General features: G+C 67.4%; 209 protein-coding genes, 2 tRNA genes, 2 pseudogenes and 1 riboswitch (2 of these 214 running past the window's edge). Of the genes and pseudogenes, 88 read left to right on the top strand and 125 right to left on the bottom strand.

The features are described from left to right. From WT26_RS17640 to recA, 7 genes are all read right to left on the bottom strand, one after another. A protein-coding gene (locus tag WT26_RS17640) for a pilin (protein ID WP_069273398.1) crosses the window boundary here: on the bottom strand, positions 1–45 show its beginning. The gene continues 537 nt to the left of window position 1, outside the view; the window shows 45 of its 582 coding nt (coding positions 1–45); it begins with the start codon at positions 43–45; the stop codon falls past the left edge of the window. Between the two features lie 97 nt (positions 46–142). Then, complete coding sequence (locus WT26_RS17645; RefSeq protein WP_069273399.1) at positions 143–856, bottom strand: TerC family protein; 714 nt, start codon at positions 854–856, stop codon at positions 143–145. Between the two features lie 157 nt (positions 857–1,013). Continuing rightward, positions 1,014–1,895, bottom strand: coding sequence for a succinate--CoA ligase subunit alpha (sucD, locus tag WT26_RS17650; RefSeq protein ID WP_006477916.1), 882 nt, complete (start codon positions 1,893–1,895; stop codon positions 1,014–1,016). Between the two features lie 67 nt (positions 1,896–1,962). Next, positions 1,963–3,129, bottom strand: a complete 1,167-nt coding sequence (gene sucC / locus WT26_RS17655) for an ADP-forming succinate--CoA ligase subunit beta (protein WP_006477915.1) — start codon at positions 3,127–3,129, stop codon at positions 1,963–1,965. Between the two features lie 68 nt (positions 3,130–3,197). After that, on the bottom strand, positions 3,198–3,806 hold the full coding sequence (locus WT26_RS17660) for a DUF2889 domain-containing protein (protein WP_059523443.1): 609 nt from the start codon (positions 3,804–3,806) through the stop codon (positions 3,198–3,200). 144 nt (positions 3,807–3,950) lie between these two features. Beyond that, positions 3,951–4,817, bottom strand: a complete 867-nt coding sequence (gene recX / locus WT26_RS17665) for a recombination regulator RecX (protein WP_069273400.1) — start codon at positions 4,815–4,817, stop codon at positions 3,951–3,953. Beyond that, a complete protein-coding gene (recA, locus tag WT26_RS17670; protein WP_059523447.1) occupies positions 4,817–5,890 on the bottom strand; it encodes a recombinase RecA in 1,074 nt (357 codons plus the stop codon). Before recA ends, recX begins: the two co-directional genes overlap by 1 nt. A gap of 190 nt (positions 5,891–6,080) precedes the next feature. On the opposite strand from recA, the gene WT26_RS17675 reads away from it, so the two are divergent. The 4 genes and pseudogenes from WT26_RS17675 to WT26_RS17690 all read left to right on the top strand — a co-directional run bounded on the left by WT26_RS17675 (position 6,081) and on the right by WT26_RS17690 (position 10,462). Next, positions 6,081–6,809 carry a response regulator transcription factor gene (locus WT26_RS17675; protein ID WP_059665507.1) on the top strand — a complete coding sequence of 243 codons (729 nt, stop codon included), beginning with the start codon at positions 6,081–6,083 and terminating at the stop codon, positions 6,807–6,809. Between the two features lie 17 nt (positions 6,810–6,826). After that, positions 6,827–8,378, top strand: a pseudogene (locus WT26_RS17680) (sensor histidine kinase N-terminal domain-containing protein). 225 nt (positions 8,379–8,603) lie between these two features. Continuing rightward, positions 8,604–10,262 (top strand): MFS transporter, encoded by a 1,659-nt coding sequence (locus WT26_RS17685; RefSeq protein WP_059665510.1) that lies wholly within the window; start codon positions 8,604–8,606, stop codon positions 10,260–10,262. A gap of 123 nt (positions 10,263–10,385) precedes the next feature. Continuing rightward, a tRNA-Met gene (locus WT26_RS17690) sits at positions 10,386–10,462 on the top strand. Positions 10,463–10,726: 264 nt separating this feature from the next. Here WT26_RS17690 and WT26_RS17695 read toward each other — a convergent pair. Both WT26_RS17695 and WT26_RS17700 read right to left on the bottom strand, forming a co-directional pair. Then, the gene (locus WT26_RS17695) at positions 10,727–11,701 is read right to left on the bottom strand and encodes a LysR family transcriptional regulator (RefSeq protein ID WP_069273401.1); all 975 of its coding nucleotides are present in this window, start codon (positions 11,699–11,701) and stop codon (positions 10,727–10,729) included. A gap of 174 nt (positions 11,702–11,875) precedes the next feature. After that, positions 11,876–12,847, bottom strand: coding sequence for a GlxA family transcriptional regulator (locus WT26_RS17700; protein WP_069273402.1), 972 nt, complete (start codon positions 12,845–12,847; stop codon positions 11,876–11,878). A 117-nt stretch (positions 12,848–12,964) separates the two neighbouring features. Between WT26_RS17700 and WT26_RS17705 the strand changes: the two genes are divergently transcribed. The 3 genes from WT26_RS17705 (at position 12,965) to WT26_RS17715 (ending at position 14,343) form a co-directional block, all read left to right on the top strand. Then, positions 12,965–13,648: a DJ-1/PfpI family protein gene (locus WT26_RS17705; RefSeq protein WP_069273403.1), complete on the top strand. Its 684-nt coding sequence runs from the start codon at positions 12,965–12,967 to the stop codon at positions 13,646–13,648. Between the two features lie 17 nt (positions 13,649–13,665). Then, complete coding sequence (locus WT26_RS17710; protein WP_069273404.1) at positions 13,666–13,977, top strand: cupin domain-containing protein; 312 nt, start codon at positions 13,666–13,668, stop codon at positions 13,975–13,977. A 90-nt stretch (positions 13,978–14,067) separates the two neighbouring features. Beyond that, entirely contained in the window at positions 14,068–14,343 is a 276-nt protein-coding gene (locus WT26_RS17715) for a hypothetical protein (protein ID WP_059526695.1), read from the top strand. Positions 14,344–14,368: 25 nt separating this feature from the next. Here the strand turns inward: WT26_RS17715 and WT26_RS17720 are convergent, their stop codons facing one another. The 3 genes from WT26_RS17720 to WT26_RS17730 form a co-directional block, all read right to left on the bottom strand. Next, positions 14,369–14,653 (bottom strand): PAAR domain-containing protein, encoded by a 285-nt coding sequence (locus tag WT26_RS17720; RefSeq protein WP_069273405.1) that lies wholly within the window; start codon positions 14,651–14,653, stop codon positions 14,369–14,371. Between the two features lie 128 nt (positions 14,654–14,781). Then, positions 14,782–15,168, bottom strand: a complete 387-nt coding sequence (locus tag WT26_RS17725; RefSeq protein WP_069273406.1) for an MAPEG family protein — start codon at positions 15,166–15,168, stop codon at positions 14,782–14,784. A 380-nt stretch (positions 15,169–15,548) separates the two neighbouring features. After that, positions 15,549–16,859 (bottom strand): dicarboxylate/amino acid:cation symporter, encoded by a 1,311-nt coding sequence (locus WT26_RS17730; RefSeq protein WP_069273407.1) that lies wholly within the window; start codon positions 16,857–16,859, stop codon positions 15,549–15,551. Between the two features lie 422 nt (positions 16,860–17,281). Here WT26_RS17730 and WT26_RS17735 point away from each other — a divergent pair, with 422 nt between their 5' ends. Then, entirely contained in the window at positions 17,282–20,371 is a 3,090-nt protein-coding gene (locus tag WT26_RS17735; protein WP_069273408.1) for a transglycosylase domain-containing protein, read from the top strand. Positions 20,372–20,399: 28 nt separating this feature from the next. Here WT26_RS17735 and WT26_RS17740 read toward each other — a convergent pair whose 3' ends face one another. Both WT26_RS17740 and WT26_RS17745 read right to left on the bottom strand, forming a co-directional pair. Next, the gene (locus tag WT26_RS17740; protein ID WP_069273409.1) at positions 20,400–20,747 is read right to left on the bottom strand and encodes a GFA family protein; all 348 of its coding nucleotides are present in this window, start codon (positions 20,745–20,747) and stop codon (positions 20,400–20,402) included. Positions 20,748–20,971: 224 nt separating this feature from the next. Then, positions 20,972–21,606 (bottom strand): annotated as a pseudogene (locus tag WT26_RS17745) (FadR/GntR family transcriptional regulator). A 213-nt stretch (positions 21,607–21,819) separates the two neighbouring features. On the opposite strand from WT26_RS17745, the gene dgoD reads away from it, so the two are divergent. Further along, positions 21,820–22,968 carry a galactonate dehydratase gene (gene dgoD, locus WT26_RS17750; protein ID WP_021160175.1) on the top strand — a complete coding sequence of 383 codons (1,149 nt, stop codon included), beginning with the start codon at positions 21,820–21,822 and terminating at the stop codon, positions 22,966–22,968. A gap of 88 nt (positions 22,969–23,056) precedes the next feature. Here dgoD and WT26_RS17755 read toward each other — a convergent pair whose 3' ends face one another. After that, on the bottom strand, positions 23,057–23,989 hold the full coding sequence (locus WT26_RS17755; RefSeq protein WP_069273410.1) for a CopD family protein: 933 nt from the start codon (positions 23,987–23,989) through the stop codon (positions 23,057–23,059). Positions 23,990–24,374: 385 nt separating this feature from the next. Here WT26_RS17755 and WT26_RS17760 point away from each other — a divergent pair, with 385 nt between their 5' ends. From WT26_RS17760 to WT26_RS17770, 3 genes are all read left to right on the top strand, one after another. Continuing rightward, entirely contained in the window at positions 24,375–25,139 is a 765-nt protein-coding gene (locus WT26_RS17760) for a c-type cytochrome (protein WP_042975501.1), read from the top strand. A gap of 19 nt (positions 25,140–25,158) precedes the next feature. Continuing rightward, positions 25,159–26,457 (top strand): c-type cytochrome, encoded by a 1,299-nt coding sequence (locus tag WT26_RS17765; protein ID WP_059525896.1) that lies wholly within the window; start codon positions 25,159–25,161, stop codon positions 26,455–26,457. A gap of 134 nt (positions 26,458–26,591) precedes the next feature. Further along, positions 26,592–28,031 (top strand): DEAD/DEAH box helicase, encoded by a 1,440-nt coding sequence (locus tag WT26_RS17770; protein ID WP_069273411.1) that lies wholly within the window; start codon positions 26,592–26,594, stop codon positions 28,029–28,031. Here WT26_RS17770 and WT26_RS17775 read toward each other — a convergent pair. The 3 genes from WT26_RS17775 to WT26_RS17785 form a co-directional block, all read right to left on the bottom strand. Then, positions 28,025–28,531, bottom strand: coding sequence for a hypothetical protein (locus WT26_RS17775; RefSeq protein ID WP_059525899.1), 507 nt, complete (start codon positions 28,529–28,531; stop codon positions 28,025–28,027). The two genes, WT26_RS17770 and WT26_RS17775, sit on opposite strands and share 7 nt — an antisense overlap. Positions 28,532–28,601: 70 nt before the next feature. Continuing rightward, on the bottom strand, positions 28,602–29,429 hold the full coding sequence (locus WT26_RS17780; RefSeq protein ID WP_011353107.1) for a ferritin-like domain-containing protein: 828 nt from the start codon (positions 29,427–29,429) through the stop codon (positions 28,602–28,604). A 302-nt stretch (positions 29,430–29,731) separates the two neighbouring features. Next, positions 29,732–31,372 (bottom strand): gamma-glutamyltransferase family protein, encoded by a 1,641-nt coding sequence (locus tag WT26_RS17785; protein ID WP_069273412.1) that lies wholly within the window; start codon positions 31,370–31,372, stop codon positions 29,732–29,734. Positions 31,373–31,591: 219 nt separating this feature from the next. Between WT26_RS17785 and WT26_RS17790 the strand changes: the two genes are divergently transcribed. Next, positions 31,592–32,371, top strand: coding sequence for a DeoR/GlpR family DNA-binding transcription regulator (locus tag WT26_RS17790; protein ID WP_027789189.1), 780 nt, complete (start codon positions 31,592–31,594; stop codon positions 32,369–32,371). A 303-nt stretch (positions 32,372–32,674) separates the two neighbouring features. Then, positions 32,675–32,872 carry a hypothetical protein gene (locus WT26_RS17795; RefSeq protein ID WP_069273799.1) on the top strand — a complete coding sequence of 66 codons (198 nt, stop codon included), beginning with the start codon at positions 32,675–32,677 and terminating at the stop codon, positions 32,870–32,872. Between the two features lie 66 nt (positions 32,873–32,938). On the opposite strand, the gene WT26_RS17800 is transcribed toward WT26_RS17795, so the two are convergent. Beyond that, on the bottom strand, positions 32,939–33,304 hold the full coding sequence (locus WT26_RS17800; protein ID WP_069273413.1) for a hypothetical protein: 366 nt from the start codon (positions 33,302–33,304) through the stop codon (positions 32,939–32,941). 162 nt (positions 33,305–33,466) lie between these two features. On the opposite strand from WT26_RS17800, the gene glpD reads away from it, so the two are divergent. The 4 genes from glpD to WT26_RS17820 all read left to right on the top strand — a co-directional run bounded on the left by glpD (position 33,467) and on the right by WT26_RS17820 (position 38,284). Next, entirely contained in the window at positions 33,467–34,990 is a 1,524-nt protein-coding gene (gene glpD / locus WT26_RS17805; RefSeq protein ID WP_069273414.1) for a glycerol-3-phosphate dehydrogenase, read from the top strand. Positions 34,991–35,098: 108 nt separating this feature from the next. Next, entirely contained in the window at positions 35,099–36,601 is a 1,503-nt protein-coding gene (gene glpK, locus WT26_RS17810; RefSeq protein WP_059525905.1) for a glycerol kinase GlpK, read from the top strand. Between the two features lie 83 nt (positions 36,602–36,684). Then, the gene (locus tag WT26_RS17815; RefSeq protein WP_069273415.1) at positions 36,685–37,401 is read left to right on the top strand and encodes an MIP/aquaporin family protein; all 717 of its coding nucleotides are present in this window, start codon (positions 36,685–36,687) and stop codon (positions 37,399–37,401) included. Between the two features lie 196 nt (positions 37,402–37,597). Then, positions 37,598–38,284 (top strand): HAD family hydrolase, encoded by a 687-nt coding sequence (locus WT26_RS17820; protein WP_059525921.1) that lies wholly within the window; start codon positions 37,598–37,600, stop codon positions 38,282–38,284. Positions 38,285–38,360: 76 nt separating this feature from the next. Here the strand turns inward: WT26_RS17820 and ribB are convergent, their stop codons facing one another. The 3 genes from ribB to WT26_RS17835 all read right to left on the bottom strand — a co-directional run bounded on the left by ribB (position 38,361) and on the right by WT26_RS17835 (position 41,464). Next, positions 38,361–39,071 carry a 3,4-dihydroxy-2-butanone-4-phosphate synthase gene (ribB, locus tag WT26_RS17825; protein ID WP_069273416.1) on the bottom strand — a complete coding sequence of 237 codons (711 nt, stop codon included), beginning with the start codon at positions 39,069–39,071 and terminating at the stop codon, positions 38,361–38,363. Between the two features lie 118 nt (positions 39,072–39,189). After that, positions 39,190–39,338: riboswitch (FMN riboswitch) on the bottom strand. Between the two features lie 101 nt (positions 39,339–39,439). Beyond that, positions 39,440–40,129: a helix-turn-helix domain-containing protein gene (locus WT26_RS17830; protein WP_069273417.1), complete on the bottom strand. Its 690-nt coding sequence runs from the start codon at positions 40,127–40,129 to the stop codon at positions 39,440–39,442. Positions 40,130–40,267: 138 nt separating this feature from the next. Then, the gene (locus tag WT26_RS17835; RefSeq protein WP_069273800.1) at positions 40,268–41,464 is read right to left on the bottom strand and encodes an MFS transporter; all 1,197 of its coding nucleotides are present in this window, start codon (positions 41,462–41,464) and stop codon (positions 40,268–40,270) included. A 147-nt stretch (positions 41,465–41,611) separates the two neighbouring features. Here WT26_RS17835 and WT26_RS17840 point away from each other — a divergent pair, with 147 nt between their 5' ends. The 8 genes from WT26_RS17840 to lnt all read left to right on the top strand — a co-directional run bounded on the left by WT26_RS17840 (position 41,612) and on the right by lnt (position 49,903). Beyond that, positions 41,612–42,544 carry a LysR family transcriptional regulator gene (locus WT26_RS17840; RefSeq protein WP_069273418.1) on the top strand — a complete coding sequence of 311 codons (933 nt, stop codon included), beginning with the start codon at positions 41,612–41,614 and terminating at the stop codon, positions 42,542–42,544. A gap of 219 nt (positions 42,545–42,763) precedes the next feature. Then, positions 42,764–44,137, top strand: coding sequence for a tRNA (N6-isopentenyl adenosine(37)-C2)-methylthiotransferase MiaB (miaB, locus tag WT26_RS17845; protein ID WP_059525928.1), 1,374 nt, complete (start codon positions 42,764–42,766; stop codon positions 44,135–44,137). 25 nt (positions 44,138–44,162) lie between these two features. Beyond that, entirely contained in the window at positions 44,163–45,209 is a 1,047-nt protein-coding gene (locus WT26_RS17850) for a PhoH family protein (protein ID WP_059525933.1), read from the top strand. A gap of 143 nt (positions 45,210–45,352) precedes the next feature. Further along, entirely contained in the window at positions 45,353–46,132 is a 780-nt protein-coding gene (gene ybeY / locus WT26_RS17855; RefSeq protein WP_069273419.1) for an rRNA maturation RNase YbeY, read from the top strand. A gap of 12 nt (positions 46,133–46,144) precedes the next feature. Then, a complete protein-coding gene (locus WT26_RS17860; RefSeq protein ID WP_059525937.1) occupies positions 46,145–46,777 on the top strand; it encodes a gamma-glutamylcyclotransferase in 633 nt (210 codons plus the stop codon). 58 nt (positions 46,778–46,835) lie between these two features. Next, positions 46,836–46,985, top strand: coding sequence for a hypothetical protein (locus tag WT26_RS38065; RefSeq protein ID WP_196774778.1), 150 nt, complete (start codon positions 46,836–46,838; stop codon positions 46,983–46,985). Positions 46,986–47,274: 289 nt separating this feature from the next. Further along, positions 47,275–48,162 carry an HlyC/CorC family transporter gene (locus tag WT26_RS17865; protein WP_021160150.1) on the top strand — a complete coding sequence of 296 codons (888 nt, stop codon included), beginning with the start codon at positions 47,275–47,277 and terminating at the stop codon, positions 48,160–48,162. Positions 48,163–48,214: 52 nt separating this feature from the next. After that, the gene (gene lnt / locus WT26_RS17870; RefSeq protein ID WP_069273420.1) at positions 48,215–49,903 is read left to right on the top strand and encodes an apolipoprotein N-acyltransferase; all 1,689 of its coding nucleotides are present in this window, start codon (positions 48,215–48,217) and stop codon (positions 49,901–49,903) included. Between the two features lie 47 nt (positions 49,904–49,950). Here lnt and WT26_RS17875 read toward each other — a convergent pair whose 3' ends face one another. Beyond that, the gene (locus WT26_RS17875; protein WP_069273421.1) at positions 49,951–51,573 is read right to left on the bottom strand and encodes a hypothetical protein; all 1,623 of its coding nucleotides are present in this window, start codon (positions 51,571–51,573) and stop codon (positions 49,951–49,953) included. Positions 51,574–51,871: 298 nt separating this feature from the next. Here WT26_RS17875 and glyQ point away from each other — a divergent pair, with 298 nt between their 5' ends. The 5 genes from glyQ to WT26_RS17900 are packed head-to-tail and all read left to right on the top strand — an operon-like array spanning position 51,872 to position 57,317. After that, on the top strand, positions 51,872–52,876 hold the full coding sequence (glyQ, locus tag WT26_RS17880) for a glycine--tRNA ligase subunit alpha (RefSeq protein WP_081062193.1): 1,005 nt from the start codon (positions 51,872–51,874) through the stop codon (positions 52,874–52,876). A gap of 22 nt (positions 52,877–52,898) precedes the next feature. Further along, positions 52,899–54,998 carry a glycine--tRNA ligase subunit beta gene (gene glyS, locus WT26_RS17885; protein ID WP_059525943.1) on the top strand — a complete coding sequence of 700 codons (2,100 nt, stop codon included), beginning with the start codon at positions 52,899–52,901 and terminating at the stop codon, positions 54,996–54,998. A gap of 10 nt (positions 54,999–55,008) precedes the next feature. Further along, positions 55,009–55,572 (top strand): D-glycero-beta-D-manno-heptose 1,7-bisphosphate 7-phosphatase, encoded by a 564-nt coding sequence (gene gmhB / locus WT26_RS17890; RefSeq protein ID WP_059525945.1) that lies wholly within the window; start codon positions 55,009–55,011, stop codon positions 55,570–55,572. Positions 55,573–55,615: 43 nt separating this feature from the next. Then, positions 55,616–56,380 carry a lysophospholipid acyltransferase family protein gene (locus WT26_RS17895; protein ID WP_069273422.1) on the top strand — a complete coding sequence of 255 codons (765 nt, stop codon included), beginning with the start codon at positions 55,616–55,618 and terminating at the stop codon, positions 56,378–56,380. 49 nt (positions 56,381–56,429) lie between these two features. Next, on the top strand, positions 56,430–57,317 hold the full coding sequence (locus WT26_RS17900) for a M48 family metallopeptidase (RefSeq protein ID WP_069273423.1): 888 nt from the start codon (positions 56,430–56,432) through the stop codon (positions 57,315–57,317). Positions 57,318–57,402: 85 nt separating this feature from the next. Here the strand turns inward: WT26_RS17900 and gloA are convergent, their stop codons facing one another. After that, complete coding sequence (gloA, locus tag WT26_RS17905) at positions 57,403–57,792, bottom strand: lactoylglutathione lyase (RefSeq protein ID WP_069273424.1); 390 nt, start codon at positions 57,790–57,792, stop codon at positions 57,403–57,405. Positions 57,793–58,101: 309 nt separating this feature from the next. Here gloA and WT26_RS17910 point away from each other — a divergent pair, with 309 nt between their 5' ends. Next, positions 58,102–59,031 carry a DMT family transporter gene (locus WT26_RS17910; RefSeq protein ID WP_069273425.1) on the top strand — a complete coding sequence of 310 codons (930 nt, stop codon included), beginning with the start codon at positions 58,102–58,104 and terminating at the stop codon, positions 59,029–59,031. 64 nt (positions 59,032–59,095) lie between these two features. Here WT26_RS17910 and rsmA read toward each other — a convergent pair whose 3' ends face one another. Genes rsmA through WT26_RS17930 form a run of 4 tightly spaced genes read right to left on the bottom strand, consistent with a single transcriptional unit; the run spans position 59,096 to position 64,744 of the window. Continuing rightward, positions 59,096–59,923 (bottom strand): 16S rRNA (adenine(1518)-N(6)/adenine(1519)-N(6))-dimethyltransferase RsmA, encoded by an 828-nt coding sequence (gene rsmA, locus WT26_RS17915; RefSeq protein ID WP_069273426.1) that lies wholly within the window; start codon positions 59,921–59,923, stop codon positions 59,096–59,098. Between the two features lie 49 nt (positions 59,924–59,972). Further along, the gene (gene pdxA / locus WT26_RS17920) at positions 59,973–60,962 is read right to left on the bottom strand and encodes a 4-hydroxythreonine-4-phosphate dehydrogenase PdxA (protein ID WP_069273427.1); all 990 of its coding nucleotides are present in this window, start codon (positions 60,960–60,962) and stop codon (positions 59,973–59,975) included. Between the two features lie 11 nt (positions 60,963–60,973). Next, complete coding sequence (locus WT26_RS17925) at positions 60,974–62,332, bottom strand: peptidylprolyl isomerase (protein ID WP_059525955.1); 1,359 nt, start codon at positions 62,330–62,332, stop codon at positions 60,974–60,976. 51 nt (positions 62,333–62,383) lie between these two features. Continuing rightward, entirely contained in the window at positions 62,384–64,744 is a 2,361-nt protein-coding gene (locus tag WT26_RS17930; RefSeq protein ID WP_069273428.1) for an LPS-assembly protein LptD, read from the bottom strand. 223 nt (positions 64,745–64,967) lie between these two features. Between WT26_RS17930 and WT26_RS17935 the strand changes: the two genes are divergently transcribed. Both WT26_RS17935 and murU read left to right on the top strand, forming a co-directional pair. Continuing rightward, positions 64,968–66,017 carry an aminoglycoside phosphotransferase family protein gene (locus WT26_RS17935; RefSeq protein ID WP_059664593.1) on the top strand — a complete coding sequence of 350 codons (1,050 nt, stop codon included), beginning with the start codon at positions 64,968–64,970 and terminating at the stop codon, positions 66,015–66,017. A gap of 2 nt (positions 66,018–66,019) precedes the next feature. Next, positions 66,020–66,739 (top strand): N-acetylmuramate alpha-1-phosphate uridylyltransferase MurU, encoded by a 720-nt coding sequence (murU, locus tag WT26_RS17940; RefSeq protein WP_069273429.1) that lies wholly within the window; start codon positions 66,020–66,022, stop codon positions 66,737–66,739. A gap of 60 nt (positions 66,740–66,799) precedes the next feature. Here the strand turns inward: murU and WT26_RS17945 are convergent, their stop codons facing one another. After that, a complete protein-coding gene (locus WT26_RS17945; protein ID WP_069273430.1) occupies positions 66,800–68,671 on the bottom strand; it encodes an ABCB family ABC transporter ATP-binding protein/permease in 1,872 nt (623 codons plus the stop codon). A gap of 174 nt (positions 68,672–68,845) precedes the next feature. Here WT26_RS17945 and WT26_RS17950 point away from each other — a divergent pair, with 174 nt between their 5' ends. Next, complete coding sequence (locus tag WT26_RS17950) at positions 68,846–69,244, top strand: acyl-CoA thioesterase (RefSeq protein WP_069273431.1); 399 nt, start codon at positions 68,846–68,848, stop codon at positions 69,242–69,244. A 44-nt stretch (positions 69,245–69,288) separates the two neighbouring features. On the opposite strand, the gene WT26_RS17955 is transcribed toward WT26_RS17950, so the two are convergent. Further along, positions 69,289–69,771, bottom strand: coding sequence for a nitrate reductase associated protein (locus WT26_RS17955; RefSeq protein ID WP_069273432.1), 483 nt, complete (start codon positions 69,769–69,771; stop codon positions 69,289–69,291). A 125-nt stretch (positions 69,772–69,896) separates the two neighbouring features. Here WT26_RS17955 and fdhD point away from each other — a divergent pair, with 125 nt between their 5' ends. Further along, positions 69,897–70,721, top strand: a complete 825-nt coding sequence (fdhD, locus tag WT26_RS17960; protein WP_069273433.1) for a formate dehydrogenase accessory sulfurtransferase FdhD — start codon at positions 69,897–69,899, stop codon at positions 70,719–70,721. On the opposite strand, the gene WT26_RS17965 is transcribed toward fdhD, so the two are convergent. The 30 genes from WT26_RS17965 to WT26_RS18110 all read right to left on the bottom strand — a co-directional run bounded on the left by WT26_RS17965 (position 70,706) and on the right by WT26_RS18110 (position 108,951). After that, complete coding sequence (locus WT26_RS17965) at positions 70,706–71,860, bottom strand: fatty acid desaturase (RefSeq protein ID WP_069270530.1); 1,155 nt, start codon at positions 71,858–71,860, stop codon at positions 70,706–70,708. The genes fdhD and WT26_RS17965 overlap by 16 nt on opposite strands. An 86-nt stretch (positions 71,861–71,946) precedes the next feature. After that, entirely contained in the window at positions 71,947–72,279 is a 333-nt protein-coding gene (gene cyoD / locus WT26_RS17970; protein ID WP_042586271.1) for a cytochrome o ubiquinol oxidase subunit IV, read from the bottom strand. Next, a complete protein-coding gene (gene cyoC / locus WT26_RS17975; RefSeq protein ID WP_069270531.1) occupies positions 72,280–72,891 on the bottom strand; it encodes a cytochrome o ubiquinol oxidase subunit III in 612 nt (203 codons plus the stop codon). It lies immediately after the preceding gene. After that, positions 72,891–74,897, bottom strand: a complete 2,007-nt coding sequence (gene cyoB, locus WT26_RS17980; RefSeq protein WP_069273434.1) for a cytochrome o ubiquinol oxidase subunit I — start codon at positions 74,895–74,897, stop codon at positions 72,891–72,893. Before cyoB ends, cyoC begins: the two co-directional genes overlap by 1 nt. A gap of 3 nt (positions 74,898–74,900) precedes the next feature. Continuing rightward, a complete protein-coding gene (gene cyoA, locus WT26_RS17985) occupies positions 74,901–75,791 on the bottom strand; it encodes a ubiquinol oxidase subunit II (RefSeq protein ID WP_069273435.1) in 891 nt (296 codons plus the stop codon). Between the two features lie 477 nt (positions 75,792–76,268). Continuing rightward, positions 76,269–78,905 carry an AMP-binding protein gene (locus WT26_RS17990; protein ID WP_155123125.1) on the bottom strand — a complete coding sequence of 879 codons (2,637 nt, stop codon included), beginning with the start codon at positions 78,903–78,905 and terminating at the stop codon, positions 76,269–76,271. Between the two features lie 68 nt (positions 78,906–78,973). Continuing rightward, entirely contained in the window at positions 78,974–79,498 is a 525-nt protein-coding gene (locus WT26_RS17995) for a DUF5680 domain-containing protein (protein ID WP_059652653.1), read from the bottom strand. Positions 79,499–79,595: 97 nt separating this feature from the next. Further along, entirely contained in the window at positions 79,596–80,792 is a 1,197-nt protein-coding gene (locus WT26_RS18000; protein WP_060138833.1) for an ATP-grasp domain-containing protein, read from the bottom strand. 55 nt (positions 80,793–80,847) lie between these two features. Further along, on the bottom strand, positions 80,848–81,708 hold the full coding sequence (locus WT26_RS18005; protein ID WP_059801158.1) for an SPL family radical SAM protein: 861 nt from the start codon (positions 81,706–81,708) through the stop codon (positions 80,848–80,850). Positions 81,709–81,717: 9 nt separating this feature from the next. Further along, complete coding sequence (locus WT26_RS18010) at positions 81,718–83,034, bottom strand: MATE family efflux transporter (RefSeq protein WP_060155460.1); 1,317 nt, start codon at positions 83,032–83,034, stop codon at positions 81,718–81,720. A gap of 114 nt (positions 83,035–83,148) precedes the next feature. Continuing rightward, positions 83,149–84,372 carry a 4Fe-4S binding protein gene (locus WT26_RS18015; protein WP_059958248.1) on the bottom strand — a complete coding sequence of 408 codons (1,224 nt, stop codon included), beginning with the start codon at positions 84,370–84,372 and terminating at the stop codon, positions 83,149–83,151. Continuing rightward, entirely contained in the window at positions 84,369–85,610 is a 1,242-nt protein-coding gene (locus tag WT26_RS18020; RefSeq protein WP_155123126.1) for a radical SAM/SPASM domain-containing protein, read from the bottom strand. The genes WT26_RS18015 and WT26_RS18020 overlap by 4 nt, the downstream gene beginning before the upstream one ends. Positions 85,611–86,908: 1,298 nt before the next feature. Next, positions 86,909–87,676 carry an enoyl-CoA hydratase gene (locus WT26_RS18025; protein WP_069273436.1) on the bottom strand — a complete coding sequence of 256 codons (768 nt, stop codon included), beginning with the start codon at positions 87,674–87,676 and terminating at the stop codon, positions 86,909–86,911. Between the two features lie 91 nt (positions 87,677–87,767). After that, complete coding sequence (locus WT26_RS18030; protein ID WP_059729745.1) at positions 87,768–88,967, bottom strand: acetyl-CoA C-acyltransferase; 1,200 nt, start codon at positions 88,965–88,967, stop codon at positions 87,768–87,770. A gap of 27 nt (positions 88,968–88,994) precedes the next feature. Next, positions 88,995–91,430, bottom strand: a complete 2,436-nt coding sequence (locus tag WT26_RS18035) for a 3-hydroxyacyl-CoA dehydrogenase/enoyl-CoA hydratase family protein (RefSeq protein ID WP_069273437.1) — start codon at positions 91,428–91,430, stop codon at positions 88,995–88,997. A gap of 112 nt (positions 91,431–91,542) precedes the next feature. Further along, positions 91,543–93,330: an acyl-CoA dehydrogenase C-terminal domain-containing protein gene (locus WT26_RS18040; RefSeq protein ID WP_059533038.1), complete on the bottom strand. Its 1,788-nt coding sequence runs from the start codon at positions 93,328–93,330 to the stop codon at positions 91,543–91,545. A 58-nt stretch (positions 93,331–93,388) separates the two neighbouring features. Next, on the bottom strand, positions 93,389–93,988 hold the full coding sequence (locus WT26_RS18045; protein WP_006751498.1) for a TetR/AcrR family transcriptional regulator: 600 nt from the start codon (positions 93,986–93,988) through the stop codon (positions 93,389–93,391). A gap of 187 nt (positions 93,989–94,175) precedes the next feature. Continuing rightward, positions 94,176–95,450, bottom strand: a complete 1,275-nt coding sequence (gene clsB / locus WT26_RS18050) for a cardiolipin synthase ClsB (RefSeq protein WP_069273438.1) — start codon at positions 95,448–95,450, stop codon at positions 94,176–94,178. Continuing rightward, entirely contained in the window at positions 95,447–95,941 is a 495-nt protein-coding gene (nudB, locus tag WT26_RS18055; RefSeq protein WP_059533032.1) for a dihydroneopterin triphosphate diphosphatase, read from the bottom strand. Before nudB ends, clsB begins: the two co-directional genes overlap by 4 nt. 159 nt (positions 95,942–96,100) lie before the next feature. Beyond that, entirely contained in the window at positions 96,101–97,903 is a 1,803-nt protein-coding gene (gene aspS / locus WT26_RS18060) for an aspartate--tRNA ligase (protein ID WP_021158416.1), read from the bottom strand. Positions 97,904–97,970: 67 nt separating this feature from the next. Next, positions 97,971–98,621: a DUF502 domain-containing protein gene (locus WT26_RS18065; RefSeq protein ID WP_021158415.1), complete on the bottom strand. Its 651-nt coding sequence runs from the start codon at positions 98,619–98,621 to the stop codon at positions 97,971–97,973. Between the two features lie 61 nt (positions 98,622–98,682). Further along, positions 98,683–99,009 carry an FmdB family zinc ribbon protein gene (locus tag WT26_RS18070; RefSeq protein WP_069273439.1) on the bottom strand — a complete coding sequence of 109 codons (327 nt, stop codon included), beginning with the start codon at positions 99,007–99,009 and terminating at the stop codon, positions 98,683–98,685. A 106-nt stretch (positions 99,010–99,115) separates the two neighbouring features. Continuing rightward, positions 99,116–99,751, bottom strand: coding sequence for a methyltransferase domain-containing protein (locus tag WT26_RS18075; protein WP_069273440.1), 636 nt, complete (start codon positions 99,749–99,751; stop codon positions 99,116–99,118). 21 nt (positions 99,752–99,772) lie between these two features. Continuing rightward, the gene (gene ubiB / locus WT26_RS18080; RefSeq protein WP_069273441.1) at positions 99,773–101,350 is read right to left on the bottom strand and encodes a ubiquinone biosynthesis regulatory protein kinase UbiB; all 1,578 of its coding nucleotides are present in this window, start codon (positions 101,348–101,350) and stop codon (positions 99,773–99,775) included. 12 nt (positions 101,351–101,362) lie between these two features. Continuing rightward, positions 101,363–101,989, bottom strand: coding sequence for a ubiquinone biosynthesis accessory factor UbiJ (locus WT26_RS18085; protein WP_006487883.1), 627 nt, complete (start codon positions 101,987–101,989; stop codon positions 101,363–101,365). Between the two features lie 163 nt (positions 101,990–102,152). Then, positions 102,153–103,157 (bottom strand): Tim44 domain-containing protein, encoded by a 1,005-nt coding sequence (locus WT26_RS18090; RefSeq protein WP_069273442.1) that lies wholly within the window; start codon positions 103,155–103,157, stop codon positions 102,153–102,155. A 41-nt stretch (positions 103,158–103,198) separates the two neighbouring features. Further along, on the bottom strand, positions 103,199–103,930 hold the full coding sequence (gene ubiE / locus WT26_RS18095; protein ID WP_027789150.1) for a bifunctional demethylmenaquinone methyltransferase/2-methoxy-6-polyprenyl-1,4-benzoquinol methylase UbiE: 732 nt from the start codon (positions 103,928–103,930) through the stop codon (positions 103,199–103,201). 53 nt (positions 103,931–103,983) lie between these two features. Continuing rightward, positions 103,984–104,397, bottom strand: coding sequence for a gamma-butyrobetaine hydroxylase-like domain-containing protein (locus WT26_RS18100; protein WP_021161323.1), 414 nt, complete (start codon positions 104,395–104,397; stop codon positions 103,984–103,986). Continuing rightward, a complete protein-coding gene (locus WT26_RS18105) occupies positions 104,394–104,837 on the bottom strand; it encodes an HIT family protein (protein ID WP_059533018.1) in 444 nt (147 codons plus the stop codon). The genes WT26_RS18100 and WT26_RS18105 overlap by 4 nt, the downstream gene beginning before the upstream one ends. 85 nt (positions 104,838–104,922) lie before the next feature. Then, positions 104,923–108,951 (bottom strand): DUF3683 domain-containing protein, encoded by a 4,029-nt coding sequence (locus tag WT26_RS18110; protein ID WP_069273443.1) that lies wholly within the window; start codon positions 108,949–108,951, stop codon positions 104,923–104,925. 554 nt (positions 108,952–109,505) lie between these two features. Between WT26_RS18110 and ilvA the strand changes: the two genes are divergently transcribed. Together ilvA and queF are read left to right on the top strand one after the other, a co-directional pair. Next, a complete protein-coding gene (gene ilvA, locus WT26_RS18115; protein WP_059533011.1) occupies positions 109,506–111,029 on the top strand; it encodes a threonine ammonia-lyase, biosynthetic in 1,524 nt (507 codons plus the stop codon). 12 nt (positions 111,030–111,041) lie between these two features. Next, on the top strand, positions 111,042–111,866 hold the full coding sequence (queF, locus tag WT26_RS18120) for an NADPH-dependent 7-cyano-7-deazaguanine reductase QueF (RefSeq protein ID WP_069273444.1): 825 nt from the start codon (positions 111,042–111,044) through the stop codon (positions 111,864–111,866). A 255-nt stretch (positions 111,867–112,121) separates the two neighbouring features. On the opposite strand, the gene WT26_RS18130 is transcribed toward queF, so the two are convergent. The 7 genes from WT26_RS18130 to WT26_RS18155 all read right to left on the bottom strand — a co-directional run bounded on the left by WT26_RS18130 (position 112,122) and on the right by WT26_RS18155 (position 117,410). After that, positions 112,122–112,649: a hypothetical protein gene (locus WT26_RS18130; protein ID WP_155123127.1), complete on the bottom strand. Its 528-nt coding sequence runs from the start codon at positions 112,647–112,649 to the stop codon at positions 112,122–112,124. 489 nt (positions 112,650–113,138) lie between these two features. Continuing rightward, positions 113,139–113,417: a hypothetical protein gene (locus tag WT26_RS18135; protein ID WP_059928690.1), complete on the bottom strand. Its 279-nt coding sequence runs from the start codon at positions 113,415–113,417 to the stop codon at positions 113,139–113,141. Between the two features lie 16 nt (positions 113,418–113,433). Then, positions 113,434–113,787 carry a DUF1493 family protein gene (locus WT26_RS18140; RefSeq protein ID WP_059928691.1) on the bottom strand — a complete coding sequence of 118 codons (354 nt, stop codon included), beginning with the start codon at positions 113,785–113,787 and terminating at the stop codon, positions 113,434–113,436. A gap of 17 nt (positions 113,788–113,804) precedes the next feature. Next, positions 113,805–114,248, bottom strand: a complete 444-nt coding sequence (locus WT26_RS37380; protein ID WP_155123128.1) for a hypothetical protein — start codon at positions 114,246–114,248, stop codon at positions 113,805–113,807. A gap of 295 nt (positions 114,249–114,543) precedes the next feature. Further along, positions 114,544–114,930: a RidA family protein gene (locus WT26_RS18145; protein ID WP_006751946.1), complete on the bottom strand. Its 387-nt coding sequence runs from the start codon at positions 114,928–114,930 to the stop codon at positions 114,544–114,546. A 66-nt stretch (positions 114,931–114,996) separates the two neighbouring features. Continuing rightward, positions 114,997–116,478, bottom strand: a complete 1,482-nt coding sequence (locus WT26_RS18150) for an N-acyl-D-amino-acid deacylase family protein (RefSeq protein WP_069273445.1) — start codon at positions 116,476–116,478, stop codon at positions 114,997–114,999. 2 nt (positions 116,479–116,480) lie between these two features. After that, positions 116,481–117,410 (bottom strand): MurR/RpiR family transcriptional regulator, encoded by a 930-nt coding sequence (locus WT26_RS18155; RefSeq protein WP_069273446.1) that lies wholly within the window; start codon positions 117,408–117,410, stop codon positions 116,481–116,483. A 119-nt stretch (positions 117,411–117,529) separates the two neighbouring features. On the opposite strand from WT26_RS18155, the gene WT26_RS18160 reads away from it, so the two are divergent. Beyond that, positions 117,530–118,810, top strand: coding sequence for an amino acid deaminase (locus WT26_RS18160; RefSeq protein WP_069273447.1), 1,281 nt, complete (start codon positions 117,530–117,532; stop codon positions 118,808–118,810). 98 nt (positions 118,811–118,908) lie between these two features. Here WT26_RS18160 and ltrA read toward each other — a convergent pair whose 3' ends face one another. Next, the gene (gene ltrA, locus WT26_RS18165) at positions 118,909–120,273 is read right to left on the bottom strand and encodes a group II intron reverse transcriptase/maturase (protein ID WP_069270537.1); all 1,365 of its coding nucleotides are present in this window, start codon (positions 120,271–120,273) and stop codon (positions 118,909–118,911) included. A gap of 535 nt (positions 120,274–120,808) precedes the next feature. On the opposite strand from ltrA, the gene WT26_RS18170 reads away from it, so the two are divergent. Then, positions 120,809–121,390, top strand: coding sequence for a DJ-1/PfpI family protein (locus WT26_RS18170; RefSeq protein ID WP_039360134.1), 582 nt, complete (start codon positions 120,809–120,811; stop codon positions 121,388–121,390). 45 nt (positions 121,391–121,435) lie between these two features. Here the strand turns inward: WT26_RS18170 and WT26_RS18175 are convergent, their stop codons facing one another. Then, positions 121,436–121,882, bottom strand: coding sequence for a MarR family winged helix-turn-helix transcriptional regulator (locus tag WT26_RS18175; protein ID WP_069273448.1), 447 nt, complete (start codon positions 121,880–121,882; stop codon positions 121,436–121,438). A 26-nt stretch (positions 121,883–121,908) separates the two neighbouring features. After that, the gene (locus WT26_RS18180; protein WP_069273449.1) at positions 121,909–123,504 is read right to left on the bottom strand and encodes an MDR family MFS transporter; all 1,596 of its coding nucleotides are present in this window, start codon (positions 123,502–123,504) and stop codon (positions 121,909–121,911) included. A 107-nt stretch (positions 123,505–123,611) separates the two neighbouring features. Here WT26_RS18180 and WT26_RS18185 point away from each other — a divergent pair, with 107 nt between their 5' ends. Continuing rightward, entirely contained in the window at positions 123,612–124,454 is an 843-nt protein-coding gene (locus tag WT26_RS18185; protein ID WP_059532994.1) for an EcsC family protein, read from the top strand. A 139-nt stretch (positions 124,455–124,593) separates the two neighbouring features. Here WT26_RS18185 and WT26_RS18190 read toward each other — a convergent pair whose 3' ends face one another. The 4 genes from WT26_RS18190 to WT26_RS18205 form a co-directional block, all read right to left on the bottom strand. Beyond that, on the bottom strand, positions 124,594–125,028 hold the full coding sequence (locus WT26_RS18190) for a CHRD domain-containing protein (RefSeq protein WP_069273801.1): 435 nt from the start codon (positions 125,026–125,028) through the stop codon (positions 124,594–124,596). 307 nt (positions 125,029–125,335) lie between these two features. Beyond that, positions 125,336–126,109 carry a class II aldolase/adducin family protein gene (locus WT26_RS18195; protein ID WP_069273450.1) on the bottom strand — a complete coding sequence of 258 codons (774 nt, stop codon included), beginning with the start codon at positions 126,107–126,109 and terminating at the stop codon, positions 125,336–125,338. A gap of 149 nt (positions 126,110–126,258) precedes the next feature. Then, positions 126,259–127,878, bottom strand: a complete 1,620-nt coding sequence (locus WT26_RS18200; RefSeq protein WP_069273451.1) for a phospholipase D family protein — start codon at positions 127,876–127,878, stop codon at positions 126,259–126,261. A 181-nt stretch (positions 127,879–128,059) separates the two neighbouring features. Continuing rightward, positions 128,060–128,776, bottom strand: a complete 717-nt coding sequence (locus tag WT26_RS18205) for a FadR/GntR family transcriptional regulator (RefSeq protein WP_069273452.1) — start codon at positions 128,774–128,776, stop codon at positions 128,060–128,062. A 123-nt stretch (positions 128,777–128,899) separates the two neighbouring features. Between WT26_RS18205 and WT26_RS18210 the strand changes: the two genes are divergently transcribed. The 4 genes from WT26_RS18210 to WT26_RS18225 are packed head-to-tail and all read left to right on the top strand — an operon-like array spanning position 128,900 to position 133,640. Beyond that, positions 128,900–129,700 (top strand): (Fe-S)-binding protein, encoded by an 801-nt coding sequence (locus WT26_RS18210; protein WP_069273453.1) that lies wholly within the window; start codon positions 128,900–128,902, stop codon positions 129,698–129,700. Beyond that, positions 129,697–130,428: a LutC/YkgG family protein gene (locus tag WT26_RS18215; RefSeq protein ID WP_069273454.1), complete on the top strand. Its 732-nt coding sequence runs from the start codon at positions 129,697–129,699 to the stop codon at positions 130,426–130,428. Before WT26_RS18210 ends, WT26_RS18215 begins: the two co-directional genes overlap by 4 nt. Further along, positions 130,425–131,870: a LutB/LldF family L-lactate oxidation iron-sulfur protein gene (locus tag WT26_RS18220; protein WP_069273455.1), complete on the top strand. Its 1,446-nt coding sequence runs from the start codon at positions 130,425–130,427 to the stop codon at positions 131,868–131,870. Before WT26_RS18215 ends, WT26_RS18220 begins: the two co-directional genes overlap by 4 nt. 57 nt (positions 131,871–131,927) lie before the next feature. After that, positions 131,928–133,640 (top strand): lactate permease LctP family transporter, encoded by a 1,713-nt coding sequence (locus WT26_RS18225; protein ID WP_059900578.1) that lies wholly within the window; start codon positions 131,928–131,930, stop codon positions 133,638–133,640. A gap of 89 nt (positions 133,641–133,729) precedes the next feature. Here the strand turns inward: WT26_RS18225 and WT26_RS18230 are convergent, their stop codons facing one another. The 8 genes from WT26_RS18230 to WT26_RS18265 form a co-directional block, all read right to left on the bottom strand. Then, positions 133,730–134,491: a M48 family metalloprotease gene (locus WT26_RS18230; protein ID WP_069273456.1), complete on the bottom strand. Its 762-nt coding sequence runs from the start codon at positions 134,489–134,491 to the stop codon at positions 133,730–133,732. Between the two features lie 177 nt (positions 134,492–134,668). Beyond that, the gene (locus WT26_RS18235) at positions 134,669–135,793 is read right to left on the bottom strand and encodes a dihydrolipoamide acetyltransferase family protein (protein WP_059885334.1); all 1,125 of its coding nucleotides are present in this window, start codon (positions 135,791–135,793) and stop codon (positions 134,669–134,671) included. A 2-nt stretch (positions 135,794–135,795) separates the two neighbouring features. Further along, positions 135,796–136,776, bottom strand: coding sequence for an alpha-ketoacid dehydrogenase subunit beta (locus WT26_RS18240; protein WP_059850160.1), 981 nt, complete (start codon positions 136,774–136,776; stop codon positions 135,796–135,798). Continuing rightward, the gene (gene pdhA, locus WT26_RS18245; RefSeq protein ID WP_059852642.1) at positions 136,769–137,857 is read right to left on the bottom strand and encodes a pyruvate dehydrogenase (acetyl-transferring) E1 component subunit alpha; all 1,089 of its coding nucleotides are present in this window, start codon (positions 137,855–137,857) and stop codon (positions 136,769–136,771) included. Before pdhA ends, WT26_RS18240 begins: the two co-directional genes overlap by 8 nt. 379 nt (positions 137,858–138,236) lie before the next feature. Continuing rightward, positions 138,237–138,527, bottom strand: a complete 291-nt coding sequence (locus WT26_RS18250; protein ID WP_059801123.1) for a GYD domain-containing protein — start codon at positions 138,525–138,527, stop codon at positions 138,237–138,239. Between the two features lie 143 nt (positions 138,528–138,670). After that, entirely contained in the window at positions 138,671–139,456 is a 786-nt protein-coding gene (locus tag WT26_RS18255; RefSeq protein WP_069273457.1) for a glycosyltransferase family 2 protein, read from the bottom strand. Between the two features lie 89 nt (positions 139,457–139,545). Beyond that, positions 139,546–140,262 (bottom strand): 3-oxoacyl-ACP reductase FabG, encoded by a 717-nt coding sequence (gene fabG / locus WT26_RS18260; RefSeq protein WP_059533059.1) that lies wholly within the window; start codon positions 140,260–140,262, stop codon positions 139,546–139,548. 116 nt (positions 140,263–140,378) lie between these two features. Then, positions 140,379–140,639 carry a phosphopantetheine-binding protein gene (locus tag WT26_RS18265; protein ID WP_059729789.1) on the bottom strand — a complete coding sequence of 87 codons (261 nt, stop codon included), beginning with the start codon at positions 140,637–140,639 and terminating at the stop codon, positions 140,379–140,381. A gap of 594 nt (positions 140,640–141,233) precedes the next feature. Here WT26_RS18265 and WT26_RS18270 point away from each other — a divergent pair. From WT26_RS18270 to WT26_RS18315, 10 genes are all read left to right on the top strand, one after another. Further along, positions 141,234–141,890, top strand: coding sequence for a hypothetical protein (locus tag WT26_RS18270; protein ID WP_069273458.1), 657 nt, complete (start codon positions 141,234–141,236; stop codon positions 141,888–141,890). A 58-nt stretch (positions 141,891–141,948) separates the two neighbouring features. Next, positions 141,949–143,697 (top strand): AMP-binding protein, encoded by a 1,749-nt coding sequence (locus WT26_RS18275; RefSeq protein ID WP_069273459.1) that lies wholly within the window; start codon positions 141,949–141,951, stop codon positions 143,695–143,697. Continuing rightward, complete coding sequence (locus tag WT26_RS18280; RefSeq protein ID WP_069273460.1) at positions 143,694–144,674, top strand: acyl-CoA synthetase; 981 nt, start codon at positions 143,694–143,696, stop codon at positions 144,672–144,674. Before WT26_RS18275 ends, WT26_RS18280 begins: the two co-directional genes overlap by 4 nt. Further along, positions 144,671–145,291: an outer membrane lipoprotein carrier protein LolA gene (locus tag WT26_RS18285; protein ID WP_069273461.1), complete on the top strand. Its 621-nt coding sequence runs from the start codon at positions 144,671–144,673 to the stop codon at positions 145,289–145,291. The genes WT26_RS18280 and WT26_RS18285 overlap by 4 nt, the downstream gene beginning before the upstream one ends. Continuing rightward, the gene (locus WT26_RS18290; RefSeq protein WP_069273462.1) at positions 145,291–147,777 is read left to right on the top strand and encodes an MMPL family transporter; all 2,487 of its coding nucleotides are present in this window, start codon (positions 145,291–145,293) and stop codon (positions 147,775–147,777) included. The genes WT26_RS18285 and WT26_RS18290 overlap by 1 nt, the downstream gene beginning before the upstream one ends. Next, complete coding sequence (locus WT26_RS18295; RefSeq protein WP_069273463.1) at positions 147,774–148,652, top strand: polysaccharide deacetylase family protein; 879 nt, start codon at positions 147,774–147,776, stop codon at positions 148,650–148,652. The genes WT26_RS18290 and WT26_RS18295 overlap by 4 nt, the downstream gene beginning before the upstream one ends. An 80-nt stretch (positions 148,653–148,732) precedes the next feature. Continuing rightward, complete coding sequence (locus WT26_RS18300) at positions 148,733–149,944, top strand: beta-ketoacyl-[acyl-carrier-protein] synthase family protein (RefSeq protein WP_069273464.1); 1,212 nt, start codon at positions 148,733–148,735, stop codon at positions 149,942–149,944. Between the two features lie 8 nt (positions 149,945–149,952). After that, entirely contained in the window at positions 149,953–150,771 is an 819-nt protein-coding gene (locus tag WT26_RS18305; RefSeq protein ID WP_069273465.1) for a beta-ketoacyl synthase chain length factor, read from the top strand. Beyond that, positions 150,768–151,259: a hotdog family protein gene (locus WT26_RS18310; protein ID WP_069273466.1), complete on the top strand. Its 492-nt coding sequence runs from the start codon at positions 150,768–150,770 to the stop codon at positions 151,257–151,259. Before WT26_RS18305 ends, WT26_RS18310 begins: the two co-directional genes overlap by 4 nt. A 22-nt stretch (positions 151,260–151,281) precedes the next feature. Next, entirely contained in the window at positions 151,282–151,584 is a 303-nt protein-coding gene (locus tag WT26_RS18315) for a hypothetical protein (protein WP_069273467.1), read from the top strand. Between the two features lie 48 nt (positions 151,585–151,632). On the opposite strand, the gene WT26_RS18320 is transcribed toward WT26_RS18315, so the two are convergent. From WT26_RS18320 to WT26_RS18350, 7 genes are all read right to left on the bottom strand, one after another. Beyond that, complete coding sequence (locus tag WT26_RS18320) at positions 151,633–151,827, bottom strand: hypothetical protein (RefSeq protein ID WP_059534326.1); 195 nt, start codon at positions 151,825–151,827, stop codon at positions 151,633–151,635. A gap of 174 nt (positions 151,828–152,001) precedes the next feature. After that, the gene (phbB, locus tag WT26_RS18325; protein ID WP_069273468.1) at positions 152,002–152,745 is read right to left on the bottom strand and encodes an acetoacetyl-CoA reductase; all 744 of its coding nucleotides are present in this window, start codon (positions 152,743–152,745) and stop codon (positions 152,002–152,004) included. Positions 152,746–152,968: 223 nt separating this feature from the next. Further along, a complete protein-coding gene (locus WT26_RS18330; RefSeq protein WP_069273469.1) occupies positions 152,969–154,150 on the bottom strand; it encodes an acetyl-CoA C-acetyltransferase in 1,182 nt (393 codons plus the stop codon). Between the two features lie 190 nt (positions 154,151–154,340). Next, positions 154,341–154,919, bottom strand: coding sequence for a TIGR01841 family phasin (phaP, locus tag WT26_RS18335; protein WP_059955047.1), 579 nt, complete (start codon positions 154,917–154,919; stop codon positions 154,341–154,343). 536 nt (positions 154,920–155,455) lie between these two features. Next, positions 155,456–156,220, bottom strand: a complete 765-nt coding sequence (locus WT26_RS18340) for a ParA family protein (protein WP_069273470.1) — start codon at positions 156,218–156,220, stop codon at positions 155,456–155,458. 142 nt (positions 156,221–156,362) lie between these two features. Continuing rightward, complete coding sequence (locus WT26_RS18345) at positions 156,363–156,806, bottom strand: hypothetical protein (RefSeq protein WP_042586322.1); 444 nt, start codon at positions 156,804–156,806, stop codon at positions 156,363–156,365. 520 nt (positions 156,807–157,326) lie between these two features. Continuing rightward, on the bottom strand, positions 157,327–157,929 hold the full coding sequence (locus tag WT26_RS18350; protein ID WP_088503771.1) for a hypothetical protein: 603 nt from the start codon (positions 157,927–157,929) through the stop codon (positions 157,327–157,329). On the opposite strand from WT26_RS18350, the gene WT26_RS18355 reads away from it, so the two are divergent. Next, complete coding sequence (locus tag WT26_RS18355; RefSeq protein WP_230461584.1) at positions 157,891–158,196, top strand: Crp/Fnr family transcriptional regulator; 306 nt, start codon at positions 157,891–157,893, stop codon at positions 158,194–158,196. The genes WT26_RS18350 and WT26_RS18355 overlap by 39 nt on opposite strands. Before the next feature lie 159 nt (positions 158,197–158,355). On the opposite strand, the gene WT26_RS18360 is transcribed toward WT26_RS18355, so the two are convergent. The 6 genes from WT26_RS18360 to WT26_RS18385 all read right to left on the bottom strand — a co-directional run bounded on the left by WT26_RS18360 (position 158,356) and on the right by WT26_RS18385 (position 164,077). Next, positions 158,356–158,583, bottom strand: a complete 228-nt coding sequence (locus WT26_RS18360; RefSeq protein WP_230461585.1) for a hypothetical protein — start codon at positions 158,581–158,583, stop codon at positions 158,356–158,358. A gap of 118 nt (positions 158,584–158,701) precedes the next feature. Next, positions 158,702–159,028 carry a RebB family R body protein gene (locus WT26_RS18365; protein WP_059526517.1) on the bottom strand — a complete coding sequence of 109 codons (327 nt, stop codon included), beginning with the start codon at positions 159,026–159,028 and terminating at the stop codon, positions 158,702–158,704. Between the two features lie 92 nt (positions 159,029–159,120). Beyond that, entirely contained in the window at positions 159,121–159,801 is a 681-nt protein-coding gene (locus tag WT26_RS18370; protein WP_069270550.1) for a hypothetical protein, read from the bottom strand. 627 nt (positions 159,802–160,428) lie between these two features. Beyond that, positions 160,429–161,466: an IS110 family transposase gene (locus WT26_RS18375; protein WP_060093842.1), complete on the bottom strand. Its 1,038-nt coding sequence runs from the start codon at positions 161,464–161,466 to the stop codon at positions 160,429–160,431. A gap of 763 nt (positions 161,467–162,229) precedes the next feature. Then, positions 162,230–162,787 (bottom strand): single-stranded DNA-binding protein, encoded by a 558-nt coding sequence (locus WT26_RS18380; RefSeq protein WP_021162583.1) that lies wholly within the window; start codon positions 162,785–162,787, stop codon positions 162,230–162,232. Between the two features lie 102 nt (positions 162,788–162,889). Next, positions 162,890–164,077, bottom strand: a complete 1,188-nt coding sequence (locus tag WT26_RS18385) for an MFS transporter (protein WP_059489870.1) — start codon at positions 164,075–164,077, stop codon at positions 162,890–162,892. Between the two features lie 195 nt (positions 164,078–164,272). Between WT26_RS18385 and uvrA the strand changes: the two genes are divergently transcribed. Then, entirely contained in the window at positions 164,273–167,158 is a 2,886-nt protein-coding gene (gene uvrA, locus WT26_RS18390; RefSeq protein WP_059531255.1) for an excinuclease ABC subunit UvrA, read from the top strand. Between the two features lie 244 nt (positions 167,159–167,402). After that, positions 167,403–168,491 carry an AI-2E family transporter gene (locus WT26_RS18395; RefSeq protein WP_069273471.1) on the top strand — a complete coding sequence of 363 codons (1,089 nt, stop codon included), beginning with the start codon at positions 167,403–167,405 and terminating at the stop codon, positions 168,489–168,491. Positions 168,492–168,580: 89 nt separating this feature from the next. Here the strand turns inward: WT26_RS18395 and purU are convergent, their stop codons facing one another. The 5 genes from purU to WT26_RS18420 all read right to left on the bottom strand — a co-directional run bounded on the left by purU (position 168,581) and on the right by WT26_RS18420 (position 173,763). Next, entirely contained in the window at positions 168,581–169,465 is an 885-nt protein-coding gene (gene purU / locus WT26_RS18400; protein ID WP_059531260.1) for a formyltetrahydrofolate deformylase, read from the bottom strand. An 89-nt stretch (positions 169,466–169,554) separates the two neighbouring features. Beyond that, positions 169,555–170,421, bottom strand: coding sequence for an NUDIX hydrolase (locus tag WT26_RS18405; RefSeq protein ID WP_059531263.1), 867 nt, complete (start codon positions 170,419–170,421; stop codon positions 169,555–169,557). Between the two features lie 5 nt (positions 170,422–170,426). Next, positions 170,427–171,041: a LysE family translocator gene (locus WT26_RS18410; protein WP_059663293.1), complete on the bottom strand. Its 615-nt coding sequence runs from the start codon at positions 171,039–171,041 to the stop codon at positions 170,427–170,429. Positions 171,042–171,106: 65 nt separating this feature from the next. Further along, a complete protein-coding gene (locus WT26_RS18415; RefSeq protein ID WP_059531270.1) occupies positions 171,107–171,673 on the bottom strand; it encodes an adenine phosphoribosyltransferase in 567 nt (188 codons plus the stop codon). Between the two features lie 83 nt (positions 171,674–171,756). Further along, positions 171,757–173,763: a monovalent cation:proton antiporter family protein gene (locus WT26_RS18420; RefSeq protein ID WP_069273472.1), complete on the bottom strand. Its 2,007-nt coding sequence runs from the start codon at positions 173,761–173,763 to the stop codon at positions 171,757–171,759. A 126-nt stretch (positions 173,764–173,889) separates the two neighbouring features. Between WT26_RS18420 and kdsD the strand changes: the two genes are divergently transcribed. From kdsD to WT26_RS18475, 11 genes are all read left to right on the top strand, one after another. Next, positions 173,890–174,873 (top strand): arabinose 5-phosphate isomerase KdsD, encoded by a 984-nt coding sequence (gene kdsD, locus WT26_RS18425; protein WP_059663299.1) that lies wholly within the window; start codon positions 173,890–173,892, stop codon positions 174,871–174,873. Then, entirely contained in the window at positions 174,873–175,409 is a 537-nt protein-coding gene (locus WT26_RS18430; RefSeq protein WP_059531276.1) for a KdsC family phosphatase, read from the top strand. The genes kdsD and WT26_RS18430 overlap by 1 nt, the downstream gene beginning before the upstream one ends. Positions 175,410–175,412: 3 nt before the next feature. Then, a complete protein-coding gene (gene lptC / locus WT26_RS18435) occupies positions 175,413–176,027 on the top strand; it encodes an LPS export ABC transporter periplasmic protein LptC (RefSeq protein WP_059531279.1) in 615 nt (204 codons plus the stop codon). A 20-nt stretch (positions 176,028–176,047) separates the two neighbouring features. After that, positions 176,048–176,713 (top strand): lipopolysaccharide transport periplasmic protein LptA, encoded by a 666-nt coding sequence (lptA, locus tag WT26_RS18440; RefSeq protein ID WP_059531282.1) that lies wholly within the window; start codon positions 176,048–176,050, stop codon positions 176,711–176,713. Continuing rightward, on the top strand, positions 176,710–177,486 hold the full coding sequence (gene lptB, locus WT26_RS18445) for an LPS export ABC transporter ATP-binding protein (protein WP_021162599.1): 777 nt from the start codon (positions 176,710–176,712) through the stop codon (positions 177,484–177,486). The genes lptA and lptB overlap by 4 nt, the downstream gene beginning before the upstream one ends. Positions 177,487–177,651: 165 nt before the next feature. After that, positions 177,652–179,160, top strand: coding sequence for an RNA polymerase factor sigma-54 (locus tag WT26_RS18450; RefSeq protein ID WP_069273473.1), 1,509 nt, complete (start codon positions 177,652–177,654; stop codon positions 179,158–179,160). Positions 179,161–179,319: 159 nt separating this feature from the next. After that, the gene (gene hpf / locus WT26_RS18455; RefSeq protein WP_069273474.1) at positions 179,320–179,688 is read left to right on the top strand and encodes a ribosome hibernation-promoting factor, HPF/YfiA family; all 369 of its coding nucleotides are present in this window, start codon (positions 179,320–179,322) and stop codon (positions 179,686–179,688) included. 190 nt (positions 179,689–179,878) lie between these two features. Further along, positions 179,879–180,391, top strand: a complete 513-nt coding sequence (locus WT26_RS18460; protein WP_027789103.1) for a PTS sugar transporter subunit IIA — start codon at positions 179,879–179,881, stop codon at positions 180,389–180,391. Positions 180,392–180,522: 131 nt separating this feature from the next. Continuing rightward, positions 180,523–181,491 (top strand): HPr(Ser) kinase/phosphatase, encoded by a 969-nt coding sequence (hprK, locus tag WT26_RS18465; RefSeq protein ID WP_011353227.1) that lies wholly within the window; start codon positions 180,523–180,525, stop codon positions 181,489–181,491. A 75-nt stretch (positions 181,492–181,566) separates the two neighbouring features. Further along, positions 181,567–182,475, top strand: a complete 909-nt coding sequence (rapZ, locus tag WT26_RS18470) for an RNase adapter RapZ (protein WP_059531285.1) — start codon at positions 181,567–181,569, stop codon at positions 182,473–182,475. 27 nt (positions 182,476–182,502) lie between these two features. Further along, the gene (locus WT26_RS18475; RefSeq protein WP_021162603.1) at positions 182,503–183,138 is read left to right on the top strand and encodes an LON peptidase substrate-binding domain-containing protein; all 636 of its coding nucleotides are present in this window, start codon (positions 182,503–182,505) and stop codon (positions 183,136–183,138) included. Positions 183,139–183,156: 18 nt separating this feature from the next. Here WT26_RS18475 and mutY read toward each other — a convergent pair whose 3' ends face one another. Further along, positions 183,157–184,263 (bottom strand): A/G-specific adenine glycosylase, encoded by a 1,107-nt coding sequence (gene mutY, locus WT26_RS18480; protein ID WP_069273475.1) that lies wholly within the window; start codon positions 184,261–184,263, stop codon positions 183,157–183,159. A 24-nt stretch (positions 184,264–184,287) separates the two neighbouring features. Then, positions 184,288–185,115: a bifunctional DNA-formamidopyrimidine glycosylase/DNA-(apurinic or apyrimidinic site) lyase gene (mutM, locus tag WT26_RS18485; protein WP_059531291.1), complete on the bottom strand. Its 828-nt coding sequence runs from the start codon at positions 185,113–185,115 to the stop codon at positions 184,288–184,290. A gap of 86 nt (positions 185,116–185,201) precedes the next feature. On the opposite strand from mutM, the gene WT26_RS18490 reads away from it, so the two are divergent. The 8 genes from WT26_RS18490 (at position 185,202) to hisC (ending at position 192,321) form a co-directional block, all read left to right on the top strand. Beyond that, positions 185,202–187,025 (top strand): tetratricopeptide repeat protein, encoded by a 1,824-nt coding sequence (locus tag WT26_RS18490; protein WP_059531293.1) that lies wholly within the window; start codon positions 185,202–185,204, stop codon positions 187,023–187,025. Then, complete coding sequence (lolB, locus tag WT26_RS18495) at positions 187,025–187,645, top strand: lipoprotein insertase outer membrane protein LolB (RefSeq protein ID WP_069273476.1); 621 nt, start codon at positions 187,025–187,027, stop codon at positions 187,643–187,645. Before WT26_RS18490 ends, lolB begins: the two co-directional genes overlap by 1 nt. 25 nt (positions 187,646–187,670) lie before the next feature. Beyond that, complete coding sequence (gene ispE / locus WT26_RS18500) at positions 187,671–188,552, top strand: 4-(cytidine 5'-diphospho)-2-C-methyl-D-erythritol kinase (protein WP_059531296.1); 882 nt, start codon at positions 187,671–187,673, stop codon at positions 188,550–188,552. Positions 188,553–188,610: 58 nt separating this feature from the next. Next, positions 188,611–188,687, top strand: a tRNA-Gln gene (locus tag WT26_RS18505). A 44-nt stretch (positions 188,688–188,731) separates the two neighbouring features. Further along, the gene (locus tag WT26_RS18510) at positions 188,732–189,694 is read left to right on the top strand and encodes a ribose-phosphate pyrophosphokinase (RefSeq protein ID WP_059531299.1); all 963 of its coding nucleotides are present in this window, start codon (positions 188,732–188,734) and stop codon (positions 189,692–189,694) included. A gap of 162 nt (positions 189,695–189,856) precedes the next feature. After that, positions 189,857–190,462 carry a 50S ribosomal protein L25/general stress protein Ctc gene (locus tag WT26_RS18515; protein ID WP_021163051.1) on the top strand — a complete coding sequence of 202 codons (606 nt, stop codon included), beginning with the start codon at positions 189,857–189,859 and terminating at the stop codon, positions 190,460–190,462. Between the two features lie 120 nt (positions 190,463–190,582). Beyond that, complete coding sequence (pth, locus tag WT26_RS18520; RefSeq protein ID WP_021163050.1) at positions 190,583–191,182, top strand: aminoacyl-tRNA hydrolase; 600 nt, start codon at positions 190,583–190,585, stop codon at positions 191,180–191,182. Positions 191,183–191,253: 71 nt separating this feature from the next. Further along, positions 191,254–192,321, top strand: coding sequence for a histidinol-phosphate transaminase (gene hisC / locus WT26_RS18525; RefSeq protein WP_069273477.1), 1,068 nt, complete (start codon positions 191,254–191,256; stop codon positions 192,319–192,321). A gap of 41 nt (positions 192,322–192,362) precedes the next feature. Here hisC and WT26_RS18530 read toward each other — a convergent pair whose 3' ends face one another. From WT26_RS18530 to rsmD, 3 genes are all read right to left on the bottom strand, one after another. Next, entirely contained in the window at positions 192,363–192,632 is a 270-nt protein-coding gene (locus WT26_RS18530) for a YfhL family 4Fe-4S dicluster ferredoxin (RefSeq protein WP_069273478.1), read from the bottom strand. 59 nt (positions 192,633–192,691) lie between these two features. Then, positions 192,692–193,189, bottom strand: coding sequence for a pantetheine-phosphate adenylyltransferase (coaD, locus tag WT26_RS18535; protein WP_021163047.1), 498 nt, complete (start codon positions 193,187–193,189; stop codon positions 192,692–192,694). 110 nt (positions 193,190–193,299) lie between these two features. After that, a complete protein-coding gene (gene rsmD, locus WT26_RS18540) occupies positions 193,300–193,923 on the bottom strand; it encodes a 16S rRNA (guanine(966)-N(2))-methyltransferase RsmD (protein WP_069273479.1) in 624 nt (207 codons plus the stop codon). 201 nt (positions 193,924–194,124) lie between these two features. Between rsmD and ftsY the strand changes: the two genes are divergently transcribed. Next, positions 194,125–195,297, top strand: a complete 1,173-nt coding sequence (gene ftsY, locus WT26_RS18545; RefSeq protein WP_069273480.1) for a signal recognition particle-docking protein FtsY — start codon at positions 194,125–194,127, stop codon at positions 195,295–195,297. A 75-nt stretch (positions 195,298–195,372) separates the two neighbouring features. Here the strand turns inward: ftsY and maiA are convergent, their stop codons facing one another. Continuing rightward, the gene (gene maiA / locus WT26_RS18550) at positions 195,373–196,017 is read right to left on the bottom strand and encodes a maleylacetoacetate isomerase (RefSeq protein WP_059531311.1); all 645 of its coding nucleotides are present in this window, start codon (positions 196,015–196,017) and stop codon (positions 195,373–195,375) included. A gap of 244 nt (positions 196,018–196,261) precedes the next feature. Here maiA and ybiB point away from each other — a divergent pair, with 244 nt between their 5' ends. After that, entirely contained in the window at positions 196,262–197,245 is a 984-nt protein-coding gene (ybiB, locus tag WT26_RS18555; protein WP_069273481.1) for a DNA-binding protein YbiB, read from the top strand. A 413-nt stretch (positions 197,246–197,658) separates the two neighbouring features. Beyond that, positions 197,659–199,305 (top strand): 2-isopropylmalate synthase, encoded by a 1,647-nt coding sequence (gene leuA, locus WT26_RS18560; RefSeq protein WP_069273482.1) that lies wholly within the window; start codon positions 197,659–197,661, stop codon positions 199,303–199,305. 152 nt (positions 199,306–199,457) lie between these two features. Here leuA and WT26_RS18565 read toward each other — a convergent pair whose 3' ends face one another. Both WT26_RS18565 and WT26_RS18570 read right to left on the bottom strand, forming a co-directional pair. Next, complete coding sequence (locus WT26_RS18565; protein ID WP_059531319.1) at positions 199,458–199,841, bottom strand: nuclear transport factor 2 family protein; 384 nt, start codon at positions 199,839–199,841, stop codon at positions 199,458–199,460. A gap of 45 nt (positions 199,842–199,886) precedes the next feature. Continuing rightward, on the bottom strand, positions 199,887–200,453 hold the full coding sequence (locus tag WT26_RS18570; RefSeq protein WP_069273483.1) for an acyloxyacyl hydrolase: 567 nt from the start codon (positions 200,451–200,453) through the stop codon (positions 199,887–199,889). A gap of 358 nt (positions 200,454–200,811) precedes the next feature. Here WT26_RS18570 and rpoH point away from each other — a divergent pair, with 358 nt between their 5' ends. The 6 genes from rpoH (at position 200,812) to WT26_RS18600 (ending at position 208,277) form a co-directional block, all read left to right on the top strand. After that, on the top strand, positions 200,812–201,747 hold the full coding sequence (gene rpoH, locus WT26_RS18575; protein ID WP_059531324.1) for an RNA polymerase sigma factor RpoH: 936 nt from the start codon (positions 200,812–200,814) through the stop codon (positions 201,745–201,747). A 301-nt stretch (positions 201,748–202,048) separates the two neighbouring features. Further along, positions 202,049–202,321: a cytochrome oxidase putative small subunit CydP gene (gene cydP, locus WT26_RS18580; protein WP_420480943.1), complete on the top strand. Its 273-nt coding sequence runs from the start codon at positions 202,049–202,051 to the stop codon at positions 202,319–202,321. After that, positions 202,311–203,891: a cytochrome ubiquinol oxidase subunit I gene (locus WT26_RS18585; RefSeq protein WP_059531329.1), complete on the top strand. Its 1,581-nt coding sequence runs from the start codon at positions 202,311–202,313 to the stop codon at positions 203,889–203,891. Before cydP ends, WT26_RS18585 begins: the two co-directional genes overlap by 11 nt. Positions 203,892–203,922: 31 nt before the next feature. Continuing rightward, positions 203,923–205,059, top strand: coding sequence for a cytochrome d ubiquinol oxidase subunit II (gene cydB / locus WT26_RS18590; protein ID WP_069273485.1), 1,137 nt, complete (start codon positions 203,923–203,925; stop codon positions 205,057–205,059). A 55-nt stretch (positions 205,060–205,114) separates the two neighbouring features. Beyond that, positions 205,115–205,240 carry a cytochrome bd-I oxidase subunit CydX gene (gene cydX / locus WT26_RS18595; protein WP_069273486.1) on the top strand — a complete coding sequence of 42 codons (126 nt, stop codon included), beginning with the start codon at positions 205,115–205,117 and terminating at the stop codon, positions 205,238–205,240. A 553-nt stretch (positions 205,241–205,793) separates the two neighbouring features. After that, on the top strand, positions 205,794–208,277 hold the full coding sequence (locus WT26_RS18600) for a family 20 glycosylhydrolase (RefSeq protein WP_069273487.1): 2,484 nt from the start codon (positions 205,794–205,796) through the stop codon (positions 208,275–208,277). Positions 208,278–208,421: 144 nt separating this feature from the next. Here WT26_RS18600 and nagE read toward each other — a convergent pair whose 3' ends face one another. From nagE to WT26_RS18655, 11 genes are all read right to left on the bottom strand, one after another. Beyond that, entirely contained in the window at positions 208,422–210,191 is a 1,770-nt protein-coding gene (gene nagE, locus WT26_RS18605; RefSeq protein WP_069273488.1) for an N-acetylglucosamine-specific PTS transporter subunit IIBC, read from the bottom strand. 87 nt (positions 210,192–210,278) lie between these two features. After that, positions 210,279–212,861, bottom strand: coding sequence for a phosphoenolpyruvate--protein phosphotransferase (gene ptsP, locus WT26_RS18610; protein WP_069273489.1), 2,583 nt, complete (start codon positions 212,859–212,861; stop codon positions 210,279–210,281). A 15-nt stretch (positions 212,862–212,876) separates the two neighbouring features. Then, complete coding sequence (locus WT26_RS18615; RefSeq protein ID WP_048025680.1) at positions 212,877–213,884, bottom strand: SIS domain-containing protein; 1,008 nt, start codon at positions 213,882–213,884, stop codon at positions 212,877–212,879. Then, the gene (gene nagA / locus WT26_RS18620) at positions 213,877–214,980 is read right to left on the bottom strand and encodes an N-acetylglucosamine-6-phosphate deacetylase (protein WP_059531348.1); all 1,104 of its coding nucleotides are present in this window, start codon (positions 214,978–214,980) and stop codon (positions 213,877–213,879) included. Before nagA ends, WT26_RS18615 begins: the two co-directional genes overlap by 8 nt. A gap of 98 nt (positions 214,981–215,078) precedes the next feature. Continuing rightward, positions 215,079–215,813: a GntR family transcriptional regulator gene (locus WT26_RS18625; protein ID WP_059531351.1), complete on the bottom strand. Its 735-nt coding sequence runs from the start codon at positions 215,811–215,813 to the stop codon at positions 215,079–215,081. A gap of 319 nt (positions 215,814–216,132) precedes the next feature. Continuing rightward, positions 216,133–219,336 (bottom strand): error-prone DNA polymerase, encoded by a 3,204-nt coding sequence (locus WT26_RS18630; RefSeq protein WP_069273490.1) that lies wholly within the window; start codon positions 219,334–219,336, stop codon positions 216,133–216,135. A 6-nt stretch (positions 219,337–219,342) separates the two neighbouring features. Beyond that, on the bottom strand, positions 219,343–220,821 hold the full coding sequence (locus WT26_RS18635; RefSeq protein ID WP_069273491.1) for a Y-family DNA polymerase: 1,479 nt from the start codon (positions 220,819–220,821) through the stop codon (positions 219,343–219,345). Then, positions 220,754–221,461, bottom strand: a complete 708-nt coding sequence (gene imuA, locus WT26_RS18640) for a translesion DNA synthesis-associated protein ImuA (RefSeq protein WP_059733017.1) — start codon at positions 221,459–221,461, stop codon at positions 220,754–220,756. Before imuA ends, WT26_RS18635 begins: the two co-directional genes overlap by 68 nt. Positions 221,462–221,619: 158 nt before the next feature. Continuing rightward, a complete protein-coding gene (locus WT26_RS18645) occupies positions 221,620–222,414 on the bottom strand; it encodes an ABC transporter ATP-binding protein (protein ID WP_059663338.1) in 795 nt (264 codons plus the stop codon). A 1-nt stretch (position 222,415) separates the two neighbouring features. Then, a complete protein-coding gene (locus WT26_RS18650) occupies positions 222,416–223,312 on the bottom strand; it encodes an ABC transporter permease (RefSeq protein ID WP_021163152.1) in 897 nt (298 codons plus the stop codon). Between the two features lie 141 nt (positions 223,313–223,453). Further along, on the bottom strand, positions 223,454–224,419 hold the full coding sequence (locus WT26_RS18655) for an ABC transporter substrate-binding protein (protein ID WP_027789070.1): 966 nt from the start codon (positions 224,417–224,419) through the stop codon (positions 223,454–223,456). Positions 224,420–224,632: 213 nt separating this feature from the next. On the opposite strand from WT26_RS18655, the gene WT26_RS18660 reads away from it, so the two are divergent. Beyond that, on the top strand, positions 224,633–224,938 hold the full coding sequence (locus tag WT26_RS18660) for a VF_A0006 family four-cysteine protein (protein ID WP_069273492.1): 306 nt from the start codon (positions 224,633–224,635) through the stop codon (positions 224,936–224,938). Positions 224,939–225,006: 68 nt separating this feature from the next. Here the strand turns inward: WT26_RS18660 and WT26_RS18665 are convergent, their stop codons facing one another. The 3 genes from WT26_RS18665 to WT26_RS18675 form a co-directional block, all read right to left on the bottom strand. Beyond that, on the bottom strand, positions 225,007–225,318 hold the full coding sequence (locus WT26_RS18665) for a DUF1493 family protein (RefSeq protein ID WP_196774779.1): 312 nt from the start codon (positions 225,316–225,318) through the stop codon (positions 225,007–225,009). A gap of 406 nt (positions 225,319–225,724) precedes the next feature. Further along, on the bottom strand, positions 225,725–226,540 hold the full coding sequence (locus WT26_RS18670) for a MetQ/NlpA family ABC transporter substrate-binding protein (protein WP_059531366.1): 816 nt from the start codon (positions 226,538–226,540) through the stop codon (positions 225,725–225,727). A 202-nt stretch (positions 226,541–226,742) separates the two neighbouring features. Next, positions 226,743–228,368 (bottom strand): methyl-accepting chemotaxis protein, encoded by a 1,626-nt coding sequence (locus WT26_RS18675; RefSeq protein ID WP_069273802.1) that lies wholly within the window; start codon positions 228,366–228,368, stop codon positions 226,743–226,745. Between the two features lie 184 nt (positions 228,369–228,552). Here WT26_RS18675 and WT26_RS18680 point away from each other — a divergent pair, with 184 nt between their 5' ends. Then, a complete protein-coding gene (locus WT26_RS18680) occupies positions 228,553–228,843 on the top strand; it encodes a YciI family protein (RefSeq protein WP_069273494.1) in 291 nt (96 codons plus the stop codon). Between the two features lie 114 nt (positions 228,844–228,957). On the opposite strand, the gene WT26_RS18685 is transcribed toward WT26_RS18680, so the two are convergent. The 3 genes in view from WT26_RS18685 to WT26_RS18695 are tightly spaced (at most 18 nt apart) and all read right to left on the bottom strand, a layout consistent with a single transcriptional unit that may run on beyond the window. Next, the gene (locus tag WT26_RS18685; protein WP_069273495.1) at positions 228,958–229,575 is read right to left on the bottom strand and encodes an SCO family protein; all 618 of its coding nucleotides are present in this window, start codon (positions 229,573–229,575) and stop codon (positions 228,958–228,960) included. Between the two features lie 18 nt (positions 229,576–229,593). Continuing rightward, complete coding sequence (gene cyoE / locus WT26_RS18690) at positions 229,594–230,496, bottom strand: heme o synthase (RefSeq protein ID WP_006477738.1); 903 nt, start codon at positions 230,494–230,496, stop codon at positions 229,594–229,596. An 8-nt stretch (positions 230,497–230,504) separates the two neighbouring features. Continuing rightward, positions 230,505–230,686 carry the 3' end of a COX15/CtaA family protein gene (locus tag WT26_RS18695; protein ID WP_059531375.1) on the bottom strand. Its footprint extends 931 nt past the window's final position, so the window shows 182 of its 1,113 coding nt (coding positions 932–1,113); its start codon lies off the right edge, out of view; it ends in the stop codon at positions 230,505–230,507.

Here is a 230,686-nt window from a genome sequence, read left to right on the forward strand (position 1 = left end):
GGCGGCAACGCGACGGAACAGGGAAACGGAAAAGGCTTCGAACATGGCAGGCTCCGGAAACGAAAAACGCCTGCCGTCAAAGGCAGGCGTCTCGATCGTAGCCAGCAGGGCGTGAATCCGGCAGTCGGCCGGATGGCCAGCGTCAGTGCGAACCGGGCGCGCCCGGCGTGCCACGGCGCTTCCTCAGCGCGTAGCCGGCCACGACGACGAACAGCGCGCCCGCGATGCTCGCCCCGTAGAGCACCGGCGGCGTATCGAGCACCGGCCAGCGGTCGCCGACCGGGTCGTTCACGATCAGGCCGCCCGCGATCCAGCCGAGCAACCCGGCGCCGAGCGCCACGACGATCGGGAAACGGTCGAGCAGCTTCAGCACCAGCGTGCTGCCCCACACGATGATCGGCACGCTGACGACGAGCCCGAAGATCACGAGCGGGATCCGGTGCGACGGGTCGGCCTGCTCGGCCGCGCCGGCGATCGCGATCACGTTGTCGAGGCTCATCACCGCGTCGGCGATCACGATCGTCTTCACGGCATCCCACAGCCGGCTGGCCGGCTTGATGTCGTCGTGCGCGTCGGCGGCCGGCGCCATCAGCTTGATGCCGATCCACAGCAGCAGCAGCCCGCCGCCGAACTTCAGGAACGGCACGTCGAGGAGCGCGACTGCGAACGTGATCAGCGCGACGCGCAGCAGGATCGCACCCGCGGTGCCCCAGATGACGCCGCGCAGCCGCTGGTTCGCGGGCAGGTTGCGGCATGCGAGCGCGATGACGACCGCGTTGTCGCCGCCGAGCAGGATATCGATGATGACGATCTGGAGCACGGCGCCCCAGTGCAGCGACGTGAGGAATTCGAGCATGGACGGACGCGGGGTGGACAGTCTGCCGGGCGCAGGCGCACGCGGGTTCGCCGCCGGCCGCACGATGCGCGCGCAGCCTTACGGGAACATTTTGCGAGCATAACAAAAAACGCCGGCAAAGCCGGCGTTTTTTGCAGGACGAACCCAGGGGGAAATTTTACAGCGCCTTCTTCAGCAGACGGCCCATTTCCGACGGGTTGCGCGTGACGGTGATGCCGCACGCTTCCATGATTTCCAGCTTCGCTTCGGCCGTGTCCGCACCGCCCGAGATCAGCGCGCCGGCGTGGCCCATGCGCTTGCCCGGAGGCGCCGTGACGCCCGCGATGAAGCCGACGACCGGCTTCTTCATGTTGTCCTTGATCCACTCGGCGGCATTGGCTTCGTCCGGACCGCCGATTTCGCCGATCATCACGACCGCATCCGTATCCGGATCGTCGTTGAACATCTTCATCACGTCGATGTGCTTCAGACCGTTGATCGGGTCGCCGCCGATACCGACTGCCGACGACTGGCCGAGGCCCAGCGCCGTCAGCTGCGCAACCGCTTCATACGTCAGCGTGCCCGAACGCGACACGACGCCGATGCGGCCCTTGCGGTGGATGTGACCCGGCATGATGCCGATCTTCAGCTCGTCCGGCGTGATCGTGCCCGGGCAGTTCGGCCCGAGCAGCAGCGTCTTGCGGCCTTCGCGACGCATGCGGTCCTTCACTTCGATCATGTCGCGCACGGGGATGCCTTCCGTGATGCAGATCGCGAGATCGAGGTCGGCTTCGACCGCTTCCCAGATCGCAGCGGCAGCACCTGCCGGCGGCACGTAGATGACCGACACGGTCGCGCCGGTTTCGGCCTTCGCTTCCTTGACGCTCGCGTAGATCGGAATGCCTTCGAAATCTTCGCCGGCCTTCTTCGGGTTCACGCCCGCGACGAATGCTTCGCGGCCGTTTGCGTATTCACGGCAGGCGCGCGTATGGAACTGACCGGTCTTGCCGGTAATGCCCTGCGTGATGACCTTCGTGTCCTTGTTGATCAGAATCGACATGTATTTTGACCTCTGTTCGATTGGCGTCGCGTGCAAGCCGCGCCGCCATGCGTATTCGACGATAGCGTTACTTGCCTGCGGCAGCCGCGACGACCTTCTGCGCAGCCTCTTCCATGCTGTCAGCCGAGATGATCGGCAGGCCCGAATCGGCCAGCATCTTCTTGCCGAGGTCTTCGTTCGTGCCCTTCATGCGCACGACGAGCGGCACGTTCAGGTTCACGGCCTTCGAACCGGCGATCACGCCTTCCGCGATCACGTCGCAGCGCATGATGCCGCCGAAGATGTTCACGAGGATCGCCTTCAGGTCCGGGTTCTTCAGCATCAGCTTGAACGCTTCCGTGACCTTCTCGGTCGTCGCACCGCCGCCGACGTCCAGGAAGTTCGCCGGTTCGCCGCCGAACAGCTTGATCGTGTCCATCGTCGCCATCGCGAGGCCTGCGCCGTTCACGAGACAGCCGATGTTGCCGTCGAGCGAGATGTACGCGAGGTCGAACTTCGACGCTTCGATTTCAGCCGGATCTTCTTCGTCCAGGTCGCGGTACGCGACGATTTCCGGGTGACGGAACAGCGCGTTCGAGTCGAAGTTGAACTTCGCGTCGAGTGCGGTGACCTTGCCGTCGCCGGAGACGTTCAGCGGGTTGATTTCGGCCAGCGATGCGTCGGTTTCCCAGAATGCCTTGTACAGGCCTTGCAGGATCGCGCGCGCTTGCGGAATCGAAGCGGCCGGCACGCCGATCTTCGCGGCGAGGTCGTCTGCCTGCGCGTCGAGCAGGCCCGTCGACGGCTCGACGATGACCTTGTGGATCAGTTCCGGGTGCTTCTCGGCAACTTCCTCGATGTCCATGCCGCCTTCGCTCGAGCCCATCAGCACGATCTTCTGCGAGATGCGGTCGACAACCAGGCTGACATACAGTTCCTGCTTGATGTCGGCGCCTTCTTCGATCATCAGACGGTTGACCTTCTGGCCTTCCGGACCGGTCTGGTGCGTGACGAGCTGCATGCCGAGGATCTGGTTCGCGTATTCGCGCACCTGCTCGATCGACTTCGCCACCTTCACGCCGCCGCCCTTGCCACGGCCACCCGCGTGAATCTGAGCCTTCACGACCCAAACCGGGCCGCCGAGCTCTTCTGCCACCTTGACGGCCTCGTCCACCGAGAACGCCGGCTTGCCGCGCGGTACCGCGACTCCGAATTTCCGCAGGATTTCCTTACCCTGGTACTCGTGAATCTTCATGCGTGATTCCCTTCAGTCTGAGAGTTGGATGAAAAGTCGCTTTAGACGCTTCTTCGAATGATTTCCGTTCATTCCTTCGTGCTGCCATCACCGGACAGATCCGGCCGAAGCGGGCCATACCACCGCGGGTAATACTGCCGCACGACCTCGCCGTCGAACCGCAACGCCCGGCAGCGGCCGAGCTGGAAAGGCGGTTCGGCGTGCACGTCGCCATGATCCGGCCCTTCGCCGCCCTCCTCGCGCACGTTCCACACGTCACCGGCGAACGCCTGGATCGCTGCCGTCGGCAGCACGGCGCACAGTTCGGTGAGATGGGAACAGCCTGCGACGCCGGCGAGCAGCCGGTTCGCGTTGCGGCGGAAATTGCGGAAGAGATTGAGCCCGATGAGGGCCCGATAGGCAGGAGTGGCGGATTGACAGTGACCGGGATAGGGAACCCATTCCGAAGACGCTTCGGCGTCGACGACATTGAGGTCACGATCGATAGTCACGCGCAGCCAGAGTTCGTGGATCGGCAGGCCCTGGGGCCGGATGCCCGACGCAAGCGCGACATCGCGCGGCTTGTGGTCGGTCAGGCAGGCTTCGATGTCCCACAAGCCGTCGCCGCGCTCGTAAGCTTCCGCTCGGATTGCGCGTCGATGTCGCAACTGACGGGGCACGGGCTCGGATAGCGGCATGCTGGAGGTTGAGGCCGAAGAGGAAAACCCACGGATTTTAGCATATTGGGTATTTGAGACACTCTGACGCGACGGCGGGTATTCCCGCCTGTCCGGAAGCCGTTGCGTTGCAGCAAAATCGCGCGCCACGCGCGACTTCGGCGATCAGTCGTCGCCGAACATTTCTTCGCCGCACTTCAGCAACTTCACGATGGTCGCGCTCGAGAAGCCCCGCGCCGCAAGAAAGCGCGCCTGCTTCGCCCGCTCGGCTGGCGTTTGCGGCAGTGCACCGAATTTCTTGCGCCAGACCGCCTGCGCACGCGCCCATTCGGTCTCGCGAAGCTGCGCGTTCACCTCCTCGACGAGCGTGTCGCCGACCGCATGACGCTTCAGCTCGCTGACGATGCGTGCGACGCCGACACGCGACGCGCGGCGATGCACGAGACTCTCGGCAAAACGCGCATCGGACAGCCAGCCTTCCTGTTCCAGCGCATCGAGCACGGGTTCGACGGATTCGTCTTCGCCGACGTAGGGCGCGAGCTTGCGCGCGAGTTCCGCGCGGCTGTATTCACGCCTGGACAGATAGCCGAGCGCGCGGCCCTTCAGTGACCGAGCGGGTTTCGACGACGAAGGCTTGCGCGCGCCCTCCGCCTCGGTGGCGGCGCCTGACGGCCGGCGCGTGCGACGCGGGTTCTGGCTCGTGCGGGTATAGACGTCTTCCGTGGCCGCGGCGGAAGCAGCGGAGGACGCGCTTTCGCGCGCGAAGCCGACGCCGGACACGCGACGACGGGAGCGGTCGTGCGCATCGAACGATTCATCGTCGTCGAACGGATCGCTCGGTGCGGCAATCTCAAACGAAACGAGGGCATCGTCGGATGCCCTCGTCGCGGTGCGGTTCGCGGCATGGCTGGCTGAAGCGCCCGCGGACCGCCGGCTGGCGCCCGGGGACGCGACGCGCCGGTCGGAATCGCCCGGCGCGCTGCGCGCGTCGTGCTCTTCCGGCCCGCCTGTTCCGCCCCGGCGCCCGACCATCACTCTTCTTCGTCCATCGCCTCGGCTTCGTCGTGGCCTGCACCATCCGGCATGGCGGCAACGCCGAGCGATTCGCGAATGCGGTTCTCGATCTCGCGTGCGATTTCCGGATTCTCGCGCAGGAATTCACGCGCGTTGTCCTTGCCCTGGCCGATCTTCTCGCCGTTGTAGCTGTACCAGGCACCGGCCTTGTCGACGATCTTCGCCTGCACGCCGAGATCGATGATCTCGCCCTGACGCGAAATGCCTTCGCCGTACAGGATGTCGAAGATCGCTTCGCGGAACGGCGGCGACACCTTGTTCTTGACGACCTTCACGCGGGTTTCGTTGCCGATCACCTCGTCGTTCTTCTTGATCGAGCCGATCCGGCGGATATCCAGACGCACCGACGAATAGAACTTCAGCGCATTGCCGCCCGTCGTGGTTTCCGGGTTGCCGAACATCACGCCGATCTTCATCCGGATCTGGTTGATGAAGATCACGAGGCAGTTCGTGCGCTTGATCGTGCCCGTCAGCTTGCGCAGTGCCTGCGACATCAGGCGGGCCTGCAGACCCGGCAGCGAATCGCCCATCTCGCCTTCGATTTCGGCCTTCGGCACGAGCGCCGCGACCGAGTCGATGACGATCATGTCGATCGAGCCCGAGCGCACCAGCGCGTCGGTGATTTCGAGCGCCTGCTCGCCGGTGTCCGGCTGCGAGATCAGCAGCTCCGGCACGTTCACGCCGAGCTTCGCCGCATATTGAACGTCGAGCGCGTGCTCGGCGTCGATGAACGCTGCGGTGCCGCCCAGCTTCTGCAGCTCGGCGATGACCTGCAGCGTGAGCGTGGTTTTACCGGACGATTCGGGGCCGTAGATCTCGACCACCCGGCCGCGCGGCAGGCCGCCGACGCCAAGCGCGATATCGAGGCCCAGCGAACCCGTGGAGACGACCTGGATATCTTCCGCCGCCTCGCCGTCGCCCATGCGCATGATCGAGCCTTTGCCGAACTGCTTCTCGATCTGGGCAAGCGCGGCGGCCAGCGCCTTGCTCTTCTCGGCGGTCATCCCGGAGCCCTTCTTGCTATCTTCCATGAATCGTCCTTTGCTATGATGAGCAGCGTCTGTCAGAGGCGCGCCCGCTTTCAAGCGCCGCCCACGAATGCAGACACTGTATAAAAAAACAGTGTTTTGTGCAAGCCCGCAATGCAGGCTGCGTTGTACACGAATAACTTCGGAGACAGCCGGCCGGCGCGAACGCCCCGCCGGCCATCGGTCAGCACCCATGCGAATTCTCATCGCGGAAGACGACAGCATACTCGCGGACGGCCTCACCCGGTCACTCCGCCAATCGGGCTATGCGGTCGACCACGTGAAGAGCGGCGTCGATGCCGATACGGCACTGTCGATGCAGACGTTCGACCTGCTGATCCTCGACCTCGGGCTCCCGAAAATGTCCGGGCTCGACGTGCTCAAGCGCCTGCGCGCCCGCAATTCCAACCTCCCCGTGCTGATCCTGACGGCCGCCGACAGCGTCGACGAGCGCGTGAAGGGGCTCGACCTCGGCGCCGACGACTACATGGCCAAGCCGTTCGCGCTCAACGAGCTCGAAGCGCGCGTGCGCGCGCTGACCCGGCGCGGGGCCGGCGGCGGCCCGACCGTCGTGCGCCACGGCTCGCTCGCGTTCGACCAGGTCGGCCGCATCGCGTACGCGAACGATCGCGTGCTCGACCTCTCCGCGCGCGAGCTCGGCCTGCTCGAGGTGCTGCTGCAGCGGATCGGCCGGCTCGTGTCGAAGGAGCAGCTCGTCGACCATCTGTGCGAATGGGGCGAGGAAGTCAGCAACAACGCGATCGAAGTCTACGTGCACCGGCTGCGCAAGAAGATCGAACCCAGCGGCGTACGGATCTCGACCGTGCGCGGCCTCGGTTACTGCCTCGAGAAGGCCGCGCCCGCCGCGCCGGCCGACTCGGCCGCGCCCCAGCCCGCGGCGGCCGGCACGCCGCTGCGCTGATCCCGGGCGTTGCCGCGATGGCCACGCCGGCCCATACCCGCCACCCGACCGGCGCGCCGTCGTCGGCCGCCGACGAGGCGCGCGACGCGCGCTACGAGAACCCGTTCGCGCCGCCCGACGAAACCGATGCGCCCGAGGCACCGCGCCCGCGCTCGCTGTTCGGCGAGATCCTCGACTGGATGCTCGCGCCGCTGCTGCTGCTGTGGCCGATGAGCATCGCCGTCACCTACCTCGTCGCGAAGACGATCGCGAACGGCCCGTTCGATCGCGCGCTCGAGACCAACGCGTACGTGCTCGCGCGGCAGATCCATCCGGTGAACGGCGTCGCCGAGCTGACGCTGCCGGAGCAGACACGCGACTTCCTGCGCGCGGACAACGTCGACAGCGTCTATTTCCAGGTGCTCGGCACCCGCGGCGAACTGGTCGCGGGCGAGGCCGACATGCCGCTGCCGCGCGACGAGGACCGCCCGCCGCCGGGCGTCGTCATGTTCCGCGACGACCTGCTGCGCGGCAACGACGTGCGCGTCGCGTATACGACGGTCGCGCTGCCGCAATCGAACGACACCCAGCCCGTGCTCGTGCAGGTCGGCGAAACGCTGGACAAGCGCAACGCGCTCGCGAACGACATCATCAAGGGCGTGATCCTGCCGCAGTTCGTGATCCTGCCGCTCGCGATCCTGCTGGTCTGGTTCGGGCTGTCGCGCGGGCTCGCGCCGCTCAACGCGCTGCAGGCGCACATCCGCGCGCGGCGGCCCGACGACCTGTCGCCGGTCGAGGCGCAGCGCGCGCCGCCCGAGATCGAGCCGCTCGTCACGTCGTTCAACGACCTGCTCGCCCGTCTCGAACAGAACATGGCGCTGCAAAAGCGCTTCATCGCCGACGCCGCCCACCAGATGAAGACGCCGCTCGCGGGCCTGCGCACGCAGGCCGAGTTCGCGCTGCGCCACCCCGTCCCGCCCGACGTGCAGCGCTCGCTCGAGCAGATCGCGACGAGCTCCGAGCAGGCCGCGCGGCTCGTCACGCAGTTGCTCGCGCTGGCGCGCGCCGAGAACCGCGCGAGCGGGCTGACGTTCGAGCCGGTCGAGATCGCCTCGCTCGCGCGGCGCGCGGTGCGCGACTGGGTGCAGGCCGCGCTCGCGAAACGCATGGATCTCGGCTACGAAGGCCCGGACGCCGGACGACACGCCGCTCGACGTCGACGGCAACCCGGTGATGCTGCGCGAGATGCTCGGCAACCTGATCGACAACGCAATCCGCTACACGCCGGACGGCGGCCGCATCACCGTACGGGTGCGCGAGGATCGCGCCGCGCGGCTCGCGCACCTGGAAGTCGAGGATACCGGGCCGGGCATCCCGGCCGCCGAACGCGAGCGCGTCGTCGAGCGCTTCTACCGGATCCTCGGCCGCGAAGGCGACGGCAGCGGCCTCGGGCTCGCGATCGTGCGCGAGATCGCCACGCAGCACGGCGGCACGCTGACGCTCGACGATCATGTCTACCAGCACGCCCCGCGCCTCGCCGGCACGCTCGTGCGCGTGACGCTCCCCTTGCACGACCCGGCCCCGGAATAACCCTGACATGCGCCGCAACATCCTGCCGCAGCACGGCTGATTGCGCGAACTTGCGTGCCGTTTCCCGAGCGAACGACACACGAAGACAGCCGTTCGCCGCGGGTTAACGTGGCATCGTTTTATGCCTGCGAGTCAGTCCGCCGTAAGTTTCCCTACCAATAATCGTCAACAGGCTCGCCTCCCAAGGCGACCCAACACCAATATCAAGAGACTTGGAGACGACTCATGGCAACGTTAGGCGGGCAAATTTCGCACTCGCCGATGACGGGCGAAGAGAAGAAGGTGATCTTCGCGTCGTCGCTCGGCACCGTGTTCGAGTGGTACGACTTTTACCTGGCCGGCTCGCTCGCGGCCTACATCAGCAAGAGCTTCTTCTCCGGCGTCAACCCGACCGCCGCCTTCATCTTCACGCTGCTCGGCTTCGCGGCCGGCTTCGCGGTGCGGCCGTTCGGCGCGATCGTGTTCGGCCGCCTCGGCGACCTCGTCGGCCGCAAGCACACGTTCCTCGTGACGATCGTGATCATGGGCGTGTCGACGTTCGTGGTCGGCTTCCTGCCCGGCTACGCGTCGATCGGCATCGCCGCGCCCGTGATCTTCATCGCGATGCGGCTGTTGCAGGGTCTCGCGCTCGGCGGCGAGTACGGCGGCGCGGCGACCTACGTCGCCGAGCACGCGCCGGCCAACCGTCGCGGCTTCTACACCGCGTGGATCCAGACGACCGCCACGCTCGGCCTGTTCCTGTCGCTGCTCGTGATCCTCGGCGTGCGCACCTTCATCGGCGAGGAAGCGTTCGGCAGCTGGGGCTGGCGCGTGCCGTTCGTCGCGTCGATCCTGCTGCTCGCGGTGTCGGTGTGGATCCGGATGCAGCTGAACGAATCGCCGGTGTTCCTGCGCATCAAGGCGGAAGGCAAGACGTCGAAGGCGCCGCTGACCGAAGCGTTCGGCCAGTGGAAGAACCTGAAGATCGTGATCCTCGCGCTCGTCGGCCTGACCGCCGGCCAGGCCGTCGTGTGGTACACGGGCCAGTTCTACGCGCTGTTCTTCCTCACGCAGACGCTGAAGGTCGACGGGGCGAGCGCGAACATCCTGATCGCGATCGCGCTGCTGATCGGCACGCCGTTCTTCCTGTTCTTCGGTTCGCTGTCGGACAAGATCGGCCGCAAGCCGATCATCCTCGCGGGCTGCCTGATCGCGGCACTGACCTACTTCCCGCTGTTCAAGGCGCTCACGCACTACGCGAATCCGCAGCTCGAGATCGCCACGCAGAAGGCGCCGATCACGGTCATCGCCGATCCGGCCGCCTGTTCGTTCCAGTTCAACCCGGTGGGTACGTCGAAGTTCACGAACTCGTGCGACATCGCGAAGAGCGCGCTCGCGAAGGCCGGCTTGAACTACGAGAACGTCGCGGCACCGGCCGGCGCGACGGCCCAGATCAAGGTGGGCGACACGGTGATCCCGGCCTACGAAGGCAAGGCAGCCGACGCGAAGGCGCAGGGCGCGGCGTTCGACAAGACGCTCGCGTCGACGCTGAAGGCAGCCGGCTACCCGGCCAAGGCGGACCCGGCGCAGCTCAACTGGCCGATGACGATCGTGATCCTGACGATCCTCGTGATCTACGTGACGATGGTCTACGGCCCGATTGCCGCGATGCTGGTCGAGATGTTCCCGACGCGGATCCGCTACACGTCGATGTCGCTGCCCTATCACATCGGCAACGGCTGGTTCGGCGGCTTCCTGCCGGCCACCGCGTTCGCGATCGTCGCGGCGAAGGGCGACATCTACTCGGGCCTCTGGTATCCGATCGTGATCGCGCTGGCCACGTTCGTGATCGGCCTGCTGTTCGTCAAGGAGACGAAGGACTCGAACATCTACGCGCAGGATTGACGGTTGAGGCGCCTGCTTCGGCCGCTTGCGGCGGGCCGGAGCGTGGTGCCGGCAACTTGTTTCGAGAAAATATGAAAAAAGATGTTGACACCCCGGTTGGGCATCAGCATAATTCAAGTCTTCGGCGAATTAGCTCAGTCGGTTAGAGCGACGGAATCATAATCCGCAGGTCCGGGGTTCGAGTCCCTGATTCGCCACCAAATGCGAGAGCCCGGTAGATCTTTGATCTACCGGGCTTTTTCAGTTTCGGCTCTGCGGTTATCCGCGAACCTTGATTCTGTTGCCCGGCCTCCGGCGGCACAAGCGCAGCCAACTCATCAGGCGCATCCCCCGCATCACCGCCCCGCTCAGCAGCCGACCGACTGCCGCCACCAGCGTGCCGCCCGGAGCCGCAGCACGATGCCCACGCCCAACACCACGATTTCATCCGCCGCACTCGTCACGCCGGCGCCTCCCGTTCATCGCTACGCCGCCACCGACCCGCGACTCACATCACTCGCACGCGCCTGCAACCTGCTCCGCCAATCCTCCCCGCCTTCCAGCGACGGCGTCGCCTCGAACACCTCCGCGACCCAGTCGGCGAACACGCGCACCTTCTGCGACAGGTGCCGGTTGTGCGGATAGACGATCGAAATCGGCTTCGGCTTCGGATTGCAGTCCGGCAGCACCTCGACCAGCGAGCCGTCGAGCAGGTTCGGCAGCACCATGAACAGCGTCGGCTGGATCATCCCGAACCCTTCGAGCCCGCACGTCACGTAGGCATCCGAATCGTTGACCGTGACGGTCGACTTCAGCCTGATCTCCACCGGCTTGCCGTCGATCATGAACACCCACGGAATCGCACGCGCGCCGTGGCTCGAACGAAAATTCACCGCGTGATGGTCGGCGAGATCGGCAATCTCGTGCGGCTCGCCGTGACGCGCCAGGTAATCGGGCGACGCGCAGGTCACGCGCTTCAGCATTCCGATCCGCCGCGCGACCATCGACGAATCCTCGAGCGGCCCGACCCGGATCATGCAGTCGATGCCCTCCTCGATCGGATCCACGTAGCGGTCGGAGAGCCCCAGTTCGAGCGTGATGTCGGGGTAGCGCTGCCGGAACACCGGCAGCGCGGGAATCACGAGCCGACGCCCGAGCGCGTTCGGCATGTGGACGCGCAGCACGCCGCTCGGCTTGCGGTTGCCCGTCTGGAAACTCGCGTCGGCCTCCGCGATCTCCGAGATGATCTTCGTGCAATGCTCGTAGTACGCTGCGCCTTCCGGCGTGAGCGACAGCCTACGCGTCGTCCGGTGCATCAGGCGCACGCCCAGCAGCGCCTCAAGGTTCTGAATGATGGTCGTCACCGACGCGCGCGGCATCGCGAGCGTGTCGGCCGCGCGCGTGAAGCTGTTCGCGTCGACCACGCGGGTAAAAACTTCCATCGCCTGGATTCGGTCCATGCTGCCCCCCTTCGAATCGCCAACGGAACAGAATAGAGCGCGTGGAAGCCCCGACACAAGCCCCGTCCCATTATTCGCACGCACCGAATAGTCAAGCGTTTCGCAGTAGAAAAAGACGCGAATTCAACCGGCCGAACCCGACGCGTGCGCCGACTCTCGAGCCGCACGCGGCGCTCAACCGGCAAACCGTTCCCGATATCCCTGCGGCGACACGCCCAGCACGCGCACGAAACAGCGTCGCAGTGTTTCCTCCGAGCCGAACCCGCAGCGATCGGCAATCCGCTTGACGGGCCATGCCGTTTCGCCTAGCAGGCGCTGCGCGGCCTCGACGCGGAGCTGCTCGACCGCGCGGGCAGGCGTGCGCCCAGTCTCGGCGCGGTAATGGCGCACGAAGCTGCGCTCGCTCATCCGCGCGCGCTCGGCGAGCACCGGCACGGACAGGTCCGCGGCAAGGTGCTCGGCCATCCACGCATGCAGTTCGCCGAACCGGTCGTCGGTGCGCTGCATCGACAGCATCGTGCTGAACTGCGCCTGTCCACCCGGGCGCTTCAGGAACACGACGAGTTCGCGCGCGACGTCGAGCGCAGCCACCCGCCCCAGGTCCTCCTCGACCAGCGCGAGCGCGAGATCGATGCCGGCCGTCACGCCGGCCGAGGTCCACAGCGCGCCTTCGCGGATGAAGATCGGATCGGATTCGACGCGCACGTTCGGATAGCGCGCCGCGAATTCGTCGCAGCGCGCCCAGTGCGTGACCGCACGGCGTCCGTCGAGCAGGCCGGCCTCGGCGAGCAGGAATGCACCGGTGCAGACCGACGCGACCCGTCGCGACCGCTCGGCCTGCCGACGGACCCAGCGCACCAGCCGCGCATCCCGGGATGCCGCATGCACGCCCTTGCCGCCGGCGACGATCAGCGTATCGGGATGCCCGCCCGCCGAACGCAGCGACTCGGCCATCACGACGAGGCCCGACGACGTCTCGACGGGCCCCGCTTCGGCCGCGACGACGCGCGGCGCGTATGGCGCCGGCTGGCCGCGCTCCTGCGCGAGCTCGTTGACGGACGCGAACACCTGCAGCGGCCCGGACACGTCGAGCAGCTGCGCACGGGGGAACGCCAGCACGAAGATCGCGCGCGGAACGGTAGACATGTCGATTGGCTGAAAACGTGGGCGATATGGCGATTTCGCCAAACACTACGCGCCTAGAATCGATCTGTCCATCACGCGTCGACAACGGCGTTCCGCTCAATCCCTCGGGGTATCCACATGACCCTGCATATCGGCTTTCTCGTGTTTCCGGGCGTCCAGCAACTCGATCTCACCGGCCCTCACGACGTGCTCGCATCGCTGCCCGACGCGGCCGTCCACCTGGCCTGGAAGTCGCGCGACACCGTCGCGTCGAGCAGCGGGCTCGCGCTGACGCCGGGCCACACGTTCGACGACTGCCCGCCGCTCGACGTGATCTGCATTCCGGGCGGCACCGGCATCACCGACCTGCTGTCCGATCGGGAGACGATCGACTTCGTGCGCGAACGGTCCGCAGCCGCGCGCTACGTGACGTCGGTCTGCACGGGTGCACTGCTGCTCGGCGTGGCCGGCCTGCTGCGCGGGCGGCGCGCGACGACGCACTGGGCGTTCCACACGCTGCTCGAACCGCTCGGCGCGGTGCCCGTGCGCGAACGCGTGGTGCGCGACGGCAACCTGATCACGGGCGGCGGCGTCACGGCCGGCATCGACTTCGCGTTGACGATCGCCGCGGAACTGGCCGGCGAAGAAGAAGCGCAGGCGATCCAGCTGCAACTCGAATACGCGCCCGCGCCGCCGTTCGACGCCGGTTCACCCGACACCGCGCCGGCCGGCGTCGTCACGCGGGTGCGCGAGCGCTCGGCAGCCAACCTCGCCCGACGCCGGCAGGCGATCGAGCAGGCCGTCGCCGCAATGGATCGATGACGGAGCGAATCCCTGCCATGAACGTCTTCCGCAGCGCCGCGTTCACCGCGGACCGCGCGTGGGGCGCGCTCGACATCGCGAACCTGGGCGGCATCACGGTTCGCCTGCACTGGACCGACCAGCCGTATCGATGGCACGTGAACGACGGCGAGGAAGTGTTCGCGGTGCTCGACGGCCGCGTCGAGATGCGTTATCGGGAAGCCGGCGTCGAGCGTTCAGTGATGCTCGCGACCGGCGACGTGTTCCACGCGACGGCCGGCACCGAGCACGTCGCGCATCCGCTCGGCGAAGCACGCATCCTCGTGATCGAAACCGAAGGCAGCATCTAGACGCCCACGCCGCCGCGGTGCGGTATCCCCCGCATCCGGTCGCCGCGATCTTGGTAGACTGTCGCGCTGTCGATCACGCGGAACCCGCACATGAATCTCTACACCAAGGAAGGCAAACCGCTGCAGGTCGGCGGCCAGATCGTATTCAGCCGCACGGGACAGGTCGTCGGACGCATCAGCGGCCGCAGGGTCTTCGGCAAGAACGGCCGCTACGTCGGCACCATCGCCGGCGACCGGCTCGTCTATCGCTCGACCGACAGCGTGGCGGCCGGCACGCCGTTCTCCGCCGCCAATCGGACGGGCATCGCGAAACTGCACCGCGTCGCGTCCGTCGTATGGGGCAGCGAGCCCGATATTCCGGCCTGACGAAACGCGCCTGCGCCGGGGGCGCTCAACCCGAGATCGTCCCCGTTCCCTGCGACGGGACGAGTTTCGGCAACGGCGTACACAGGCACTGGCACAGGTCGTGTTCGAGCGCGACGACCTTGCCCATCACGGTCATCGTCCGCGCGCCGCCGTCGGACACGATCACGCCCGGCGACTTGCACGCGGCGCAGAACACCGGCGCGCCGAGATAGGCCAGCGGCCGGCCGTCGAACGACGAATTGGCGATCCCGTCGAGCACGACGACGCCGTGATCGGTCGTGTCGCCCTTCAGAATGAATTTGCGGCCCATGTGTCGGTTCTTCTCTCGGAGGCGCCGCCTGGCGCTCATTGTCCGCCCGTCGGTTGCGGGCGTGCCGTGAGGATATCACCGCGGCGCCCCCGAACCGGCACTTGCGTCACACGCCGATGCGCCCTCTGTCACACGAACAGCCGGATGCACAGCGCCGCGCCGCACAGATACGTGCCGAGCGCGCCGACGAACCGCGCGGGATTCGGCTTCGACATCGTCGGCCACGCGAGCAGGCCGATCACGAGCAGGCATCGGCAGACGGTCGCGGCGACGATCAGCGACAGGATCGCGCCCGACGGCTGGTGCGCGCCGAAGTAGAGAAACAGCACCGCGAGGAACGGTACGTATTCGGCCGTGTTGCCGTGCGCGCGCACGATCTTGTGCAGCGCATTGGTCGGATCCTCCGCGCAACCGGACCCGGTCGTCACGCGAAACCGCATGACGGAGACGGCAAGGCCCAGCCCGAACAGCAGCAGGCCGAGCACGGCGGTACAAGCAACAGCGATCACGTTCATATGGTGAGGACTCCGGTCGGGACAGGAAGCCACGCCGGACAGCCACGTCGGACGACGCCGCCCCGGCGGACACGCGGAGATCATGGACGATGCCCGCAACCGCCACGATACCCGGAGCCGGGGCCGCCGCCTATCCGGCGCCGCGAGCCGCCCAGCCGCGCTCGCGCCGGATCCGTGCGGGCGCATTACCGACGATCCGGCGAAAGCACGTGGTCATATGCGCCTGATCCGCGAAGCCGCACGCTTGACGCGCCGCTGCATGACGAAGCGCAGCGGGGTCCCGCCGGTGGACGCACGAAACGCCCGCATAAAAAAACGGCCGCCACAACGGGCGGCCGGACGCGCATCACGCGATGCATCATGTGCGCTTCACGCGCACATCACGCGCGCTCGCGCACTTCGTGTGCCTCGAGCGTCGCGCCTGCATCCGCGGCGCCAGCCACGCTGGTCCCGTCGTTCTCGTCGCCGAGTTGCCCCTCCCACTTCGCGACCACGGCCGCCGCGATCGAGTTGCCGACGGCGTTGGTGGCCGAGCGCCCCATGTCGAGGAACATGTCGACGCCCATGATCAGCAGCAACCCGGCTTCGGGCATGTTGAACTGGTTGAGCGTCGCCGCGATCACGACCAGCGACGCGCGCGGCACGCCCGCCATCCCCTTCGACGTGACCATCAGCATCAGCAGCATCGTGATCTGCGTGCCCAGCGGCAGATGGATGCCGTACACCTGCGCGATGAACAGCACCGCGAACGTGCAGTACATCATCGAGCCGTCGAGGTTGAACGAATAGCCGATCGGCAGCACGAAGCTCGAGATCTTGCGGTTCACGCCGAAGCGGTCGAGCGCATCCAGCAGCTTCGGATAGGCGGCCTCGGAACTCGCCGTCGCGAACGACAGCAGGAAAGGCTCGCGGATCAGCCGGATCAGCGTGAACGCGCGCTTGCCGAGGAACGTCACGCCGGCGAGCGTCAGCACGCCCCACAGCAGCGCCAGTGCCAGGTAGAAGCTCGCCATGAACTTCGCGAACGTGAGCAGGATGCCGAGCCCCTGGGTGGTGATCGTCGACGCCAGCGCCGCGAATACCGCGACCGGCGCGAACCACATCACCGCGCCCGTGACCTTCAGCATCACCTGCGCGAGATCGTCGATCACGCCGGTCAGGCGCTTGCCCGATTCGCCGAGCGCCGACAGCGCGGTGCCGAAGAAGATCGAGAAGACGACGATCTGCAGGATTTCGTTGTTCGCCATCGCCTCGGCGATCGACTTCGGCACCAGGTGGACGACGAAATCCTTCAGCGTGAAGGCGCCCGTCTTCAGGCCGAGGGCCGCATCGGATGCCGGCAGCGGCAGGCTCAGGTGGCTGCCCGGTTGCAGGATCGTTGCGGTCAGCAGGCCGAGCAGCAACGACGTAAACGAAGCGATGAAGAACCAGCCGAACGCCTTGACGCCGACGCGGCCTACCGCGCTGCCGTCGCCCATCTGCGCGATGCCGACGGTCAGCGTCGCAAATACCAGCGGCGCGATGATCATCTTGATCAGGCGCAGGAACACGTCGGACAGCAGCGACACGTACCCGGCGATCTCCTTGGTGACATTCGGGTCGGGAAACGCGCTGTGGCAGCCGTAACCGACCGCGATCCCGAGGACCATCGCAATCACGATATATGAAGTAATGTTGCGTTTCTTTTGCATAACGAATCCCGATGCCCGGGCAAGCTTTGAGGATGTCTGAAAGGCAGGCGCGCGACGGCGTCCTGGGCGGGTCCGGGCGCCCCGCGGCGCGCATCATAACAGACCCCATCGGGCCCCATTTGGACGCAGGTCATGCCGATCGAACTTGCGCGCAGGGTAGTCAGCCAATTTCGGCGCACCAACCGTCATGCATATTTCGAATAGGGGCGGCCGAAAACGCGCATCACGGGTACGGAAGGTGCGCCGCATGCGCTGCGCCGGTGCACCGCGGCGCATGCAGCCCCATCCGCGTGCACCGCGCCGGCACGCGCGTTGCTTCGGCGCATCTTCGGATCGAACCGTCCTTGGCAGCACGCGGTTGAGGACTACACTAATCCTTAATGGGGTGCGGCCGGAGCCCGCGCCTTCAGGGAGACGCCGCCATGAATCGGCCGCTGAATCGTATCCTGCCGCGCGTGACCGGTCCCGCATCGGTCTGGACGTGGGTCAAGTGGTCCCTGCTCGCCGCGATGCTGGTCGCGGTCGCGATCATCGCCCGGCTGGTCATGGTCGAAATCGAGACCTCCCGGCTGCAGGCGCACTACCTGTCCGATCTCACCCGCGACGTCGGCTATACGGTCGAGGCGGGCGCGAGCGACCACGTGCGGTTTCCCGCCAGCGGCCCGTACGACCAGCGCCTCGGCTACGCGATGATTCCGGCGTTCCAGGAGCGGCTGCTCGCGCGCGGCTTCGTCGTCGGCAAGCAGGCGCGCGATTCGCAGCGGATGCTGTCGATCGGCGATCGCGGGCTGTTCCTCCCGTTCGAAGAGAAGGACCAGGCGGGCCTGATGCTGTTCGACTCGACCGGTGCGCCGCTGTTCGCGACCGTGTTCCCGCAGCGCGTGTATGCCGACTTCGACAGCGTGCCGCGCGTGGTCGCCGATTCGCTGCTGTTCATCGAGGATCGCTACCTGCTCGACGCAAACGAGCCGAACCGCAACCCGGCGATCGACTGGGGGCGCTTCAGCCGCGCGCTCGCCGACCAGGCGCTGCACGTCGTCAACCGCCATCAGGCACGCCCGGGCGGCAGCACGCTCGCGACGCAGATCGAGAAGTTCCGCCATTCGCCGGAAGGCCGCACCGCGACGCCGCCCGAGAAGCTGCGGCAGATCGCGTCCGCGTCGGTGCGCGCGTACCTGAACGGCCCGCAGACGATGCTCGCGCGCCGCACCATCGTCGTGCGCTACCTGAATTCCGTCCCGCTCGCCGCGCGGCCGCACATCGGCGAGATCACCGGCATCGGCGACGGCCTCGCCGCGTGGTACGGCCGCGACTTCAACGACGTGAACCGCATCCTGTCCGCGCCGACGACGGGCGACAACGTCGACGAACAGGGCAAGGCGTTCCGCGAGGTGCTGTCGCTGATCATCGCGCAGCGCGCGCCGTCGTACTTCCTCAATCGCGGCTATCCGGCACTGGAGCGGCTGACCGACAGCTACCTGAGGCTGCTGTCGAACGGCGGCGTGATCTCGCCTGCGCTGCGCGACGCCGCGCTTGCCGCGCAGATCGAACGCAGCAGCGCGCCGCCGGCGGCCGCGCACGTGCAGTCGTTCGTGTCGCGCAAGGCCGTGACGTCCGCGCGCGCGTCGCTGCTGTCGGCGCTCGGCATCAGCGACCTGTACCAGCTCGACCAGTTCGACCTGCAGGCAACCAGCACGCTCGACAACGGCGTGCAGCAGGCCGTCGCCGAACGGCTCGCCCAGGCGTCGACGCGCGACGGTGCGCAGAAAGCCGGCCTGTACGGTTTCGAGATGCTCGCGCCGAAGGACGACCCGTCGCACCTCACGTACAGCTTCACGCTGTACGAACGCCGCAACGGCGCGAACCTGCTGCGCGTGCAGACCGACAGCGTGAACGAGCCGTTCGACGTCAACCGCGGCGGCCGCATCAACCTCGGCTCGACCGCGAAGCTGCGCACGCTGATCACCTACCTGCAGATCGTGTCCGACCTGCATGCGCGCTACGCGAACCTGTCGAACGCGGAGCTGGCCCGCGTGAAGCCCGACCCGATCGACGGGCTGTCGCACTGGGCGCTCGACTACCTGTCGCATACGCGCGACCGCTCGCTGCAGGCAATGCTCGACGCGGCCGTCGAACGCAAGTATTCGGCGAGCCCCGACGTGTTCTACACGGGCGGCGGCGCACAGGTGTTCTCGAACTTCGAGAAGTCGGACAACGGCCGCATCCTGACGCTGCACGCGGCGTTCGAGCACTCGGTCAACCTCGTGTTCGTGCGGCTGATGCGCGACATCGTCCACTACGAGACGCTGCAGGCGGCCGGCCCGTCGTCGTCGTGGCTCGGCGATCCCGAGCAGCGCCGGCATTACCTGCAGCAGTTCGTCGACGGTGAAAGCCAGGTCTACGTGAAGCGCTACTACACGCGCTATGCGGGCAAGGCACCCGACGACGCGCTCGCGCTGATGCTGAAGGACGTGCGCAAGTCGCCGCCGAAGATCGCGACGGTGCTGCGCAGCGTCGCGCCGAACGAATCGCTCGCGTGGTTCGACGCGCAGATGCGCGCGCAACTGAAGGGCACGCCGGCCGCGACGCTGTCCGACGACGACCTCGCCGGGCTCTACGCGAAGTATGCGATCGACCGCTTCAACCTCAACGATCGCGGTTATATCGCGAGCGTGCATCCGCTCGCGCTGTGGACGCTCAACTACCTGCGCGCCCACCCGGCGGCGGCGCTTGCCGACGTCCAGCGCGACAGCCGCGATGCACGTTTCTACACGTATTCGTGGCTGTACAAGACGCGCTACCACGCGACCCAGGACCGCCGCATCCGTCGCATGGTCGAGCTGCGCGCGTACGCGGAGATCACGAAGTCGTGGCGGGCACTCGGCTACCCGTTCGCGGAAGTCACGCCGTCGTACGCGGCCGCGATCGGCGCATCGGGCGACCAGCCCGACGCGCTCGCGAAGCTGATCGGCCTGATCGCGAACGGCGGCCAGAAGGCGCCGACCGAGACGATCACGCGGCTCGATTTCGCGACGGGCACGCCGTACGAAACGCGCTTCGTGCGCGCGGCCGCGCAGCCGCGGCCGATGCTGTCGCCGGAGATCGTCAACGTCGCGCACACGCTGCTGCGCGACGTCGTGCTCAACGGCACCGCGCGCCGCCTCGCGGGCGGCTTCACGCTGCCCGACGGCAAGACGCTCGACGTGTACGGCAAGACCGGGACGGGCGACCAGCGCTTCAACGTCTATGCACGCGGCGCGCGGCTGATCGAGTCGCGCAAGGTGAACCGCAGCGGCACGTTCGTGTTCGTGCTCGGCGACCGGTTCTTCGGGGTCCTGACGGCGACCGCGCACGAACCGTACGCGGCACGCTACGACTTCACGAGCGCGATGGCCGTGCAGTTGCTGAAGTCGATGGCGCCGGCGCTCGCGCCGCTGATCGAACGCCCGGCCGCCGTCGGCCCGCAGGCCGAGGTGGCCGCGCCGGCTGCGGGCAGCGCGACGCCGTCATGATCCGGGAGTGCGCCGCTGCCGCGCGCCGTCAGTGCGAGCGGCCGTCGTAGTGCGTGACCGGCAGCGCGTCGAGATCGACACCTTCGAGGCAGCGCACGTTGATCGCGGCCATCGCGGTGCCGTTCGGGTGGACGCCCTCGCCGAACGTGTGAATCCCGCAGCGCTTGCAGAAGCGGTGCTTGATCACGTGCTTGTTGAACATGTAGCTGGCCAGATTCTCTTCCGGCGTCAGCAGGTACAGGCTCGCGCGCGGCACGAACCACATCAGCGCGCCCTTGCGCTGGCAGATCGAGCAGTTGCATGCCATCACGCCCTGCAGGTCGCCTTCCGCCTCGAACTTCACGTCTCCGCAATGACAGCTTCCGCGATAAAGCATGGTCGTCTCCTGTGGCCCGCTCGCTGCGATGCCGCATCGGCGGGCGTTGGTCAAACTGCATCGATGCACTTACAGTAGCCTTCCGCCGGCGCACCCGCAACGGCCGACGCCCATCCAGCACTCACTATCACCAAGGAGAACCGTCATGCTCGAAATGCGCCCCGGCTGCGAATGCTGCGACAAGGACCTGCCGCCCGTTCAGTCCGCGCGTTCGGGCTGCCCGATCAGCTCGACTCGATCCGCGCGCGCGTCACCGCGAGCAGCGCCGCCATCGCGCGGCGCGCACCGTCCTCGTCGCGCACGCGGATCGCGTCGCACACGGCCAGATGCTCGGCGAGCGACGCGTTGTACACGTCCGCACGGCGCGCGTTCAGGCGCAGTTGCGCCTCGAGCGTGCGATCGATCAGCGTGCCGAGCGGCACCAGCAGCTCGTTGCCGCCGGCCTCGAGCACGCTCAGGTGAAAGCGCAGGTCGGCGCGTACCCATTCGTCGACATTGCGCGCGGCGGCCATCGCGCGCGCCGCGCCGTCGATCGCGTCGAACGTTTCCGGCGTATGCATGCGCGCGGCGAGCGCGGCCGCGTACGGCTCGACCATCTCGCGCATCTCCTGCAGCTTCAGCGCGAAAAAACGAGCGGCGGCGCAACGCGCGCGTACCAGTCGAGCAGGTCGGCGTCGAGCAGGTTCCATACGCCGCGCGGCCGCACGCGCGTGCCGATCTTCGGCCGCGACTCGACGAGCCCCTTCGACGTGAGCGTGCGCAGCGCCTCGCGCATCACCGTGCGACTCACGCCGTACATCTCCATCAGGTCGGGCTCCCTCGGCAGCAGCGACCCGGGCGGGTAGTCGCCGCGCAGGATCGCCGTGGCAAGCCGGTAGGCCGTCTGTCCATGCAGGTCGCGTCGAATGATCGTTCTCCGTTAGGCCGGTACCCGGGCGGCCGGCTGCCCACTATCTGCACAATAGTGCTATTAATACTATTTTTTATCGGTCTGCGCTAGGATAACCGCGAAAGCACGCGACCGCGCACGGTGCCCGACTGTCCGCGCCGGTCAACCCTGGAGACCCGCATCGTGAAAATCACCCGCCTCGAAACCTTCGTCGTCCCGCCGCGCTGGCTGTTCCTCAAGATCGAAACCGACGAGGGCATCGTCGGCTGGGGCGAACCCGTCGTCGAGGGCCGCGCGCACACGGTCGAGGCCGCCGTGCAGGAACTCGCCGACTACCTCGTCGGCCGCGACCCGCTGCTGATCGAGGATCACTGGCAGGTGATGTACCGCGCGGGCTTCTATCGCGGCGGCCCGATCATGATGAGCGCGATCGCGGGCGTCGACCAGGCGCTGTGGGACATCAAGGGCAAGCATCACGGCGTGCCGGTGCATGCGCTGCTCGGCGGCCAGGTGCGCGATCGCATCAAGGTGTATTCGTGGATCGGCGGCGACCGGCCGAGCGACGTCGCGAACAATGCGCGCGCGGTGGTCGAGCGCGGCTTCAAGGCCGTGAAGATGAACGGCTCCGAGGAGCTGCAGATCGTCGACACCTACGACAAGGTCGAGCAGGTGATCGCGAACGTCGCGGCCGTGCGCGACGCGGTCGGCCCGCACGTCGGGATCGGCGTCGACTTCCACGGCCGCGTGCACAAGCCGATGGCGAAGGTGCTCGCGAAGGAGCTCGACCCGTACAAGCTGATGTTCATCGAGGAGCCGGTGCTGTCGGAGAACGCCGAGGCGCTGCGCGACATCGTCAACCAGACCAACACGCCGATCGCGCTGGGCGAGCGCCTCTACTCGCGCTGGGACTTCAAGCACATCCTCGCGGGCGGCTACGTCGACATCATCCAGCCCGACGCGTCGCACGCGGGCGGCATCACCGAGTGCCGCAAGATCGCGACGCTCGCGGAGAGCTACGACGTCGCGCTCGCACTGCACTGCCCGCTCGGGCCGATCGCGCTCGCGGCGTGCCTGCAGCTCGACGCGGTCAGCTACAACGCGTTCATCCAGGAGCAGAGCCTCGGCATCCACTACAACCAGGGCAACGACCTGCTCGACTACCTGCGCAACCCCGAGGTGTTCCGTTACGAGGACGGTTTCGTCGCGATCCCGCAGGGCCCGGGGCTCGGCATCGACGTGAACGAGGAGAAGGTGCGCGAGATGGCGAAGACCGGCCATCGCTGGCGCAACCCGGTATGGCGCCACGCGGACGGCAGCGTCGCCGAGTGGTGACGGGGCGGCGCGCCGCGCCCGTTCCCGCCGGCAGCCGGCGCGCGCCGGCCCGGCGGACCGCCGCTTCGACGCGGCGGCGGCGCCGGCGCTAGCCGAGCGCGGCGAAGCCCGGCACGCTCGCGGCCAGCACGGCCGCCGCGACGAACACGCCGATCATCGTCAGCGCCTCGAGATGCAGGATGTTGCGGAACGTGTGCGCATCCTCGGTCGACGCGGTGCGGCGCAGGCGCGGCAGCGCCGAGAGGCGGTTCAGGCCGCCGAGCACGAGCGCGAGCGCGACGAGCAGCAGCTTCAGCAGCAACACGCGCCCCCACGTGCTGCCGTCGAGCGGCGCAAGCGACCCGCCGAGCCCGCGGATCGCATTGAGCGCGCCGGTGCCGAGCACGAACACGACCGCGACGATCGACGTGCGCGACAGGTGCTGGCCGATGCGGATCAGCGCGCCGCGCGCGACCGACGAACCGAGCGCCGGCAGCACCGCGAGCCCGCCCGCGAGCACGAGGCCGCCCCACACGGCCGTCGCGAGCAGGTGCAGCGTCTGCACGCCGACCGCCGCGGACAGCGCGCCCGTGTCGGCCGCATGGCCGAGCGAGGCCTTGCCGGCCGCGACCACGATCACCGCGAGCCACAGCACCGCGTGCGCGGCCGGGCCTTCCGGCTTCGCCAGCGCGACGATCGCGAGCACTACCGCGCCGGCGAACGCGACGCTCCATGCGAAGCCCGTATGGGTCTGCGTCAGCATCACGGGAATCGCGGCGAACGCGCCGCCGAGCCCCGCGCCGCTCATCGTCGCGGCCTCGTAGACGAGCCAGCCGAGATCCGCGAGCACCAGCGCGAGCGCCGCCGCAACCAGCGAATGTTGCGCGCGCAGCCACGCGGGATGGGACGGCGCGACGACCGGACGCGCACCGTCCTTGCCGAGCCATGCCTTGAGCAGCGCCGAGCCGACCGCCATCGCGAACGCGGCGTCCATCAGCGCCGCGAGCGCGACCTGACCGATCCACAAGCTGTCGATCCTCATCGCGCACACCCTCCACGGCGACCGGCGTCCAACGGCAGGCCTGCGGCGCGCCAACAGGACGAGTAATGAAAATCAGGCAGCGGCACGGTAGAAAACGTCATCGATGAATCCGGAAACGTGAGAAATGACTGGACCTGCGGCGGAGGCGGCGCCGCGCGACCCGCGAGTGTACGGTCTTCGATGGTGAAAACGCACGCCGGTTCACGACGGCCATTTACGATACGCGTCAAATTGTCGCAAGTCGCAAACGGACAGGAACCGATGTCCTTTTGCCAAATAGCCGTCATTACCCATCGATGATAGAATGCCGCGTCGCAGCAGCCCGGCTGCCTTGCCGTCATGCGCCGAGCCGATCGTAGCCCGGACAGGTCCCCGTCGAATAAACATGGAGTCTCGTGTGTCTTCAAGACGCCTCTTCCGTCCGCTGCTCGCCGTTCTGATGTTCGGCGGCGCGGGCCTTATGAGCGCTGCCCAAGCGCAGACCAAGCCCACGGAGCAAGCGCACGCCCAGCAGGCGCCGCTCAAGGCACCCGATACCATGGCCGAGCGCGTGCGCGGCTGTACGGCCTGCCATGGCGTCCATGGCCAGGGCACGGACAACGACTACTTCCCGCGTCTTGCCGGCAAGCCGGCCGAGTACCTGTACAACCAGCTCGTCAACTTCCGTGACGGCCGGCGCAAGTACCCGCCGATGAACTACCTGCTGACCTACCTGAACGACGATTACCTGCGCGAGATGGCCGAGCACTTCTCGGCCGAACGCCCGCCGTATCCGGCGCCGGCGAAGCCGACGCTGCCGGCCGCGACGCTCGCGCGCGGCAAGCAGCTCGTCACGCAAGGCGACCCGTCCCGCAAGCTGCCGGCCTGCGTGGCCTGCCACGGCGCGACGCTCACCGGCATGCAGCCGGCGATCCCGGGCCTGGTCGGCCTGCACGCCGACTACCTGAGCGCGCAGATCGGTGCATGGCGCTCGGGCAACCGCCACGCGAAGGCACCCGATTGCATGCATGAAGTCGCTTCGAAGCTTTCCGACGAAGACGTGACGGCCGTGACCGCATGGCTCGCCGCGCAACCGGCGCCCGCCAACCCCGTGCCGGCTCCGGCGCGTTCGATGAAGACTCCGCTCGCCTGCGGCAGCGAACCGCAATAAGGCAAGGGAGACAGACACAATGAAACGCAAGTCCCTGTTTGCACTCTCGGCTGTCGCGATCGTCGCGGCCGCCGCCCTCGTGCCGGTCCTGTGGCCGGGCAACGACACGCTGCACGGCGCTGCCGCCGTCGCGGCCACGCCGGCCGACCAGGCCGCGCTGATCAAGAAAGGCGAGTACCTCGCGCGCGTCGGCGACTGTATCGCGTGCCACACCGTGCGCGGCGGCAAGTCGTTCGCGGGCGGCCTGCCGATGGCAACGCCGTTCGGCACGATGTACACGCCGAACATCACGCCGGACGACAAGGACGGCATCGGCAAGTGGACGTCCGACGACTTCTACCGCGCGATGCACACCGGTCGTTCGAAGGACGGCAGCCTGCTCTACCCGGGCTTCCCGTTCGCGAGCTACACGAAGGTCACGCGCGCGGATTCCGACGCGATCTACGCGTACCTGCGCTCGGTCGCGCCGGTGTCGGTGCCGAGCCGTCCGCATGAACTGAAGTTCCCGTTCAACAACCGCAACCTGCTGATCGGCTGGCGCACGCTGTTCTTCAAGGAAGGCGAGTACAAGCCGGATCCGACCAAGTCGGTCGAATGGAACCGCGGTGCGTACCTCGTCGAAGGTCTCGGCCATTGCTCGATGTGCCACACGTCGATCAACATGATGGGCGGCCCGGTGAGCTCGGCAGCCTTCGCTGGCGGCCTGATCCCGCTGCAGAACTGGTATGCGCCGTCGCTGACGAACGACAAGGAACTCGGCCTCGGCGACTGGCACGTGCAGGAGCTGTCCGACCTGCTGCAAGCCGGCGTGTCGAACAAGGGCGCGGTGTTCGGCCCGATGGCCGACGTCGTGCACAACAGCCTGCAGTACATGAGCGACGAAGATACGCGCGCGATGTCGACGTACCTGAAGTCGATCCCGCAGAAGGCTGAAGCGCCGAAGAACATGCAGTACGAGCCGTCGAAGCAGTTCGGCAACGCGCTGTTCGACCAGGGCAAGAAGATCTACGCGGACAACTGCGCGACCTGCCACGCCGAAACCGGCGCGGGCAAGCCGCCGGCCTATCCGCCGCTCGCGGGCAACCACTCGATCATGATGGAATCGGCGGTCAACCCGATCCGCATGGTGCTGAACGGTGGCTATCCGCCGAGCACGTTCAAGAATCCGCGTCCGTACGGGATGCCGCCGTTCGCACAGTCGCTGTCGAACCAGGAAGTTGCGGCGGTCGTCACGTATATCCGGATGTCGTGGGGCAACAACGGCACGCCGATCTCGCCGCAACAGGTGAGCGACCTGCGTTCCGCGCCGCTCGACTAAGAAGCGGCTGACACACACGGGGCGCGGCTGCGGGAAACCGCGGCCGCGCCCTTTTGCATTTTGCATTTTGCGATGTCACCTCCCGCGCGGGCCGCGCGAGACGTCGCCGATCATAAAACTGAAGAGTGGTATCTATGTCTTTCGAATCTCTCGGCCTGGCCGAACCGCTGGTCAAGGCGGTCAACGAGCTCGGCTACACGTCGCCGACCCCGATCCAGCAGCAGGCGATCCCTGCCGTCCTCGGCGGCGGCGACTTGCTCGCCGGCGCGCAGACGGGCACCGGCAAGACGGCAGGCTTCACGCTGCCGATCCTGCAACGCCTGCACACGTTCTACGCCGAGCATCGCGGCGCGAAGCGCGCGGTACGCGCGCTGATCCTCACGCCGACGCGCGAACTCGCCGCCCAGGTCGAGGAAAGCGTCCGTGCCTACAGCAAGTACCTGAAGCTGCGCTCGACCGTGATGTTCGGCGGCGTCAGCATCAATCCGCAGATCGACGCGCTCAAGCGCGGTGTCGACATCGTCGTCGCGACGCCGGGCCGCCTGCTCGATCACATGCAGCAGAAGACGATCGACCTGTCGGACCTCGACATCCTCGTGCTCGACGAAGCCGACCGGATGCTCGACATGGGCTTCATCCACGACATCAAGCGCGTGCTCGCGAAGCTGCCGCCGCAACGGCAGAACCTGCTGTTCTCGGCCACGTTCTCCGACGAGATCAAGGCGCTCGCCGACAACCTGCTCGACTCGCCCGCGCTGATCGAGGTCGCACGCCGCAACACGACCGCCGAGAGCGTCGCGCAGAAGATCCACCCGGTCGACCGCGACCGCAAGCGCGAGCTGCTCACGCACCTGATCCGCGAACACAACTGGTTCCAGGTGCTCGTGTTCACGCGCACGAAGCACGGCGCGAACCGGCTTGCCGAGCAGCTGACGAAGGACGGCATCAGCGCGATGGCGATCCACGGCAACAAGAGCCAGTCGGCCCGCACGCGCGCGCTGGCGGAGTTCAAGAACAGCACGCTGCAGGTGCTCGTCGCGACCGATATCGCCGCGCGCGGGATCGACATCGACCAGTTGCCGCACGTCGTCAACTTCGACCTGCCGAACGTGCCGGAAGACTACGTGCACCGGATCGGCCGCACGGGCCGCGCGGGCGCGACCGGCGAAGCCGTGTCGCTCGTGTGCGTCGACGAAAAGCAGCTGCTGCGCGACATCGAGCGGCTGATCAAGCGCGAGATTCCGCAGGAAGTGATCGCGGGCTTCGAACCCGATCCGAACGCGAAGCCGGAGCCGATCCAGCAGCGCCGCGGGCAACAGCAGCCGCGTGGCGGCGGCGGTGGCGGCAATCGCCAGCCGCGTGCGGGCGGCTCAGGCCAGCCGGCCGCGAAACGCGACGGCGCGCCGAAGTCGTCGCAGCCCAAGGCGGCACAGCAGAAAGCCGCGAAGCCGGGCAACGCGGGCGGCAACGGCCCGCGGCCGGCGAGCGGCGGCGGTAGCGGGCGGGCGGCCAACGGCAACGCCGCGCACCCGAACCGCAACCGTTCGTCGCGCAGCGGCCAGCGCGGTCACTGAAGCCGCGCGGCCGCGCGCCGCAGGTGCTCGACCTGGCGTTGCCAGCGTTCGAGCACCGCGGCGCGCTCCCCTTCCAGCGTGAACGTGACGCCTGTCGCGAGACGCGCATAGCCGACCCGCTGCGCATCGCCGTGCGCGATCGTCGCAGCGAATCCGGCCAGCCCGCCGAAGTCCCCTTCGAGCGGCTCCATCGTCAATTGCGCCTGAAAGAACGCACCGTCCGCGACGAGCGTCAGCGCGGCCGTGCGCCGTTGCGCGACCGCGCGCGCCGCGCGCGATTGCGGCCAGAGCGCAAGCAGCAGCGTGCGCGCATCGCGTGCATAGATCTCGCCGACGCCGAGCAGCGTCGTGCGCAGCTGGCCGTCGTCGGTCGCGACGATCAGCGACGCGGCGAAGTCGGCATGACGCTCGAGCGCCGTGCCGTCGAACAGCGAGACGACGGCCGGCGGCCACGCATCGAACGTCCATTGTTCGAGCGCGTGGCGATGGGTATCGGTCATGATGGAGCGGCCTCGTCGAACGTGAAGGATGCCGCAGCATACCCGCGGCAGGCCGCCCGGCAGGCGGCGATCAGCGCAGGAACACGTGCCGCGTGATCTTCGTGAGCGGATAGTGGACGCCCGGCTGGATCTTCGCGGGCAGGTCGAGCGGCTTGAGCAGCATCTTCACGCACATGTCGGCCGACAGGTTGCGCCGGACGAGCGTACTGATGCGCGCGGCGCGCTCGCGGTTGTACTGGCTGTCGCCGACACGATCCGGATAGCGGACCGCGAACACGTGGCGCAACGCGATCTCGGAATCCTCGTTCTTGATTTCCATCACGCGGCGCGCCAGCGCGCCGAGCACCGCGAGCCGGCCATTGCCCTCGAGCTGGTTGTATTTCTTGAAGAACTTGAAGAAGTGCTTGTAATGACGCACCTCGTCCGTGCGGATGTTGTCGGTGATTTCCTTCAGCACGGGCTCGTCCGAGCATTCGTTGATCGCGCGATAGAGCGTGGCCGTGCCCGTCTCGACGACGCAGCGCGCGACCATCTCGAGCGCGCGGGTCTTCTCGAATGCCTCGACCTTGCACGTCTTCGAATACTCGGCGAAGAAATTCGCGAACGCGGTATCCCAGTCGAACTCGGGCCACACGTGCGCGATGTACGCCTTCAGCGCGCGCCCGTGCTGCAATTCTTCGTGCTCCCATGCATTGTTGAGCCATGCGGAGACTTCCGGATCGTCGTTGAAGAACTGGCTCAGATTGCTCGTGTAGAGATCCGAGCCGCTTTCGATGAACGACGACGCGCACAGCAGCAGCAACAGATCCTCGTTCGCGGCGGCACGCTGACGATCGATCCGGTTCAGGTCGATGTCCTCGATGCGCCACGGCATCACATGCGTCGTTTTGGTGTCCATGGTGGTGCGCTCCCAGTCGCCCCATCCGGCAATCGCCCGCGCGCACGGCGCGGGCGACAGCCATCCCGGATGCGGCGTATTGCTTGAAGTTATTAGAAGAAATGGGTCCGGCCGACCATTCCTGCATCTTAGCCGGACTTTGACGTTCGTGCTCCAGAGCACTGACCATGCCGGCCACGCGCAGTTCCGCGCCGACCGTTGCGGTTCGTCAGAGGAGGTCTTCGAACGCGCGGCGCACAGACGAAACGGGCGGCCGTCCGGCCGCCCGTCGAGGATGCATGCAGGCGTGTGGAAGCGAACCGTCAGAAACCTGCCGCCAGGCCGTCGCGCCGGCTGTCGCTCGCGGCCACGTAGCCGCGCTCGCGATCGTCGCGGTCGAGACGCCAGATGAACTGCCCGGAACCGAAATCCATGTAAGGATCGTCGATCGACTTGATCGTATGGCCGCGCGCCGCGAGCGCGCCGACCGTCGCACGATCCATGCTCGACTCGACGTCGAGCGTGAAGTCGCGGTTGACCTTCCAGCGCGGCGCATCGCAGGCGGCCTGCGGTTGCTGCCCGTAGCCGAGCATCCGCACGACGGTCTGCAGGTGCCCCTGCGGCTGCATGTCGCCGCCCATCACGCCGAAGCTCATCACGGCTTGCGTGCGGCCGTCGGCCTCTTCGGTGACGAACGCCGGGATGATCGTGTGGAACGGCCGCTTGCCGCCCGCGACAACGTTCGGCGACGCCGGGTCCATCGAGAAGCCGTGCCCGCGATTCTGCAGCGCGATGCCGGTGCCGGGCACGACGAGCCCCGAACCGAAGCCCATGTAGTTCGACTGGATGAAGCTCACCATCATCCCGCGCTCGTCGGCCGCCGACAGGTAGATCGTGCCGCCCGAATGCGGCCGGCCGGCGCCGAAGTGCGTCGCGCGCGCGGGATCGATCAGCTTCGCGCGTTCGGCGAGATACGCGTCGTCGAGCATCTGTTCGGGCGTGACCTCCATCGCGCGCGGATCGGCGACGTAGCGATAGACATCCGCGAACGCGAGCTTCATCGCCTCGATCTGCAGATGCTGCGAGTCGACCGAATCGACCGGCCATGCCGTCACGCCCGCGTGCTCGGCGATCCCGAGCGCGATCAGCGCTGCGATGCCCTGCCCGTTCGGCGGAATCTCGTGGATCGTGTGACGGCCGAAGCGCTTGCCGATCGGCTCGACCCATTCCGGCCGGTACGCTCGCAGGTCGGCCGCGGTCAGCGCGCCACCGCCTTCGCGGGAGAACGCGGCGATGCGCTCGGCGAGCGCGCCCTCGTAGAATGCGCGGCCCCCCTCCTTCGCGAGCGTGCGCAGCGTCTGCGCATGACCGGGCAGGCACACGCGCTCGCCGACGAGCGGCGCGCGGCCGTGCGGCATGAAGGTTTCCGCGAAGCCCGGCAGCCCCTGCAGCTCGGGCACGGCGGCCGCCCACTTGTGCGCGACGATCGGCGGCACCGCATAACCGCGCTCCGCGATCTCGATCGCCGGCTCGAGCAGGTCCGCGAACGGCAGCGAACCGAACTTCGCATGCAGCGCTTCCCAGCCCGCGATCACGCCCGGTACGGTGACGGTGTCCCAGCCGCGCGTCGGCTTGTGCGCGATGCCGTTCGCCGCCTCGCCGTGGCGCTTACGGAAATAGTCGACGTTCCACGCGGCCGGCGCGACGCCCGACGCATTCAGCCCGGACAGCCGCTCGCCGTCCCATACGAGCGCGAACGCGTCGCCGCCGAGGCCGCACGACACGGGCTCGACGACCGTGATCGCCGCCGCGGCGGCCAGCGCCGCGTCGACCGCGTTGCCGCCCTTCCACAGCATCCGCAGCCCGGCCTGCGCGGCGAGCGGGTGCGACGTCGACACGACGTTGCGCGCGAACACCGGAATGCGGGTCGTCGGATACGGGTTGTGCCAGTTGAAGCCAGTCATCGGTTCCACCTCGTCGAAAGCTGAATGAACGCGCCGGGCGCGCACCGCGCGCGGGCAATCCGCCATTGCAGCGCGATCAGCGCAATCGCACAAATTCATTTGTCACATGAATCAATGCATTTTCCGAATGAATTACAGGCGACCGTGCCGGCCAGGCCGGCCTAACGGCGTTGCCGCCCTTACAATACCCGCTCCGTCTCACGACACGACCACCGAGCCATGACCCGAGATCCCCGCCTCACCCTCAACGCGCGCCAGCAGGAACTGCTCGAATGGGTGCAGCGCGACGGCTTCGTGACCGTCGACGATCTCGCCGCGCACTTCGCGGTGACGCCGCAGACGATCCGCCGCGACGTGAACTGGCTCGCCGACCTGAACCTGCTGCGCCGCTATCACGGCGGCGCGAGCCTGCCGACCAGCTCGGAGAACGTGTCGTACACGGCGCGCCAGCGGATGTTCCACGACGAGAAACGGCGCATCGCGGCGCTCGCGGCGTCGCACATTCCCGACCAGGCCTCGCTGTTCATCAACCTCGGCACGACCACCGAGGAAGTCGCGCGCGCGCTGAACCGCCACCACGGGCTGCATGTGATCACGAACAACCTGAACGTCGCGTCGATGATGAGCGGCTACCCGGACTGCGAGGTGCTGATCACGGGCGGCATCGTGCGGCCGTGGGACAAGGGGATCGTCGGCGAACTCGCGATCGACTTCATCCGCCAGTTCAAGGTCGACTACGCGATCATCGGCACGTCGGCGATCGAGGCCGACGGCACGCTGCGCGACTTCGACACGCGCGAGGTGCGCGTGGCCGAGGCGATCATGCAGCATGCGCGCACGGTCTACCTCGTCGCCGACCATTCGAAGGTCGGCCGCCCGGCGCTGGTGCGCCAGGGCCACCTGAGCCAGGTGCACGCCCTCTTCACCGACAAGCCGCTGCCGCCGGAGATGGCCGACGCGGTGGCGACCGCAGGCACGCAGGTGTACGTCGCGGAGTGACGGCTGCGATGCTGCACCGCACCTGAAACTTCAAGTGAAATCAAGAAGTTGGCGGCACAGCAAGACCGCTTGCCGCGCATCCGCCTGTCAAACGGAAAATTAACGGGGCACGATTTGTGGTTGCCCGCACGCTCGACTAGACTCCAGTTCCCCGGCCCGTTCGACCGTTCCGCCTGTGCCAGGGCGCGGACGAATGACATGGCCGGCGAATGCAGCTTTTCCCCCCAAGCCATACCCCGCCGGGTATCGCGCACCGGCCGCCGAGCCGTGTGCGCGGGCAGTCCGGATGCCATGGAGAGAACGATGCTGAGTCCGCATGAATTCGCCACGCTATTGCTTGTGAAGGACGCTCCCGATCAAACCTCGATGGATCGGGACGAAATCGACGCACTGCTCGAACAACAGCTCGTCCGCCTGGAAGGGCTCGGATCGGGGCGCAAATACTGCGTGACCGAAACCGGCGACGCCGCGCTGCGATCCATCAAATACCGCTTTTCCTGACCTGACCGCGGCCGGCTTCCGGCCGCCCCCTCTCCTCCCCTCTCGCCCAAGCCGGGCGGCGACGCTTCAACCGCCGCGCAGCGTCGGGTCGACCGCCGCCCGCCAGCTGATGGCCTGCGCACGCGCACCGTTGAAATACGCGATCCACCCGGCGCGCGCCGTCGCGTCGGGCGCCGCGTAGTGCGTCGAAAGTTCGTTTACGAACGCACAATAGTTCGCTTCGGTCAGCCCGCGATACCGTTTCGCCACGTACGCGTCGTACAGCGTCGAATAGACCGGCTGCGCGTCCGCGCCCCAATCGCGCGCCGCGCCGCCGCACGCCGCCTGCAACGCCACGAACGACGGCGCCCGCCAGCTGCCTTCGAGCGGCGGCGTGCCCGCGCACCCGGCCAGAAGGACGGCGCACACGCCGGCCCACATCCCAATACGCATGACTCACCTCGCGAAACGGTCGATTCCGCCAGTATCGTCCGGGATCGCGTGGCGCGCTACTGGCCCCGCTTTATCGAACTTTACTTTTTCGATTTCGTTCGTTAAATTTCGAATTCGAACATTTTCTGTTCAACCATTTCCCTCAGACGATAAGGACAGCAGGTGACCCAACCGAATCGCTACGATGTGCTCGTCGTCGGCGGCGGCATCAACGGCGCGGGCATCGCGCGCGATGCGGCCGGCCGCGGCCTGTCGGTCCTGCTCTGCGAGCAGGACGATCTCGCGTCGCACACGTCGTCGTGCAGCACGAAGCTGATTCACGGCGGCCTGCGCTACCTCGAGTACAACGAGTTCGGGCTCGTGCGCAAGGCGCTGCAGGAGCGCGAGACGCTGCTGCGCGCGGCGCCGCACATCATGGGGCCGCTGCGTTTCGTGATGCCGCACATGCCGAACCTGCGTCCGGCCTGGCTGATCCGTATCGGCCTGTTCCTCTACGATCACCTTGCGAAACGCGAACTGCTGCCCGGCTCGCGCGGCATCGACATGCGCCGCCATGCGGCCGGCGCGCCGCTGATCGATTCGATCAAGCGCGGCTTCGTCTACTCCGACGGCTGGGTCGACGACGCGCGCCTCGTCGTGCTGAACGCGATGGACGCCAAGGAGCGCGGCGCCGAGATCCTGACGCGCACGAAGCTGGTATCCGCCGAACGCCGCGGCGACGAATGGGAAGCGCGGCTGCAGCACGCCGACGGTTCGATCCGCGTCGTGCATGCGCGCGCGATCGCGAATGCGGCCGGCCCGTGGGTCGGCGAACTGCTGCACGGCGCGCTCGGCCGCGGCGCGCACCACAGCGTGCGGCTCGTGAAAGGCAGCCACATCGTCACGCGCCGCCTGTTCGATCACGATCACGCGTACATCTTCCAGAACCCGGACAAGCGGATCATCTTCGCGATTCCGTACGAACACGATTTCACGCTGATCGGCACGACCGACGTCGAATACACGAACGATCCGGCGAAGGTCGCGATCGATCGCGACGAGACGCAGTACCTGTGCGATTCGATCAACCGCTACTTCAAGCGCAAGATCTCGCCGGCCGACGTGCACTGGACCTACTCGGGCGTGCGCCCGCTGCTGGAAGACGAGAACGCCGCGAACGCATCGGCCGTCACGCGCGACTACCGCCTCGAAATGGACGAAGGCGCGGGTGCGCCGCTGCTGTCGGTGTTCGGCGGCAAGATCACGACGTTCCGCAAGCTCGCGGAAGAAGCCGGCGACATGCTGAGCCGCGCGCTCGGCCGCGACGCGAAGACCTGGACGGCCGGCGTCGCGCTGCCGGGCGGCGACATCGCGAACGCGAAGTTCGACGTGTTCGCCGTCGCGTTCGCGAAACGCCACCCGTGGCTGCCCGCCGCGCTCGCCCGCCGCTATGCACGTGCGTACGGCACGCGCGCGGAGCGCGTGATCGACGGCGCGAAGTCGCTCGCCGATCTCGGCGCCGAAATCGCCCCGGGCATCCACGACGCCGAACTGCGCTACCTGCGCGACGCCGAATGGGCGACCTGCGCGCAGGACGTGCTGTGGCGCCGCTCGAAGCTCGGCCTGCACGTCGCGCCGGGCACGCTCGACGCGGTGACGGCCGCGGTCGACGCGTGGTTCGCCGCCGCGCACGCGCCGCAGGCCTGACCCGAATGCAGTAGCAGTTGCCGTACCGACGTTGACTCACCGACGCGCCGCCCCACATGCGGCGCGCATCACAACTAAGCCAAATATCCACGGATGGAGATGAGAGACATGCAGGATCAGTACATCCTCGCGCTTGACCAGGGCACCACGAGTTCCCGCGCGATGCTGTTCGATCGCCAGGGCAATATCGTATCGATCGCCCAGAAGGAATTCGAGCAGATCTACCCGCAACCCGGCTGGGTCGAGCACGACCCGCAGGAAATCTGGTCGACGCAAGCCGGCGTCGCCGCCGAAGCCGTCACGCGCACGGGCCTGAACGGCACGTCGATCGCCGCGATCGGCATCACCAACCAGCGCGAAACCACGATCGTCTGGGATCGCGAGACCGGCCAGCCCGTCTACAACGCGATCGTCTGGCAGGATCGCCGCACGGCCGACTTCTGCGATTCGCTGAAAGCGCAGGGCCTCGAGGCGAAGGTGCGCGCGAAGACCGGCCTGCCGATCGATTCGTACTTCTCCGGAACCAAGATCCGCTGGATCCTCGACAACGTGCCGGGCGCACGCGAGAAGGCCAGGCAGGGCAAGCTCGCGTTCGGCACCGTCGACAGCTGGCTCGTGTGGAACTTCACGAAGCACGAACTGCACGTGACCGACGTGACGAACGCGTCGCGCACGATGCTGTTCAACATCCACACGCGCGAGTGGGACAGCGAACTGCTCGAACTGCTCGACATCCCGCGCAGCATGCTGCCGGAAGTGAAGGCATCGTCGGAAATCTACGGCCACACGAAGACCACCGTGTTCGCGTCGAAGATCCCGCTCGCGGGCATCGCCGGCGACCAGCAGGCGGCGCTGTTCGGCCAGATGTGCACGCAGTCCGGCATGGTGAAGAACACCTACGGCACCGGCTGCTTCCTGATGATGAACACCGGCGACAAGCCGATCGAATCGAAGAACAACCTCGTCACGACGATCGCCTGGCAGATCGGCGACAACGTGCAGTACGCGCTGGAAGGCAGCATCTTCATCGCGGGCGCGGTGGTGCAGTGGCTGCGCGACGGCGTCGGCATCATCAAGTCGGCCGCTGAAATCGAAGCGCTCGCCGCGAGCGTGCCGCACACCGACGGCGTCTACCTGGTGCCCGCGTTCGCCGGCCTCGGCGCGCCGCACTGGAACGCGCGGGCGCGTGGCTCGGTGTTCGGCGTCACGCGCGGCACGACCTCCGCGCACCTCGCACGGGCGGCGCTCGATGCGATCGCGTACCAGTCGCTCGACGTGCTGGCCGCGATGGAAGCCGATTCGGGCATCAGCATCGGCGAGCTGCGCGTCGACGGCGGCGCGAGCGCGAACGACCTGCTGATGCAGTTCCAGGCCGACCTGCTCGGCGTCGACGCGGTGCGTCCGCAGATCACCGAGACGACCGCGCTCGGCGCGGCCTACCTCGCGGGCCTCGCGATCGGCTACTGGAAGAACCTCGACGAAGTGCGCAGCCAGTGGCAGCTCGATCGCCGCTTCTCGCCGTCGATGCCGAAGGAGCAGGTCGAACGCTGCATGGCCGGCTGGCAGCGCGCGGTACGCGCCGCGAAGGCGTGGGCCGACGATACCCAGTAATCGCCGGCCTTCCATACGAAATACAACAACACCGGCGGACCGCGCTCGCGCGCGAGTCCGCCGTGACATACGAGAGACAACCCATGTCACCTTATATTGCAGAATTCATCGGCACCGCGATCCTCGTGTTGCTCGGCAACGGCGCGGTCGCAAACGTGCTGCTTGCGAAGACCAAGGGCAAAGGCGCGGACCTGATCGTGATCGTGATGGGCTGGGCGATGGCCGTATTCGTCGCCGTCTACGTGACCGCGTCGTTCAGCGGCGCGCACCTGAACCCGATCGTCACCATCAGTCTCGCGCTCGCGGGCAAGTTCGCGTGGTCGAAAGTCGGCGGCTACATCCTCGCGCAGATGCTCGGCGGGATGGCGGGCGCCCTGCTCGTGTGGCTCGCGTATCGCCAGCACTTCGCGAAGGAAGCCGATGCGGACCTGAAGCTCGCGGTGTTCTGCACGGCGCCCGCGATCCGCAGCGTCACGCACAACGTGCTGACCGAAGCGATCTGCACGTTCGTGCTGATCCTCGGCGTGCTGTATCTCGCGTCGCCGCAGGTCGGCCTCGGCGCGCTCGACGCGCTGCCCGTCGGCCTGCTCGTGCTCGGCATCGGCATTTCGCTCGGCGGCCCGACCGGCTATGCGATGAGCCCCGCGCGCGACCTGTCGCCGCGTATCATGCACGCGCTGCTGCCGATCCCCGGCAAGCGCGACAGCGACTGGCGCTACGCGTGGATTCCGGTGATCGGCCCGCTGATCGGCGGCTCGCTCGCAGCCGGGCTGTACCTGACGCTGCACGCGCCGCACTGACCGGCGGCCCGCATCGCCGAAGCAACGCAGCCCGCGCGCCGCAAGGCCGCGGGCTGTTTCACTGTGGCGCCTGCCGCGGCCGGACAACGGCGTCGGCACGGGCCGCCGATCGGCCGGCGCCGGTGCGCTGTCGCCCGGCAAAGCACGTATCATGGCGGCTGACAGGCGTCGCCGACGCCCCTGCTTCTTCACCACCATGCTCGATCACCTCATCTGCGACTGCGACGGCGTGCTCGTCGACAGCGAAGTCATCGCCGACCGCGTGCTGCTCGATACGCTGTCCTCCACGTTCCCGAACATCGATTTCGAAGCCGCCGCGAAGTCGGCGTTCGGCCAGCAGACGTCGCGCTTCCTGGCCGGGATCGAATCCCGCTTCGGAATCGAGATGCCCGCCAACTTCATCGAAACGATCGAGCACAACATCGAGCGCGCGCTCGCGCAATCGCTCGCGCCGATCACCGGCGTGCGCGACGCGCTGCTGCAGGTGAGCCTGCCGGCGGCCGTCGTGTCGAACAGCCGGCTCGCGCGCGTGCGCAGCTCGCTGAAGCGCGCATCGCTCACCGAGATCTTCGGCGATCGCGTATTCAGCTCCGAGCAGGTGGCGCGGCCGAAGCCCTACCCCGACGTCTACCTGCATGCGGCACACACGCTCGGCGTCGCGCCGGCGCGCTGCATCGTCGTCGAAGACAGCGTGTCCGGGCTGAATGCCGCGCGTGCGGCGGGCATGAAGACGATCGCGTTCGTCGGCGCGAGCCACATCCCCGACAACTACGCGGACGCGCTGCGCGCGATGGGCATCACGCGGATCATGCGCAGGATGGACGAGTTGCCGGCGTTCGTCGAAGCCGGCATGCGCGGCGAATTCGGGGACGTACAGTCGTAATGCCCGGCGGCGGCCGTCGGACGGCACGCCGCCGGAAACCCGACGCGCCGCTCGGCGCAGCCGGATCGCGTTCGCGCTACGCGTCGCTCATGCAGCGCTCGCGCGCGGCGGCCAGCGCCTCGCGGAACTCGACGAGTTCCGCGATCGTCAGCATCGGCAGCCCGTGCCGTTGCGCGAAACGCTCGACATCGTCGCCGCGCGTCATCGTGCCGTCGGGATTCATCAGCTCGCACAGCACGCCGGCCGGCTTCAGGCCCGCGAGGATCGACAGGTCGACCGTGCCTTCGGTGTGACCGCGGCGTGCCAGCACGCCGCCCGGCTGCGCGCGCAACGGAAACACGTGGCCGGGGCGCACGATGTCGTGCGGCTTCGCCCCTTCGGCGATCGCCGCGCGGATCGTCGTCACGCGATCGGCCGCCGATACGCCCGTATGCACGCCTTCGCGTGCCTCGATCGAGACGGTGAACGCGGTGCCGTTGCGGCTCTCGTTGGTCTGCACCATCGGCGGCAGCTCGAGCGCGCGCACCGTGTCGTCGGTCAGGCACAGGCACACGATGCCGCTGCACTCGCGGATCAGCAGCGCCATCGTCTCGGGCGTGATGCGCTCGGCGGCAACGATCAGGTCGGCTTCGTTCTCGCGGTCGTGGTCGTCCTGCAGCACGACCGCACGGCCTGCGCGCATCGCATCGAGCGCGGCGGCGATGCGCGGCGGCACCGGTTCGGAATCCAGCAACGGGAGATCGGCAAAGGCGTCGGCAGGTGCCGACGAAACGGACATCAAGGACATGTGAAACGCTCCTCGCAAATACGGTTTGGGCGAAAAACGTTTCAGGGCATTGCAAACAGACAGAACGACAACCCGCTTCGCACCTGTAGCGAAGCGGCCCTGGCGGACATGACTATCTGCACATCTTCTCTCATCCGGACTGTGACCGTCGGCTCTGGCATTCGACCAGATCTGCTGACCCCGCGCGGATGCGCGGGCGCTCGCGGGCTCGCCGGCTTGCGCCAGCCTACCGCCGGTGGGGAATTTCGCCCCGCCCTGAAGACGCACTGATTGCCGGACGGGACAACCCCGTCAGCGGCGGGCCAAGCATACAACAGCTGCGCGCGCGGCGCAGCGCACTCCATCCAAAACCTTACTGACGACTCCGTCTAATGTGCGCCGGCCGCCCGCGCCGCATCGGGCACGAGCCAGCGCGGCGGCACCTCGGGGCTCACCGTCACGCGAAACGCGCGCGCCTCGCTGTCGCCCGGGTTGCGCAGGCTGTACGGCTGGTCGGCGTCGAACACGATCGCATCGCCGGTCGCGAGCAACTGGCGGCGGTCGTGCACGCTGACTTCCAGCGTGCCCTCGCTGACGACGAGGTTGACCGTCGTGCCGGGCGCACGGCGTGCGCCGGGCTCCGTGTGCAGCGGCGCGATCCGCAGCTCGTGGAATTCCGCCGCGGCCGGCTCGCCTTCCGGATAAAGCGCGCGCGCCGAGAAGCGGCCGTTCGAGCTGACGACGCGCGACGCGCGCTCGGCCGCCAGGTGCTCGAAGCCGTTCACCGCATGGCGGCGCAGGAAGGCGGCGACCGATACCTTCAGCGCCGCGGCGATCTTGCAGAGCACCTTGATCGACGGCACGCTGCGCGCCGACTCGATCTGCGCGAGCATCGCGCGCGACACGCCGGACAGCCGCGCGAGCGCATCGAGCGACAACTGCCGCTCGGCACGCAACCGCGCGAGGTTCACGCCGACGACCTGCTCGAGAACGTCGAGCGACGCGGACGCCCGCGCATCGGCGGCGTCGCCGGACTCGAAGGAAGACACGTCGCGCACGAGCGCCAGGGATGAAGACATAGCATTGCCTCCGGGCCGCTGTGCGGCCCTGCGTATGGGGTAAGCGGGTGGGAATCGGGTTGCGCATCGATCGAAGCGCGTATCGAAACGCTATCACCCGGCCTTGCACCGGCAAACGAAGTTATCTTCACACCGTTATCAGCATCGCGGAGGAATGCGTATCGGCGTGGCCCGTTTCCACGCTATCGCGCCGCCGCGCGCGTCGAGCCGCATCGCGAACCACGTGACGACGAGCGCCGCGAACGTCACCGCGACGGCGACCCACGGCAGCGCATCGAGCGCGAGGCCGTGTTCCAGCGCAAGGCCGCCGAGCCACGCGCCGCCTGCATTGCCGACGTTGAACGCGCCGATGTTGAGCGTCGACGCGAGATGCGGCGCGCTCGCGGCCTTCTCGACCATGCGCGCCTGCAGCGGCGGCACCGTCGCGAACGCGGCGATCCCCCACACGAACACGGTGACGGCGGCCGCGACCGGCAGGTGGCTCGTCTTCGCGAAGACGGCCATCACGGCCATCAGCGCGACGAGGATCGCGATCAGCGACGGCATCAGCGCGCGGTCGGCGAACTTGCCGCCGAGCGTGTTGCCGATCGTCAGCCCCGCGCCGAACAACACGAGGATCAGCGCGACCGAGCGCGGCGAGAAACCCGACACGGTCTCGAGAATCGGCGCGATGTACGTGAACACGACGAACACGCCGCCGAAGCCGAGCACGGTCATCAACAGCGCGAGCCACACCTGCGGCTCCTTCAGCACGCGCACTTCGTGGCCGAGGCCGGCCGGCCCGCTGTCGTGACGGTTCGGCACAAGCGCGGCGACGCCGCCGAGCGCCAGCACGCCGAGCACGGCGACGATCCAGAACGACGCACGCCAGCCGAGCAGTTGCCCGACGAACGTGCCGAACGGCACGCCGAGCACGTTCGACAGCGTGAGCCCCGTAAACATCAGCGCGATCGCGCTCGCGCGCCTGTCGGCCGGCACGAGCGACGCGGCGACCACCGCGCCGATCCCGAAGAACGACCCGTGCGCGAACGACGTGACGACGCGCGCAACCATCAGCATCGCGTAACCGGACGCGGTCGCGCACAGCACGTTGCCGACGATGAAGATCGCCATCAGCAACTGCAGCGCGGCCTTGCGCGGCATGCGGCTCGTCAGCACCGCGAGCAGCGGCGCGCCGGCCGCGACACCGAGCGCATAGCCGGTGACCAGCAGGCCGGCCGACGGCAGCGACACGGCCAGGTCGCGCGCCACTTCGGGCAGCAGGCCCATGATGATGAACTCGGTGGTACCGATGGCGAAGGCGCTGATCGCAAGCGCCAGCAACGGAATGGGCATGACGTTCTCCGGAAGCGGCAGGCGCGGGCGCCGGAACGGTGCCGCGCTGCACAAAAGGACAGGATGTGCGCGCATTCTCCCGAATCCGCTGACTTTTGATAATTGGCGTGGCGTTTGAACCATTTTCAAATATTTCTGGAAAATCGCATGGACCGACTGGGCGATATCCGGCTGTTCGTCGAGGCGGCCGAACTGGGCAGCCTGTCCGCCGCCGGGCGCAGGCTGAACCTGACGCCGGCCGCCGCGAGCGCGCGCCTCGCGAAGCTCGAGGCGGCGGTCGCCACCCGGCTGTTCGACCGTTCGACCCGGCAGTTGCGGCTCACCGACGAGGGCCGCCTGTATCTGAACGGCTGCCGGCAGGCGTTGCAGGCGCTCGACGATGCAAACGCGCTGCTCCAGGCCGGCCGCAACGTCGTCGCCGGCCGGGTGCGGCTGTCGGCGACGTCCGATTTCGGCCGCCGCCGGCTGCTCGACTGGCTCGACGAATTCACCGCGCTTTACCCGGACGTGACGTTCTCGCTGACGGCATCCGACTCGACGGTGAACCTGTGGCAGGACGAGATCGACCTCGCGATCCGGTTCGCCGCGCCGCCCGACGGCGCGCTGATCGCCCGCCGGCTGGCCGCGGACCGGCGCGTGCCGTGCGCGGCGCCGTCGTTCGTCGAACGCCACGGCTTGCCGCGCGATCCGCAAGATCTGGCCCGCTTTCCATGCAACGTGATCACGGTCGCGTCCGGGCCGATGAACACGTGGCGCTTCACGCGCGGCGACGACACGCAGACCTGCACGGTGCCGCTCGCCACCGCGTTCGAGACCAACGACGGCGGCCTCGCCCGCGAATGGGCACTGCGCGGCCGCGGCATCGTGCTGAACTCGATCTGGGACGTGGCGGACGATGTGCGCGCGGGGCGGCTGCGCGTGCTGCTGCCCGACTGGCGGCACCAGAGCGCGCCGCTGCACGCGATTTATCCCGGCAAGCGCTACATGGCGCCGCGCGTGCGTGTGCTGCTCGACTTTCTCGCCGAACGCTTCGCGCGCGAGGAAGCCGCGCACGACGACCTGCTGAACGCGTGCCGCTGAGCGCCCGACGGCCGGCCGGCGGGGTCCGACCCACGGCCGCCGCCGTCGCATGCGCTCGCGCGCTGCCGGCCGTTCCGCACGGGACGAAAAGCTATAATGGAAAGCTTTCCCGACGATCTCTTCCCGGCGGCGGCGCATGCGCCGCGCGGCGGGCGGCCGGCCGTCCCGATTCACTCTTGACGACGCCCCCAGGTCAACCACTGCGAACGGCGAACCCCCATGACCAAGAAAGTTTACGTAAAGACCTTCGGCTGCCAGATGAACGAGTACGACTCGGACAAGATGGTGGACGTGCTCAATGCCGCCGAAGGCCTCGAAAAGACCGATACCCCGGAAGACGCGGACATCATCCTGTTCAACACGTGCTCGGTGCGCGAGAAGGCGCAGGAGAAGGTGTTCTCCGACCTCGGCCGCGTGCGCGAGCTGAAGGAAGCGAAGCCCGGCCTGCTGATCGGCGTCGGCGGCTGCGTCGCGAGCCAGGAAGGCGCGTCGATCGTGTCGCGCGCGCCGTACGTCGACCTCGTGTTCGGCCCGCAGACCCTGCACCGCCTGCCGCAGATGATCGACGCCCGCCGCGAGAGCGGCCGCGCGCAGGTCGACATCACGTTCCCCGAGATCGAGAAGTTCGACCACCTGCCGCCCGCGCGCGTCGAGGGGCCGAGCGCGTTCGTGTCGATCATGGAAGGCTGCTCGAAGTACTGCAGCTACTGCGTGGTGCCGTATACGCGCGGCGATGAAGTGTCGCGTCCGCTCGACGACGTGCTGACCGAAGTGGCCGGCCTCGCCGACCAGGGCGTGCGCGAAGTCACGCTGCTCGGCCAGAACGTGAACGCCTACCGGGGCGCGCTGACGGCCGGTTCCGCCGAGATCGCCGATTTCGCGACGCTGATCGAATACGTCGCCGACATCCCCGGCATCGAGCGGATCCGCTACACGACCTCGCACCCGAAGGAATTCACGCAGCGCCTGATCGACACCTACGCGAAGGTGCCGAAGCTCGTGAGCCACCTACACCTGCCCGTGCAGCACGGCTCCGACCGCATCCTGATGGCGATGAAGCGCGGCTATACGGTGCTCGAATACAAGTCGGTGATCCGCAAGCTGCGCGCGATCCGCCCGGACCTGTCGCTGTCGACCGACATGATCGTCGGCTTCCCCGGCGAGACCGACGAGGATTTCGACAAGATGATGGCGCTCGTGCACGAGATGCGCTACGACACCAGCTTCTCGTTCATCTACAGCCCGCGCCCCGGCACGCCGGCCGCGAACCTGCACGACGACACGCCGCGCGAGGTCAAGCTCAAACGCCTGCAACATCTGCAGGCGACCATCGAGGAAAACGTCGCGCGCATCAGCCAGTCGATGGTCGGGAAGGTCGAGCGGATCCTCGTCGAGGGCCCGTCGCGCAAGGACCCGAACGAGCTCGCCGGCCGCACCGAGAACAACCGGGTCGTGAATTTCCCGGCGCCGCTCGCGTCGCACCCGCGCCTGATCGGCCAGATGATCGACGTGAAGATCAACCACGCGTACCCGCATTCGCTGCGCGGCGAGCTCGTGCTCGTGAGCGACGATGCGAGCGCGGCCACGCACTGACGTTCCACAGGAGCCCGACGCCACTTTGAAGCCGACCCAAGCACTGGAATTCGTCGCGCCGCGCGACGACAATGCGCGCCTCGCCAACCTCTGCGGCCCGCTCGACGAGAACCTGCGGCAGATCGAACAGGCGCTCGACGTCACGCTGTCGCGACGGGGCCACCGGATCGCGATCCGCGGGCGCGGCGCCAAGCTCGCGCTCGCCGCGCTCGAGAACTTCTACAACCGCGCGCGCGATGCGCTGTCGGTCGACGACATCCAGCTCGCGCTGGTCGAAGTGCGCCACACGGGCGGCAACGGCCGCCAGGACACGCTCGACGTGCGCTTCCGCGGCGACCCCGACCATCCGTTCGACGACCCCGTCGTCCAGCTCGACGCCGGCGAGCCGGACGAGGAACCCGCGCCGAAGCTCTACACGCGGCGCGCCGACCTGCGCGGCCGCACGCCGGCGCAGCGCGAATACCTGAAGCAGATCCTGTCGCACGACGTGACGTTCGGCATCGGGCCCGCCGGCACCGGCAAGACCTACCTCGCGGTCGCCTGCGCGGTCGACGCGCTCGAGCGCGACCAGGTCAAGCGGATCGTGCTGACGCGCCCGGCCGTCGAGGCCGGCGAGCGGCTCGGCTTCCTGCCGGGCGATCTCGCGCAGAAGGTCGACCCGTACCTGCGCCCGCTGTACGACGCGCTGTACGACCTGCTCGGTTTCGACAAGACGGCGAAGATGTTCGAACGCCAGATGATCGAGATCGCGCCGCTCGCGTACATGCGCGGCCGCACGCTGAACCACGCGTTCATCATCCTCGACGAGGCGCAGAACACGACGCCCGAGCAGATGAAGATGTTCCTCACGCGGATCGGCTTCGGCTCCAAGGCGGTCGTGACCGGCGACACGAGCCAGGTCGACCTGCCGCGCGGCCACAAGAGCGGCCTCGTCGAGGCGCAGCAGGTGCTCGGCGGCGTGCGCGGCATCGCGCTCACGCGCTTCACGAGCGCGGACGTCGTGCGCCATCCGCTCGTCGCGCGCATCGTCGAGGCGTACGACGAATTCCACGCGCAGCACCAGGACGGCTGACGCGCCCGCGCGTCACGCCCGGCCCGCCAGACGGCGCGCCGGGCTTTTTTCGCCTGCGCGGCGCATGGTTCCCGCGCCGGCCGAATTCGGGTGCGATCGGCCGTTTGGTGTATCCTCAACGCGTCCCAATCGCCGCACGCGTCATGAAATCCTCTCGTTCCCGCAAGTCCGTCCGCGCCGACCAGGCCACGTCCGAAACGCTCCGTCTTTCGCTGTTCGATGCGAAGGGCAAGGCCCGGACCGCCAACGCGCAAGGGCTGCGAATCGACTTCCCTGACGGCCGCAGCCTGATGTTCGACCTGTCGGGCAGTTCCGGAGAAGCCGCCGTCGCGATCGTCGCGCAGCACAACGATCCGGCCATGCGCGCGAAGATCGCGCTGCAGCCCGAGCACTACGACAGCGTGACGCTGCACGTGGGCGCCGAGCCCGCGCCGCCCGACGTCGGCCTCGATGACGAAGCGATCCGCGATCCCGAGCTCGACCTGTCCGTGCAGTACGGCGACGAGATCACGAGCGACGTGCGCAAGACGCTGCCCAAGCGCAAGCTGATCGCCGAATGGATCGAGCCGGCGCTGTTCGCCAGCGCGCAGCTCACCGTACGCTTCGTCGGCGAAGAGGAAGGCCGCACGCTGAACGCCGGCTACCGCCACAAGGACTACCCGACCAACGTGTTGACCTTCGCGTACGACGCGGCGCCCGACGGCACCGTGATCGGCGACCTCGTGCTGTGCTGCCCGGTCGTCGAGAAGGAGGCGCACGACCAGGGCAAGCCGCTCACCGCCCATTACGCGCACCTGCTGGTGCACGGCGCGCTGCACGCGCAGGGCTACGACCACGAGACGAGCGACGAGGACGCGGCCGAAATGGAAGCGCTCGAAGTCGACATCCTCGCGAAGCTGGGCTTCCCGAACCCGTACCAGTAAGCCGTCCGCACGATGCGCAACGCCGTGACGCTCCCGCCCGCCTACCCGCCGTCGATCGGCGACGGGCGCCTGCTGACCGAAGACGAGCTCGCGGCGTCGCTCGCGCACACGATGCGCGACTGGGACGGCCGGCAGGATCTGTGGCTGTTCGGCTATGGCTCGCTGATCTGGAACCCGGGATTGCCGACCGTCGCCGCGATACGCGGCAAGGTGCACGGCTATCATCGCGGGCTCTACCTGTGGTCGCGCGTGAACCGCGGCACCCCCGAACGCCCGGGCCTCGTGCTCGCGCTCGATCGCGGCGGCTCGTGCTCGGGCATCGCGTTCCGGCTCGCCGGCCCGACCGCGCAGCCGCACCTCGAAACGTTGTGGAAACGCGAAATGCCGATGGGCTCCTACCGGCCCGCGTGGCTGCCGTGCTCGCTCGAGAACGGCGAGCGCGTGAACGCACTCGCGTTCGTGATGCGCCGCGAAGCGCCGACCTATACGGGCAAGCTGTCCGACCCCGTCGTCAAGGAAGTGTTCAGTTGCGCGGCCGGCCGCTACGGCACGACGCTCGACTACGTCAGCCGCACGGTCGACGCGCTGCGCGCGAGCGGCATTCCCGATCGCGCCCTGGAAGGGCTGCTGGCCCGCTGCCGCTGACGTGCCGCACGGCCGCCCGTCGCCCTCACCGCCCGTTCACCTTCGAAGGACGCCCGCCATGACCTCGCCCCGCTGGCCGCGCTGCAAAACCGTCGCACTGATCGTCGCCGCGAGCGTCGCGCTGTCCGGCTGCGGCATACTCGGCTGCGGCGGCGCCGCGACCAACGGCGCGGCCGCCGGCGGCTGCTCGGCCGGCATGCGGTTCTGAACCCGGCGGCCCGCCGCCGGCGGCAAATCGTCGCGCCCCACCCCTCACCGAAAAAACACCCGACCGGCCGGTCCGCCCGGAATTTCGTCCGACGCTGCCCCGCCGCGCCTTTCTGAGATAGGATGGAAACGACAGGACGGCGTGGCGCCGAGCCCGCCTGTCGCCGAGCGGGGCTTGCGCGGCTGCCCGCCCCGGCCGGATGGCCGGGGTGACACGGTCGCGTCGCGCCCTTGGTGTATCCTTGCCTACTCCGTGACAGCGCGCTCCGGCATGACCCGGGCGCACCACCATGAACGATTCGTATCCCAGTCGTAAGCCAACCGACAAACCGCAAGAAAAGCGCTCGCTGCTCGAGCGCCTGACCGACTTCATCTCGCCCGAGCCCGAATCCCGCGGCGAGTTGCTGGAAATCCTCCAGGATGCCCACGAACGCAACCTGATCGACGCCGATTCGCTGTCGATGATCGAAGGCGTGTTCCAGGTGTCCGACCTGTGCGCGCGCGACATCATGGTGCCGCGCGCCCAGATGGACGCGATCAACATCGCCGACAAGCCCGAGGATTTCATCCCGTTCGTCCTCGAAAAGGCGCACTCGCGCTACCCCGTGTACGAGGAGAACCGCGACAACGTCATCGGCGTGCTGCTCGCGAAGGATCTGCTGCGTTTCTATGCCGAAGAGGAATTCGACGTGCGCGGGATGCTGCGCCCGGCCGTGTTCATTCCCGAATCGAAGCGCCTGAACGTGCTGCTGCACGACTTCCGCGTGAACCGCAACCACCTCGCGATCGTCGTCGACGAATACGGCGGCGTCGCGGGCCTGATCACGATCGAGGACGTGCTCGAGCAGATCGTCGGCGACATCGAGGACGAATACGATTTCGACGAGGAAGCCGGCAACATCATCTCGGGGCCCGACGGCCGCTACCGCGTGCGTGCGCTCACCGAGATCGAACAGTTCAACGAGACGTTCGGCACCGATTTCCCGGACGACGAAGTCGATACGATCGGCGGGCTGATCACGCATCACTTCGGCCGCGTCCCGCATCGCGGCGAGAAGCTGCAGCTCGGCAACCTCGTGTTCGAGATCCAGCGCGGCGATGCGCGCCAGGTCCACGTGCTGCTGGTGCGCCGCAACCCGCTCGCCAGCCGTCGCGCCGAGACCTCGCACGAGGACTGACCGTCGCGCGCCAGCCGCGCGTTCCACAACCGCTCGCCCACTTCCGCTTCACATGGACGATCCGATCCTGTCCCGCCCGGCTGGCGGCCTTCTCGCGCCGCCCCCCGGCCGCGCGCTGCCGCGCTGGCACTACCCGGCCGCGCTGCTCGCCGGCGCCGCCAATACGCTCAGCTTCGCGCCGACGCCGCATGGCGGCTGGCTGCAACTCGTCGTATTCGTCTGGTTTTTCGCGCAGCTCACGCGCACCGCGAGCTGGCGCAGCGCCGCGCTCACCGGCGGCGCGTTCGGCTTCGGCAACTTCATCAGCGGCATCTGGTGGCTCTACATCAGCATGCACGTCTACGGCGAGATGGCCGCGCCGCTCGCGGGCGGCGCGCTCGTGCTGTTCTCGCTGTACCTGTCGCTGTACCCGGCGTTCTCCGCCGGGCTGTGGTCGTTCTGCGCAGGCCATGCGTGGCATCGCCGCACGCCCGACCCGCGGCCGTTCTCGCCGACCTGGCACGGCGCATTCGCATTCGCGAGCGCATGGGCACTCGGCGAATGGCTGCGCGGCACCGTCTTCACCGGCTTCCCATGGCTCGCAAGCGGCTATCCGCAGGTCGACGGCCCGTTCGCGGGCTTCGCGCCGGTCGCCGGCGTGTACGGGATCGCGTGGGTGCTCGCCCTGTTCGCCGCGCTCGTCGTGCAGGCGCTCGCCGCCGCCCGGCCGTCGCCGCTCGCCGAACCCCGTGCCGGCAATGCGCGCGTGCGCGTCGCCGCGCCGGCCGGCATCGCGGTCGCGCTGATCGCGGCCGGTCTCGGGCTGTCGCAGGTCACGTGGACCGTGCCCGCGAACGCGCCGCTCACCGTGCGGCTGCTGCAGGGCAACGTGAAGCAGGACATCAAGTTCGAGGAAGCGGGCATCGACGCGGCGATCAAGATGTACACGCAGATGATCGTCGAGAAGCCGGCCGACCTGATCGTCACGCCCGAAACCGCGATCGCGGTGATGATCCAGGAGTTGCCCGAGCCGTTCGCCGTCGCGATCCGCAAGTTCAGCGACACGACGGGCTCGGCCGTGCTGTTCGGCGCGGTCGGCGCATCGGTGACCGAGGACGGCCACTACGTCGACTATACGAACAGCCTGTACGGCGTGACGCCGAACTCGCGCGACATCTATCACTACGACAAGCACCACCTCGTGCCCTTCGGCGAATTCATCCCGTGGGGCTTCCGGTGGTTCGTCGACCTGATGAAGATGCCGCTCGGCGACTTCGCGCGCGGCGCGCCGGTGCAGAAGCCGTTCCTCGTGCACAACCAGCCGGTGATGGCCGACATCTGCTACGAGGACTTGTTCGGCGAGGAAATCGCCGCGACGATCCGCGACAACCCGCAGCCGCCGGGCGTGCTCGTCAACGTGACGAACCTCGCGTGGTTCGGCGACACGATCGCGCTCGACCAGCACCTGCAGATCGCGCGGATGCGCTCGCTCGAGACGGGCCGGCCGATGCTGCGCTCGACCAACACGGGGATGACGGCCGCGATCGACGCGCGCGGCCGCGTGCTCGGTCAGTTGAAGCCGTTCACGATCGGCTCGCTCGACGTGCGGATCGAAGGCACGAGCGGCTTCACGCCTTACGTGACGAGCGGCAACAACATCGTGCTCGCGGTGTCGTTCGTGCTGCTCGCGTTCGGCTTCACGTTCGGCCCCGGGCTGCGCCGGCGCAACGGCGAGGCTGCGCGCCGCGACAAAGAGGCATGACGCGGGCGGGCCGTGGGCCCGCCGGCTGTCACGGCAGGTTGCGCGCGTCAGCCGCCGGCCAGACGCCGCAAATCCCCTGCAACCTCTTCCATCACCGGCTCCCACGCGCCGAACGCCGGCTGCCGGTACAGCGTCGCGCTCGGGTACCACGGACTGTCCTTGCGTTCGAGCAACCACGGCCAGTGCGGATTCACGTCGAGCAGCACCCACGTGCGCGCGCCGAGCGCGCCCGCCAGGTGCGCGACCGACGTACACACTGTGATCACGAGATCCAGCGCGCCGATGAACGCGGCCGTATCGTCGAAGCTCTTCAGTTCGGCAGTGTGATCGACGATCGGCAGACCGGCCGCGCGCGCCGCCGCGACATCCGCCTGCGCACCCGGCTGCAGCGAATGAAACGCGACGCCGTCGATCCCGCGGAACGCGTCGGCATAGCGCTCGAGCCCGACACGCCGGAACGGGTTGCGCTGGTGCCCCGCGCTGCCCGTCCACACGAGGCCGACCTTCAGCCGGCTGTCGCCCGCGAGCCGCGCACGCCACGCGTCCCGCGCGGCCGGATCGGCCCGCAGGTACGGCACCGACGACGCAAGCGTCGACGCTTCCATGCCGAGCATCAGCGGCAGGCCGATCAGCGGCACTTCGTAATCGAAGGCGGGCAGCTCGTCGACGCCGCCGCCCGCGCTGAACGCATCCGCATGCGCGCCGAGGCTGCGCTGCATCAGCGCGCCCACCTGCGGGAACGTATTCCAGATGAGCCGGCCGCCCTCGCGATGCACGCGCTCGGCGAGCGGCGCGACGAAGCGGCAGAACTGCAGCACGTCGCCGAGCCCCTGCTCGCCCCACACGAGCAACGTCTTGCCCGCGAGCGGCTCGCCCTGCCAGCGCGGGCCCGGCAGCACCGGCCGGCGGCCGCGCAACTCGCCCGCGCCGTCCCAGCGCGCCTCGTGCTCGCGCCAGCCCGCCGCGTAATCGCCGCGCACGAGCTGGACGATCGCCAGGTTGAAACGGTAGGACGCGTCGTCGGGCGCCAGCTCGCACGCGCGCGCCGCGAAGCGCTCGGCATCGTCCCAGCGCTGCGCCTCCTTCATCGCCAGCGCGACGTTGTTCATCGCGAGCGCGTTGTCGGGCGCGAGCTCGACGAGCCGTTCCGCGCACGCGAGCGCCCCCGTCAGGTCCTGCGTCGCGAGCCGCGCGACGACGAGGTTGATCCACGCCTGCACGTCGAGCGGATCGAAAGTCACCGCCTCCTCGAGCAGCGCGATCTCCTCCGCACGGTCGCAGCCCGACAGCCGCAACGCGATCGCGAGGTTGTTGCGCAACGACGGCAGGTCGGGCTCGGTCGCGAGCGCCGCGCGATACGGCGCCACGGCGTCCGCGTGACGGCCCGCCATCTGCAGCGCGTAGCCGTGATTGAAGCGGGCGGCCGCATTCGGATGCAGACGCGCGCCCAGGTCGGCGAGCGCGACCGCATCGGCCGTGCGCTGCCGCGAGACGAGCGCCGCGGTGAGGCCCGCGAGCGAAGCCGGGTCGGCCCCGTGCAGGTGCGCGGCGGCGGCGAGCCACAGGTCGTGCGCGGCGGGCTCGCCGCGCGCCTGCGCATCGGCGGCCTGCCCGAGCAGCGCGGTGAACGGCGGCAGCAGCGGAACGAGGAAATCGGTCGAGTCGTCCATGCGATCGGATACGGGGAGCTGCGCGGCCGCCCATCGGCCGCGCGATGCGGAATACGCGCATCTTAACGTCCGCGCGCGGCGCCGGGACGCCGCCCGGCGCATCCGCGCGATCCGGCCGACGCGACGCGCGCCGGGCCGCGACGCCCCCTTCGTCGCCGTTCCGGCCGCATCCGCTCGCCGATCCGGTAAAATTACGCGTTTCTGCACACTAACAAGCCGCGCCGCCGCGCGAGCCGACCCTCCGGGCCCCGCCCGGAGCGCCGCCCGCAACGGAGCGCCAGCGCCACGAAGGCTCTTCATGCTTACGTTTCAGCAAATCATCCTGACGCTGCAGTCCTACTGGGACAAGCAGGGTTGCGCCCTGCTCCAGCCCATCGACATGGAAGTCGGTGCAGGCACGTCGCACGTGCACACGTTCCTGCGCGCGGTCGGCCCCGAGCCGTGGCGCGCCGCGTACGTGCAGCCGTCGCGCCGCCCGAAGGACGGCCGCTACGGCGAGAACCCGAACCGCCTGCAGCACTACTACCAGTACCAGGTCGTGCTCAAGCCGGCACCGGAAAATATCCTCGACCTGTACCTCGGCTCGCTCGAGGCGCTCGGCTTCGACCTGAAGCAGAACGACGTGCGCTTCGTCGAGGACGACTGGGAAAACCCGACGCTCGGCGCGTGGGGCCTCGGCTGGGAAGTGTGGCTGAACGGGATGGAAGTCACGCAGTTCACGTATTTCCAGCAGGTCGGCGGCCTCGACTGCAAGCCGGTGCTCGGCGAGATCACGTACGGCCTCGAACGCCTCGCGATGTACCTGCAGAAGGTCGAGAACGTGTACGACCTCGTGTGGACCGAGTGGGAAGAGCAAGGCCCGAACGGCCCCGAGCTGCGCCGCCTGTCGTACGGCGACGTCTATCACCAGAACGAGGTCGAGCAGTCGACCTACAACTTCGAGCACGCGAACGTCGACCTGCTGTTCACGTTCTTCAACAGCTACGAAGCGGAAGCGAAGAAGATGATCGACGCGCAGCTCGCGCTGCCCGCGTACGAACTCGTGCTGAAGGCCGGCCACACGTTCAACCTGCTCGACGCGCGCGGCGCGATCTCGGTCACCGAACGCGCGGCGTACATCGGCCGCATCCGTGCGCTGTCGCGTCTCGTCGCCCAGGCTTACTACGACTCGCGCGAGAAGCTCGGCTTCCCGATGCTCGGCAACCCGCCGGGCGTGCCGGGCCTCACCACCGACGCCCAGGAGGCCGCCCAGCCGGCATGGGCGCCGCCGCTCAAGGTCGAACGCAAGATCGATCAGGACTGACGAGACGAGATTCATTCCAACCATGACGCACAATCATCCCGCCCCCCTGCTCGTCGAACTGCTGACCGAAGAGCTGCCGCCGAAGGCCCTCGCGCGCCTCGGCGACGCATTCGCCGAAGGCCTCGCGCAACGCCTCGCGGCACGCGACCTCGTCGAAGGCGAACTCGTGTTCGAACGCTACGCCACGCCGCGCCGCCTCGCCGTCGTCGTGCAGAACGTGCGCGCCGTCGCACCTGAAAAGCAGGTCCGCGAAAAGGTCCTGCCCGTGTCGGTCGCACTCGATGCCGAAGGCAAGCCGACCGCCCCGCTCGCGAAGAAGCTCGCGGCGCTCGGCCACCCGAACCTGTCGATCGCCGATCTCGAGCGCGCGCAGGATGGCAAGGCCGAAGCGTTCTTCATCAACTATTCGGCAGCCGGGGCGACGCTCGCCGACGGCCTGCAGGCCGCGCTCGACGAAACGCTCGAGAAGCTGCCGATCCCGAAGGTGATGACCTACCAGCGCCCGGACGGCTCCGACGTGAAGTTCGTGCGCCCGGTGCATCGCCTGACCGTGCTGCACGACGACCGCATCGTGCCCGTCACCGCGTTCGGCGTCGATGCCGGCGACACCACGCTCGGCCACCGCTTCCTGTCCGACGGCCTCGTCGCGATCCAGCATGCGCGCGCGTACGCCGACACGCTGCGCGACAAGGGCCGCGTGATCGCGCACTTCGCCGATCGCCGCGAAACGATCCGCACGCAGCTGAACGAACACGCGAACGGCGACACCGTCGTGATGCCCGAAGCGCTGCTCGACGAAGTGACGTCGCTGGTCGAATGGCCGGTCGTCTACCCGTGCCGCTTCGAGGATGAATTCCTGCAGGTGCCGCAGGAATGCCTGATCCTCACGATGCAGACGAACCAGAAGTATTTCGCGCTGACCGACGTCGGCGGCAAGCTGCGCTCGCGCTTCCTGATCGTGTCGAACATCGAGACGAAGACGCCGGGCGAGATCATCGAAGGCAACGAGCGCGTCGTGCGCCCGCGCCTCGCCGATGCGAAGTTCTTCTTCGAGCAGGACAAGAAGAAGCCGCTCGCCGACCGCGTGCCGCAGCTCGCGAACGTCGTGTATCACAACAAGCTCGGTTCGGCGCTCGCCCGCGTCGAGCGCCTCGAGGCGCTGGCCGGCGAGATCGCCCCCGCGATCGGCGCCGACGCCGCGCACGCGAAGCGCGCCGCGCGCCTCGCGAAGGCCGACCTGCTGACCGACATGGTCGGCGAGTTCCCGGAACTGCAGGGCACGATGGGCACGTACTACGCGCGCCACGACGGTGAACCCGACGACGTCGCGCTCGCCTGCGCCGAGCACTACCAGCCGCGCTTCTCCGGCGACGCACTGCCGACCACGCCGGTGTCGACCGCCGTCGCGCTCGCCGACAAGCTCGAGACGATCGTCGGCATCTGGGGCATCGGCCTCGCGCCGACCGGCGAGAAGGATCCGTTCGCGCTGCGCCGCCACGCACTCGGCGTGCTGCGCCTGCTGCTCGAGAAGCAGCTGCCGCTCGATCTCGTGTCGCTGCTGCGCACGGCCCACGCGCGCTTCGAAGGCGTGCCGGGCGTCGCCGAATCGACCGATGCGATCCTCGCGTTCTTCATGGATCGCCTGCGCGGCCTGCTGCGCGAGCGCGGCTATTCGGCCGGCGAAATCGATGCGGTGCTGAGCCTGAACCCGACGCGCGTCGACGATCTCGTCGCGCGCCTCGACGCGGTGCGCGAATTCACGCGCCTCGCGGAAGCCGAAGCGCTCGCGGCCGCGAACAAGCGGATCTCGAACATCCTGAAGAAGTCGGAAGGCGGTGCGAACGGTGCGGTGCAGCCGACGCTGCTCGTCGAGGCCGCCGAAAAGGCGCTGCACGAACAGCTCGCGGCCGTGACGCCGCACGTGCAGTCGCAGCTCGAGGCGCGTGCATACACGGGCGCGCTGTCGGCGCTCGCCGCGCTGCGCGCACCGGTCGACACGTTCTTCAACGACGTGATGGTCAACGCGGAAGATCCGGCACTGCGCGCGAACCGTCTCGCGCTGCTGTCCGCGCTGCACCAGCAGATGAACTGCGTCGCCGACATCTCGAAGCTCGCCGCATAAGGGCCGCACGATGCCGACCAGCCCCAACCGAAAGCTCGTCGTCCTCGACCGGGACGGCGTGATCAACGTCGATTCGGATGCGTTCATCAAGACGCCCGACGAATGGATCGCGCTGCCCGGCGCCCTCGAGGCGATTGCCCGGCTCAACCACGCGGGGTATCGCGTGGTCGTCGCGACCAACCAGTCCGGCATCGGTCGCGGGCTGTTCGACATGGCCGCGCTCAACGAGATGCACCTGAAGATGCATCGCGCGGCGGCCGCGGTCGGCGCGCGTATCGACGCGGTGTTCTTCTGCCCGCACACGGCCGAGGATCACTGCGACTGCCGCAAGCCGAAACCCGGGATGATGCAGATGATCGCCGAGCGCTTCGAGATCGATCCCGATCACACGCCGGTGGTCGGCGATTCGCTGCGCGACCTGCAGGCCGGCGTCGCGGTCGGCTTCCAGCCGCACCTCGTGCTCACCGGCAAGGGCAGGAAGACGCTCGCCGCCGGCAACCTGCCGCCCGGCACGAAGGTCCACGACGACCTGCGCGCGTTCGCGCTCGATTTCCTTTCACACGAACACGAGTGATGCGGCCGCCGCGCGCATCCTCCCTAACGCCAGACTTACGCCGATGCGCTTCGTCCGCTCCCTGCTGCTGCTGATCTACTTCATCCTGTACACGGTGCCGTACGCCACCGCGTGCTTCATCGCCTTTCCGTTCATGCGCCCCGACGCGCGCTACTGGATGGCAGCCGGCTGGTGCAAGTCCACGCTATGGGTCGCGCGCTGGCTGAACGGTATCCGCTACCGGATCGAAGGCTACGAGAACCTGCCCGACGGTCCGGCCGTGCTGCTGTCGAAGCACCAGTCCGCATGGGAGACGCTCGCGTTTCCCGCGCTGATGCCCAAGCCGCTCTGCTACGTGTTCAAGCGCGAGCTGCTGTACGTGCCGTTCTTCGGCTGGGCGCTCGGGCTGCTGCACATGGTCAACATCAACCGCAAGGAAGGCAAGAACGCGTTCACGTCGGTGATCCGCCAGGGCAAGAAGCGCCTGTCGGAAGGCGCCTGGATGATCATGTTCCCGGAAGGCACGCGCACGCCGGTCGGCAAGCAGGGCAAGTACAAGACGGGAGGCGCGCGCTTCGCGATCGAAACCGGTGCGCCCGTCGTACCGATCGCGCACAATGCAGGTCGGGTGTGGCCGCGCAACTCGTTCACGAAATTCCCGGGCGTCGTCACCGTATCGATCGGCAAGCCGATCGACGTGACCGGTCTCACGCCCGATGCATTGAACTCGCAGGTCGAAGCGTGGATCGAAGCGGAAATGCGCCGGATCGATCCGGACGCCTATCGGGCGCCGGGCAGCGCCGAAAAGCGCAATGCCGCGCAAGTCTGATTCACCCGGGCCGGATCCGTTGTTGCGTACGACAAAAAGAAGCGAACTGATGAAACAGCGTCCGCGGCCACGGCCTGCCGTCGTGGCCCTCGATCATCGCCAGATGGACCTGCCGCTCTTCGACGGGCCGGCCGCCGCGCCGTCCGCGCCCACTGCGCAGCAGACGCCGCCCGAAGCGGCGCCCGTGGCGGCACCCGATCCCGGTCCCGCACCCGACCGCTCGCGCGTACGGACGTTCGCCCTCGACAGCCGCGTGCTCGAATACCGCCTGAAGCGCTCGGCGCGCCGCACGATCGGCTTCACGATCGACGGCAGCGGGCTGTCGATCACCGCGCCGCGCTGGGTCACGCTCGCCGACATCGAAGCCGCGATCGCCGAGAAGCAACGCTGGATCTTCGCGAAGCTCGCCGAGTGGAAGACGCGCACCGAGCAGCGCGCGCTGCCGCAGATCGACTGGCGCGACGGCGCGCAGCTGCCCTATCTCGGCAAGACGGTGACGATCGCGCTCGCGTCCGATGCCGGCGCGGTCGCGTTCGACGGCGATGCGCTGCGGTTGCCGCTGCCCGCGCAGGCCGACATGCAGCAGATCAAGGACCGTGTGCAGGGCTGGCTGCAGGGCGAAGCCAGGCGGATCTTCGGTGAACGCCTCGCGGTGTACGCGGAAAAGCTCGGCGTCACGTATTCGATGTATGCGCTGTCGTCGGCCGCGACGCGCTGGGGCAGCTGCTCGAGCGACGGCAAGATCCGCCTGAACTGGCGGCTGATCCATTTCCCGATGTCGATCATCGACTACGTCGTCGCGCACGAGCTGTCGCACCTGCGCGAAATGAACCACAGCCCGGCCTTCTGGCAGACCGTCGAATCGATCTTCCCCGAGTTCCGCGAAGCGCGCCACACGCTCAAGCATCACCCGCCCGAGCTGCTGCCGTCGCTGTAAATACGAACGGGCGGCGCGGAAATTCCCGCACCGCCCGTTTTGCATCGCGACGCGCATGGCGCGCCGCGAGCCGCTCATCCGGCGCTCAGTGCGCCTTCTTCTGGATGAACTCGATCTTGTAGCCGTCCGGATCCTCGACGAATGCGATCACGGTCGTGCCGTGCTTCATCGGGCCCGCTTCGCGCGTGACCTTGCCGCCTTGCGCCTTGATCCTGTCGCAGGCCGCGTACGCGTCGTCGACTTCCAGCGCCAGATGACCGAAACCCGTGCCGAGGTCGTAGGACGGGGTATCCCAGTTGTGGGTCAGCTCGATCACCGTGTTGTCGCTTTCATCGCCGTAGCCGACGAATGCGAGCGTGAACTTGCCTTCCGGATAGTCGTCGCGGCGCAGCACCTTCATGCCGAGCAACTCGGTGTAGAACTTGATAGAGCGGTCGAGATCGCCGACTCGCAGCATCGTATGCAGCAATCGCATGGGTTGTACTCCTGTGGGGACTTTCCAGAACCGGGAACTCTACCAGAGTCGGGGGGATTTCGTTGGGGGCGCCTAGCCGGGAGCGCCTAGCCGGGGGCGCCTAGCTGGGGGCGCCTAGCCGGCCCCCCCTCGGCAGCACACGCCACACCGATCGGGTAACATCGTCGCAGCTCGCCCCACGCGGCGCCTGCCGCCCGAGCGCGCTCACCTGCCCACCTCAGCCAACCGCCAGACCGCCGTGCACCACCACCGATTCGAGCGCGCCGCACGCGCCAGCCGCCCGCCCTCCCGCTCCGGCGAGGTCCGCCGATGACTACGCTCGCCGCCGTCCCCGTGCGCCGCGCGCTCGACCTGCGCGCCGTCGGCCTGATGCTGCTGCTGTGCGCGATCTGGGGCTTCCAGCAGGTCGCGATCAAGAGCACGAACGCCGCGATCGCGCCGATGTTCCAGGCCGGGCTGCGCTCGGTGATCGCGGCGGCACTGCTGTGGGGTTGGGCCCGCTCGCGCGGGACGCCGCTGTTTCAGGCGGACGGCACGTTCGGCGCGGGCGTCGCGGCCGGCGCGCTGTTCGCCGGCGAATTCATCTGCGTGTTCTTCGGGCTGACGTTGACGAGCGCGTCGCACATGGCGATCTTCCTGTACACGGCGCCGTGCTTCACCGCGCTCGGCCTGCACCTGTTCGCACCCGGCGAACGGCTGCAGCGCACGCAGTGGGCCGGCGTCGGCCTGGCATTCGCCGGCATCGCGCTCGCGTTCGCGGACGGTTTCCTGAAGCCGCGCGCGCCCGGCGCATCCGTGCTGGCCGGGCTCGCCGGCGACGCGCTCGGGATCCTCGGCGGCGCGATGTGGGCCGCGACGACCGTCGTCGTGCGCTCGACGGCGCTCGCACGGGCGAGCGCGAGCAAGACGCTGTTCTACCAGCTCGCGGTATCGGCCGCGATGCTGCTCGCGCTCGCGGCGCTGCTCGGCCAGGCCACGTTCGCGCACGTCACGCCGGTCGCGGTGGCCAGCCTCGCGTACCAGTCGGTGATCGTCGCGTTCGTCAGCTACCTGTCGTGGTTCTGGCTGCTGACGCGCTACAGCGCATCGCGGCTGTCCGTCTTCACGTTCCTGTCGCCGCTGTTCGGCGTCGCGTTCGGCGTGCTGCTGCTCGGCGAATCGGTCGGCTGGCGCTTCATGTCGGCGGCCGCGCTCGTGCTGACGGGCATCGCGCTCGTCAACGCGCCCGCGCGCAATTGAAAAAGGCTGCCCTCGGGGCAGCCTCGGAGATCAGCGTGCGTTTCCGGCGTCAGCGCCGCGCGCGTCACCCGGCCTTGCGCGCCGCCGCAAGCGCCTGCGCCACGCCGACGTATTCGGCCACGCTCACATCCTCCGCACGGCGCGCGAGATCGAAGCCGAGCGCATCGAAATCGATCGTCTCGCGATAGTCGCCGAGCGTATTGCGCAGCATCTTGCGGCGCTGCGAGAACGCGGCGGTAACGACCTCGCCGAGCAACACCGGATCGACATCCGGCAGTTCGTGCGGCTCGTACGGAATCATCCGGACGATCGCCGAATCGACCTTCGGCGGCGGCTGGAACGATTCCGGCGGCACGTCGAGCATTTTTTCCATCACGTAGCGGTACTGCAGCATCACCGACAGACGCGAAAACGCCTTCGTGCCCGGCTCCGCGACCATCCGTTCGACGACTTCGTTCTGCAGCATGAAGTGCTGGTCGATGACCGCGTCGGCGAACGTCATCAGGTGAAACAGCAGCGGGCTGGAGATGTTGTACGGCAGGTTGCCGACGATCCGCAGCGACGGCTTGTCGCCGGGTGCCGCGAGCGAACGGAAATCGAACGCGAGCGCGTCGCCAGCGTGCAGCTCGAGCAGCGCGCCGAAACGTTGCTGCAGGCGCCCGATCAGGTCGCGGTCGAGCTCGACCGCATGCAGCGGCGACTCGGGCGTCGCGAGGCGCTCGATCAGCGGCCCGGTCAGTGCGCCGAGCCCGGGGCCGATCTCGACCATGCGCTGGCCGCGCGCGGGGCCGATCGTTGCGACGATCGAGTCGATCACGCCGTGATCGACGAGGAAGTTCTGCCCGAAGCGCTTGCGCGCGAAATGGCCTTGGTGCTGTCTGCTGTTCGACATCGACTGAGTAAAACGAAAAATACGACGAATGAGGTAAAGCCGGGCCGCGTCAGGCGGTGCGGCGATGGCGCGCCATCGTGACGGCCGTGTCGAGCGCGGCGATCATGCTGCCCGGATCCGCGCGGCCCGTGCCGGCCAGATCGAGTGCCGTGCCGTGATCGACCGACGTACGGATGATCGGCAGCCCGAGTGTCACGTTGATGCCCTCGCCGAACGTCGCATACTTCAGCACGGGCAGGCCCTGGTCATGGAACATCGCGAGCACGCAATCGGCATCGGCGAGGTGGCGCGGCTGGAACAGCGTGTCGGCCGGATACGGGCCGCGCGCGTCGATGCCCTGCGCGTTCGCGCGGGCCAGTGCCGGCGAGATCACGTCGATCTCCTCGCGGCCGAGATAACCGTTCTCGCCCGCGTGCGGGTTCAGGCCCGTCACGAGAATGCGCGGCGCGGCCAGACCGAAGTCGCACCGCAGGTCGCGATCGATGATCGCGAGCGTCTCGACGAGCCCGTCGACCGTCAGTGCGGCCGACACGTCCTTCAGCGGCAAATGGGTGGTCGCGAGCGCCACGCGCAGCGGCCGGTGGCCGGTACCGGCCAGCATCATCACGACACGCGGCGTATGCGTACGCTCCGCCAGGTATTCGGTATGGCCGGTGAACGGCACGCCCGCATCGTTGATCGTGCTCTTCTGCAACGGCGCGGTGACGATCGCGTCGTACCGGCCTGCCAGCGCGCCGTCGATCGCCGCGTCGAGCAGCCCGAGCACGTAAGGGCCGTTCGCCGCGTCCAGCCTGCCCGCCTGCGCGGGCACGGCGAGCGGGCGGTGCGCGACGGCAACCTGCCCCGCCGCGACGAGCGCCGCCCAGTCCACGCCGACGGCCGCCGCACGCGCGTCGAGCAGCGCCGCATCGCCCAGCACGGTGAAATGCGCGTCGGGCCAGCGCTGCGCGGCATCACGCAGCGCCTGCACGGTCAGTTCCGGGCCGACCCCCGCGGGTTCGCCGGTCGTGATCGCGATCTGCAGCGCGGGCGTGGTCATCGGAAGCTCGCTCAGTTCGCCGGGCCGACGCCGCCGATCTTGTACTGCACGTACGACGAATCGCGCAGCTCGCGCAGCCAGTCGGCATACGCCTGCTCGGCCTTGCGCTGGCCGATCGCCTGACGCGCGATATCCATCTGCTGCTGCACCGAACCTTCCGCTTCGCGGCGGCTCAGCACCTGGATCAGGTGATAACCGTACTCGGTACGGATCGGCTGGCTGATCTGGCCGTCCTGCAGGCTGTTCATCGCGCGCTCGAATTCCGGCACGGTCTCGCCGGGGCTGATCCAGCCGAGATCGCCGCCCTGCGACGCCGAACCGTCCTGCGAATACGTGCGCGCGAACTTCGCGAAATCGCCGCCGGCCTCGACCTGGTTGCGGATGTCGGCCAGTTGCTGGCGCGCCTGGCCTTCGGACTTGCCTTCGCCCACGCGCAACAGGATGTGGCGCACGTGCGTCTGGACGATCTTCGGTGCCGCGGCCGACGCGCCCTGGCTCTGGCGACGATCGACGAGACGCACGATCTCGAAGCCGTCCGGCACGCGGATCAGCGTCGGGTTGACCTGGCCCGGGCGCAGCTTCGATGCGGCGTCGACGACGTCGGCCGGCAGCGCGCTCGGCGACTTGAAGCCGAGGTCGCCGCCCTTCTTCGCGTCGTTCGCTTCCGAATTGTTCTTCGCGAGCTTCTCGAAATCGGCCCCCGACTTCGCCTGCTGCAGCAACGCGTCGGCCTTCTTCTGCGCGGCTTCGATGTCGGCCTGCGGCGCGTTGGTCGGCGCCTTGATGAAGATGTGCTGGAAGCGCAGGTCCTGCTGCTGCGACGCGTTCGGCCCGCGCTGGCTCGCGATGTAGTTCGCGACCTCGGCGTCCGACACCGTGATCTTGCCGTCGACCTCGCGCTCGCGCAGCTTCGACAGCATCAGTTCGGTGCGCGCATCGCTCGTGAAGATGCTCCAGGGCACGCCTTGCGCCTCGAGACGCGCGCGGTACTGGTCGAGCGTCATGCCGTTCGCCTGCGCGAGGCGCTGCAGCGTGGACTGTACCGTCGCGTCGTCGATGCGGATCCCGTCGTCCTTGGCCTTCTGCACCTGGATACGCTCGAGCACCATCTGGTTCAGCACCTGCGCGCGCAACTGGTCGGTCGGCGGCACGGGGGCGTTCTGCTGCTGCAGCCGGCGCGCGATCAGGCCGGCACGCTGGTCGAGTTCGCGGCCCGTGATCACGTCGTTGTTGACGACCGCGACGACTTCGTCGGCGAGCTGCGCACCTTGCGAACCGAGCGCCTGCGCCGCGGCCGGCGCGGAGGCGAGCAGCGCGGCGGCCGCAGCGAGACTGGACACGACTGCCGCGAAACGAAGGGTTTTCTTCATTGCCACTGGAACTCCATTGAAATCGTGCTGACCGGTGCAGACAAGCCGGCGTTACTCGTAGTTGCTGAAGCGGGACATCGGCGGCGGCGGCGGCGGCAGCGGCGTGTAGCCCGGCACCCCGGCACGGAACGCGGACACGAGGCCGTTGTCGACGGTCGACAGGCCCTTGAGCGTGAGCTGCATCATGAAGCGCGTCGACGAATTCTGCTGTCCGGACGAATTGATGCCGTTCGCCGCCCGCTGCACCCCGACCCCGAGCGCCCAGCAATCCGCGTCGTATTGTAAGCCGACCAGACCGTCGACCACGCGATCGCCGGCGAGATCGTAGTTGAAGCGGCCGATCGCATACAGGCGGCGCGTGAGCGGCCATTGCGCGGACACCAGGAACTGGTTGATCGGCTGGTTGTCGAGCGTGGTGTTCGCACGCGTATAGCGGTAGCCGACGTTGATCACGCGGCGCTCGCCCGGGCTGTAGCCGAAACCGACGCTCGACTTCACGAGCTGGTTGTTGTTCTGGTTGTACTGGAACGCCGTCTCGGACATGAACCCCGAGCCGAGCTTCAGCGCGGCCCCGACGATCAGATCCGAGTGGCGCGCCAGCACCGCACTCTGCCCGGCATTCAGCGTGACGCGCTGATCGGCGAAGTAGTACTGCTGCGCGATCACGAAACGCGCACGCTCGTCGCCGGTGCGCGGATCGATGAAGCGCGACGTCAGGCCGGCCGTGATGCGGTTCGCATCGGCGATCCGGTCGTTGCCGACGAACGTGTTCGGCTGGTAGATCTCCGCGAGGCCGAAGTCCGATTCCGCGGTGTCGAACAGCGGCGCGTTCGACTGGTCGCGATACGGCGTGTACACGTAGTACAGGCGCGGCTCGAGGGTCTGGATGAAATCCTGGCCGAACAGGCGCACCGAGCGGTCGAAGATCAGGCCCGAATCGAAGCTCACGGTCGGGATCGACTCGGTGAAGCGCTTCGGGCTGTTCGGCGTTTTCGACGACAGGTAGTTCAGGTCGTACGACGCGAGGTGGTACTGGACCTTCGGCACGACGAAGTAGCCGGGACCGTACACGCCGTACGAAATGTACGGATTGAAGACGACCCGGTCGCCTTCGGTCGCGTCGGCCGTCGTGATGCGGAAGCGCGAATAGTCGGCTTCCGCGCCGAAGTCGAAGCCGCCCACGTTGTACTTCGTGTACTTCACGTTCAACTGCGGCTCGCGGCTGTACGGCGCGATCGACGGCGGCAGCGTCTGCCAGTGCTGGTAGCGCGCGAGCACCGACCACGGGCCGTTGTTGTACGTGAGGCCCGCTTCCTGCTGGTACAGCGTCTGCGTCCCGTTGATGAACTGGTTCGACGAACCCAGTTGCTCGGGATACAGATTGTCCGAGACCTTGTTGTAGTAGACGTAGCCGCCGAAGCCGCCGCCGAAGTTCTGCTGGTGCTGCCAGAAGATCGCGTAGCGGTTGCGGTGCTCGAGCCGGTCATCCGGCAGGTAATTGGCCGTGAACGTGCCCGAATACGACGGCGACAGGTAGCGGAACGTCGCCTCGGTCATCACGCCGCGCCGCGAGATGATGCGCGGCGTGAGCGTCAGGTCGCGGTTCGGCGCGATGTTGAAGTAGTACGGCAGCGTCAGCTCGAAGCCGTTGCTCGAGTTCACCGAGAACGTCGGCGGCAGCAGGCCGCTGCGCCGCTCGCCCGACAGCGGGAACGTCATCCACGGGCTCGCGAAGATCGGCACGCCCTGGAAGAACAGCACGCCGTTGCGCGCGGTGCCTTCGTCGGCGCCCGTATCGAAGTCGAAGCGGCTGCCCTTGATGTACCACGCGGGGTTCGTCGAGCACTGGCACGCGGTATAGGTACCGTTGACGAACACCGAGCGCTCGTTGTCGACCATGTCGACACGCTCCGCGCTGCCCGAGCCGCCCGTCACGTTGAAGTGATACTTCGGCGCCGTCATGAAGCCCTGGTTCGCCTCGATCTTCAGGTGCGCCTCGGGGCCCGCGAACGACGTGCCGGAATTGATCACCCTGACCTGGCCGTACGCATCGGCCATGTCGGTATCCTGATCGTAGTGGATCGCGTCGGCCTTCACGACGGCGTCACCGCGCCGCAGCTCGGCCGAACCCTTGGCGGCGAGATCCTGCTCGGCCGTACCGCTCGTGTGGTCGGCGATCACGAAGGCGGCCGGCTTCGCGCCCTCCTTCAGCGGACGATCCTCGAGCTGGGGCGCGAGACGCAGATCCCACGGCGAGTCGAGCGGCTGCGGCTGCGCGGCCGCGCCCGACAGCTGCGCGTACGACACGGCCGGCACGAGGCCGGGCACGGCCAGGAGCGCGAGCGCGATCCGCCGTTTGCGCGGCACCCCGTCACCGGGGAAAACATTCGGGAATAGCGGTTTGGGCGGCATCTATCGTTTGGCGAATCGCCCCTTGTCAACCGCGCCGTCGCGGCAGATTCGCACACGGCGGGCCGCGCCGTCGCACCGCGACTGCGGCTGAGCGCAAACCGGGGAGGCGATCGGGTGGCGGCGCGACAGGCGGCGGGCCTGCACGGCGGAAAGCTGACGCGGGGCGCGTCAAAAAAGTCGTGGGGTATTATATGGCAAGACGTTCCCCCCTCCTCCGAGTTTCATGACGCCCCCATCCGCCGCATCCCAGCCCGACGCCCGCCTCGAAGCGCTCACCGCGTGGCTGCACCCGCTCGCCGAGCGCTATGCGCTTGACCTGTCGACCCTCGCGCCCGCCTCGTCGGACGCCAGTTTCCGCCGCTATTTCCGGATTGCGTCGGCCACGCGCGCCGGCGGCACGCTGATCGTCGTCGACGCGCCGCCGCCCGAGAAGTGCCGCGAGTTCGTCCAGGTCGCGCAGCTGCTCGCCGCGGCCGGCGACCACGTGCCGGACGTGCTGGCCCACGATTTCGACGCCGGTTTCATGCTCGTGACCGATCTCGGCCGCACGTCGTACATCTCGGTGCTCGATCCGGCCGACCCGGCCGCCGCGAAACCGCTGATGCGCGAAGCGCTCGACGCACTGATCCGCTTCCAGCTCACGTCGAAACCCGACGTGCTGCCGCCGTTCGACGAGGCGTTCCTGCGCCGCGAGATGGAGCTGATGCCCGAATGGTTCGTCGGCCGCCATCTCGGCAAGCCCGTCACCGACGCGATGCGCGGCACGCTCGACCGCACCTTCGCGCTGCTGGTCGCGAGCGCCCACGCGCAGCCGCAGGGTTTCATGCTGCGCGACTTCATGCCGCGCAACCTGATGGTGTGCGAGCCGAACCCGGGCATCCTCGACTTCCAGGACGCCGTCTACGGGCCGCTGACGTACGACGTCGTGTCGCTGCTGCGCGACGCCTTCATCAGCTGGGACGAGGCGTTCGAGCTCGACTGCTTCGCGTACTACTGGGAAAAGGCGAAAAAGGCCGGGCTGCCGGTCGATCCCGATTTCGGCGAGTTCTACCGCCAGCTCGAATGGATGGGGCTGCAGCGCCACATCAAGGTGCTCGGCCTGTTCGCGCGCATCAATTACCGCGACGGCAAGCCCCATTACCTGGACGACCTGCCGCGCTTCATCGCGTATGCGCGCAAGGTCGCGCTGCGCTACCGCCCGCTCGTGCCGTTCGCGAAGCTGCTCGACGAGCTCGAGGGCAACGCGCCGGCCGACGTCGGCTATACGTTCTGAAGATGAGCCCATCCCTCACCACAGCGATGATCTTCGCCGCCGGGCGCGGCGAACGGATGCGCCCGCTCACCGACACCCGCCCGAAGCCGCTCCTCGAAGCGGGCGGCAAGCCGCTGATCGTGTGGCAGATCGAAGCGCTCGCACGCGCGGGTATCGAGACGATCGTGATCAACCACGCGTGGCTCGGCGAACAGATCGAGGCCGCACTCGGCGACGGGTCGCGCTGGGGCGTGCGGCTCGTGTATTCGGCCGAAGGCGAGGCACTGGAAACCGCGGGCGGCATCGCACAGGCGTTGCCGCTGCTCGAGCGCGACGGACGACCGGCCGTGTTCGCGGCGGTCAGCGGCGACGTGTACTGCGCGTTCGACTACCGGACGCTCGCGCCGCGCGCCGCCCGGATGGCCGCGCTCGACGCGCCTGCGATGCACCTCGTGATGGTACCGAACCCGCCGTTCCACCCGGCCGGCGACTTCGCGCTCGGCGACGACGGCCGCCTGGCGCTCGACGGCGCCGCGCGCTTTACGTTCGGCAACATCGGCCTGTACGACACGCGGATGTTCCGCGATCTCGCGCCCGGCACGCGGCGCGCGCTGACGCCGTACTATCGCGCGGCGATCGAAGCCGGCCGCGCGAGCGGCGAACTGTACGAAGGTATTTGGGAGAACGTCGGCACGCCCGCGCAGCTCGGCGAGCTCGACGCGCGGCTGCGCGCCGCGGGCTGATCGCGAACGGGCCGGGCGGGGCCTTTGCGCTGCGCAAGCCGCCCAAGCCGCCCGAGCCGCTCAAACCTCCTCGGCCTCTTCCCCGCCCGCCGCCGCGCGCTGCTGCTGCAGCGCCCACATCTGCGCATACAACCCGTCGGCGCGCACGAGTTCGTCGTGCGTGCCGCGCTCGACGATCCGCCCGTGATCCATCACGAGGATCTGCTGCGCGTGCACGACCGTCGACAGCCGGTGCGCGATCACGAGCGTCGTGCGATGCCGCGCGATCTGGTCGAGCTCGTGCTGGATCGCCCGCTCCGAGCGCGAATCGAGCGCCGAAGTCGCCTCGTCGAACAGCAGCACCGGCGGATCCTTCAACAGCGTGCGCGCGATCGCGACACGCTGCTTCTCGCCGCCCGACAGCTTCAACCCGCGCTCGCCGACCGGCGTGTCATAACCCTTCGGCAAGCTTTCGATGAAATCGTGGATGTGCGCTGCGCGCGCGGCCGCGATCACCTCGTCGCGGGTCGCGCTCGGCCGGCCGTACGCGATGTTGTAGTAGATCGAGTCGTTGAACAGCACGGTGTCCTGCGGCACGATCCCGATCGACGCACGCAGCGAGTCCTGCGTGACGTCGCGGATGTCCTGGCCGTCGATCCGGATCGCGCCGCCCGCCTGCCGGTCGAGATCGTAGAAGCGGAACAGCAGCCGCGACAGCGTCGACTTCCCGGAGCCGCTGTGGCCGACCACGGCAGTCGTCGTGCCCGCGTCGATCGTGAAGGACACGTCGTGCAGGATCGGCCGCGACGCCTCGTACGCGAAATTCACGTGCTCGAAGCGCACCTGCGCGCCGGCGACCGCGAGCGGCCGTGCATCGGGCAGGTCGGCCACTTCCTTCGCGGCCGACAGCAGCCCGAACATCCGGTCCATGTCGGTCAGGCTTTGCTTCAGCTCGCGATAGACGACGCCGAGAAAGTTCAGCGGAATGTACAGCTGCAGCATGAACGTGTTGATCAGCACGAGATCGCCGAGCGTCAGCTTGCCCGCGAGCACGCCCTGCGTCGCGCGCCACAGGATGAACACGAGCCCCGTGCCGATGATCGCCTGCTGGCCGAAGTTCAGCACCGACAGCGAATTCTGCGAACGGATCGCGGCCTTCCGGTAGCGCTTCAGGTTCTCGTCGTAGCGCTGCGCTTCCCACTCCTCGTTGCCGAAATACTTGACCGTCTCGTAGTTGATCAGCGAATCGATCGCGCGCGAATTCGCACGCGAATCGAGTTCGTTCATCGTGCGGCGGAAATGCGTGCGCCAGTTGGTGACCTTCACCGTGAACACGATGTACGTGACCAGCGCCGCGAACGTCACGTACGCGTAATAGGCCTCGTACTTGACCACGAAGAAGCCGAGCACGAGCCCGACCTCGACGAGCGTCGGCAGGATGCTGTACAGCGAATACGAAATCAGCTGCTGGATGCCGCGCGTACCGCGCTCGATGTCGCGCGACATGCCGCCCGTCTGGCGTTCCAGGTGAAACCGCAGCGACAGCCCGTGCAGGTGCCGGAACACCTGCAGCGCGAGCTGGCGCACCGCGCTCTCGGTGACCTTCGAGAACAGGATTTCGCGCAGCTCGGTGAACAGCGACGTCGACAGCCGCACGAGCGCATACGCGACGACCAGCAGCCCCACGCCGCCCGCGAGCACGATGCCGGCCGACTGTTCGGCGCGGCCGAGCGCGGTGATCTGCTGGACGTACGACAGGTGGTCGACGATGCGCTTCATCACGACCGGCACGCCGAGGTTCGCGACCTTCGCGCCGATCAGGCAGCCGAGCGCGAGCGCGACGCGCCATTTGTAGGTGGTCAGGTACGGCAGCAGCGACCGGATGGTCTGCCAGTCGTTGCGGGGCCCGGTCGAAGCCGGCGCGGGCTCGCCGGAAGCAGGAAATCGGCGCATGGGGGACGGGGAGCTCGGCAGTGCGGGCCGTGCTCGACGGCCGCCGGCTCGCTCACTTTCTCGTACAATTTGCGAACGTTGTATTGTCGCAGAAGCCGCTTCGCGCCGCTGCCGGCGCCCTCGCCGGCCGCGCGCGCAGGCCGGTGCGTTTTATTACAGGATGAAAGCATCGCCATGACCGACTCCCCGCTCGCCCTCCCGCAAAAACAGCCCGCGCTGCGCGTCGTCCCGCAACCGCACGACGCGAACGTCCACGGCGACGTATTCGGCGGCTGGATCATGTCGCAGGTCGACATCGCCGGCTCGATCCCCGCGAGCCAGCGCGCGAACGGTCGCGTCGCGACGGTCGCGGTCAACTCGTTCGTGTTCAAGCAGCCGGTGTTCGTCGGCGACCTGCTGAGCTTCTACGCGACCATCACGCGCACCGGCAACACGTCGATCACGGTCGACGTCGAGGTGTACGCGCAGCGCATGCGCCTGATGGGTGAAGTCGTGAAGGTCACCGAAGCGACGCTCACCTACGTCGCGACCGGCCCCGATCGCAAGCCGCGGCAACTGCCGCCGCTCGAATGAGCGTGCCGCGCCTTGGCGCGGCATGACACGCGTCGGCCGCCGCCTCAGTGCGTGGCCGTCAGCCCGAACTCCCGCATCGCGGGCAGGAAATCGTGGTTCAGCTTCGGCTTGCGCGACAGCTTCACCAGCACGTAGCGCTGGAACGGCGCAAGCCGCTGCCACTGCGCGAGCTCGGGCGCCGTCAGCCCGGCCAGCGCGCTCTGCTGCACGAGCGACTCCGGCACGATGTCGGTGGCACGCCAGGCCGGCTGCTCGTCGGGCTGGAACCACGAGGGTTCCAGATCCGCGTGCGTGCGCAGCATTTCGAACAGCGCGTGATCGAAGTTGGGCTCGATCGCGGTGTCGTCGTCGGCCGGAAAGCGTGCGAGCAGCTTGCGGTCCTCGAGCGGCAGCAGTTGCCACTGCTCCAGCGAAATCCGCAGACCGAAACGGTCGAGATTGAAACGCACGATCATCGGGATGTACGTGAAGTTTTCCGACGATTCGCGTTCGAAATTGAAGAGCAACGGTACGTCGCTAAGTCCCATGGCATTACCCGAAGTGGCGGATGCCGGCGCGGCCGGCTTGCCTGGGGTATTTTAGAACCTCTGCGCACGAACGGCGGAAGCGATCGTCGTCCTGCCCCGCGCCAGTCAACCGTACGGGAGTCTCAGTGAATCCGACCGAATCCGCCGAACCGCGCGGCGCGATCGAACTGTCCGTGCGCCGCACGCGCGGCGGCGCCGTCGAAACCGCGCACGACTACGTGGGCCAGGAATGGCCCGTCGCACTCGTCTTCAACGGCATCTCGCACGCGGTGATGATGTGTACGCCGTGCGACCTCGAAGCGTTCGCGGTCGGTTTCGCGATCTCGGAAGGGATCGTCGCGCGCGGCAGCGACATCAAGGACATCGAGGTGATCCTGCACGCCGACGCACCGCTGCCGCATGCGGAAGTCCACCTGGAGGTCGTCCAGCAGGCGTTCGCCGCGCTGAAGGACCGGCGCCGCGCGCTCGCGGGGCGCACCGGCTGCGGCGTATGCGGGATCGAAAGCATCGACCTGCTCGACCTCGCGCCCGAACCTGTGCCCGATACGGGCTTTCTCGCGCGCCTCGCCCCCGACGCGCTGACGCGCGCGGCGCAGGCGCTGCCGGCCCATCAGGCGCTCACGCGGCTCACGGGCGGCCTGCATGCGGCCGCGTGGTGCGACGCAACAGGCGCGATCCGGATGGCGTTCGAGGACGTCGGCCGCCACAACGCGCTCGACAAGCTGATCGGCTCGCTCGTGCTGTCGCGCGCCGACGCGACCGACGGCTTCGTGTTCCTGTCGAGCCGCGCGAGCTACGAGCTCGTGCGCAAGGCCGCACGGGTCGGCATCCCGCTGGTGGCGACGATCTCCGCGCCGTCGTCGCTCGCGATCGAGATCGCGAAGGCGGCCGGCTTGCGGCTCGTCAGCTTCTGCCGCGAGACAGGCTACGTGGATTACGACACGGCGTGAGGGCGCGCGGCGCCCGCCGCGCCCGCCGGCTCCGGCACGGCGGCCGGCGTCAGCGGCTCCTGCGCCGGCTCGCTCGTCAGGTTGCCGACGTAGTCGGTCCAGAGCTTGCGATCGGTGTCGTAGAGCTTGCAGCGGCGGGCCGTGTCGAAATACCAGCGCCAGCTGAAGCGCTGCACGACGATGCGCCCGGGCAGCATGTCCTCCAGCTTCGCCTGCGCCGGCTTGAGCCGGTACAGCGGCACGCTCATGTCGACGTGGTGGGCCGTGTGCTCCATGATGTGATGCAGCAGGCCGCCGATGCCGAACGGGAACGTCAGGTGCAGCGTGGTCGACACGAACGGCGCGGCGTTCGACCATTCGGCCCGGTTCGCATGCCACGCGATGCGCGGATCGGTATGGTGGACGTACACGACGAACCCGATCATCGAGCACCAGAACAGGAACGGCACGAGCACGCCGGTCGCGAGCAGCAGCGCGACGGGCTGCTGCGTCGCCAGCGCGACCCACACGACGGCGGCGATCCACACGGCCGCGAAGCCGGTCACCAGCAGGCAGTCGCGGCTGAACACGGGCCGCGACGCGCCGATATAGCGCTTGGTCGGGAAATACATCCGCAGCCACCAGATCTCGACGAAATAGTAGAGCCCCGGCGCCCAGCCGCTTCGGTAGATGCGGTCCAGCAGCCGGCGCGTCGGCGACAGCGCCGCGTATTCGGCCGGCGTATGCGGCGCCCACACGAAATCGAAGCCCTTCAGGTTCGTGTAGCCGTGGTGCACCACGTTGTGCCCGACTTCCCACAGGCTGTACGGCGTCAGCGACGGCAGGAACGCGATGCGGCCGAGCCAGCGGTTCAGCCGGCGGTTGGGCGTCAGGCTCTGGTGGCACGCATCGTGCCCGATGATGAAGAGCCGCCCGGTGATGAAGCCGGCCGCCATCCCGCAGACGACCTTGCCGACGATCGACGGGATCAGCAGCGCGCCCGCGAACGCCGCGAACAGCAGCAGGTAGTCGAGCACGAGCAGGAGGATCGGGCGCACGATCTCGCGCGCGGCGAACGGCACGAGCCACGAGCGGATGACCTTGCGATGCGGCATCGGCGCGTCGGCGCGAACGGGTGTCTGGGAATCGTTATTGGCCATGATGCAGAAAGGCGCGCAGACCGCGCGCCCCCGAGAGAAAACCAGCCGTGCAAGGACACGGCGCGAATACGTGAACGGGATGCCGGTTACCGCGACATCATGTTCATGCTGACGTTGTGCATCACCCACAGCGTCCCGACGATCAGGATCAGCGCGGTGAGCACCGTGTAGCTGAACGCCATCACGTTCCAGCGCTGGCTCGACGACGTGTTCATGTGCAGGAAGCACACGAGGTGCACGAGGATCTGCGCGAACGCGAGCACCGCCAGCGCGATGATCGCCGCTTTCGGCGCCAGCACGCCGCCCATCACGAGGCCGAACGACGCGGCCGTGAGCAGCACCGACAGGACGAAACCGACGATGTAGCCGCCGGCCGTGCCGTGCGCTTCATCGTGGTGAATGAGTTCCGAATGGGCCATTTAGATCACGCTCGCGAGATAGACGAAGGAAAACACGCAGATCCAGACGATGTCGAGGAAGTGCCAGAAGAGGCTCAGGCAGGTGAGGCGCCGGAAGTCGCGTTCCGTCATGCCGGGGCCGCGGGCGATCTGCACGACGAGCACGACCATCCACAACAGGCCGACGGCCACGTGCAGCCCGTGCGTGCCGACCAGCGCGAAGAACGCCGACAGGAACGCGCTGCGCCCAGGCCCCGCGCCTTCCGCGATCAGGTGCGAGAACTCGCGCAGCTCCATCGCGAGGAACGCGACGCCGAGCACGAACGTCACCGCGAGCCAGACGAACACCGCGCCGCGCCGGCGGCGCTGCGCGCCGAGCATCGCGAAGCCGTACGTGATGCTGGAGAGCAGCAGCGCGGCGGTCTCGAGCGCGACGCCCGGGATGTCGAACAGGTCCTTCGCGGTCGGGCCGCCGGCGTACTGGTTGCCGAGCACCGCGAAGGTCGCGAACAGCGATGCGAAGATCACGCAGTCGGTCATCAGGTACAGCCAGAAGCCGAACACCGAATGCGACGGCGGATGATGGTGCGCCGCCGGATGACGGGCGCCGCCCGTGAGAGTTTGATACGACATCAGTTCGCCTCCAGTTCGGCTTCCGGCGACGGCGCGCGCATCCGCACGCCCGCGCGTTGTTCCTCGATCTTGCGGACGGTATCCGCCGGAATGTAATAGCCTTCGTTGTCCTGCGCGCTGTACAGCACCACCGTCGCGACGATGCCGACGAGCGACGCGATCGCGAGCCACCAGATGTGCCAGACGAGCGCGAAGCCGAGCAGCAGGCTGAACACGCCGACGAACAGGCCGGCGCTCGTGTTGGACGGCATGTGGATGTCCTGGTACGTGACGTTCTTGCCGAGGCCGAGGCCCTTCGCCTTGCGATACGCGAGCTCGTCGAGTTCGTGCACGTCCGGAATCACCGCGAAGTTGTAGACGGCCGGCGGCGACGACGTCGCCCATTCGAGCGTGCGGCCGTTCCACGGGTCGCCGCTCACGTCGCGATACTGCGCTTGCGCGCGGTTGCGCCAGCCGACCCAAACCGATGCGACCTGGAACACCACGCCGAGCGCGATCAGCACCACGCCGCACGCGGCGACCAGCAGCCACGGATGCCACGCCGGGTTGTCATAGTGGTTCAGGCGGCGCGTCATGCCCATGAAGCCGAGCACGTAGAGCGGCATGAACGCGACGTAGAAGCCGGTGAGCCAGCACCAGAACGCGCGCTTGCCTTGCTTCTCGTCGAGCTTGAAGCCGAACACCTTCGGGAACCAGAAATGGACGCCCGCGAAATAGCCGAACACGACGCCGCCGATGATCGTGTTATGGAAGTGCGCGATCAGGAACAGGCTGTTGTGCAGCACGAAGTCCGCGCCGGGTATCGCCAGCATCACGCCGGTCATCCCGCCGAGCGTGAACGTGACCATGAAGCCGATCGTCCACAGCACCGGCACCGTGAACTCGACGCGGCCGCGGTACATCGTGAACAGCCAGTTGAAGATCTTCACGCCGGTCGGGATCGCGATGATCATCGTCATGATGCCGAAGAACGCGTTGACGTCGGCGCCCGAGCCCATCGTGAAGAAGTGATGCAGCCACACGAGGAACGCCAGCACCATGATCGCGCACGACGCGTACACCATCGTCTTGTAGCCGAACAGCGGCTTCTTCGCGAACGTCGCGATGACTTCCGAATAGATCCCGAACGCGGGCAGCACGAGGATGTACACCTCCGGATGGCCCCACGCCCAGATCAGGTTCAGGTACAGCATCGCGTTGCCGCCGGCATCGTTCGTGAAGAAGTGCATGTCGAGGTAGCGATCGAGGCCGAGCAGCGCGAGCGCAACCGCCAGGATCGGGAACGTCGCCATGATCAGCACGTTCGAGCACAGCGCGGTCCACGTGAACACCGGCATCTTCATCAGCGTCATGCCCGGCGCGCGCATCTTGATGATCGTCACGAAGAAGTTGATCGACGTGATCAGCGTGCCGACGCCGGAAATCTGCAGCGCCCACAGGTAGTAGTCGACCCCTACCCCCGGACTGAACTGCAGCTCCGACAGCGGCGGATACGCGAGCCAGCCCACCTGCGCGAATTCGCCGATCACGAGCGAAACGTTCATCAGGATCGCGGCGACCGCCGTCATCCAGAACGAGAGCGAGTTCAGGAACGGGAACGCGACGTCGCGCGCGCCGATCTGCAGCGGAACGATCAGGTTGAAGAACGCGACCAGCAGCGCCATCGCCATGAAGAAGATCATGATCACGCCGTGTGCCGTGAAGACCTGGTCATAGTGGTGCGGCGGCAGGTAGCCGGGCCCGTTGTACGCGAGCGCGAGCTGCATGCGCATCATGATTGCGTCCGCGAAGCCGCGCAGCAGCATCAGCACCGCGACGACCAGGTACATCACGCCGATCTTCTTGTGATCGACCGACGTCAGCCATTCGCTCCATAGCCATTTCCACCGGCCGGTGACCGTCAGCGCGACGACGATGCCCAGCACGACGAGCCCCATGAAGGCGCTCGCCCCCATGATGATGGGCTGGTCGAACGGGATCGCCGAAAGTGTCAGTTTGCCGAACATGCGTTACCCCTTCGTCGTACAGGCGGCGTCCTTCAGGTCGAGGACGTGGCCGTTGTTGTATTTCGCGATGATGTTGTGAAACAGCTTCGGATCGACCGACGAGAAGTAGCGCACCGGCGCCTTCTCGCTCGGCTGCGCGACGGTGCCGTACACGGTCGCGTCGAGCCGGTCGGGCGAGGCCTTCACCTTCTGCACCCACGCGTCGAACTGCTCGCGCGGCTCGGCGAGCGTGCGGAATTTCATGTCGGAGAAGCCGCGGCCGCTGTAGTTGGAGGACACGCCCGCGTAGTCGCCCGCTTCGTCGGCGATCAGGTGCAGGCGCGTCTGCATGCCGGCCATCGCGTAGACCTGGGTGCCGAGCTGCGGGATGAAGAACGAGTTCATCACCGAATCCGACGTGATGCGGAAGTTCACCGGCGTGCCGACCGGAATCGCGAGCTGGTTCACCGACGCGATGCCGAGTTCCGGATAGATGAACAGCCACTTCCAGTCGAGCGCGACGACTTCGACGTCGATCGGCTTGACCGACGACTGGAGCGGCTTGTACGGGTCGAGCTCATGCGTGGTCTTCCACGTGAGGATGCCGAGATAGAGGATGATCAGCGTCGGCACGGTCCAGATCACGACCTCGATCGCCGTCGAATGCGACCAGTTAGGCGCATAGGTCGCGCTGCGGTTCGACGCGCGGTAGCGCCACGCGAACCACAGCGTGAGCAGGATCACCGGCACGACGACGATCAGCATCGCCCAGGTGGACGTCGCGATCAGCGCTTTCTCCGCGACGCCCACCGCGCCCTTGGGGTCGAGCACGTGAAGGTCGCTGCATCCGGCCAGTCCCGCCAGTATCGCGATGACGGGGGCCGCCCGCGCACCGCCGGTGATTCGTCTGATCATGGTTCGTTTGCCTGAGTGTCGTTGAGAAGGACTGCCAGGCCGCGCGCCGCCAATGCGCGACGCGTGATGACCACGGCAGCCTGCCGCGCGAACTGTACGGAAAATTGCCGCACTGCATCTTGACGGTGGACAAACTTCGCCTGCTTGCGCCACATCCTCCCCGAACCGGACCAGGCGCCCGCCCTTGCGATTGCCGGCGGGGGCTGATGGAGAAAGGACGAGGGCGTTCGGCACGCGTCCCGGGGAAATCGGGCGGACAGCCGAGAAGCGGTGGACATTTCGGCGACGCACCGCAACATCGACGATGCCTACATTCGGTGGTGCGCCGGCTGCGGGCAGCGGCGCCACGTGGCTCGGGCGGCCCGCGACGCGATCATCACCGCGCGGCGTCGGGCGGATGCGGGGAACGGCGGCGCACCCCGCCACCTCGCGGCGGGGCGCGCTCGGGCCGGCGTGTCGAACCGCGCGTCAGTCGCGTCAGGCAGCCGGTCCGGCGGCGGAAATTGCGATGCTCGCACCGGGCGCGCTCCGGGTGGCCCGGACGATCAATGCGGCGTTTTCATGGACGTTGTCGCGGTCGAGCATCGCCAGATGATGACCATGACCGCCCAGTTCGCTCACCGTGCCGGTCGAGAGACGGCGCCACGTCCCCGCGACATCCCGATCGACTTCGCTCGCGCTCGACGCGCTCAGCAACAGGATGTCGGCGTTGATCGGCCGATCATGCACGACGCCGTCGAGATAATTGCGGTAACGGACGATTTTCCGTTCGGCGACTCGGCGCACGTCGACGATACCCGCCAACGACGCGGCCAGTTCCGACAGGAAGCCGATGTCGAACAGGTAGTCCACAAACGATCCCGCGTATTGCTCCAGTTCGGCCTCGCCGCGACGAATGACATGCGTGCGCGGCGCGGTATCCATCAGCACCAGGCGTCGAACTTCGACGCCCATCGATTCCAGGCGCTGCGTCACTTCGTAGGCCAGGTTTCCGCCTGCGGAATAGCCGAGCAGCGTAACGGGCTGCCGGGAAGTCGCTCGCGCGATTCGCTCGGCGTAATCCGCCGGCGGATCCTTGCTCGGGATGAAATCGAAGGACGTGACCGCGTAATCGGGCAGCGCCGCCTCGAGTCCCTTGAAGATAAGCCCCCAACCGGACAAGGGCGGAAAGGCAAAGAGACGTGGGCGCGTGTCGTCGCCGGCATCGGCCGCCGCGGCATCGACCGCCGCGGCATCTGCGTACTCGCGCCGGGCCAGGCTCACTGCTGCCATGATCGCCGACAGCGAGTCGCATTGCGCCAGCGTCACCGCTGGCACCGCGCAATGCGCGGCGTGCTCGAGAAAGTGGCCCAATGCGATCGCCGCCAGCGAATCGACATGCAGTAACGAATCGGGGTCAACGTCGCCGCCGCATACGCCGATGTCATGCAGGAATTCCGCCACGCGTGCGCCCAGATCGTCTCCGGACCTGCCCGGGCGTGTGGATCGAAGCCCGGTCAGCGAATCGAGCAGGCGGGCCTTGTCGACCTTTCCGTTCGCCGTCATCGGCATCGACCGAACCGGGATGAATTGCCGCGGGATGAGCGCCGGGGGCAGGCGCTCGGCGAGATGACGGCCGAGTTCGCGTGCATCGAGCGGCGCATCCCCGGCCGGCACGTAAAACGCCACCAACCGTCGCGACAACTGCGTGTCTCCGACCGGCAGCACCTTGGTTCGCAGTATGCCGGCGACGTCGTTCAGCAACGCTTCGATCTCGGCAGGATTCACCAGCACGCCGCGGATCTTCACCTGATCGTCCTTGCGCCCGGACAGCGTCAGCACGCCTGCCTCGTCGACAAATCCGAGATCTCCGGTGAAATAGACACCGTCCGCAGAGCCGGGAATATCGACGAAACGCGCCGTCTGGTCCGCGGTTGCGCCGAGATATCCCGACGAGCGATAAGGGGTCTGGATGACGACTTCCCCCACCTGCATGGGCATGCACGGCTTCAAGTCGTCGCCCAATACGTGACACCTGACCTCGTCCAGCGGGCGGCCGACAGGAACCGGATTGCGATGCGCGTGGCGGTCTACGCGATGAAAGAACTTCGCCAGCGTGGTTTCGGTAGGACCGTACAGATTCACCAGACCGACGTTCGGCGCCGTGGCGTGCAGCAGCGCCGCCACTTCGGCCGGCATCGGCTCGCCGGCGGAAAATACATGCCGCAACGCGCTCAGTGGCTCGCCCACGCCGCGCGCCTGCAGCCACGCCTGCAGCCGGGTAGGCGTCACGTGCAGGCAGGTGATCGCCCGCTCCGCGCAGGTGGTCAGCGGATTGCTCATGTCGTTCGGCGCAACGTGCAGGCATCCCCCCGCGGTCAGGACGAGAAAAATATCGCGCAACACGACGTCGAAGGTCGTATTGGTCGTCACGAGACAGTGGTCGGACGGTCCGATCCGGAACGCATCGCGTTGCCACGCGAGGAAATGGGACAGGCCTGCGTGATTGCCGAGGATGGCCTTCGGCGTGCCGGTGGAACCCGAACTGCAGAAGATATAGGCGTCGGGCACGGTAAGCGGCGCGTTCGCAACGGCGTCGACGTCGCCGGTCGACGCGCGCGAGACGAACGCGCCTGCGTCGCACGCGTCGATGACCGGCACCCCATATTCCTGCGCCGCAACGCCTCCGGTCGCGAACAGGTGGCGCGTGCCGGTTTGCGCGATCAGCGCCCGGTTTCGCAGCGACGGCGCCGCGGCGTCGATCGGAAACGCGATGGCGCCCGCCAGCCACGTCCCGAGCATCGCCGAGACGAACGGGATCGATACCGGACCGGACAGTGCCACCACATCGCCCGGATTCACCCCATTGCGCTCCAGCAGACGGCGCTGCGCGATCGCAAGCGCGACAAGCTCGCCATAGCTGCACGTCCCCTGGTCTTCGCGTATCGCGACGGCATCGGCATGCAACGCCGCGATTTCCGCGATGCGCGCGGTCAGATGCGGTCTGGTTCGCACCGGGTGCCCGCGCAAACCGCGGAACCACGACGAATTTCGAATCTCGGCAAGCAGCGGTGAATCGGCCTGTGACACGGCATTCCTTTCAAGGGAGATCGCGGGTTGAATGGCGCGACGCATGTCGCACGCGGAACCGGACGGATGGCACGCACCGAGGCAACCGCGCGCCGGCGCGCCCGTTGTCGTCGTCAAGGTTGGGCAGCGTCGAGATCGTGCAGCAAACGCATGCCCGGATTGCGCTTTCCGAAGATCAGCCCGCCCACGTAGCGTCGGTAGCAGACGAACACGCCGTCCATCTGAACGGTTTCGCGCCCGTGAAATGCGCTGATATCGCCTTCAGTATGGTTGGCATAGGTCAGCGCGCCTCTTTGATGATTCTCCGGACCGCGAGTCGGAAAGGCCAACGGCGGATTTCTCAGCGCCTCCCGAAGAAACGCGAAGAGCTCGTGCTTGATATCGACATACTCCTGGTACACCCCGCCTCGATAGGTCATCCCCCAGACCGGCACCTCGTCATACCAGACCGTTTCCATGCCGACATCGACGATCTCGCCGAAGTACTGATCCTCGTATCGGAACGAACCGCACTCGAACTGATAGTTTTTCGATGCAGGACTCTTGGACGGCATGCGACGCGCATCGGCGGCAAACGTGTGTCGCTTCGCCTCCACCAGGAACGAACAGAGCGCACGCATCGACAGCTCGTCAATCATTGTGTTTCTCCTGACCATGGCAATCCGCCGCGAACGTTGCATTCAGCGTTCGCTCGCGCACGATTCGATAACGAAAGCGACCGGCATGCCTGCCGGGTCATCCCTGCAGCGCAACGGCGAATTGCTCCGCAGACGGCACCTGCAGCACCTCATAGCCGATTCGATTGACGAGATGCGTGCGGCTGAAGCCGTCGATCGGCGCGTGATCCGGCTCGATCGATTTCTGCAGCACCCGCGCGCCCGGCACGTCGGCCGCAGGCTGGCCGGCAAACGCGAAGCGAACGCCGTAGCAGGACGGCCGATGGCCGTCTGCGCGGGCCGCGGCAAGGTCGCTTCCGAGCTTGACCGTGATCATCGCTTTCTCGAGATGCACGCCGAATGCAAGATTGACCAGTGTCGAAATACGATCTCCGGCCACGCGGCAGCCCGCTTCGATGACTGCCATCGTGCCGTCGGGCGAAACCTTGAACTCGATGTGCACGATCGAATTCCGTACACGCGCCGCATCGAGCAGGCGCCGGGCCGCATCCTCGACCTGCGCTCGCAACGCGCCCTCCAGCAGCGCGGGCCCTGACAGATGCCCGATCTCGTCGAAATTGGGCAGCGGGGACAGGAACTTGCGGGTGACGAACAGGTGTTCGATGCGCGCGTCCTGGACCACGACTTCCGCGCTGTATTCGTCTCCGTGGAAATACGCCTCGAGCAGGCACTCGCCCGCGAAGCTCATGCCGGTCGACAGCGCGACCCTGTCGGCAAAGATCGCGGCCGCGTTGCGTTCAATCTCGTCGGCGCTGTGGTTGAGCGTGACGTACCAGGAGCCGGCCATGTCGGCCGGTTTGCTCACGACCGGATAGCGATCGATGTCGACGATCAGTTCGCGCAGTTCGGCGATGCTGCTTGCGGCGCCATACAGCCGCGGTTGCGGGACGCCGTGCTGCGCGAATGCATGCCGCATCCTGGCCTTGTTGCGAAGCACGGAGGGATCGCCATCCATCGAGCAGCGCAATCCGAGCGCGCGCGCGACGCTGTCGGCTGCCGCCACCGAGAATTCGCCGCCGGCGACCACCGCGTCGATGTGCCCGAAGCTCGCGAGTGCCTCGATCAGCGCCGTCGCGTCATTGTCGATTCGTTCGACGCAAATGGTACGGTAACGATCGAGCTGCCAGGTGTCGTACGGAATATTGGACACGCCGGGGATCGCGAAGCACGCTTCGACGCCGAGTTCCGCCGCCGCTTGCGCATAACGCTCGCAGGCGTCGAAGGTCAGGGGAGCAATGATCAGGACGCTCTTCATGAAATCTCTCAGGTAGTGAATATCGTTGTATTGACGGCCCGCGCGCGCGCGCCCGCTAGCTTGAATGCACGATGGCCCTGCCGAGCCGAAGCCGAATGCCGTGCCGCTCGAGCAAGGACAGGATCCTGGCTTCCAGCGCCGCACGGGCTTGCACGGCGTTCTCGCGCCGGAGCGACGCCGCACGCGTCGGCGCCTGCTCCGCCATCTCGCGTTCGATGCGTTGGGCGATGTAGCGGCTCGGATTGAGATGTTCGACGTAGGCTTCGCGCACGCCGGTTCGCGCAATGCGCTCGACCAGCCGCTCGAGCTTGTCGGGCGACTCCGCGTAATACGGCAACAACGGGCCGATGAACGCGTAGGTTTCGACGTTGGCGGCATTGAGCGCACTCAGCGTCTCGAGACGGGCACTGGCCGCCGGCGCGAATGCCTCCAGCTCGCGGCCCAGACGATCCTCGTCGGTCGTGATGGTCACGCCGACCTCGCAGGCAGGCAGGCGCTGCAGCAAATCGATATCGCGCAACACGAGGGGCGATTTCGTCAGGATGCCGACCCTGCCCGGATAGGGCTCGCGCGCCAGCAGCTCGACGATTCCGCGCGTCAGGCGGTACTTCTTCTCGACGCCCTGGTAGGGGTCGGTCACGGAACTCAGGAAAATCGTCGGCCGACCGTCCTTCGCGCGCACGCGGCGCAGTTCCTTTTCGAACAGTTCGACCGCGTTCGTTTTCGCGTAGACGTATTTTCCCCAGTCGGCGATCGACTCGCCGACAAAGCGTCCCATGAAGCTTGCGTAGCAGTACGCACAAGAGAACTGGCAACCGACATAGGGGTTGACAACGAGGTCCGTGTCCGGAAGACCGGATTTGACCAGCACGGACTTCGCAGTGATTTCCTCGATCTTGATGTGGGCGGATGTCATGGCGCGGGTTCAGGAGGTTGCGGCCTGCGGGCGTCCCGAATCCTGGACGACGCGACGTTGATATTCGAAGATGCCTGCCGCCGCGACTATCGCCGCCGCCGCGAGTGCCCACCAGAACACAAGTGCGGTCTGCGACGCGCCTGACCACCGGTTGGCGATCGCGCCGCCTGCGAGTCCGATGCCCCACAGCGCAATGCCGAGGATCACGGTCGGCACGAGCGTGCGCCGATACGCGCGCAGCACGCCGCTGCAAACGGTGAATATCGCATCGAACAGGTGATACACGCCGACCACGACGATCAGCCGGGCGGCGTAATCCGCCACCGACGCATCGCTGGTATAGAGACGCGCGATCAGGTCGCCGCCCGACACCAGCACGAGCCCGATGACGAAGCTGATCGACAGGGTCAGCGTGACGGCGGTCCGGCCGACGCGACCGGCTGCTTCGCCATCATGCCGCCCGAGCGACTGCCCCACCATCGCGCTCGCGACGTTCGCGAGCGACATCGGGACGAGGTAGCACAGGTACGACACGCTCGCGGCCACACCATGCGCCGCGGCCTGAATCTGCCCGCCTCGGGCAACGAGGAGACCGATCAGCGTGAGCACGCTGTAGTCGAAGAAAAAGCTTGCGCCGATCGGCAGCCCTTGTCGCATCAGCGTCGAGAGCGTGGCGGCGCGGGGCCGCGAGAAGCGCGTGAGCGCCTCGCGCCCGCCATGCACGGTGTCCGTCAGCACCGTGCCGAACCCGACCGCCAGCAGCACCCACGTCACGACGGCCGTCGAAATCGCGCAGCCGACGACGCCAAGACCGGCATGGCCCAGCCCTCCCTGGACCAGAACGAACGACAGCGGAATCTTCACGATCAGCCCGGCGACGCTGGCCATCAGAATCTTCCGCGTCTTCAGGAGCGCCGACGCGTATCCGCTCACGACGCGAAACAGCAGCGTTGGAGGCACCGAGACCGCGAGCCACAGGAGGAACAGCCTGATCTCCGCTGTCGCCTGCCCTCGCTGCCCGGCCAGCGACAGAAAGAGGTCCGGGAACACCAGCAGCAGGCAGATCGGCAGCGACAGCGCGAGCGCAAGCCAGATGCCCTGCCGCACCGTCTCCGCCACTTCTTGCCGGTTGCCGGCGCCATGCGCGGACGAAATCGCCGGAATCAGCGCGATCAGGATGCCGGTAAAGCCGATCTGAATCGTATTGAAGATATTCCAGCTCACGCCGAACACCGCCATCGCGTGTTCGCCATTCAGATGGCCGATCAGCATCAGGTCGACGATGCCGTAGGCGCTGCTCGCCAACTGCGCGATCAGGAGCGGCAAGCTCTGCGTCAGCAGAGGACGAAGTACTTCATTGTGGGAAGGAACCATCCGGAAATCACTCGCATTCATGTTGGGACGCACCAGCTGGACGCTGGCTCGCGATCGCTCGCCGGGTCATGCCTGCTCCAGCACGAGCGCCTTGGTCGGGCAGACGGAAACGCACAGCGAACAGCCGTCGCAGTGGTCGGCGAAGTTGTATGGCACGCTCTTGAACGAATCGCATACGGTCAGGCTTTCGCACTTGTCGCAGTGGATGCAACGGTCCTCGATCAGACGCGCGCGCACGTCGACGAACGGTCGCGGACGAACGCGCACCGGCCGATCGATTGCCGCCGCATCGACACTGAGATCGACAAGCTCCTGAAGTGTCGCGTACCCTTCGTCGTCGAGAAATGCGAGGAGCGATTCGTTCAGCTTCCGTAGCGCATCGAAGCCGCGCAGCATCGGCAGCGTGGTCAGATGAACGCTTCGGGCGCCGAGCATCAGGCATCGCACGACGTCGTCCCGTCTCCACAAGCCGCCGCCCGCGCACAGCGGCACGTGCGTGTGCGCCCGCAGCTTCTGCAACATGCCGAGCGTGAAAGGCAGCAACGGCTCGCCGGTCAGAACGCCGTGCGAACGGCCGGTCGTTTCGTTGAACAGCACGCCGTCGAACAGCGGCCGGCCGCGATCGTGGATGTCGATGTACGGATAGACGTTCAACGAATCGATGAAGATGAGCCCGGCCAGGTTCGGCATCCGGCAGATCGCGCTGACGAGATCGTCATCCATGCCCAGATTCAGCTTCGGAATCACGGGCACGGGGGCGCCCGTGCTCAACTCTCGAATGAAGGACATCACTTCGCCGATCCTGACGTCGCTCAGTTTCTTCAGGTTGATGTAGAAGAAATCCAGTTGCACCGCGTCCGCACCCGCCCCCACGGCGCCGTCGACCAGCCGGCGCCACGCGGCGAAATCGCCGTCGTCGACGCCCGGCTGAAATACCGACGCGATGACCGGGATACCGCATGCCGCTTTCGCCTGCTCGATGAGGCGCGTCCCCCGCTCGAACGACAGGATTTCCTTCAGGTAGGTCGACTTGAGATACGTGCTGTTGCCGCGGAGCGCGTAATACCGGCGCCGGTCCTCCAGTTCGAAAGGCGTTTCGGCATGCCCGCCGATCGATTTGGTGATGACCGCCCCCGCGCCCGCACGTTCGGCTGCGACGATATCGCCGACGGATGTCGTCGACGGCCCGGAGCCGACGATGAGTGGCGACGCGAGCGGAATGGATGCAAACGACGTCGCCAGCCGCGGCGGCGAACCCGATACGGTTCGGGACGAAGCCGCGGCATTCATGACTCGGCCCCTCCCTGAACCGCCTTGATCGGGATGATGCGTTCACTTGCCGCACGCCCCGCCGGCGAAAGCTTGTCGGTGTAAAGCGGATCGGAACTGTCGAAAATCCGTTCGAATGGATCGCTCTTGTCGGAATGCTGGTATGCAAAGATCTTGCAATGGCCGAAGTTTGCGTCGAGATTGCGCCGGTACCGCTCCGCAAGATTGGTCGACAGCAGTTCCTGAAGCGTGTTCCGAGCAAGGTTGCCGAGGACCCATTCGCGGCCCAGCGGTTGTCCGTCGAGACCGTACGCCCACGGCGACGACAGCAACGTACCGTCGGGCATGATGCCGAACGATTCGTGCACGAGATCGCAGGGATTGCGTTCAGCGTCGTAGCTGCCCGGGAGGAGATGCTTCATTGCGCACTGCAGCTTCACGACCGGACCGCCAAGACGCGCCTCCATCCGCTTCAGCACGTCGATCGCGCGCAGATACTGGTCGCGCGTCGGCACCTTGCTGCGCGCGACGACGCCGCGCCCGACCGGAAACAGCCGCATCAGCAGCAGCTTGCTGACGCCTTCGTCGTGCAGCACCTGATAGAGCCGCTGCAAGTGCTCGTCCGCCAGGATATCGGTCGTCAGCGGCAATTCGGCGCGCGTCTTGCATCCCGCCGCGATGAAATCCCGGGCACGCTTCAGATTGCCTAGCGCATATCCGTCCGGGCGATTCGCGACATCCGCGAGCGACTCGGCGTCGAACGTGAAGTTGTATTCACTGATATGCGGACTGATGAGTGCAGTCGGCACCTTGGCGCTACCGGCTCCGGTCACGGTCAGCGTGACGTTGTCGCGTCCCAGTTTTTCCGCCGCGTATCGCAACAGTTCCAGGTTTTCCGGGAGCGTCAGCGCATCGCCGCCGGATATATCGATTCTCGCGTCGAAATCACGCAGGTTGTCGATCAACAGCTTCTTGCCGGCGAGATCCAGTTCCTGGCCACGCCCGGACCGTATCGCGGCGGCCTGCGCATAGATGTTCGGATATCGGGAATCCAGCGGAAACACTTCCGAAACCCCGAGACCACGCGAGTGCATGTGCAGCTCGCTCCCGCGCTTCTGCACGTGAACCGCGTCGACGCAGCAGATTTCACAATCCCACGGACAAACGAGCGTGGTGTTGTATATCAGGTCCACTTTCTTTTTCACCGGTTCGGCAGTCGCCGTCCCTTCGGCCAGAATTTCACCTCGGAGTTCTCTCATGTTTTTCTCTATTTAATTGAAAACAAACCACCCCATTCGCGCCCGAGCGAAAATGGCCAAACCAGCACCCGCCAGGCACGCCTCCGCACCTCGCGCTCAAAAAAGGCGAGACGACCGAATATACAAACCACTTACACGGGAATGCGAATTACACAAGACAGCACAAAGCAAGATAGCCACAGCTATCCAAGCAGCACCTCAATTCATTGAAAGACTTCACGCAAATTCGATTTGCGCCGCCCATTTCCGACGCAATAGCAGCCATCGCCACGCCGGAACGGATAATTCACTTCAACCCGCGGCAATTCTCCAATCGCAGCAGAATCTTTCTGATTTGAATATTGCGCGTCAATCCTGAATGCCCACAGCCGGCAATCGCCGGGGCGCATCGATGACAGAGCGACCTGCTCGTCACACCATCTTGCCGAAACGCGCATTCGCACCACGGCATTCACGCACCAGCAGCATGGCGATGCTGCCGCCCCAGTCGCGAGCCCCCCCCGCATCGACAAGTACTCCGTCCCGCTCACGGCAGGAAAGGCCACTCTTTACCGTGTGACACGCCCGTGCGCAGAACCCTCGGAATCGGTATATTGGATTTTCGCTTTAGCCATAAGATGCGATGCCATGATATTCCGTTTTTAATTATCAATATCACAAAACAATCACATCGCCGACACACGAGCACCCCACCCGCACCAAACCGACCGAAAGGAAAATGAAATAAATCACCGCGCCAATCTGACCTTACCCAACACGAGAAACGCCAATCGACTTTCTCCTGTTCGATTAAGAATCTGCATCAAAATTAACAAGCCTAATTTTTCCTGTCAAACTTTTTTTGATGAACCGAAACGCGTGCATTTCGATTTTGAGAAAGAGAGGCGTGCCGGAACGGAAGAACGTGTCGAGTGACAGTTGGCGATACACGGGAATGTGCTTGCGATGGCCATCATCGAAGACTCGACGACGGTGCAGAAAGCAGACAGTGTCCGGGTCAGTCACAGTCCGATCTGACGGCCGGATCAAGGGCTGTACCTACGTGACAGCGAAGCGAGACCGGAATGCGTTGACGCGCGCGGATCAGGAGCCGTGCCGCGGTCAGCTCACGCGTACACGGGCGTTGTCCCCGATCTTGATCGTCGCGTTACCGATCCTCGCCTGAATGCGCGGTTCCGCCGCGACCACATCCGGAATTGCGCCGCCGTCTCGACATTCATGCGTTCGACCGGCAATCAGCATGCGGGAACGTCGAGTGCGCGACGCATATCCGGAGTCCTGCTTACGTCGATCGTTCGTCACTGAATGGAACGGAAATCCGGCTTGCGCTTCTCGAAGAACGCCGTCATCGCCTCGCGCGCTTCAGGCGCGCGCAGCATCGCGCCGAACTGCTGCCCCTCTTCCGCCATCCGGTCGGCGATCGACACGCCGCCGGTCTCCTTCAGCAGCGCCTTTGTCACGCGCAGCGATGCCGCCGGCAGCGCCGCGAGCTTCGCCGCCTGCTTCGCCGCGAACGCGTCGAGCTCGGCCGCCGGCAGCACGCGGTTGACGATGCCGATCCGGTGCGCTTCCAGCGCGTCGAACGCCTCGCCGAGCAGCAGCTTCTCGGCGGCAACCTGATGGCCGGCCAGACGCGGCAGCAGCACGCTCGACGCGGCTTCCGGGCACAGGCCGAGCTGCGCGAACGGCAGCGAGAACGTCGCGGTGTCGGCCGCGTAGACCAGATCGCAGTGCAGCAGCATCGTCACGCCGACGCCGATCGCCAGGCCCGGCACGGCGGCCACGATCGGCTTGCTCGCGGTGCTGATCCGTGCAAGGAACTGGAACACCGGAGCGGTGTCGTCCTTCGGCGGCGCCTTCAGGAAATCCTCGAGATCGTTCCCCGCGGTGAAATTGCCGTCGCTGCCGCGCAGCAGGATCACGCGCGTCGCCTTGTCTTCCTGCGCGTCGGCGAGCGCATCGGCCATCGCCTGGTACATCGCCGCCGTCAGCGCGTTCTTCTTCGCCGGGCGCGAGATCGTGATCGTCATCACGCCTTCGGCGCGTTCCACTTGAATTTCCGCCACAACCGTCTCCTTTGATTTTCCTCTACCGGAACGAGAAACGGTGCGCGAGCCCGTGGCCCGCGCACCGTCGTCGCTTTGCGTCGCGTCCTGCTTACAGGCGTTCGATGATGCCCGCGGCGCCCATGCCGGTGCCGACGCACATCGTGACCATCCCGTACTTGAGGTTACGGCGGCGCAGGCCGTGCACGACGGTCGCCGCGCGGATCGCGCCGGTCGCGCCGAGCGGGTGGCCGAGTGCGATCGCACCGCCCATCGGGTTGACCTTCGACGGGTCGAGGCCGAGATCGCGGATCACCGCCAGCGACTGCGCGGCGAACGCTTCGTTCAGCTCGATCCAGTCGAGATCGTCCTGCTTCAGGCCGGCGGCCTTCAGCGCGGCCGGAATCGCTTCCTTCGGGCCGATGCCCATGATTTCCGGCGGCACGCCTCGCACCGCGAAGCTCACGAAGCGCGCGAGCGGCGTCAGGTTGAATGCCTTCAGCACCTTCTCCGACACGACCAGCAGCGCACCCGCGCCGTCCGACGTCTGCGAGCTGTTGCCGGCCGTGACCGAGCCCTTGTTCGCGAATACCGTGCGCAGCTTCGCGAGGCCTTCGAGCGACGTATCCGCGCGCGGACCTTCGTCGAGCACGATCTCGCGCGTCTTCACGTCGACTTCGCCGGACGCGAGGTTCGGGAAACGCTCGGTGATCGTGTACGCGGCGATCTCGTCGTTGAACTCGCCGGCCTGCTGCGCGGCAAGCGCCTTGCGGTGCGACTCGACCGAGAACGCGTCCTGGTCTTCGCGGCTCACCTTCCACTGCTCGGCGACGCGCTCGGCCGTCAGGCCCATCCCGTATGCGATGCCGAAGTCTTCATTGCGATCGAAGATGTGCGGCGACATCGACGGCTTGTTGCCCATCATCGGCACCATGCTCATCGATTCGCAGCCGCCCGCGAAGATCGCGTCCGATTCGCCGACGCGGATGCGGTCGGCCGCCATCGCGAGCGCTGTGATGCCCGACGCGCAGAAGCGGTTGACCGTCACGCCGCCGACCGTCTGCGGCAGGCCCGCGAGCAGCGCGCCCATCCGCGCGACGTTCAGGCCCTGCTCGGCTTCCGGAATCGCGCAGCCGATGATCGCGTCCTCGATCAGCTTCGTGTCGAAGCCCGGCACCTGCGCAACCGCCGACTTGATCGCGTGGACCAGCAGCTCGTCCGGGCGCGTGTTCTTGAAGACACCGCGCGGGGCCTTGCCGATCGGCGTGCGGCTGGCGGCGACGATGTATGCGTCTTGCAATTGTTTGCTCATTTGAGACTCCTTGCCTTATCCGCTCGCTCAGTTACGCACCGGCTTGCCGGTCTGCAACATGCCCATGATCCGTTCCTGCGTCTTCTGCGTGCCCAGCAGCTCGACGAACGCACGGCGCTCGAGCGCGAGCAGCCACTGCTCGTCGACGAGGCTGCCGGCTTCGACGTCGCCGCCGCACACGGCTTCGGCGATGCGGCTCGCGATCAGGTAGTCGTGGTCGCTGATGAAGCGGCCGTCGCGCATGTTGACGAGCGATGCCTTGATCGTCGCGATCGCCGAGCGGCCCGCGACCGGCACGTCCTTCGCACGCAGCGGTGCGCGGTAGCCGGTGGCGGCCAGCGCGCGCGCTTCCTTCTTCGCGGTGTCGAGCAGTTCGAACACGTTGAAGACGATCGTGTCGGACGGCTTCACGTAGCCCATCGCGCGTGCATCGTGCGCGGAGGCCGAGACCTTCGCCATCGCCGCGTTCTCGAACGACTTCGTGACGAACTTCAGGATGTCGGTGGTCGCGTTCGCGGCCGTCGCGGCGTCCGCTGCGCGCAGCGCCGCTTCCTTCAGGCCGCCGCCCGCCGGCACGAGGCCGACACCCACTTCGACGAGGCCGATGTAGCTCTCGACGTGCACGACGCGCTTCGCGCTGTGCAGCATCAGCTCGCACCCGCCGCCGAGCGCGATGCCCGACACGGCCGCGACGACCGGCACGTTCGCGTACTTCACGCGCAGCATGCCTTCCTGGAACTTCTTCACGAACGGCTCGATGCCCTTCGCGCCGCCCATCATGAACGCGGGCATCGCCTCTTCGAGGTTCGCGCCGGCCGAGAACGGGCCGCCCGGCGTGCCGAGCTTCAGCGACGTCGGCTGCCAGATCACCACGCCCTTGTAGTCCTTCTCCGCGAGTTCGATCGCCTGCACGAGGCCGTCGATCACGCTCGGGCCGATCGTGTTCATCTTCGACTTGAACGACACGATCACGACGTCGTCCTCACCCGCACGATCGTCGACCCATGCGCGCACCGCGTCGGTCTCGAACAGCGTCTTGCCGTACGTCTTCGGATCGGCGCCCGCTTCGCCGAGCAGCGGCGCACGGAACACCTGCTTGTCGTAGACGGCCAGGTCCGAGCGCGGCACGAAGCGCTTCGCAGCCGGCGCCCACGAGCCTTCGGCCGTGTGCACGCCGCCCTTCTCGGCAACCGCTCCTTCGAGCACCCACGACGGCAGCGGTACGTTCGCGAGCGCCTTGCCGGCCGCGATGTCTTCCTGCACCCATTCGGCAACCTGCTTCCAGCCGGCGGCCTGCCAGCCTTCGAACGGACCTTCGTTCCAGCCGAAGCCCCAGCGGATCGCGAGGTCGACGTCGCGCGCGTTGTCGGCGATCGACTCGAGATGCACGCCGATGTAGTGGAACACGTCGCGGAAGATCGACCACAGGAACTGCGCGTGCGGATGGTCCGTCTCGCGCAGCAGCTTCAGGCGTTCCGCCGGCGGGCGCTTCAGGATGCGGCCGACGGTTTCGTCCGCCTTCGCGCCCGAATCGACGTAGGTGCCCGTCTTCGCGTCGAGCACCTTGATCGCCTTGCCTTCCTTCTTGTAGAAACCGCCGCCCGTCTTCTGGCCGAGCGCGCCCTGCTTCACCAGTTCGGCGAGCACGGCGGGCGTCTGGTAGACCGGAAAGAACGGATCGTCGGCGAGGTTGTCCTGCATCGTCTTGATCACGTGCGCCATCGTGTCGAGGCCGACCACGTCCGCGGTGCGGAACGTCGCCGACTTCGCGCGGCCGAGGCGGCTGCCCGTCAGGTCGTCGACTTCGTCGAAGCGCAGGCCGAACTTCGCGGCCTCGGTGATCACCGCGAGGATCGAGAAGATGCCGACGCGGTTCGCGATGAAGTTCGGCGTGTCCTTCGCGCGCACGACGCCCTTGCCGACGATGCTCGTCAGGAAGGTTTCGAGCTGGTCGAGGATCTCCGGGCGCGTATGCGCGGTCGGGATCAGCTCGACGAGGTGCATGTAGCGCGGCGGGTTGAAGAAGTGCACGCCGCAGAAGCGCGACTTCAGCTCGTCCGAGAAACCTTCGGACAGCTTCGTGATCGACAGGCCCGACGTGTTGGTCGCGAAGATCGCGTGCGAAGCGATGTGCGGCGCGACCTTCTTGTACAGGTCGTGCTTCCAGTCCATCCGCTCGGCGATCGCTTCGATCACGACGTCGCACTCGGCGAGCTTCGCGATGTCGTCTTCGTAGTTCGCGGCTTCGAGGTATTTCGCGTCGTCCTTCACGCCGAACGGTGCAGGCGACAGCTTCTTCAGGTTCTCGATCGCCTTCAGCGCGATCGCGTTTTTCGGGCCTTCCTTGGCCGGCAGGTCGAACAGCAGCACCGGCACGCGCGCGTTGATGAGGTGCGCGGCGATCTGCGCGCCCATCACGCCGGCGCCCAGCACGGCGACCTTGCGAATCAGGAAATTGCTCACGGGATGTCTCCGGATAGTGTCGTGCAGCGCGGAGGTTGGGGCTGCACGGAGAAGTGAGTACCAGGAACCGTTGCATCCGGGCGGCGCGCGTCGCGCCCCGCCCGGACTCGCATCAGAACAGCGATTCGTCGACTTCCATCATCGTCTTCGAACCGGCGCGCGCGGCGCGGATCGTCGCGGCCGTTTCGGGCAGCAGGCGCGCGAAGTAGAAGCGCGCCGTCGCGAGCTTCGACTTGTAGAACGGATCACCCGACGCTTCGTTGTCGAGGGCGAGACGCGCCATGCGCGCCCAGAAGTACGAGAACACCAGGTGGCCGACGGTGCGCAGGTACGGCACGGCGGCAGCGCCGACTTCGTCGGGGTTCTGCATCGCCTTCATGCCGATTTCCATCGTCAGCTTCTGCACCTTGTCGCCGATGTCGGCGAGCGGGTTGATGAACTCGGCCATCTCCGGCTTCACGCCTTCGGCTTCCGCGAATTCCGTGACGAGCTTGCCGAACTTCTTCAGCTTCGCGCCCATGTCGCCGAGCACCTTGCGGCCCAGCAGGTCGAGCGACTGGATCGAGTTCGTGCCTTCGTAGATCATGTTGATCCGCGCGTCGCGCACGTACTGCTCCATGCCCCACTCGGAGATGAAGCCGTGGCCGCCGTAGATTTGCATCGCGTGGTTGGTCGACTCGAACGCGTTGTCGGTCAGGAACGCCTTGATGATCGGCGTGAGCAGCGCGACGAGATCGGCCGCTTCCTTGCGCACCGCTTCATCAGCATGCGACAGTTCCTTGTCGATCTGCAGCGCGGACCAGTACGTGAACGCGCGCGCGCCTTCGGCATAGGCCTTCTGCGTGAGCAGCATGCGGCGCACGTCGGGGTGCACGATGATCGGGTCGGCCGGCTTGTCCGGTGCCTTCGGGCCCGTCAGCGAGCGCATCTGCAGGCGTTCCTTCGCGTACGTCAGCGAGTTCTGGTAAGCGACTTCCGTCAGGCCCAGGCCCTGCATGCCGACGCCCAGACGCGCGGCGTTCATCATCACGAACATCGCGTTGAGGCCCTTGTTCGGCTCGCCGACCATCCAGCCCTTCGCGTTGTCGAGGTTCATCACGCACGTCGAGTTGCCGTGGATGCCCATCTTGTGCTCGATCGAGCCGCACTTGATGCCGTTGCGCTCGCCCGGCTCGCCCGAGGCGTCCGGAATGAACTTCGGCACGATGAACAGCGAGATCCCCTTCGTGCCCTGCGGCGCGTCCGGCAGGCGCGCGAGCACGAGGTGGATGATGTTCTTCGACATGTCGTGCTCGCCGCTCGAGATGAAGATCTTCGTGCCGCTGATCGAGTACGAGCCGTCGCCGTTCGGTTCGGCCTTGGTGCGCAGGATGCCGAGATCGGTGCCGCAGTGCGGCTCGGTCAGGCACATCGTGCCCGTCCATTCGCCCGACACGAGCTTCGGCAGGTACTGCTTCTGGAGTTCCGGCGCGCCGTGCGCGTGCAGGCATTCGTACGCGCCGTGCGACAGGCCCGGATACATCGTCCATGCCTGGTTCGCCGAGTTCAGCATTTCGTAGAGCGCGTTGTTCACGAACGCGGGCAGGCCCTGGCCGCCGTAGTCCGGATCGCAGCCGAGCGCCGGCCAGCCGGCCTCGACGTATTGCCGGTAGGCCTCCTTGAAGCCGGTCGGGGTCTTCACGACGCCGTCGCCTTCATACGTGCAGCCTTCGCGGTCGCCGACCTGGTTCAGCGGGAACAGTACCTCGGAGCAGAACTTGCCCGCTTCCTCGAGAACCTGGTTGATCGTGTCGGCGTCGAGGTCCGCATGCTTGGGCATTTGCTTGACTTCGGCTTCGACGTTCAGAAGCTCGTGCAACACGAATTGCATGTCGCGCAGCGGCGCGGCGTACTGTCCCATGACTCTCTCCAAAGGTGGGCAAAACGGCTCGAGCTCCTGGCGGGCGGATCACGCGCCGCTAACGGCTCTCGCTCTGATACGAAACAATCGTCTTTTCCAGCGCGGCCCACGTGAGGCGCACGGCATCCGGCGAATGCAGGAAACGTGCGTCGTGATGCAGGCCGAGCGTGAAGCTGTACAACTCGAAGAGCATCAGGTCCGGATCGGTATCCGCACGCAGATGGCCTTCTTCCTTCGCCTGCGAAATGGCACGCAGCATCGCGGCACGCCAGGCCGTCACGCTCGCGATCAACTGCTCGCGCACGGGGCTGTCAGGCCGGTCGTCGTACTCGACCGCACCGCTGATGTAGATGCATCCCGTCGTCACCTCCTGGATGCGCTTCTCCGTCCAGCGGGCCAGCATCGCCCGAAGGCGCGGCAAGCCTCGCGGCTCGCGCAGGCTCGGAAAGAACACCTCGTTCTCGAAACGATGGTGATACTCGCGGACGACCTCGACCTGCAGGTCCTCGCGCGATCCGAAGTGCGCGAACACGCCGCTCTTGCTCATCTGCATGCGCTCGGCCAGCAGGCCGATCGTCAGCCCCTCCAGCCCGTCACGGCTGGCGAGATCCAAAGCAGCTTCAAGTATCGCGGCACGCGTCTGTTCGCCTTTTCGCATAGCTATTTCTGTAACCGTTCGGGGGTTCGAATAAAATCGAACGGCCGTACTATTATTGAGTGCGGCCGCTCGCGAAACAAGGAAATTATTAGAAACCGGTGTCTAACCGAGCCGCTATTTTGCGCGATTCGGGCCGCATTGGAAGCGGTTTTCCGCACGGGCGTGCAGAAATGATTTAAGCGGGCGCTTAGTCGTAGTCGCCGACCGTCAGCGCCTTCATCACGACGCGGTACGCCGTATAGGCAAGCCAGTTCAGCATGCGCTCGCCGAGCGGGCGCCGCGCATAGCGCGCCGGGTCGATTTCCCGGCCGTCGGCGAACGCGGCCGCGATCGCGTCGCGCAGTTCGTTCGTGACCGCATCGTAGCGCACCAGCACGACATTCGCCTCATTGTTCAACATCAGGCTCAGCGCGTCCAGATTCGACGAGCCGACCGTCGCCCAGTTGTCGTCGATCACGGCCACCTTGCCGTGCAGCATCGTCCTGTCGTACTCGGCCACGCGCACGCCCGCGCGCAGCAGCGCGTGATACAGGAACGGCACGGCCGTATCGAGTGCCGCGAATTCCTTGCGGCCGATCAGGATCCGCACGTCGACGCCGCGCCGCGCGGCGCCCGTCAGCGCACGGCGCAGCTTGCGCCCCGGCATGAAGTACGGATTGGCCAGCAGGATCCGCTGGCGCGCCTGGCCGATCGCCGCGAGATACGCCTTCTCGATCGCGCGGCGATTCACGACGTTGTCGCGCGCGACGAACGCGACGCTCGGCTCCGTCACGACCCGCAGCGCACCAGCCTTGATCCAGCGATGGCTGCGCATCCAGCGACGGAACATGTCGGGGAACGCTTCCCCGCCATGCAGCCCGGCCGCGTATTGCGCATACGGCTTGTGGCCGAACATGATCCGGTGCCACTGCAATTCGAACGCGGCGCGCACGTCCGACACCGCGGGCCCCGCCATCTCGACCGCGAAATCCCAGCGCGGAAACGGCAGCGTCGTGCCGCCCTGCGCGTAGTCGTCGACGATGTTGATGCCGCCGCAGAACGCGACCGCGTGATCGATCACCGCGAGCTTGCGGTGCGTGCGCGAGAAGCCGAAGCGGCCGAACAGGAAGCGGTTGTAGATGCAGTGCTCGACGCCGGCCGCCACCCACGTGTCGAACAACGGCAGGCGCGCGGTGCCGATGCCGTCGGTGATCACGCGCACGCGTACGCCGCGCTGCGCCGCGCGGATCAGCGCGTCCGACACCGGCCGGCCGGCCGCGTCGTCGCAGAAGATGTAGGTTTCGAGCATCACCTGCTCGCGGGCGGCATCGATCCGCTCGATCAGTGCCCGGAAGAATGCGCCGCCGCCCTCGCACAGCCGCACGGTGTTGCCCGACGTGAAGGCGAGCCGCGACGCGGAACCGCGTTCCTGCAGGAACATCTGCCGCAATTGCGCGAAGCGCTTGCGGGCTTCCGCCGTCATGCGGACGAGCCGTGCGGCGCGCGCGAGAGTGCCACGCGCGCGGGCAATTGCAGGATCGCCTCGGCATTCGACGGCGAGAAGCAGCGCGCGGCGGCCTCGCGGAACGGCAGCCACGCATGGTCGACGTGCTCGCGCGGCGACAGCGTCACGCTGACGCGATGCGGCACGCACAGTCCGAACCAGTGCTCGGTGTTGCGCGTGACGCCCGGTGCATAGCGGTGCAGGTATTGCGGATAGATCGTGTACTCGATCCGGTGGCGCCAGTCGACGAGCGCGCTGGCCGGCACATCCGCCGTGCCGATCGCGATGCCGGTTTCCTCGGCCACTTCGCGCGCGGCGGTGACCGCGAGCGGCTCGTCGAGCGCGTCCTTCGAGCCGGTCACCGATTGCCAGAAATCGGGCTGGTCGGCACGCTTGATCACGAGCACATCGAGGTCGGGCGTGTAGATCACGACAAGAACGGATTCGGGGATTTTCGGCGGCTTCGTCATCGTTGTTTCATGCGGCACGGGGCCGCGCGCCGGGCACAGGCTCCGAACGGGCGGCAAGTGCTGCGACTGTACCGCAAAAAACGAAAAAGGCGCATCGCTGCGCCTTTTTCATGAGCGTAGTGTGCGCGCGAGCGCACACACGACCGGATGCGAAGCGCGTTACGCCTTCGGCTGTTCCGGCTGACGCAGGCGGATGTGCAGTTCGCGCAGCTGACGCTCGTCGACCGGGCTCGGTGCCTGCGTGAGCAGATCCTGCGCACGTTGCGTCTTCGGGAACGCGATCACGTCGCGGATCGAATCGGCGCCGGCCATCATCGTGACGATGCGGTCGAGACCGAACGCGATACCGCCGTGCGGCGGCGCGCCGTACTGCAGTGCATCCAGCAGGAAGCCGAACTTGAGCTGAGCCTCTTCCGCGCCGATCTTCAGCGCACGGAACACCTTGCTCTGCACTTCCTCCTGATAGATACGCACCGAGCCGCCGCCGATTTCCCAGCCATTCAGCACCATGTCGTAGGCCTTCGCGAGGCAACGGCCCGGGTCGGTCTCGAGGTACTCGAGGTGCTCGTCCTTCGGGCTCGTGAACGGGTGATGAGCCGCGACGTAGCGTGCATCTTCGTCGTCGTATTCGAACATCGGGAAGTCGACGACCCACAGCGGCTTCCAGCCGGCCTGGACCAGACCGTTCGCCTTGCCGAATTCCGAATGGCCGATCTTCAGGCGCAGCGCGCCGAGGCTGTCGTTGACGACCTTCGCGCGATCGGCCGCGAAGAAGATGATGTCGCCGTCCTCGGCGCCGGTGCGCTCGAGGATCGCCGCGATCGATGCGTCGTGCAGGTTCTTGACGATCGGGCTCTGCAGGCCGTCACGGCCCTTCGCCTTCTCGTTGACCTTGATCCAGGCAAGACCCTTCGCGCCGTAGATGCGCACGAATTCGGTATAGCCGTCGATGTCGCCGCGCGACAGCTCGCCGCCCTTCGGCACGCGCAGCGCCGCGACCCGGCCGTCCTTCGCGTTGGCCGGCGTGCTGAACACCTTGAAGTCGACGTCCTTCATCGCGTCGGTCAGCTCGGTGAATTCGAGCTGCACGCGCAGGTCCGGCTTGTCCGAACCGAAACGCGCCATCGCTTCCGAGTACGGCATCACCGGGAATTTCGCGTCGAGCTCGACGTCGATCGTCGTCTTGAAGATGTGACGGATCATGTCTTCGAACAGGTCACGGATTTCCTGCTCGCCGAGGAACGACGTTTCGCAGTCGATCTGCGTGAATTCCGGCTGACGGTCGGCACGGAGGTCTTCGTCGCGGAAGCACTTGGTGATCTGGTAGTAACGGTCGAAGTTCGCGACCATCAGCAGCTGCTTGAACAGCTGCGGCGACTGCGGCAGCGCGAAGAACTGGCCCGCGTTCACGCGCGACGGCACGAGGTAGTCGCGCGCGCCTTCCGGCGTGCTCTTCGTCAGCATCGGCGTTTCGATGTCGATGAAGCCCTGCTCGTCGAGGTACTTGCGCGCCTCGATCGCGACGCGGTAGCGCAGGCGCAGGTTGTGCTGCATCTGCGGGCGGCGCAGGTCGAGCACGCGGTGCGTGAGGCGCGTCGTTTCCGACAGGTTGTCGTCGTCGAGCTGGAACGGCGGCGTGACCGACGCGTTCAGCACGTTCAGTTCGTGGCACAGCACTTCGATCTTGCCGCTCTTCAGGCCGGCGTTGACCGTGCCGTCCGGACGGTTGCGCACGAGGCCCTTGATCTGCACGCAGAACTCGTTGCGCACGCCTTCGGCGGTCGCGAACATTTCCGCGCGATCCGGGTCGCACACCACCTGCACGAGGCCTTCACGATCGCGCAGGTCGATGAAGATCACACCGCCGTGATCGCGGCGGCGCTGCACCCAGCCGCACAGCGACACGGTTTGGCCCAGCAGGTGTTCGGTCACGAGACCGCAGTATTCAGTACGCATCGACATGATGTTTGCTTTCGTTCGGTTTGATCAACGGGCGCCGCAACGCGCGGCCCGGGCGATGATTCTTTACTTACAGCGGCGGCTCGACGGGGCGGCGCGCAGGCGCCGGAACCGGCGCCGGGGGCGCCACCACGCCCATCGAGACGATGTACTTGAGCGCGGCATCGACCGACATGTCGAGTTCGATGACTTCGCTCTTCGGCAGCATCAGGAAGAAGCCCGACGTCGGGTTCGGCGTCGTCGGAATATAGACGCTCACGTATTCTTCCGTCAGATGATTGAGCACGTCGCCGCCCGGCGTGCCGGTCAGAAACGCGATCGTATACGAGCCGCGACGCGGGTATTCGATCAGCAGCGCCTTGCGGAACGCGTTGCCGCTGCTCGACAGCAGCGTGTCCGACACCTGCTTGACGCTCGTGTAGATCGGCCCGACGACCGGGATGTGACGCACCACGGCGTTCCACCACGTGACGAGCTTCTGGCCGATGAAGTTCTGCGTGGCCAGCCCGACGACGAAGATGAACGCGAGCGTCAGCACCGCGCCGATCCCCGGCAGGTGGAAGCCGAGCATCCGCTCGGGCTGCCACGATTCGGGCAGCAGCAGCAGTGTCTGGTCCATCGTGCCGATGATGAGACCGAGCACCCACAGCGTGATCGCGAGCGGGACGAGAACCAGCAGGCCGGTCAGAAACACCGATTTCAGGGTCGTCTTTTTCATCATCTGCCGTCAATGAACCGCGCCGGCGGCGCGGGTTGGTCGCAGCCCGGCCGGGCCGCGACGGTCAACTGCCGGCCGCAGGCGTCGCAGCCGGCGCAGGCGCCGGCGCGGCGCTCGCCGCACTGTCCGAGCCGGACGCGGGCGCGGCGGCTGCCGGCGCCGCATCGCCCGAACCGGACGCCGTCGCCGGTGCGCTGGTGCCGCCCGAACCGCCGCGGAAATCGGTGACATACCAACCCGAACCCTTCAGCTGGAAGCCCGCCGCAGTGACCTGCTTGCGAAATGCATCCTTCCCGCATTCCGGGCACTGCGACAGCGGCGCATCGCTCATCTTCTGGAGCACGTCCTTCGCGAAACCACACGCTTCGCATCGATAGGCGTAGATCGGCATGATATTTTTCCCGCGGAAACTGGAAACGGCTTGCAAAACCTTGAATTATAGCCGAAACCCTGGCGCACCCCGGCAACGGCCGGACGCGCCCGGGTAAGCGCCGGCATCAGCGGCGGCGCCACGTGAGCCAGCGCTCGTGACCTTCGAACACGGGCAGCGAATCGGTCACGGGCAAATCCTCGATCAGCTCGAAGTGCGCGCCGAGCAGCGCATCGAGTTCGGCACGCTCGATTCCGAACGGCGGCCCCTTCGGCGTCGCGCCGACAAAGAAGTAGCCGGCCAGCAGCCCGCCGGCCGGCAGCAGCGCGGCCATTTGCGCCGCGTAGGCGGCGCGCCGGTCGCGCGGCAGCGCGCACAGGAACGCACGCTCGTACACCCACTGCACGTCGAACGGCGGCCGGTACGTAAAGAAATCGGCCTGCTCGACGACTTCCGCGTGCATGCCGAGCTGCGCTTTCGCGGCGGCGACCGCCTGCTCGGCGAAATCGATTGCCCTGACGGGCCAGCCGGCCTGCGCAAGCCACCCGGCCTCCTGCGCACTGCCACAGCCGGGAATCAGCACCGCGCACGGCTCGAGCCGGTGCGCGAACACGCGAAACCCGTCGGGCACGCCACCGAAGTCCCACGGCGTCACGCCACGCGCGAAACGTTCGTCCCAGAACGTCGCGTCACCCGGGTCGCGCGACGAGAATTCCGCGGCGCGCGGCGCGGCGGGCGGGTTTTCGCGGGTCGGGTCGGTCATCGGATGGCCTCCAGGCGGGTGTCAGACGCTGTACGCGAGCGCGAGCAGCACGCGCGCGACGAGCGCCCCGACGCCGACGGCGAGGCCGAAGATCAGCAGCGCCTGCAGCAGCCGGTTCGTCCGCTTCTGCTCGACGAGAATCTGGCGCATCAGGTCCTCGCTCGCCGCGCGCGGCGCATCGTGGCGCGCCGCCATCGCGTGATGGATCAGGCGCGGCAGTTGCGGCAGCGTCTTGCTCCACTGCGGCGCTTCGACCTTGAAGCGCTCGTACCAGCCGCGCAGGCCGATCTGCTCGGTCATCCAGCGCTCGAGGTACGGCTTCGCGGTCTTCCACAGGTCGAGCTCGGGATCGAGCGAGCGACCGAGCCCCTCGACGTTCAGCATCGTCTTCTGCAGCAGCACGAGCTGCGGCTGGATCTCGACGTTGAAGCGGCGCGACGTCGAGAACAGGCGCATCAGCACCTGGCCGAGCGAGATGTCCTTCAGCGCACGGTCGAAATACGGCTCGCACACCGCGCGGATCGCGCTTTCGAGTTCCTCGACGCGCGTTTCGGGCGGCACCCAGCCCGACTCGAGGTGGAGCGTCGCGACGCGGTGGTAGTCGCGCTTGAAGAACGCGAGGAAGTTCTGCGCAAGGTAGTTCTTGTCGAAATCGGACAGCGCGCCGACGATCCCGAAATCGAGCGCGACGTAGCGGCCGAAGGTGTTCGGATCGAGGCTCACCTGGATGTTGCCCGGGTGCATGTCCGCATGGAAGAAGCCGTCGCGGAACACCTGCGTGAAGAAGATCTCGACGCCTTCGCGCGCGAGCTTCTTGATGTCGACACCGGCCGAACGCAGCGTCTCGACCTGGCTGATCGGCACGCCGGTCATGCGCTCCATCACGAGCACCTGCGACGTCGAGAAATCCCAGAACATCTCGGGCACGAGCAGCAGGTCGAGGCCCGCGAAGTTGCGGCGCAGCTGGCTGCCGTTGGCGGCCTCGCGCATCAGGTCGAGCTCGTCGTGCAGGTACTTGTCGAACTCGGCGACGACCTCGCGCGGCTTCAGGCGCCGGCCGTCGGCCCACATGCGCTCGGTCCAGATCGCGATGTCGCGCATCAGCGCGAGGTCGGAATCGATCACGGACAGCATGTTCGGGCGCAGCACCTTGACGGCGACGGCCTTGCCCGCGTGCTGGCCCTGCTTGAGCTTCGCGAAATGCACCTGCGCGATCGACGCGCTCGCGACCGGCTCGCGCTCGAATTCATCGAACAGCTCGTCGACCGGCGCACCGAGCGACTTCTCGATGATCCCGATCGCGACCGCCGAATCGAACGGCGGCACCTGATCCTGCAGCTTCGCGAGTTCGTTCGCGAAATCGACCGACAGCAGGTCGCGGCGCGTCGACAGCACCTGGCCGAACTTCACGAAGATCGGGCCGAGGCTTTCGAGCGCGTGGCGCAGCCGCACCGCGGGCGGATCGGAATAACGGCGGCCGATCGTCGTGATCCGCAGCAGCAGCTTCACGCGCCGGTCGTCGATCCGGGACAGCATCACTTCGTCGAGACCAAAGCGGATGACGGTGTAGACAATCTTGATGAAACGAAAAATGCGCATGCCCTGCGGCCCTCAGTGCGCGCCGCGCGGGCCGGAACCCGTGCGCGCGCCGATTTTTTGTTCGAGTCGCTCGACCCGCTTTTCGACCCGCGCGAGCGCATCGCGTGCACGCGCCAGTTCGGCGTCGAAGCCGCCGAGCGACGCGCGCCGGACGACTTGCGGGTTCTCGTCGAGCCAGTATTCGGCAACGGAATCGAGCACGTTGCGGCCGGTACGTCGCGCGCGCGCACCGGCGTCGCGCACGACCGTCGCGATCCGGTATGCCGCCGCGTCGCCGACCAGCTTCGCGAGATCTTCTTCAGGTTCCCAGCGCAGGTGCTCGGCCAGCTTCGCGATCTGCGTCGCGAATTCCGCATCGCCCTCGATCTTCACGTGCTTCATCACGGCCGCCTGGCCACCCTGCAGGAACGCGGCGACCGTGTCGCCCGCGAGCGCGATCGACACGTCGACCTGTTGCGCATCGTGCGCGTCGACGGCCGACAGATAGCCGTCGGGCTGCACCAGCAGCGTGAGCGTAACGGGAGGCACGTCGATCCGGGCAGTCTTGCCCGCATACGGAATCAGGCGGTCGCGCGCCCACGATTCGCGGGCGAGCAGGTGATTGACGGCAGCAGCAAAAGGCTTGGCGGCAAAGGTCATCGGGCTGGGAAAGAAAAAAACCCGCGCAGGCCGGGCGCCCACGCGGGTTTCTATTGTAACGTCGGATCGTCGGCAGGCCGTGCCTGACCGCACACCCGGGCGGCAAGCGGTCGCAGTGCGGCGGCCGCTGCCGGGCGCCCGGCGGCGTGGCCGCCGGTCACGCTCAGTGCGTGTTGATCTGCTGGATGCCCGCGAGCAGCCAGCCCTGACTGCCCGACTTCGACAGGTTCCACACCTCGTCGAACGGCGCGGCCGACGCATTCGCCGATTCGCGGATCAACCCGTGGAAACGCACGCTCGCCGACTGCTCGATGCCGCGATCCTCGATCGCGACCAGTTCCGCGTCGAGCTGCACGACGTCGGTCTGGTTCGACTCGTTGCCGCGCGAATCGAGGTCGATCTTGATCTCGGCGAACATTTCGGGCGTCGTGAACTCGCGGATGTCGGCCAGGTTGCCCTGGTCCCACGCGGCCTGCAGGCGCACGAAATAAACCTTCGAGCTGCGCAGGAACGCTTCGGTGTCGAAGCCGGCCGGCACCTGGAGCGGTGCTGCCGCCGCTGCCGCGCCTGCGGCCGCCGCACCGCCGCCGAACACGCCTTGTGCTTCGTTCGCGTAGCTGCTGCCGTTGCCGGCCTGGAACGACGGGCTCTGCGAGTAGCCGCCCGACGACGACGCCGAGCCGCCGACCGAGTATGCCGGCTCCTGCGGACGACGGCGGTTCATGAACTTGCGGATCAGCCAGATGCCGACCATCGCGAGCAGCGCGATCACGATGACGTTCGCCATCATGCTCGCGAATGCGCCGCCCAGGCCGAAGTGCGACAGCAGCGCCGCGATACCGAGACCGGCCGCGAGGCCGGCGATCGGCCCGAGCCAGCGCGAGCGGTTGGGCTGCGCGGCCGGCGCGGGCGCGGCCGGGTTCGCACGCTGCGCCTGCGACGGCGCGGCCTGCTGCATCGGCTGCTGCGCAGGCGGCGTGGCCTGGCGCTGCGTGACGGTGGAATTCTGGCGGCCGATGCTGCGCCCGCCGCCCATGCGCTTGGCTTCAGCGTCGAGCGATGCGAACGTGCCGGCCGTGAGCAGGCCGACCATCAGCAGCGTGCCGACTCGTCGAGCCCACGGCTTCGACGGCTTGCTACGGTTGAACAACGAACGCGTTTCGGACATCAGCTTCTCCAGATGTAAGACAAATGTATGGAAAGAGCCCCTTAGTACTTGGCTCCCATGTGTAAAGCTACCACGCCACCTGACAAATTGTAATATTTGACGGCATCGAGGCCCGCTTGTTCCATCATCGTCTTCAGCGTGTCCTGATCGGGGTGCATCCGGATAGATTCAGCAAGATACCGGTAACTTTCAGCATCTTTCGCGAACTTGTCGCCAAGCCACGGTAATACTTTGAAAGAATACAGATCGTACGCCTTTTTCAGCGGATCCCAGACTTTCGAGAATTCCAGCACCATCACGCGGCCGCCGGGCTTCGTCACGCGGCGCATCTCCGCCAGCGCGGCATCCTTGTGCGTCATGTTGCGCAGCCCGAACGCGACCGTGACCAGATCGAAGTAGTTGTCCGGAAAGGGAATTTTCTCCGCGTCGCACAACAGCGACGGCGTCACGATGCCCTTGTCGAGCAGCCGGTCGCGACCGACGCGCAGCATCGATTCGTTGATGTCCGTGTGCCAGACCTCGCCCGTCGGCCCGGCTGCCTTCGCGAACGCCTTGGTCAGGTCGCCGGTGCCGGCCGCGATGTCGAGCACCTTGAAGCCGGGACGCACGTTCGCCTGCGCGATCGTGAACGCCTTCCACGCGCGGTGCATGCCCGCCGACATCAGGTCGTTCATCAGATCGTAGTTGCTCGCGACCGAATGGAACACACCCGCCACTTTCTTCGCTTTTTCGTTTTCCTCGACGCTTTCGAAGCCGAAGTGGGTTTTGCTCATCGCGTTGATCCTCAGTAAATGGCAAGACGGCGCCGAGCGGGCGCCGTCGAATTTCAGTGGCAGTGGCCGTGCGACGCGGAGGCCGCCTGCATCGGGGCGTCGCGCTCGACGCCCGCCGCCTTCAGTTTGTCGAAATAGTCGCGCCACAGCGCGTCCTGCTGCGTCGCCAGCTCGTACAGCAGGTCCCACGAGTAGATGCCGGTCGAATGGCCGTCGGAAAACGTCGGCTGCAGCGCGTAGTTGCCGACGCCCTCGAGCGCGGTGATCGTCACCTCGCGCTTGCCGGTCTGCAGCGTCTCCTGGCCGGGCCCGTGGCCGCGCACCTCGGCCGACGGCGAATACACGCGCATCAGCTCGAACGGAATCCGGTAGCTTTCACCGTTCGGGTACTGCAATTCGAGCACGCGCGACACCGCGTGCACGACGACGCCGGACGGAATCGGCGTCGTGGAAGTCAAACCGCTCATGGCTGCCTCGAATCGGTCATGCGTTGAATTTCCTCGCGCACCGCATTGTGCAGCAGCGAGGCCTGCGCGGCGCGCGTGCGCAGCAGCGCCTCGGACACGCTGCGCTGGCGCGGCGCCCAGACGGGCTGCGGGAAATGGGCGTCGTTGGAAAAGCGCGGGATCACGTGCCAGTGCACGTGCGGCACCATGTTGCCGAGGCTCGCGAGATTCACCTTGTTCGGCTGCATCACGCGGCGCACAGCCCGCTCGACCGCGTAGACCACGCGCATCAGGTGGGCCCGCTCGGGCTCGCCGAGATCGGAGAATTCCGCTACGTGCGCGCCCCAGATCACCCGGCAGAAGCCCGGATACTCGTGCTCGCCCGTCGCGAGGACGACGCGCAGCGCATCGTCCTGCCAGAGCACCTCGCCGCCGTCTTCACGGCAAAACACGCATTCCATCGTCGCTCCCATGTGGACGGGCGCCGGCATTGCCGCGCCGGCGCCCGCTCATCCCCAGCCCGGTCGGGCGGTCGTCATGCCCGCATTAGACCAGCACGCGCTCGATCCCGCCATTGTTCGCGCGTGCGACATAATCGGCCATCCAGTTCTCGCCGAGCACCTGACGCGCGATTTCGACCACGATGTAGTCGGCTTCGAGGTTCGCATCCTCGCTGTAGCGCGACAGGCCCTGCAGGCACGACGGGCAGCTCGTCAGGATCTTCACGTCGGGGCCGTTCGCGGCGGCGGCGGCGGCCGGCGCCGGCGCGTTGCCGGCCACGACCGGGATGCTGCGCAGCTTCGCCGCACCCTTGCGGATCTCCTCTTCCTTGCGGAAGCGGACCTGCGTCGACACGTCCGGGCGCGTGACCGCGAGCGTGCCCGATTCGCCGCAGCAGCGGTCGTTCTTCTCGATCCTGTAGCCGTCCTTCTCCGCACCCATCAGCTCGTTGACGAGCTTCACCGGATCGATCGTCTTGATCGGCGTGTGGCACGGGTCGTGATACATGTAGCGCGTGCCCGTCACGCCGTCGAGCTTCATCCCCTTCTCGAGCAGGAACTCGTGGATGTCGATGATCCGGCAGCCCGGGAAGATCTTGTCGAATTCGTAGCCGGCCAGCTGGTCGTAGCAGGTGCCGCACGACACGACCACCGTCTTGATATCGAGGTAGTTCAGCGTGTTCGCGACCCGGTGGAACAGTACGCGGTTGTCGGTGACGATCTTCTCGGCCTTGTCGTACTGGCCCGAGCCGCGCTGCGGATAGCCGCAGCACAGGTAGCCCGGCGGCAGCACGGTCTGTACGCCGGCCTCCCACAGCATCGCCTGCGTCGCGAGGCCGACCTGCGAGAACAAGCGCTCGGAGCCGCAGCCCGGGAAGTAGAACACCGCTTCCGAATCGACGGTCGTCGACTTCGGGTTGCGGATGATCGGCACGATCTTGTTGTCCTCGATGTCGAGCAGTGCGCGCGCCGTCTTCTTCGGCAGGTTGCCCGGCATCTTCTTGTTGACGAAGTGGATCACCTGCTCGACGACGGGCGGCTTGCCCACCGTCGCCGGCGGGTGCTGCGTCTGCTTCTTCACGACGTTCTTCAACATGTCGTTCGCGAAGCGCTGCACCTTGTAGCCGACGCCCATCATCACGCTGCGCGCGGCGTTGATCGTCTGCGGGTTGGTCGCGTTCAGGAAGAACATGCCCGCCGCATTGCCGGCGTTGAATTTCTTCTTGCCCATCTTGCGCAACAGGTTGCGCATGTTCATCGTGACGTCGCCGAAATCGATCTTCACCGGGCACGGCGTCGCGCACTTGTGGCACACCGTGCAGTGGTCGGCCACGTCGTTGAACTCGTCCCAGTGCTTGATCGACACGCCGCGGCGCGTCTGTTCTTCATACAGGAACGCCTCGACCAGCAGCGACGTCGCGAGGATCTTGTTGCGCGGGCTGTACAGCAGGTTCGCGCGCGGCACGTGCGTCGCGCACACCGGTTTGCACTTGCCGCAGCGCAGGCAGTCCTTCACCGAATCGGCGATCGCGCCGATGTCGGACTGCTTCATGATCAGCGACTCGTACCCCATCAGCCCGAAGCTCGGCGTATAGGCATTGCGCAGATCGGCGCCTTCGAGCAGCTTGCCCTTGTTGAAGCGGCCGTTCGGATCGACGCGCTGCTTGTACGCGCGGAATTCGGCGATCTCGTCGTCGGTCAGGAACTCGAGCTTCGTGATGCCGATCCCGTGCTCGCCCGAAATCACGCCGTCGAGCGAACGTGCGAGCGTCATGATGCGCGCGACCGCCGCATGCGCGTCCTGCAGCATCTCGTAGTTGTCGGAGTTGACCGGCAGGTTGGTGTGGACGTTGCCGTCGCCCGCGTGCATGTGCAGCGCGACGAACACGCGGCCGCGCAGCACCTGCTTGTGGATCGCCTGCGCCTCGTCGAGGATCTGCTTGAACGCGCCGCCGTTGAAGATCGCGCGCAGCTCCGCGCGGATCTCCTGCTTCCACGAGATGCGCACCGTGCGGTCCTGCGTGACGTGGAACACGGTCGCGCCCGGCTGCTCGTCCGCGCGATCCGCGAACTTCTCGGCCAGCGCCTCGTAACCGAGCTGCACGAGGTAGTGCTGCGCCTCGCGCAGCGGCTGGTCGAGCCGGTCGCGCACGAATTCCCAGCGCGCGCGCACGCGCTTGAGCAGCTCCAGTGCCTGCTGGACGCGATCCTCGAGCAGTTCGGCGCTCGGGATCTCGTTCGCGTCGTCGGTCTTGCCGAGCGGCAGGTTGCCGGCGCGGAAGAACGCTTCGAGCGCGTCGACCAGCTGCAGCTTGTTCTTCAGCGACAGCTCGATGTTGATCCGCTCGATGCCGTCGGTGTACTCGCCCATCCGGTTCAGCGGGATGACGACGTCTTCGTTGATCTTGAACGCGTTCGTGTGCTTCGCGATCGCGGCCGTGCGGCTGCGGTCGAGCCAGAAGCGCTTGCGCGCCTCCGCGCTGATCGCCACGAAGCCTTCGCCGCTCTTGCCGTTCGCCATCCGGATCACTTCGGACGTCGCGTGCGCCACCGCGTCGGCATCGTCGCCGACGATGTCGCCGATCAGCACCATCTTGGGGAATGCGTTGCGCTTGCTCTTCGTCGCATAGCCGACCGCGCGCAGGTAGCGCTCGTCGAGGTGCTCGAGGCCCGCGAGGATCGCGCCGCCCTGCTTCGACGTCTCGAACAGGTAGTCCTTGATCTCGACGATGCTCGGGATCGCCTCGCGCGCCTGGCCGAAGAATTCGAGACAGACGGTGCGCGTGTGCGCGGGCATCTTGTGCAGCACCCAGCGCGCGGACGTGATGAGCCCGTCGCAGCCTTCCTTCTGCACGCCCGGCAGGCCGGCGAGGAACTTGTCGGTCACGTCCTTGCCGAGGCCTTCCTTGCGGAACCGGCGGCCCTCGATCTCGAGCATCTCGCTCTTCAGCAGCTTCTCGCCCGGCGCGTATGCGCCGTCGAACCACTTCAACTCGAAACGCGCGACCGCGATGTCGTGGATCTTGCCCTGGTTGTGCTCGTGGCGCGTGACTTCGAGCCAGTTGCCGTCCGGGTCGACCATCCGCCACCAGGCCAGGTTGTCGAGCGCAGTGCCCCACAGCACGGCCTTCTTGCCGCCCGCGTTCATCGCGACGTTGCCGCCGATGCACGATGCGTCGAGCGAGGTCGGATCGACCGCGAACACGTAGCCGGCCGCTTCCGCCGCTTCCGTCACGCGGCGCGTGACGACGCCCGCGCCGGAGAAGATCGTCGGCACCTTGTGCGCGACGCCCGGCAGTTCGGTCAGCTCGACCGCGCCGAGCTGCTCGAGCTTCTCGGTGTTGATCACCGCGGAGAACGGCGTGAGCGGCACCGCGCCGCCCGTGTAGCCGGTGCCGCCACCGCGCGGGATCACGGTCAGGCCGAGCTCGAAGCAGGCCTTGATGAGGCCGGCGATCTCGGCTTCGGTGTCGGGGGTGAGCACGACGAACGGGTATTCGACCCGCCAGTCGGTCGCGTCGGTCACATGCGACACGCGCGACAGCCCGTCGAAACGGATGTTGTCCTTCTGCGTGCAGCGGCCGAGCGCCTTGGTCGCGCGGCGGCGCAGGTCGGCCATCTTCTCGAATTCGTCGGCGAACTCGTCGACCGCGCGCTGCGCGGCGGTTTCGAGCATCTCGACTCGCGATGCGCGTTCACGGCCCGCGTCGTCGCGGTGCTCGGTGAGATCGGCGCTGCGGCGCTTGCCGATTTCGGTCAGCCGGTGGTTCAGCGCCTCGATCAGCAGCGCGCGGCGCTTCGGGTTGTCGAGCAGGTCGTCCTGCAGGTACGGGTTGCGGCGCACGACCCAGATGTCGCCGAGCACTTCATACAGCATCCGTGCCGAGCGGCCCGTACGGCGCTCGGCGCGCAGTTCGTCAAGCACCGACCACGCCTCTTCGCCGAGCAGGCGGATCACGATCTCGCGATCCGAGAAGGACGTGTAGTTGTAGGGAATCTCGCGCAACCGGGGCGCGGGGTCGGCGGCGACGGCGGCGGCCGCGCCATGCGGATCGAAAACTTGTGGTGCGTTCATGTTCGGACGACTCGGAGGGCCGATACACCGTGCACGGGCGTCGGCAAGCGCGTGGGCGCAATCTTGGGGAAATCTGTTCTGTTACCAGGCGCGCGGCTGTCCTTCATGGGGCCGGAGCGGGCGGCGGTTCACCCCTCCTGGCCGGCGACAGGGCCTGGCGGCACTCGATCATCAGCACGATCGCGCGCGGCGCGCATGCCGTTCCGCCGCGGGGCTGGCTGCGCGCGGCGTCGGCTTCAACGGTGCGATCCGAGGGTGCCTCTGCATCTTCCGAAATCCTTGATTCAAAACGGAATTCTAACCCATGATCGGGCCATGCGTGACACGTCGGACCGGCCGTGGGGATATCGGCGGAAGGCCCGCCGGCCGTGGCCCGAAGCGGTTTCGGACCGCCATTCGCCGTCCGTCCGGTCGGTAACCGGCCGGTTAAGCCCGCCGGATCGGCGTCGCACCGCCGCAAACGGTCGCGACGCACATGCAAACCGTATCGAAACAGACCCCAGGCGCTATCATTGATCCTTTACCGTCTGCTACCGCACTGCACGCGAGCGCCCATGGCATCCCACGATTACCTGAAGAAAATCCTCACCGCGCGCGTCTACGACGTCGCGATCGAGACGGAACTCGAATCCGCCCGCAACCTGTCCGCGCGGCTGCGCAACGCCGTCTACCTCAAGCGCGAGGACAACCAGCCGGTGTTCTCGTTCAAGCTGCGCGGCGCGTACAACAAGATGGCGCACATTCCGGCCGACGCGCTCGCGCGCGGCGTGATTACGGCATCGGCCGGCAACCATGCGCAGGGTGTCGCGTTCTCGGCGGCCCGGATGGGCGTCAAGGCGGTGATCGTCGTGCCCGTCACGACGCCGCAGGTGAAGGTCGATGCGGTGCGCGCGCACGGCGGCCCGAGCGTCGAGGTGATCCAGGCCGGGGAGTCGTACAGCGACGCGTATGCACACGCGGTCAAGGTGCAAGAGGAGCGCGGCCTCACGTTCGTCCATCCGTTCGACGATCCGTACGTGATCGCCGGCCAGGGCACGATCGCGATGGAAATCCTGCGTCAGCACCAGGGCCCGATCCACGCGATCTTCGTGCCGATCGGCGGCGGCGGGCTCGCGTCCGGCGTCGCGGCCTACGTGAAGGCGGTGCGACCGGAGATCAAGGTGATCGGCGTGCAGGCCGAGGATTCGTGCGCGATGGCGCAGTCGCTCGACGCGGGCAAGCGCGTCGAGCTGAGCGAGGTCGGCCTGTTCGCGGACGGCACCGCCGTGAAGCTGGTCGGCGAGGAAACCTTCCGGCTCTGCAGCGAATACCTCGACGGCGTCCTGACGGTGAACACCGACGCGCTGTGCGCGGCGATCAAGGACGTCTTCCAGGACACGCGCAGCGTGCTCGAGCCGTCCGGCGCGCTCGCGGTCGCGGGCGCGAAGCTCTACGCGGAACGCGAAGGCATCGAGAACCAGACGCTCGTCGCGGTCACGTCCGGCGCGAACATGAACTTCGACCGGATGCGCTTCGTCGCCGAACGCGCGGAAGTCGGCGAGGCGCGCGAAGCCGTGTTCGCCGTCACGATCCCCGAGGAGCGCGGCAGCTTCAAGCGCTTCTGCTCGCTCGTCGGCGATCGCAACGTGACCGAGTTCAACTACCGGATCGCCGATGCGCAGTCCGCGCACATCTTCGTCGGCGTGCAGATCAAGCGGCGCGGCGAGTCGGAGGAGATCGCCGCGAACTTCGAGTCGCACGGCTTCAAGACCGTCGACCTCACGCACGACGAGCTGTCGAAGGAACATATCCGCTACATGGTGGGCGGCCGCTCGCCGCTCGCGCTCGAAGAGCGCCTGTTCCGCTTCGAATTCCCGGAACGGCCGGGCGCGCTGATGAAGTTCCTGTCGTCGATGGCGCCGGACTGGAACATCAGCCTGTTCCACTACCGCAACCAGGGCGCGGACTACAGCTCGATCCTCGTCGGGCTGCAGGTGCCGCAGGCCGATCGCGCCGAGTTCGAACGCTTCCTCGCGGCGCTCGGCTATCCGTATGTCGAAGAGAGCGCCAATCCGGCGTACCGCCTCTTCCTGTCGTAAAGGCTTCGTGCAATGCATCCCGAACATTCCCCGCTCGGCAAGGCGACCGTCTACGCAGCGCAGTACGACGCGTCGCTGCTGTTCCCGATCCCGCGCGCCGGGGCGCGCGAGCAGCTCGGCATCGCGTCGGCGCTGCCGTTCTTCGGCACCGACATCTGGAACGCATACGAACTGTCGTGGCTCAACGCGCGCGGCAAGCCGCAGATCGCGGTTGCGACCTTCTACGTGCCGGCCGAATCGCCGAACATCGTCGAATCGAAATCGTTCAAGCTGTATCTCGGCTCGTTCGCGCAATCGAAGTTCGACTCGCTCGACACGGTGCGCGACGTGCTGAAGCGCGACGTGTCGGCCGCGTGCGGCGCGAGCGTCGCCGTGCAGCTGGTGTCGCCGCACGATTTCGGCAAGCTCGAGATGGAGGAGCTCGACGGGCTGCCGCTCGACCGGCTCGACCTCGATACCGACGTGTACGAACCCGATCCGTCGCTGCTGTCCGCGGCCGCCGACGAAGCGCCGGTCGAGGAGACGCTCGTGTCCGACCTGCTGCGCTCGAACTGCCCGGTCACCGGCCAGCCCGACTGGGGCAGCGTGCAGATTCACTACGTCGGGCCGCAGATCGATCATGCGGGGCTGCTGCGCTACATCATCTCGTTTCGCAATCACACAGGCTTTCACGAGCAGTGCGTCGAGCGGATCTTCCTCGACATCCTGCATGCGTGCAAACCGGTGAAGCTCGCGGTGTATGCGCGCTACACGCGGCGTGGCGGGCTCGACATCAATCCGTTCCGCACGAATTACAACCAGCCGATGCCGGACAACGCGCGGACGGCGCGGCAGTAAATGAAGTGAAGTCGGCGGGCATTTCGCGGCCCGCCAATGCAGACTACTTGCGGAAAAGGCGTCTTCGCGGACGCCAATCGATGCCGTGGGCGTCCAGTATGCGTCTGAGTCGGCGAACTTCGCTCCCGAGCGCCACGAGCATCACGGCCATCACAACGGGCATCACCCACTCACCCGCATACCGGAAGGTCGCCCACGCAATAGCCGCGAAGACGGCGCTACAAATCAGAAGCGCGACGCGATCTGCGATACGGTTCATGCTGCTGCCTGTTGCGCGAGGCTCATCACGCGGTAGTGGTGCCGAGCTGTTCCCAGGGCAAACACTTCCGGGTGCGAAGCCAGATGCCGCGCCAGCGCACCATCGATCCTGATCCCGTGCTTTGAAAGCACATTGGCGGCCGACCGCGAAGCGTCGATGCCATTGGAACACGAGAGCGAATGGCCCGACGCCACTAGAAGACTGCCAATCGCCGCCCCAACGTACCAGGATGCGTATAGCGATCCCGCGTACACCAGCACATCGCTCAATACCCCTGCGCCGATCAATTCACCAATCGTAACGCGCGACCCAAACGTCTTGACCGCAGTTGCAATCGCCCCAATGGTCGTCAACGCTTGTTGCTGCGTCGAAAACAGGCTCGCGGGAACGGGTAACCCCATTGCATCCATGTTTTCCTTGAACGTCAGATAGAAGCCCCGGCAGGACGCCATCTCAAACACCTCGCTTTTGGTAAATGGATACATCAATATACAGAGCGCATAGGGAATTTTATTGAGATTCAAATTTTTGAGACTTTACGAAGCACTCCGTGCGATTCGCACACGCCCGCCACATCTGTGTTCAACCGACGTTGGGCACCACTGAACTTCTTAACGACTTTGTTAGAAATCGCAAACTCGAGCAACCAAAGATGCACTTAGAGCCATCGGCTTATACACATCTTCTGCTCGATTTTTGAGCATAGCTCCCGGAACCCCTTGAAATATGGGATTCTGGGCTATTGGGCGCCGTGAGGCGAGGCTCGGGCAACCTCAAATCGCAACTGTGGTCAAATCACCATGGCACCCTCACCGCCTTTGTGTAGTTCTTCCGCGATACAGTCGGATGGCGAAAAACCTCTGTTATTTCCCGACGGCTTTCGCCACATGGGTCAAAGCGGCCGAGTTGTTTGAGTTCGACTGGCGTGCGATACGTGGACGACGCGGTAGTAAGCCGGGTGGACTTCGCCGGCTGACACCTGCAGTGGTGGCCCAAACCGCCACGCGCGGCGCTCACGCAGCCAGTGCCGGCTGCAAACCACCGAAGGTACGCGCGAAGTTGTTCTCGATATAGGCCAGCAGGCACGTTAGCGTCTCTTGGTCTTCGTACAGGTCGGCAAACACATCCTCATCCAGCGAATCAGGATCGATACGCTCGATCTGATCGAGCCGCAGGCGGATGATCTCTATCAACACGGCCCATTCGCCCATCAGCAATGGCAGTGCCATGCCGCCGTGATCATTCCGCTGATCGTTTATTACGTTCATGTCGCCGCCATCGGTGGCACACATCCGCAGTCTCGCCCCTTCACGACAGCCCGGCCAATCGCCGGGCGTCCCATTTCCTTTCGACGGCGGCGCGGTACAGCATCGCAAGCGTGATCGGTTCCCGCTTGAGGCCGTGCGGCTTTCGAAGAACCCAACGCTGGAACAGCGAATAGAGCAGCCCCTCGCCTTCCATCAGAAAATACCTGTGGAAATCGAAGTCGCCCGTATCGACGGCAAAACGTTCGAAAAAAAGACCCATGAAATCGTTGGCTTCGTCGCCGGTTTGGCCAAGATCCTCCCAAAGCCTCGTGGCAGCGGATAGCGGAGCGGATTTTCCAAGCCCCGCCTCTGATCTGACGAAGGCTTCGATTTGGTCCCAACGCACGTTTTCCATCGAATGATGCGAAATGTCTAATTCGGCGCAAACACGTTGGCTCGGCACTTCGGGCAATACAGGTAGAGTGTGTTGCCATCGGGCATGGAAACGAAGCCGCGCCTTGCCTGGTCAATTTGCCAAGCTGCCGTGCCGCCATCCGGAAAATGCGCTTTGCCTTCGGCATAGCAATTGGCTGCAACCAAATCATGGCCGTACTCCCGTTCTGTCACGCGTCTCGCACGTTTAAAAAACTCACGGACATCCGCCGGTGGGAGAACGAAAGAACGACACATATCTGCCGTTTCGTTCCCACTCATGTATTCAGACCGCGCGCCGTTCTTGGTGATTTCGACTGACTTCGGCGCAACAAGCCGCGCTGTCTTACTGGACATGGGCGACACCCCATCGGACAACGCACCCGCAACCACATCGCGATTTAACAAGAGCCCCAAAGTCAGCACTGCGATCCACATCACCATGACACCCTCGCCACTTCCGTACGGTTCTTCCACGATACTGAGCGAGTGATGGCCATACAACGCAATTCATTGCGACGAACCCGATCGGAATCGATCGACGTCACGCGCGCGCCCGCGCCGATCGCTGCCGCCCCCGGCCAGACAGACGCATCACGCTGCACCCGTCGAAAAAAACTTCATCACAAAATGCAAAATTCCAAAGCCGCTCGGCCAGGCATCGACGCCGTCATAACGCAACGGGGCCGGCGCATCCCAATGCACCAGCCCCATTGAACAACGATTCGCCGTCGCCGCGTTACTTCGCCGGCGCCTTGTAAGCGATGCAATCGACCTCGACCTTGCAGTCGATGACCATGCTCGACTGCACGCACGCGCGTGCCGGCGGATGCTCGCCGAAGTACGACACGAACACCTTGTTGAACGACGCGAAATCACGCGCGTCGTCGAGCCACACGCCGCAGCGCACGACGTGCTCGAGGCCGTAGCCGGCTTCCTTCAGGATCGCGATCACGTTCTCGATCGTCTGCTTCGACTGCGTGACGATCCCGCCTTCGACGACCTCGCCGTTCACCATCGGCGTCTGGCCCGACACGTACAGCCAGCCGTCGGCCTCGACCGCGCGTGCAAACGGCATCACCTGCCCGCCGGTACCCTTCGCTTCGCCTACGCCATATCGCTTCATCGTTTCACTCCTGTTCCTGGTTACGGATGCGCGCGCCCAACGCGGCGCGCGCGGAAATTGCCCCTGTCAGAACACTGCATCGGCGCTCGCCGGCACGCGCTCGCCGCGTGCGACGAAGCCGCCGGCGCGCTCGCCGGTCGGCTGGCCGTTCTCGTAGGTCAGCACGCCGTTCACCCACACGGCGTCGATTCCGTGCGCGGGCTGCTGCGGCTTCTCGAACGTCGCGGCATCGATCACGCGCGCCGGGTCGAACAGCACGAGGTCGGCGTGGTAGCCCACATGCACCTCGCCGCGCCGCGCGATCCCGTAGCGGCGCGCGGACAGCGACGTCATCTTGCGGATCGCCTCCTCGAGCGGCAGCAGGTTCGTGTCGCGCACGTAATGGCCGAGCACGCGCGGGAACGCGCCCCACAGCCGCGGGTGCGGCAGCGGATCGTTCGGCAGGCCGTCGGAGCCCACCATCGTCGCCGGGTGCGACAGGATCCGGCGCACGTCCTCCTCGGACATGTTGTGGTACACGGCGCCCGCCGGGCGGATGCGCTGCGCGGCCTCCTGCTCGGTCACGCCCCAGTCGGCCGCGATCGCCTTCAGCAGCTTGCCCGCCACTTCCGGGTGCGGCTCCGACCACGTGATCGTGATGTCGATGTCGCCCGTCACCTGCTTCAGGTCGAGCGTCGACGAGCTGCGGCTGTACGGATAGCAGTCGCAGCCGACCGGCTGGTAGCGGCGCGCGCCTTCTAGCGACGCGAGCACCTCGGTGCTGCGCCCCCAGTTCGACGGGCCCGCGCACTTCAGGTGCGAGATCACGACCGGCACGCGCGCATGGCGGCCGACCTGGTACGCCTCTTCCATCGCATCGAGGATCGCGTCGAATTCGGTACGCATGTGCGTCGTGTACAGCCCGCCGGCGTTCGCGAGCGGCTCGGCGAGCGCCATCACCTCTTCGGTCGGCGCCGCGAACGCGGAGCCGTACGCGAGGCCCGACGACAGGCCGAGCGCGCCGTTCGCGAGCGCCTCCTCGAGCTGCGCGCGCATCCCGGCGATCTCGCCGTCGGTCGCCGCGCGGTCGAGGCGGTCCATCTGGTTGTTGCGCAGCGCCGTGTGGCCGACGAGCGCCGCGACGTTCACGGCCGGACGCGCGTCGTTCACGGCCGCGACGTAGTCGGCGAAGGTCGGGTACTGGAACGCGCCGCGCTCGCCGAGCAGGTTCATCGGATCGGGCGGATCGCCCGCGAGCGTCACCGGCGACGCACTGATCCCGCAGTTGCCGACGATCACGGTCGTCACGCCCTGCGAGATCTTCGGCACCATCTGCGGCGCACGGATCACGTGGGTGTCGTCGTGCGTGTGCACGTCGACGAAGCCCGGCGCGAGCGCGCGGCCGTTCGCATCGACGACGGTTTCGGCGAGCCAGTTCGACAGGTTGCCGATCGCCGCGATCACGCCGTTGCGGATCGCGACGTCGCGCGTGACGGGCGGCGCGCCGGTACCGTCGTAAAGCTGCGCGCCGACGATCAGCGTATCGGCGGCTTCGGGATGCGAATGCATGGTCAGTCTCCTACCGGTTGACGGTCTCCGCCGCCGCGATGCGCATCGAGCGCGTGCTTGATGCGACGCAGCGATTCTCGGCCCGCATCGCCGAGCCGCAACGCGACTCCGGTGACGAGCACGTCGATCGCCATCATCATCGCGTAGCGCGATGTCGACGGCTTGTAAATGAAATCGGTTTCGAACGCGACGACCGGGATCAGATGGTCGGCCAGCTTCGCGAGCGGCGAGGCCGGCGCGGTGATCGCGATCAGCTTCGCGCCGTAGCGCTTCGCGAGCCGGCAGCTCTCGAGCAGCTCGGGCACGCGCCCGCTCACCGACAGCGCGACGACGACGGTGTCGCGCGACAGCGTCGCGGCCACCATCCGCTGCAGCACGCTGTCCTGGTAGCTCGCGACCGGCCGGCCGAAGCGCACGAGCCGGAAGCGCAGCTCGTCGGCGAGCGCGGTCGAGCCGCCGCCCTGCCCGTACACGTAGGTCATCTTCGCGCCGGCGAGCAGGTCGGCGGCTTCCTCGAACGACGTATTGCGCAGCAACTGGTGGTTGTGGGCGAGCGCCACGCGGATCTCGTCGTAGACCATCGACGCGGGATTCGCGTCATCCTCGCCCGCGCCGTCGGACGGCACGAGAAAGCGCTGGCCGACGGCCGCCGCCTGCGCGACCAGCACCTTCAGTTCGCGCACGTCGCGGCAGCCGACGGCCTTCGCGAAACGCGTGACCGTCGCGACGCTGACTTCCGCGTCGCGCGCGAGCGCGCCGATGCTCGCATGCGCGGCGCGGGCGAGATCGGCGAGGATGAACGCGGCGACCTTGCGCTCGGCTTCGCGCAGCTCGGGCGCGCATTCGGCGATCCGCGCGACGATGTCGAGGACCGGCGGGGCGGCAGCGCCGGCAGCCGGCGGGACGGAAGACGAAGTGGCGGACGAATTCATCTGCGGGAATGGGTGCGGCGCACCATGTTACTAAATAACATCACCGCGCAGATGCTACTTTCTGTACCATCTGCGTGTCAACTTCAGTGCAATGCATAGTGATGATGGAGCGGGATGACATGAAAGTTACAAACTATCAGGAAGCGACGATCGATCCGTTCGGCAAGGGCCTCGGCAATCTGCCGAGCGCGAGCGTGCCGCTCGGCGACGCGGGCCGCCTCGAGTGGAACCTGCTCGCGGAAGACGTCAGCCTGCCGGCCGCCGTGCTTTACGAGGACCGCATCGAACACAACCTGAACTGGATGCAGGCATTCGTCCGGAAATACGGCGTCAAGTTTGCGCCGCACGGCAAGACGACGATGGCGCCGCAACTGTTCCGCCGCCAGCTCGACGCCGGCGCGTGGGGCATCACGCTCGCGACCGCGCACCAGACGCAGGCCGCGTATCACGGCGGCGTGCGGCGCGTGCTGCTCGCGAACCAGCTGGTCGGCCGCCAGAACATGACGATCATTGCGGGGCTGCTGTCCGATCCCGACTTCGAATTCTTCTGCCTCGTCGATTCCGCGGAAAGTGTCGACCAGCTCGGCCGCTTCTTCGGCGCCCTGAAGAAGCCGCTGAACGTGCTGCTCGAGCTCGGCGTGCCGGGCGGCCGCGCGGGTGTGCGCGATGCCGCGCAGCGCGAGGCCGTGCTCGCCGCGATCGCGCGCTATCCGGACACGCTGAAGCTGGCCGGCATCGAACTCTACGAAGGCGTGCTGAAGGAGGAAGGCGAGATCCGCGCGTTCCTGCAGGAAGCGGTCGCGCTCACGCGCGAGCTGGCCGACGCAGGCCGCTTCGCGCGTACGCCGGCGATCCTGTCCGGTGCCGGTTCGGCGTGGTACGACGTGGTCGCGGAAGAATTCGCGAAGGCGTCCAACGCGGGCTTCGCGGAAGTCGTGCTGCGTCCGGGCTGCTACCTGACGCACGATGTCGGCATCTACAAGAAGGCGCAGGCCGACGTGTTCGCGCGCAACCCGATCGCACGCACGATGGGCGAAGGGCTGCTGCCCGCGCTGCAGCTGTGGGCCTACGTGCAGTCGGTGCCGGAGGCCGACCGTGCGATCGTCGCGCTCGGCAAGCGCGACGCGGCGTTCGACGCGGGCCTGCCCGAGCCGGCGCGCCACTTCCGCCCGGGCCGCGACACCGCCCCGCGCGACGTCGCCGCCGCCGAAGGCTGGGCCGTCACCGGGATGATGGACCAGCACGCGTACCTGCAGATCCCGCCGGGCGCGGACGTGAAGGTCGGCGACATGGTCGCGTTCGACATCTCGCACCCGTGCCTGACGTTCGACAAGTGGCGTCAGGTGCTCGTGCTCGATCCGCAGTTCCGCGTGACGGAAGTCGTCGAAACCTTCTTCTGACCGTCCTTCCGAATCGGCATAGGGGGTAGCCAACAGGCTACACCCCTGCCACACCACCCGGCATGCGGGTCCGCACCGGGCGGTTCGGGAAGTTGAGGTCAGGAGAGACGGGGTAAGCCGAGTCGGTCGAACCATGCAATGGGCAGCACGCCGTTGAGCAGCTTGCCACTGTTGCGCCACCAGCGACGACTGTTGGCCGCCACCTGTCGCGCAACATCATGGGACGCGCCGAGTGCGCGCAGCTCACGGTACATGGTCGTGCCGCGCTTCCAGTGTTTCAACTGGATCGCGCGCAGACGATGGCGCACCCATTCGTCCAGTTCGCGCATCACGCCCGGCGTCTGCGCCAGACGGAAGTAGCCCTTCCAGCCCAGCAGGTAGGGGCGAAGCTTCCCCACCACCTGCGCCAGACTACATCCGCCCCGGCGCGTCAGTTCCCGCACGCGTTGTTTGAACGTGGCCAATGGTTTGACTGCCACCTTGCGTTTGATCACACGGCCCGCAGCTACCCAGAGGCTGTAGCCCAGGAACTTGCGACCAAACACGCTTGCCACCGCGCTTTTGGCTTCATTGATCTTCAGGCGTAGCCGCCCGTACTGCCGGCGCAACAGCGCCATCACCCGTTCACCCGCACGGCGTGAGCGAACGTACACGTTCGCGTCGTCGGCGTAGCGCACGAAGCAATGACCCCGTCGCTCCAGTTCCTTGTCCACCTCATCGAGCAGCACGTTCGCCAGCAACGGTGAGAGCGGACCGCCCTGGGGCGTCCCCTCATGCCGCTCCTGCACCACGCCATCGCCCATCACACCTGCGTTCAGGTACGCCCGGATCAGCCGGATGACTCCTGGATCTCCGATACGCTTCTGCAGCCGGTCGATGAGAATGTCGTGATTGACCCGGTCAAAGAACTTTTCCAGGTCGACGTCCACCACGATCCGCCGCCCCGACTGCACGTACGACTGCGCGGCCAGCACCGCGTCGTGCGCACGCCGCCCTGGCCGGAAGCCGTAGCTGTGCTCGCTGAAGGTGGGGTCCAGTACCGGTTGCAGCACTTGCAGCAACGCCTGCTGGATCAGCCGGTCCGTCACCGTCGGGATGCCAAGCTCGCGCTCGCCACCATCCGGTTTCGGGATCGTCACCCGTCGCACCGGCATCGGCCGGTACGTTCCCCGCAGCAGCTGCTCCCGTATTGCCGGCCAGGCTGTCACCAGATGGCGCGCGGTCTGGTCTATGTCCAGACCGTCAACACCCGGCGCACCCTTGTTGGCCCGCACCCGTTTAAGCGCCTGCCGCAGGTTCTCTCTCGTCAGCGCCGCTTCCAGCAGCGCTGACCCTGTGTTCTTCGTCTCATGCCGCGAGCCGCAGGCTTCGTCGCGCACGGCTTCACGCGCGGCTTCACCGCGCGCCGCCACCGCTCGCCCCGCTCGCGCGGGCATCTGACGCCTTGCCTGTTGCGTCGGCATGTCGTTGAACACTCCTTCCCGTTCGGTCCTTCGCCACCAGCTTCAGCCTCACCGGCCTGTCCTGTGGCTACTATGACCTCTGCTGAGACCTCGCTCCGGTTCGGCACCGTCGCCCTTTCAGGCATGAGGCGAGGCGTCCCCAGGTAAGAACGCACTCCTTCATCGCACAACCGCTGCATTTACGCCACTTCGCCTTGGTCACGAGAGCTTCGCGGTTCACGGCCCGCTCGCCCTGCTCGGCAGCGCCTTCTATGCAGTTCTTGTTCATCGGCTCGCGATTTACGCTCCACGCTTCCTCCCCACACTCGGTCGCCCTCATGCAGTTGCGCTTCACTTCATTCGCCGTGACCAGCTTATGGCGGGACTTGCACCCGCAGGAGTGCGCCCATGCTGGGCGCACCGTGATCCGGCCGCCCCGTCGCGCGACGGGGCGGCCTTGCGTCATACCGGTTTCAGGCCGCCGGAGTACACTGCGCTTTCGTCCCGGGGCGCGCTCGCGCCCCGCTCAACTTTGCATGGAACCCGGGAGAAAGCCATGGCCGCGAAGAAGATCCTGTTCCTGACCGGCGATTTCGCCGAAGACTACGAAACGATGGTGCCGTTCCAGGCGCTGCAGGCCGTCGGCCACCACGTCGATGCAGTCTGCCCGGGCAAGCGCGCGGGCGACAAGATCAAGACCGCGATCCACGATTTCGAGGGCGACCAGACCTACACCGAGAAGCCCGGCCACCAGTTCACGCTGAACGCGGCATTCGACGACGTCGACGCATCCCGCTACGACGCGCTCGCGATCGCGGGCGGCCGTGCCCCCGAATACCTGCGACTCGATCCGAAGGTGATCTCGCTCGTGCGCGAGTTCGCCGAAGCCGGCAAGCCGATCGCCGCGATCTGCCACGCGGCGCAACTGCTCGCGGCCGCCGACGTGATTCGCGGCAAGCGCATCTCGGCCTATCCGGCCTGCGCGCCCGAGGTGAAGCTCGCGGGCGGCGAGTATGCGGACATCCCGGTCGACGCGGCCGTGACCGACGCGCCGTTCGTCACCGCGCCCGCGTGGCCCGCGCATCCGGCCTGGCTCGCGCAGTTCCTCGTGCTGCTGGGCACGCGCATCGAGCTGTAACCCGGCACGCCGGCCGCACGCCGCTAGCCGCGCGCCGCTGCCCGCTCAGTGCGCCGGTGGCGGCGTGCCGACTTCGGCGATCCGCGACTCCAGCATCGCCAGCGCGCCCGACAGTGCGGTCAGCACGTCGTCCGGCAGCCGCGCGACCGTCTTGTCGAGGAACGCGCGGCGGCGCGGCAGGCTCGCCTCGAACGCCACGCGCCCGTCGGCGGTCAGCTTCACGTTGGTCACGCGATTGTCGCGTGCGTCGGATTCGCGCTCGATCCAGCCGAGTGCGTCGAGCGATTTCAGCTGGCGCGTGAGCGCGCCCGGATCGATGCGCAGCACTTCGACGAGCTTCTTCTGCGACGAATGCCCGCCCATCGTGTGCAACGCGACCATGATGCGCCAGCGCGGCATCGGTTGCCCGACGTGCGTCTCGAACGCGGTCATGAACGCGCGATACGTCCGTCCGAATTGCTGCAAGATCGCGACGCGGTCCTGTTCTTCCATGCGCTCAGTTCTACTCGTTCAATCGTTCAATCGGCCGCGACATGCGGTTCGATCTTGCGCCGCAGCGCGATCGGCGGCACGCGGCGGCACTGCCACACCGACACCACGGCGACGACGGCCGCCATCGCGACGCCCACGTGAATCGCGCCGACGAGCGATTCGCGGGCCGCTTCCAGCAGCAGCGCGCCATTATGCCCGGCACGGGTCAGCTCCGCGACGAGACCGCCCTGCGCGGCGCGATCGATCAGGATCTGCGGATCGGCGAGCTGCGCGTGCCACTGCATCGCGTGATCGGCCGACAGCGCATCGCGCACGCCGCCCGAGTACATCTGGTTGACGAGCGTGCCGGTCAGCGCGGTGCCGATCATCCCGCCGACCATCCGCAGCGACTGCAGCAGCGCCGTGGCGATGCCGAGGTGCTCGCGGCCGGCCGTCTGCTGCGCGAATACGGTGAGGTTCGGCAGCACGAAGCCGAGCCCGATGCCGCCCGCGACCATCAGCGCCATCAGCAGCCATTTCGGCGTCGTGTGGGTCGACACGACGATGCCCGCGCAGGTGATCGCGAACAGCACGAAGCCGACGTGCAGCATCGCGTTGGGATTGCGGATGCGCGTGACGACACGGCCGTTCATGATGCTGCCGATCGTGATGAACACGACGAGCGGCGTGATCACGAGCCCCGCCTCCTTCGGCGACATCCCGAAGCCGCCCTGGAACAGCAGCGGCGCGTAGAACAGCAGCGAGAACATCGAGAAGCCGGCGAGGATCGCCAGTACGAAGAGCGCCGACAGCGCGCGGTTGCCGAACATGTCGAACGGCAAAATCGGCTGCGCGCAGCGCTTCTCCCAGTGCCACAGGCCGAAACCGGCCGCGACGGCGACCACGAGCAGCAGCGACGCCCAGCTCGCGACGCCGTACTTCGGCAGCCATTCGACGAACAGCTGCAGCGCGCCGAGCGACAGCGCGATCAGCAGCGCGCCCGGCCAGTCGAGCCGCATCTTGCGATCGTGCTCGACGTGGCGCAGGTGCGGCAGGTAACGCCACACGAACAGCAGCGACAGCAGGCCGACCGGCAGGTTCACGTAGAACACCGAACGCCAGCCGAACGACTGGGTCAGCACGCCGCCGAGCGACGGGCCGACCGCGTTCGCGATGCCGAACGCGGAGCTCATCAGCACCTGCCAGCGCAACCGCACGACGGAATCGGGGAACAGGTCGGGAATGCACGCGAACGCGGTGCCGACCAGCATCCCGCCGCCGATCCCTTGCAGCCCGCGCGCGAGCACGAGCATCAGCATGTCGTTCGCCATCCCGCACAGCACGGACGCGCCGGTGAACACGATGATCGACACGATGACGAACGGCTTGCGCCCGTAATAGTCGCCGAGCCGGCCGAAGATCGGCACCGTGATCACGGAACTGAGCAGGTACGAGGTTGCGACCCATGCGTACAGGTCGAACCCCCGAAGCTCGGCGACGATGGTCGGCAACGCGGTGCCGACGACCGTCTGGTCGAGCGCGACGAGCATGGTGACGAACGAGATCCCGATCATCGCCAGCAGCGATTCGCGGAACGGCAGGACTTGCCCGCTCGAATGGTGGGCGGCTGTATGGACGGCCATTTTTTGTTGGCGCAACTTTTGACGAGTCAAACAATCTTAAAATTCTAGCATGCGAGAGTAATCTAGGCTGGCGACGGTCAAACCGGCCCAGACCGCCAAGGAGAAAGATGGAACCGATTTCAATCCCCCCCGCCACCACGCTGTCGCAGGACGATCGGGACGCGCTGTGGCGCGCGAAGCAGGTGCTGGAAAGCCCGTCGCTGACGATGAAGCTGACGGGCATGCTCGGCGCGCCGGTCGAGAAAATGATCGCCCGGCTGCCGGATTTCGCGACCGGCAAGATCAACGACGCGACGCAGCTCGCGCTGCGCAAGTGCCTGAACATCGCGCTGCGCACGCTCGGCAAGCCGCCCGCGCCGGACGCCGAGCCCGACAAGCCGAGCAATCTGCTGCACAAGCTCGCGGTCGCGACGACCGGCGCGGCGGGCGGTGCATTCGGCTTTCTCGCGCTGCCGGTCGAACTGCCGGTGACGACGACGCTGATCTTCCGCTCGGTGTGCGACATCGCGCGCAGCGAGGGGGAAGACCTGGGCTCGGTCGATACGCAGCTGCAATGCCTGGCCGTGCTCGGCATGGGCGGCAACCCGGACAAGCAGGAAGAGGACGCCGATCTCGGTTATTTCGTGCTGCGCGGCGCGCTCGCGCAGGCGATCTCGAAGGCATCGTCCGACATCACGACGAAGGGCATCGCCGCGCACAGCTCGGCGGCCGTGTTCAAGCTCGTGCAGACGGTGGCGTCGCGTTTCTCGGTGCAGGTGACCGAGCAGATGGCCGCGAAGTCGATTCCGGCGATCGGCGCCGTGCTCGGCGCGACCGTCAACACGCTGTTCATCGACCACTTCCAGCAGATGGCGCACGGCCACTTCACCGTACGCCGGCTCGAGCGCAAGTACGGCTCGGTGGCCGTCAAGGCCGCCTATCAGGCGATCGACGTCTCGCCGGCGCGCTGAACCGCCCGCTCGAGCGCAACGCCGGCCGCCTTCGCGTTGCCGGCGGCGCCCGCGCATCCGCAATTCCGTGAAGCGCCGGGCGCGCGGGATCGAGCGCGGCGTGTCGTTCAAGGAGCGGCTCTGCATCAAGCGCCGCCGCTCAGCCGGCCGGCATCACCTGGCCGCGGATCTCGCCGGCCGGGTGCTCCTTCGTATGGACGTTGAAATACCACTTGCCGCCCATCAGGTCGGTGACCTGTGCGTCGGTGAGTGCCTTCGAGCCCTTGATCGGGCTCGCCAGCTCGTCCTTCGGAATCGGCACCTGCACACCCGCGTTCTGGCCGACCGGCGCGGGCCCGTGGAAATGCGCGGCGGTGGCCGGGCCGGTCAGGTCCTTGTAGGTGATCGTCCATTGCAACGTGCGGGTGGCCGTGTCGTAAGTCGCGTCGACGTTGCCCGAACCGTGGCTGGTGGTGGGCGGCACCTCGCTCGACGGCTGGAGATTGGCGGACAGGCGTACCGTTTCGGCGGCGGCGCTGCCGGCGGCCAGCACGCCCGCGAGTAACGCGACCTGGAGCAAACGCAGCTTGAGCATGGGCTCTCCTTGTACGACGGTGTGCGCCATCCGGACGGATGACGTCCCGCCCATCTTAGTCGATCGGCGCCGCTGCGTGAGTGCATCGGCCAGCCTGACGCATCCTGGAACAGACCTTTTCAGCCTGATGGCTGAATCCGCGCGCGGCCTTTCGCTACACTTCATCTCACAGTTGCTTGTTTCCTTCGTCCGAAGGAGTCTGCGAGTATTCACGCGGCCACCCGGCCGCGTTTTTTTTTGCCTGCTCGACGGACATGGGGACACGGCGTCGCCCTGCCTCGCTGCCGGACGTCGCACGGCCGGCGCGTCAGCCGCGATACCCCGGATCGATGCGATCGACGATACGCTGCAGCGCGTCGAACGCATCCTGCCCCGCGCCATGCTTCGGATCGAAATTCAGCGAATCGCGCACGCACCCTTCGAGCACGGGCGGCGCGATCGTCAGCGCGTCGCCGATCGCATGCGTGGCGACCTGCACCTCGCACGCGCGATTGAGCAGCCACATCAGCGAGAACGCCTCGGCAAGCGTGCGCCCGATCGTGACCGGCCCGTGATTCCTCAGCAGCAGCACGGGGCGCCCACCCGCGCTCTCGACGATGCGCCGCCCCTCTTCGAGATGCACGGTGATGCCCTCGAAGTCGTGATACGCGATCTTCCCGTACAGCTGCGCCGAATAGAAATTCGAGAACGACAGCCCGTCGCGCGAACAGCACACGGCCATCGTCGGCGTCGTGTGCACGTGCATCACGCAGTGCGCATCGGGCAGCGCCGCATGGATCGCGCTGTGGAACGTGAAGCCGGCCGGATTGATCGGCCAGTCGGAATGGCCGATCACGTTGCCGTCGATGTCGATCTTCACGAGGTTCGACGCACATACCTCGCGGTAATGGAGCCCGAACGGGTTGATCAGGAAATGCCCGTCCTCGCCCGGCACGCGCAGCGAGATATGGTTGTAGATCAGTTCGGTCCAGCCGAGATGGTCGAAGATGCGGTAAGCCGCCGCGAGCTGCACGCGCGCCTGCCATTCGGCTTCGGAGAAACGGGCGGGACGCGTGAACGGCTGGTTCGGCACGTGATGCATGCGAGTGCTCCTGTTGGGCAGGCGCGTGCCGGGCCGCACGCGATGTGCGGCGATTCCGGCAGCACCTGCACGGCACGACTCCCTGATCGTTGCGCATGCAACCATATCACCTTTCGGCGCGCATCGGAACAGCGGCTGCGGACCGGCCCTTATAGCTGGTCGTCGACCGGCAGCAGCATGAAGACGCCGGTCATCAGGTTGCGCAGCAGCCCCGCGTGCGGATCGACGTGATAGGTGCGCAGCACGCCTTCGTCGGTGCCGGTCCATGTCAGCTCGGACGCGCCGGGCCCCGACAGCGCCGCGAGCTGCACGCGGTAGCTGTCATCCGGCTGCGTCACGCGCGCGAAGATCGTCGCGACCTGCTGCGCGAGTGCCGGGCTGTGGATCACGAGCGCCAGTTCGGTATTCAGGTGCGCGGAACGCGGATCGAGGTTCATCGAGCCGATCACGAGAATCTGCTGGTCGATCACGTACGCCTTCGCATGCAGGCTCGCACGCGAGCGCGAGCCCAACAGCCGCGGCCGGCCGGGCCGCGCCTTGTATTCGTACAGCTCGACGCCGTGCTGCAGCAGCGGCACGCGGTACGGCCCGTAGCCGGCCTGCACGGCGACCGCGTCGGTCGCCGCGAGCGAATTGGTCAGGATCGCGACACGCACGCCGCGCGCGGTCGTGTCGCCGAGGATCTTCACGCCCGCGTCGTGCGGCACGAAATACGGCGAGAACGCGAGGAATTCCCGCTGCGCGCCGCGCGCGAGTTCGACGAGCCGCTGCATCGGCGGGCTCACGTACGCGTCGGTCGGCTGCGCGACCTTGTCGGGCGCATCGGCCTTGAACTCGGCCGGCGCCCACACGAGCCCGAGCTCGTCGCGCGCGATCTGCTGCGCGAGCGGCGTCGCGTTCAGCGGCTTCGCGTTGTACGGATCGGCATTCTTGCGCCAGTGGTCGCGCAACTCGTCGCGCATCGCGTCGAGCTCCTTCGCATCGAACGACTGATGATTCAGCACGCGCAGCGGATAGCTGCTCGCGCTCGACCAGTAGGTGTCGAAGCTCGCCGAGATCTCGTTCGTCACGGGGCCCGCGGCGAGCACGTCGAGATCGCGGAACTGCAGCGTCGGGCTCGCGCTGAAGTATTCGTCGCCGAGGTTGCGGCCGCCGACGATCGCGATCTGGTTGTCCGCGATCATCGCCTTGTTGTGCATCCGGCGCGTGAAGCTGTCGATGCGCGTGAAGAAATTCGCCGTGCGCTGCATCACGTCCCGCTGCGATGCGCCGAACGGGTTGAACACGCGGATCTCGACGTTCGGGTGCGTGTTCAGCGCGGCCATCACGCGATCGATGTCGCGGAAATTCAGGTCGTCGACCAGCATCCGCACGCGCACGCCGCGATCGGCCGCGTAAAGCGCCGCGGCGAGCAGCAGCTTGCCGGTCGTGTCCTCGGTCGCGATGTAGTACTGCATGTCGAGCGTCTTCGTCGCGGCGCGCGCGAGCGCGATGCGCATCTGCAGCGCGGCGGCGCCGTCGGCCAGCAGCCGGAAACCCGACTGGCCCGGATGCGCGGCCTCGGGCGCGGCCAGCGCATCGCGCAACGGCGTCGCGGTATCGGGCGGCAACGCATGCGAGACAGGGCGATCGAGCGCGGTGGCGGGCGGATGCGTCGCGCACGCGGCGACGAGCGACAGCAGTACGCCGGCGGCCAGCGCGCGGGCCGGGCGGCATGCGGCGCGCCACGCGCGGGCGGCCGGCGCGCGCGGGATGACGGACATGAGCACGGGGCTTTCTCGACAGGCGGATCAACCATTCCGCACACGCTGCCGCGCGCGGCTGACGAACGATTCTAAGTGGCGCCGGATGACACGGTCAATCGCGCGCGCCCGGTGCACGGACGCTTGAATGAGCGGGGCCGCAGCCGTCGGCGCATGCGCGCCGCCGGGCGACGTGGTCCAACCAATCTCAGGGTGCGTCGCCGCGCCGCTCGAAATGGCTGCGCACGTAGTCGATATGGGTCTGCATCGCGGTGCGCGCCTCTTCGGGCCGTTGCGCGCAGATCGCGTCGCACACGACGCGGTGCTGTCGCAGCAGCTGCTCCGCCGCGCCCGCGTCCTGCTCGCTCATCCCGGTCGCGTTGACCGTGATGTGCTCGCGCAGCATCCCGATCACGCTCGTATGCAGGTGCAGGAACATCGTGTTGTGCGACGCGAGCGCGATCGCCTCGTGCAGCTTCGCGTCGGTCGCGGCTTCGACGGCCGCCGCGCCGTTCGCGTGCGCGGTTTCGAGCTCGCGCAGCAGCGCACGGATCCGGCGCCGGTCGTGCGCGTCGGCGCGCAGCGCGGCGAAATACGCGGTCGCGCCTTCGAGCACGCGGCGGAATTCGAGGATGTCGTCGCGCAGCGCGGGGTGATCGGCGACCAGTTGCCCCCACGGCGACGCGATGCCGGCGCGCAACTGGTCCGTCACGTAGACGCCCGCGCCGCGCCGGCTCTGCAGCAGCCCGCGTGCGACGAGCCGCTGGGTCGCCTCGCGCACCGTATTGCGCGCAACCCCGTACTGCTGCGCGAGCACGCGCTCGGCCGGCAGGCGTGCGCCGGCCGGCCACGTGCCGTCGAGCAGTGCCGTCTCGATCTTGCGCATCACCACTTCGGTCCGGCCCCGTGCCGCCATCGCTGCCATCGTCGCGTCTCCAGAACGCTGGGCGACGTGACTGGCCCAACCAATTTGAGCCGCAGCGCCGTCGCGGGAATTATGCAGCGAAAGCCGGCCCGCGTGCCGGGCCGCCGTCCCATGGAGCGAGACATGAACGAAAGGCAATACCCCGCCGCCGCCGCCGCGCACGTCTATCTGTTCGCGACCTGCCTGGTCGACCTGTTCGTCCCCGAAGCGGGGCTCGACGCGGTCCGCCTGCTGGAGCGCGAAGGCCTGACCGTCCACTATCCGCGCGGCCAGAGCTGCTGCGGGCAGCCGGCCTACAGCAGCGGCAATCCCGACGACGCGCGCCGGGTCGCGGCCGCGCAGCTCGACCTGTTCGCGCAAGCGTGGCCCGTGATCGTGCCGTCCGGCTCGTGCGCGGGGATGATCCGCCACCATTGGCCGGCGCTGTTCGCCGACGATCCCGTCAACGGCCCGAAGGCCCGCGCGATCGCCGACCGGACCTACGAACTCGCCGAATTCCTCGTCCACGTGCTCGACGTGCGGCTCGACGCGCTCGCCCCTGCTGCTCCGCCGGACGAGCGCGTGGTCCTGCACACGTCGTGCGCGGCGCGGCGCGAGATGGGCACGCGCGGGCACGGCGTCGCGCTCGTCGACGCGCTGCCGGGCGTGACGCGCATCGAACATGAACGCGAATCCGAATGCTGCGGCTTCGGCGGCACGTTCTCGCTGAAGCATCCCGACATCTCCGGCGCGATGGTGCGCGACAAGGTCGCGTCGGCCTGCGCGACCGGCTGCGACCGGCTCGTGTCCGCCGACTGCGGCTGCCTGCTGAACATCGGCCACGCGGCGGCCAAGGCCGGCGCGCCGCTGCCGGTCGAGCACCTCGCCAGCTTTCTGTGGCGGCGCACGGCGAGCGCCGCGTCGCTGCGCGGAGACCGGCAATGAGCGCGCGCGACGCGATCCTCCAGCGGCTGCGCACGGCAGCGCCCGCCGCCGCATCCGCCGCCGCCGACGCCGCCCCCCTCGACGCCCGCATCGACCGCCACTACGCGGCCCGGCGCGCCGCCGCCCCGGCCGATCCGCATGCGCTCGCGCAGGCGCTGCAGGCCGCGCTCACCGCATCGCACGCGGACGTCTGGTGCGCGACCGGCGACGCATGGCCCGCCCAGCTCGCCGCGCGGCTCGCCGATGCCGGCGTGCGCCGGCTGCTGCTCGACCCGGCCCGCGCCGAATCCGCGGCGCTCGCCCGTGCGCTGCCCGACACGGTCGCGCCCGTGCCGTTCGACCGGCCGATCGACGCGTGGAAGGCCGAACTGTTCGACACGATCGACGCGGGCTTCACCGTCGCGCGTTCGGGCATCGCCGCCACCGGCACCGTCGTGCTCGCCCCCGATGCCGGCACACCGCGCACGGTGTCGCTGGTGCCGCCGCTGCATGTCGCGCTCGTCCACGCGAGCACGCTGCACGCGGATCTCCATGCGGCCGTGCACGCCGAGCGCTGGCACGCCGGCATGCCGACCAACCTGGTGCTGGTGTCGGGCCCGTCGAAGACGTCCGACATCCAGCAGACGCTGGCCTACGGCGCACACGGCCCGCGCCGCCTGTGGGTCGTGATCGTCACCGAGCCGGCCGGCGCCGCGGCCCCGCGTGATCGCCAGGGAGCTGCGCGATGAGCGACCACACGCTGCAATTCGTCGCCCCGGGCGACTTCAAGGCCCGTGCGCGCGCCGCGCTCGACGATTCCGCATTGCGCCAGAGCTTTCGCGGCGCGATGGACTTCCTGCAGGGCAAGCGCGCGACGCAGTTCCCCGACGACACCGAACTGCAGCAGCTGCGCGACCTCGGCGAAGCGGTGCGGCAGCACGCACTCGCGCAGTTGCCCGCGCTGCTCGAACGGCTGGAGACGAAGCTCACCGGGGCCGGCGTGCACGTGCACTGGGCCGAGACGGCCGCCGACGCGAACGCGATCGTGCTCGGCATCGCGCAGGCGAAGAAGGCGCGCCGCGTGATCAAGGGCAAGTCGATGGCGAGCGAGGAAATCGAACTGAACCATTACCTCGCGGAGCACGGCGTCGACTGCATCGAGTCCGACATGGGCGAATTCATCGTGCAGCTCGCGGGCGAGAAACCGTCGCATATCGTGATGCCGGCAATCCACAAGACGCGCGGCGACATCGCCGAACTGTTCGAGGAACACATCCCCGGCACGCGCTACACGGAAGACGTCGACGAGCTGATCCAGACCGGCCGGCGCGCCCTGCGGCGCGCGTTCGCCGAGGCGGACATCGGCCTGTCCGGCGTGAACTTCGCGGCGGCCGACACCGGCACGCTGTGGCTCGTCGAGAACGAAGGCAACGGCCGCCTGTCGACGACGGTGCCCGACACGCACGTCGCGATCATGGGGATCGAGAAGGTCGTCGAGAAACTCGAGCACATCGTGCCGCTGTCGAACCTGCTCACGCGCTCGGCCACCGGCCAGGCGATCACGACCTACTTCAACCTGATCTCGGGCCCGCGCCGCGACGGCGAACGCGACGGCCCGCGCGAGCTGCATCTCGTGCTGCTCGACAACGGCCGCACGCAGGCCTATGCGGACGAACAGCTGCGCGCGACGCTGCAGTGCATCCGCTGCGGCGCGTGCATGAACCACTGCCCCGTCTACACGCGCATCGGCGGCCACGCGTACGGCACGACGTATCCGGGCCCGATCGGCAAGATCATCTCGCCGCACCTGCTCGGCCTCGACGCGACGGCCGACCTGCCGACCGCGTCGACGCTGTGCGGCGCATGCGGCGAGGTGTGCCCGGTGCGGATCCCGATCCCGCAGCTGCTCGTGCGGCTGCGTACCGAGGCGAACCGCAAGCCCGGCGAACCCGTCGCGCATCCGCTGCGCGGCCAAGGCGCGAACTACACCCGCGCGGAAGACCTCGTGTGGCGCTTCTGGTCGGGCGCGTTCGCGCATCCGCACGCGTACCGCGCGTTCCGCTGGACCGCGACGCGCCTGCGTGCGCTGACGCCCGCGAAACAGATGGGCTGGACGCAGCACCGCACCCCGCTCGAACCGGCACCGCGCAGCCTGTCCGACCTGCTGCGCGCACGCGGCCAGCCCGAGTAGCCCCCGCTTTACCCACCCATTCCGATAGACAGACAGCCACAGATGGAGGAGACACCCATGCAGGTTTGGCACCAGATCTATACGCCGCTCGGCAGCCTAGGGCTGTCGGCGTTCGTCGCCGCAATCCCGATCATTTTCTTTTTCGTCGCGCTGGCCGCGCTGCGGCTCAAGGGCCACGTCGCCGCGGCGATCACGCTGCTGCTGTCGCTCGGCGTCGCGATCCTCGCATACGGGATGCCCGTGCCGCAGGCGCTCGCGGCGGCCGGTTTCGGCTTCGCATACGGCCTGTGGCCGATCGCGTGGATCATCGTCGCGGCCGTGTTCCTGTACAGGATCGTCGTGAAGACCGGCCAGTTCGACATCATCCGCGCGTCCGTGCTGTCGATCACCGACGACCAGCGCCTGCAGATGCTGCTGATCGGCTTCTCGTTCGGCGCGTTCCTCGAAGGCGCGGCCGGCTTCGGCGCGCCCGTCGCGATCACGGCCGCGCTGCTCGTCGGGCTCGGCTTCAAGCCGCTGCACGCGGCAGGACTGTGTCTGATTGCAAACACCGCGCCGGTCGCGTTCGGTGCGATGGGGATCCCGATCATCGTCGCCGGACAGGTGACCGGCATCGACCCGTTCCATATCGGCGCGATGGCCGGCCGCCAGCTGCCGCTGCTGTCGCTCGCGGTGCCTTTCTGGCTCGTGTTCATGATGGACGGGCTGCGCGGCGTACGGCAGACCTGGCCCGCCGCGCTCGTCGCGGGCGGCAGCTTCGCGGCGACGCAATACTTCACGTCGAACCACATCGGGCCCGAACTGCCGGACATCACGTCGTCGCTCGTCAGCCTCGTCGCGCTCGCCGCGTTCCTGAAGGTCTGGCAGCCGCGCACCGCGACGCAGACGGCCGGCAGCGTCGTCACGTCGGGCGGCGGCGCCGCGCTCGCGGGCTTCGGCGGCGCGGGCTCGCGCAACGGCTTCAGCACGGGCACGCGCCGGCAGGCATCGCCGTACACGCTCGCGCAGACCGTGCGCGCATGGTCGCCGTTCCTGATCCTGACGGGTGTCGTCACCGTATGGAGCATCGCGCCGTTCAAGGCGCTGTTCGCCGCCCACGGCGCGCTCGCGTCGACCGTGCTGAAATTCCATGTGGCGGGGCTCGACCAGCTCGTCGTGAAGACCGCCCCGATCGCCGCGACGCCGAAGGCGCTCGACGCCGTGCTGAAGATCGATCTCGTGTCGGCGGTAGGCAGCGCGATCCTCGTGACCGCGCTGATCTCGATGGTGCTGCTGCGGATGAAGCCGCGCGACGCGCTCGTCACGTTCGGCGAGACGCTGAAGGAACTGACGCGCCCGATCCTGTCGATCGGCCTCGTGCTCGCCTTCGCGTTCGTCGCGAACTATTCGGGGATGTCGTCGACGCTCGCGCTGATGCTGGCCGCGACCGGCGCCGCGTTCCCGTTCTTCTCGCCGTTCCTCGGCTGGCTCGGGGTGTTCCTGACGGGCTCGGACACGTCGTCGAATGCGCTGTTCTGCTCGCTGCAGCAGGCCACGGCCCATCAGCTCGGCGTACCCGAGACGCTCGCGGTGGCCGCGAACACGACGGGCGGCGTGACCGCGAAGATGATCTCGCCGCAGTCGATCGCGGTGGCCTGCGCGGCAACGGGCCTCGTCGGCAAGGAGTCGGAGCTGTTCCGCTTCACGGTGCGGCACAGCCTGCTGTTCGCCGTGATCGTCGGGTTGATCACGCTCGTGCAGGCGTACGTGCTGCCGGGGATGGTGCCGTGACCTGAAAAAAACAAAACCCCGCGCTCCGGAGAACGCGGGGTTCGTCTGCAGGCTGAAGCGCCGGCCTTGCCGGCGCTTTGATCCTTTGATCAGCTGCCCTTCGCGATGCGATCCTGGATGTGCTGCGCACGGCTCGCCGACGACGGGTGCGAGCTCATCATCGAGCTCTTGCCGCCATCGAGCTGCGCGAGTTTCTGGAACGCGGTGACGAGGCCCTTCTGGCTCATGTTCTTCTGCTTCATCAGGTCGAACGAGTAGTCGTCGGCCGCGCTTTCCTGCGTCTGCGAGAACTGCGCGTTGATGAACTTCTCGGTGATGTCGCCGAGCTGCGAGCTCGTCAGCGCCGCCACGCCCGGCGATGCCGCGCCGGCCGCGGTGCGCGCCGCGCTGACCGCGTAGGCCGTCTGCATCGCCTTCTTCGAGTGACCCAGCGCGACGTGGCCCATTTCATGGCCGATCACGCCGCGCAGCTCGTCGTCGTTCATCATGTCCATCAGGCCGCTGTACACGCGCACGCAGCCGTTGCCCATCGCCCACGCGTTGACGTCCTTGGTCATGTAGACCTTGTAGTTGATCTTCTGGCCGTTCAGCGTCATGTCGCCGAAGCCCTTCATCACTTTCGTCAGACGCTTCGAGTACGCGCTGCCCGGCGCGGCGATCTTCGACTGGGCGTCGCTCGACTTGCACGAATCGTTCGACAGCGCGGCGATGTCGGCATCCGACAACGTCGCTGCCTTGAGCATGTTCGAGCCGGCCGACGCGAGGCCGTTCGCGTCGAGACCCTGCACGCCGCCGCACGCGCTCAACAGAAACGCCACGCCACACGCTGCCACCGCTTTCTTCAACTGCATGTGTGTACCCTCGATAGTTGTATTTGGGAGCGGCGATTTTGCATAATCCGGCAGAAAATTACCAGATGTTTACATCACGTGACAGGTCAATTACTTGCACGAAACGAAGCAATCGGCGCGTGACGGCCGCAATTGCGTTGCAAGAATGTTGAAAAAGGTTGCGCGGCGCGCGCGAATCTAGTCCGCCGCCTGCAGGTCGGCGATCGCCGCCGCGAGAAAGCGCGCCGCCTCGCCGCCCGTGACGACCCGATGGTCGAACGTCAGGCTGAGCGGCAGGAGCCGGTGCACGGCGGCCGCGCCGCCGACCGCCACCACGGCGTCGTGGATGCGGCCCGCGCCGAGGATCGCGACCGTCGGCGGCACCACGACGGGCGCCGCGTACTTGCCGGCGATCATCCCGAAGTTCGACAGCGTGATCGTATTGCCGCGCAGCTCCTCCGGCGGAATCCGGCGCGCGCGGATGTCGTCGCGCATCCGGTCGAGGCCGGCCCGCAGGCCGGCGGCGTCGCGCTGCGCGACGTCGCGCAGCACCGGCACGAACAGGCCGTCGGGCAGGTCGACCGCGATGCCGACGTCGATCTTCGCGAGCACGTGCCGCCGCCCGGTGTGCCCCTCGTACCACGCGTTGAGCCCCGGCTCGGCGCGGCAGCCCGCGACCAGCGCGCGGATCAGCCGGATCGTCACGTCGGTGCGCGGCGCCCATGCGTGGATGTCGGCGTCGTCGATCACCGTCGCCGCGGCCACCTCGCTCTGCGCGCGCGCCATGTTCTGCGCCATCGCGCGCCGCACGCCGCGCAGCACTTCCGCCGGCCCGACCTCGGCGAGCACCTTCGCGACCCGCTGCACGTCCGCCGCGGTGATCACGCCGTCCGCGCCCGACGGCGTGACCATCGCGAGATCGACGTCGAGCTTGCGCGCGAGCGCGCGCACCGCGGGCATCGCCCTGATCGCGCCCGCGCCGCCGACCGCGCCACCGATCCCGCCGCCGAGCGCCGCCGGCGCGTCGTGCACGACCTGCGCGCCCACCTCGACCTTGCCGACCACGGTGCCGGCATCCGCGTCGTCGCCCGCGCCTTCGAACGCGACGAGCGGCGCGCCGAGATGCACGAGGTCGCCCGCCTGCCCGAACAGCTTCGCGATGCGGCCCGCCTGCGGGGACGGGATGTCGACGATCGCCTTCGCGGTCTCGACCGACAGCAGCGGCTGGTCGGTCGCGACCGTGTCGCCCGCCTTCACGTGCCATTCGACGATTTCCGCTTCCTGCAGCCCTTCGCCGAGATCGGGCAGTTTGAAGATCTTCATGGTTATGACGCCTCCAGCGTCTTGCGGACCGCGTCGACGATCCGCTCGACGCTCGGCAGATATTGGCTTTCAAGCCGGAACAGCGGCACGACCACGTCGTAGCCCGTCACGCGCTGCACCGGCGCGAGCAGCGAATACAGCCCGCGCTCGGCGATGACCGCGGCGATCTCCGCGCCGAGCCCCGCGGTGCGCGGCGCCTCGTGGACGATCACGCAGCGGCCCGTCTTCGCGACCGACGCGAGGATCGTGTCGACGTCGAGCGGCTTGAGCGTCGCGACGTCGATCACCTCGGCCATCACGCCGTCCTGCGCGAGTTGGTCGGCGGCCGCCTGCACTTCCTGCAGTGCCGCGCCCCAGCTCACCAGCGTGACGTCGGCGCCGTCGCGCAGCGTGAAGCAGGTGTCGAGCGGCAGCGCCTCGCCGTCGTCCTCGACCGGCTGCCGGAACAGCCGGTACAGGCGCGTCGGCTCGAGGAAGATCACCGGGTCCGGATCGCGGATCGCGGCCAGCAGCAGCCCGTATGCGCGCGCCGGCGACGACGGCATCACGACGCGCAGCCCGGGGATATGCGCGAACAGCGCCTCGGGGCTTTCGGAGTGATGCTCGGGCGCGTGGATGCCGCCGCCGCACGGCGAGCGGAGCACGAGCGGGCAAGACAGCCGGCCGCGCGTGCGGTGCCGCAGCCGCGCCGCGTGATTGAGGATGTGATCGATGGCCGGGTAGATGAACCCGGTGAACTGGATCTCGGCGACCGGCCGCAGCCCCATCGCCGCCATGCCGATCGCGGCGCCCGCGATTCCCGATTCCGCGAGCGGCGTGTCGATCACGCGCTCGGCGCCGAAGCGCGACTGCAGGTCGACGGTCGCGCGGAACACGCCGCCGTTGACGCCGATGTCCTCGCCGAGCAGCACTACCGCCGGATCGTTCGCGAGTTCGTAGGCAAGCGCACGATTGACCGCTTCCACCAGGTTCAGGTCAGCCATGATGGTTCCCCGCGGCCGGCGCGAACGCGAGCGCCGTGTCGAGCTGTTCGCGCAGCGCGCGCGGCAGCGTCGCGTACAGATGGTCGAACATCGCGGACGCGCCGGGCGGCGCGACCGCCAGGTATTCCTGCACGGCCGCGTCGACCTGCGCGTAGCAGGCCTTGCCGAACTCGGTGTCCCGCGCCTTGTCCCATGCGTTCATTCGCATCAGGTACGTACGCAGCCGGATCAGCGGCTCGTGCTCCCATTGCTTCGCGACGGTGTCGGCGTCGCGATAGCGCGTCGCGTCGTCGGCGGTCGTGTGATCGCCGAGCCGGTAGCTGAGCGCTTCGACGAGCGTCGGGCCGCCGCCGCGGCGCGCCTTGTCGAGCGCCTCCGACACGACCTGCCGCACCGCGATCACGTCGTTGCCGTCGACCTGCCGGCCCTCGATGCCGGCCGCGATCGCCTTCTGCGCGAGCGTCTGCGCGGCGGTCTGCCGGGTGCGCGGCACCGAGATCGCCCACTGGTTGTCGTTGATGACGAGCACGAGCGGCGCCTGCCATGCGCCGGCCATGTTCATCGCTTCGTAGAAGTCGCCCTTCGACGTGCCGCCGTCGCCGAAGATCGTCACCGCGACGCGCGGCTCGCGGCGCAGCATGAACGCATAGGCCGCGCCCGCCGCATGGCACACCTGGGTGCCGATCGGCACGCAGTTCGGGAAGTCGTGGCGCGCCGCGCTGAAATCGCTGCCGCGCTCGTCGCCGCCCCAGTACAGCAGGCTTTCCGCCATCGTGACGCCGCGCAGCAATTGCGCCGCATGGTCGCGATACGACGGGAACAGCACGTCGTCGGTCTGCATTGCGCTCGCGACGCCGACGCCGATCGCCTCCTGCCCGACCGACGACGCGAACGTGCCGAGCTTGCCGGTGCGCTGCAGCGCGATGGCCTTCGCATCGAACGCGCGCGTCAGCACCATCGCGCGATAGAGCGGCAGCAGCGCCGCGGGGTCCTGCGCGAACTCGGGCAACGGCTGCACCGGCTCGCCGTCGGGCCCCAGATACTGCGTGTAGTCGACATGAAAGCGCGCGACCGTGCTCATGACTCGCCTCCGTGCGGGTGCGAAGCCAGGCGTGCGTCGATGCGGCGCGGCTCGGTGAAGTGATGCCGCCGAGGCGCGCGCGTCCGGCTCGGCGACGGATCGCGCCGCCGGCGGAAAACGCGCCGCCGTTGCGGGGACGCGCACAACGCTCGCATGCGGGCTGCGCCCCTTCCGGCCCTTTGACCGTCCTTCAACCTTAGTCAGTTATCGGGTGAAAGCAAGTCGGAACTGTACGCACGCAAAGCGTGACGCGGTGCGGCATCGCAGGCGTCACGCTGCGTGACGGAGGAAGCAAAAAGAACGCGCGCACGACGTGAAGCCGACTGCCGCGTGCCCCGATCGGTGGAACCGGCATGCGCGCATGATGGCCGCGCCGGCACTACATCTTCGCGATGATTTCACCGACCTCGGTGCTGTCGAATGCGCGCAGCGTCTGCGTGCGGACGTTGCCCGCCGAGCCGAGCGCGAAGCCGAAGGCGGTGAGGCTCTGCTCGTCCGGCGCTTCGATGATGGTGACGATGTCGAATGCGCCGAGCGTCCAGTACACCTCCTTCATGTTGCAGCCGAACGTGCGGGCCATTTCCGCGACCTGCCCCGCGCGCTGCCGCGTGCTCTTGATCGTGCGGATGCCCTGATCGGTGAAGTTTGCGAGAACCACGTAAGTCGCCATGACGATTCCCCTTACGATTGAACCGTGTCGGGATTGCCTGCGCGCGAGCGGTTTCGCCCACGATGGTGCGACTGCGCCGGCGGCGCCGCGTCGCGCGTAACTGGATTCTAGGCAGCGGGATCGAGGATGAAAGACGATCTGGATCAACCGCGGCGCGGAGGCAGACGCCGCATGAGCCGGCGCGCGACCAGCATCGGCAGCCGCACCACGAAGCCGGTGAACAGGCGCAGGTGCATCCACGCGAGCAGCGCGTTGTCGCGGCCGTAGTGGAAGTGCGAGACGCCGCCCTCGTGCCGGCCGAAATAGCGCACCGGCGCGTCGATGCGGATCGGGCGCACGCCGGCCCAGCACAGCCGCACGGCCGCCTCGGGATCGAAGTCGAAGCCGCGCATCCACGGCTGGCGGCGCATGATCGCGGCCAGCGGCGCGACCGGATACACGCGAAACCCGTACAGTGAATCGCCGATGCCGGCCCACAGCGTCTCGAGGTCGGCCCACGCATTCGACAGCCGGCGGCCCTGCACGCGCAACTGCGGCGCGCTCGCGTCGAACTTCGGCACGCCCAGCACCATCGCGTCGGGTGCGGCCTGCGACGCGGCCATGAACGCGGGAATCAGGTCGGCCGGATGCTGGCCGTCGGAATCCATCGTCAATACGTGCGTGAAGCCGCTCGCGGCTGCCGCGTCGAGCCCGGCGAGCACCGCGGCGCCCTTGCCGCGGTTCTCCGGCAGCACGATCACGCGCAAGCCAGGATCGCGTTCGGCCATCGCCTGCAGCCGTTCGGCGCTGCCGTCGGTGCTGCCGTCGACGACGACCCACACCGGATTCCACTGCGCTCGCGCTTGGCGCACGGTCGTGTCGACCTTGGTGCCCGGGTTGTAGCTCGGAATCAGGACGAGATGGGTGGACGAAGCGCGCGGCGAGGACATGGGCACGGCCAAGGTCGAAGACGGGAATCCTGACGGAATTTTATGACCTGCCGACGACCCGCGGCATCGGGTTTCCACGTCGTGCATCGTCATGCGAGCCCGCCGTTGACGGACAGCACCTGCCCCGTCACGTAGGCCGCGGCGTCGGACACCAGGTACGCGACCATCGCCGCGACTTCGTCGGGCCGGCCCGCGCGCTGCGCGGGCACGAGCTGCCTGATGCGTTCGGCGGGAAACGCCTGTTCGGCCATCGGCGATTCGATGATGCCGGGCGCGACCGCGTTCACGGTGATGCCGCGCGACGCGAGCTCCAGCGACAGCGACTTCGTCGCGCCGATCAGCCCCGCCTTCGCGGCCGCGTAGTTGACCTGCCCGCGATTGCCGGTCACGCCGGCCACCGACGCGATGTTGACGATCCGTCCGCGCCGCGTGCGGATCATCGGCAGCAACAGCGGCTGCGTAACGTTGAAGAAGCCGTTGAGCGTCACGTCGATCACGCCGTGCCACTGCCGGCGCGACATGCCGGCCATCGGCGCATCGTCGTGAATCCCCGCGTTGTTGACGAGGATCTGCACCGGCACGTCGTCGGCAAGCGGCGCCAGCGCGGCGAGCGTCGCATCGGCGTCGGTCACGTCGAACGCGATCGCGCGCGCGGCGCCGCCGGCCGCGACGATCTGCTGCGCGACCGCCTCCGCCTGCGCGAGATGGCGGTTCGCATGCACCCACACTTCATGGCCGGCCTGCGCGAGCGCCGTGCAGATCGCCTGCCCGAGTGCGCCGCTGCCGCCCGTCACGAGCGCCCGCATCGACCGTCTCCTTCCATGTGCGTTCCACTCCGATCGAAGCGGCGGCCGCGAAGCGCATGCTCCGCACCCGGCCGCGTGCCGTTGTCACCGATTTCGCGCCGTGGCGGCGCGCGCCGTCACTTCGTGCGGTGCGCGGCGACGTACGCAGCCAGTGCACCGAGCGTCGCGAAGATCTTCTGGTTGTCCGGATTGTCCGAACGCAGCTCGAAGCCGTATTTCTTCGAGATCAGCAGCGCGATTTCCAGGATGTCGATGGAGTCGAGCCCGAAACCCTCGCCGTACAGCGGGGTGTCGGCCGTCACTGTGTCGAGCGTGACGTCTTCGAGATTCAGTTCGCCGATGATCAGCGAGGCGAGCTCTTGTTCCAGTGCGTTCATCATGCTTGCAAACAGGCGGCACACGGCAGCGGGAGCGCACCGAAACGGCCGTCTCGCGCACGCGTCGCCGCGTGCGTCTGTCCATTCCTCCGGCGTCCGCCGTCCACCCCGCCCGTGTTTTTGGGGATCGTTTGTAAAAGTTACGCGGATTCTAGACGAACGGGTATCGGGCCGTATACGGTGAAAGGGTTACAGACGTGCGGGCGCGCGCCGCCCGCATTTCGGGACGCGAACCCACGGGATGCTTGAGCCGCTTTGGACGGAAATGGATCGGCCGCGCGACGGGCTGCGCGCGGCGCCATACAATCGGTTACAAAAGCCCCACGCGCATGCCCGAAAGACGCGCGGCAGGCACCCTAAAATGTGCGTGCCACGAGAGGTGGCCGGGCTTCGGCTCCGGCCGCCATTCATATGATGTTTGACGGCCCGACGACCGCGTCGCGCCCCCGAACCCCCATCGATGCATCCAGCCATGCCGCGTCCGTCCGTTCGCCGCGCTTTCGCGCCTCCCGCCGTCCGCTGCCGCACTGCCGCCGCGCGTGCCGCTCGTGTCACGCGCACCGGCGGCGCACGCCATGCGCGCGGAGCCGCACAATGAGCACGCCGGAGCACATCGCGCGCGGCGCCCTCGCCGTCGGCGCGGTGGTCGCCTACCAGGCCGGCGCGCACTACGCGGCCGCGACGCCCGGCGCACACGGCCTCGGCCTCGCGATGGCGCTCGTGCCGCCGCTGCTGCTCGCGCTCGGCGCCGCGTTGCGCTCGCCGCATCGCGTCGGGTTCGTGTCCGCATGGCTGCTCGCCGCCGCCGCGCTGTGGGCCGCGCGCGTGCCGCTCGCCCGGCACTTCGAATGGGGCCTGTACCTGGAGCACGCGAGTTTCAACCTCGCGATGGCGCTGCTGTTCGGCCGCACGCTCGCGGCCGGCAAGGTGCCGCTGTGCACGCATTTCGCGACGATGATCCACGGCGCGATCACGCCGGCCGTCGCGCACTACACGCGGCAGATCACGCTCGCGTGGACGCTGTTCTTCGTCGCGATCGCCGCCGTGTCGACGCTGCTGTTCGCGACCGCGCCGATCGTCACGTGGTCGACGTTCGCGAACTACCTGTCGCTGCCGCTCGTCGCCGCGATGTTCGCGGCCGAGCATGCGTGCCGACGCTTCGCGCTGCCGCACGAAGCGCGGCCGCGCATGGTCGACGCGGTGCGCGCGTACCGGCAGGCGACCGGGGCCCGCGCCAGCCATGCGCGCTGAATTCACGGCCGGCGCCGCGTGGCGGCCGCGCCGGCCCCGCTTTCGTTTCCGCTGATTTATGCCGACTCACCCGCTGGTTTTCCATTCGTCGCCCGACCAGACGATCGCCTGGCGCGACGGCGCGCACGTCACCGTGCGCACGTTCGTCGCCGACGTCGCGCGCGTGGCCGCCGCGCTGCCCGCCGGCGCGCACGTGTTCAACGTGTGCCGCGACCGCTACCGCTTCGCGGTCAGCCTGTGCGCCGCGCTCGTGGCCGGCAAGGTCAGCCTGCTGCCGTCGACGCATACGCCGGAAATGGTCCGCCAGCTCGCGTCGTTCGCGCCCGATGCGTTCTGCCTGCACGACGCGCCCGACTGCACGATCGACCTGCCGCGCTTCGCGTACCCCGATGCCGCGCCGGCGGACGGTGTGGTCGACCCGGGCGATGCGCCGTTCGCCGTGCCGCAGATCGACGCGGCGCGGATCATGGCCTACGTGTTCACGTCCGGCTCGACCGGCGCGCCGGTGCCGCACCGCAAGACCTGGGGCTTCCTGGTCGGCTGCGTACGCGCGGCGGCCGGCCGCCTCGGGCTGCTCGACGGCCGCGCGGCCACGCTGATCGGCACGGTGCCCGCGCAGCACATGTACGGCTTCGAGTCGACGGTGCTGCTCGCGCTGATCGGCGGCCTCGCGTTCAGCAACCGCCAGCCGTTCTACCCGGTCGACATTCGCGACGAACTCGACGCGATCCCGCAGCCGCGCGTGCTCGTCACGTCGCCGATCCACCTGCGTGCGCTGCTGGCGGCCGGCCACGCGCTGCCGCCGGCGGCGCTCGTGCTGTCGGCCACCGCGCCGCTGTCGGAAAAGCTCGCGTGCGAAGCCGAGGCCGCGCTCGACGCGCCGCTCGTCGAGATCTACGGCAGCACCGAGACCGGCCAGATCGCCACCCGCCGCACGTCGCAGGGCGCGGCATGGCAACTGTTTCCGGGCATTCGCATCGATGCGCGCGAAAGCGCGGACGACGACGGCGAGCCGACCATGTGGGTTTCCGGCGCGCATGTCGACGCACCCGTGCCGATGGGCGATGCACTCGAACTGCTCGGCGACGGCCGGTTCCTGCTGCACGGCCGCAAGGCCGACCTCGTCAACATCGCCGGCAAGCGCACGTCGCTCGCGTACCTGAACCATCAGCTCAACGCGATTCCGCAGGTGGTCGACGGCGTATTCTTCATGCCCGACGATGCGACCCGCGCCGGCCGCACTGCGGGCGTCGAACCCGTCACGCGCCTCGTCGCGCTCGTCGTCGCGCCGACGCTCGCGGCAGCCGGCCTGCAGCGCGCGCTGCGCGAGCGGATCGATCCCGCGTTCATGCCGCGCCCGCTCGTGTTCGTCGACGCGCTGCCGCGCAACGAAACGGGCAAGCTGCCGCGCGACGTGCTCGCGGCGCTGGTCGCCCGGCATACGCGCGAGGCCGTGTCGTCCACGCCCGGCCGCGACGCCGGCGCGGCGAACGCGCTCGCCTTCACGATCCCCGCCGATCACCCGGCACTGCCCGGCCACTTCCCCGGCCATCCGGTCGTGCCGGGCGTCGTGCTGCTCGATCGCGCGATCCATGCGCTCGGCACCGCGCTGAATCGCCCGCTGCACACGTGGCGGCTCGGGTCCGCGAAATTCCTGAGCCCGGTTGCGCCCGGCGAGCCGCTCGATCTCGCGTACGACGCCGCGACGAGCGGTGCGATCCGCTTCACGCTGCGCGCCGGGACGCGCGACGTCGCGAGCGGCGTGCTGTCCGCGCCGCCGGCCGCGCGGGAGGCGACGCCCGCATGAAGCGCACCGCATGGGCCCGGCGCCGGGAGCGCAGCAACACGCCGCTGCTGCGCGCGATGACGTGGATCTCGCTGCGCTTCGGCCGGCAGCGAGCGCGCGCCGTGCTGCATCTCGTCGCGGCCTGGTTCGTGCTGTTTTCGCCGGTCGCGTGCGCGGCGTCGCGCGATTACCTGCGCCGCGTGCTCGGCCGCCCCGCGCGCTGGCGCGACGTGTACCGGCACGTGTTCACGTTCGCGGCGACGATCCACGACCGCGTCTACCTGATGAACGGGCGCTTCGACCTGTTCGACATCCGTCTGCACGGCGAGGCGCACGTGCGCGCCGCGCTCGCGGGCGGACGCGGCGCGTTCCTGATGGGCGCGCATCTCGGCAGCTTCGAGGTCGTGCGCGCGATCGGCCGCACGCACCCGGACCTGCGCGTCGTCGTGACGATGTACGAGAAGAACGCGCGCAAGATCAATGCGACGCTCGCCGCGGTGAATCCCGCCGCGCAGCCGGAAGTGATTCCGCTCGGGCAAGTCGACTCGATGCTGAAGGTGCGCGAGCGCCTCGACGCGAACTGCATGGTCGGCATGCTCGCCGACCGCACGCTGCTCGACGATGCAGCCGCGTCGCTGCGGCGGCTGCCGCTGCTCGGCACGCCGGCCGCCTTCCCGCTCGGGCCGCTCTACATGGCCGCGATGCTGCGGCGCCCGGTGATCTTCATGACGGGCCTCTATCGCGACGGCAACCGCTACGATGTGCACTTCGAGACGCTCGCCGATTTCACCGACGTGCGGCGCGACGCGCGCGCGGCGGCCGTCGACGCGGCACTCGTGCGCTACGTCGCGCTGCTCGACAGGTACTGTCGCGCGGCACCGTACAACTGGTTCAACTATTTCGACTTCTGGCAGGACGGCAACGCCCCCGCCGCGCGTCGCGACGACGCGCCGGTGCACGCCGCCGGCCTGTCCGCCCCGAGGGATTCCGACGCATGACCGCCTTCCGCCGTTTCCCGTTCACCGTCGCCGCAGCCGCGCTCGCCGCCGCCGTCGCGCTGACCGCGCCCGCGCGCGCGGCGGACGCCGGCGCGCCGTGGAGCCTCGACCGGCTGATGTCGACGCTCGCACAGCACAAGTCGGGGCGTGCGACGTTCACCGAGACGAAGTACCTGTCGATCGCGACGCAGCCGGTCGAATCGTCCGGCGAACTCGTGTTCGTCGCGCCCGATCATCTCGAGAAGCACACGCTGAGCCCGAAGCCCGAACACCTCGTCGTCGACGGCGACATGCTCACCGTCGAACGCAACAACCGCAGGTACACGCTCGCGCTCGCGCGCTATCCGGAACTCGGCGCGTTCATCGACAGCATCCGCGCGACGCTCGCCGGCAACCGCTTCGCGCTCGAACAGGTCTACAAGGTCGCGCTCGCCGGGCGCGGCGACGACTGGACGCTGACGCTCACGCCGCTCGACTCGCGGATGCTGCAGGTCGTCAGCACGATCACGCTCGACGGCACGCGCGACCTGTTGCGCAGCGTCGCGATCCGGCAGGCCGACGGCGACCGTTCGGTGATGCGCCTGCAACCCGTTCCGGCGAACCCGAACCCGAACTGATGGACGAACGCACCCGGCCCGCGTCTTCGGCGATCGCCCGCCGCCTGCACGCGCTGCGGCAGCGCGCGGTGCTCGTGTGGCTGCTCGCGCTCGTCGCGTGCGGCATCGCGATCGGGCGCGCGCACTTCACGGCCGACCTGTCCGCGTTCCTGCCGGATTCGCCGAGCGCCGGGCAGCGCGTGCTCGTCGACCAGTTGCGCGACGGCATCGTGTCGCGGCTGATCCTCGTCGCGATCGACGGCGGCGATGCGGCCACGCGCGCCGCCCTGTCGCGGCGCATGGCGGCCATACTGCGCACCGATCCGCAGTTCGCGGCCGTGCACAACGGCGAAGCCGCGAACGACGCGCGCGACCGGCAGTTCATCTTCGATCACCGCTACCTGCTGAGTCCTGCCGTCACGCCACAGCACTTCAGCACCGCCGGCCTGCACCAGGCGCTCGGCGACAGCCTCGACCTGCTGAGCTCGTCGGCCGGCCTCGTGGCCAAGGCGATGCTGCCGCGCGACCCGACCGGCGAAGTCGCCACGCTCGTCGACCAGCTCGACGGCGCGGCGGAACCGGCGAGCCGCGACGGCGTGTGGGCGTCGCGCGACGGCACCCGCGCGGTGCTCGTCGTGCAGACGGCCGCCGCCGGTTCCGACACCGATGCCCAGGCCCGCGCGATCGACGCGGTGCGCCGCGCGTTCGCCGCCGCGAAGCAAGCCTCGGAGCAGGCCTCAAAGCAGGCCGTGCCGAACGCCGCCGCCGCCACGCTCGCGATGACGGGCCCCGGCGTGTTCTCGGTCGACACGCGCGACACGATCCGGCACGACGTCGAACGGCTGTCGACGGCGAGCGTCGTGCTGATCGTCGCGTTGCTGCTGACGCTGTACCGTTCGCCGCGCACGCTCGCGCTCGGCTTGCTGCCGGTGCTGACCGGCGTCGCGGCGGGAATCGCGGCGGTCAGCGTCGCGTTCGGCACGGTCCACGGGCTGACGCTCGGTTTCGGTACGACGCTGATCGGCGAAGCCGTCGACTATTCGATCTACCTGTTCGTGCAATCGGCGCAGGCCGGCACGCGCGGCGCGGCGCGCCCGGCCGACGCGACGCGCGCCTGGATCGCCGCGTACTGGCCGACGATCCGGCTCGGCGTGCTGACGTCCGTGTGCGGTTTCGCGTCGATGCTGTTCTCCGGGTTCCCGGGCCTCGTGCAGCTCGGGCTGTATTCGATCGTCGGGCTGACGGCCGCCGCGCTCGTCACGCGCTTCGTGCTGCCCCACCTGCGCGGCGAGCATGTCGCGATCCGCGACGTGTCGCGCATCGGCGCCGTGCTCGCGCGCGCGGCCGACGCCGCGCCGCGGCTGCGCTGGCCGCTCGCCGCGCTGGTGATCGCCGCGGGCGTGACGCTCGTGCTGCATCGCGACGGCCTGTGGAGCCGCGAACTCGCCGCGCTGAGCCCCGTGCCCGCGCAAGCGCAGGCGCTCGACGCACGGCTGCGCGCCGATGTCGGCGCGCCCGACGTGCGCTACCTCGTCGTGATTGCCGCGCCGACCGAACAGGCCGCGCTCGAACGCGCGGAACGGGTCGCCGCGCAGTTGCAGCCGCTCGTCGACCGGGGCGCGCTCGCGGGTTTCGAATCCCCCGCGCGCTACCTGCCGAGCGACGCCGCACAGCGCGCGCGCCTCGCGAGCCTGCCGGATGCCGATGTGCTCGCCGCGCGGATGCGCGAAGCCGTCGCGAACCAGCCGATCGCGGTCAGGCCCGACCTGTTCGCGCCGTTCATCGCCGACGTCGAAGCCGCGCGCCACGCGCCGCTGCTGACGCGCGCGGACCTGCACGGCACGTCGATGTCGCTTGCCGTCGATGCGCTGCTGACCGAACGCGACGGCCGCTGGAGCGCGATGCTGCCGCTGCGCGCGCCGGACACCGCCCGCACCGCGCAACCGGCATCGAGTCTCGATGCAGCGCCGATCCGCGCGGCCGTCGCACGCGCGGGCGTGCCCGATGCGCTGTTCGTCGACATGAAGGCCGAAGCCGATCGCCTGTACGTGAGCTACGTGCATGAGGACATCCGCCTGTCGCTCGCGGGTTTGGCCGCGATCGCCGTGCTGCTGCTGATCGCACTGCGCTCGCCGCGCCGCGTCGTGCGCGCACTCGCGCCGCTCGTCGCGGCCGTGCTGGTCGTGACGGCCGGCTTCGCGCTCGCCGGCGTGCCGCTGACGATCCTGCACCTCGTCGGGATGCTGCTGATCGTCGCGGTCGGCTCGAACTACGCGCTGTTCTTCTGCAGGCGCGACGACGCGCAGCCCGTCACGCCCCACACGCTCGTGTCGCTGCTGATCGCGAACCTCGCGACGGTCGCCGGCTTCGGGCTGCTGGCGCTGTCGCGCGTGCCGCTGCTCGAGACCTTCGGGCTGACCATCGGCCCGGGCGCGATGCTCGCGCTCGCGTTCGCGGCGATTCTCGCGCCGCCGGCCGCCGCACCGCTGCAGGGAGGACGCACATGAACGCGCCGACATCCACGCCGTCATCCGCACCGCGTCCCGGCGATGTGCGCCGCTGGCGGCCCACGCCGCTGATCGCGGGCACCGCCGCGCTGCACGCGGGCGCGGCAGCCGCCGTCGTCGCGCAGCCGGCCGTGTGGCCGTGGGCGGTCGGCGGCGTGGTCGCGTCGCATCTCGCGCTGACCGCCGCCGGCCTGTGGCCGCGCAGCGCACTGCTCGGGCCGAACTGGACGCACCTGCCGCCCGGCGCCGGCCGCCGCATCGCATTGACGATCGACGACGGCCCGGATCCCGACGTCACGCCGCGCGTGCTCGACCTGCTCGACCGTTACGACGCGCGCGCGACGTTCTTCTGCATCGGCGATCTCGCGTGCCGCCATCCGCGCTGGATCGAGGCGATCGTCGCGCGCGGTCACGCGATCGAGAACCACAGCCAGCGGCACCGGCATACGTTCTCGCTGTCGGGGCCCGCCGCGCTGCGGCGCGAGATCGCGGCCGCGCAACGGACGCTGACCGACATCGCCGGCACGCGCCCGCTGTTCTTCCGCGCGCCGGCGGGCCTGCGCAATCCGTTTCTCGAACCGGTGCTGTGCGAGCTCGGCCTGCAGCTGGCGAGCTGGACGCGGCGCGGCTTCGACACGCGCGAGAGCGATGCCGCGACCGTCACGCGCCGCCTGCTGCACGGTCTCGCGCCGCGCGACATCCTGCTCGTGCACGACGGCCACGCGGCACGCGACGCGCGCGGCGAGCCGGTCGTGCTCGACGTGCTGCACGCGGTGCTGCGCGCGGCCGCCGACGCGCAGCTGCAGTGGGTCACGCTGCGCGCCGCGCTCGCGCCCGAACCGCCGGCGGCGGCCGGCCCGACGGCGCCCGTTTGATAAAATTCAATGGCTATCGGCGCGCCGCGCGGCCTCACCACGCACCGCGGCGCCCGAACCGGCCACCGGATGCGACCCTCGTGAAACCTCTCCTGCTCTCGCACTTCACCGCCACCAGCTGCATCGGCCGCGGCCTCGACGCGACCCTCGATGCGCTGCGCCACGCGCGCGGCGGGCTCACGCCCTGCGACTTCGAGCGTGCGGATCTCGACACGTGGATCGGCGCGGTGGACGGCGTCGACGCGCAGCCCGTGCGCGCCGACCTCGCCGACTTCGCGTGCCGCAACAACCGCCTCGCGCAGCTCGGCCTCACGCAGGACGGCTTCGACGCACGCGTCGCGGCGGCCGTGTCGCGCTACGGCGCCGAACGTGTCGGCGTGTTCGTCGGCACGAGCACGGCCGGCATCCTCGAGACCGAGCACGCATACCAGCGCCGCGATCCGGCGAGCGGCGCACTGCCCGCCGACTTCCGCTACGCCCACACGCACAACCCGTATTCGCCGGCCGCGTTCGTGCGCGCGTTTTTCGCGCTGCGCGGGCCGGCGATGGCGATCTCGTCCGCATGCTCGTCCGGCGCGAAAGTGTTCGGCTCCGCGCGCCGCATGATCGAGGCGGGATTGATCGATGCGGCCGTCGTCGGCGGCGTCGATTCGCTGTGCCTGACGACGCTGTACGGCTTCAATTCGCTCGAACTGCTGTCGCGCCGGCCGTGCCGTCCGTTCGACGTCGCGCGCGACGGCATCTCGATCGGCGAGGCCGCCGCGTTCGCGCTCGTCGAACGCGTGCCCGACCCGCCCGCCCCGCTCGACGCCGATGCGATCCTGCTGCTCGGCATCGGCGAATCGAGCGACGCGCATCACATGTCGTCGCCGCATCCGGACGGGCTCGGCGCGCGCGTCGCCATCGAGCAGGCGCTTGCATCCGCCGGCCTCGGCGCGAACGACATCGACTACGTGAACCTGCACGGCACCGCGACGCCGAGCAACGACGCGGCCGAGAGCCGCGCGGTCGGCGCGCTGTTCGCCGGCACGCCGTGCAGCTCGACGAAGGGCGCGACCGGCCATACGCTCGGCGCGGCGGGCGCGCTCGAGGCGGTCGTCGCCGCGCTCGCGCTGCGCGAGCAGTTCGTGCCGGCCGGCGTCAACACCGCGCAACCCGACCCGGCACTCGTTGCCGACTACGTGCTCGCGAGCCGCGATACGCGTGTGCGCGCCGTCCTCTCCAATTCGTTCGGCTTCGGCGGCACGAATTGCAGCCTGATCCTCGGCCGCGCCGACCACGCACGCCGTTGAGGCCCGCCATGACACTGACCGCCTTCATCGAAAGCATCGGCCTCGTCGGCCCCGGATTGACCGGCTGGCCGCACGCGGCCGATGTGCTCGCGGGCCGCGCGCCGTATGCGCCCGCCCGCACCGAGCTGCCGCCGCCGGCCGGCCTGCCGTCGGCCGAGCGGCGCCGCACGGGCCCCGTCGTGCGCACGGCGCTCGCCGCCGGCCACGAAGCGGTGGCCGCGAGCGCACGCGACGTCACGACGCTCGCGACCGTGTTCAGCGCGTCGGGCGGCGACGGCCAGAACTGCCACGCGATCTGCGAAACCCTCGCCGGCGACGATCGCCAGCTGTCGCCGACACGCTTCCACAACTCCGTGCACAACGCGCCGGCCGGCTACTGGAGCATCGCTACCCGTGCGATGGCGACGTCGAACGTGCTGTGCGCGCACGACGGCAGCTTTGCCGCCGGGCTGCTCGAGAGCCTGTGCCAGGTCGTCGTCGATCGCGTGCCGACGCTGCTGATCGCGTACGACACCGACTATCCGGAACCGCTGCGCGCGGTGCGGCCGATCGACGACGCGTTCGGCGTCGCGCTCGTGCTCGCGCCCGAAGCAGGCGAACACGCGCTGGCCCGCATCGACGTGCAACTCACCGACGCGCCCGCCACGACGCTCGCGTCGCCCGCGCTCGAAGCGTTGCGCATCGGCAATCCGGCCGCGCGCGTGCTGCCGCTGCTCGAGGCGCTCGCCGCGCCGCGCGCCGCGCGCGTCGTGCTCGACTATCTGGCGGACCGGCGCGTGCAGGTCGATGTCGCGATGCCGGATACGTTCGCGGAGCGTGCGCGATGACGACCGCCGGCACGATGCGCGACCACGCGTGGATTGCCGCGCACATTCCGCACGACGGTGCGATGTGCCTGCTCGACTCGGTGGACTTCTGGGACGACGCGCGAATCCGCTGCACCGCGACGAGCCACCGCGATCCGCACAACCCGCTGCGCGCGCACGGCCGGCTCGCATCCGTCTGCGGCATCGAATACGCGGCACAGGCGATGGCCGTGCACGGCGCGCTCGTCGGCGCGCCGCGCGAGCGGCCGCGCGCCGGCTTTCTGGCGAGCGTGCGCAACGTCGACACGTTCGTCGACCGGCTCGACACGTGCGACGCGCCGCTGACCGTCGAAGCCGAACGTGTCGGCGGCGACGACGTCACGGTGCTGTACGGCTTCGCGCTGCGCTGCGGCGAGCGCGTGCTGCTGTCCGGCCGCGCCGCGGTGATGCTCGACGCATCGGCGGCCGGCGTGTTTCGCCCGCCTGGCGGCGGCGCGGAGATTCGATGACAACGTTGGGAGGAATCTGCTTGTGAAAGGTCGTCAGTTCATTTTTGCCGCACTCGTGTTCGCGACGGTTTGCCCGGCCGCGCACGCGGACATGTCGGAAGTGAAGCAGGACATCAAGCGCGATTCGAAGGAAGCCGCGCACAAGACCGGCGAGGCGGCCCGCAGCTTCGGCCACGCGACCGCGAGTGCGGCGAAGGCGGTCGGGCACGGCGTCGCACACGCGTCGCGCGAGGGTTGGGACGCGACCAAGCACGCGTCGCGCGAAGGCTGGGATGCCACCAAGCGCACGACGAAGCGGATCTTCCACAAGAACGGCAGCGACTAAGCGCAGTCCGCGGCGGCGCCGCGGGACGCTGCGTCGCCGCCCGACCACTCAGCCCGCCCGGCGCTTCGCCCTGACGCCGTGCAAGGCTGCCTTGCCGTATGCCGCACGCCAGCAATCGCGATGATCGAAGTTCCGCAGCAGCCGCGCACGGCGCCGCTCGAGCCAGTAGTGAACGATCGCCGCCGTCAGCGCGACGGCGAGCGCTGCCCCGCCGATCGCGAGCCCCATCGAAGTGTCACCCATGCCTGCTCCGGAATGTGAAGCCGCGGCGGCACGGCGGGCGACGGCGAGCGGGGCGGGCAGAACGAGAAGAGGCCCGCGTCCGTCATCGTCATCGCGCACGCGCGCTGCCCCGGCGCTGAATGGCGCTGGAGCACGTCCCGGGCGCGCGAGGCGCGCAGCCCGGGCCGTCGTGCGTCAGTGCATGTGCTGGCCGCCGTTGATCGCGATGTTGGAGCCCGTCACGAAGCCGGCCTCCTCCGAGCACAGGTAAGCGACGAGCGCCGCGACTTCCTCGGGCTTGCCGAGCCGGCCCGCTGGAATCTGCGGGAGGATCTTCGAGTCGAGGATGTCCTGCGGGATCGCCGTGACCATCTTCGTCGCGAGGTAGCCCGGCGACACGGTGTTCACCGTCACGCCCTTGCGCGCGATCTCGAGCGCGAGCGATTTCGTGAAGCCGTGCATGCCGGCCTTCGCGGCCGCGTAGTTGGTCTGGCCGACCGAACCCTTCGAACCGTTCACCGACGAGATGTTGACGATGCGGCCCCAGCCGCGCTCGACCATGCTTTCGCAGACCGGCTTCGTCATGTTGAACACGGAATCGAGGTTCGTGCGGATCACCGCATCCCAGTTGACCTTGTCGAGCTTGCGCAGCGTCATGTCGCGCGTGATGCCCGCGTTGTTCACGAGAATGTCGACCGGGCCGACGTCCTGCACAATCTTCGCCACGCATTGCTGGCACGAATCGTGGTCGGCCACGTCCACCGGGTACGCGAGGAACTCGCGGCCGGCCGCATGCATCTCGGTCAGCCAGCGGTCCGCGCCGGTGTTGCTCGGCGAATACGTGACGACTACCCGGTGGCCCGCGTCGTTCAACCTGATGCTCACCGCTTCGCCGAGGCCGCCCATTCCACCAGTCACAACTGCAATTCGCTTAGTCATCCTATAAATTACCGACAAAAAAGTAATCGATGATGTGGCAATCCATTAGCGCTGCCTGGGCACCGCTTGCCGCCCCACCGCTTCGATGCGCCGGGCGCATCGTCGAATCGCGCGTTTTTGTTGTGAACTGCTTGTCCGGCGCGCAAGCCGTCACGGGCCGCCGTCGTGGTGCATGCCTGCACCGTGACGGCGCCCAATCTCACAAACCGCTGTCAGAAACCGCTCAACCGCGCTCGACCGCGAGCGCGACACCCATCCCGCCGCCGATGCACAGCGACGCCAGCCCGCGCTTCGCGTCGCGTTTCTGCATCTCGTGCAGCAGCGTCACCAGGATCCGGCAGCCCGACGCGCCGATCGGGTGGCCGATCGCGATCGCCCCGCCGTTCACGTTCACCTTCGACGTGTCCCAGCCCATCTGCTTGTGCACCGCCAGCGCCTGCGCCGCGAACGCCTCGTTGATCTCCATCAGGTCCAGGTCGCCCGGCGTCCAGCCCGCGCGCTCCAGGCACCGGCGCGATGCCGGCACCGGGCCCATCCCCATCACGCTCGGGTCCACACCCGCGTTCGCGTATGCCTTGATCTTCGCCAGCGGCGTCAGACCCAGCGCCGCCGCCTTCTGCGCCGACATCACCAGCACCGCCGCCGCGCCGTCGTTCAGCCCCGACGCGTTCGCCGCCGTCACCGAGCCGTCCTTCGAGAACGCCGGCTTCAGCCCGGCCAGCGATTCCGCCGTCACGCCGTGACGCACGAATTCGTCGGTCGCGAACTGCAGCGGCTCGCCCTTGCGTTGCGGGATCGACACCGGCACGATCTCGTCGTCGAAACGGCCCGCCTTCTGCGCGGCTTCCGCCTTGTTCTGCGACAGCGCCGCGAACGCATCCTGCTCTTCGCGCGTGATCCCGTATTCCTTCGCGACGTTCTCCGCCGTGATGCCCATGTGGTACTGGTTGTACACGTCCCACAGGCCGTCGACGATCATCGTGTCGACCAGCTTCGCATCGCCCATCCGGAAGCCGTCGCGCGAGCCCGGCAGCACGTGCGGCGATGCGCTCATGTTCTCCTGCCCGCCCGCGACCACGATCTCCGCGTCGCCCGCGACGATCGCGTTCGCCGCCAGCATCACGGCCTTCAGGCCCGAGCCGCACACCTTGTTGATCGTCATCCCCGGCACTGCCGTCGGCAGCCCGGCCTTGATCAGCGACTGCCGCGCCGGGTTCTGCCCGGAACCGGCCGTCAGCACCTGGCCCATGATCACTTCGCTCACCTGCTCGGGCTTCACGCCCGCGCGCTCCAGCACCGCGCGGATCACCGTCGCGCCCAGTTCGGGCGCCGCAATCTTCGCAAGCGAACCGCCGAATTTGCCGACCGCGGTCCGCGCGGCCGATACGATCACTACGTCCGTCATGTTCGATTCCTGCATCAGAGTCGCATTGCTGTTGTGCCGCCGGCCAGCGCCGGTCCGGCATCGGTTGCCGCACGGCCGCTACGCGGCACGGCGGCTCGCGAGAACATCGCAGCCAAACTTCGCGTGGCACACGCGGCGTCCGGCGGCGGGTCGCGTCGATCGAGGCGTCGCGCGAACGCGCGACGCGAATTCAGGCCGCCGTTTCGCGCGCGCCCGCGTCCTTGCGTGCGGCGCCCGCCGCCTGCTTGCCGTTGCGTGCGGACGCGCCGACCGCGTCGAGGCCGCTTTGCGCCGCCTCGATCACCTGGCCCGTTGCCGCACGCACCGATTCCGCCGCCGCGCTGGCCGCGGACAGCGCCGTGTTTAAGGCGGCGACCACCGGAGCCGTGCCGGCCGGCGCGTGCTTCGTCAGCTCGCCGATCACGTCCTTCAGGCGCTTGTCGTTCTGCTCGTACTGCGCTTGCGCGACTTTCGCCCACTCGGCCTGGGTCGCCGTCGCGATGTCGAGCAGATGGCGGCCATACGACGCCGCCTTGGTGACCGTCTGCTGCGACGTGCCCAGTTGGTGCGTGATGAATTCGGCCGGGCTGTTGCCGCTGAAGGCGCCCTTCAGGCTGTCTTCGTATTCCGTCAGCGCCGTCTTGGTTGCCTGCAGGTTGAGGTCGACCACGGCCTCGAAACCGCGCAGCGCCGGATGGGCGACAGCGAACCAGGCAGCGACGCCGGATTGGTAATCGGCGACAAGTTTTTCGGGGGCGAAAAAGGACATCGGAACGCTCCTGTTTACAATTCGACAGTTTGTATAGGAAATACGGATGCCGAACATTTCGTTCGGTTTCTTATTTATCGCACATCATACATTGTTTGCGCGACGTTTAGAGTGTCCATTCTAGTTGCATTAATTGTCAATCGATTGGCATCAATACTCGGTATAAACCCTAATTCGTCAACACCCACGCCAATCGGGTCTGGCGGCAATTTATTTCAGGGCCATGTCGCAAACACCCGCCTGGAAACGATTTTCACATTTTGACTACTTTCTGACCGAATCAGCAGGCAAGTTTTACACACCGATTATTATGATTAATGAAAAATTGGTGCGCGCTTATAGACAAATCATTTATGGATGAATCGCACCCACTGAAAACGTTTTTGCTGATTTTCATCAAAATCGTTTTCACGATTATTTTCCAAAAACGGGAATAAGGCCGGGCGCAGCCCGGCAACGAGACATGGCGAGAGCGGGCGCCGCGCATGCGTGCGCGGGCGTCGGATGGCGGTGATTCGGGCAGCGCGGCGGCGGCGTCAGCCGGCCAGTTCGCGATGCAGCGCGAGGAACTCCTGCGCGAGCTTGTGCCCGGGTTCGAGATGAATGACGGGGGTCGCACGCTGATGCGACTCGCGGATCTTCACCGATGCCGACAGCCTCGACGCGAGCACCGGCAGCCCTTCCTCGACGAGTTCGTCGACGAGCCGCTGCGGCAGGCTCGCTCGCGGCTGGAACTGGTTGATCACGATCCCTTCCACCTCGAGCGCCGCGTTGTGATCCTGCTGGATCTCCTTCACGTTCTCGAGCAGCGTGTACAGCGCGCGGCGCGAGAAATCGTCGCAGTCGAACGGGATCAGGCAGCGCTCGACCGCGATCAGCGCCGAACGCGTATAGAAATTCAGCGCGGGCGGCGTGTCGATGTACACGGCGTCGTAGGCGTCGAGTTCGTTCAGCGCATCGCGCAGCTTGTAGATCTTGTAACGCGATTCGAGCTTGCCGTGCAGCGCGTCGAGATCCGGATGCGCGGGCATCACGTCGAGCCCTTCGAACGGCGTCGGATGGATGAACGACGCGACGTCGACCGGACGGAAGTTGAAGGTCAGCGCGGTTTCGAAGAAATCGGCGACGGTCGGTGCAGTGCCGGCGGCGCGCTCGCCGAGCAGGTAGCGCGTGGAGTTCGCCTGCGCATCGAGGTCGATGACGAGCGTGCGCAGCCCTTCGCTCGCACTGATCGCCGCCAGGTTGCAGACGATCGTCGATTTGCCCACGCCGCCCTTCTGGTTGAATACGACCCGCCGCATGGTCCCCTCTCGATCGAAGCGCCAAAGGGTGCAGCATAGCCGAACATTCGTGGCCGCGTCGTGACGCGCCATAAATGCATCGGCCACGACGAAGCGCGGCCGATGCGGGAAAAACGGTGCGCGATCGTCGTGCACGTCGGGCTTACACGTCGACCCACGCGCCGACCTGCCGATACTGGATGCCCCCGTTGTGCATCCTCGCCTGCAGATTGCCGTCGGGCAACTGCACCCAGTCCAGGATATTCAGCTGCTGCATCAGCGCGACGAAGAAGTTTCGCACCTGGGCCGACGCGTTGTTCTGCCAGATGTCGATCCGCCCGAGACACGCGCGCAGGTTGCCGTTCGCCTGCATGATCGCGCCGACCTGTCCGGCGACGTTCGACGCCGGATCGTAGACGGGCGTGCCGTCGGCGCTGACGATCGACAGGTGGATCGCGCGCACCGAAAGCGCCTGGCCCGGCGTTTCCTCGACCAGCGCAATGCAGCTCGTCATCGCGCCGAAATCGATCTCGGGCGCGTCTCCCCAGACGCGCTCGCCTACCGGCAGCGGCGCGGGACCTTGTACGTGCTGAAGGATGTAGGGCATGTTTTCCTCGCGTAAGTTGAATGGACTTCGGAATTGAACGAATCGACGGCGCCGTCGATTGAGTGTTGTCGCCGGCCGAGTCAGCGTCAATCGACTCATTTTCACGGGCGTCATTTCCCGGAACGTTCGTCATCCGGAATATCCATTCGCTCGTGCGAGGCAGTACGGACGTCGGCATCTCGCGCGCCGCACGCGTCTCATCGGACGGCGGTGCGAGGCCTGCCTCCGCTGCGGCACGCGACGCGCCGGGTCAACCGGCAGCGCGCCTGCGTCGGCGAACCGGTCCGCATCGCCGGCGGCACGCGGCGCCAGGGCTCGAAGGCCGGACGCGCGCCCAGCGCCGCCCGACGCCGGGCCTTCGATCGCTGCAGATCGCTCGCCCTCCGGGCGGGCGTACCGCCACAGCTTGCGCCAATACGAATCAGGCAATTCATCGACGCCTCCTCGCGCTCGTGCAGGGTGTTGAAACCGGAAAGCAGCCGCAACCGGCACGTCACCGCCGAACCATCGCCAAACGAGCCTAGCCGCCCTTCTTGTCCAGCAGCGCCTGATACTTCTGCAGGCTTTCGTCGATCTTGTCGAGCGCGATGCTCGCCGCCTCGCCTTCGATCGCTTCCGCCGCGCCCGCCACCATCGCCGCGGTCGCGACGAACAGGTCCGTCAGCAGCAGCCCCATCGCGTCCATCGCCATCCCCTTGACGTCTTCATCGACGGTCTTCTGCGCAAGGTCCTTCATCAGCACGCTCTTGCCGGCGATCGCCAGCGACGTGGACGCCTCGAAGTAGTTCGCCGCCGCCTGCGCCACCAGGCCGCCGGCCTGCGTGATCATCATGTTCGGGCCGACGGCGATCTGGGTCGTCGCGTAGGACGCTGCCTCCGCATTGATCGCCTGCACCGACTGCATCGACGCATGGCCGGGCCATTCCGGCTCGCGGACCTGGTTCGGCGCCTTCAGCGAATCGGTGAGCCGTCGCAGACGACTGACCGGCCACGATCGTGCGCCCGCCTTCGACGCGCCCGCGCGCGGATCGGCCGCTGCCGGCGCCGCCGATTCGGCTCCGTGTTGCGCGACGTCGCGCTTTTCATGGACCGCATCTACGAGCAGTTGTGCCGGCACATCCATCAGCTGAGCGATTTCGTGGAGTCGGCGTGCCTGTACCGGCTGGAGGCAAGGCTCGCGCGCCATCTGCTGAACCGCATGCAGGGCGGCGATCAGGAGGTGCCGCTGCCTGAGAATCAGAGCATCCTCGCGGCCATGCTCAATGTCAGCCGCCCGCGGCTGAACAGCAGCCTGCAGAAATTGCAGCGCGAAGGCGTGATCCGGCTGCACGGGCAACGCGTGACGATCGAAAAGCCGGAGTTGCTGCGAGGCATCGTCGACGCGAACTGACGTGCCGGCGCGAACGATGGCGTCGGCGCGAGGGCGCATCGCCCGGCGGCGCCGCTTCGGCGCGGCGGAACGCGTCGAACCCGTACTCCTCGGCCGGATATGCGCACCGGGTGAAGCCCCCTTCAATCCCCCTGCCTCACACCCGGCGCGCAGCGAAGGTCATCCTCGCCAGTGCCTGAGCGCATTCATGAGTTGCGCAACTGCGGCCAGCTGCGACGTAAAGGAGGAGTTCGCCGCCTGCGCCGCGGCGGCGATCGCGGCCGGCGAGGTGCTGTAGAGCTGCATGATGCCGACGGTCGTCGCGGCCTGGTTGGATGCGGCCTGATTCGGGGATTTCGGGTCCTGGTCCTGCCATGGTTGCTTCTCCTGGTTGGCTGACAGCCGCAACGGAGTCTCGGCGCAGCGCAGTTGATCAGTTATCCGGAACGATGAACGGCATGACATCGGCGGTTACAGCAGCTCGTGCCGCTGAGCCGCCGCTCCCCCCGGGCGTCGCGGTAACGCCTTAAATCGCCTTACCGATCGCGATCACGTCGGCCAGCACGGAAAGAATCCCGTTCGCCCCGATTTCCGTGGCGGCGGCGCCCGCGCTTTCCGGCCCGATGGTGTACAGCTGCATCGTGCCCACGTTCGTCGAGGTCTGCGACTGGATCGCCGCCTGCGACTGCTGCTGCACTGCGTTCTCGAACAGGATGCTCAGCGAATGGCTCTGGGCTTGATAAAGCGAGCCCATCGCCATCGCCGGCGCTTCGGCGACCACCTTGACGTTGGCCTGCGTGACGGCATCGGTAATCGCGGGATTGACGTGGCAGACATGGCAGTGTTCGGTCATCTCTTGCTCCTTGGTTCACGTGACGGTTGCGAGATCGCACGTCGAAGGCTGGCTGACTCGGCGTTGGTCCGCTTTTCCGCTTGGCCCGCGTGCTACTTCAAGGACGCTTGGTCGGAGGTATCGTGAACGGGCGGCGACGCGATATCCGGCAACACTGCCGGGGCCGCGGCGGGTACGGGCATGTCCGGCTCCTTCAGGCATGCGTCGAGGTTCTGCAGCCATTCGTAGATGGCCTGCACGCGTTCGGCGAGCGGATCGACGTATTGCCGGAAGCACGCTTGCATTTCCTGCTTGATGAGGCCGGTCAGCTGCTCGCCGATCAGCATCAGCGCCTGCCGCGTACTGTCCTGGATGTCGGCCGCGCCCGACTGCGGATTCGCGGCGGGTTGCCCGTCCGACGGCTCGCGTGTGTCGAGCATGCCGGAGAGCTTTCTCTGCTCCGTTGCCAGCACGCCGAGCGTCGCCTCGTTCTGCGCGTCGATCGACTGCAGGATGCCGCGCATCTTCTCGTAGGCTTTCTGCTGATTGAGCTGCAGGAAGTGCTTGATCTGCTCCCGCACTTCCTGGCGGGTCTTCAGCGGCGCAGGCGGCGGGTTCGTGGCGGGCGACTGCCGAGAAGGCTGCGAGCCCGGAGCGGCTGCCGGCGCCTGCTGGTCGGCCGCCCGGCGCGACAGCCGCTCCAGCAGCGCCTTCTCCTCCCCCGGCGCCAAAGCCCGTCCCAATTGTTTCTCGGCGAACTGCCGCAGCAGAGGATCGAGCGCGTCGTTACTCATGGCTCGCTCCTCCTCGATGTGCGCCGGCGGCGACGGCCGGCAGCGATGCGGACAGGTTGCGGAGTTTGACGTGACGTAACGCCGAAGCCGCTTCGCAGACGCGATTCGGTGCATCTCGCATGGTGTTCTCCCGGTATGGATGCGCGACAAGTCTTGTCGGAAATTTCGGCAGGACTGTTGCAGGGACGAACGTGGCGAAGGGGATGTGAAGCCGGGTGGGATCCTGGATCCCGGACAAGAAAGCAAATCGACGAGCCGGGCGGGGTCCAGTTCGAAGAAAGCGGCGCATGAGTCTGGATCTGCCAGACGGTCGAGACCAATCGGGATAGGGGCGGTCAGGTAATCTGACCGGTCCCCTCCCACATACATGGACGCCTCCGTTTTGCAAGGCAGCCGTACACGATCGGCAGATAGATTGAGATTGCGGCCATACATCCGGACTGTTCAGGAGGCTAGCGAGACGCCTCTGTCCCTGATGGAATCAGCTGATCGGACTCTAATCACCACCTCGCGCTCGAAGCGCCTGTGGGAGGGCAGAGTATTCCGATCCCGGTCCAACCTGTCTTGCCATCACGTCACGATTGCCCAAGCAACCTCCTGGGAGAGCCTTAACCGAACCCGATCGGATTACGCAGCGGCCACGGACGGCGCGTAATCCGATCGGAACGCAGTGCCTTGCGTGAGCAGCGCCCAGGCAATCCGGGCGTTCCTATTCGCCACTGCCACCACGGCGACGTTCTTGTGCCGGCGCGTGAGCAAGCGATGAAGCCAGCCCGAGAACGCATCGTCCTTGTTGGCGCAATAGCGAACGACAGCCCGCGCGCCGTGCACCATCAGTGTCCGCAGGTAGGTATCGCCGTGCTTGCTGATACCCAGCAGCGTCGGCCTGCCTCCGCTCGAATGCTGTCTGGGTACCAGACCTAACCACGCCGCCAGTTGCCGGGCATTGCTGAAGCACTTGCCGTCGCCGATCGAGGCAACCAGAGCGCTGGCCGTAATCGGGCCGATGCCGGGAATCTCTGCCAGTCGGCGACTGGCGTCGCTCGCGTGATGCCACGCCTTGATCTGCGTCTCGATCTCTGCGACCTGCCGGTCAAGCTCCTTCAAGTGGTCCGTCAAGCGCTGTATCAACAGACGGAATGACCCCGGCAGTTCATTGCTGGCGTCTTCGATGAGCTGAGGTACGTGCTGGGCAATGCTGGTGATCCCCCGCGGCATCACCAAACCGAATTCCCCCAGCAGCCCGCGGATCTGATTGGCCTGCGCGGTACGCGCCCGAACGAACCCTTGGCGGGCTCGGTGCAATGCAAGAACCGCCTGTTGATCGACGTTCTTGATGGGCACAAACCGCATGTTGGGTCGCGCCACCGCTTCGCAGATCGCTTCGGCATCGGCAACGTCGTTCTTGTTCGTCTTCACATAGGGTTTAACGAACTGGGGAGCCATGAGCCTCACCGTATGGCCGAGCGTCTGCAGCTTGCGTGCCCAGAAGTGGGCGCTGGCGCAGGCTTCCATGCCGATGAGGCACCCTGGAAGGTTCGCAAAGAACGCGACTATCTGGTGCCGTTTCAGTTGCTTCCTCAATATCGGCTTGCCGTGCTCGTTCACACCGTGGACCTGGAAGATGTCCTTGGCGAGGTCAATGCCGATCGTAGTAACGTTCATGGTGACGCCCTCCTCCGGTGAAGGTGGTGTTTCGACAGCCTCACCACTTTGACACGGCAATGCCGCTTCGGACGGGGGCGTCCATTCCATTACCACCTGGCATGCGGGTCCGCACCAGGCGGTTGGAATGGTTGAGGTCGTCAGGCTTGTGTTGCTCCCGACCCGACGCCCAGGCTTGCCGTGGTCCGGTTCGGCGGAACTGATTCCTCGCTGCCGGGGCCTGTCGGGCTTCACCCTATCCACCTGACCGGCGAGCTTCGCTCTCGCGAACATCTGAGGCGCTTCACTTCCGATAACCAGAGGGCTCCCCCTCCCATCCCTTCGGCCCTTCGCCGGCAGCTTTAGCTTTCCCAGCCACACCGCCCAACTACTATGGCCTCTGCTGACTCCTCGCTCCGACTCGACGTCGTTGCCCTTTCAGGCATGAGGCGAGGCCTCCCCAGGTAAGAACGCACTCCTTCATCGCACAACCGCTGCATTTACGCCGCCGCGCCTTGGTCACAAGAGCTTCGCGGTTTGTTGCCCGCTCGCCCTGCTCGGCAGCGCCTTCTATGCAGTTCTTGTCCATCGGCTCGCGATTTACGCTCCACGCTTCCTCCCCACATTCGGTCGCCCTCGTGCAGTTGCGCTTCACTTCATTCGCCGTGACCAGCTCATGGCGGGACTTACACCCGCAGGAGTGCGCCCATGCTGGGCGCACAACAAAAAGCCCGTAACCGCGAGGGTTACAGGCTTTTTGTTTATGTGATGCAGAAGCTGATCGTCAGAACGGGATATCGTCGTCCATCTCGTCGAAGCCGCCACCTGCCGGTGCGCTCGGACGGCTTTGCGCGCCGCCGCCGGCACCGCCACGCGCCGCGCCGCCGGCACGACCGCCGCCACCACCGCCGCGTTCCATCTGCTCGCCGCGACCACCACCGCCGCCGCCACCGTAGCCGCCGCCGTAACCGCCTTCGTCACCGCCGCCACCGCCGCCGCCCGCACCGCCGCGGCCGCCGAGCATCTGCATTTGGTCGGCGACGATTTCGGTCGAGTAACGATCCTGGCCGTCCTGGCCCTGCCACTTGCGCGTGCGGATGCGGCCCTCGATATAGACCGACGAACCCTTCTTCAGGTATTCGCTGACGATTTCCGCCAGACGGCCGAAGAACGCGACGCGATGCCACTCGGTCATTTCCTTGAAATCGCCGCTTGCCTTGTCCTTGTAGCGGTCGGTCGTCGCGAGACGGATGTTCGCAACCGCGTCGCCGCTCGGCAGGTAACGGACTTCAGGATCGGCGCCGAGATTGCCGACGAGGATGACCTTGTTGACGGATGCCATGTGTTTCTCCAGTAAATTCGATGCCGGGCCGCTCGCGGATCACGTCGAGCCGGCCCGCCGGGCTGCCCGGCAAGCCCCGCCGATGCGAGCCCGGATAAGGGGTCAGGCCTTGCGCGGCGGCGCTTTCATGCTGGCCGCGATTATAAGCCACGCGGCCACGAGCCCCGAGCACGTGTAGAACACCGTGTTCGCGCCGCCGTGCTTCAGCAGCCAGCCGCCCACGATGCCGCCGAGCGCGAGCCCGATCGACTGCGTGGTGTTGTAGACACCCGTGGCCGCGCCCTTGCGCGAACCGGGCGCGAGCTTCGACACGAGCGACGGCTGCGACGCTTCCAGGATGTTGAAACCGAGGAAGTAGACGAACAGGATCGCCGCCACAATCAGGATGGTATGCGGCGCGCTGCCCAGCAGCAATTGACCGATCAGGATAGCCAGAATGCCGCCGAGCAGCACCGGCTTCATCTTGCCCCGTTTTTCCGCGACGATGATCGCCGGGACCATCATCACGAACGCGAGCCCCATCACCGGCAGGTAGACCTTCCAGTGCGCGGCGACCGGCAGGCCGCCGTCGACGAGCAGGCGCGGCACGACGAGGAACAGCGCCGTCTGCGTCGCGTGCAGCACCAGCACGCCGAAGTTCAGGCGCAGCAGCTCGACGTTGTGCAGCACCTCGGCGAACGGCGCGGGCACGTGCACGGGCTTCGCCGCGTCGGGCACGATCCACAGCACGACGCCGATCGCGAGGATCGACAGCACGCCGACGATCGCGAACAGCCCGCTCATCCCGACCCAGTGGAACACGATCGGCGCGCCGACGATCGCGACCGCGAACGACACGCCGATCGAGCCGCCGACCATCGCCATCGCCTTCGTGCGGTTCTGCTCGGAGGTCAGGTCGGCGATGAACGCGAGCACCGCGGACGAAACCGCGCCCATCCCCTGGATCACGCGGCCGACGATGATCCACGTGATGTCATGCGCGAATGCGGCGACGAAGCTGCCGATCGCGAAGATCACGAGGCCCGTGGCGATCACCGGCTTGCGGCCGAACTTGTCCGACGCCCAGCCGTAGAAGATGTAGAACAGCGACTGCGTGACGCCGTAGGCCCCGAGCGCGATCCCGACGAGCAGCACGTTGTCGCCGCCCGGAATGGTTTTCGCGTAGACCGAGAACACCGGCATGATCATGAACAGGCCGAGCATGCGCAGCGCGAAGATCGCCGCGAGCGACGTGGTCGCGCGCAATTCGGGCGCAGTCATGCGGGAAGACGTGGCAGACGGATTGGACATCGGGAATGAATTTCGAATGATCGGGATGACCGCCCGACACCGGGCGGCGGAAGATCACGGCCGTCGGCCCGGGCGGGCGGCCGGGCGCGGGCGGCGGCCTTGCTGCCACCTGCGGCCAAGGCCGGGGGCCCCAAACGACGGCCTCGAAAAGCCGTTATAGTAGCAGGTTTGGTTCCCTCCATTTTCGCCAGGTTCATGGAACAGATCCGTATCCGTGGGGCACGCACCCACAACCTGAAAAACGTCAATCTCGACCTGCCGCGCCACAAGCTGATCGTGATTACCGGGTTGTCCGGGTCGGGCAAGTCGTCGCTCGCGTTCGACACCCTTTATGCCGAGGGCCAGCGCCGCTACGTCGAAAGCCTGTCCGCGTATGCCCGCCAGTTCCTGCAGCTGATGGAGAAACCCGACGTCGACCTGATCGAGGGTCTGTCGCCCGCGATCTCGATCGAGCAGAAGGCGACGTCCCACAACCCGCGTTCGACCGTCGGCACGGTCACGGAAATCCACGACTACCTGCGACTTTTGTACGCACGTGTCGGCACGCCCTACTGTCCCGACCACGACATCCCGCTGGAAGCGCAGAGCGTGTCGCAGATGGTCGACGCGGCGCTCGCGCTGCCCGAGGACACCAAGCTGATGATCCTCGCGCCCGTCATCGCGAACCGCAAGGGCGAGCACGCGGAGTTGTTCGAGGACATGCAGGCGCAGGGTTTCGTGCGCTTTCGCGTACGCTCGGGCGGCGGCGCCGCGAACGAAGGCGTCGCGAAGATCTACGAGGTCGAGTCGCTGCCAAAGCTGAAGAAGAACGACAAGCACACGATCGACGTCGTCGTCGATCGCCTCAAGGTGCGCCCGGACATGAAGCAGCGCCTCGCCGAATCGTTCGAGACGGCGCTGCGCCTCGCCGACGGCCGCGCAATCGCGCTGGAAATGGATACCGATCGCGAGCACCTGTTCAGCTCGAAGTTCGCGTGCCCGATCTGCTCGTACTCGCTGCAGGAGCTCGAGCCGCGCCTGTTCTCGTTCAACAACCCGATGGGCGCGTGCCCGGAATGCGACGGCCTCGGCCAGATCACGTTCTTCGACCCGAAGCGGGTCGTCGCGCACCCGTCGCTGTCGCTCGCGGCCGGTGCCGTGAAAGGCTGGGACCGCCGCAACCAGTTCTACTTCCAGATGCTGCAGAGTCTCGCGGCCTTCTACGAATTCGACATCGATGCCGCGTTCGAGGATCTGCCGGAAAAAATCCGGAAGGTGCTGCTGTTCGGCTCGGGCAAGCAGACGATCCCGTTCTCGTACATCAACGAGCGAGGCCGCACGACGATCCGCGAGCACGTGTTCGAAGGGATCATCCCGAACCTCGAGCGCCGCTACCGCGAGACCGATTCGGTCGCGGTGCGCGAAGAGCTGTCGAAGTACCAGAACAACCAGCCGTGCCCGTCGTGCGAAGGCACGCGCCTGCGCCGCGAGGCGCGCCACGTGCGCATCGGCACCGGCGACTACGCGCGCGGCATCTATGAAATCAGCGGCTGGCCGCTGCGCGACGCGCTCGGTTATTTCGACGGCCTGACGCTCGAAGGCGCGAAGCGCGAGATCGCCGACAAGGTGATCAAGGAAATCGTCGCGCGCCTGACGTTCCTGAACAACGTCGGCCTCGACTACCTGTCGCTCGAGCGCAGCGCCGAGACCCTGTCGGGCGGCGAGGCGCAGCGCATCCGGCTCGCGTCGCAGATCGGCTCGGGCCTCACGGGCGTGATGTACGTGCTCGACGAGCCGTCGATCGGCCTGCACCAGCGCGACAACGACCGCCTGATCGCGACGCTCAAGCACCTGCGCGACCTCGGCAACTCGGTGATCGTCGTCGAGCACGACGAGGACATGATCCGCACGGCCGACTACGTCGTCGACATGGGCCCGGGCGCCGGCGAGCACGGCGGCGTGATCGTGGCCGAAGGCACGCCGAAGCAGGTGCAGTCGAACCCGCAGTCGCTCACCGGCCAGTACCTGGTCGGCAAGCGTACGATCGAGTATCCGGACGAGCGGATCGCGCCCGATCCCGAGCGGATGCTGCGCATCGTCGACGCGCACGGCAACAACCTGAAGCACGTCGATCTCGAGCTGCCGGTCGGCCTGCTGACCTGCATCACCGGCGTGTCGGGCTCCGGCAAGTCGACGCTGATCAACGACACGCTGTATCACGCGGTCGCGCGCCACCTGTACGGCTCGTCGGCCGAGCCGGCGCCGCACGAGGCGATCGAGGGCCTCGAGCACTTCGACAAGGTGATCAACGTCGACCAGTCGCCGATCGGCCGCACGCCGCGTTCGAACCCGGCCACCTACACGGGCCTGTTCACGCCGATCCGCGAGCTGTTCTCGGGCGTGCCGACCTCGAAGGAACGCGGCTACGATCCAGGCCGCTTCTCGTTCAACGTGAAGGGCGGCCGCTGCGAATCGTGCCAGGGCGACGGCGTGCTGAAGGTCGAGATGCACTTCCTGCCGGACGTCTACGTGCCGTGCGACGTGTGCCACGGCAAGCGCTACAACCGCGAAACGCTCGAAGTGCAGTACAAGGGCAAGAACATCAGCGAAGTGCTCGACATGACCGTCGAGCACGCGTACGCGTTCTTCAGCGCGGTGCCGGTCATCGCGCGCAAGCTGAAGACGCTGCTCGACGTCGGCCTCGGCTACATCCGCCTCGGCCAGTCGGCCACGACGCTGTCGGGCGGCGAGGCGCAGCGCGTGAAGCTGTCGCTCGAACTCTCCAAGCGCGACACCGGCCGCACGCTGTACATCCTCGACGAGCCGACCACCGGCCTGCACTTCCACGACATCGCGCTGCTGCTGGAAGTGATCCACCGGCTGCGCGACCAGGGCAACACGGTCGTGATCATCGAGCACAACCTCGACGTGATCAAGACGGCCGACTGGGTGATCGACCTCGGCCCCGAAGGCGGTGCCGGCGGCGGCCAGATCATCGCGCAGGGCACGCCCGAGCAGGTCGCGAAGACGAAAGCGAGCTTTACCGGCAAGTATCTCGCGCCGCTGCTCAAGCGCCCGACCCGCAAGGTCGCGGCGGGCTGATCCCGCCGCGCCGCGCGCGGCCGAACGGTTGCGCGCGCCCCCTCCCCGGCCGCCGTTCGGCGGCCCGTCGGCGTTTTCCCTTTTTGCGTTCGCACCACGCACCAAACGGCCCCGTTGCGGACCATAATGGCGGCTATACTTTACGGTCGTAAGGTTCGCCGCACGCACCAATCCGGTGCAGCGAAGGGCGAACGCCGCCGGCCGGACCTCGCATGGCCGGGCGCACGAACGACACCAGGAAATCATGACGGAGAAGCAACACGAGTCGCCGCGCGACGCGCAGAACAAGGAGCCGCACCTGCGCAGCGTGCGGCTGACGAGCGACTTCAGCCTGCCGAAGCTGTCGGCACTCGAGATCGGCAGCTATGTGTTTGCGATCCTCGCGATGTGGCTCGTGATCGAGCTCAAGCTGCTCGGCGGGCTGCTGGCCGGCCTGCTCGTCTACCAGCTGATCCACACGATCGCCCCCGTGATCGAACGTCACACCACGAGCATGCGCGCGCGCTGGGTCGCCGTCGTGCTGCTGGCCATCGCGATCGTCGGCGCGCTGACGGGCCTGACGATCGGCATCATCGAGCACTTCGAGCGCACGGTGCCGAACCTGCAAAGCCTGCTCGACCAGCTGATGCAGATCGTCGAGCAGACCCGCGCGCGCACGCCGGCCTGGATCGCGAACCTGCTGCCCGTCGACGTCGAGCAGATGAAGACGAAGGCCGCCGTGCTGATGCACTCGCACATGGACCAGCTCCAGCAAAGCGGCAAGAGCGTCGCGCGCGGCTTCGGACACGTGCTGTTCGGGATGATCATCGGCGCGATGATCGCGATCGGCGTCGAGCACGGCAAGGTGCGCCGGCCGCTGTCGACCGCGCTCGTCACGCGCGTGTCGCGCTTCGCCGACGCATTCCGCCGGATCGTGTTCGCGCAGATCAAGATCTCGGCGATCAACGCGGTGTTCACCGGCATCTACCTGCTCGTCGCGCTGCCGATCTTCCACCAGCGGCTGCCGCTGTCGAAAACGCTCGTGCTCGTCACGTTCATCGTCGGCCTGCTGCCCGTGATCGGCAACCTGATCTCGAACACGCTGATCGTCGCCGTGTCGCTGTCGGTCAGCATGGGCACCGCGATCGCATCGCTTGCGTTCCTCGTGGTCATCCACAAGCTCGAATACTTCCTGAATGCGAAGATCATCGGTGGCCAGATCGAGTCGCGCGCGTGGGAGCTGCTGCTCGCGATGCTGATCATGGAAGCCGCGTTCGGGCTGCCGGGCGTGATCGCCGCGCCGATCTTCTACGCGTACCTGAAGCGCGAATTGCACACGCTTCGGCTGATCTGATTCACACGGCCCGGAATCGTCCGCAAGCAAAAACGCCGCGCCCTTAGCAGGGCGCGGCGTTTTTGCTTTCTGCTCGGGTGAACCGCGGCTCAGCGGAACACGACCGTCTTCGTCCCGTTCAGCACGATCCGGTGCTCGACGTGCCACTTCACCGCGCGCGCGAGCGTCACGCATTCGACGTCGCGGCCGATCGCGGTCAGCTGGTCGGGCGTCATGCTATGGTCGACCCGCTCGACTTCCTGCTCGATGATCGGGCCTTCGTCGAGATCGGTCGTCACGTAGTGCGCGGTCGCACCGATCAGCTTCACGCCGCGATCGAACGCCTGGTAATAAGGCTTCGCCCCCTTGAAGCTCGGCAGGAACGAATGGTGGATGTTGATCGCACGCCCGGCGAGCTGCTCGCACATGTTCGGCGACAGGATCTGCATGTAGCGCGCGAGCACGACGAGATCGGCCTGGTGCTCGTCGATCACCTCCAGCACGCGCGCTTCCTGCGCGGCCTTCGCGGCATCGGACGAGCCGCCGATCAGCGGAAAGTGATGGAACGGGATGTTGTAGCTCGCGGCGAGCTGGTAGAACTCCTTGTGGTTCGACACGATCGCCGGGATCTCGATCGGCAGCTGGCCGGTGCGATAGCGGAACAGCAGGTCGTTCAGGCAGTGGCCGATCTTCGACACCATGATCACGACGCGCGGCTTCACGGCCGCGTCATGCATCTCCCAGCGCATCCCGAACTGCTCGGCGAGCGGTGCGAATTCGTTGCGAAGCGTGTCGAGCGCCGACGCGGCATCCGCGCCGCCGCCGTCCTGCACGAAGTGCACGCGCATGAAGAACTCGCCGGTGCGGCTGTCGCCGAACTGCGCCGAATCGAGGATGTTGTTGGCACGCTCGAACAGGAAGCCCGAGACCGCGTGGACGATGCCGTGCCGGTCGGGGCACGACAGTTTCAAGATAAAGCTGTGATCGGTCGACATGACCGCTACTCCCTTCGTTTCGGTATTCGTGAAAATGTTGGCGCGCGCAGCAGGCGCGCGCAGCGGGCGCGCGCAACCGGCGTCGCGCGTCACGCGGCCGGCGCGAACAGGGCGTCGATGCCCGCCGCGTCGGCCGCCGGAATCCAGCGGTGGCGCAGCAACGTGTCGAGCGTCGCGAGGCTTGCATCCATCGTCGCGCGGCCGGCGCGCAGCCAGCCGATCACCTCGGCCACGCCGGCCAGCAGGTGCTCGGCCACTTCGCCGTCCTGGTTGCGCGGCGCGAAGTCGCGCGGCAGCGGCAGGTCGTACACGAAGATCAGTTCGGACTGCGTGCCTTCCGGCAGCGAGCACAGCACCTGCACCGCGCGGCCCGCGATCGCGCGCGCGGCCAGTTCGGCGGGAATGCCGGCTTCTTCCCAGCATTCCTTCGCGAGCGTCTCGTGAACGCCCAGACCCCAGCCGATCCCGCCCGCGACGACGTTGTCGAGCATGCCGGGGTCGGTTGCCTTGGTCTCGCTGCGGCGGCCGAGCCACATCTGCGGGACGGCCGCGGCGGGCGGCTCGCCCGGCGCAACCGCATATTCTACGATGCCGTTCAGATGCACCGCGTAAGTCTGCGTGCCGAAGAAGCGCGACGCGGCGCGCTCGATGTACGCGAGCGGCGGATCGTCGAAGCGGTTGCGGATCGCGTAGATCTCGTCGCGCCAGCCGGGAATCGCGCCTTCGGCCGCGAGCGCGCCGATGGCGCTCGCCAGCGCCATGCTGCGCGCGTCGACCGAGTCGTAGCGCGCCGACAGCACGACGCGCTCGCCGGTCAGCTCGAACACGTCGGGCCAGCGGGCGAGCATCGCGACGTCCTGGCGGCGCACCCAGCCGACCGCCTGGCCGGCCATCTCGAAACGCAGGTGCGCGGCCGGATCGAAACGGCGCGCAGCCGCAATACACGGAAACGTCATCGCCGTCAGTCCTTCAGCGCGACGCGAATGCCGATCGCGATGAACGTCGCGCCGGCGATCCGGTCGAGCCACATGCCGGCCTTCGGGCGCCGCTTCAGCCACGCGCCGATCATGCCCGCGCCGACGCCGAACAGCGAGAAAACCACGGCCGTCTGCAGCATGAACAGCGCGCCGAGTTCGAACATCTGCAGCGTCACGCCCTGCCCGCCGTGCGGATCGACGAACTGCGGCAGGAACACGACGAAGAACAGCGTGACTTTCGGGTTCATCAGGTTGCCGATCACGCTCTGCCGGAAGATCGTGCCGAGCGGCTGCGGCGGGCGCTCGTGCGCATTCGCGAGGCCCTGGCTGCGCAGCGCCTTGATGCCGATCCACACGAGGTACGCGGCGCCCGCGAGCTTCAGGATCTCGAACGCGACCGGCGACGAACGCAGCACGGCCGCGACGCCGAGCGCCGCGAGCGTCGTGTGGAACAGGATCCCGGCGGTGAAACCGAGCGCGGCGACGAAACCGGCCGCGCGGCCTTGCGAGATGCCGCGTGCGAGCACCTGCAGGTTGTCGGGACCCGGCGCGAACGTGATCGCGATCGACGTGGCGAGAAACAGCATGAAGTTGGGCATCGTGACCTCGCTGCGTAACGGGGAACCAGGTGTGGAACCCGGTGTGGAATCAGGCGGGCCGGCGTTCAGTGGCCGGCGAATTCGGTGACGGTATAAACCTGCAATCCCGCGTTGCGCAGCAGCGCCGAGCCGCCGAGATCGGGCAGGTCGATGATCGCCGCGCCTTCGACGACCTCCGCGCCGAGCCGCTGCAGCAGGTTGCGCCCCGCCATCATCGTGCCGCCGGTCGCGATCAGGTCGTCCATGATGATCACGCGGTCGCCGGGGCGGCACGCGTCTTCATGGATCTCGACCGTCGCGCTGCCGTATTCGAGGTCGTACGATTCCGAGCGCGTCTTGTACGGCAGCTTGCCGACCTTGCGGATCGGCACGAAGCCGACGCTCAGTTCGTACGCGACGATCGGCGCGATGATGAAACCGCGCGCGTCGAGGCCCGCGACGTAGTCGAGCTTCGCATCGACATAGCGCTCGACGAACAGGTCGACGAGGATGCGCAGCGCCTTCGGGCTCTGCAGCAGCGTCGTGATGTCGCGGAACATCACGCCCGGCTGCGGCCAGTCGGGCACCGTGCGGATCTGGCTGTGGATGAAGGCGACCGGATCGAGCGGTGCGCCCGACGACGAATGCGGCATGAAACTCTCCGAAAAAAACGGTGCGCGAAGATCGGGCACCGTTTCCAGTAAATACGGGTCAGGTTATGGATCTGGATCGCCGCTCACGCGGCCGTGGCCGGCGGATCGCGCCGATGGCGCGACAGCCGTTCCTCCGCGAGCGCGAGCGCCTCGGGCAGCCCGCGCAGCACGACGATATCGCTCGCGCGCAGCTTGGTCTGCGGATCGGGTTCGACGCCGCGGATGCCGTGCCGGCGGATCGCCGTGACTTCGAGCCCGAGTGCATACAGACCGAGTTCCTCCAGCGAACGCCCGACCGCGTCCGCGCGCGCATCGACCGGCACCGATTGTAGCCGCACCTGCTCGTGGTCGTCGTCGTCCGCATCGTCCGCGCCGCGGAAATAGCCACGCAGCAGGCTGTAGCGCTCGTCGCGCATTTCCTCGACGCGCCGCACGACCTTGCGCATCGGCACGCCCACCAGCACCAGCGTGTGCGACGCGAGCATCAGGCTGCCCTCGACGATCTCCGGAATCACCTCGGTCGCGCCGGCCGCGAGCAGCTTCTCGAGATCGGCATCGTCGACGGTGCGCACGATCGCGGGCAGCGTCGGCTCGAGTTCGTGTACGTGATGCAGCACGCGCAGCGCGGACGGCGTGTTCGCATAGGTGATCGCCACCGCCGCCGCGCGGTGGATACCGGCCGCGAGCAGCGACTCGCGGCGCGCCGCGTCGCCGAACACGACCGATTCGCCGGCCGCCGCGGCCGCGCTCACGCGATCGGGGTCGAGGTCGAGCGCGACATACGAAATGCCTTCCTGTTCGAGCATCCGTGCCAGGTTCTGCCCCGCGCGGCCGTAGCCGCAGATGATCACGTGGCCGCGCTGCTTGAGGCTTTGCGTCGCGATCCGCGTCATCTGCAGCGACTGCTGCATCCATTCCGTAGACGAAAGCCGCATCACGATCCGGTCGGCGTTCTGGATCAGGAACGGCGCGGCGAGCATCGACAGCAGCATCGACGCGAGGATCGCCTGCAGCAGCGTCGAATCGACGAGATGCCGGTCGAGGATCAGGTTCAGCAGCACGAAGCCGAATTCGCCGGCCTGCGCGAGCCCGATGCCGGTGCGCATCGCGACACCCGGTGTCGCGCCGAACAGCCGTGCGAGCCCGGCGATCATCGTCCCCTTGAACAGGATCTGCCCGACGAAGAAACCGAGCACGAGGAACGGGTGCTCCCAGATCACGCGCGGATCGAGCAGCATCCCGGTCGTCACGAAGAACAGGCCGAGCAGCACGTCGCGAAACGGCTTGATGTCCTCTTCCACCTGATGGCGGAACGGCGTCTCGGAAATGAGCATCCCCGCGATGAACGCGCCGAGCGCAAGCGACAGGCCGAAGCGGTCGGTGATGAACGCGGCGCCGAGCGTGACGAGCAGCAGGTTCAGCACGAACAGCTCCTGCGAGCGGCGCCGTGCGACGACGTTGAGCCAGCGCGTCATGAAGCGCTGGCCGATGACCAGCAGCAGCGTGAGCGCGATCACGATCTTGACGGCCGCGAAGCCGAGCGTGAGCGCGAGATCCTTCGACGATTCGGCGCCGAACGCGGCGATCACGATCAGCAGCGGCACCACCGCGAGATCCTGGAACAGCAGCACGCCGAAGATGTTGCGGCCGTGTTCGGTCTCGATCTCGAGCCGCTCGGCGAGCATCTTCGACACGATCGCCGTCGACGACATCGCGAGCGCACCGCCGAGCGCGATGCTGCCTTGCCACGTGATGTGTACCCAGTGCTCGAACAGCATGCCGAGCACGAGCGCGAGCACGAGTGTCGCGACGACCTGCAGCAGCCCGAGCCCGAACACGAGCCGCTGCATCGCCCTCAGCTTCGCCAGCGAGAATTCGAGGCCGATCGAAAACATCAGGAACACCACGCCGAATTCCGCAAGATGCTCCGCGCGCTCGAGGTCGGCCGCGATGCCGAAGGCGTGCGGGCCGACCAGGATGCCGACGGTCAGGTAACCGAGCATCGGCGGCAGGTTCAGCGAGCGGAATACGACGACGCCCACCACCGATGCCAGCAGCAGCAGGAGCGTCATTTCGAGCGGGGAAATCACGGGCAAAGCGTCCTCGTTCGTCGGGGCCACGGGTAAGCGGGCGCGGCAGGGTGGCGGTGGACAGGCGACATCGGACGAGTCCGAAAGCCCGGCGCGGCGAACAAACGCCTTTGCTATACTCCGCGCATGATAGCGAAAATCAATGATGATCGGGCGCTCGCGCTCGCCCGCGACGTGCTCGACATCGAGGCGGACGCCGTGCGCGCGCTGCGCGACCAGCTCGACGGCGGCTTCGTCCAGGCCGTCGCGCTGCTGCTCGGCTGCCGCGGCCGCGTGGTGGTGTCCGGTATCGGCAAATCGGGGCATATCGCCCGCAAGATCGCGGCCACGCTGGCCAGCACCGGCACACCGGCCTTCTTCGTCCACCCTGCGGAGGCCAGCCACGGCGACCTCGGGATGGTCACCTCCGACGACGTCTTCATCGGCATCTCCTATTCCGGCGAATCGGAAGAACTCGTCGCGATCCTGCCGCTCGTGAAGCGGATCGGCGCGAAGCTGATCGCGATCACGGGCCGCGCGGAGTCGAGCCTCGGCACGCTCGCCGACGTGAACCTGAACGCCGCGGTCTCGAAAGAGGCCTGCCCGCTGAACCTCGCGCCCACCGCGAGCACGACCGCCGCGCTCGCGCTCGGCGACGCGCTCGCCGTTGCGGTGCTCGACGCGCGCGGCTTCGGTTCGGAAGATTTCGCGCGCTCGCACCCGGGCGGCGCGCTCGGCCGGCGCCTGCTCACCTACGTGCGCGACGTGATGCGCTCGGGCGACGACGTCCCGTCCGTCGGGCTCGACGCGACGCTGTCGGACGCGCTGTTCCAGATCACCGCGAAGCGCCTCGGCATGACCGCCGTGGTCGACGCCGACGGCAAGGTCGCCGGCATCTTCACCGACGGCGACCTGCGCCGCGTGCTCGCGCGCGACGGCGACTTCCGCACGTTGTCGATCACCGACGTGATGACGCGCGACCCGCGCACGATCGCACCGGATCACCTGGCGGTCGAGGCCGTGGAACTGATGGAGCGCCACCGGATCAACCAGATGCTGGTGGTCGATGCCGACGGCGCGCTGATCGGCGCGCTGAACATGCACGACCTGTTTTCGAAGAAGGTGATCTGATGAGCGCAGCGCTGACTGCGGCCGAACGCGCGAGCCGCGTGAAGCTGATGATTTTCGACGTCGACGGCGTGCTGACCGACGGCGGCCTGCTGTTTACGGCGGCCGGCGACACGATGAAGTCGTTCAATTCCCTGGACGGCCACGGCGTGAAGCTGCTCGGCGAAGCCGGCATCGCAACCGCGATCATCACCGGCCGCCGCTCGGAAATCGTCGCGGCACGCGCAAAGGAAATGAAGATCGCGCACCTGTTCCAGGGCGTCGAGAACAAGCTCGCCGTGTTCGCCGACCTCATTGCATCGCTCGGCCTCACCGCCGACCAGTGCGGCTACATGGGCGACGACTGGCCCGACCTGCCCGTGATGCTGCGCTGCGGCTTCGCGACTGCCCCCGCGAATGCGCACCCCGAGGTGATCGCCCGCGCGCACTGGGTGGCCGAGGCCCGCGGCGGCCACGGCGCGGTGCGCGAAGCCTGCGACGCGATCCTGCGCGCGCAGCGCCGCTACGACGCGCTGCTCGCGGCCGCCTGCGGAGCCTGACGGATGAACACGCATTTCCGCTGGACCCAGCTGCTGCCGCTCGTCGCGGTCGCCGCGCTCGCGGGCATCACCTGGTGGCTGCTGCAGGCCACGCTGCCGCCGCCCGGCGAGGGCGCCGCGCAGCCGAAGCGCCATACGCCCGACTATTTCGCGGACAACTTCTCGGTCACCGAGCTCGACCAGTCCGGCTCGACCCAGTACCGGCTGACGGCCGCGAAGCTGATCCATTACGAAGACACCGAAAACAGCGACCTGACCGATCCGGCCATGCGCGCGTTCCAGCCCGGCAAGCCGGTCGTGACGACCACCGCGAAGCGCGGCATCGTCAATGGCGACGTGTCGATCGTCGACTTGTACGACGACGCGCGCATCCTGCGCGCGGCCGGCGGCGGCGATCCGCAGATGCAGGCCGATTCCCAGCATTTCCGGATCTTCGTCAATGACGATGTGATCCAGACCGAAAAGCCGGTTAAACTTCAGCGCGGCCTGTCGCTCGTCAACGCGACCGACGGCATGAAGTACAACAACGTCACCCGGGTCATCGAGCTTTACGGCAACGTGCGCGGCACGATCGCCGCGGCGGACACGTCCGGCGGCTCGAAAGGTCAATCCAGGTGACGCATCCCTCACGTGACTGCATGAACGAACCGTTCCCTCGACAGAATTCCGGCGGCGCTGCGCGCGCCGTCCGCGCCGCGCTCGCCGCGACGCTCGTGGCGCTCCCGCTCGTCGGGCTGGCGCCGCTCGCCCATGCCGAGAAGGCCGACCAGAACAAGCCGATCAACGTCGAGGCCGACAACCTCACCTATGACGACCTGAAGCAGGTGACGGTCGCGACCGGCAACGTCGTGATCACGAAGGGCACGATCATCATCAAGGGCGATCGCGTCGAAGTGCGCCAGGACCCGGAAGGCTATCAGTACGCCACCTCGTTCGGCAGCGGCAAGAAGCACGCGACGTTCCGCCAGAAGCGCGAAGGGCTCGACGAGTACATCGACGGCGACGCCGAGCGCATCGACTACGACGGCAAGCAGGACCTGACCACGCTGACCACGGCCGCGACCGTGCGGCGCCTGCAGGGCACGTCAACCGTCGCCGATACCGTGCACGGCAGCGTGATCACGTACGACGGCCAGCGCGACTTCTACACCGCGAAGGGCGGCAAGGACGTCGCCGCACCGGGCAACCCGAACGGCCGCGTGCGCGCGATGCTGTCGCCGAAGAACGGCGGCCCCGCGCCGCTAAACGGCGCGCCGGCGAAGCTGTCGCCGTCGACCACGATCCAGGGGGCGCCGGGCCAATGAACGCGCTACCGAACCGACAGCCGGCCGGCACCACGAGTTCGCTCGTGGTCCGCAACCTGAAGAAGCGCTACGGCTCGCGCACGGTCGTCAAGGACGTGTCGCTCGACGTGAAGAGCGGCGAAGTCGTCGGCCTGCTCGGCCCGAACGGCGCCGGCAAGACCACGTCGTTCTACATGATCGTCGGCCTCGTGCCGCTCGACGCGGGCGAGATCTCGCTGAACGGCAGCTCGATCAGCCTGCTGCCGATCCACAAGCGCGCATCGCTCGGCCTGTCGTACCTGCCGCAGGAAGCGTCGGTGTTCCGCAAGCTGACCGTCGAGGAAAACATCCGCGCGGTGCTCGAACTGCAGCACGGCGAAGACGGCAAGCGGCTGTCGAAGGACGCGATCGCGTCGCGCACGGAAGCGCTGCTCGACGAGCTGCAGATCGGCCACCTGCGCGAGAACCCCGCGCTGTCGCTGTCGGGCGGCGAGCGGCGCCGGGTCGAAATCGCGCGCGCACTCGCGACCAACCCGAACTTCATCCTGCTCGACGAACCGTTCGCCGGCGTCGACCCGATCGCGGTGCTCGAGATCCAGAAGATCGTCAAGTTCCTGAAGCAGCGCAACATCGGCGTGCTGATTACCGATCACAACGTCCGCGAAACGCTCGGCATCTGCGACCACGCATACATCATCAGCGACGGTTCGGTGCTCGCCGCCGGTGCGCCGAGCGAAATCATCGAAAACGAAAGCGTGCGCCGCGTGTACCTCGGCGAACACTTCCGGATGTAACCCGTCGTCGAGGACGCGCCCCGCCCGGTCACGCCGCGCGGGGCTGCGCGCTGTTTCACCGTCCCGTTTGCGGCCCGTTCGAGGCCGAACGGGCGCCGCGCGTAATCGCGGATGGCTCAACGCGCCTGGGTCGTGGCAAACTGCCGGTATGACTCCCTCCTTGCCATGAAAGCCAGCCTTCAACTCCGCCTGTCGCAACATCTGGCGCTGACGCCCCAGCTACAGCAGTCGATCCGGCTCCTGCAGTTGTCGACGCTCGAATTGCAGCAGGAAGTCGCGATGGCCGTCGCGCAGAACCCGCTGCTCGAGAACGACGACGAATGGATCGCGAGTCCGCTGCGTGTCGCAGCGGACGGATCGTTGATCGCGCAGACGCCTCCCGCGTCGAACGCCGAGCCGATGGCGGCCACGAACGGCGCCGGCCAGACCGGCGAGCGCACCGAACGCGACGAGCCTGCCGCGGCCGACGAATACGACGGTTACGCGTCCGGCGAAGGCAACGACGGCCCGCAGTGGAACCTCGACGAATTCGGCCGCGCGAGCGGCGCGTCCGACGACGACGACCTCCCGCCGCTGCAGGTGCAGGAAGCGGCGACGTCGCTGCGCGACCACCTGTCCGCGCAATTGCGCGTCACGCAGGCCGGCCCGCGCGATCGCGCGCTCGTGATGTTCCTGATCGAATCGCTCGACGACGACGGCTACCTGACCGCCACGCTCGACGAAGTGCTCGCCGACCTGCCGCCCGAGCTGGAAATCGACTGCGACGAACTGAACGCGGCGCTCGCGCTGCTGCACAGCTTCGATCCGGCCGGGGTCGGCGCCCGCTCGGCATCCGAATGCCTGAAGCTGCAGTTGCTGCGCCTCGATCCGTCCCCGACACGCACGCTCGCACTCGAGATCGTGTCGCAGCATCTCGAACTGCTCGCCGCCCGCGACTTCACGCGGCTGCGCAAGCACCTGAAGGCGAGCGACGACGCGCTGCGCGACGCGCACACGCTGATCCGCTCGCTGGAGCCGTTTCCCGGCGCCGCATACGGCAAGGCCGAGGCCGACTACGTCGTGCCCGACATCATCGTGAAGAAGGCCGGCCAGGGATGGCTCGCGGAGCTCAATCCGGAGGTCGTGCCGCGCCTGCGGATCAACAACCTCTACGCGAACATCCTGCGCAACAGCCGCGGCGATCCGTCTGCCGGTTCGCTCAAGCAACAGCTCCAGGAAGCACGCTGGCTGATCAAGAACATCCAGCAGCGATTCGACACGATCCTGCGTGTCGCGCAGGCGATTGTCGAGCGTCAAAAGAACTTCTTTGCGCACGGTGAAATTGCCATGCGCCCCTTGGTTTTGCGGGAAATAGCTGATACGCTGGGCCTACACGAGTCGACTGTCAGCCGTGTGACAACCGGGAAGTACATGCTGACCCCGTTCGGGACGCTTGAATTTAAGTACTTCTTCGGATCTCACGTCTCGACCGACACCGGTGGCGCCGCCTCGTCGACCGCCATCCGAGCCCTCATCAAGCAACTGATAGGAGCTGAAGACCCAAAATCGCCACTTTCGGACAGCCGCATTGCCGAGCTGCTGGCAGAACAGGGGTTCGTGGTCGCGCGCCGCACGGTTGCGAAGTATCGCGAAGCCCTCAAGATCCCGGCAGTGAATCTGCGCAAGTCTCTTTAAGCCTGCTGCCTGCCCGGCGGCAGGCGTGTTCCGGCCACCGCGCATACGGGGAACAGGCCGGGCGACCTGTCCGCGAATCTGCCGCCACGCGCGGCATGGGCAAGTCGACCGGAGCGCCGCCTCGATGCGGCCGGGTGGTCACTCGCTTGGAGAAGCACTATGAACCTGAAGATCAGTGGACATCATCTCGAAGTCACGCCTGCAATTCGCGAATACGTGATCACCAAGCTGGACCGGGTGCTACGCCATAGCGATCAGGTGATCGATGGCACTGTGATCCTCTCGGTCGACAACCACAAGGAAAAGGACAAGCAGCAGCGCGCGGAAATCAACCTGCACCTGAAGGGCAAGGACATCTTCGTCGAAAGTGCGAACGGTAACCTGTATGCTGCGATCGATCTGCTGATCGACAAGCTGGATCGCCAGGTCGTCAAGCACATGGAGCGTCTGCAGACGCATACGCACGACCCGATCAAGCTGCAGCCGGCGGTCGAGCAGTTCGAACAGATCGAAGTGCCGCCGCAATGACCTGCCATAGCCGCATCGCCACGCCGCCCGGTTCGCCGGGCGTTTTTTTTTGTATCCGGCGCAGCGCCGTCCGCATCCGCGCCACGCTCGCGCCCGTGTTCTATAATGCTTCGGTTATTGCCGGGGGGCGTTGGGTACGGTCACCGTGCCTTGCAGGTCTCCATCGCCTAACGCCTTGATATCGCCGAACATGGATGATCAGTCTGCCGCCGCAAGGAGACCCCAGGCCGCCCAATCGCCTGCCAACATGAATCGCCTAGCCAAAATCCTGCCCATAGAGAACGTCGTCATCGACCTCTCAGTCACCAGCAAGAAACGCGTGTTCGAACAAGCCGGGCTGATGTTCGAGAATCAGAACGGCATCGCCCGCAGCACCGTCACGGACAACCTGTTCGCGCGCGAGCGCCTCGGCTCGACCGGGCTCGGCGAAGGCGTCGCGATTCCGCACGGGCGCATCAAGGGTCTCAAGCACCCGCTCGCCGCGTTCGTCCGGCTTGCCGATGCGATCCCGTTCGAAGCCCCCGACGGCCAGCCGGTCGGCCTCCTGATTTTCCTGCTCGTGCCCGAGCAAGCCACCCAGCAACACCTCGAGATCCTGTCGGAAATCGCGCAACTGCTGTCCGATCGCGACGCGCGCGAGCGTCTGCACAACGAAACGGATATCGCCGAGTTGCATCGCCTGCTCACTCAGTGGCAACCTTGAGTTGATCCGGGCGGATTATTTTCCCGTACGAGGCGGCGCACGCCGCCGTCCAGGGCCGCCCGGCGCCGGCCCGGCATGGCGACGTCCGTCGCCGCGCGCATGCACCGGCCCATTGGAGTGACGGAGCAGTCATGGATACGTCCAGCATCAACGCCCAGAGCATCTTCGACGACAACGCGGCCACGCTGAAACTCAGCTGGCTGACGGGGCATGAAGGCTGGGAGCGCGGCTTTTCGGCCGACACCGTCGGCAATGCAACCTCGAGCGCCGACCTCGTCGGCCACCTGAACCTGATCCACCCGAACCGGATCCAGGTGCTCGGCGAAGCCGAAATCGACTACTACCAGCGGCAGACCGACGAAGACCGCTCGCGCCACATGGCCGAGCTGATCGCCCTCGAACCGCCGTTCCTCGTCGTCGCCGGCGGCGCCGCCGCCCCGCCCGAACTGGTGCTGCGCTGCACGCGCTCGTCGACCCCGCTGTTCACGACGCCGATGTCGGCCGCCGCGGTGATCGACAGCCTGCGGCTCTACATGTCGCGGATCCTCGCGCCGCGCGCGACGCTGCACGGCGTGTTCATCGACATCCTCGGGATGGGCGTGCTGCTGACCGGCGATTCGGGCCTCGGCAAGAGCGAACTCGGCCTCGAGCTGATCAGCCGCGGCCACGGCCTCGTCGCCGACGACGCGGTCGATTTCGTGCGTCTTGGCCCCGATTTCGTCGAAGGGCGCTGCCCGCCGCTGCTGCAGAACCTGCTCGAAGTGCGCGGCCTCGGCCTGCTCGACATCAAGACGATCTTCGGCGAAACCGCCGTGCGGCGCAAAATGAAGCTGAAGCTGATCGTCCAGCTCGTGCGGCGCCCCGACGGCGAATTCCAGCGCCTGCCGCTCGAAAGCCAGACTGTCGACGTGCTCGGCTTGCCGATCAGCAAGGTCACGATCCAGGTCGCGGCCGGCCGCAACCTCGCGGTGCTCGTCGAGGCAGCCGTCCGGAACACGATCCTGCAGTTGCGCGGAATCGACACGTTGCGCGATTTCATGGATCGGCAACGACTCGCGATGCAAGATCCCGACAGTCAATTCCCCGGCAAACTGGTGTAACCCGCACGCGCCGGCCACGCAACGCCGACGCGTCGAGCCGGTGCTATGATGAAACGTCAGGATTCTCTGCTTCCCATGCGCATCGTCCTCATCACCGGCATCTCCGGCTCAGGCAAGTCCGTCGCGCTGAACGCGCTCGAAGACGCAGGCTATTACTGCGTCGACAACCTGCCGCCGCACGTGCTCCCCGAACTTGCCCGCTACCTCGCGGAGGATGGCCAGCACCGGCTCGCGGTCGCGATCGACGCGCGCTCAAGCGCGTCGCTCGATGAAATGCCCGGCCTGATCCGCGCGCTGTCGCGCGAGCACGACGTCCGCGTGCTGTTCCTCAACGCGAGCACCCAGTCGCTGATCCAGCGCTTCTCCGAAACGCGCCGCCGTCATCCGCTGTCCGGCTCGCTGTCGCACGATGCGGACGTCGGCCTGCTGTCGTCGCTCGAGGAAGCGATCGAGCGCGAACGCCACCTCGTCGCGCCGCTCGCCGAATTCGGCCACCAGATCGACACGAGCACGCTGCGCGCGAACGCGCTGCGTACGTGGGTCAAGCGCTTCATCGAGCAGAAGAACAACGACCTGATGGTGATGTTCGAATCGTTCGGTTTCAAGCGCGGCGTGCCGCTCGACGCCGACCTGATGTTCGACGTGCGCGCGCTGCCGAACCCGTACTACGACCACGAGTTGCGCCCGCTCACCGGGCTCGACCAACCGGTCATCGCCTTTCTCGACGCACTGCCGATCGTCCACCAGATGATCGACGACATCCATGCGTTCCTGATGAAATGGCTGCCGCACTTCCGCGATGACAACCGCAGCTACCTGACCGTCGCCATCGGCTGCACGGGCGGGCAGCATCGTTCGGTGTTCATCGCGGAAACGCTCGCCGCGCGCCTTGCGCGCGAGGCGAACGTGATCGTGCGGCATCGTGACGCGCCAGTGGATGTCGACGCGTCGTCGCGGCTCGTCTCCGAGGTCGACCGACCCTAGCGACGCACGCCCCAACGCCCGCGCGCCATGTCCTCCCTATCGACCACCCTGATCGACCTGCCGCTGTTTCCGCTGCACACGGTGCTGTTTCCGGGGGGGCTGCTCCCGCTCAAGGTGTTCGAGGCGCGTTATCTCGACATGTCCCGCGCGTGCCTGCGCGACAACGCGCCGTTCGGCGTGTGCCTGCTCAAGAGCGGGCCAGAAGTCGCACAGGACGGCGCCGTGTCGGTGCCCGAAACCATCGGCTGCATGGCGCGCATCACCGAGTGCGATACCGGCGAATTCGGCATGCTTTATCTGCAGGCGGTCGGCACGCAGCGTTTCGAACTGCTGTCGTATCGCGTCGAAGGCAACGGGCTGCTGGTCGGCATCGCGGAGCCGCTGCCCGACGACATCCCGCTCGAAGGCGAGCAGGCGCTCGCTCAATTCGGCTCGTGCGCCGAGGTGCTCGAGCGCATCATCGACGCGCTGAAGAAGTCCGATCCGGAGAAAATGCCGTTCGGCGAACCGTTCCGCCTCGACGATCCGAGCTGGGTGTCGAACCGCCTCGCGGAACTGCTGCCGCTCGACCTGCGCGCGCGGCAGAAGCTGATGGAATTTCCGGACGTCGGCGCGCGCATCGATGCCGTGCACCACGTGCTCGACCGGCACGGCTGGTTGTAGCGCGCCCCTCCCCTTTCGTTAAAGCAGCGGCCCGCTCAGCGCATCGAGCAGCTTGCGCACGGGCGCCGGCACGCCGTACGCGTCGAGCCGGCTCAGCGGCACCCACGCGGTATCCGCATCCCGCGCCGCCGAAGGCAGGCCGCCACCGTCGGCCATGTCGCTCAGCCGAGGCTCGATCTCGAGCCGGAAGTGCGTAAACGTGTGCGTGAGCGGCGCGAGCGGCACCGTGCCGCCACCGCCGAAGCCGCGCGCGAGTTCGGCAAGCGCGGCATCGCCGTCCGCTTGCGGCAGGCTCCACAGCCCGCCCCAGATGCCGGTCGGTGGCCGGCGCTCGAGCAGCACCGCGTCACCGTCGCGCAGCACCAGCATCCAGGTCTTGCGTGTCGGCACCGCCTTCTTCGGCCGCGCGGCCGGCAGCTCCCGCTGGCGGCCCGTCGATTGCGCAACGCAATCGCCCGCGAACGGGCAGCGCGCGCAATCGGGCTTGCCGCGCACGCACAGCGTCGCGCCGAGATCCATCAGCCCCTGCGTATACGCGCTCACGTCGGCCGCATTCGTGGCGTCGGGCAACAGCGATTCGGCGAGCGCCCACATGTCGTTCTCGACGCGCTTCTCGCCCGGAAAGCCCTCGACGCCGAAAACCCGCGCAAGCACGCGCTTCACGTTGCCGTCGAGGATCGTCGCGCGCGCGCCATACGCGAACGACGCGATCGCCGCGGCCGTCGAGCGGCCGATGCCCGGCAGCTCGGCCAACGCGTCGGGCGTCGCCGGAAACGCGCCGCCGTGCTCGGCGACGACGGCCTGCGCGCAGCGGTGCAGGTTGCGCGCGCGCGAGTAGTAACCGAGCCCCGCCCACAGCGCCATCACGTCGTCGGTCGGCGCGGCCGCGAGCACGGCGACGTCAGGGTAGCGTTCGAGAAAGCGCGTGTAATACGGGATGACGGTCGACACCTGCGTCTGCTGCAGCATGATTTCCGACAGCCAGATCCGGTACGGATCGCGCGTGTTCTGCCACGGCAGGTCGTGGCGGCCATGCTCGCGCTGCCATGCGACCAGGCGCGTGGCGAACGTGCGATGCAGCGGCGTGACGGGGAACGGAGCGGGGGCGATGCGGGGCGGCTTCAAGTTATCTGATCGGGGAAAGAGGTTTCAACGCTGGCAGGTCGGGCAAAAATAAGTCGACCGTTGGCCCTGCACGATCTGGCGAATCGCCGTGCCGCATACGCGGCAGGGTTGGCCGGCACGGTCGTAGACGAAGCAGTCGAGCTGGAAATAGCCGCTTTCGCCGTTGCTGCCGACAAAATCGCGCAACGTGCTGCCGCCACGCTCGATCGCGTCGGCGAGCGTCGCGCGCACCGCGTCGGCCAGCCGCTCGTAGCGCGGCAGCGAGACCTTGCCGGCGGCCGTCGTCGGCCGGATGCCCGCGCGAAACAGGCTCTCCGACGCATAGATGTTGCCGACGCCGACGACCATGTCGCCCGCGAGGAGCGCCTGCTTGACCGACACGGTGCGGCCGCGCGTGCGCGCGTGCAGCAGCGCGCCGGTAAATGCCGGCGAGAACGGCTCGACGCCGAGGCTCGCGAGAAGCGGATGCGCATGCACGTCGCCTGCTGCGCGCGGGTGCCACAGCACCGCGCCGAAGCGGCGCGGATCGCGGAAGCGCAGCACGAATTCGTCGAAGATCCAGTCGATGTGGTCGTGCTTGGCGGCGACCGGCACGCCGTCGGCGGGCAGCACGCGCAGCGTGCCCGTCATGCCGAGATGGACGATGAACCAGCCTGCGTCGACCTCGAACAGCAGGTACTTGCCGCGACGCTCGACGGCGAGCACCTCGCGCGCGCGCAACTGCTCGGCGAGCCCTGCCGGCACGGGCCAGCGCAACATCGCGGTACGGACGTCGACACGCTCGACGCGGCGGCCCGCGACAAAGGGCTCGATGCCCCGGCGCGTGACTTCGACTTCTGGCAACTCTGGCATGTTTTACGGGTCTGAGGCTGGATTCACGATCGTGCGTGTATTGTAGCGAGCGCGTTACAATCGGTTGAAACATCGAACGGATTTCCATGACCCTGCCCTCGAAGCTGCTTCTGAAGCGCCCCGCCGCCGTGCGCGGCGCGCGCGCCTTCCCGGTCCGCCGTGCGCTCGGCGCCGCGCTGTTCGCCGCCTGGACCCTCACCGCCTTCCCGGCTCACGCGCAGGATCCGGCATCGGACGACGCGGAACCGCAGGGCGCGTTCGAGCACGTGATGCCGGACGAGCAGAAGAATCTCCCCGGCGTTCCGTTGACGAGCCAGATCGTCTACCAGGTGCTCGCCGCCGAGGTCGCGCTCCAGCGCAACCAGCCCGCACCGGCCTACCAGACCTACCTCGCGCTTGCCCGCGACACGCGCGATCCGCGCATGGCCCAGCGCGCGACCGAGATCGCGCTCGGTGCGCAGAGCCCGGCCGACGCGCTGTCCGCCGCGAACCTGTGGCGCCAGTACGCACCGGAATCGAACCGGGCGTCGCAAGTCGATGCCGCGCTGCTGGTGCTCGCCGGCAAGCCGGCCGACGCGCAGCCGATGCTCGCGCGCGAGCTCGCCCGGGCGACCGGCGAGACGCGCGGCCCGGCGATCCTCGCGCTGCAGGCGCTGCTCGTGCGCGGCCCCGACCGCGTCGGCGGCCTCGCGGTGCTGAAGGACATGCTGAAGAACGACCTGAACCGGCCCGAGGCTCAGCTCGCGATCGCGCGCCAGCAGCTTGCGGTCGACGACAAGGACGGTGCCGCGCAGTCGCTGAAGCAGGCGCTGCAGATCCGCCCCGACTACCTGCCGGCGGCCCTGATGCTGTCGCAGATGGGGCCTGCGGAACGCGCGGCGGGCATCGCGTCGTTCGAGAAGTATGTTCAGCAGAATCCGAAGTCGCGCGATGCGCGGCTCGCGCTGTCGCAGCTCTATCTCGCCGACGATCGCCTCGACGACGCGCAGAAGCAGTTCGAGACGATGCGCAAGCTCGACTCGAAGGATCCGACGCCGCTGATGGCGCTCGCGCTGATCAAGATCCAGCAGAAGAAGCTCGACGAAGCCACCGCCTACCTGAAGCAGTACGTACAGCTCGGCGACAAGCAGCCGAACCTCGACGTCGGCCAGGGCTACATCTACCTCGCGCAGATCGCGATCGACCAGAACAACGACGCGCAGGCGTCGCAATGGCTCGACAAGGTCGACCAGACGAGCCAGCACTATCTCCCCGCGCAGATCACGCGCGCGCAACTGCTGCAGAAACAGGGCAAGACCGACGAGGCGCGCAAGGTGCTCGACGACCTGCCGATCACGGATCCGCGCGATGCCGCCGTGGTCGCTCGCACCGACGCGTCGATCCTGTTCACCGCGAAGCGCTACCCGGAAGCCGAGGCCCGGCTCGGGCAGGCGGTTCAGGACTTCCCGGACGATCCCGACCTGCGCTACGACTACGCGATGGCGGCCGAAAAAACCGGCCATTACACGACGATGGAAAAGCAGCTGCGCGAGCTGATCCGCACGCAGCCGGACAATCCGCAGGCGTACAACGCGCTCGGCTATTCGCTCGCCGACCGCAACCAGCGGCTGCCCGAAGCCAGCAAGCTGATCGACAAGGCGATGACGCTCGCGCCGAACGACGCCTACATCATGGACAGCCTCGGCTGGGTGAAGTACCGGATGGGCGATACGGCCGGCGCGGCGAAGGTGCTGCGGCGCGCGTACGAACTGCAGCCGAACGCCGAAATCGGCGCGCATCTCGGCGAAGTGCTGTGGAAGAGCGGCGCGCAGGACGACGCGCGTTCCGCGTGGCGTGACGCGCAGAAGCTCGAGCCGGACAACGAAACGCTCGTGCAGACGCTGAAACGCCTCCAGATCAACGGCCTCTGATGCAGATGTTCCCGACGTTTTCCCTGTCCTCACGTGCGGTGCGCGGCATCGCCGCAGCCGGCGCGGCGCTCGCGCTCGCCGGCTGCGCGAGCACGCCGCCGTCGGCCAGCGCGCCGACGGGCGCGCTGCTGCAGACCGCCGCAACGCACGCTTACCATGGCCGCTTCGCGGTGCAGTACGACGACCGTCTCGGCAAGCAGCAGAACGTGTACGGCAACTTCGACTGGCAGGAGCACGGCGACGACGTGTCGCTCGAGCTGCGCAGCCCGCTCGGCCAGACGCTGGCGGTCGTGAAGTCGACGCCGCAGGCGGCGTCGCTCGAATTGCCGAACCGCCAGCCGCAGTTCGCGACGGACGTCGACCAGTTGATGCAGAAAACGCTCGGCTTCGAACTGCCGCTCGCGGGCCTGCGCTACTGGCTGCTGCCCACGGCCGCGCCCGCTTCGCCGGCCGCGACCGTGCGCGACGCCGAAGACGGCACGCGCGTCAAGCAGATCCGCCAGGACGGCTGGACGATCGACTACCTCGCCTACGCGGATGCCCCGGCCACGGGCGTCAAACGCGTCAACCTCGTGCGCGCGACCCCGCCGCTCGACATCAAGCTCGTGCTCGACCAGTGAGCACCGGCCCAGCCCAGACATACGCATGACCGATTCGACCCGCTCGCTGCGCAATTGCCTTGCGCCCGCGAAACTCAACCTGTTCCTGCACATCACCGGCCGCCGTCCGAACGGCTATCACGATCTGCAGAGCGTGTTCCAGTTGCTGAACTGGGGCGACACGCTGCACTTCACGCTGCGCGACGACGGTCGCGTCGCGCGCGTCACCGACGTGCCCGGCGTGCCCGAGGAAAGCGACCTCGTCGTGCGCGCAGCCAACCTGCTGAAAGCGCATACGGGCACCGCACACGGCGTCGACATCGAGATCGACAAGCGCCTGCCGATGGGGGCCGGCCTCGGCGGCGGCAGCTCCGACGCGGCTACGACGCTGCTCGCGCTGAACCGCCTGTGGCAACTCGACGTGCCGCGCGCCGAGCTTCAGTCGCTCGCGGTCAAACTCGGTGCAGACGTCCCGTTTTTTATTTTTGGAAAAAATGCGTTCGCAGAGGGTATCGGAGAAGAATTAGCTGAGGTACAATTGCCGACTCGCTGGTTCCTGGTTGTGACGCCAAGCGTTCATGTCCCGACCGCTGAAATATTTTCAGATGAGTTGTTGACAAGAGATACGAAGCCCGTCACAATTGCTGACTTTCTTGCACAGCAAACCAGCGATGCGGGATGGCCAGACAGCTTCGGCCGGAACGATATGCAGGAAGTTGTAACAAGGAAGTACGCGGAAGTTGCGCAGGCGGTCAAATGGTTGTATAATCTGACCCCCGCGAGGATGACCGGCTCCGGAGCAAGCGTGTTTGCAGCGTTTCACAGCAAGCACGAGGCAGAAGCGGCGAAAGCCAAACTGCCCGCCAGTTGGAATGGTGCAGTTGCCGAGAGTCTGAACGAGCATCCGCTCTTCGCTTTCGCGTCATGAAGTTTTACTTTGCCGAACGGCCTACACGACGAGTTCGGTGAAGCAGTCAGTTAAGTGTAGGGGAGTCGCCAAGTTGGTCAAGGCACCGGATTTTGATTCCGGCATGCGAGGGTTCGAGTCCTTCCTCCCCTGCCAAAAATTTTCCCGCATTTCCCGCCCAAGCCTGAAGCAGGTGCACGATGAGCAGCCACAGCCATGATGGCCTGATGGTCTTTACTGGCAACGCGAATCCCGCGCTCGCCCAGGAAGTCGTCAAAATCCTTGGAATTCCCCTCGGCAAAGCAATGGTCAGCCGTTTCTCCGACGGCGAGATCCAGGTCGAGATCCAGGAAAACGTGCGTGGCAAGGACGTCTTCGTCCTGCAATCCACGTGCGCACCGACGAACGACAACCTGATGGAACTGATGATCATGGTCGATGCGCTCAAGCGCGCATCCGCCGGCCGGATCACTGCAGCCATCCCCTACTTCGGCTACGCCCGTCAGGATCGCCGCCCGCGTTCGGCGCGCGTCGCGATCTCGGCGAAGGTCGTCGCGAACATGCTGGAAATCGCCGGCGTCGAGCGGATCATCACGATGGATCTGCACGCCGACCAGATTCAAGGTTTCTTCGACATCCCGGTCGACAACATCTACGCAACGCCGATCCTGCTGGGTGACCTGCGCAAGCAGAACTACTCGGATCTGCTCGTCGTGTCGCCGGACGTCGGCGGCGTGGTGCGTGCCCGGGCACTCGCGAAGCAGCTCAACTGCGATCTCGCGATCATCGACAAGCGTCGCCCGAAGGCGAACGTCTCCGAAGTGATGAACATCATCGGTGAAGTCGAAGGCCGCACCTGCGTGATCATGGACGACATGGTCGATACGGCAGGCACGCTCTGCAAGGCCGCGCAAGTGCTGAAGGAGCGCGGCGCGAAGCAGGTTTTCGCATACGCGACGCACCCGGTGCTGTCGGGTGGCGCGGGTGATCGCATCGCCGCGTCGGCACTCGACGAGCTGGTGGTCACCGACACGATCCCGCTGTCCGCCGAATCGCTCGGCTGCTCGAAGATCCGTGCCCTGACGAGCGCGAGCCTGCTGGCCGAAACGTTCTCGCGGATCCGCCGCGGCGATTCGGTGATGTCGCTGTTCGCGGAATCCTGATCGCGAATCGACTGAAGAAAGCATGCGCAGAAAGCGAAGCGGCAACGCTTCGCTTTTTGCACAATCGGACGGGATAGACGAAACCCCGTCCGCTTTATCGGGGGCCGACATTTGACGGCCCCCGTTTTACTGCCTGGTCGCGGGCAGCCATTGGAGAATCATATGAAAGTCGTCGCTTTCGAGCGCCAACAGCAAGGTACGGGTGCGAGCCGCCGCCTGCGCAACGCCGGTAAGACCACGGGTATCGTTTACGGTGGCGAAGCAGCCCCGCAAAAGATCGAACTCGATCACAACGCCCTGTGGCACGCCCTGAAGAAGGAAGCTTTCCACTCGTCGATCCTCGACCTCGAAGTGGCCGGCCAGTCGCAACAGGTTCTGCTGCGCGACGTGCAATACCACCCGTTCAAGCAACTGGTGCTGCACGTGGACTTCCAGCGTGTTGACGCGAAGAAGAAGCTGCACACGAAGGCTCCGCTGCACTTCCTGAACGCTGAAATCAGCCCGGCCGTGAAGCTGTCGAGCGCGATCGTTTCGCACGTCGCGACGGAAATCGAAATCGAGTGCCTGCCGGCCGACCTGCCGGAGTTCCTCGAAGTCGACCTGTCGAAGATCGAAGCCGGCCAATCGCTGCACGCGAAGGACATCGCGCTGCCGAAGGGCGTCGCGCTGGTCGCGCACGTCGACGCGGAAAACCCGGTTGTCGCATCGGCGACGGTGCCGGCTGGTGCCGTGTCGGACGCAGCCGAAGGCGAAACGCCGGCTGCATAAGCGGCTGCCTACGCGCCCCATCGATCCGTTTTACGAAACGGTCGACGCAACCCGCCGCGGCTTGCCCGGCGGGTTTTTCTTTTTCTGCGCCCAGGCGGCCGCTGCCGCCTTCGAAACGTCATGATCAAACTGATCGTCGGCCTCGGCAATCCCGGGGCGGAATACACCGCGACGCGCCACAACGCCGGCTTCTGGCTGATCGACCAGCTCGCCCGCGAAGCAGGCGCGACGCTGCGCGACGAACGCCGCTTCCATGGCTTCTACGCGAAAGCACGCCTGCACGGCGAGGAAGTCCACCTGCTCGAGCCGCAAACCTACATGAACCGCTCCGGCCAGTCGGTCGTCGCGCTCGCGCAGTTCTTCAAGATCCTGCCCGACCAGATCCTCGTCGCACACGACGAGCTCGACCTGCCGCCCGGCACCGTGAAGCTGAAGCTCGGCGGCGGCAGCGGCGGCCACAACGGCCTGAAGGACATCACCGCACACCTGTCGTCGCAACAGTACTGGCGACTGCGGATCGGCATCGGCCATCCGCGCGACCTGATTCCGGAGAGCGCCCGCGCCGGCGCGAAGCCCGATGTCGCGAACTTCGTGCTGAAGCCGCCACGCCGCGAGGAACAGGACGTGATCGACGCGTCGATCGAACGCGCGCTCGCCGTGATGCCGATGGTCGTCAAGGGCGAACTCGACCGCGCGACGATGCAGCTGCATCGCAACTGAGCGCAGCCGCCGCGCGCACCGCATGCCGCGCATGAGGTAATCTCGTCGTTTTACCCGTCAGGAGTCGTGCGGTGAGCCGTTACTGGAGCGACGTCGTTCAGCAACTCGTGCCTTACGTGCCGGGCGAGCAGCCCGCGCTCGCACACCCGGTCAAGCTGAACACCAACGAGAATCCCTATCCGCCGTCGCCGCGTGTCGTCGCGGCGATCGCGCGCGAACTCGGCGCGACCGGCGACGCGCTGCGCCGCTATCCGGACCCGGTCGCACGCGCGCTGCGCGAGACGGTCGCGGCCCATCACCGCATCCAGCCCGAGCAGGTGTTCGTCGGCAACGGCTCCGACGAGGTGCTCGCGCACGCATTCCAGGCGCTGCTCAAGCACGACCGGCCGCTGCGCTTTCCCGACATCACGTACAGCTTCTATCCGACCTATGCACGCCTGTACGGCGTCGAGACGACGGTCGTGCCGCTCGCGGAGGATTTCTCGATCCGTGTCGACGACTATCTCGACGATGCGGGCGGCGTGCTGTTTCCGAACCCGAACGCGCCGACCGGGCGCGCGCTGCCGCTCGCGGATGTCGAGCGGATCGCGGCCGCGAATCCGTCGTCGGTCGTCGTGATCGACGAAGCCTATGTCGACTTCGGCGCGCAGTCGGCAATCTCGCTGATCGACCGCTACCCGAACCTGCTCGTCGTTCACACGACGTCGAAGGCGCGCTCGCTCGCGGGCATGCGCGTCGGTTTCGCCTTCGGCGATGCCGCGCTGATCGACGCGCTGAACCGCGTGAAGGACAGCTTCAACTCGTACCCGCTCGACCGCCTTGCGCAGGTCGCGGCGCGCGCCGCCTACGAGGACGACGCGTACTTCGACGCGACGTGCCGGCGCGTGATCGACAGCCGGACGCGGCTCACGCACGCGCTCGCCGCGCTCGGCTTCGACGTCGTGCCGTCGGCCGCGAATTTCGTGTTCGCGCGCCATCCCGCGCACGACGCGGCCACGCTGGCGACACGGCTCAAGAAGCGGGAAATTTTCGTGCGGCACTTCGGGCTGCCGCGAATCGACCAGCACCTGCGCATCACCGTCGGCACCGATGCCGAATGCGATGCGCTCGTCGCGGCGTTGCGCGAGCTGCTGGGCTGAAAACGGCGCGGGCGGCACGCGCCGCCCGGCCCTTCATTGCGTCACTGCTGCGCGTCGTCGCCCTTCACGGCGATCAACGCGTGATACTTCTCCATCAATTGCGCGTGCGACTCGTCATGCTGAGGATCGCGCGGAATGCATTCGACCGGACACACCTGCTGGCACTGCGGTTCGTCGAAATGGCCGACGCACTCGGTGCACTTGTTCGGGTCGATCACGTAGATGTCCGGGCCCATCGAAATCGCGCCGTTCGGGCACTCGGGCTCGCACACGTCGCAATTGATGCACTCGTCGGTAATCATCAAAGCCATACTGATCTCACTTCTTCAGGCCGGCGGCCGGCTTCGCGACGAAACCGGCCGGCGCCGCGTCACGCGGCAGGGCCTCCCATCGCCGTCACTTTCTCGGTCAGCCACTTCTCGACGGACGGGAACACGAACTTGCTGACATCGCCGCCCAACTGCGCGATTTCGCGCACGATCGTGCCCGAGATGAACTGGTACTGATCGGACGGCGTCATGAACATCGTCTCGACGTCGGGCAACAGATAGCGGTTCATCCCCGCCATCTGGAACTCATATTCGAAATCGGACACGGCACGCAGGCCGCGCACGATCACCCGTGCGTTGTTGGTGCGGACGAAGTCCTTCAGGAGGCCGGTGAAACTCATCACCTTCACGTTCGGGTAATGGCCGAGCACCTCGTTCGCAATCGTCAGACGTTCTTCCAGCGAGAAGAACGGCTTTTTCGCGCGGCTGTCGGCCACACCGACCACCAGCGTATCAAAAATGCTCGACGCACGCCGCACGAGGTCTTCGTGCCCGCGCGTCAGCGGATCGAACGTACCGGGATACACGGCGACTACCATGTCGCTCCTCCTGTCATCACGCAAACGGGATGGCAGCCGCGCGATGCGCACGCCGCTGCCGAGATGGGCATACGTCGCCTGTCGCACGTCGCCTCGTTTTGGAACGCGCATTATTCATCATTTTCGCGCCGCAGCAAATGATAGTGAACCGCACCGGCCTTGCCGTGCTTCACCACCTCCCAGCCCGCGAGCGCATCGTGCGCGGCCGGGTCGAGTTCCGCCCCCGTTTCGACGTACAGCGCGCCGCCCGCCGCGACGAGCGGCGCCGCCAGCGCGATCGCGCGATCGAGCACGGCCGGTTCGCCGAACGGCGGATCGAGAAACACGACGTCGAACGCGCCCGGCGTGAGCCCCGCCGCGAGCCGCAACGCATCCGCCTCCGCGACTTCGACCGCACGCGCGCCGAGCTTGTCCTTGATCGCACGCAACTGCTGCGCGGCGCGTGGATGGCGCTCGACCATCACGACGCTCGCCGCGCCGCGCGATGCGGCCTCGAAACCGAGCGCGCCCGTGCCCGCGAACAGGTCGAGGCAGCGGCGGCCTTCGAGATCCTGGCCGAGCCAGTTGAACAGCGTCTCGCGCACGCGATCGGGCGTCGGCCGCAGGCCGTCGAGATCGAGCACCGCGAGCGGCGTGCGTTTCCAGTCACCGCCGATGATGCGGATGGTATGCGGTTTGCCGCGGCTGGAAGGGGCCGCCGGGCGGCCGGAGGATGAACGGGATGAACGGGACATGCGGGAGGAATATCGAACGGAGGACCGGGCGCGAACGGGGCGCGCCGCCAAACAGGCGCACGTTACCACAGCGGCGGCGCGCACTGACGCGAGCGCCACGCCGCACTGATAAAATGCGAGGTTTCGGCTGTCGCGCGCGGCAGCCCGCACGCAGTCCGCGCCTTCCACGGCGACGGACCGCCCTCTTCCCGACGTCAGACCATGTTCAGCTTCTTCAAACGATTCAAGAAAACGCAGGAGCCGACGCCCGCGGAAGCGCCGTCGGCCGCCGAGCCGCAGGCGGACGCGCAGTCCGTCGACGCGCCCGCGCCGCAGCCGGCGCCGGCCCCGCGCGAATCCGCGCCTCCGACCGGCGGCGCGGCGCCGCAACCGGCCGCGCCGGCCGTCGTGATGACGGTCACGCCGACCAACGACGGCCGCGACGAAGTCGTCGAGACGGTCGAAATCGTTCCGCCGCCCGCCGTGGAGCCCAACGCGAAGAAGTCGTGGCTCGCCCGCCTGAAAACGGGGCTCGCCAAGACGGGCTCGAGCATCACCGGCGTCTTCGTCAACACGAAGATCGACGAGGATCTGTACGAGGAGCTCGAAACCGCGCTGCTGATGTCCGACGCGGGTGTCGACGCGACCGAGTACCTGCTCGGCGCGCTGCGCGAAAAGGTACGCGCGGGCCGCCTGACCGACCCGCAGCAGGTGAAGGCCGCGCTGCACGACCTGCTCGTCGAGTTGCTGACGCCGCTCGAGAAATCGCTGATGCTCGGCCGCGCACAGCCGCTCGTGATGATGATCACCGGCGTGAACGGTGCGGGCAAGACGACCAGCATCGGCAAGCTCGCAAAGCATCTGCAGAGCTTCGACCAGTCGGTACTGCTGGCCGCGGGCGACACGTTCCGCGCGGCCGCGCGCGAACAGCTGGCGGTCTGGGGCGAGCGCAACAACGTGACGGTCGTGCAGCAGGAAAGCGGCGATCCGGCCGCGGTGATTTTCGACGCGGTCAGCGCCGCGCGCGCGCGCAAGATCGACGTGATGATGGCCGACACGGCCGGCCGCCTGCCGACGCAGCTCCACCTGATGGAAGAGCTGAAGAAGGTGAAGCGCGTGATTTCGAAGGCACACGACGGCGCGCCGCACGAAGTGCTGCTGGTGATCGACGCGAACACCGGCCAGAACGCGCTCACGCAGGTCAAGGCGTTCGACGATGCGCTCGGCCTCACCGGCCTCATCGTCACGAAGCTCGACGGCACCGCGAAGGGCGGGATTCTCGCCGCGATCGCGCGGCAGCGCCCGGTGCCGGTCTACTTCATCGGCGTCGGCGAAAAGGTCGAGGATCTGCAGCCGTTCAGCGCGGTCGAATTCGCGGACGCGCTGCTCGGCTGAGCGCCGCGCATCCTGCCGCACACAGGGCGCCCGCGGGCGCCCTTTTTCATGCGGCTGACCCGTCCTTGGCCTGCCTCACTCGGCGTCGGGCTGCGCGCCGGGCTCGGCGGCCTTGAACGCATCGAACGTCGACGCATGGTCGACGATCCGCTGGATCGTCGGATAGCGCGTCGTGTCGATCGAGAAGCGGTTCGCGTTGAACACCTGCGGGACGAGGCACACGTCGGCGAGTGTCGGCGTGTCGCCGAAACACAGCTTGCCGGTGCGCGGATCGCTCGCGAGACGGGTCTCGAGCGTTTCGAAGCCCGCCTCGATCCAGTGCCGGTACCACGCATTCTTCGCCTCTTCGGGCACCTTCAGCGTGTGCTTCAGGTACTTCAGCACGCGCAGGTTGTTGAGCGGGTGAATTTCGCACGCGATCTGCAGCGCCACCGCACGCACATAGGCGCGGTCGACCGGCTGCTTCGGCAGCAGCGCCGGTTCCGGATGGGTCTCCTCGAGATATTCGATGATCGCGAGCGACTGCTGCAGCGTCGCGTCGCCGTCGATCAGCGTCGGCACGACCGCGTCCGGATTCAGCGCGCGGTATGCGTCCTTCAGTTGCTCGCCGCCGTCACGCAGCATGTGCACGGGAACATAGTCGAACGGCAACTGCTTCAGGTTCAGGGCGATCCGCACGCGGTACGACGCGGAACTGCGGAAATAGCTGTAAAGCTTCATGGGATGTCTCTCGTTGTCATGATCGGCCGGCGAACGCGCAGGCCGGAAACCGGCGTGCGCGGCACGGGCAGCGCGCGGCGGGCCGGCCGCCGAGGCCGAGGCCGACGCACGCGTCGCCGGATGCATCAGTGTAGCGCGCGGCGCCGCGCCTCCGCGCGCTTGCCGGATCCGCGCACATGCGATACTGGGAAGGTTCCTCACATCAGATGCGCGGCCCCGACGGCGGCCGCCCCACCCCGCTTCGATGACCGCTTCCCACGATCCCGCCGCCCGCCCGGCCGTTCCGTTCCCGTGCGCCCGCTTCATCAAGGAAATCGGCCGCGGCCCGCAAGGCGCACGCGCGCTGTCCGCCGAGGACACGTTCGAGCTCTATCGCGCGATGCTCGACGCGCGCGTGTCGGATGTCGAACTCGGTGCGATCCTGATCGCCTATCGGCTGAAGGGCGAATCCGCCGACGAGCTGGCCGCGATGCTCGCCGCCGCGCAGGCGTCGTTCGAGCCCGTGCACGTACAGGACGCGGCGTTCCGCCCCGTCGCGATCCCGAGCTACAACGGCGCGCGCAAGCAGCCGAACCTCGTGCCGCTGCTCGCGCTGCTGCTCGCGCGCGAAGGCGTGCCGGTGCTCGTGCATGGTGTCGAGCGCGATCCGGGCCGCGTGACGAGCGCCGAGATCTTCTCGGCGCTGTCGCTCGCGCCGTCGGCATCGCACGATGCGATCGAGGACACGCTTGCCGAGCGCCGCGTCGCGTTCGCGTCGATCGAGGTGCTGGCGCCGCGCATCGCCCGCCTGCTGTCGATGCGCCGCGTGCTCGGCGTGCGCAATTCGACGCACACGCTCGTGAAGATCCTGCAGCCGTTCGCACCGGCCGGCCTGCGGCTCGTCAACTACACGCACCCGCCGTACCGCGACAGCCTCGCGCAGCTGTTCCGCGACCATCCGGACGCCGCGCTCGGCGGCGCGCTGCTCGCGCGCGGAACCGAGGGCGAAGCCGTTGCCGACACGCGGCGCCAGGTGCAGGTCGACTGGCTGCACGACGGCGTGTGCGACACGCTGATCGAGGCCGAGCGCTCGTCGACCGATGCGCCCCCCGTCGCCCTGCCCGAATCGCGCGATGCGGCCACGACGGCCGCGTGGACGGACGCCGTATTGCGCGGCGAGGTGCCGGTGCCCGACACCGTCGCCCGCCAGGTCGCGACCATCGTGCGCATCGTCCGCCGCGGCGCCTGAGCGCGCAATGGCGCGCCGGACCCGTTCCGGCGCCGCCGCACGCGACGCACGCCATCCGACGCGCCCCATTTGACACGCGGGCGCATCCTGGCATAGAGTTGCCGTCATGCGTTCCTTTCCGAACACCCTCCGAATTACCTCCGGCCGCCTAGCGCGGCCGCTATCGCTACGACTAGCCTAAGGCTGTCGTAGCGCCGTGTGCTGTCCGCACGGTCCCTCCCAGCAGTTCCTCGCAGTACCCCTCTCGCAGTTTTTACAACCCGAAGTCGTCAGCATTCGTCCGTCTATCCGTCGGCCGATTCGCGAAGATCATCCGCATCCGCAGCACGCTTACGTGCCGCGGAGCGAGGCAGCGCCAACCGTCGCCCATGCCGCCCGTCTTCGCTCGCGACTTGAGACCCGAGGTCCAGAAGATGCAGCGCAATCCGCAAGACAAGTACCGTCCGTTCGAGCCCGTCCGCCTCAATGGCCGCAAATGGCCGTCGCGCACCATCGAGCGCGCGCCCGTGTGGATGAGCACCGACCTGCGCGACGGCAACCAGTCGCTGATCGAGCCGATGAGCATCGGGCAGAAGCTCGAATTCTTCGAGATGCTGGTCGCGATCGGGTTCAAGGAGATCGAAGTCGGTTTTCCGTCGGCGTCGCAAACCGACTTCGATTTCGTCCGCAAGCTGATCGACGACAAGCGCATTCCCGACGACGTGACGATCGAAGTGCTCGTGCAGGCGCGCGAAGACCTGATCGCACGCACGTTCGACGCGCTCGAAGGCGTGCCGCGCGCGATCGTGCACCTGTACAACGCGGTCTGCCCGTCGTTCCGCCGCATCGTGTTCGGGATGTCGAAGGCCGACGTGAAGGCGCTCGCGATCGACGGCACGCGCATCATCAAGGAGCACGCCGCCGCGCGCCCCGACACGCAGTGGACCTTCCAGTACTCGCCGGAAACCTTCAGCATGACCGAGCTGACGTTCGCCCGCGAGATCTGCGACGCGGTCGCGCAAACCTGGCGCCCGACCCGCGACCACAAGATGATCGTCAACCTGCCGGCCACCGTCGAAGCCGCGGGCCCGAACGTGTTCGCCGACCAGATCGAGTGGATGGACCGCAACCTCGCGTATCGCGACAGCATCGTGCTGTCCGTGCATCCGCACAACGACCGCGGCACCGCGGTCGCGGCGGCCGAGCTCGCGCTGCTCGCGGGCGCCGACCGCATCGAGGGCTGCCTGTTCGGCAACGGCGAGCGCACCGGCAACGTCGATCTCGTCACGCTCGCGCTGAATCTCTACACGCAGGGCATCGATCCGGGCCTCGATTTCTCCGACATCGACGCGGTGCGCCGCGTCGTCGAGCGCTGCAACCAGATTCCGGTGCATCCGCGCCACCCGTACGCGGGCGACCTCGTGTTCACCGCGTTCTCCGGTTCGCACCAGGACGCGATCCGCAAGGGCTTCGCGCAACAGCGCCCCGATGCGCCGTGGGAAGTCCCGTACCTGCCGATCGATCCGGCCGACCTCGGCCGCAGCTACGACGCGGTGATCCGCGTCAACAGCCAGTCCGGCAAGGGCGGCGCGACGTTCCTGCTCGAACGCGGGATGGGCTTCACGCCGACGCGGCGCGTGCAGATCGAATTCAGCCACGCGGTGCAGACGCTTGCCGACGCGTCGGGAGAGGAAGTGACGGGCGACGCGATCTGCGCGCTGTTCGCGCGCGAATTCTTCGAGACCGACGGGCCGGCCGCGCGCAGCGGCGGCAGCGCACGCTGGCGGAACCGAGACGTCGCGGGCGCCAGCGCGGCCGGCGCGACGCCCGACGAGGCGGCGCGGCGCGCGGCGGCGGCATTCGCGGACGCCGCCGGCGTCGCGATCGACATCGCTTCGTGCGAACACGCGCGCACGACGGACGGGCGGATCGCGGTATCGGTGGGCTGCCGGGTCGGCGATGCGCCGCTGCGGCACGGCGTCGGCCTGCACGCCGATACGGCGAGCGCCGCGCTCGACGCGCTTGTCAGCGCGATCAACCGCTCGGCCTGGCACTGCGCGGATCGCCGCGCGGCGGCCTGACGGCTTGAATCAGGGTTTGAATCAGGGTTTGAAGTAGGCCAGCGAGCGGTGCGAAACCGCCCGCGCAGCGTGCGATCCGCGCTGCGCGGGCCAGCAGGAAGCGGCCCAGAAGGGCGCTTCGGATGGGACACGAAAAGGAACGCGACGCGCGCTCATGCCTCGGTCGCGCACCGCGTCGCCTGCCACGCGAACAGGCTCCAGCGGCCCTGTTCGTGGGTGTGGACGGAGGTATACGCAATCGGGAAGACCAGGCCGCCGTTGTTCGTTTCCATCTCGATCAACGCACGCCCGGTGACGACGCAGGTTTCGTCGCCGACGGGCAACACATCCTGCGACTGGATTTCGATCTGGCGATAGCGGCGGCGGCCGGCGACGATGGCGTCGATGAACTGCTGCTTGGTTTCGCGTTTGCCGTTGGTGTGCACGAAGAACACCTTGTCCGACAAAAGCGCGCCGAGCGCCTCGCCGTCGCCGTCCACCATCGCCCGGAACCGATCGCGCTCGAGCGCGCGGATCGCATCGATCACCTTCGCCATCGCCTGACTCCTCGGCAACGCGCACGCCGTGCGCGGGCATGCGGATCAGAAGTTGTACTGCACGTAGAACTGGTGGAAATTTATACCAGGATTCGGCTCTTTGATACCCGCGTTAGACACATGTTCAAAACGGTAGCCGACCTGATACTGTTGCCGTTGGCCGAACTGCACGCCGACGCCCGCCACGTCGGCGAACTGGAACGCGGTCGACATCGACAGATCGTTCGAAATCGTCGGATGAGACAGCAGGCGGATGCCGGCGCCGGCTTCGACGTACGGGCGGACCGCGCCCGCGCTCTTGATGAAGCGGAACAACGGCGTCACGCCGAACTCCCAGATGCTCGTGTGGACGTTGCCGTTCGTATGCCAGTAGCTGACGTTGCCCTCCATCACGAACGCGAAGTGCCAGCCGCCCAATTCCCACCAGTTCCAGCCCGGATCCCACACCACGCCGAGATCGCCCTTGTCGACCCCGTGACGATCCGAAAAACCGCCGCCCGCCTGAATCCCCCATCGATCCGCCAGCGCTGCCCCCGAACCGCCCAGCAGCGACGCCGCCAGGACCGCATGCAACGCAAGCCGGCTCCGCCGCCGACCGTTCTTATTGTTCATCTGACACTCCAACTTTGTGGGTTGAATGGAACCTGCCGCTTCGGCCGGCTCGAGCGAACTGAATGGTATGGTAAAGGACTTTTCGGATCGGCATCACAAAGCGAAATGGCTTCCTTCCAAAACCACAAAAATTGAAATCGTCTACTGATTCTCATGAAAAACAACAGGTTACGGAACTTGCGGGCATTCGAGCGGTCATGCCTAATACTATCAATATCGCCAGATCGATAGAAAAACGGGAACTCCAAAGCCCGCATCCCCTCTAAGGAATTAGCACTCATCTTGCGGGAGTGCTAAGATGCCCCACGGAATCTCATTCGAGACCGGGGGTTTGTCCCTGATTCCAAAGGAGTTTTTAGTGAGCAACGCCCTGACCCTCCCGAACACCCTGAGCCCGGCGCCGGCCAAGGCCGAATCGGCAGGCTCGCTGGCGCTCGCAGCTCAATCGATGTTGCCGGGCCAGCTTGGCAACATCGACGCGTATATCCAGGCCGTCAATCGCATTCCGCTGCTGACGGCCGAAGAGGAACGCCAGTACGCAACCGAATTCCGCGAAGACAACAATCTCGACTCGGCACGCCGCCTCGTGCTGTCGCACCTGCGGCTCGTCGTGTCGATCGCGCGCAACTATCTCGGCTACGGCCTGCCGCACGGCGACCTGATCCAGGAAGGCAACATCGGCCTGATGAAGGCCGTGAAGCGCTTCGATCCGGCCCAGAACGTGCGTCTCGTGTCGTACGCGATCCACTGGATCAAGGCCGAGATCCACGAGTACATCCTGCGCAATTGGCGCATGGTGAAGGTCGCGACGACGAAGGCGCAGCGCAAGCTGTTCTTCAACCTGCGCAGCCACAAGAAGAGCATGCAGGCGATGACGCCCGAGGAAATCGACGGCCTCGCGCAAGAGCTCAACGTCAAGCGTGAAGACGTGACCGAAATGGAAACGCGCCTGTCGGGCGGCGATATCGCGCTCGAAGGGCAGGTCGAAGACGGCGAGGAGTCGTACGCACCGATCGCCTACCTGGCCGACTCGCACAACGAACCGACCGCCGTGCTCGCCGCGCGTCAGCGCGACTCGCTGCAGACGGACGGCATCGCGCAGGCACTCGACGCGCTCGACGCACGCAGCCGCCGCATCATCGAGGCCCGCTGGCTGCACGTCGACGACGACGGCTCGGGCGGCTCGACGCTGCACGATCTCGCCGCCGAGTTCGGCGTGTCGGCGGAACGTATCCGCCAGATCGAGGCGAGCGCGATGAAAAAGATGCGCACCGCCCTCGCCGAATACGCGTAACGCCCGCTGAATTAAAACGCTTCATCGAAAACCGCTGCCCGACCGGCAGCGGTTTTTTTTCGCCCATAAATTGACCAATTCAATCGGGTATTCACCCAAACGCCGGCTGTTCCGCCGATGCTTGATCTAGCTCAAGTTTCGACGATCACTTCGCGACGGTCTGCCGCAGCGCAGCACTCCGCACGTCACTGACGTCCTCTTAAAATTGATTCGTCAGGCGCAAAAGGATTAAAACAGCTTCACGGCCGTCATAAATCCGACGTAAAGTCGCCCCAATTCCGACCTAAATCGATTCAGGATAATCGCCTTGATCTCGATCAATAAAAAGCCCGCGCCCACGGGCGGCGCGACCGGCTGGCGCGCTCGCATCGCCGCGTGGGCACGCGGACCGACCCTCGCCCGCGACATCACCCTGGTGCTGATCGTCAAGCTGATCCTCCTGATGTCGCTCAAATACGCATTCTTCAATCATCCGCAGGCCGAGCACATGTCGCTTCCGCCTGCCGCCGTCGCCGAGAAGCTGCTCTCGGTGCCGGCGCCTGCACCCACCGAGGGAGACCACCATGATAAGTAGCGAAGTCGTCGATCTGTCGCGTCTGCAGTTCGGCATCACGGCGCTCTACCACTTCCTGTTCGTGCCGCTGACGCTCGGCCTGTCCTGGCTGCTCGTCATCATGGAAGCCGTCTACGTGATGACCGGCAAACAGGTCTACAAGGACATGACCCAGTTCTGGGGCAAGCTGTTCGGGATCAACTTCGCGATGGGCGTGACGACCGGCATCACGCTCGAATTCCAGTTCGGCACGAACTGGTCGTACTACTCGCACTATGTCGGCGACATCTTCGGCGTGCCGCTCGCGGTCGAAGGCCTGATGGCGTTCTTCCTCGAATCGACGTTCGTCGGCCTGTTCTTCTTCGGCTGGAACCGCCTGTCGAAGGTCAAGCACCTGATGGTCACGTTCCTCGTCGCGCTGGGCTCGAACCTGTCCGCGCTGTGGATCCTCGTCGCGAACGGCTGGATGAACAACCCGGTCGGCGCCGAGTTCAACTACCAGACGATGCGCATGGAACTGACGAACCTGTTCGACGTGCTGTTCAACCCGGTCGCGCAGGTGAAGTTCGTGCACACCGTGTCGGCCGGCTACGTGACGGCCGCGATGTTCGTGCTCGGCATCTCGTCGTGGTACCTGCTGAAGAAGCGCGACACCGACTTCGCACTGCGCTCGTTCGCGGTCGCGGCCGGCTTCGGTCTGGCGTCGACGCTCTGCGTGATCGTGCTCGGCGACGAATCGGGCTACACGACCGGCGAAGTGCAGAAGATGAAGCTCGCCGCGATCGAATCGGAATGGGAAACCCAGCCGGCGCCGGCCTCGTTCACGCTGATCGGCATCCCGAACCAGAAGGAAGAGCGCACCGACTACGCGATCAAGATCCCGTACGCGCTCGGCCTGATCGCGACGCGCTCGATCGACGAGCCGGTGATCGGCCTGCGCGAACTCGCGAAGCGCAGCGAGGAGCACATCCAGAGCGGGATGGTCGCGTACGGCGCATTGCAGAAGATCAAGGAAGGCGACACGAGCGATGCGACCCGCGCACTGTTCGACCAGCACAAGCAGTATCTCGGCTACGGGTTGATGCTCAAGCAGTTCACGCCGAACGTGGTCGATGCGACGCCGGAGCAGATCAAGGCCGCCGCGAAGAAGACGATCCCGCCGGTCGCGCCCGTGTTCTTCTCGTTCCGGATCATGGTGTTCCTCGGCTTCCTGTTCCTCGCGACCTTCGTCGCCGCGTTCTGGCTCTGTGCGCGCCGGCAGCTGCTGCAGGACAACCGCCGCTGGTTCCTGCGCTATGCGGTGTGGGCGATCCCGCTGCCGTGGCTCGCCGCGGAATTCGGCTGGGTCGTCGCCGAGCTCGGCCGCCAGCCGTGGACGATCGCGGGCATCCTGCCGACGCATCTGTCCGCGTCCAGCCTGACGTCGACGGACCTGTACCTGAGCCTCGCCGGTTTCATCGCGTTCTACACCGCGCTGTTCGTCATCGAGATCAAGCTGATGTTCAAGTACGCGCGCCTCGGCCCGTCGTCGCTGCACACCGGCCGCTATCACCACGAACTCGCGGCCGCCAGCGAGCGCGCCCCGGCCTGAGCACGCACCTGAAACGGAACAAGGAATCGCTATGGACTATGCAACTCTCAAGCTGATCTGGTGGCTGCTCGTCGGCGTGCTGCTGATCGGCTTCGCCGTCACCGACGGCTTCGACATGGGCGCGACCGCGCTGCTGCCGTTCCTCGGCAAGACCGACGACGAACGCCGCATCATCGTCAACACCGTCGGTGCGACGTGGGAAGGCAACCAGGTGTGGCTGATCACGGCCGGCGGCGCGATGTTCGCGGCCTGGCCGCTCGTCTACGCGGCGTCGTTCTCCGGCTTCTACTTCGCGATGCTGCTCGTGCTGTTCGCGTTGTTCTTCCGGCCGGTGGGCTTCGACTACCGCAGCAAGCGCCCCGACCCGCGCTGGCGCGCGGGCTGGGACTGGGGCCTGTTCGTCGGCGGTTTCGTGCCGGCGCTCGTGTTCGGCGTCGCGTTCGGCAACCTGCTGCAAGGCGTGCCGTTCAAGTTCGACAGCGACCTGCGCGTGACCTATTACGGCGGCTTCTGGGCGCTGCTGAACCCGTTCGCGCTGCTGTGCGGGCTCGTCAGCCTCACGATGCTCGTTGCGCACGGTGCGGCCTTCATCAAGATGAAGACCGAAGGCGTGATCGCGCGCCGCGCGTCGGTCGCGCTGCGCGTGGCGTCGCTCCTCGCGGTCGTGCTGTTCGTGCTGGCCGGCGTGCTGATCGCGTCGACCATCGGCGGCTTCCACATCACGCACGCCGCGCCGACCGATACGGTCGCGAACCCGCTGCTCAAGGACGTCGCCGCGGGCTCGGGCCTGTGGCTCGCGAACTACGGCGAATTCCCGTGGATGATCGCGGCGCCCGTCGTCGGGATCGCGGGCGGCCTGCTGGCGATGCTGCTCGCCGGCTCGCGCCTCGAGAAGACGGCGTTCTTCTGCACCGGCCTGATGATCGTCGGCGTGATCCTGACCGCCGGCTTCTCGATGTTCCCGTTCATCATGCCGTCGTCGCTCGACCCGAAGAGCAGCCTGACCGTGTGGGATTCGACGTCGAGCCACATGACGCTGCAGGTGATGCTGTTCGCGGTGATCGTGTTCCTGCCGCTCATCCTGCTCTACACGAGCTGGGTGTATCGCGTGATGCGCGGCAAGGTCACGCGCGAGGTGCTCGAAGAGAACAAGCATTCGATGTATTGAACCCGGCCGGGGTGCGCAGGCGCCCCGCCGCCCCCGTTTCGCAAGGAGTCGGATCATGTGGTATTTCAGCTGGATTCTCGGTATCGGCGTCGCGCTGTCGTTCGGCATCGTCAATGCGATGTGGCTCGAAGCGCAGCCGAAGCGCGTCGCGCCGGCCGGCGCGAAAGCCGACCGGGCCTGATGCGGCGGCGGCCGCCGCCGCGCACGCCCGGACGACATGCGCCGGGCGCGCCGGACGGATCGTCCGTCCCGCAGCAGCCAACCTCGCCTCGCGCGAGGTTTTTTTTCGCCTGCGCCAGCCGCCTCGCGTCGCCCCCACGTCAAAATTCAATGCCACTCTGGAACCAAATTAATACCACTTGAATACCAATAAAAGGTTTCATAAGATCTTTCACGCGGCCGTCCACGGGCCGCGTCCACTTGGGTGGAGGAGACATGAAAGATCACCGCTTGGGCCCCCGCGGCGCCACGCCGAACCGTGAGCGTCCGGGGACCGGCCGCGCCGCCGCGCCCATCGACATGCGCCGCTCATGAACGCGCACGGCCGGCGCGCGTGCCGCGAACCTGATCCGTAGCGCTCGGCACCGCGCGCCTTATGCACGCCTTGCGCACTTCTTCGTGCCCCCTCGCCCGCGCGCGGCCCCCAGCCTTTCCCCGCAGCCTCCTTGAAAGACCCGATCGCAGCGACGTAATCCCACGGCGTCGTATCGCCGAACTTTTTTTGAGGAATCCCCATGAATCGAATCCTGCATTCCCTGTGCGCCGGCGCGCTGATCGCGGCGGCGCTGTCGCCGGCCGCGTCGCCCGCGCAGACGCCCGTGCGCGCGACGCCCGGCGCGAGCGCGAACGCCGCCCCGCCGACGCCCGCCGGGCTCGCGGCGCGGCTGTCGAACGGCCTCGCGCTGCGCGTCGCCGTCGACAACAATCACGCGGCCTCGGCGGGCGTGCCGTGCGCCGACCTCGGCGCCGACGGCGCGGCCTGCGCGACCGGCCGCCTGATCCTGCAGAACCGCGGCCACCAGGCGATCGCCGACGGCGGCTGGAAGCTCTACCTGCACAGCATCCGCCGCCTGCTGCGAATCGATCGCCCCGGCTTCGCGCTGCGGCGGCTCACCGGCGACCTGTACGAACTGACACCGCAACCCGGCTCGGTGCGGCTTGCACCGGGCGAACGCATCGAACTGCCGTTCGTCGCCGAATACTGGCTGCTGCGCTACAGCGACGTGATCCCGCGCCCGTACGTGGTCGTCGATGGCGCACCGCCCGCCGTGCTCCGCTACGACGACACCGACGACGAGCTGCGCTACGTCGAATCGCTGCCGGCCGACGCGCAGAACAACTCGACGGGCAACGCGCCGCCCGTGGCCGCGCGGCCCGACCCGAGCCGCGCGCTGCCGAGCGTGAAGCGGCAGCGCATGCTGGGCGGCACGCTCGAGCTGCGCGGTGTCGAGCTCGCGCTGCCGGAGCTCCCGTCCGCACAAGTGGCGGCGTTGCGCGAGCGCGCGACGACGCTCGGGCTCGACGGCGCGCGCGTGCCGGTGCGGGGTGCCGTCGCGCCGCGCCGGCTGCCGGCCGACATCGCGACGCCGGGCGGCTACCGGCTCGCGATCGGGCCGCGCGGCGTGCTGATCGAGGGCTACGATCGCGCCGGCCTCTACTACGGCGTGCAGACGCTCTACTCGCTCGCACCGGCCGGCGGCGGCCCGATCCCGGCGATGCTCGTCGAGGACGCGCCGCGCTTCACGCATCGCGGAATGCACGTCGACCTCGCCCGCAACTTCAAGCATCCGGCGACGCTGCGCCGCCTGATCGACCAGATGAGCGCGTACAAGCTCAATCGCCTGCACCTGCATCTGTCGGACGACGAGGGCTGGCGCATCGAGATTCCCGGCCTGCCCGAACTGACCGCGATCGGTTCGCGCCGCTGCCACGACCCGAGCGAGACGCGCTGCCTGCTGCCGCAGCTCGGCTCCGGCCCGGACAACCGCTCGGGCGGCGGCTACCTGAGCCGCGACGACTACGTGGCGCTCGTGCGCTACGCGGCCGCGCATTTCGTCGAGATCATCCCCGAGATCGACATGCCCGCGCATGCGCGGGCAGCCGTCGTGACGATGGAGGCACGATACCGGCGGCTGCATGCGGCCGGGCGCGAGCAGGAAGCGAACGCCTACCGGCTGCTCGATCCGCAGGACACGTCGAACCTGACGACGGTGCAGTTCTACGACCGCCGCAGCGACCTGAACCCGTGCGTGCCGGGCGCGCTCAATTTCGCGTCGAAGGTGATCCGCGAGATCGCGGCGATGCATGCGGATGCGCAGGCGCCGCTGCACATCTGGCATTACGGCGGCGACGAGGCCAAGAACATCTTCCTCGGCGGAGGCTTCCAGCCGCTGAACGGCACCGATCCGAACAAGGGGCGCATCGATCTCGCCGCGCAGGACAAGCCGTGGGCGCGTTCGCCCGCATGCACGGCGCTGCTCCAGCGCGGCGAGATCAAGTCGATCGACGAGCTGCCGACGCGTTTCGCGCAGCAGGTGAGCGCGGCGGTCAGCGCGAACGGGATCGACACGATGGCCGCGTGGCAGGACGGCATCAAGCATGCGAACGGGCCGCAGGACTTCGGCACGCGCCACGTGATGGTGTCGCTGTGGGACACGATCTTCTGGGGGGCGTCGGACAGCGCGCGCGACCTGAGCGGCAAGGGCTATCTGACGGTGCTCGCGCTGCCCGACTACCTGTACTTCGACTTCCCGTACACGCTCAACCCGCGCGAGCGCGGTTACTACTGGGGCTCGCATGCGACGGACGAGTACAAGGTGTTCTCGCTCGCGCCGGAGAACCTGCCGCAGAATGCCGAAGTGATGGGCGACCGTGACGGCAACCCGTTCGAGGTCACCGGCACGGGCCCCGCACCGCGCATCGAGGGCATGCAGGGGCAGGCGTGGGGCGAGGTGATGCGCAACGACACCTTCCTCGAATACATGGCCTATCCGCGGCTGCTCGCGCTCGCCGAGCGCGCGTGGCACCGCGCCGACTGGGAACTGCCGTATGCGGCCGGCGTGCGCTACAAGCGCGGCGACACGCATCACGTCGACACGGCCGCGCTGCAGCGCGACTGGGCCGGTTTCGCGACGCTGCTCACGCAACGCGAATTGCCGAAGCTCGACCGGGCCGGTGTCGGCTACCGGAAGCCGACCTTCACGCTGACGAACGAGTGAGCGGCGGCCGGGGGCGCGCTTCGCGCGCGCCCTCGGTGGTTCACCCCAAACAAAAACGGCTTGCGATCATCGCAAGCCGTTTTTGTTTCCCGACCGGCGCGAACCCGTCACCGGGATTCACGCCGGCGCCGGTCGCCGGTCACATCACGCGGGCTGGGCAGCCGCGCTCCCGCCCGCCGAAGGCAGACGCGCCGCCAGCAGCAGCGCGTAGCGCGAAGCCGACGCACCGCAGACGATGTGGAACGTATCGGCCCCGACCCAAGCGACGTCGAGCGCACCGAGACGATCGCGATCGACCGCCGACGGGTCGCGCACGACCACACGCAGGCGCGTGGTCGCGATCGCATCGAGCGACACGACGTTGGTCGCGCCGCCGAACACCGCGAGCCAGCGCGCCGGCTCCGGATCGAGCGGACCGGCGGCCGCACCCGTGACGGGCTGCGCCGCGGCGGCCGTCGCCGTCGACGCGGCACCGGTCGCGCCGCTGCCGATCGCGGCACGCATCTCGTCGGCAATGATGTCCGCCTCGGGCCCGATGATCACCTGCACGCTGTTGCCGCCGCGCTTGAGCACGCCGCGCGCGCCGATCGACTTCAGTTCCGGCTCCGAGATCTTCTCCGGATCGACGACGGTCAGGCGCAGGCGCGTCGTGCATGCGTCGACGACCGACAGGTTGCCGGCCCCGCCGAGCGCGGCGATGTAGCGCTGCGCGCGCGGCGCGGCAGCCACCGCGGCGGCGCCCGCCGCCGGCGCGACGAAGCCGCCCGATGCGTACGATTCGGCGGCCGCGTCGGCCGATGCCGGCTCACGGCCCGGCGTGGCCATGTTGAACTTGCGGATGAAGAAGCGGAACAGCCCGTAGTACGCGGCGCCGTACGCGATGCCGAGCGGGATCGCGATCCAGCCCTTCGTCGACAGCCCGTAGTTCAGCACGTAGTCGATCGCGCCGGCCGAGAACGTGAAACCGAGCTTCACGCCGAGGATCTGGCAGATCGCGAGCGACAACCCCGTCAGCACCGCGTGGATCACGTACAGCACCGGTGCGAGGAACATGAAGCTGAATTCGATCGGCTCGGTCACGCCGGTCAGGAACGACGTGAGCGCCATCGAGAACAGCAGGCCGCCGACCATCGCGCGGCGCTCCTTCGGTGCCTCGTGCAGCATCGCGAGACACGCGGCCGGCAGGCCGAACATCATGATCGGAAAGAAGCCGGCCATGAAGGTGCCCGCGGTCGGGTCGCCCGCGAAGAAGCGGTGCAGGTCGCCGTGCACGATCTCGCCGCCGGCGGGCGGCGTGAAGTTGCCGAACACGAACCACGCGAGCGAGTTGATGATGTGGTGCAGGCCCGTGACGAGCAGCAGGCGGTTCAGGAAGCCGAACACGAACGCACCGATCGCGCCCGCCGTCGTCAGCCACTGGCCGGCCGCGTCGATCGCATGCTGGACCGGCTGCCACACGTACCCGAACGCGATGCCGAGTACCACGCACACCAGCCCCGTGATGATCGGCACGAACCGCTTGCCGCCGAAGAACGCGAGGTAGTCCGGCAGCTTGATGTCCTTGTAGCGGTTGTACAGCAGGCCCGCGACCACACCCGCGATGATCCCGGACAGCACGCCCATGTTCAGCTTGGGATCGATGTCCTTCATGATCGCGGTTTCGATCAGGTAGCCGATCGCGCCCGCGAGTGCCGCCACGCCGTTGTTGTCCTTCGCGAAACCGACCGCCACGCCGATCGCGAACAGCAGCGGCAGGTTGTCGAAGATCGCGCCGCCGGCGTCGGCGATCATCTTGATGTTGAACACGTCCGGCTGGCCGAGTCGCAGCAGGATGCCGGCGACCGGCAATACCGCGATCGGCAGCATCAGTGCCCGGCCCAGGCCCTGTATTTTCAGAAACGGATTCCCGTTCATTCAGTCCTCCAATCCTTGTCTCGTCATTAATCGTCGTTGAGCTGATTGCTTTCGTCGTAATACGGGTCGCGAACCTGCCGTCGACGCTCAGTCGAGCGGCCAGACCTCGCGACTTGCTGCCCTTACCGCCTGTGCCGAATCGAGCGCGAGCAGATCCTGCGCGCGCTGACGGCACAACTGGTAATCGAGACGGCGCACACGCGCCTTGATGCCCGGCACCGATACGGGGTCGACCGACAGCTCGGTCACGCCGAGGCCCACCAGGATCGGCACCGCGAGCGGATCGCCGCCGAGCGCGCCGCACACGCCGACCCACTTGCCGTGCTTCGCGGCACCGCGCACCGCGATGTCGATCAGGCGCAGCACGGCCGGATGCAGGCCGTCGGATTGCGCGGCCAGGTCGGCCTGGCAGCGGTCCATCGCGAGCGTGTACTGCGCGAGGTCGTTGGTGCCGATCGACAGGAAATCCGCGTGCTGCGCGAGCTGGTCGGCCAGCAGCGCGGCCGACGGCACCTCGATCATCACGCCGACCTCGACCGGCTCGGTGCGGCCCTGGGCACGCGCGAATTCGTCGATGCGCTTTTTCAGGCGCACGAGCTCGCCCGCGTCGGTCACCATCGGCAACAGGATGCGCACCGCGCCGAACGGCTGCACTGCGAGCAGGCCCTGCAATTGATCGTCGAGCAGGTCGGGGCGCACCTGCGCGAGACGGATGCCGCGCAGGCCGAGCGCCGGGTTCGGCTCGGGCGGCAGCGTCAGGTAATCGACTTCCTTGTCGGCGCCGACGTCGAGCGTGCGGATGATCGCCGTGCGGCCCTGCAATGCGTCGACGATCGACTGGTAGCTCTGCTGGTGCTCGACGACCGTCGGCGCGGCCTGGCGATGGATGAACATCAGTTCGGTGCGCAGCAGGCCGACCGCGTCGGCGCCGTTGTCGACCGCGGTGTTCGCGTCGTCGAGCGTCGCGATGTTCGCGGCGACCTCGATCGCGCGGCCGTCGACGGTGGCGGCCGCGGCCCCCGCCAGTTGCCGGTTCGCCTCGCGCACGCCGTCCAGGCGCTGGCGCTCGTGCCGCGCACGCTCGACGTCGAGCGCGGTCGGCGCATGTTCGAGCCGGCCCGCGCTCGCATCGACGACGACCTGCGTGCCGTCCGGAATCGCGTACAGCGCATCGCCGACCGCGACCAGCGCCGGAATGCCGAGCTGGCGCGCGATGATCGCCGCGTGCGACGTCGCGCCGCCGCGCGCCATCACGAGCGCGGTCACGCGCTGGCGATCGAGCGACGACAGGTCGGACGGCGTGAATTCCTCGGCCGCGAGCACGGCCTCGTCGGGCAGCGCGCGCGCGGCAGCGTTCGTATGGCCGAGCGCGCGCAGCACGCGCTTCTCGATGTCGCGCAGGTCGGCCGCGCGTTCGGCGAGCAGCGCGTCGTCGAGCTTCGACAGCGTGTCGATCTGCGTGCGGATCGTCGCGCGCCATGCGAAGCCCGCGCTCTTGCCGAGGCTGATCAGGTCGCGCGCCGTGTCGATCAGCGTCGGGTCCTCGAGCAGCACGCGGTGCACCGCGAAGATGCCCGCTTCGCCGACCGCGCCGCGCGCCGATGCGTTGCGCACCGTTTCGTCGAGTTCGGCGTCGACGGCCTTCAGCGCCTGGTCGAGCCGGCGGCTTTCCGACGCGGGCGTGCCGGCAGCCTGCTCGGGCGGCACGATTTCCGCATCGTCGAGACGCACCAGCGTGCCGACCGCGATGCCGGGCGCCGCGCACACGCCCGCGAGCGTGTTCGGGTCGATGGGCGCGCCGATGTTGCGCGCAACCGTCTGCGGCGCGGGCGACCTCAGCCGTGCCGGCTGTTCCTCGACTTCGCCGTGCGCTTCGCGCAGCAGCTCGTGCTCGACCGCATCGACGGCCTGCTGCGCGTGCGCGCCACGGCCGACCAGTTCGACCGTCGCACCTTCGCCGGCACCGAGGCCGAGCAGGCCGACGACGCTCGCGATCGACGCCTTGCGTCCGTCGAACAGCACGTCGACGGTCGCGTCGAACCCGCGCACGGCTTCGCGCGCACGCGCGGCCGGCCGTGCGTGCAGGCCGCCCGGCTGGGCCAGCACGATTTCACGGCGCACTTCGTGATGCGCCGCGGCGCCGGTCTGTGCCGCCTGCGCAGCCGCTTCGCCCTTGCCGCGCAGCGCGAGCAGCGGCGTCTTGCCGGCCGTCGCGAAGCCGCTGGCACGATCGACGACCTCGAACGCGTCCGAGTTCGCGATCGCGATCACCGACACGAGCGAATGCGCGCTGCGCGCCACCGCGTCCTGGTCGAACTCGATCAGCAGCGCGCCCGCCTCGACACGCGCGCCGGCCTCGACGTGCGCGGTGAAGCCCTGCCCGTTCAGCTCGACGGTGTCGATGCCGATGTGCAGCAGCACTTCCGCGCCTTGCGGTGTCGTGATCGTCACCGCATGGCCGGTGCGCGCGAGATGCGACACGACACCCGCGCACGGCGCGACGAGCTGGCCCGCGAGCGGGTCGATGCCGATGCCGTCGCCGAACATCCCGCCGGAGAACACCGGATCGGGCACGTCGGCCAGCGCGACGATCGGCCCGGTCAAGGGGCTGAGCAGGACGATCTGATCATGGGTGGAACTCTTCAACTGGGACTCCTCGGCGCGTCTCATCGGCTGTCTCGGCTATCAGTGCGTTTCGGTGACTTTGTTCAGGTGGCGCGGCGTGTCGGGGTTGCGGCCGCGCGCGACGGCGAGATCCGCCGCCATCACGTAGAACGAAAGAATGGCGGCGATCGGGTCGAGCGCCGAATGGGCGGACTGCGCGAGCGGCAAGGTCGCGCCGGGCGTGCCGGCGGGCGCCGCGAGCAGCACGGCGGCGCCGCGTGCGCGCATGTCTTGCGCGAGCTGCAGCAGGCCCGCCTGCTCGGGCCCCGGCGGGGCGAACACGAGCAGCGGATAGTCGCGGTCGATCAGCTCCATCGGGCCGTGACGGACTTCGGCGCTCGAGAACGCCTCGGCCTGGATACCGGAGGTTTCCTTCAGCTTCAGCGCGGCTTCCTGCGCGATCGCGAGGCCCAGGCCGCGGCCGATCACGATCATCCGCTCGACACCCGCCAGCGCGGCGACGGCCTGCGACCAGTCGAGCCGGCCGGCCTGCGCGAGCACGTCGGGCAGGCCGCGCAGCGCGGTCATCAGCGCGGCGTCGCGCTGCCAGTACGCGACGATCTGCGCGGACAGCGACAGCATCGCGATATAGCTCTTCGTCGCGGCGACCGACAATTCGGGGCCGGCGAGCAGCGGCAGCTGGTGCTCGCACGCGTCGGCGAGCGGCGACGGCAGCACGTTCACGGCCGCGACGGTGCGCGCGCCGGCTTCGCGCAGCGCGGCCATCGTATTGACGAGATCGGGACTCTTGCCCGACTGGGAGAAGGCGATCGCGAGCTGGTCCTGCACCTTCAACGGCGCCTGCTGCAGCGTGGCGACCGACATCGGCAGCGACGCGACCGGCACGCCGAGGCGGCTCATCGTCAGGCTCGCGAAATAGCTCGCGGCGTGATCCGAGCTGCCGCGTGCGACCGTCAGCGCGACGGCCGGCGGGTGATCGAGCAATTGGCCGGCGAGCGCTTCGACGCGCGCGGTGTCGGCGATCTGCGCGGCGACGACCTGGGCGGACTCGCGCGCTTCCTTAAGCATATTCGACAATCGATTCTCCTTCGACATAGGTCGCGGTGAGGTTCAGGTCGCGATCGAACACCGCGAGGTCGGCCCATGCGCCGCGCTCGAGGCGGCCGCGATCGGCGATGCCGAGGTAGTCGGCCGCATAACGCGACATCCGGTTCGATACATCGGCGATCGGCAGGCCGAGCGACACGAGGTTGCGCAACGCCTGGTCCATCGTCAGCGTGCTGCCGGCGAGCGTGCCGTCGGCCAGCCGCACGCCGCCGAGGCACTTCGTCACGTGCTGGCTGCCGAGCCGGTATTCGCCGTCGGGCATGCCCGTCGCGGACGTGCTGTCGGTCACGACGTACAGGCGCGGGATCGCGCGCAGCGCCGCGCGAATCGCGCCCGGGTGCACATGCAGCAGGTCGGGAATGATTTCCGCGTATTCGGCGTGAGCAAGCGCCGCGCCCACCAGGCCGGGGTTGCGGTGATGCAGCGGCGACATCGCGTTGAACAGGTGCGTGAAGCCGCACGCGCCGTGCTTGAGCGCGGCCACCGCGTCGTCGTAGGTCGCGAGCGAATGGCCGAGCTGCACGCGCACGCCGCGCGCGGCCATCTCGCCGATGATCTCGATGTGGCCGGCGATTTCCGGCGCGAGCGTGACGACGCGGATCGGCGCGATCGACAGGTACTTCAGCACCTCGTCGAGCACGGCCGAGACGGCCGCGTCGGGCTGCGCGCCGAGCTTGCCGGGGTTGATGTACGGGCCTTCGAGGTGCACGCCGAGCACGCGCGCGCCGCCCGGCGTGCGGGTACGCGCGACGCTGCCGAGGTTGCCGACGACTTTCATCAGTTCGTCGCGCGGCGCGGTCATCGTCGTCGCGAGCAGGCTCGTCGTGCCGAATTGCGCGTGCGTGCGGGCGATCGTCTCGATCGCGTCGCCGCCTTCCATCACGTCGGCGCCGCCGCCGCCGTGCACGTGCAGGTCGATGAAGCCGGGCAGGATGTAGGGCGCGTCGTTCTTCGCGGGATCGACGGGCTTGCCGTCGAGCGCCGTGATGCGGCCGTTCTCGCTATCGAGCGAACCGTGAATCCAGCCGTCGGGGGTCAGGATGTTTCCTGTCAGCATGACGTTCTCTTGATGATCTGGTGACGCGGGTATCCGCGTCGTGATTTGCAATTCCGTGTCGTTGCTTCACGGCTGTCGCGCGCGGGCAGTCTCGCGCGTCAGCGTTTCAGTTCGGCGACGAAGTCGTAGTAATCGTCGCGGCAATACGTTTCGCTCACTTCGATCGCACGCTGGTCGGCACCGTAGCCGATCCGCGTGATCACCAGCAGCGCCGAGCCCGGCTTCACCGCCATCCATTTCGCGATCGCGTGGGTCGCGTTCGCCGCGCGAAAGTGCTGCAGCGCGCGCACGACGGTCATCCCGCGCGCCTCGAGGTACTCGTACAGCGACGCACCGAGCGCCTGCGGATCGGGCACCACCGCGGCCGGCAGCGTCGAGTGCTCGACCGCCATCACGATGCCGTCCGCGCGGCGCAACCGTTCGAGCCGCGCGACCGTCGCGCCGGGGGCAAGGCCGAGATGCGTGATCTCGTCGCGGCTCGCGGCGCGCAGCGTGCGCGACAGCCACACCGAATCGGGCACGAAGCCGCGCTGCCGCATCTTCGCGGAGAAGCCGACGAGACGCGACAGCGGATCGGCGACGCGCGGCGTGATGAAACTGCCCGCCCCGCGCGCCCGCTTGATCAGCCCCTGCTCGACCAGCAGCGCGAGTGCGCGACGGGCCGTGATCCGCGAGACGCCGACCGACACCGACAGCAGCCGCTCCGACGGCAGCGCCTCGCCGGCCCGCCATGCGCCGGCGTGGATCGCGCTCGCCAGGTTACGGGCGAGCTGCAGATAGAGCGGCGTATCGCTGAGGGGATCGGGCGCCAGTTCGGACCAGCCGGTTTCCATGTGCCTCCGGGTGTCGGACGACGGCCGCAGGCCGTCGAAAGTGAGGGCATTATATAACCACAATAATACCAGTCAACGAACTGGTATTAGCGGCATGGAAATCGCCGAAAGCCTTGCCCGGCAAGCGTTTTAGTAGCGGAAAAGCCTTTGTTTACAGCGCGATGCGGGATAGGGATTTACCCGGATTGGTATGCAAGGGGACTGGTTCGCGATGCCTCCGGACGGGAAAACTGCGACTGAATTGAGACCGGAATAGAACCAGTTTCGCGCACTGGTATGCATCGTGCAGCGAGCCGGCCGCGGCGGGAGCGGCGGATGCTTAGTGGAACTCGCGGCTCGACGTGCGCAGGCCGCCGAGCAGCGGCGTCAGATCCTCGAAATGCTGCGCGACGAGGTGCCTCACGTCGCTCGCGACCTGCCACACGCCGGACACGGCGAGCAGCCGCGAATCGAGGGTTTCGCGGCGCTGCCGTGCGAGCAGCTCGGGCCGGACGATCAGGTTCACGCAGCCTGTTTCGTCCTCGAGCGTCATGAACATCACGCCTTTCGCGGTGCCCGGCATCTGCCGTGCGGTCACGAGCCCGCACGCGCGCGCGAGCCGGCCGTCGGGGCGGTCGTGCAATTCGGCCGCGGACGACAGCCGCCGCGCGCGCAGCCCGGGCCGCAGCAGCGCGACCGGGTGGCGGTTCAGCGTGAGGCCGGTGGTGTGATAGTCGGCGAGGATGTCGTCGGCTTCCGACGGCGCGCCGAGTGCCGGCTTCTCCGCTTCGTCGATCGGTGCGGTCGCGAGCAGGTCGCGCCCGGGTGCCGCCGCAACCGCTTGCCACAGCGCATCGCGGCGATGGCCGGCGAGCGTCGCGAGCGCGTTCGCGGCGGCGAGCGCCTCGAGATCGCGCCGCTCGAGCTGCGCGCGGCGCGCGAGGGTGTCGACGTTGTCGAACGGGCCCGCCGCGCGTGCGGCTTCGATCCTGCGGACAGCGGCTTCTCCCAGACCGCTCACGAGCGACAGCCCGAGCCGAACGGCCGGCTGGCCGTGCGGAGGCGGCTGGCCGGGCAGCGCTTCGAGCGATGCTTCCCAGCCGCTTTGCGTCACGTCGATCGGCAGGACCTGCACGCCGTGACGCTTCGCGTCCTGCACGAGTTGCGACGGCGGATAGAAACCCATCGGCTGGCTGTTCAGCAATGCGGCGAGGAAGATCGCCGGTTCGTGGCACTTGAGCCAGCTGCTGGCGTAGGCGAGCTTCGCGAAGCTCGCCGCGTGGCTCTCGGGGAAACCGTAGTCGCCGAAGCCCTTGATCTGCTCGAAGATCTGTTCGGCGAACTCGGGCGGGTAATCGCGCTCGCGCATCCCGTCGACGATCTTGCTGTGATATTTCTCCAGGTTTCCCTTGCGCTTCCATGCGGCCATCGCGCGGCGCAGTTCGTCGGCCTCGCCCGCCGTGAAGCCGGCCGCGATCATCGCGATCTGCATCACCTGCTCCTGGAAGATCGGCACGCCGTACGTACGTTCGAGCGCGGGCTTCAGGTCCTCCTTTGGATAACTGACCTTTTCGATGCCCTGGCGCCGTTTCAGATAGGGGTGCACTGCCCCGCCCTGGATCGGCCCCGGCCGCACGATCGCCACCTCGATCACCAGGTCGTAATAAGTGCGCGGCCGCAGGCGCGGCAGCATCGACATCTGCGCGCGCGATTCGATCTGGAACACGCCGACCGTGTCGGCGCGGCAGATCATGTCGTAAGTTGCGTCGTCATCCTTCGGAATGTGCTTCAACGTGAACGGCTTGCCGTCTGCCTTCGGCGGGCCTCGCCATGCAGTGCGCATGTCGAACGCGCGATGCAGCGCCGACAGCATGCCGAGCGCGAGCACGTCGACCTTCATCAGCCCGAGCGCTTCGAGATCGTCCTTGTCCCACTGGATCACGCGCCGCCCGTCCATCGCCGCGTTCTCGACCGGCACGAGCCGCGTGAGCTTGCCGCGGCTGATCACGAAGCCGCCCGAGTGCTGCGACAGATGGCGCGGAAAGTTCAGCAGCCGCGCGGCGAGCCGGGCCCACGCCTGGATGAGCGGCGTCTCGGGATCGAGGCCGATCGTCGAGAATTGCTGCAGCAGGTCGCGACTGCCGTCGAACCAGCGATGCGCTTTCGCAACGCGATCGACCAGCATCGGATCGACGCCGAGCGCCTTGCCGGTCTCGCGCAACACGCCACGCGGGCGATAGGTCGATACGGCGGCCGCCAGTGCGGCGCGATCCTTGCCGTATTTTTCGTAGATATGCTGAATCACTTCTTCGCGGCGCTGATGCTCGAAATCGACGTCGATATCGGGCGGCTCGCCGCGTTCCACGCTGATGAAGCGCTCGAACAGCATCGTGCTCTGGTCGGGATCGACCTCGGTGATGCCGAGACAGAAGCAGACGACGGAGTTCGCCGCCGAGCCGCGCCCCTGGCACAGGATGTTCTGGCTGCGCGCGAATTTGACGATGTCGTAGACGGTCAGGAAGAACGGCTCGTAATTCAGTTTCGCGATCAGGGCGAGTTCATACCGGATCTGCCTGGCTACTTTCTCCGGCACACCCTGCGGATAGCGCTCGGCCGCCCCTGCCCTGGTTTCCTGCTCCAGATAGCTCGTCGGCGTGTGCCCCTTCGGCACGATCTCGTCGGGATACTCGTAGCGCAGCGAGTCGAGTTTGAAATGACACGCGTCGAGCATCGCGCACGTCTGCGCGATCTCCTCCGGCGAAAACAGCTTCCCGATCCGCCCGCGCGAACGCAGATGCTGTTCCGCATTCGGTGCAAGCGCATACCCGCACTCGGCAACCGGCATCCCGACACGGATCGCCGTCATCACGTCCTGCAGTTCCTTGCACGAGCGCCGGTGCATCGTCACGTCGCCGAGGGCGACGATGCGCACGCCACGCCGCTCGCCGGCCGCACGAATCTCCTCGCGCTGCGCACCGTCCAGCGCGCGCTGCAGTTGCACGAGCCCGAGCCGTGCACGTTCGCCGAACGTCGCGCGAAACCATGCGACCTGTGCATCGAGCACGTCCGTACGCACCGGGTACGCGGGCACGAGAATCGCGAAGCAGTCGGGCATGCCGCGCAGGTGGGCGAATGCCTCGGGCGGCCTCGACAGCATGTGCGACGTCAGCGTGTAAGTTCCCTTCGGCGCTTCCATCCGCCGCCACGAAATCAGCTCGGACAGGTTGCCGTAGCCTTCCCGATTCTGCGCGAGCAGCACGAGCCCGAACGCGCCGGGCCCCGGATCGTGGCCCGGCGGAACCTCGTCCGGCGTCACCTCGAAGTACGAACCGATGACGAGCGGCAACCCTTTCGCCTTCGCCGCGACGTGCATGCGCGGCGCACCGGCGAGCGAGCATTCGTCGGTGATCGCGATCCCGCGATAGCCGAGTTCCGCCGCACGCTCGACCAGTTCTTCCGCGTGCGACGCGCCATGCAGGAACGAAAAGTTCGAACGGCAGAACAACTCCGCGTAATCGGGCAGCCAGCTGAATTCCGCAACCATCTCCGTTCACCCGAACAGGCCGTGCAGGAACCAGCGCGGCTCGGCCTCGCTCCCCGCCCGCTCCTTGAACACCCAGTAGCACGCACCGGTTTCGTCCTGCGCGACGTGATAATCGCGTGCGGCGAACTGGCCGTCGAACCATCCGGCCTCGATCCGCTCCACCGACGACATCATCCTGAGCGGCGTATGAAATACCGGCCGGTTCTCGCGCATCAGTAACGGCAGCGGCTCGGCGAGCAACCACGCGGGCCTCGGCGGCACGGCCGGCGGCCCGCAGGCCGGCTTGCCGGCCTGCGCATCGAGCGGCAGCCAGCGGTTCGCGGCCTCGGGCCGGTAATCGGCGACGGGGGCCGCACGCAATACGTTCTCCGCGCCGAGCCGCGCGACCAGCAGCTCGAACAGCCGCGCACGCGTCTCTTTCGTGCCGCCCGGCTCGGGAAAAAGATCGTCGGCCGGCGGCGCGACCGATTCGACGCGCGTGGCCTTCAGGCGCACCGCAATCACCGCGGCCGGCAACTCGACGCGCGCGAGCCGCTCGCCGAGCAGCCGCATGAAATGCGCGTCGTCGCGCACGGGTGCGGCGAACGCGAGTTCGAGCGGCGTCGGCGGCACGGCCTGGCGGCCGCGCTCGTGTTCGAGATCGAACGTCATCGCGGCCAGCGACAGCTGCCGCGCGGCCAGCCAGCCGCACAGCTGCACGACGAGCCGCCGCGCGGCGAACAGCACGGCTTCCGCGTATTCGACGCGCTCCGGCAATTCGAGCCGCACGTCGAACACGGGCGGCACCGCCATCCATGCGAGCGGCTCGACCGCATCGCCGTACGCGCGATCGAGCGCGGCCAGCAACGCGGGACCGCAGCGGCGCTGCAGCCCCGCGCGCGGCAGGCCGCGCAGGTCGGCGAGTGTGCGGCAGCCGAGGCCGTCGAACCAGCCCGCATACGGACGCGCATCGGGCAGCAGCACGCACGGCAGCCTGTCGAGCGAGCGGACGAGCGACGCATGGCCGGCCACCCGGCGCCGGCTGCGCGAGCGGGCCGACGTACGCGCGAGCAGCCACGCGCCGCGCCCGGTCGGTGCGGCGGACAGGCGCGCCGCATAGCCGAGCGCCGCGAGCGTCGCGCGTACCTGCCGGCACAGCGACGGCAGGCCGCCGAACAGGCGCAGGCTCGGGCCGACGTCGACGATCAGCGTGGCTTCGTCGTCGAGCGCGACGCACGGCGAAAAGCGCAGCAACGCGAGCGCGACCGCGCGCAGCGCATCGGCCTCGCGCGCGGGGTCGCGTTCGACGAGCCGCGTGTGCGGCGCGAGCGTGAGCACGCCGCCGCGCTTCATGCCCGCGCGCACGCCCTGCCGGCGCGCGGGCGCATCGGCGATCAGCACGACACCCTGCTCGAGCACTGCGCAGCCGGCCTCGCCGTCAGACGGCGGCGGGGCGCACACGTCGAGCGGCAGGCGCGGCAGATGGATGCCGAGCAAGACGCGCATAGCGGCTCTCCACGATGGGCGACGGCAGGTCGAGCACGAGCGGCTCGCCGCGTGCGGGGCCGCGACGCTTGACGATGTCGAGCGACACGCCGCCCGGCACCGGATACAGCGCGACGCGCAGCACGGCCGGCGACGGTTGCCGCGCGGCCGACAGCGGGCGCAGCATCACGAACAGCGTGTCGCCCGTGCGCGCGGCCGCGAGATGCAGGCGCCGCAGCGCATCCGGCCGGGTGTCCTGCCACAGCAGCAGCGCGCCGCAGCACCCCGTCTTGAGCGCCTGCTCGGCGGCCCACAGCGCATCGGTGCGGCTGCCGGCGCGCAGCCACAGCAGCGCGTCGGCCGGCACGCCGAGGCTGGCGAGCGCGGTGGCATGCGGCAATTGAGGCGGCGCGACGAGCGCAAGCGGACGGCGCGCGCTGACGGCGCGTGCGAGCGCGGGCGCGAGCAGCCGCATCTCGCCGCAGCCCGGCTGCGCGGCCAGCAGTTCGACGAGGCCGCCGACCGGCCAGCCGCCGCCCGGCAACTCGGCCGACAGCGGTGCGAAGCCGGTATCGATCGTGCGCGGGCCGCCGCGCGCGAGCTGGGAACCGCGCCACAGCGACGGATGAAGGGATTCGGGAGAAATGGAGGATGCGAGCATGACGCCACCCACAACTGTATGGATATACAGTATATGGCAATGCGCCCGCATCGCACAGCACCGGCGCGAAACCGGTTTTCGTCAGATGAAAGACGGGGAAGACGGAGCAAGCCGGGCCGGGCGTCACGAGGCGGCGCGCCCGGCCCACGCGCTACCCGTCAGCCGAGCAGCAGCGCGTCGTCGTCGAGCTGCTCGTGACGCACCTTCTCGAACATCTGCAGCAGATCCGGCACGTCGAGCCCGCGGCGCTGGTCGCCCGACACGTCGAGCACGACCTGCCCCTGGTGCAGCATCACCGTGCGGTCGCCGTAGTCGAGCGCCTGCCGCATGCTGTGCGTGACCATCATCGTCGTCAGCTTGCTTTCGGCGACGATGCGCGCGGTCAGCTCCAGCACGAACGCGGCCGTCTTCGGGTCGAGCGCGGCCGTGTGCTCGTCGAGCAGCAGGATCCGCGACGGCCGCAGCGATGCCATCAACAGGCTCACCGCCTGCCGCTGGCCGCCCGACAGCAGCCCGATCCGGTCGGTCAGCCGGTTTTCCAGCCCGAGGTTCAAGAGCCGCAGCTTGTCGCGGAACAGCTCGCGCGACGGCCGGTCGAGCGCCGCGCGAAAGCCGCGCCGTGCGCCGCGCGCCATCGCGAGCGCCATGTTCTCCTCGATCGTCAGCGCCTCGCAGGTGCCGGCCATCGGATCCTGGAACACGCGCGCGACGAGGTGCGCGCGATCCCACGCGGCCTTGCGCGTGACGTCCGTGCCGTCGATCGAGATGCGTCCCGCATCGACGGCCTGGTCGCCGCTGATCGCATTGAGGAAGGTCGATTTGCCGGCGCCGTTCGAGCCGATCACCGCGACGAACTGGCCGTCGGGAATCTCGAGCGACAGCCCGCGCAGCGCGCGCGTCTCGATCGGCGTGCCGGGGTTGAACGTGAGTTTGAGATCTTGTGCGGACAGCATGTCAGGCCCCTCCGTTCTTGCGCGCGAACAGCTTCTTGCGCGTGGCCGGCAGCACCAGTGCGATCGTGACGAGCGCGGCCGTCACGAGGTTCAGGTCCTGCGCCTTCAGCCCGATGAATTCGCTGTTCAGCGCGAGCGCGATGAAGAAGCGGTAGACGATCGCGCCGAGCACGACGGCGAGCGTCGTCAGCACGAGCCGGCGCGCGGGCAGCAGCGTTTCGCCGATGATCACGGCGGCCAGCCCGATCACGATCGTGCCGATCCCCATCGAGATGTCCGCGCCGCCCTGCGTCTGCGCGAACAACGCACCGGCGAGCGCGACGAGCGCGTTCGACAGCGCCATCCCGGCGAGCGTCGCGCGGCCGGTCGCGATGCCTTGCGCGCGCGCCATCCGCGGGTTCGCGCCGGTCGCGCGCATCGCGAGGCCGAGCTGCGACGAGAAGAACCAGTCGAGGCCGAGCTTCGCGACCACGACGACGATCGCGAGCAGCGCGGGGCGCAGCACGTAATCGGGCATCCAGTCGGGCTGCAGCACGGTGAAGACGGTCGGCTCGGTGATGAGCGGCACGTTCGGCCGGCCCATGATCCGCAGGTTCACCGAATAGAGCGCGATCATCATCAGGATGCTGGCGAGCAGGTCCATGATCTTCAGGCGCACGTTGAGCCAGCCGGTGATGAAGCCGGCCACCGCACCCGCGACGATCGCGATGCAGGTCGAGCTGAACGGGTCGTAGCCGGCGGAGATCAGCGTCGCGGCAACAGCGCCGCCAAGCGGAAAGCTGCCGTCGACGGTGAGGTCGGGGAAGTTGAGGATGCGAAACGAGATCAGCACCCCGAGGGCGACGAGGCTGAAGATCAGGCCGATCTCCAGGGCGCCCAGAAACGAGAACAGAGACATGATGGGGAAATCCTGTTGCGTCCCGGCCGGCCGGATGCGGCCGGGCGAAACGGATGGACGGCCCCGGCAAGGGCCGTCCGTCCAGCGGTTTCGTTCAGGCCCGGTCGGGGCCTTCGAGCCCGGCGCCTGGCCGGCGACGGCTTACTTGATGACCGTCTTCGCGTCCTTGAGCAGATCCGGCGCGAGCGTCACGCCCTGCTTCGCGGCCGCGCCCGTGTTCGCGAACAGCTCGAGGTTGCTGCTCGTTTCCGACGCGATCGCGCCCGGCTTCTCGCCCTTCAGGATGCGCGCGACGACCTTGCCCGTCTGGCGGCCGAGGTCGCCGTAGTTGATGCCGAGCGCCGCGATGCCGCCGCGCTTCACGCTGTCGGTGTCGCCGGCGACGAGCGGGATCTTCGCTTCGTTCGCGACCTTCACGAGCGCTTCGTACGCGGACACGACGTTGTTGTCGGTGTTCGTGTAGATCACGTCGACCTTGCCGATCAGGCTCTTCGCGGCCGGGCCGATGTCGACGGTACGCGGCGCGGCCGCTTCCTTCAGCGTCATCCCCTGCTTCGCGAGGATTTCCTTCAGCTCCTTCACGACGACGACCGAATTCGCCTCGCCCGGGTTGTACACCATGCCGACCGTCTTCGCGTTGGGCACGACGCGCTTGATCAGCGCGACCTGGCGATCGAGCGGCAGCTTGTCGGACACGCCCGTCACGTTGGTGCCCGACGGGCCCCAGCCCTTCACGAGCTGCGCGGCGACCGGATCGGTCACGCCCGAATAGACGACCGGCACGCTCTTCGTCGACGCAACCACCGCCTGCGCGGCCGGCGTCGCGATCGCGACGATCACGTCGGGCTGGTCGCCGACGAACTTGCGCGCGATCTGCGCGGCCGTGCCCGTGTTGCCCTGCGCGCTCTGGTATTCCCACTTGAGCTTGTCGTCGCCGTAACCTTCCGCCTTCAGCTCGGCGCGCACGCCGTCGCGGATCGCATCGAGCGCCGGGTGGTCGACGATCGACAGCACCTTGACGGTCTGTGCGTGCGCGGCGCCGGCCAGCGCGAGTGCGGCCACGCCGGCCGTGATCGAACGGATCGCGAAAGTCTTGAAACGCTTCATGGGTGTGTCTCCCCCGTATTGTCGGTTCTGGTTGGTGATGTCTCCGGTGCGGCCGGCGCACCTGCACGGTGCGCGGCGCCGAAAGCGAGCATACCATTTCCGCAGACCACTTCCTGACCGCCCGCTTACGCGCGCCGGGGCGGCATGACCCGCCGGATGAGCCGGCGCGGATGCACTATGCTGGTTGCAGCCATCCAGACGACGGGAGCCAACATGTCGTGGACTGTCCGCTCGATCGCGAGCGTCGTCGCGCTCGCGATGCCGGCCGCCGCATTCGCGCTGACCGACGGCAGCGCGCAATACGACGAATGCGTGCTGCAGTCGCTGCGCGAAAGCTGGAACCCCACGGCGGCACGCCTGATCCGGCAGTCCTGCGACGCGATCTATCTCAATAACGCGATGCTGCTGCCGCGCGAAAGGCGGTATCACGAATGCATCCTGCAATCGCTGCCCGGCGTCCGGGACAACGTCGCGATCCGGGAGATCCTGACGATCTGTTCGCGGCGCGGTGAGATGTGAGCCGGGCTCGCCAATGAAAAGGGTCCGAGCAAGGCAGCCGTCAGGTCGTGGACGAACCCGGTGAGCAGTCAGCCGTAGAGCCAGCGGCCCGCTTTTGCCGATGTGATCAGCATTCGAACGTTCAGATCCGGAACACGATGGATCACTTTTTTCTTGAACGGGTTGATCAAGTCAAGGAATGAAAAATCGTCTTCCGGGTAGTATCTTTTAATGTCGAACCCACTCATATCGACATCAAATTCCGCGGAATATTCCAGCATCATCTCTTCGACCTCGGCAGCATCGAAACCCAGGTCAGCATCCAGATCGGTATTTTCCGTTATGTCCGCAGCCCTTGATAAAATTGAAAATCCGGATTTTTTCCTCACAAATTCAATCACCCTACTCTCAAGACCTACCATAACCTATCACCTTCCCTTGCGACTCTATTGTAGTGGCTCACCGTCCTGCAGGTGATAATAGAAATCGCTTGAAGTTTTTGTTATGTGACTCAGCGGAAAGCACTGACGCGGGCGGCAACGTGGTGCCGGAGCGGGAACGGACATACCGGATTTGCTTTCAGGCGACGGCGCGCAAGCTCGATACCAATGTAACGGACCGTTACCAAACCTCGTTATCGACGACGTACGAGTGCAATTATGGTTCGTTATTTCGCCGCGCTCTTGCAAATAAGAACACGTGACAGCCCAAGCAAGCAACACCTGCACGGCGGCAACAGAACACCATCCACCGCACATAAAAAAGGCCTGCGCACGTGCAGGCCTTCATTCGATCGACCGATCGCGTTCAGAACGACGCGACCATCGAGCCCTTGAACTGCTTCTTGATGAATTCCCGCACTTCCGGCGACTGGTACGCCTTGACCAGCTTCTTCACCCACGGCTGATCCTTGTCCTTCGCGCGCACGGCGATCAGGTTCGCGTACGGGCTCGTCAGCGATTCGAGCGCGATCGCGTCCTTGGTCGGCTGCAGGTTCGCGGCGAGCGCGTAGTTCGTGTTGATCACGGCCGCGTCGACGTCCGACAGCACGCGCGGCAGTTGCGCGGCGTCGAGTTCGGAGATCTTCAGCTTCTTCGGGTTCTCGGCGATGTCGAGCACCGTCGCGTTGTTGCCGCCCGTGCCGGCGCCCGCCTTCAGCTTGATCACGCCTTGCGTCTGCAGCAGCAGCAGCGCACGGTTCTCGTTCGACGGATCGTTCGGCACCGCGAGCTTCGCGCCTTGCGGCAGGTCCTTCAGCGCCTTGAACTTCTTCGAGTACACGCCGATCGGCGAGATGTAGGTCAGGCCCGCGCTGACGATCTTGTAGCCGCGCTGCTTCACCTGGCTGTCGAGGTAGGGCTGGTGCTGGAAGCTGTTCGCGTCGAGGTCGCCCGAGTCGAGCGCCGCGTTCGGCTGCACGTAGTCGTTGAACTCGATGACCTTCACGTTCAGGCCTTCCTTCTCCTTCGCGACCTTCTGCACGAGCTGCCACACTTCCGAATCCGGGCCGGCCACCGTGCCGACCTTGATCACCTTGTCTTCGGCGTGCGCGCCTGCCGACAGCGTCAGCGCTGCGCCGGTGGCCAGCACGGAAAATACCTTCAGGAGACTGCGACGCTTCATCTGTTTCTCGCTTTCTTGCTTACTGGAAATGGGGCGAGATACGGGTATGCCCCGACTCGCAGGAAGGGGCAAATGGTGTCACAGGATCGGCGGGAAGTGAAATACATCCCGCTCATATGGGTATGCGCTATGCGGGGGACGGCCGGGCGGGCCGTTAGTTGCACCGGCCTGCGCTGCCCGCCGGTCCTGCGCCGCCCCCGCGTCACGCGGGCGTCGCTTCGACCGCCGTCTCCTCGCGGAGCACCTGCGCGGCCGCCGGCCGGGCGCGCGCCGCGCCGGCGTCGCCGACCCGGAACGCGCCGACCGCATCGCGCAGCCGCGCGGCCTGTTCCTGCAGCGACGCGGCGGCGGCCGCCGCCTCCTCGACAAGCGCCGCGTTCTGCTGCGTCACCTGATCCATCTGCGTGACCGCGCGCCCGACCTGCGTGATGCCGCTCGCCTGCTCCTCGGACGCGGCCGCGATCTCGCCCATGATGTCGGTCACGCGTGCGACGGCCTGCAGGATCTCGCCCATCGTCGTGCCGGCCTGGCCGACCAGCGTCGAGCCGTTGCGCACGCGCTCGACCGAGTCGACGATCAGCTCGCGGATCTCCTTCGCGGCCGTCGCGCTGCGCTGCGCAAGCGAGCGCACTTCGCCCGCGACCACCGCGAAACCGCGGCCCTGCTCGCCCGCGCGCGCGGCCTCGACCGCCGCGTTCAGCGCGAGGATGTTGGTCTGGAACGCGATGCCCTCGATCACGCCGATGATGTCGGCGATCTTGCGCGAGCTGTCGTCGATCTCGCCCATCGTGCCGATCACGCGGTTCACGACGTCGCTCCCCGTGCGCGCGATCTCCGATGCGTTGTTCGCCAGCCCGCTCGCCTGTCGCGCGTTGTCGGCGTTCTGCTTCACCGTCGCGGTCAGCTGCTCCATGCTCGCGGCGGTTTCCTCCAGCGACGCGGCCTGTTCCTCGGTGCGCTGCGACAGGTCGTCGTTGCCGGCCGAGATCTGGCGGCTCGCCGACGCGATCGATCCGGCGGACTGGCGAATCCCGCCGATCGTCTCCTGCAGGCGGGCCTGCATGTCGTGCATCGCGGCCATCATGCTCGTACGGTCGCCCGCGCGCACGGGCACCGGCTGCGTCAGGTCGCCCTGCGCGATGCGCGCCGCGAGCGCGGCCGCTTCGTCGGGCTCGCCGCCGAGGCTGACGCGCACGTTGCGGATGATCACCAGCATCGCCGCGCTGATCACGAAGCCGATCACGAACACGACCGCGAGGTGGCCGAGCAGCGTCCGGTAATAGAGGGTGTCGATGTCCTTCAGGAAGACGCCGCTCGAGATGTTCCAGTCCCACGGCGTGAAGCGCGTGACGTAGCTGATCTTCGGCACTGCGGTTTCGCTGTGCGGCAGGCGCCCGCGATACTCGGCGAAGCCGCTGCCGGTTTCCTTCGCGGCGTTCAGGATCGTGACGAACAGCGGCTTGCCGTCCGGGTCGAGATAGTCGCCGACCTGCGTGCCGACCAGCTTCGGCAGCGTCGGATGCATCAGCACGACCGGCTTCGAGTCCATCACGAACACGTAGCCCGAATCGCCGTAGCGCATCGCGGCCAGGCTCGCGAGCGCGTCGCGCTTTGCGTCGGCCTCGGGCAGCGTGCCGCCCTGCGCGAGTGCGTGATACGCCTTCACGATGCCGGCCGCCGAGTCGACGAGATTCGCGATGCCCGCCTTGCGTTCGGCGAGCATCGTCGCGCGCGTTTCGAACGCACTCCATGCGCCGACGCCCAGGAAACCGATCCATACCAGCGCAAGCGCGAGCCACAGCTTGCGGTTCAAACTCATTCTGCTCATCTGCGTGCCTTTGTCGATGTCGATGCGCACGCTGCGCGCGAACGGCCCGCCGCACGCAATCGATTGCACACGTAATGACGGCAGCGACGCTTACAACTTGAATGCAACGCGACACGCAAGGCGGCCTGTGCTACAAGATCGCCTGGCCGGCGCACCGCGTACCGGCGACATTCCGAGGCCACTCATGTACGTCATCGACATCCACTACACCGCATCGCTCGAGCAGATCGACGATGCGCTCGAACGCCATCGCGCATTTCTGCAGCCGCAGTTCGACAAGGGCATCTTCATCGCGGCCGGGCCGAAGGTGCCGCGCGAAGGCGGCGTGATCCTCGCGGCCCGCATCGATCGCGACGAGCTGGACGCGATCCTGGAAACCGATCCGTTCGTCACCGAGGGGCTCGCCACGTATCGCGTGACGGAATTCCGGATCACGCGCGCGGCGCCGGGCGTCGTCCTGCCGGCACTGCCGTGACTTGACGTGACATGATGCGCCGGCGCCTGCCGGGCCACGGCCCGCGCAGGCGATACGGAGAGCAGACGGGAAAAGAGAAGACGCGGGACGGCGCGCGCCGCCCCGCCCTGCGGCTCAGCCGAGCAGCAGCTTCAGGTCGTGGACCCACGGGCCGGGGCCCTGGCCGTCGCGCACGAACAGGCGCAGCTTGCCGTCGCGGTCGAACACGTAGCTCGCGGCGGTGTGATCCATCGTGTAGCTGCCGGGCGTCTTGCCGGGCACCTTCGCGTAGTACACGCGGAAATCCTTCGTGACCTTCTTCAGCGCGGCTTCGTCGGCCGGCCGCAGGCCGATGAACGACGGATCGAACGCGGGCACGTACTGGCCGAGCAGCGCCGGCGTGTCACGCTCCGGGTCGACGGTGACGAACAGCACCTGCACGCGCTTCGCGGCATCGGGCCCGAGCTGCTTCAACGCTTCGGACAGCTCGGCCATCGTCGTCGGGCACACGTCCGGGCAGTGCGTATAGCCGAAGAACATCACGACGGCCTTGCCCTTGAAATCGCCGAGCGTGCGCACCTTGCCGGCCGTATCGGGCAGCGAGAAGTCGCTGCCGAACTGCGTGTTGCCGGTGATGTCGAGATTCTGGAATTTCGGCGCGTTGTCGCATCCGGCGAGCAGCAGCGCTGCCGTGAGTGCGCATGCGAGCATCCAGCCTTGGCGCGCGCGGCGCCCGAACCGTGATTGGAGCATTGCGTTCAAACCGTGCGGTTACACGCCGAGCAGCGGGCGTGCATAGTGATCGACGAGCAGCGCGGCAAACAGCAGCGACAGGTAGACGATCGAGTAGCGGAAGGCCTTGCGGGCGAGTTCGTCCGAATAGTCACGATGGATCTTCCACGCATACGCGAGGAACACCGCGCCGAGCAGCACCGCGCTCGTCAGGTAGACGGCCCCGCTCATCCCGGAGATGAACGGCATCAGCGTGACCGCGAACAGGATCACCGTGTACAGCAGGATGTGCAGCCGCGTGAACTTCTCGCCGTGCGTGACGGGCAGCATCGGCAGCCCCGCGTTTTCGTAATCCTTGCGGCGATACAGCGCGAGCACCCAGAAATGCGGCGGCGTCCACACGAAGATGATCAGCACGAGGATCCACGCGTCGCCCGGCACCGCGCCGGTGACCGCGGCCCAGCCGAGCGCCGGCGGCATCGCGCCCGACGCGCCGCCGATCACGATGTTCTGCGGCGTCATCGGCTTGAGCAGCAGCGTGTAGATCACCGCATAGCCGACGAAGGTCGCGATCGTCAGCCACATCGTCAGCGGGTTCGTGAACGTATAGAGCGTCCATGCGCCGACGCTGCCGAGCACGGCCGAGAACAGCAGGATCTGCGGCGTCGTGATCTCGCCGCGCGCGGACGGGCGCCACGCGGTACGACGCATCATCGCGTCGATCTTCTGTTCGACGAGGCAGTTGATCGCGAACGCCGCGCCGGCCAGCAGCCAGATGCCGACCGTACCGCCGATCAGCACGTGCCACGGCACCATGCCCGGCGTCGCGAGGAACATGCCGATCACCGCGCAGAACACCGCGAGCTGCGTGACACGCGGCTTCGTCAGCGCCATGTACTGGGAGAAGCGGCTACCGGGCGATTGGGAGAGGGTGCTTTGCATGGGGGCGGTCACGCCGGGGCGGCGTCGCGCGCAGGCTGCGCGACACGGCCGGGGCGGCTTGAAAGGATGCGAAAGTTTAACATGACGACGAGCAGCAGCAGGATCGCGGCCCCGCCGTTGTGCGCAACGGCGACCGGCAGCGGCCACTGCAGCACGATGTTGGTCAGGCCCGTCGCGAACTGCAGCAGGA

Origin of the sequence: Burkholderia cepacia, from assembly GCF_001718835.1 — a bacterium.
GTDB classification, from domain to species: Bacteria; Pseudomonadota; Gammaproteobacteria; order Burkholderiales; family Burkholderiaceae; genus Burkholderia; species Burkholderia cepacia_F.

Coding starts and splice junctions, on each gene's coding strand:
- cydX (WP_069273486.1), top strand. CDS start 205,115: ATGTGGTATTTCAGCTGGATTCTCGGTATCGGCGTCGCGCTGTCGTTC.
- WT26_RS18090 (WP_069273442.1), bottom strand. CDS start 103,157: ATGTCCGAAACGCGTTCGTTGTTCAACCGTAGCAAGCCGTCGAAGCCG.
- WT26_RS18140 (WP_059928691.1), bottom strand. CDS start 113,787: ATGGAAAACGTGCGTTGGGACCAAATCGAAGCCTTCGTCAGATCAGAG.
- cyoC (WP_069270531.1), bottom strand. CDS start 72,891: ATGTCGTATCAAACTCTCACGGGCGGCGCCCGTCATCCGGCGGCGCAC.
- WT26_RS18460 (WP_027789103.1), top strand. CDS start 179,879: ATGGATGATCAGTCTGCCGCCGCAAGGAGACCCCAGGCCGCCCAATCG.
- WT26_RS17645 (WP_069273399.1), bottom strand. CDS start 856: ATGCTCGAATTCCTCACGTCGCTGCACTGGGGCGCCGTGCTCCAGATC.
- WT26_RS17925 (WP_059525955.1), bottom strand. CDS start 62,332: ATGAAGAAAACCCTTCGTTTCGCGGCAGTCGTGTCCAGTCTCGCTGCG.
- aspS (WP_021158416.1), bottom strand. CDS start 97,903: ATGTCGATGCGTACTGAATACTGCGGTCTCGTGACCGAACACCTGCTG.
- ribB (WP_069273416.1), bottom strand. CDS start 39,071: ATGTCCTTGATGTCCGTTTCGTCGGCACCTGCCGACGCCTTTGCCGAT.
- WT26_RS18135 (WP_059928690.1), bottom strand. CDS start 113,417: ATGTGTGCCACCGATGGCGGCGACATGAACGTAATAAACGATCAGCGG.
- WT26_RS18210 (WP_069273453.1), top strand. CDS start 128,900: ATGAACGAAAGGCAATACCCCGCCGCCGCCGCCGCGCACGTCTATCTG.
- phbB (WP_069273468.1), bottom strand. CDS start 152,745: ATGACTAAGCGAATTGCAGTTGTGACTGGTGGAATGGGCGGCCTCGGC.
- WT26_RS17675 (WP_059665507.1), top strand. CDS start 6,081: ATGCGAATTCTCATCGCGGAAGACGACAGCATACTCGCGGACGGCCTC.
- mutM (WP_059531291.1), bottom strand. CDS start 185,115: ATGCCAGAGTTGCCAGAAGTCGAAGTCACGCGCCGGGGCATCGAGCCC.
- WT26_RS18040 (WP_059533038.1), bottom strand. CDS start 93,330: ATGGGACAGTACGCCGCGCCGCTGCGCGACATGCAATTCGTGTTGCAC.
- WT26_RS18235 (WP_059885334.1), bottom strand. CDS start 135,793: ATGAAGATCTTCAAACTGCCCGATCTCGGCGAAGGGCTGCAGGAAGCG.
- rsmD (WP_069273479.1), bottom strand. CDS start 193,923: ATGTCCCGTTCATCCCGTTCATCCTCCGGCCGCCCGGCGGCCCCTTCC.
- WT26_RS18530 (WP_069273478.1), bottom strand. CDS start 192,632: ATGGCTTTGATGATTACCGACGAGTGCATCAATTGCGACGTGTGCGAG.
- WT26_RS18065 (WP_021158415.1), bottom strand. CDS start 98,621: ATGATGAAAAAGACGACCCTGAAATCGGTGTTTCTGACCGGCCTGCTG.
- WT26_RS18105 (WP_059533018.1), bottom strand. CDS start 104,837: ATGGAATGCGTGTTTTGCCGTGAAGACGGCGGCGAGGTGCTCTGGCAG.
- WT26_RS18645 (WP_059663338.1), bottom strand. CDS start 222,414: ATGCTGTCCGCACAAGATCTCAAACTCACGTTCAACCCCGGCACGCCG.
- uvrA (WP_059531255.1), top strand. CDS start 164,273: ATGGAACAGATCCGTATCCGTGGGGCACGCACCCACAACCTGAAAAAC.
- WT26_RS17785 (WP_069273412.1), bottom strand. CDS start 31,372: ATGACTGGCTTCAACTGGCACAACCCGTATCCGACGACCCGCATTCCG.
- lptA (WP_059531282.1), top strand. CDS start 176,048: ATGAACGAACCGTTCCCTCGACAGAATTCCGGCGGCGCTGCGCGCGCC.
- WT26_RS18185 (WP_059532994.1), top strand. CDS start 123,612: ATGGAACCGATTTCAATCCCCCCCGCCACCACGCTGTCGCAGGACGAT.
- WT26_RS18150 (WP_069273445.1), bottom strand. CDS start 116,478: ATGCATTCGCATCCCGAAGCCGCCGATACGCTGATCGTCGGCGCGCAG.
- WT26_RS18170 (WP_039360134.1), top strand. CDS start 120,809: ATGGCCGCGAAGAAGATCCTGTTCCTGACCGGCGATTTCGCCGAAGAC.
- WT26_RS18030 (WP_059729745.1), bottom strand. CDS start 88,967: ATGAGCAAACAATTGCAAGACGCATACATCGTCGCCGCCAGCCGCACG.
- lptB (WP_021162599.1), top strand. CDS start 176,710: ATGAACGCGCTACCGAACCGACAGCCGGCCGGCACCACGAGTTCGCTC.
- WT26_RS17955 (WP_069273432.1), bottom strand. CDS start 69,771: ATGGGACTTAGCGACGTACCGTTGCTCTTCAATTTCGAACGCGAATCG.
- WT26_RS18625 (WP_059531351.1), bottom strand. CDS start 215,813: ATGGAAACCGGCTGGTCCGAACTGGCGCCCGATCCCCTCAGCGATACG.
- WT26_RS18310 (WP_069273466.1), top strand. CDS start 150,768: ATGACGACCGCCGGCACGATGCGCGACCACGCGTGGATTGCCGCGCAC.
- WT26_RS18320 (WP_059534326.1), bottom strand. CDS start 151,827: ATGGGTGACACTTCGATGGGGCTCGCGATCGGCGGGGCAGCGCTCGCC.
- WT26_RS18415 (WP_059531270.1), bottom strand. CDS start 171,673: ATGCCGCATTCGTCGTCGGGCGCACCGCTCGATCCGGTCGCCTTCATC.
- WT26_RS18340 (WP_069273470.1), bottom strand. CDS start 156,220: ATGCGGCGGGTCGTATTCAACCAGAAGGGCGGCGTGGGCAAATCGACG.
- hpf (WP_069273474.1), top strand. CDS start 179,320: ATGAACCTGAAGATCAGTGGACATCATCTCGAAGTCACGCCTGCAATT.
- ubiB (WP_069273441.1), bottom strand. CDS start 101,350: ATGCGCATTTTTCGTTTCATCAAGATTGTCTACACCGTCATCCGCTTT.
- WT26_RS17775 (WP_059525899.1), bottom strand. CDS start 28,531: ATGACCGATACCCATCGCCACGCGCTCGAACAATGGACGTTCGATGCG.
- rapZ (WP_059531285.1), top strand. CDS start 181,567: ATGCGCATCGTCCTCATCACCGGCATCTCCGGCTCAGGCAAGTCCGTC.
- WT26_RS17780 (WP_011353107.1), bottom strand. CDS start 29,429: ATGGACACCAAAACGACGCATGTGATGCCGTGGCGCATCGAGGACATC.
- WT26_RS18515 (WP_021163051.1), top strand. CDS start 189,857: ATGAAAGTCGTCGCTTTCGAGCGCCAACAGCAAGGTACGGGTGCGAGC.
- WT26_RS18155 (WP_069273446.1), bottom strand. CDS start 117,410: ATGAATTCGTCCGCCACTTCGTCTTCCGTCCCGCCGGCTGCCGGCGCT.
- WT26_RS18350 (WP_088503771.1), bottom strand. CDS start 157,929: ATGGATGTGCCGGCACAACTGCTCGTAGATGCGGTCCATGAAAAGCGC.
- WT26_RS18145 (WP_006751946.1), bottom strand. CDS start 114,930: ATGAAGCGATATGGCGTAGGCGAAGCGAAGGGTACCGGCGGGCAGGTG.
- murU (WP_069273429.1), top strand. CDS start 66,020: ATGAGCCCATCCCTCACCACAGCGATGATCTTCGCCGCCGGGCGCGGC.
- WT26_RS38065 (WP_196774778.1), top strand. CDS start 46,836: ATGACCTCGCCCCGCTGGCCGCGCTGCAAAACCGTCGCACTGATCGTC.
- WT26_RS17725 (WP_069273406.1), bottom strand. CDS start 15,168: ATGAACGTGATCGCTGTTGCTTGTACCGCCGTGCTCGGCCTGCTGCTG.
- WT26_RS17710 (WP_069273404.1), top strand. CDS start 13,666: ATGAACGTCTTCCGCAGCGCCGCGTTCACCGCGGACCGCGCGTGGGGC.
- WT26_RS18020 (WP_155123126.1), bottom strand. CDS start 85,610: ATGAGAGAACTCCGAGGTGAAATTCTGGCCGAAGGGACGGCGACTGCC.
- WT26_RS17990 (WP_155123125.1), bottom strand. CDS start 78,905: ATGCGTCGCGCCATTCAACCCGCGATCTCCCTTGAAAGGAATGCCGTG.
- WT26_RS17815 (WP_069273415.1), top strand. CDS start 36,685: ATGTCACCTTATATTGCAGAATTCATCGGCACCGCGATCCTCGTGTTG.
- cydB (WP_069273485.1), top strand. CDS start 203,923: ATGGACTATGCAACTCTCAAGCTGATCTGGTGGCTGCTCGTCGGCGTG.
- sucD (WP_006477916.1), bottom strand. CDS start 1,895: ATGTCGATTCTGATCAACAAGGACACGAAGGTCATCACGCAGGGCATT.
- WT26_RS18635 (WP_069273491.1), bottom strand. CDS start 220,821: ATGCGCGTCTTGCTCGGCATCCATCTGCCGCGCCTGCCGCTCGACGTG.
- cyoE (WP_006477738.1), bottom strand. CDS start 230,496: ATGCAAAGCACCCTCTCCCAATCGCCCGGTAGCCGCTTCTCCCAGTAC.
- WT26_RS18475 (WP_021162603.1), top strand. CDS start 182,503: ATGTCCTCCCTATCGACCACCCTGATCGACCTGCCGCTGTTTCCGCTG.
- WT26_RS17935 (WP_059664593.1), top strand. CDS start 64,968: ATGACGCCCCCATCCGCCGCATCCCAGCCCGACGCCCGCCTCGAAGCG.
- WT26_RS18295 (WP_069273463.1), top strand. CDS start 147,774: ATGAACGCGCCGACATCCACGCCGTCATCCGCACCGCGTCCCGGCGAT.
- WT26_RS17760 (WP_042975501.1), top strand. CDS start 24,375: ATGGAGTCTCGTGTGTCTTCAAGACGCCTCTTCCGTCCGCTGCTCGCC.
- ltrA (WP_069270537.1), bottom strand. CDS start 120,273: ATGCCGACGCAACAGGCAAGGCGTCAGATGCCCGCGCGAGCGGGGCGA.
- WT26_RS18045 (WP_006751498.1), bottom strand. CDS start 93,988: ATGCGAAAAGGCGAACAGACGCGTGCCGCGATACTTGAAGCTGCTTTG.
- recX (WP_069273400.1), bottom strand. CDS start 4,817: ATGGTCGGGCGCCGGGGCGGAACAGGCGGGCCGGAAGAGCACGACGCG.
- WT26_RS18230 (WP_069273456.1), bottom strand. CDS start 134,491: ATGCAGTTGAAGAAAGCGGTGGCAGCGTGTGGCGTGGCGTTTCTGTTG.
- WT26_RS18510 (WP_059531299.1), top strand. CDS start 188,732: ATGAGCAGCCACAGCCATGATGGCCTGATGGTCTTTACTGGCAACGCG.
- WT26_RS37380 (WP_155123128.1), bottom strand. CDS start 114,248: ATGGTGATGTGGATCGCAGTGCTGACTTTGGGGCTCTTGTTAAATCGC.
- pdxA (WP_069273427.1), bottom strand. CDS start 60,962: ATGACCACGCCCGCGCTGCAGATCGCGATCACGACCGGCGAACCCGCG.
- WT26_RS17770 (WP_069273411.1), top strand. CDS start 26,592: ATGTCTTTCGAATCTCTCGGCCTGGCCGAACCGCTGGTCAAGGCGGTC.
- WT26_RS17790 (WP_027789189.1), top strand. CDS start 31,592: ATGACCCGAGATCCCCGCCTCACCCTCAACGCGCGCCAGCAGGAACTG.
- WT26_RS17830 (WP_069273417.1), bottom strand. CDS start 40,129: ATGTCTTCATCCCTGGCGCTCGTGCGCGACGTGTCTTCCTTCGAGTCC.
- WT26_RS17860 (WP_059525937.1), top strand. CDS start 46,145: ATGCGCAACGCCGTGACGCTCCCGCCCGCCTACCCGCCGTCGATCGGC.
- WT26_RS17720 (WP_069273405.1), bottom strand. CDS start 14,653: ATGGGCCGCAAATTCATTCTGAAGGGCGACACGACCGATCACGGCGTC.
- WT26_RS17695 (WP_069273401.1), bottom strand. CDS start 11,701: ATGGACCGAATCCAGGCGATGGAAGTTTTTACCCGCGTGGTCGACGCG.
- WT26_RS17895 (WP_069273422.1), top strand. CDS start 55,616: ATGCGCTTCGTCCGCTCCCTGCTGCTGCTGATCTACTTCATCCTGTAC.
- WT26_RS18370 (WP_069270550.1), bottom strand. CDS start 159,801: ATGAGTAACGACGCGCTCGATCCTCTGCTGCGGCAGTTCGCCGAGAAA.
- WT26_RS17900 (WP_069273423.1), top strand. CDS start 56,430: ATGAAACAGCGTCCGCGGCCACGGCCTGCCGTCGTGGCCCTCGATCAT.
- WT26_RS18365 (WP_059526517.1), bottom strand. CDS start 159,028: ATGACCGAACACTGCCATGTCTGCCACGTCAATCCCGCGATTACCGAT.
- WT26_RS17755 (WP_069273410.1), bottom strand. CDS start 23,989: ATGAGGATCGACAGCTTGTGGATCGGTCAGGTCGCGCTCGCGGCGCTG.
- leuA (WP_069273482.1), top strand. CDS start 197,659: ATGCAGCGCAATCCGCAAGACAAGTACCGTCCGTTCGAGCCCGTCCGC.
- WT26_RS18205 (WP_069273452.1), bottom strand. CDS start 128,776: ATGGCAGCGATGGCGGCACGGGGCCGGACCGAAGTGGTGATGCGCAAG.
- WT26_RS17685 (WP_059665510.1), top strand. CDS start 8,604: ATGGCAACGTTAGGCGGGCAAATTTCGCACTCGCCGATGACGGGCGAA.
- WT26_RS18405 (WP_059531263.1), bottom strand. CDS start 170,421: ATGACGTTTCCGTGTATTGCGGCTGCGCGCCGTTTCGATCCGGCCGCG.
- maiA (WP_059531311.1), bottom strand. CDS start 196,017: ATGAAGCTTTACAGCTATTTCCGCAGTTCCGCGTCGTACCGCGTGCGG.
- nagA (WP_059531348.1), bottom strand. CDS start 214,980: ATGCTGACAGGAAACATCCTGACCCCCGACGGCTGGATTCACGGTTCG.
- WT26_RS18410 (WP_059663293.1), bottom strand. CDS start 171,041: ATGCCCAACTTCATGCTGTTTCTCGCCACGTCGATCGCGATCACGTTC.
- rsmA (WP_069273426.1), bottom strand. CDS start 59,923: ATGTCGAACAGCAGACAGCACCAAGGCCATTTCGCGCGCAAGCGCTTC.
- WT26_RS18675 (WP_069273802.1), bottom strand. CDS start 228,368: ATGAGCAGAATGAGTTTGAACCGCAAGCTGTGGCTCGCGCTTGCGCTG.
- WT26_RS17950 (WP_069273431.1), top strand. CDS start 68,846: ATGACCGACTCCCCGCTCGCCCTCCCGCAAAAACAGCCCGCGCTGCGC.
- ilvA (WP_059533011.1), top strand. CDS start 109,506: ATGGCATCCCACGATTACCTGAAGAAAATCCTCACCGCGCGCGTCTAC.
- WT26_RS18305 (WP_069273465.1), top strand. CDS start 149,953: ATGACACTGACCGCCTTCATCGAAAGCATCGGCCTCGTCGGCCCCGGA.
- WT26_RS18175 (WP_069273448.1), bottom strand. CDS start 121,882: ATGGAAGAACAGGACCGCGTCGCGATCTTGCAGCAATTCGGACGGACG.
- WT26_RS18450 (WP_069273473.1), top strand. CDS start 177,652: ATGAAAGCCAGCCTTCAACTCCGCCTGTCGCAACATCTGGCGCTGACG.
- ptsP (WP_069273489.1), bottom strand. CDS start 212,861: ATGAGACGCGCCGAGGAGTCCCAGTTGAAGAGTTCCACCCATGATCAG.
- gmhB (WP_059525945.1), top strand. CDS start 55,009: ATGCCGACCAGCCCCAACCGAAAGCTCGTCGTCCTCGACCGGGACGGC.
- WT26_RS18255 (WP_069273457.1), bottom strand. CDS start 139,456: ATGTCCTCGCCGCGCGCTTCGTCCACCCATCTCGTCCTGATTCCGAGC.
- lolB (WP_069273476.1), top strand. CDS start 187,025: ATGCAGATGTTCCCGACGTTTTCCCTGTCCTCACGTGCGGTGCGCGGC.
- cyoD (WP_042586271.1), bottom strand. CDS start 72,279: ATGGCCCATTCGGAACTCATTCACCACGATGAAGCGCACGGCACGGCC.
- ybeY (WP_069273419.1), top strand. CDS start 45,353: ATGAAATCCTCTCGTTCCCGCAAGTCCGTCCGCGCCGACCAGGCCACG.
- WT26_RS17765 (WP_059525896.1), top strand. CDS start 25,159: ATGAAACGCAAGTCCCTGTTTGCACTCTCGGCTGTCGCGATCGTCGCG.
- miaB (WP_059525928.1), top strand. CDS start 42,764: ATGACCAAGAAAGTTTACGTAAAGACCTTCGGCTGCCAGATGAACGAG.
- WT26_RS17995 (WP_059652653.1), bottom strand. CDS start 79,498: ATGATTGACGAGCTGTCGATGCGTGCGCTCTGTTCGTTCCTGGTGGAG.
- WT26_RS18275 (WP_069273459.1), top strand. CDS start 141,949: ATGCCGACTCACCCGCTGGTTTTCCATTCGTCGCCCGACCAGACGATC.
- WT26_RS18680 (WP_069273494.1), top strand. CDS start 228,553: ATGTACGTCATCGACATCCACTACACCGCATCGCTCGAGCAGATCGAC.
- coaD (WP_021163047.1), bottom strand. CDS start 193,189: ATGGTAGTCGCCGTGTATCCCGGTACGTTCGATCCGCTGACGCGCGGG.
- WT26_RS17945 (WP_069273430.1), bottom strand. CDS start 68,671: ATGCGCCGATTTCCTGCTTCCGGCGAGCCCGCGCCGGCTTCGACCGGG.
- WT26_RS18660 (WP_069273492.1), top strand. CDS start 224,633: ATGTCGTGGACTGTCCGCTCGATCGCGAGCGTCGTCGCGCTCGCGATG.
- WT26_RS18225 (WP_059900578.1), top strand. CDS start 131,928: ATGCAGGTTTGGCACCAGATCTATACGCCGCTCGGCAGCCTAGGGCTG.
- WT26_RS18565 (WP_059531319.1), bottom strand. CDS start 199,841: ATGGCGAAGGTGATCGATGCGATCCGCGCGCTCGAGCGCGATCGGTTC.
- ispE (WP_059531296.1), top strand. CDS start 187,671: ATGACCGATTCGACCCGCTCGCTGCGCAATTGCCTTGCGCCCGCGAAA.
- lptC (WP_059531279.1), top strand. CDS start 175,413: ATGAACACGCATTTCCGCTGGACCCAGCTGCTGCCGCTCGTCGCGGTC.
- WT26_RS17705 (WP_069273403.1), top strand. CDS start 12,965: ATGACCCTGCATATCGGCTTTCTCGTGTTTCCGGGCGTCCAGCAACTC.
- WT26_RS17840 (WP_069273418.1), top strand. CDS start 41,612: ATGGACCGACTGGGCGATATCCGGCTGTTCGTCGAGGCGGCCGAACTG.
- WT26_RS17700 (WP_069273402.1), bottom strand. CDS start 12,847: ATGTCTACCGTTCCGCGCGCGATCTTCGTGCTGGCGTTCCCCCGTGCG.
- WT26_RS18375 (WP_060093842.1), bottom strand. CDS start 161,466: ATGAACGTTACTACGATCGGCATTGACCTCGCCAAGGACATCTTCCAG.
- WT26_RS18265 (WP_059729789.1), bottom strand. CDS start 140,639: ATGAACGCACTGGAACAAGAGCTCGCCTCGCTGATCATCGGCGAACTG.
- WT26_RS17740 (WP_069273409.1), bottom strand. CDS start 20,747: ATGCTTTATCGCGGAAGCTGTCATTGCGGAGACGTGAAGTTCGAGGCG.
- WT26_RS18100 (WP_021161323.1), bottom strand. CDS start 104,397: ATGAGCGGTTTGACTTCCACGACGCCGATTCCGTCCGGCGTCGTCGTG.
- WT26_RS18250 (WP_059801123.1), bottom strand. CDS start 138,527: ATGGCGACTTACGTGGTTCTCGCAAACTTCACCGATCAGGGCATCCGC.
- kdsD (WP_059663299.1), top strand. CDS start 173,890: ATGATAGCGAAAATCAATGATGATCGGGCGCTCGCGCTCGCCCGCGAC.
- WT26_RS18085 (WP_006487883.1), bottom strand. CDS start 101,989: ATGACCTTTGCCGCCAAGCCTTTTGCTGCTGCCGTCAATCACCTGCTC.
- WT26_RS18240 (WP_059850160.1), bottom strand. CDS start 136,776: ATGGCTGACCTGAACCTGGTGGAAGCGGTCAATCGTGCGCTTGCCTAC.
- WT26_RS17660 (WP_059523443.1), bottom strand. CDS start 3,806: ATGCCGCTATCCGAGCCCGTGCCCCGTCAGTTGCGACATCGACGCGCA.
- nudB (WP_059533032.1), bottom strand. CDS start 95,941: ATGACGAAGCCGCCGAAAATCCCCGAATCCGTTCTTGTCGTGATCTAC.
- WT26_RS18380 (WP_021162583.1), bottom strand. CDS start 162,787: ATGGCATCCGTCAACAAGGTCATCCTCGTCGGCAATCTCGGCGCCGAT.
- WT26_RS17835 (WP_069273800.1), bottom strand. CDS start 41,464: ATGCCCATTCCGTTGCTGGCGCTTGCGATCAGCGCCTTCGCCATCGGT.
- ftsY (WP_069273480.1), top strand. CDS start 194,125: ATGTTCAGCTTCTTCAAACGATTCAAGAAAACGCAGGAGCCGACGCCC.
- WT26_RS18270 (WP_069273458.1), top strand. CDS start 141,234: ATGAGCACGCCGGAGCACATCGCGCGCGGCGCCCTCGCCGTCGGCGCG.
- sucC (WP_006477915.1), bottom strand. CDS start 3,129: ATGAAGATTCACGAGTACCAGGGTAAGGAAATCCTGCGGAAATTCGGA.
- WT26_RS18655 (WP_027789070.1), bottom strand. CDS start 224,419: ATGAAGCGTTTCAAGACTTTCGCGATCCGTTCGATCACGGCCGGCGTG.
- WT26_RS17800 (WP_069273413.1), bottom strand. CDS start 33,304: ATGCGTATTGGGATGTGGGCCGGCGTGTGCGCCGTCCTTCTGGCCGGG.
- WT26_RS18685 (WP_069273495.1), bottom strand. CDS start 229,575: ATGCTCCAATCACGGTTCGGGCGCCGCGCGCGCCAAGGCTGGATGCTC.
- WT26_RS18650 (WP_021163152.1), bottom strand. CDS start 223,312: ATGTCTCTGTTCTCGTTTCTGGGCGCCCTGGAGATCGGCCTGATCTTC.
- WT26_RS18220 (WP_069273455.1), top strand. CDS start 130,425: ATGAGCGACCACACGCTGCAATTCGTCGCCCCGGGCGACTTCAAGGCC.
- imuA (WP_059733017.1), bottom strand. CDS start 221,461: ATGCTCGCATCCTCCATTTCTCCCGAATCCCTTCATCCGTCGCTGTGG.
- glyQ (WP_081062193.1), top strand. CDS start 51,872: ATGCTTACGTTTCAGCAAATCATCCTGACGCTGCAGTCCTACTGGGAC.
- WT26_RS18490 (WP_059531293.1), top strand. CDS start 185,202: ATGACCCTGCCCTCGAAGCTGCTTCTGAAGCGCCCCGCCGCCGTGCGC.
- WT26_RS18110 (WP_069273443.1), bottom strand. CDS start 108,951: ATGAACGCACCACAAGTTTTCGATCCGCATGGCGCGGCCGCCGCCGTC.
- WT26_RS18600 (WP_069273487.1), top strand. CDS start 205,794: ATGAATCGAATCCTGCATTCCCTGTGCGCCGGCGCGCTGATCGCGGCG.
- WT26_RS18280 (WP_069273460.1), top strand. CDS start 143,694: ATGAAGCGCACCGCATGGGCCCGGCGCCGGGAGCGCAGCAACACGCCG.
- WT26_RS17910 (WP_069273425.1), top strand. CDS start 58,102: ATGACTACGCTCGCCGCCGTCCCCGTGCGCCGCGCGCTCGACCTGCGC.
- WT26_RS18195 (WP_069273450.1), bottom strand. CDS start 126,109: ATGCATCACGTGCCGAACCAGCCGTTCACGCGTCCCGCCCGTTTCTCC.
- clsB (WP_069273438.1), bottom strand. CDS start 95,450: ATGACGGCGGAAGCCCGCAAGCGCTTCGCGCAATTGCGGCAGATGTTC.
- WT26_RS17875 (WP_069273421.1), bottom strand. CDS start 51,573: ATGGACGACTCGACCGATTTCCTCGTTCCGCTGCTGCCGCCGTTCACC.
- WT26_RS18385 (WP_059489870.1), bottom strand. CDS start 164,077: ATGTCCAATCCGTCTGCCACGTCTTCCCGCATGACTGCGCCCGAATTG.
- WT26_RS18070 (WP_069273439.1), bottom strand. CDS start 99,009: ATGCCGATCTACGCCTATCGATGCGAAGCGTGTGGTTTCGCGAAGGAC.
- WT26_RS18630 (WP_069273490.1), bottom strand. CDS start 219,336: ATGGTTGCGGAATTCAGCTGGCTGCCCGATTACGCGGAGTTGTTCTGC.
- WT26_RS18180 (WP_069273449.1), bottom strand. CDS start 123,504: ATGGCCGTCCATACAGCCGCCCACCATTCGAGCGGGCAAGTCCTGCCG.
- WT26_RS17865 (WP_021160150.1), top strand. CDS start 47,275: ATGAACGATTCGTATCCCAGTCGTAAGCCAACCGACAAACCGCAAGAA.
- WT26_RS18075 (WP_069273440.1), bottom strand. CDS start 99,751: ATGACCGACCCGACCCGCGAAAACCCGCCCGCCGCGCCGCGCGCCGCG.
- WT26_RS18330 (WP_069273469.1), bottom strand. CDS start 154,150: ATGACGGACGTAGTGATCGTATCGGCCGCGCGGACCGCGGTCGGCAAA.
- purU (WP_059531260.1), bottom strand. CDS start 169,465: ATGTCGACCGATCACAGCTTTATCTTGAAACTGTCGTGCCCCGACCGG.
- WT26_RS18430 (WP_059531276.1), top strand. CDS start 174,873: ATGAGCGCAGCGCTGACTGCGGCCGAACGCGCGAGCCGCGTGAAGCTG.
- WT26_RS18215 (WP_069273454.1), top strand. CDS start 129,697: ATGAGCGCGCGCGACGCGATCCTCCAGCGGCTGCGCACGGCAGCGCCC.
- WT26_RS18395 (WP_069273471.1), top strand. CDS start 167,403: ATGACGGAGAAGCAACACGAGTCGCCGCGCGACGCGCAGAACAAGGAG.
- WT26_RS18345 (WP_042586322.1), bottom strand. CDS start 156,806: ATGCCCTACATCCTTCAGCACGTACAAGGTCCCGCGCCGCTGCCGGTA.
- WT26_RS18570 (WP_069273483.1), bottom strand. CDS start 200,453: ATGAACAATAAGAACGGTCGGCGGCGGAGCCGGCTTGCGTTGCATGCG.
- WT26_RS18615 (WP_048025680.1), bottom strand. CDS start 213,884: ATGCTTAAGGAAGCGCGCGAGTCCGCCCAGGTCGTCGCCGCGCAGATC.
- queF (WP_069273444.1), top strand. CDS start 111,042: ATGCATCCCGAACATTCCCCGCTCGGCAAGGCGACCGTCTACGCAGCG.
- WT26_RS17715 (WP_059526695.1), top strand. CDS start 14,068: ATGAATCTCTACACCAAGGAAGGCAAACCGCTGCAGGTCGGCGGCCAG.
- ybiB (WP_069273481.1), top strand. CDS start 196,262: ATGACCGCTTCCCACGATCCCGCCGCCCGCCCGGCCGTTCCGTTCCCG.
- WT26_RS17930 (WP_069273428.1), bottom strand. CDS start 64,744: ATGCCGCCCAAACCGCTATTCCCGAATGTTTTCCCCGGTGACGGGGTG.
- WT26_RS18160 (WP_069273447.1), top strand. CDS start 117,530: ATGAAAGTTACAAACTATCAGGAAGCGACGATCGATCCGTTCGGCAAG.
- glyS (WP_059525943.1), top strand. CDS start 52,899: ATGACGCACAATCATCCCGCCCCCCTGCTCGTCGAACTGCTGACCGAA.
- WT26_RS18190 (WP_069273801.1), bottom strand. CDS start 125,028: ATGCTCAAGCTGCGTTTGCTCCAGGTCGCGTTACTCGCGGGCGTGCTG.
- recA (WP_059523447.1), bottom strand. CDS start 5,890: ATGGAAGATAGCAAGAAGGGCTCCGGGATGACCGCCGAGAAGAGCAAG.
- WT26_RS17735 (WP_069273408.1), top strand. CDS start 17,282: ATGAATCGGCCGCTGAATCGTATCCTGCCGCGCGTGACCGGTCCCGCA.
- phaP (WP_059955047.1), bottom strand. CDS start 154,919: ATGTCCTTTTTCGCCCCCGAAAAACTTGTCGCCGATTACCAATCCGGC.
- WT26_RS17730 (WP_069273407.1), bottom strand. CDS start 16,859: ATGCAAAAGAAACGCAACATTACTTCATATATCGTGATTGCGATGGTC.
- gloA (WP_069273424.1), bottom strand. CDS start 57,792: ATGCGATTGCTGCATACGATGCTGCGAGTCGGCGATCTCGACCGCTCT.
- WT26_RS18000 (WP_060138833.1), bottom strand. CDS start 80,792: ATGAAGAGCGTCCTGATCATTGCTCCCCTGACCTTCGACGCCTGCGAG.
- WT26_RS18285 (WP_069273461.1), top strand. CDS start 144,671: ATGACCGCCTTCCGCCGTTTCCCGTTCACCGTCGCCGCAGCCGCGCTC.
- WT26_RS18290 (WP_069273462.1), top strand. CDS start 145,291: ATGGACGAACGCACCCGGCCCGCGTCTTCGGCGATCGCCCGCCGCCTG.
- cyoA (WP_069273435.1), bottom strand. CDS start 75,791: ATGATCAGACGAATCACCGGCGGTGCGCGGGCGGCCCCCGTCATCGCG.
- ubiE (WP_027789150.1), bottom strand. CDS start 103,930: ATGAGCAAAACCCACTTCGGCTTCGAAAGCGTCGAGGAAAACGAAAAA.
- nagE (WP_069273488.1), bottom strand. CDS start 210,191: ATGAACGGGAATCCGTTTCTGAAAATACAGGGCCTGGGCCGGGCACTG.
- WT26_RS18355 (WP_230461584.1), top strand. CDS start 157,891: ATGGACCGCATCTACGAGCAGTTGTGCCGGCACATCCATCAGCTGAGC.
- lnt (WP_069273420.1), top strand. CDS start 48,215: ATGGACGATCCGATCCTGTCCCGCCCGGCTGGCGGCCTTCTCGCGCCG.
- WT26_RS17820 (WP_059525921.1), top strand. CDS start 37,598: ATGCTCGATCACCTCATCTGCGACTGCGACGGCGTGCTCGTCGACAGC.
- WT26_RS18015 (WP_059958248.1), bottom strand. CDS start 84,372: ATGAATGCCGCGGCTTCGTCCCGAACCGTATCGGGTTCGCCGCCGCGG.
- pdhA (WP_059852642.1), bottom strand. CDS start 137,857: ATGAGCACGGTCGCGCGCTTTCATGTCGACTACACGCAGTATCTGGGG.
- WT26_RS18005 (WP_059801158.1), bottom strand. CDS start 81,708: ATGACATCCGCCCACATCAAGATCGAGGAAATCACTGCGAAGTCCGTG.
- fabG (WP_059533059.1), bottom strand. CDS start 140,262: ATGCGGGCGCTCGTGACGGGCGGCAGCGGCGCACTCGGGCAGGCGATC.
- WT26_RS17795 (WP_069273799.1), top strand. CDS start 32,675: ATGCTGAGTCCGCATGAATTCGCCACGCTATTGCTTGTGAAGGACGCT.
- hprK (WP_011353227.1), top strand. CDS start 180,523: ATGGATACGTCCAGCATCAACGCCCAGAGCATCTTCGACGACAACGCG.
- cyoB (WP_069273434.1), bottom strand. CDS start 74,897: ATGTTCGGCAAACTGACACTTTCGGCGATCCCGTTCGACCAGCCCATC.
- pth (WP_021163050.1), top strand. CDS start 190,583: ATGATCAAACTGATCGTCGGCCTCGGCAATCCCGGGGCGGAATACACC.
- WT26_RS17965 (WP_069270530.1), bottom strand. CDS start 71,860: ATGGCCAATAACGATTCCCAGACACCCGTTCGCGCCGACGCGCCGATG.
- glpK (WP_059525905.1), top strand. CDS start 35,099: ATGCAGGATCAGTACATCCTCGCGCTTGACCAGGGCACCACGAGTTCC.
- WT26_RS18670 (WP_059531366.1), bottom strand. CDS start 226,540: ATGAAGCGTCGCAGTCTCCTGAAGGTATTTTCCGTGCTGGCCACCGGC.
- WT26_RS18585 (WP_059531329.1), top strand. CDS start 202,311: ATGATAAGTAGCGAAGTCGTCGATCTGTCGCGTCTGCAGTTCGGCATC.